205 protein-coding genes and 5 tRNA genes (2 of these 210 cut by a window edge) are annotated in these 230686 nt (G+C 43.2%); 141 read left to right on the top strand and 69 right to left on the bottom strand.

The window, feature by feature from the left end:
* From rlmF to FLAVO9R_RS14275, 9 genes are all read left to right on the top strand, one after another.
* Window positions 1-350, top strand: the 3' end of a protein-coding gene (gene rlmF, locus FLAVO9R_RS14315) for a 23S rRNA (adenine(1618)-N(6))-methyltransferase RlmF (RefSeq protein ID WP_159534643.1). It extends 616 nt beyond the left edge of the window; only the last 350 of its 966 coding nucleotides appear in the window; its start codon lies off the left edge, out of view; the stop codon is at window positions 348-350.
* A gap of 94 nt (window positions 351-444) precedes the next feature.
* The gene (locus FLAVO9R_RS14310) at window positions 445-1608 is read left to right on the top strand and encodes an alpha/beta hydrolase (RefSeq protein ID WP_159532353.1); all 1164 of its coding nucleotides are present in this window, start codon (window positions 445-447) and stop codon (window positions 1606-1608) included.
* Between the two features lie 213 nt (window positions 1609-1821).
* Complete coding sequence (locus tag FLAVO9R_RS14305) at window positions 1822-2166, top strand: RidA family protein (RefSeq protein WP_159532352.1); 345 nt, start codon at window positions 1822-1824, stop codon at window positions 2164-2166.
* A 73-nt stretch (window positions 2167-2239) separates the two neighbouring features.
* A complete protein-coding gene (locus tag FLAVO9R_RS14300; RefSeq protein ID WP_159532350.1) occupies window positions 2240-2395 on the top strand; it encodes a hypothetical protein in 156 nt (51 codons plus the stop codon).
* Window positions 2392-3126 carry an SDR family oxidoreductase gene (locus FLAVO9R_RS14295; RefSeq protein WP_159532348.1) on the top strand — a complete coding sequence of 245 codons (735 nt, stop codon included), beginning with the start codon at window positions 2392-2394 and terminating at the stop codon, window positions 3124-3126. The genes FLAVO9R_RS14300 and FLAVO9R_RS14295 overlap by 4 nt, the downstream gene beginning before the upstream one ends.
* A 173-nt stretch (window positions 3127-3299) precedes the next feature.
* On the top strand, window positions 3300-5447 hold the full coding sequence (locus FLAVO9R_RS14290) for a TonB-dependent siderophore receptor (RefSeq protein ID WP_159532346.1): 2148 nt from the start codon (window positions 3300-3302) through the stop codon (window positions 5445-5447).
* A gap of 3 nt (window positions 5448-5450) precedes the next feature.
* On the top strand, window positions 5451-6698 hold the full coding sequence (locus FLAVO9R_RS14285; RefSeq protein WP_159532344.1) for a PepSY-associated TM helix domain-containing protein: 1248 nt from the start codon (window positions 5451-5453) through the stop codon (window positions 6696-6698).
* Between the two features lie 216 nt (window positions 6699-6914).
* A complete protein-coding gene (locus FLAVO9R_RS14280) occupies window positions 6915-8984 on the top strand; it encodes a TonB-dependent receptor (RefSeq protein ID WP_442858578.1) in 2070 nt (689 codons plus the stop codon).
* Between the two features lie 267 nt (window positions 8985-9251).
* Window positions 9252-9944, top strand: a complete 693-nt coding sequence (locus FLAVO9R_RS14275; RefSeq protein WP_159532340.1) for a hypothetical protein — start codon at window positions 9252-9254, stop codon at window positions 9942-9944.
* 68 nt (window positions 9945-10012) lie between these two features.
* Here the strand turns inward: FLAVO9R_RS14275 and FLAVO9R_RS14270 are convergent, their stop codons facing one another.
* A complete protein-coding gene (locus FLAVO9R_RS14270; protein ID WP_159532338.1) occupies window positions 10013-11005 on the bottom strand; it encodes a hypothetical protein in 993 nt (330 codons plus the stop codon).
* Window positions 11006-11097: 92 nt separating this feature from the next.
* On the opposite strand from FLAVO9R_RS14270, the gene FLAVO9R_RS14265 reads away from it, so the two are divergent.
* Together FLAVO9R_RS14265 and FLAVO9R_RS14260 are read left to right on the top strand one after the other, a co-directional pair.
* Window positions 11098-11307, top strand: coding sequence for a hypothetical protein (locus tag FLAVO9R_RS14265; protein WP_159532336.1), 210 nt, complete (start codon window positions 11098-11100; stop codon window positions 11305-11307).
* A 136-nt stretch (window positions 11308-11443) separates the two neighbouring features.
* The gene (locus FLAVO9R_RS14260) at window positions 11444-11959 is read left to right on the top strand and encodes an Mpo1 family 2-hydroxy fatty acid dioxygenase (RefSeq protein WP_159532335.1); all 516 of its coding nucleotides are present in this window, start codon (window positions 11444-11446) and stop codon (window positions 11957-11959) included.
* A 158-nt stretch (window positions 11960-12117) separates the two neighbouring features.
* Here the strand turns inward: FLAVO9R_RS14260 and FLAVO9R_RS14255 are convergent, their stop codons facing one another.
* Window positions 12118-12774 (bottom strand): crotonase/enoyl-CoA hydratase family protein, encoded by a 657-nt coding sequence (locus tag FLAVO9R_RS14255; RefSeq protein WP_159532333.1) that lies wholly within the window; start codon window positions 12772-12774, stop codon window positions 12118-12120.
* A 384-nt stretch (window positions 12775-13158) separates the two neighbouring features.
* Here FLAVO9R_RS14255 and FLAVO9R_RS14250 point away from each other — a divergent pair, with 384 nt between their 5' ends.
* Window positions 13159-13755, top strand: a complete 597-nt coding sequence (locus FLAVO9R_RS14250) for an ECF-type sigma factor (RefSeq protein ID WP_159532331.1) — start codon at window positions 13159-13161, stop codon at window positions 13753-13755.
* Window positions 13756-13800: 45 nt separating this feature from the next.
* Entirely contained in the window at window positions 13801-17130 is a 3330-nt protein-coding gene (locus FLAVO9R_RS14245; protein ID WP_159532329.1) for a serine/threonine-protein kinase, read from the top strand.
* 45 nt (window positions 17131-17175) lie between these two features.
* Here the strand turns inward: FLAVO9R_RS14245 and FLAVO9R_RS14240 are convergent, their stop codons facing one another.
* A complete protein-coding gene (locus tag FLAVO9R_RS14240) occupies window positions 17176-17574 on the bottom strand; it encodes a helix-turn-helix transcriptional regulator (RefSeq protein WP_159532327.1) in 399 nt (132 codons plus the stop codon).
* A 275-nt stretch (window positions 17575-17849) separates the two neighbouring features.
* On the opposite strand from FLAVO9R_RS14240, the gene FLAVO9R_RS14235 reads away from it, so the two are divergent.
* From FLAVO9R_RS14235 to FLAVO9R_RS14225, 3 genes are all read left to right on the top strand, one after another.
* Window positions 17850-21152, top strand: coding sequence for a PKD domain-containing protein (locus tag FLAVO9R_RS14235; protein WP_159532325.1), 3303 nt, complete (start codon window positions 17850-17852; stop codon window positions 21150-21152).
* Between the two features lie 176 nt (window positions 21153-21328).
* Window positions 21329-21622: a hypothetical protein gene (locus FLAVO9R_RS14230; RefSeq protein WP_159532323.1), complete on the top strand. Its 294-nt coding sequence runs from the start codon at window positions 21329-21331 to the stop codon at window positions 21620-21622.
* An 8-nt stretch (window positions 21623-21630) separates the two neighbouring features.
* The gene (locus FLAVO9R_RS14225; RefSeq protein WP_159532320.1) at window positions 21631-21930 is read left to right on the top strand and encodes a hypothetical protein; all 300 of its coding nucleotides are present in this window, start codon (window positions 21631-21633) and stop codon (window positions 21928-21930) included.
* A 68-nt stretch (window positions 21931-21998) separates the two neighbouring features.
* Here FLAVO9R_RS14225 and FLAVO9R_RS14220 read toward each other — a convergent pair whose 3' ends face one another.
* On the bottom strand, window positions 21999-23660 hold the full coding sequence (locus tag FLAVO9R_RS14220; protein ID WP_159532318.1) for an NAD(P)/FAD-dependent oxidoreductase: 1662 nt from the start codon (window positions 23658-23660) through the stop codon (window positions 21999-22001).
* Window positions 23661-23875: 215 nt separating this feature from the next.
* Here FLAVO9R_RS14220 and fdxA point away from each other — a divergent pair, with 215 nt between their 5' ends.
* From fdxA to FLAVO9R_RS14185, 7 genes are all read left to right on the top strand, one after another.
* On the top strand, window positions 23876-24202 hold the full coding sequence (gene fdxA, locus FLAVO9R_RS14215; RefSeq protein WP_013783175.1) for a ferredoxin FdxA: 327 nt from the start codon (window positions 23876-23878) through the stop codon (window positions 24200-24202).
* A gap of 66 nt (window positions 24203-24268) precedes the next feature.
* Complete coding sequence (locus FLAVO9R_RS14210; protein WP_159534641.1) at window positions 24269-25072, top strand: TrmH family RNA methyltransferase; 804 nt, start codon at window positions 24269-24271, stop codon at window positions 25070-25072.
* A gap of 174 nt (window positions 25073-25246) precedes the next feature.
* Entirely contained in the window at window positions 25247-26251 is a 1005-nt protein-coding gene (ylqF, locus tag FLAVO9R_RS14205; RefSeq protein WP_159532316.1) for a ribosome biogenesis GTPase YlqF, read from the top strand.
* Window positions 26252-26358: 107 nt separating this feature from the next.
* Window positions 26359-27591, top strand: a complete 1233-nt coding sequence (locus FLAVO9R_RS14200) for a hypothetical protein (protein WP_159532314.1) — start codon at window positions 26359-26361, stop codon at window positions 27589-27591.
* Window positions 27591-28394, top strand: coding sequence for a transglutaminase-like domain-containing protein (locus FLAVO9R_RS14195; RefSeq protein WP_159532312.1), 804 nt, complete (start codon window positions 27591-27593; stop codon window positions 28392-28394). The genes FLAVO9R_RS14200 and FLAVO9R_RS14195 overlap by 1 nt, the downstream gene beginning before the upstream one ends.
* A 183-nt stretch (window positions 28395-28577) precedes the next feature.
* Complete coding sequence (locus FLAVO9R_RS14190; RefSeq protein ID WP_232370657.1) at window positions 28578-29114, top strand: DUF2780 domain-containing protein; 537 nt, start codon at window positions 28578-28580, stop codon at window positions 29112-29114.
* A 232-nt stretch (window positions 29115-29346) separates the two neighbouring features.
* Window positions 29347-29835, top strand: coding sequence for a WbuC family cupin fold metalloprotein (locus tag FLAVO9R_RS14185; RefSeq protein WP_159532310.1), 489 nt, complete (start codon window positions 29347-29349; stop codon window positions 29833-29835).
* A 149-nt stretch (window positions 29836-29984) separates the two neighbouring features.
* On the opposite strand, the gene FLAVO9R_RS14180 is transcribed toward FLAVO9R_RS14185, so the two are convergent.
* Both FLAVO9R_RS14180 and FLAVO9R_RS14175 read right to left on the bottom strand, forming a co-directional pair.
* Window positions 29985-30440, bottom strand: coding sequence for a hypothetical protein (locus FLAVO9R_RS14180; protein WP_232370656.1), 456 nt, complete (start codon window positions 30438-30440; stop codon window positions 29985-29987).
* Between the two features lie 138 nt (window positions 30441-30578).
* Window positions 30579-31532, bottom strand: coding sequence for a LysR family transcriptional regulator (locus FLAVO9R_RS14175; protein WP_232370655.1), 954 nt, complete (start codon window positions 31530-31532; stop codon window positions 30579-30581).
* A 44-nt stretch (window positions 31533-31576) separates the two neighbouring features.
* Between FLAVO9R_RS14175 and FLAVO9R_RS14170 the strand changes: the two genes are divergently transcribed.
* The 4 genes from FLAVO9R_RS14170 to FLAVO9R_RS14155 all read left to right on the top strand — a co-directional run bounded on the left by FLAVO9R_RS14170 (window position 31577) and on the right by FLAVO9R_RS14155 (window position 35064).
* Window positions 31577-32431, top strand: coding sequence for an SDR family oxidoreductase (locus FLAVO9R_RS14170; protein WP_159532308.1), 855 nt, complete (start codon window positions 31577-31579; stop codon window positions 32429-32431).
* Between the two features lie 417 nt (window positions 32432-32848).
* Window positions 32849-33085, top strand: a complete 237-nt coding sequence (locus tag FLAVO9R_RS14165) for an XRE family transcriptional regulator (protein WP_159532306.1) — start codon at window positions 32849-32851, stop codon at window positions 33083-33085.
* Between the two features lie 58 nt (window positions 33086-33143).
* Window positions 33144-33773: a uracil phosphoribosyltransferase gene (upp, locus tag FLAVO9R_RS14160; protein WP_159532304.1), complete on the top strand. Its 630-nt coding sequence runs from the start codon at window positions 33144-33146 to the stop codon at window positions 33771-33773.
* A gap of 259 nt (window positions 33774-34032) precedes the next feature.
* The gene (locus tag FLAVO9R_RS14155) at window positions 34033-35064 is read left to right on the top strand and encodes a LacI family DNA-binding transcriptional regulator (protein ID WP_159532302.1); all 1032 of its coding nucleotides are present in this window, start codon (window positions 34033-34035) and stop codon (window positions 35062-35064) included.
* A gap of 22 nt (window positions 35065-35086) precedes the next feature.
* On the opposite strand, the gene FLAVO9R_RS14150 is transcribed toward FLAVO9R_RS14155, so the two are convergent.
* The 5 genes from FLAVO9R_RS14150 to FLAVO9R_RS14130 form a co-directional block, all read right to left on the bottom strand.
* The gene (locus tag FLAVO9R_RS14150) at window positions 35087-35581 is read right to left on the bottom strand and encodes a GAF domain-containing protein (RefSeq protein WP_159532295.1); all 495 of its coding nucleotides are present in this window, start codon (window positions 35579-35581) and stop codon (window positions 35087-35089) included.
* A gap of 77 nt (window positions 35582-35658) precedes the next feature.
* Complete coding sequence (locus FLAVO9R_RS14145) at window positions 35659-36249, bottom strand: thymidine kinase (RefSeq protein WP_159532293.1); 591 nt, start codon at window positions 36247-36249, stop codon at window positions 35659-35661.
* Window positions 36250-36254: 5 nt separating this feature from the next.
* Window positions 36255-38294: a putative bifunctional diguanylate cyclase/phosphodiesterase gene (locus FLAVO9R_RS14140; protein WP_232370654.1), complete on the bottom strand. Its 2040-nt coding sequence runs from the start codon at window positions 38292-38294 to the stop codon at window positions 36255-36257.
* Between the two features lie 208 nt (window positions 38295-38502).
* Complete coding sequence (locus tag FLAVO9R_RS14135) at window positions 38503-39201, bottom strand: hypothetical protein (protein ID WP_159532291.1); 699 nt, start codon at window positions 39199-39201, stop codon at window positions 38503-38505.
* 202 nt (window positions 39202-39403) lie between these two features.
* Window positions 39404-41653 (bottom strand): acyl-CoA dehydrogenase, encoded by a 2250-nt coding sequence (locus FLAVO9R_RS14130; RefSeq protein WP_159532289.1) that lies wholly within the window; start codon window positions 41651-41653, stop codon window positions 39404-39406.
* Window positions 41654-41915: 262 nt separating this feature from the next.
* Between FLAVO9R_RS14130 and FLAVO9R_RS14125 the strand changes: the two genes are divergently transcribed.
* From FLAVO9R_RS14125 to FLAVO9R_RS14095, 7 genes are all read left to right on the top strand, one after another.
* Window positions 41916-44225 carry an efflux RND transporter permease subunit gene (locus FLAVO9R_RS14125; protein WP_159532287.1) on the top strand — a complete coding sequence of 770 codons (2310 nt, stop codon included), beginning with the start codon at window positions 41916-41918 and terminating at the stop codon, window positions 44223-44225.
* Window positions 44212-45000, top strand: coding sequence for an outer membrane lipoprotein-sorting protein (locus FLAVO9R_RS14120; RefSeq protein WP_201299273.1), 789 nt, complete (start codon window positions 44212-44214; stop codon window positions 44998-45000). Before FLAVO9R_RS14125 ends, FLAVO9R_RS14120 begins: the two co-directional genes overlap by 14 nt.
* A 3-nt stretch (window positions 45001-45003) precedes the next feature.
* Window positions 45004-46191 carry a hypothetical protein gene (locus tag FLAVO9R_RS14115; RefSeq protein ID WP_159532283.1) on the top strand — a complete coding sequence of 396 codons (1188 nt, stop codon included), beginning with the start codon at window positions 45004-45006 and terminating at the stop codon, window positions 46189-46191.
* A 99-nt stretch (window positions 46192-46290) separates the two neighbouring features.
* Window positions 46291-46818 carry an outer membrane protein gene (locus tag FLAVO9R_RS14110; protein WP_159532281.1) on the top strand — a complete coding sequence of 176 codons (528 nt, stop codon included), beginning with the start codon at window positions 46291-46293 and terminating at the stop codon, window positions 46816-46818.
* A 107-nt stretch (window positions 46819-46925) separates the two neighbouring features.
* Window positions 46926-47192, top strand: a complete 267-nt coding sequence (locus FLAVO9R_RS14105) for a DUF3081 family protein (protein WP_159532279.1) — start codon at window positions 46926-46928, stop codon at window positions 47190-47192.
* Between the two features lie 186 nt (window positions 47193-47378).
* The gene (lpxL, locus tag FLAVO9R_RS14100; RefSeq protein WP_159532277.1) at window positions 47379-48305 is read left to right on the top strand and encodes an LpxL/LpxP family Kdo(2)-lipid IV(A) lauroyl/palmitoleoyl acyltransferase; all 927 of its coding nucleotides are present in this window, start codon (window positions 47379-47381) and stop codon (window positions 48303-48305) included.
* Between the two features lie 123 nt (window positions 48306-48428).
* Window positions 48429-49043, top strand: coding sequence for a TcpQ domain-containing protein (locus tag FLAVO9R_RS14095; protein ID WP_159532275.1), 615 nt, complete (start codon window positions 48429-48431; stop codon window positions 49041-49043).
* Between the two features lie 23 nt (window positions 49044-49066).
* Here the strand turns inward: FLAVO9R_RS14095 and glnE are convergent, their stop codons facing one another.
* Window positions 49067-52018, bottom strand: a complete 2952-nt coding sequence (glnE, locus tag FLAVO9R_RS14090) for a bifunctional [glutamate--ammonia ligase]-adenylyl-L-tyrosine phosphorylase/[glutamate--ammonia-ligase] adenylyltransferase (RefSeq protein WP_159534631.1) — start codon at window positions 52016-52018, stop codon at window positions 49067-49069.
* Between the two features lie 116 nt (window positions 52019-52134).
* Here glnE and FLAVO9R_RS14085 point away from each other — a divergent pair, with 116 nt between their 5' ends.
* Entirely contained in the window at window positions 52135-53040 is a 906-nt protein-coding gene (locus tag FLAVO9R_RS14085; RefSeq protein ID WP_159532273.1) for a DUF350 domain-containing protein, read from the top strand.
* Window positions 53041-53145: 105 nt separating this feature from the next.
* On the opposite strand, the gene FLAVO9R_RS14080 is transcribed toward FLAVO9R_RS14085, so the two are convergent.
* Window positions 53146-53496, bottom strand: coding sequence for a GIY-YIG nuclease family protein (locus tag FLAVO9R_RS14080; RefSeq protein WP_309475314.1), 351 nt, complete (start codon window positions 53494-53496; stop codon window positions 53146-53148).
* 37 nt (window positions 53497-53533) lie between these two features.
* On the opposite strand from FLAVO9R_RS14080, the gene hldE reads away from it, so the two are divergent.
* The gene (gene hldE / locus FLAVO9R_RS14075) at window positions 53534-54964 is read left to right on the top strand and encodes a bifunctional D-glycero-beta-D-manno-heptose-7-phosphate kinase/D-glycero-beta-D-manno-heptose 1-phosphate adenylyltransferase HldE (protein ID WP_159532269.1); all 1431 of its coding nucleotides are present in this window, start codon (window positions 53534-53536) and stop codon (window positions 54962-54964) included.
* A 117-nt stretch (window positions 54965-55081) separates the two neighbouring features.
* Window positions 55082-56149, top strand: a complete 1068-nt coding sequence (locus tag FLAVO9R_RS14070) for an XrtA/PEP-CTERM system-associated ATPase (protein ID WP_126871653.1) — start codon at window positions 55082-55084, stop codon at window positions 56147-56149.
* 41 nt (window positions 56150-56190) lie between these two features.
* Here FLAVO9R_RS14070 and FLAVO9R_RS14065 read toward each other — a convergent pair whose 3' ends face one another.
* The 4 genes from FLAVO9R_RS14065 to FLAVO9R_RS14050 all read right to left on the bottom strand — a co-directional run bounded on the left by FLAVO9R_RS14065 (window position 56191) and on the right by FLAVO9R_RS14050 (window position 60953).
* On the bottom strand, window positions 56191-57597 hold the full coding sequence (locus FLAVO9R_RS14065) for a TIGR03016 family PEP-CTERM system-associated outer membrane protein (RefSeq protein ID WP_232370653.1): 1407 nt from the start codon (window positions 57595-57597) through the stop codon (window positions 56191-56193).
* Window positions 57598-57838: 241 nt separating this feature from the next.
* Complete coding sequence (locus tag FLAVO9R_RS14060) at window positions 57839-58726, bottom strand: XrtA-associated tyrosine autokinase (RefSeq protein ID WP_159532267.1); 888 nt, start codon at window positions 58724-58726, stop codon at window positions 57839-57841.
* Window positions 58726-60294, bottom strand: coding sequence for an XrtA system polysaccharide chain length determinant (locus tag FLAVO9R_RS14055; protein ID WP_126871656.1), 1569 nt, complete (start codon window positions 60292-60294; stop codon window positions 58726-58728). Before FLAVO9R_RS14055 ends, FLAVO9R_RS14060 begins: the two co-directional genes overlap by 1 nt.
* Before the next feature lie 26 nt (window positions 60295-60320).
* The gene (locus tag FLAVO9R_RS14050) at window positions 60321-60953 is read right to left on the bottom strand and encodes an XrtA/PEP-CTERM system exopolysaccharide export protein (RefSeq protein ID WP_185864123.1); all 633 of its coding nucleotides are present in this window, start codon (window positions 60951-60953) and stop codon (window positions 60321-60323) included.
* A 149-nt stretch (window positions 60954-61102) separates the two neighbouring features.
* Between FLAVO9R_RS14050 and FLAVO9R_RS14045 the strand changes: the two genes are divergently transcribed.
* From FLAVO9R_RS14045 to FLAVO9R_RS13990, 12 genes are all read left to right on the top strand, one after another.
* Window positions 61103-62515 carry a TIGR03013 family XrtA/PEP-CTERM system glycosyltransferase gene (locus tag FLAVO9R_RS14045; RefSeq protein ID WP_126871657.1) on the top strand — a complete coding sequence of 471 codons (1413 nt, stop codon included), beginning with the start codon at window positions 61103-61105 and terminating at the stop codon, window positions 62513-62515.
* Window positions 62516-62545: 30 nt separating this feature from the next.
* Window positions 62546-63964 (top strand): exosortase, encoded by a 1419-nt coding sequence (gene xrt / locus FLAVO9R_RS14040; RefSeq protein ID WP_126871658.1) that lies wholly within the window; start codon window positions 62546-62548, stop codon window positions 63962-63964.
* A 9-nt stretch (window positions 63965-63973) separates the two neighbouring features.
* A complete protein-coding gene (locus FLAVO9R_RS14035) occupies window positions 63974-65053 on the top strand; it encodes a GNAT family N-acetyltransferase (RefSeq protein WP_159532265.1) in 1080 nt (359 codons plus the stop codon).
* Window positions 65047-66375, top strand: a complete 1329-nt coding sequence (locus tag FLAVO9R_RS14030) for an O-antigen ligase family protein (RefSeq protein WP_159532264.1) — start codon at window positions 65047-65049, stop codon at window positions 66373-66375. The genes FLAVO9R_RS14035 and FLAVO9R_RS14030 overlap by 7 nt, the downstream gene beginning before the upstream one ends.
* A 20-nt stretch (window positions 66376-66395) precedes the next feature.
* Window positions 66396-67331: a glycosyltransferase family 2 protein gene (locus FLAVO9R_RS14025; RefSeq protein ID WP_159532262.1), complete on the top strand. Its 936-nt coding sequence runs from the start codon at window positions 66396-66398 to the stop codon at window positions 67329-67331.
* The gene (locus tag FLAVO9R_RS14020) at window positions 67328-68269 is read left to right on the top strand and encodes a sulfotransferase family protein (protein ID WP_126871662.1); all 942 of its coding nucleotides are present in this window, start codon (window positions 67328-67330) and stop codon (window positions 68267-68269) included. Before FLAVO9R_RS14025 ends, FLAVO9R_RS14020 begins: the two co-directional genes overlap by 4 nt.
* On the top strand, window positions 68266-69204 hold the full coding sequence (locus tag FLAVO9R_RS14015) for a glycosyltransferase family 2 protein (protein WP_232370652.1): 939 nt from the start codon (window positions 68266-68268) through the stop codon (window positions 69202-69204). The genes FLAVO9R_RS14020 and FLAVO9R_RS14015 overlap by 4 nt, the downstream gene beginning before the upstream one ends.
* Window positions 69205-69290: 86 nt before the next feature.
* Window positions 69291-70277, top strand: coding sequence for an endonuclease/exonuclease/phosphatase family protein (locus FLAVO9R_RS14010; protein ID WP_159532260.1), 987 nt, complete (start codon window positions 69291-69293; stop codon window positions 70275-70277).
* A complete protein-coding gene (locus FLAVO9R_RS14005; protein ID WP_159532258.1) occupies window positions 70270-71328 on the top strand; it encodes a hypothetical protein in 1059 nt (352 codons plus the stop codon). Before FLAVO9R_RS14010 ends, FLAVO9R_RS14005 begins: the two co-directional genes overlap by 8 nt.
* A 14-nt stretch (window positions 71329-71342) precedes the next feature.
* A complete protein-coding gene (locus FLAVO9R_RS14000) occupies window positions 71343-72194 on the top strand; it encodes a hypothetical protein (RefSeq protein ID WP_159532256.1) in 852 nt (283 codons plus the stop codon).
* 99 nt (window positions 72195-72293) lie between these two features.
* Entirely contained in the window at window positions 72294-73424 is a 1131-nt protein-coding gene (locus tag FLAVO9R_RS13995; RefSeq protein ID WP_159532254.1) for an acyltransferase family protein, read from the top strand.
* A 74-nt stretch (window positions 73425-73498) separates the two neighbouring features.
* Window positions 73499-74668, top strand: a complete 1170-nt coding sequence (locus FLAVO9R_RS13990) for a polysaccharide pyruvyl transferase family protein (RefSeq protein WP_159532252.1) — start codon at window positions 73499-73501, stop codon at window positions 74666-74668.
* Between the two features lie 24 nt (window positions 74669-74692).
* Here FLAVO9R_RS13990 and FLAVO9R_RS13985 read toward each other — a convergent pair whose 3' ends face one another.
* The 12 genes from FLAVO9R_RS13985 to FLAVO9R_RS13930 form a co-directional block, all read right to left on the bottom strand.
* Window positions 74693-76177, bottom strand: coding sequence for an oligosaccharide flippase family protein (locus FLAVO9R_RS13985; RefSeq protein WP_159532250.1), 1485 nt, complete (start codon window positions 76175-76177; stop codon window positions 74693-74695).
* Window positions 76178-76218: 41 nt separating this feature from the next.
* Window positions 76219-77178 carry a hypothetical protein gene (locus FLAVO9R_RS13980; protein ID WP_159532248.1) on the bottom strand — a complete coding sequence of 320 codons (960 nt, stop codon included), beginning with the start codon at window positions 77176-77178 and terminating at the stop codon, window positions 76219-76221.
* On the bottom strand, window positions 77175-78308 hold the full coding sequence (locus FLAVO9R_RS13975; protein WP_159532246.1) for a glycosyltransferase: 1134 nt from the start codon (window positions 78306-78308) through the stop codon (window positions 77175-77177). Before FLAVO9R_RS13975 ends, FLAVO9R_RS13980 begins: the two co-directional genes overlap by 4 nt.
* Window positions 78305-79348: a glycosyltransferase family 4 protein gene (locus FLAVO9R_RS13970; protein ID WP_159532244.1), complete on the bottom strand. Its 1044-nt coding sequence runs from the start codon at window positions 79346-79348 to the stop codon at window positions 78305-78307. The genes FLAVO9R_RS13975 and FLAVO9R_RS13970 overlap by 4 nt, the downstream gene beginning before the upstream one ends.
* Before the next feature lie 2 nt (window positions 79349-79350).
* Window positions 79351-80328: a polysaccharide deacetylase family protein gene (locus FLAVO9R_RS13965; protein ID WP_159532242.1), complete on the bottom strand. Its 978-nt coding sequence runs from the start codon at window positions 80326-80328 to the stop codon at window positions 79351-79353.
* A gap of 8 nt (window positions 80329-80336) precedes the next feature.
* Entirely contained in the window at window positions 80337-81500 is a 1164-nt protein-coding gene (locus FLAVO9R_RS13960; protein ID WP_159532241.1) for a hypothetical protein, read from the bottom strand.
* Window positions 81497-82684, bottom strand: a complete 1188-nt coding sequence (locus FLAVO9R_RS13955) for a glycosyltransferase family 2 protein (protein WP_159532239.1) — start codon at window positions 82682-82684, stop codon at window positions 81497-81499. The genes FLAVO9R_RS13960 and FLAVO9R_RS13955 overlap by 4 nt, the downstream gene beginning before the upstream one ends.
* A gap of 6 nt (window positions 82685-82690) precedes the next feature.
* Entirely contained in the window at window positions 82691-83203 is a 513-nt protein-coding gene (locus tag FLAVO9R_RS13950; RefSeq protein ID WP_159532237.1) for a serine O-acetyltransferase, read from the bottom strand.
* Between the two features lie 2 nt (window positions 83204-83205).
* A complete protein-coding gene (locus tag FLAVO9R_RS13945) occupies window positions 83206-84102 on the bottom strand; it encodes a ThiF family adenylyltransferase (RefSeq protein ID WP_159532235.1) in 897 nt (298 codons plus the stop codon).
* Between the two features lie 23 nt (window positions 84103-84125).
* Entirely contained in the window at window positions 84126-86873 is a 2748-nt protein-coding gene (prsT, locus tag FLAVO9R_RS13940; protein WP_159532233.1) for an XrtA/PEP-CTERM system TPR-repeat protein PrsT, read from the bottom strand.
* A 169-nt stretch (window positions 86874-87042) separates the two neighbouring features.
* Complete coding sequence (locus FLAVO9R_RS13935) at window positions 87043-87954, bottom strand: PEP-CTERM sorting domain-containing protein (RefSeq protein WP_159532231.1); 912 nt, start codon at window positions 87952-87954, stop codon at window positions 87043-87045.
* A 64-nt stretch (window positions 87955-88018) separates the two neighbouring features.
* On the bottom strand, window positions 88019-88939 hold the full coding sequence (locus FLAVO9R_RS13930; protein ID WP_159532229.1) for a PEP-CTERM/exosortase system-associated acyltransferase: 921 nt from the start codon (window positions 88937-88939) through the stop codon (window positions 88019-88021).
* A 214-nt stretch (window positions 88940-89153) separates the two neighbouring features.
* Between FLAVO9R_RS13930 and FLAVO9R_RS13925 the strand changes: the two genes are divergently transcribed.
* Both FLAVO9R_RS13925 and FLAVO9R_RS13920 read left to right on the top strand, forming a co-directional pair.
* Window positions 89154-89933: a S1 family peptidase gene (locus FLAVO9R_RS13925; RefSeq protein WP_232370651.1), complete on the top strand. Its 780-nt coding sequence runs from the start codon at window positions 89154-89156 to the stop codon at window positions 89931-89933.
* A gap of 14 nt (window positions 89934-89947) precedes the next feature.
* Window positions 89948-90964 (top strand): NAD-dependent epimerase, encoded by a 1017-nt coding sequence (locus FLAVO9R_RS13920; protein ID WP_159532227.1) that lies wholly within the window; start codon window positions 89948-89950, stop codon window positions 90962-90964.
* 21 nt (window positions 90965-90985) lie between these two features.
* Here the strand turns inward: FLAVO9R_RS13920 and FLAVO9R_RS13915 are convergent, their stop codons facing one another.
* The 4 genes from FLAVO9R_RS13915 to FLAVO9R_RS13900 form a co-directional block, all read right to left on the bottom strand.
* Window positions 90986-91867: a patatin-like phospholipase family protein gene (locus FLAVO9R_RS13915; RefSeq protein WP_201299272.1), complete on the bottom strand. Its 882-nt coding sequence runs from the start codon at window positions 91865-91867 to the stop codon at window positions 90986-90988.
* Window positions 91868-92278: 411 nt separating this feature from the next.
* Entirely contained in the window at window positions 92279-94465 is a 2187-nt protein-coding gene (locus tag FLAVO9R_RS13910; protein WP_159532225.1) for a malate synthase G, read from the bottom strand.
* Window positions 94466-94619: 154 nt separating this feature from the next.
* Complete coding sequence (locus FLAVO9R_RS13905) at window positions 94620-95564, bottom strand: LysR family transcriptional regulator (RefSeq protein WP_159532223.1); 945 nt, start codon at window positions 95562-95564, stop codon at window positions 94620-94622.
* A 257-nt stretch (window positions 95565-95821) separates the two neighbouring features.
* Window positions 95822-97417, bottom strand: a complete 1596-nt coding sequence (locus FLAVO9R_RS13900) for an isocitrate lyase (protein WP_159532221.1) — start codon at window positions 97415-97417, stop codon at window positions 95822-95824.
* A 380-nt stretch (window positions 97418-97797) separates the two neighbouring features.
* On the opposite strand from FLAVO9R_RS13900, the gene FLAVO9R_RS13895 reads away from it, so the two are divergent.
* From FLAVO9R_RS13895 to glsB, 3 genes are all read left to right on the top strand, one after another.
* A complete protein-coding gene (locus FLAVO9R_RS13895; protein WP_159532220.1) occupies window positions 97798-98751 on the top strand; it encodes a chemotaxis protein CheV in 954 nt (317 codons plus the stop codon).
* 245 nt (window positions 98752-98996) lie between these two features.
* The gene (locus FLAVO9R_RS13890; RefSeq protein ID WP_159532219.1) at window positions 98997-100457 is read left to right on the top strand and encodes an alkaline phosphatase; all 1461 of its coding nucleotides are present in this window, start codon (window positions 98997-98999) and stop codon (window positions 100455-100457) included.
* A 21-nt stretch (window positions 100458-100478) separates the two neighbouring features.
* Window positions 100479-101387, top strand: coding sequence for a glutaminase B (gene glsB, locus FLAVO9R_RS13885; protein ID WP_159532218.1), 909 nt, complete (start codon window positions 100479-100481; stop codon window positions 101385-101387).
* On the opposite strand, the gene FLAVO9R_RS13880 is transcribed toward glsB, so the two are convergent.
* The 9 genes from FLAVO9R_RS13880 to FLAVO9R_RS13840 all read right to left on the bottom strand — a co-directional run bounded on the left by FLAVO9R_RS13880 (window position 101381) and on the right by FLAVO9R_RS13840 (window position 108017).
* The gene (locus FLAVO9R_RS13880) at window positions 101381-102079 is read right to left on the bottom strand and encodes a VC0807 family protein (RefSeq protein WP_159532217.1); all 699 of its coding nucleotides are present in this window, start codon (window positions 102077-102079) and stop codon (window positions 101381-101383) included. The two genes, glsB and FLAVO9R_RS13880, sit on opposite strands and share 7 nt — an antisense overlap.
* A 63-nt stretch (window positions 102080-102142) precedes the next feature.
* Window positions 102143-102682 carry a rhomboid family intramembrane serine protease gene (locus FLAVO9R_RS13875; protein WP_159532216.1) on the bottom strand — a complete coding sequence of 180 codons (540 nt, stop codon included), beginning with the start codon at window positions 102680-102682 and terminating at the stop codon, window positions 102143-102145.
* Window positions 102683-102775: 93 nt separating this feature from the next.
* Complete coding sequence (locus FLAVO9R_RS13870) at window positions 102776-103969, bottom strand: glutathionylspermidine synthase family protein (protein WP_159532215.1); 1194 nt, start codon at window positions 103967-103969, stop codon at window positions 102776-102778.
* A 3-nt stretch (window positions 103970-103972) separates the two neighbouring features.
* Entirely contained in the window at window positions 103973-104614 is a 642-nt protein-coding gene (locus FLAVO9R_RS13865; RefSeq protein ID WP_041452750.1) for a DUF1190 family protein, read from the bottom strand.
* A 48-nt stretch (window positions 104615-104662) separates the two neighbouring features.
* On the bottom strand, window positions 104663-105079 hold the full coding sequence (locus FLAVO9R_RS13860; RefSeq protein WP_159532214.1) for a DUF350 domain-containing protein: 417 nt from the start codon (window positions 105077-105079) through the stop codon (window positions 104663-104665).
* Between the two features lie 26 nt (window positions 105080-105105).
* On the bottom strand, window positions 105106-105750 hold the full coding sequence (locus FLAVO9R_RS13855) for a YjfK family protein (RefSeq protein ID WP_159532213.1): 645 nt from the start codon (window positions 105748-105750) through the stop codon (window positions 105106-105108).
* A gap of 14 nt (window positions 105751-105764) precedes the next feature.
* Window positions 105765-106820, bottom strand: coding sequence for a potassium channel protein (locus FLAVO9R_RS13850; protein WP_201299271.1), 1056 nt, complete (start codon window positions 106818-106820; stop codon window positions 105765-105767).
* A 103-nt stretch (window positions 106821-106923) separates the two neighbouring features.
* Window positions 106924-107604: a PspA/IM30 family protein gene (locus tag FLAVO9R_RS13845; RefSeq protein WP_159532212.1), complete on the bottom strand. Its 681-nt coding sequence runs from the start codon at window positions 107602-107604 to the stop codon at window positions 106924-106926.
* A 23-nt stretch (window positions 107605-107627) separates the two neighbouring features.
* Entirely contained in the window at window positions 107628-108017 is a 390-nt protein-coding gene (locus FLAVO9R_RS13840) for a DUF2170 family protein (protein ID WP_159532211.1), read from the bottom strand.
* A gap of 237 nt (window positions 108018-108254) precedes the next feature.
* On the opposite strand from FLAVO9R_RS13840, the gene FLAVO9R_RS13835 reads away from it, so the two are divergent.
* The 6 genes from FLAVO9R_RS13835 (at window position 108255) to secF (ending at window position 114405) form a co-directional block, all read left to right on the top strand.
* Window positions 108255-108467: a DUF6471 domain-containing protein gene (locus tag FLAVO9R_RS13835; protein WP_232043593.1), complete on the top strand. Its 213-nt coding sequence runs from the start codon at window positions 108255-108257 to the stop codon at window positions 108465-108467.
* A gap of 377 nt (window positions 108468-108844) precedes the next feature.
* On the top strand, window positions 108845-109909 hold the full coding sequence (gene queA, locus FLAVO9R_RS13830) for a tRNA preQ1(34) S-adenosylmethionine ribosyltransferase-isomerase QueA (protein ID WP_159532210.1): 1065 nt from the start codon (window positions 108845-108847) through the stop codon (window positions 109907-109909).
* Window positions 109910-110075: 166 nt separating this feature from the next.
* On the top strand, window positions 110076-111188 hold the full coding sequence (gene tgt, locus FLAVO9R_RS13825; protein WP_159532209.1) for a tRNA guanosine(34) transglycosylase Tgt: 1113 nt from the start codon (window positions 110076-110078) through the stop codon (window positions 111186-111188).
* A gap of 24 nt (window positions 111189-111212) precedes the next feature.
* Complete coding sequence (gene yajC, locus FLAVO9R_RS13820; RefSeq protein ID WP_013783253.1) at window positions 111213-111551, top strand: preprotein translocase subunit YajC; 339 nt, start codon at window positions 111213-111215, stop codon at window positions 111549-111551.
* A 55-nt stretch (window positions 111552-111606) separates the two neighbouring features.
* A complete protein-coding gene (secD, locus tag FLAVO9R_RS13815) occupies window positions 111607-113454 on the top strand; it encodes a protein translocase subunit SecD (protein WP_013783254.1) in 1848 nt (615 codons plus the stop codon).
* Between the two features lie 9 nt (window positions 113455-113463).
* Window positions 113464-114405: a protein translocase subunit SecF gene (gene secF / locus FLAVO9R_RS13810; protein ID WP_159532208.1), complete on the top strand. Its 942-nt coding sequence runs from the start codon at window positions 113464-113466 to the stop codon at window positions 114403-114405.
* Window positions 114406-114474: 69 nt separating this feature from the next.
* On the opposite strand, the gene FLAVO9R_RS13805 is transcribed toward secF, so the two are convergent.
* Entirely contained in the window at window positions 114475-115386 is a 912-nt protein-coding gene (locus tag FLAVO9R_RS13805; protein WP_159532207.1) for a LytR/AlgR family response regulator transcription factor, read from the bottom strand.
* Between the two features lie 107 nt (window positions 115387-115493).
* Here FLAVO9R_RS13805 and FLAVO9R_RS13800 point away from each other — a divergent pair, with 107 nt between their 5' ends.
* Window positions 115494-116780: an acyltransferase family protein gene (locus FLAVO9R_RS13800; protein ID WP_159532206.1), complete on the top strand. Its 1287-nt coding sequence runs from the start codon at window positions 115494-115496 to the stop codon at window positions 116778-116780.
* 90 nt (window positions 116781-116870) lie between these two features.
* On the opposite strand, the gene suhB is transcribed toward FLAVO9R_RS13800, so the two are convergent.
* Window positions 116871-117647, bottom strand: coding sequence for an inositol-1-monophosphatase (suhB, locus tag FLAVO9R_RS13795; protein WP_013783261.1), 777 nt, complete (start codon window positions 117645-117647; stop codon window positions 116871-116873).
* A 275-nt stretch (window positions 117648-117922) separates the two neighbouring features.
* Between suhB and trmJ the strand changes: the two genes are divergently transcribed.
* The 20 genes from trmJ to der all read left to right on the top strand — a co-directional run bounded on the left by trmJ (window position 117923) and on the right by der (window position 138070).
* Complete coding sequence (trmJ, locus tag FLAVO9R_RS13790; protein ID WP_159532205.1) at window positions 117923-118684, top strand: tRNA (cytosine(32)/uridine(32)-2'-O)-methyltransferase TrmJ; 762 nt, start codon at window positions 117923-117925, stop codon at window positions 118682-118684.
* An 11-nt stretch (window positions 118685-118695) separates the two neighbouring features.
* A complete protein-coding gene (cysE, locus tag FLAVO9R_RS13785; RefSeq protein ID WP_159532204.1) occupies window positions 118696-119520 on the top strand; it encodes a serine O-acetyltransferase in 825 nt (274 codons plus the stop codon).
* Between the two features lie 197 nt (window positions 119521-119717).
* A complete protein-coding gene (iscR, locus tag FLAVO9R_RS13780) occupies window positions 119718-120203 on the top strand; it encodes a Fe-S cluster assembly transcriptional regulator IscR (protein WP_057790573.1) in 486 nt (161 codons plus the stop codon).
* 30 nt (window positions 120204-120233) lie between these two features.
* Window positions 120234-121412: an IscS subfamily cysteine desulfurase gene (locus tag FLAVO9R_RS13775; RefSeq protein WP_159532203.1), complete on the top strand. Its 1179-nt coding sequence runs from the start codon at window positions 120234-120236 to the stop codon at window positions 121410-121412.
* A gap of 263 nt (window positions 121413-121675) precedes the next feature.
* Window positions 121676-123112 (top strand): Fe-S cluster assembly protein SufB, encoded by a 1437-nt coding sequence (sufB, locus tag FLAVO9R_RS13770; protein WP_129739519.1) that lies wholly within the window; start codon window positions 121676-121678, stop codon window positions 123110-123112.
* A 3-nt stretch (window positions 123113-123115) separates the two neighbouring features.
* Window positions 123116-123877, top strand: coding sequence for a Fe-S cluster assembly ATPase SufC (gene sufC / locus FLAVO9R_RS13765; RefSeq protein ID WP_159532202.1), 762 nt, complete (start codon window positions 123116-123118; stop codon window positions 123875-123877).
* Entirely contained in the window at window positions 123874-125130 is a 1257-nt protein-coding gene (gene sufD / locus FLAVO9R_RS13760) for a Fe-S cluster assembly protein SufD (RefSeq protein ID WP_159532200.1), read from the top strand. The genes sufC and sufD overlap by 4 nt, the downstream gene beginning before the upstream one ends.
* Window positions 125127-126344: an aminotransferase class V-fold PLP-dependent enzyme gene (locus FLAVO9R_RS13755; protein ID WP_159532198.1), complete on the top strand. Its 1218-nt coding sequence runs from the start codon at window positions 125127-125129 to the stop codon at window positions 126342-126344. Before sufD ends, FLAVO9R_RS13755 begins: the two co-directional genes overlap by 4 nt.
* A gap of 9 nt (window positions 126345-126353) precedes the next feature.
* Complete coding sequence (locus FLAVO9R_RS13750; RefSeq protein WP_126873140.1) at window positions 126354-126710, top strand: HesB/IscA family protein; 357 nt, start codon at window positions 126354-126356, stop codon at window positions 126708-126710.
* A 23-nt stretch (window positions 126711-126733) separates the two neighbouring features.
* Complete coding sequence (sufT, locus tag FLAVO9R_RS13745) at window positions 126734-127267, top strand: putative Fe-S cluster assembly protein SufT (RefSeq protein WP_159532196.1); 534 nt, start codon at window positions 126734-126736, stop codon at window positions 127265-127267.
* 16 nt (window positions 127268-127283) lie between these two features.
* A complete protein-coding gene (locus FLAVO9R_RS13740; RefSeq protein WP_126873141.1) occupies window positions 127284-127694 on the top strand; it encodes a SufE family protein in 411 nt (136 codons plus the stop codon).
* 212 nt (window positions 127695-127906) lie between these two features.
* Window positions 127907-128338: a nucleoside-diphosphate kinase gene (ndk, locus tag FLAVO9R_RS13735; RefSeq protein WP_013783282.1), complete on the top strand. Its 432-nt coding sequence runs from the start codon at window positions 127907-127909 to the stop codon at window positions 128336-128338.
* A 481-nt stretch (window positions 128339-128819) separates the two neighbouring features.
* Window positions 128820-129938, top strand: a complete 1119-nt coding sequence (locus FLAVO9R_RS13730) for a bifunctional tRNA (adenosine(37)-C2)-methyltransferase TrmG/ribosomal RNA large subunit methyltransferase RlmN (RefSeq protein WP_159532194.1) — start codon at window positions 128820-128822, stop codon at window positions 129936-129938.
* 24 nt (window positions 129939-129962) lie between these two features.
* Window positions 129963-130991: a type IV pilus biogenesis/stability protein PilW gene (gene pilW / locus FLAVO9R_RS13725; RefSeq protein WP_159532192.1), complete on the top strand. Its 1029-nt coding sequence runs from the start codon at window positions 129963-129965 to the stop codon at window positions 130989-130991.
* A gap of 8 nt (window positions 130992-130999) precedes the next feature.
* Window positions 131000-132055: a RodZ domain-containing protein gene (locus FLAVO9R_RS13720; protein WP_159532190.1), complete on the top strand. Its 1056-nt coding sequence runs from the start codon at window positions 131000-131002 to the stop codon at window positions 132053-132055.
* Window positions 132056-132063: 8 nt separating this feature from the next.
* Window positions 132064-133182 carry a flavodoxin-dependent (E)-4-hydroxy-3-methylbut-2-enyl-diphosphate synthase gene (gene ispG, locus FLAVO9R_RS13715; RefSeq protein WP_013783286.1) on the top strand — a complete coding sequence of 373 codons (1119 nt, stop codon included), beginning with the start codon at window positions 132064-132066 and terminating at the stop codon, window positions 133180-133182.
* 77 nt (window positions 133183-133259) lie between these two features.
* Complete coding sequence (hisS, locus tag FLAVO9R_RS13710; protein ID WP_159532188.1) at window positions 133260-134540, top strand: histidine--tRNA ligase; 1281 nt, start codon at window positions 133260-133262, stop codon at window positions 134538-134540.
* Between the two features lie 12 nt (window positions 134541-134552).
* Window positions 134553-135173 carry a YfgM family protein gene (locus FLAVO9R_RS13705; protein WP_159532186.1) on the top strand — a complete coding sequence of 207 codons (621 nt, stop codon included), beginning with the start codon at window positions 134553-134555 and terminating at the stop codon, window positions 135171-135173.
* A 31-nt stretch (window positions 135174-135204) separates the two neighbouring features.
* Window positions 135205-136461, top strand: coding sequence for an outer membrane protein assembly factor BamB (gene bamB, locus FLAVO9R_RS13700; RefSeq protein ID WP_159532184.1), 1257 nt, complete (start codon window positions 135205-135207; stop codon window positions 136459-136461).
* Between the two features lie 163 nt (window positions 136462-136624).
* A complete protein-coding gene (der, locus tag FLAVO9R_RS13695; RefSeq protein ID WP_159532182.1) occupies window positions 136625-138070 on the top strand; it encodes a ribosome biogenesis GTPase Der in 1446 nt (481 codons plus the stop codon).
* Between the two features lie 250 nt (window positions 138071-138320).
* Here the strand turns inward: der and FLAVO9R_RS13690 are convergent, their stop codons facing one another.
* Both FLAVO9R_RS13690 and xseA read right to left on the bottom strand, forming a co-directional pair.
* Window positions 138321-139499: a hypothetical protein gene (locus FLAVO9R_RS13690; protein WP_159532180.1), complete on the bottom strand. Its 1179-nt coding sequence runs from the start codon at window positions 139497-139499 to the stop codon at window positions 138321-138323.
* A gap of 10 nt (window positions 139500-139509) precedes the next feature.
* Complete coding sequence (xseA, locus tag FLAVO9R_RS13685; RefSeq protein WP_159532178.1) at window positions 139510-140865, bottom strand: exodeoxyribonuclease VII large subunit; 1356 nt, start codon at window positions 140863-140865, stop codon at window positions 139510-139512.
* 100 nt (window positions 140866-140965) lie between these two features.
* Between xseA and guaB the strand changes: the two genes are divergently transcribed.
* The 5 genes from guaB to FLAVO9R_RS13660 all read left to right on the top strand — a co-directional run bounded on the left by guaB (window position 140966) and on the right by FLAVO9R_RS13660 (window position 149114).
* Complete coding sequence (guaB, locus tag FLAVO9R_RS13680; RefSeq protein ID WP_013783293.1) at window positions 140966-142435, top strand: IMP dehydrogenase; 1470 nt, start codon at window positions 140966-140968, stop codon at window positions 142433-142435.
* 95 nt (window positions 142436-142530) lie between these two features.
* Entirely contained in the window at window positions 142531-144108 is a 1578-nt protein-coding gene (gene guaA / locus FLAVO9R_RS13675) for a glutamine-hydrolyzing GMP synthase (RefSeq protein ID WP_159532176.1), read from the top strand.
* Between the two features lie 267 nt (window positions 144109-144375).
* On the top strand, window positions 144376-146298 hold the full coding sequence (locus FLAVO9R_RS13670) for an acyltransferase family protein (protein WP_159532174.1): 1923 nt from the start codon (window positions 144376-144378) through the stop codon (window positions 146296-146298).
* Between the two features lie 194 nt (window positions 146299-146492).
* Window positions 146493-148115, top strand: a complete 1623-nt coding sequence (locus FLAVO9R_RS13665; protein WP_159532172.1) for a methyl-accepting chemotaxis protein — start codon at window positions 146493-146495, stop codon at window positions 148113-148115.
* Window positions 148116-148217: 102 nt separating this feature from the next.
* Entirely contained in the window at window positions 148218-149114 is an 897-nt protein-coding gene (locus FLAVO9R_RS13660; protein WP_159532170.1) for a histone deacetylase family protein, read from the top strand.
* Between the two features lie 160 nt (window positions 149115-149274).
* Here FLAVO9R_RS13660 and FLAVO9R_RS13655 read toward each other — a convergent pair whose 3' ends face one another.
* From FLAVO9R_RS13655 to folD, 6 genes are all read right to left on the bottom strand, one after another.
* Entirely contained in the window at window positions 149275-150219 is a 945-nt protein-coding gene (locus FLAVO9R_RS13655) for a phospholipase A (RefSeq protein WP_159532168.1), read from the bottom strand.
* A gap of 50 nt (window positions 150220-150269) precedes the next feature.
* Window positions 150270-151115: an MBL fold metallo-hydrolase gene (locus FLAVO9R_RS13650; RefSeq protein WP_159532166.1), complete on the bottom strand. Its 846-nt coding sequence runs from the start codon at window positions 151113-151115 to the stop codon at window positions 150270-150272.
* Between the two features lie 109 nt (window positions 151116-151224).
* The gene (locus FLAVO9R_RS13645) at window positions 151225-152889 is read right to left on the bottom strand and encodes a proline--tRNA ligase (protein ID WP_159532165.1); all 1665 of its coding nucleotides are present in this window, start codon (window positions 152887-152889) and stop codon (window positions 151225-151227) included.
* Window positions 152890-152974: 85 nt separating this feature from the next.
* Window positions 152975-153697: a tRNA (N6-threonylcarbamoyladenosine(37)-N6)-methyltransferase TrmO gene (gene tsaA, locus FLAVO9R_RS13640; protein ID WP_159532163.1), complete on the bottom strand. Its 723-nt coding sequence runs from the start codon at window positions 153695-153697 to the stop codon at window positions 152975-152977.
* Between the two features lie 166 nt (window positions 153698-153863).
* Window positions 153864-154451 carry a DUF1415 domain-containing protein gene (locus FLAVO9R_RS13635; protein WP_201299270.1) on the bottom strand — a complete coding sequence of 196 codons (588 nt, stop codon included), beginning with the start codon at window positions 154449-154451 and terminating at the stop codon, window positions 153864-153866.
* 9 nt (window positions 154452-154460) lie between these two features.
* Window positions 154461-155315: a bifunctional methylenetetrahydrofolate dehydrogenase/methenyltetrahydrofolate cyclohydrolase FolD gene (folD, locus tag FLAVO9R_RS13630; protein WP_159532161.1), complete on the bottom strand. Its 855-nt coding sequence runs from the start codon at window positions 155313-155315 to the stop codon at window positions 154461-154463.
* Window positions 155316-155702: 387 nt separating this feature from the next.
* Here folD and FLAVO9R_RS13625 point away from each other — a divergent pair.
* From FLAVO9R_RS13625 to dapE, 12 genes are all read left to right on the top strand, one after another.
* Window positions 155703-155779, top strand: a tRNA-Pro gene (locus tag FLAVO9R_RS13625).
* 25 nt (window positions 155780-155804) lie between these two features.
* Window positions 155805-155881: transfer RNA gene (locus FLAVO9R_RS13620), tRNA-Arg, on the top strand.
* Window positions 155882-155978: 97 nt separating this feature from the next.
* Window positions 155979-156054, top strand: a tRNA-His gene (locus FLAVO9R_RS13615).
* Between the two features lie 7 nt (window positions 156055-156061).
* Window positions 156062-156146 (top strand) — tRNA-Leu (locus FLAVO9R_RS13610).
* Window positions 156147-156197: 51 nt separating this feature from the next.
* Window positions 156198-156274, top strand: a tRNA-Pro gene (locus FLAVO9R_RS13605).
* A gap of 310 nt (window positions 156275-156584) precedes the next feature.
* Window positions 156585-157889 carry a trigger factor gene (gene tig, locus FLAVO9R_RS13600; RefSeq protein ID WP_013783303.1) on the top strand — a complete coding sequence of 435 codons (1305 nt, stop codon included), beginning with the start codon at window positions 156585-156587 and terminating at the stop codon, window positions 157887-157889.
* Between the two features lie 98 nt (window positions 157890-157987).
* Complete coding sequence (gene clpP, locus FLAVO9R_RS13595; protein WP_159532159.1) at window positions 157988-158617, top strand: ATP-dependent Clp endopeptidase proteolytic subunit ClpP; 630 nt, start codon at window positions 157988-157990, stop codon at window positions 158615-158617.
* Between the two features lie 78 nt (window positions 158618-158695).
* A complete protein-coding gene (gene clpX, locus FLAVO9R_RS13590; protein WP_057790625.1) occupies window positions 158696-159973 on the top strand; it encodes an ATP-dependent protease ATP-binding subunit ClpX in 1278 nt (425 codons plus the stop codon).
* Window positions 159974-160403: 430 nt separating this feature from the next.
* A complete protein-coding gene (lon, locus tag FLAVO9R_RS13585) occupies window positions 160404-162758 on the top strand; it encodes an endopeptidase La (RefSeq protein WP_159532157.1) in 2355 nt (784 codons plus the stop codon).
* A 303-nt stretch (window positions 162759-163061) separates the two neighbouring features.
* Window positions 163062-163334 carry a nucleoid-associated protein HU-beta gene (gene hupB / locus FLAVO9R_RS13580; RefSeq protein WP_012518978.1) on the top strand — a complete coding sequence of 91 codons (273 nt, stop codon included), beginning with the start codon at window positions 163062-163064 and terminating at the stop codon, window positions 163332-163334.
* Window positions 163335-163619: 285 nt separating this feature from the next.
* A complete protein-coding gene (locus FLAVO9R_RS13575) occupies window positions 163620-165512 on the top strand; it encodes a SurA N-terminal domain-containing protein (protein WP_159532155.1) in 1893 nt (630 codons plus the stop codon).
* Between the two features lie 627 nt (window positions 165513-166139).
* Window positions 166140-167303, top strand: coding sequence for a succinyl-diaminopimelate desuccinylase (gene dapE / locus FLAVO9R_RS13570; RefSeq protein WP_159532153.1), 1164 nt, complete (start codon window positions 166140-166142; stop codon window positions 167301-167303).
* 138 nt (window positions 167304-167441) lie between these two features.
* On the opposite strand, the gene FLAVO9R_RS13565 is transcribed toward dapE, so the two are convergent.
* Window positions 167442-169178, bottom strand: a complete 1737-nt coding sequence (locus tag FLAVO9R_RS13565) for a GNAT family N-acyltransferase (RefSeq protein ID WP_159532151.1) — start codon at window positions 169176-169178, stop codon at window positions 167442-167444.
* Window positions 169179-169307: 129 nt separating this feature from the next.
* Complete coding sequence (locus tag FLAVO9R_RS13560) at window positions 169308-170108, bottom strand: UDP-2,3-diacylglucosamine diphosphatase (protein ID WP_159532149.1); 801 nt, start codon at window positions 170106-170108, stop codon at window positions 169308-169310.
* Window positions 170109-170415: 307 nt separating this feature from the next.
* Here FLAVO9R_RS13560 and FLAVO9R_RS13555 point away from each other — a divergent pair, with 307 nt between their 5' ends.
* The gene (locus FLAVO9R_RS13555) at window positions 170416-172431 is read left to right on the top strand and encodes a hypothetical protein (protein ID WP_159532147.1); all 2016 of its coding nucleotides are present in this window, start codon (window positions 170416-170418) and stop codon (window positions 172429-172431) included.
* Between the two features lie 71 nt (window positions 172432-172502).
* Here the strand turns inward: FLAVO9R_RS13555 and FLAVO9R_RS13550 are convergent, their stop codons facing one another.
* The gene (locus FLAVO9R_RS13550; protein WP_159532145.1) at window positions 172503-173411 is read right to left on the bottom strand and encodes a LysR family transcriptional regulator; all 909 of its coding nucleotides are present in this window, start codon (window positions 173409-173411) and stop codon (window positions 172503-172505) included.
* A gap of 225 nt (window positions 173412-173636) precedes the next feature.
* Here FLAVO9R_RS13550 and FLAVO9R_RS13545 point away from each other — a divergent pair, with 225 nt between their 5' ends.
* The 4 genes from FLAVO9R_RS13545 to FLAVO9R_RS13530 are packed head-to-tail and all read left to right on the top strand — an operon-like array spanning window position 173637 to window position 177284.
* Entirely contained in the window at window positions 173637-174542 is a 906-nt protein-coding gene (locus FLAVO9R_RS13545; RefSeq protein ID WP_159532143.1) for a bile acid:sodium symporter family protein, read from the top strand.
* Window positions 174543-174585: 43 nt separating this feature from the next.
* Window positions 174586-175455: an SDR family oxidoreductase gene (locus FLAVO9R_RS13540; protein WP_159532141.1), complete on the top strand. Its 870-nt coding sequence runs from the start codon at window positions 174586-174588 to the stop codon at window positions 175453-175455.
* Window positions 175456-175458: 3 nt separating this feature from the next.
* The gene (locus FLAVO9R_RS13535; RefSeq protein WP_159532139.1) at window positions 175459-176535 is read left to right on the top strand and encodes a phosphotransferase family protein; all 1077 of its coding nucleotides are present in this window, start codon (window positions 175459-175461) and stop codon (window positions 176533-176535) included.
* Window positions 176532-177284: an SDR family oxidoreductase gene (locus FLAVO9R_RS13530; protein ID WP_159532137.1), complete on the top strand. Its 753-nt coding sequence runs from the start codon at window positions 176532-176534 to the stop codon at window positions 177282-177284. Before FLAVO9R_RS13535 ends, FLAVO9R_RS13530 begins: the two co-directional genes overlap by 4 nt.
* A gap of 91 nt (window positions 177285-177375) precedes the next feature.
* On the opposite strand, the gene rpsT is transcribed toward FLAVO9R_RS13530, so the two are convergent.
* Complete coding sequence (gene rpsT, locus FLAVO9R_RS13525) at window positions 177376-177639, bottom strand: 30S ribosomal protein S20 (protein ID WP_013783316.1); 264 nt, start codon at window positions 177637-177639, stop codon at window positions 177376-177378.
* A gap of 409 nt (window positions 177640-178048) precedes the next feature.
* Between rpsT and murJ the strand changes: the two genes are divergently transcribed.
* The 11 genes from murJ to FLAVO9R_RS13470 all read left to right on the top strand — a co-directional run bounded on the left by murJ (window position 178049) and on the right by FLAVO9R_RS13470 (window position 192296).
* On the top strand, window positions 178049-179605 hold the full coding sequence (gene murJ / locus FLAVO9R_RS13520; RefSeq protein WP_159532135.1) for a murein biosynthesis integral membrane protein MurJ: 1557 nt from the start codon (window positions 178049-178051) through the stop codon (window positions 179603-179605).
* Between the two features lie 76 nt (window positions 179606-179681).
* Window positions 179682-180602: a bifunctional riboflavin kinase/FAD synthetase gene (gene ribF / locus FLAVO9R_RS13515; protein WP_013783318.1), complete on the top strand. Its 921-nt coding sequence runs from the start codon at window positions 179682-179684 to the stop codon at window positions 180600-180602.
* A gap of 109 nt (window positions 180603-180711) precedes the next feature.
* On the top strand, window positions 180712-183531 hold the full coding sequence (gene ileS, locus FLAVO9R_RS13510) for an isoleucine--tRNA ligase (protein ID WP_159532133.1): 2820 nt from the start codon (window positions 180712-180714) through the stop codon (window positions 183529-183531).
* On the top strand, window positions 183524-184069 hold the full coding sequence (lspA, locus tag FLAVO9R_RS13505; protein WP_159532131.1) for a signal peptidase II: 546 nt from the start codon (window positions 183524-183526) through the stop codon (window positions 184067-184069). The genes ileS and lspA overlap by 8 nt, the downstream gene beginning before the upstream one ends.
* An 11-nt stretch (window positions 184070-184080) precedes the next feature.
* A complete protein-coding gene (fkpB, locus tag FLAVO9R_RS13500; protein ID WP_159532129.1) occupies window positions 184081-184548 on the top strand; it encodes an FKBP-type peptidyl-prolyl cis-trans isomerase in 468 nt (155 codons plus the stop codon).
* A 2-nt stretch (window positions 184549-184550) separates the two neighbouring features.
* Window positions 184551-185495, top strand: a complete 945-nt coding sequence (ispH, locus tag FLAVO9R_RS13495) for a 4-hydroxy-3-methylbut-2-enyl diphosphate reductase (RefSeq protein ID WP_159532127.1) — start codon at window positions 184551-184553, stop codon at window positions 185493-185495.
* A 205-nt stretch (window positions 185496-185700) separates the two neighbouring features.
* Window positions 185701-186333, top strand: a complete 633-nt coding sequence (locus FLAVO9R_RS13490) for a prepilin-type N-terminal cleavage/methylation domain-containing protein (protein WP_159532125.1) — start codon at window positions 185701-185703, stop codon at window positions 186331-186333.
* Window positions 186330-187175, top strand: a complete 846-nt coding sequence (locus FLAVO9R_RS13485) for a PilW family protein (protein WP_159532123.1) — start codon at window positions 186330-186332, stop codon at window positions 187173-187175. The genes FLAVO9R_RS13490 and FLAVO9R_RS13485 overlap by 4 nt, the downstream gene beginning before the upstream one ends.
* On the top strand, window positions 187172-187735 hold the full coding sequence (locus FLAVO9R_RS13480) for a PilX N-terminal domain-containing pilus assembly protein (protein ID WP_159532121.1): 564 nt from the start codon (window positions 187172-187174) through the stop codon (window positions 187733-187735). The genes FLAVO9R_RS13485 and FLAVO9R_RS13480 overlap by 4 nt, the downstream gene beginning before the upstream one ends.
* 14 nt (window positions 187736-187749) lie before the next feature.
* A complete protein-coding gene (locus FLAVO9R_RS13475; RefSeq protein WP_159532119.1) occupies window positions 187750-191832 on the top strand; it encodes a PilC/PilY family type IV pilus protein in 4083 nt (1360 codons plus the stop codon).
* Window positions 191829-192296 carry a type IV pilin protein gene (locus FLAVO9R_RS13470; RefSeq protein WP_201299269.1) on the top strand — a complete coding sequence of 156 codons (468 nt, stop codon included), beginning with the start codon at window positions 191829-191831 and terminating at the stop codon, window positions 192294-192296. The genes FLAVO9R_RS13475 and FLAVO9R_RS13470 overlap by 4 nt, the downstream gene beginning before the upstream one ends.
* A gap of 4 nt (window positions 192297-192300) precedes the next feature.
* Here FLAVO9R_RS13470 and FLAVO9R_RS13465 read toward each other — a convergent pair whose 3' ends face one another.
* The 4 genes from FLAVO9R_RS13465 to FLAVO9R_RS13450 are packed head-to-tail and all read right to left on the bottom strand — an operon-like array spanning window position 192301 to window position 194824.
* Window positions 192301-192804, bottom strand: a complete 504-nt coding sequence (locus FLAVO9R_RS13465) for a PulJ/GspJ family protein (RefSeq protein ID WP_159532117.1) — start codon at window positions 192802-192804, stop codon at window positions 192301-192303.
* Window positions 192791-193726: a hypothetical protein gene (locus FLAVO9R_RS13460; protein ID WP_159532115.1), complete on the bottom strand. Its 936-nt coding sequence runs from the start codon at window positions 193724-193726 to the stop codon at window positions 192791-192793. Before FLAVO9R_RS13460 ends, FLAVO9R_RS13465 begins: the two co-directional genes overlap by 14 nt.
* Window positions 193716-194315 (bottom strand): hypothetical protein, encoded by a 600-nt coding sequence (locus tag FLAVO9R_RS13455; protein WP_159532113.1) that lies wholly within the window; start codon window positions 194313-194315, stop codon window positions 193716-193718. The genes FLAVO9R_RS13460 and FLAVO9R_RS13455 overlap by 11 nt, the downstream gene beginning before the upstream one ends.
* Entirely contained in the window at window positions 194309-194824 is a 516-nt protein-coding gene (locus FLAVO9R_RS13450) for a GspH/FimT family pseudopilin (protein ID WP_159532111.1), read from the bottom strand. Before FLAVO9R_RS13450 ends, FLAVO9R_RS13455 begins: the two co-directional genes overlap by 7 nt.
* Window positions 194825-194903: 79 nt before the next feature.
* Here FLAVO9R_RS13450 and FLAVO9R_RS13445 point away from each other — a divergent pair, with 79 nt between their 5' ends.
* A complete protein-coding gene (locus FLAVO9R_RS13445; RefSeq protein WP_159532109.1) occupies window positions 194904-195290 on the top strand; it encodes a type IV pilin protein in 387 nt (128 codons plus the stop codon).
* Window positions 195291-195363: 73 nt separating this feature from the next.
* On the opposite strand, the gene FLAVO9R_RS13440 is transcribed toward FLAVO9R_RS13445, so the two are convergent.
* Window positions 195364-195933 carry a GspH/FimT family pseudopilin gene (locus FLAVO9R_RS13440; RefSeq protein WP_201299268.1) on the bottom strand — a complete coding sequence of 190 codons (570 nt, stop codon included), beginning with the start codon at window positions 195931-195933 and terminating at the stop codon, window positions 195364-195366.
* A gap of 267 nt (window positions 195934-196200) precedes the next feature.
* Here FLAVO9R_RS13440 and nadE point away from each other — a divergent pair, with 267 nt between their 5' ends.
* The gene (gene nadE / locus FLAVO9R_RS13435; protein ID WP_159532107.1) at window positions 196201-197034 is read left to right on the top strand and encodes an ammonia-dependent NAD(+) synthetase; all 834 of its coding nucleotides are present in this window, start codon (window positions 196201-196203) and stop codon (window positions 197032-197034) included.
* Window positions 197035-197039: 5 nt separating this feature from the next.
* Entirely contained in the window at window positions 197040-197378 is a 339-nt protein-coding gene (locus FLAVO9R_RS13430) for a P-II family nitrogen regulator (protein ID WP_129739438.1), read from the top strand.
* A 123-nt stretch (window positions 197379-197501) separates the two neighbouring features.
* Here FLAVO9R_RS13430 and FLAVO9R_RS13425 read toward each other — a convergent pair whose 3' ends face one another.
* Both FLAVO9R_RS13425 and ygfZ read right to left on the bottom strand, forming a co-directional pair.
* Window positions 197502-197987, bottom strand: coding sequence for an FKBP-type peptidyl-prolyl cis-trans isomerase (locus tag FLAVO9R_RS13425; RefSeq protein WP_159532105.1), 486 nt, complete (start codon window positions 197985-197987; stop codon window positions 197502-197504).
* A 53-nt stretch (window positions 197988-198040) separates the two neighbouring features.
* Window positions 198041-199039, bottom strand: coding sequence for a CAF17-like 4Fe-4S cluster assembly/insertion protein YgfZ (ygfZ, locus tag FLAVO9R_RS13420; protein WP_159532103.1), 999 nt, complete (start codon window positions 199037-199039; stop codon window positions 198041-198043).
* Window positions 199040-199251: 212 nt separating this feature from the next.
* On the opposite strand from ygfZ, the gene FLAVO9R_RS13415 reads away from it, so the two are divergent.
* Both FLAVO9R_RS13415 and FLAVO9R_RS13410 read left to right on the top strand, forming a co-directional pair.
* Window positions 199252-199509 (top strand): FAD assembly factor SdhE, encoded by a 258-nt coding sequence (locus FLAVO9R_RS13415; RefSeq protein ID WP_013783338.1) that lies wholly within the window; start codon window positions 199252-199254, stop codon window positions 199507-199509.
* Between the two features lie 485 nt (window positions 199510-199994).
* Window positions 199995-200849 (top strand): MaoC family dehydratase, encoded by an 855-nt coding sequence (locus FLAVO9R_RS13410; RefSeq protein WP_159532101.1) that lies wholly within the window; start codon window positions 199995-199997, stop codon window positions 200847-200849.
* A gap of 296 nt (window positions 200850-201145) precedes the next feature.
* Here FLAVO9R_RS13410 and nadB read toward each other — a convergent pair whose 3' ends face one another.
* Window positions 201146-202807: an L-aspartate oxidase gene (gene nadB, locus FLAVO9R_RS13405; RefSeq protein WP_159532099.1), complete on the bottom strand. Its 1662-nt coding sequence runs from the start codon at window positions 202805-202807 to the stop codon at window positions 201146-201148.
* Window positions 202808-203002: 195 nt separating this feature from the next.
* On the opposite strand from nadB, the gene rpoE reads away from it, so the two are divergent.
* From rpoE to FLAVO9R_RS13355, 10 genes are all read left to right on the top strand, one after another.
* Window positions 203003-203581 carry an RNA polymerase sigma factor RpoE gene (rpoE, locus tag FLAVO9R_RS13400; RefSeq protein ID WP_159532097.1) on the top strand — a complete coding sequence of 193 codons (579 nt, stop codon included), beginning with the start codon at window positions 203003-203005 and terminating at the stop codon, window positions 203579-203581.
* A gap of 89 nt (window positions 203582-203670) precedes the next feature.
* Window positions 203671-204255, top strand: coding sequence for a sigma-E factor negative regulatory protein (locus FLAVO9R_RS13395; protein ID WP_159532095.1), 585 nt, complete (start codon window positions 203671-203673; stop codon window positions 204253-204255).
* Window positions 204256-204290: 35 nt separating this feature from the next.
* The gene (locus FLAVO9R_RS13390) at window positions 204291-205481 is read left to right on the top strand and encodes a MucB/RseB C-terminal domain-containing protein (protein ID WP_159532093.1); all 1191 of its coding nucleotides are present in this window, start codon (window positions 204291-204293) and stop codon (window positions 205479-205481) included.
* Window positions 205481-205921 carry a SoxR reducing system RseC family protein gene (locus tag FLAVO9R_RS13385; RefSeq protein WP_159532091.1) on the top strand — a complete coding sequence of 147 codons (441 nt, stop codon included), beginning with the start codon at window positions 205481-205483 and terminating at the stop codon, window positions 205919-205921. The genes FLAVO9R_RS13390 and FLAVO9R_RS13385 overlap by 1 nt, the downstream gene beginning before the upstream one ends.
* Window positions 205922-206127: 206 nt before the next feature.
* On the top strand, window positions 206128-207924 hold the full coding sequence (lepA, locus tag FLAVO9R_RS13380; protein WP_159532089.1) for a translation elongation factor 4: 1797 nt from the start codon (window positions 206128-206130) through the stop codon (window positions 207922-207924).
* Window positions 207924-208829: a signal peptidase I gene (gene lepB / locus FLAVO9R_RS13375; protein WP_159532087.1), complete on the top strand. Its 906-nt coding sequence runs from the start codon at window positions 207924-207926 to the stop codon at window positions 208827-208829. Before lepA ends, lepB begins: the two co-directional genes overlap by 1 nt.
* A complete protein-coding gene (gene rnc / locus FLAVO9R_RS13370) occupies window positions 208829-209518 on the top strand; it encodes a ribonuclease III (RefSeq protein ID WP_159532085.1) in 690 nt (229 codons plus the stop codon). The genes lepB and rnc overlap by 1 nt, the downstream gene beginning before the upstream one ends.
* Window positions 209502-210413, top strand: a complete 912-nt coding sequence (era, locus tag FLAVO9R_RS13365; protein ID WP_159532083.1) for a GTPase Era — start codon at window positions 209502-209504, stop codon at window positions 210411-210413. Before rnc ends, era begins: the two co-directional genes overlap by 17 nt.
* Before the next feature lie 149 nt (window positions 210414-210562).
* The gene (pdxH, locus tag FLAVO9R_RS13360) at window positions 210563-211201 is read left to right on the top strand and encodes a pyridoxamine 5'-phosphate oxidase (RefSeq protein WP_159532081.1); all 639 of its coding nucleotides are present in this window, start codon (window positions 210563-210565) and stop codon (window positions 211199-211201) included.
* A gap of 25 nt (window positions 211202-211226) precedes the next feature.
* Window positions 211227-212054: a TatD family hydrolase gene (locus FLAVO9R_RS13355; protein ID WP_159532079.1), complete on the top strand. Its 828-nt coding sequence runs from the start codon at window positions 211227-211229 to the stop codon at window positions 212052-212054.
* A gap of 51 nt (window positions 212055-212105) precedes the next feature.
* Here the strand turns inward: FLAVO9R_RS13355 and FLAVO9R_RS13350 are convergent, their stop codons facing one another.
* On the bottom strand, window positions 212106-212723 hold the full coding sequence (locus FLAVO9R_RS13350; protein ID WP_159532077.1) for a hypothetical protein: 618 nt from the start codon (window positions 212721-212723) through the stop codon (window positions 212106-212108).
* 129 nt (window positions 212724-212852) lie between these two features.
* Here FLAVO9R_RS13350 and serB point away from each other — a divergent pair, with 129 nt between their 5' ends.
* Complete coding sequence (gene serB / locus FLAVO9R_RS13345) at window positions 212853-213851, top strand: phosphoserine phosphatase SerB (RefSeq protein ID WP_442858571.1); 999 nt, start codon at window positions 212853-212855, stop codon at window positions 213849-213851.
* A gap of 103 nt (window positions 213852-213954) precedes the next feature.
* Here the strand turns inward: serB and FLAVO9R_RS13340 are convergent, their stop codons facing one another.
* Window positions 213955-216513, bottom strand: a complete 2559-nt coding sequence (locus tag FLAVO9R_RS13340; RefSeq protein WP_159532075.1) for a PilZ domain-containing protein — start codon at window positions 216511-216513, stop codon at window positions 213955-213957.
* 205 nt (window positions 216514-216718) lie between these two features.
* On the opposite strand from FLAVO9R_RS13340, the gene radA reads away from it, so the two are divergent.
* A complete protein-coding gene (gene radA, locus FLAVO9R_RS13335) occupies window positions 216719-218086 on the top strand; it encodes a DNA repair protein RadA (protein WP_159532073.1) in 1368 nt (455 codons plus the stop codon).
* On the opposite strand, the gene FLAVO9R_RS13330 is transcribed toward radA, so the two are convergent.
* The gene (locus tag FLAVO9R_RS13330) at window positions 218053-218475 is read right to left on the bottom strand and encodes a PilZ domain-containing protein (RefSeq protein WP_159532071.1); all 423 of its coding nucleotides are present in this window, start codon (window positions 218473-218475) and stop codon (window positions 218053-218055) included. The genes radA and FLAVO9R_RS13330 overlap by 34 nt on opposite strands.
* 140 nt (window positions 218476-218615) lie before the next feature.
* Entirely contained in the window at window positions 218616-220283 is a 1668-nt protein-coding gene (gene ettA / locus FLAVO9R_RS13325; RefSeq protein WP_159532069.1) for an energy-dependent translational throttle protein EttA, read from the bottom strand.
* A gap of 211 nt (window positions 220284-220494) precedes the next feature.
* On the opposite strand from ettA, the gene lpxD reads away from it, so the two are divergent.
* The 10 genes from lpxD to FLAVO9R_RS13275 all read left to right on the top strand — a co-directional run bounded on the left by lpxD (window position 220495) and on the right by FLAVO9R_RS13275 (window position 229141).
* A complete protein-coding gene (gene lpxD / locus FLAVO9R_RS13320; protein WP_159532067.1) occupies window positions 220495-221523 on the top strand; it encodes a UDP-3-O-(3-hydroxymyristoyl)glucosamine N-acyltransferase in 1029 nt (342 codons plus the stop codon).
* A 135-nt stretch (window positions 221524-221658) separates the two neighbouring features.
* A complete protein-coding gene (glyA, locus tag FLAVO9R_RS13315; RefSeq protein WP_159532065.1) occupies window positions 221659-222915 on the top strand; it encodes a serine hydroxymethyltransferase in 1257 nt (418 codons plus the stop codon).
* Window positions 222916-222998: 83 nt separating this feature from the next.
* Window positions 222999-223448 carry a transcriptional regulator NrdR gene (gene nrdR / locus FLAVO9R_RS13310; protein ID WP_013783361.1) on the top strand — a complete coding sequence of 150 codons (450 nt, stop codon included), beginning with the start codon at window positions 222999-223001 and terminating at the stop codon, window positions 223446-223448.
* A gap of 137 nt (window positions 223449-223585) precedes the next feature.
* Window positions 223586-224677: a bifunctional diaminohydroxyphosphoribosylaminopyrimidine deaminase/5-amino-6-(5-phosphoribosylamino)uracil reductase RibD gene (gene ribD / locus FLAVO9R_RS13305; protein WP_159534615.1), complete on the top strand. Its 1092-nt coding sequence runs from the start codon at window positions 223586-223588 to the stop codon at window positions 224675-224677.
* Window positions 224678-224692: 15 nt separating this feature from the next.
* A complete protein-coding gene (locus FLAVO9R_RS13300; RefSeq protein ID WP_159532063.1) occupies window positions 224693-225355 on the top strand; it encodes a riboflavin synthase in 663 nt (220 codons plus the stop codon).
* A gap of 22 nt (window positions 225356-225377) precedes the next feature.
* Window positions 225378-226478 carry a bifunctional 3,4-dihydroxy-2-butanone-4-phosphate synthase/GTP cyclohydrolase II gene (ribBA, locus tag FLAVO9R_RS13295; RefSeq protein WP_159532061.1) on the top strand — a complete coding sequence of 367 codons (1101 nt, stop codon included), beginning with the start codon at window positions 225378-225380 and terminating at the stop codon, window positions 226476-226478.
* A 223-nt stretch (window positions 226479-226701) separates the two neighbouring features.
* Window positions 226702-227175 carry a 6,7-dimethyl-8-ribityllumazine synthase gene (gene ribH / locus FLAVO9R_RS13290; RefSeq protein ID WP_013783365.1) on the top strand — a complete coding sequence of 158 codons (474 nt, stop codon included), beginning with the start codon at window positions 226702-226704 and terminating at the stop codon, window positions 227173-227175.
* A gap of 13 nt (window positions 227176-227188) precedes the next feature.
* Window positions 227189-227611 carry a transcription antitermination factor NusB gene (gene nusB, locus FLAVO9R_RS13285; protein WP_013783366.1) on the top strand — a complete coding sequence of 141 codons (423 nt, stop codon included), beginning with the start codon at window positions 227189-227191 and terminating at the stop codon, window positions 227609-227611.
* Between the two features lie 45 nt (window positions 227612-227656).
* Window positions 227657-228622, top strand: a complete 966-nt coding sequence (gene thiL, locus FLAVO9R_RS13280; RefSeq protein WP_159532059.1) for a thiamine-phosphate kinase — start codon at window positions 227657-227659, stop codon at window positions 228620-228622.
* An 18-nt stretch (window positions 228623-228640) separates the two neighbouring features.
* Window positions 228641-229141, top strand: a complete 501-nt coding sequence (locus FLAVO9R_RS13275) for a phosphatidylglycerophosphatase A family protein (protein ID WP_159532057.1) — start codon at window positions 228641-228643, stop codon at window positions 229139-229141.
* 110 nt (window positions 229142-229251) lie between these two features.
* Here FLAVO9R_RS13275 and dxs read toward each other — a convergent pair whose 3' ends face one another.
* On the bottom strand, window positions 229252-230686 hold the 3' portion of the coding sequence (gene dxs, locus FLAVO9R_RS13270) for a 1-deoxy-D-xylulose-5-phosphate synthase (protein ID WP_159532055.1). 443 nt of this gene lie beyond the right edge of the window; the window shows 1435 of its 1878 coding nt (coding positions 444-1878); its start codon lies beyond the right edge, outside the window; its stop codon occupies window positions 229252-229254.

Genomic DNA, 230686 nt, shown 5'->3' with positions numbered 1-230686 from the left:
AGCAAAAACGAAGTGGCAAAAAGCCTCGTGTTGATATTCAAGCTAATACAAACGCACATACCTCTGCTAAAGCGAAACCCGATATCAGTAGCGTAAAGCTAAACTTTGCAGGAACCGGTAATGAATTGTGGTGCGAAGGGGGCGAACTTGCCTTCATTCAGCGCATGATCATTGAAAGTGTGGCGTTTAAAACACAGGTAGATTGGTTCACTTGTTTAGTGTCTAAAAGCGACCACCTAAAACCCATTGAAACCAGCATCAATTACTATGGTGCAAAGAAATTTCTCAAAGTAGACATGGGGCAGGGGCAAAAGCAAAGCCGATTTGTGGCGTGGACGTTTACTGAATAAATGTTAAATAATGGGTCAGAGTACTTTAATCAATGAATAATCATTAAAGTACTCTGAATCCTTTTAAGTTTTCAAAAGTTTGATTAAGGATGTCATGAAAGTATTAAGGAAATTACTACTCAGCTTTGCGGTAATGGTTTGCGGGGCGCAATTATCAGTAGCACAACAACTTGTTATAGAAGAGCAAGTGCTGAACTCAAACGTTCTCGATGAAGAACAAAAGTTTACCGTATACCTTCCTGAGAACTATGATAGTGACGCGGATCATAGGTACCCTGTTTTATACGCTCTGGACGGAAAGTATTATAAAAATATGGTTAGTGCCGTTATTGCTCAATTTTATGCTGATGGGCTAATACCTGACACAATTGTTGTCACAATCGACAATGAGGATCGCATTAGAGATTACACTCCAAGCCCTCACTCTACCGTTGACGTTGAAAGCGGTAAAGCTGATAAATTTCTAGATTATATAGAAAAAGAACTTATTCCCTTTGTCGACTCAAACTATAAAACTTCCGATTTTAAAATACTTCAGGGGCACTCATTAGGCGGGTTATTCTCTTTATATGCCCTTCAAGCTAGGCCAGAACTATTTACTGCTCATTATGCTTTTAGTCCGTCTCTCCATTGGGGAGATAACGCGACAGTTAAAAAAATAAAGGAGTATATTTCGTCACGCAAAACCTTAAACCAGTTCATTTATATGAATTTAGGTGATGAAGTTATTGTAAGTGGATACACAACACGAAATACAATGAGGGATTCTTTTTTAGAGTTAAGCGCCTTTTTTGAGGAAAAATCCATTCCAGGGCTAAGAGTGAAAAGTGAGGTTTTTCCTACATTGCCTCATGTAGCAACCAACATAACTGGGCTAGTGAACGCAACGAATGCGCTATATCGAAACTGGGTATTGTCCTTCCCTGTAATGGAAAAAGGCCCCGAGGAAATATCGGCACACTATAAAAAGTTATCTTCCGACCTATATTATAAGGTAAAGCCCCGTATAGGTTCCCTGAACTTCGCTGCTGACTACATTACGAACGGAGTGAAGCAGCCTGAAAAAGGCATGGCAATACTTCACTACAATGCCTCGCTTTATCCTGATTCAGCACAGGTAAAGTTTAGCCTTGCTAAAGCTTATAAAAGCCGTGGAGATAAAGTTCGTGCTAGAAAGTTTAGTGAAGAAGCATTAGTGTTGATTAAAGACGATGTAGCGCTAAAAGCTTCTATTACCGAATTTTTAGGAACATTATAAGCTGTTCAAAATATGATGGGGCAGAGCACTTTAATCACTATTAAAGTCTTATGCGCCCTTTTTCAGGCTTCTTTTCATTAAAGTACTTTGACCCCATTTCGTTTATTTAGGAGTGTCCAATTGTTTCTCAGACTGGTTCGAAACCTCGTACTTCTTGGCTTAACATTACTCTTTTGTTCTGTTTCTACTGCTGATACTAAAATAGAGAGAAAAATGTATAACCCGTGGGAGGCAGAAATTGGTTACTCCCAAGTTGTTATTGCAGGTAACAACGTTTATTTATCGGGTATCGCAAGTGATAAAGCTACGATGGAAGCGCAAGTAAGGGAAATCTATACCCTTATACAAAATACCCTCAAAGATAATAACCTAGGCATGGAAAGTATCGTAAAGCAGGTAATTTATACCACTGATATTGAGGCGTTCAAAAAGCTGGGCAAGGTGCGAAAAGAAAAGTTTAAAGAGGGCCAGTATCCAAGCTCTACGCTAGTAGAAGTACAACGGCTCTATAGCCCAAACCACATGGTTGAGATAGAGGTGGTTGCGTTTAAAGAATAGATATATCAATGGGTTAATTAAGCCGTCGTTCGTTTTACTAGATGGAATATCAGAATAAATTCAAAGGGCCTTGATGATGTTGTGTAAAAACATCAATGTTTTACAAATAGGTGGTAGTGCTGGTTTAGCAGTAGGGTTAGCATTATTTGCTTTATCTGAGTGGGTTAGTGAGCTTTATCGTTTGCCCCTTAACATTATTTTATTTTTAGAAACGGAAGGTGGCATATGAAAAATGTAAAAGTAGCCTTGGTAACAGGCGGGGCGAAGGGCATTGGCGCAAGCATCGTTGAAAAGTTAGCGGCGAATAATGTTGCCGTGGTAGTTAATTATGCCAGTAGTAGTGATGCTGCAAACGAGCTCGTTGATAAAATTAAAAGTAAAGGTGGGCAAGCCATTGCGGTAAAAGCTGATGTGTCGAAAAACACTCAGGCACAAAGCTTGTTTGAAGCAGCGCTACAAAAATTCGGTAAGGTAGATGTACTGGTGAACAATGCGGGCGTGATGGCGCTTTCACCGCTAGCCGATACCAGCGATGAAGATTTTAACAAACAGTTCGACGTTAACATGAAAGGTGTATTCAACATGCTCCGGTTAGCATCGACCCAACTTCATGTAGGCGGAAGTATCATTAACCTTTCCACCAGTGTAGTGGGGCTTAAATTAGAGCGCTATGGTGTGTATGCCGCGACTAAATCTGCGGTGGAAACCATGTCAGCTATTTTGTCGAAAGAGCTAAGAGGTAAAAATATTTCGGTAAATTGTGTCGCGCCAGGGCCTACGGAAACAGACCTATTCACAGAGGGGAAATCCCAAGAACTCATCGATAAGCTCGCCAATATGAGCCCAATGGAAAGGCTAGGTCAGCCTGAAGACATTGCTAATGTAGTTAGCTTTTTAGCTAGCGACGAAGGACATTGGGTTAATGGACAAGTGTTACGGGCTAATGGTGGGGTTATTTAACTTAACTAGGTAATTTAACCGAAAAACAGCAGGTTAGGTAAAAGGAATTTTTACCTAAAATGAGCATGAGTTTAATAAGCGTAAATTCCTCGCTTTGCAATTGAAAATGATTCTTATTTAGGTTAAGGTGTGCGCCAAATTTTAGTCCTTTATACTTTAGTGGAATACAATAAATGTCGCGCAGCGCTACCTCACTTGGAATTTTTCTTTCTGGCTTATCTGGGTTTGTTTTTCTTGGATTTAACAATGTAGTTCACGCTCAAGAGGCTGAAACTGACTCGGTAGAACATGTTGAAGTTAAAGGTAGAGCGCAGCAGTTTTACTTAGATACCAAAACCAAAATCGGTACTAAAACTGATGCTGATCTCATCGATATTCCCATGTCTGCGCAAGTACTTAGTGCGCAACTTATTGCTGACCAAGCTGCACGTGATATTACCGACTTATATCGTTCTATTGCTGGCGTCAGTGAGTACAGCTATTCCGGCGTGACATTTCGCGGCTTTCGTGACGAAGATAACGTATTTTATGATGGTGTAAGGGGCGATCCTTATTCAGGCTTCAGCGTGCCTGACTTATTCAATGTTGCCCGGGTAGAAGTGCTAAAAGGTCCTGCGGCAGCGTTATATGGCGGCGGAGAACCCGGTGGCATGATTAATTACGTCACTAAAAAACCTACCTTTACCGACAATAAAGAAATTACCATAACAGGTGGCAACTATGATCTGCGCGGTATTTCAGGTGAGGCTACAGGTGGGTTGACCGATGATGTGGCCTATCGGATTGGTGGTTTTTATGAAGCACAAGATAGCTTTAGAAATAACGCGGATATGGAAAATATCGAGCTAGCTGGCGGTATCCTCTATAACGTTAGTGACAATACACAGTTGACCACCACCTTCGATTACATCGTTCAAAACCTCGGCGGCCACCGACTTCGCGGTGTCCCCGTTGACGATGAAGGCAATTTCTTAGTCGATTTAACCTATAACGCGAACGAAGAAAGTGACTTTCAAGATATGGAAGCATTCGTCTTTCAAACCCAGTTAGCACACACCTTCAGCGACACATTCAAGGTTAGTTCTACCCTTCGCTATTTAACCAACGAGCGAGATCAGGCTTATCACGAGTCTCGCAGTTGGGTTGATGTTAACGGTGACGGCGAAGCTAATATTGATGACGAGACTATTCGACGTGAATATCGCAGCCAATACCGTGCCAATGACGAAGTCAGCCTAACTACTGACTTCGTTTACGACTTCAGCACAGCGGGTTTAGAGCACCAATTATTATTTGGTGGTGATTGGCACTACATGGACACGGAATACGATTACCTGCGTGCTAGGTATGAAGCTGATGGCATCGCTAATCTTAATATTTTTACGCTAAATTATGGTGAAACCGATCCTAGTACCTATAACCTTACTGACCAAGAAAGAGATGGTATACGTCGTAACCGTCAAGGGTTGTACGTACAAGATATGGTGAATTTAACAGACAATATTATTGTTATGGCAGGTGCTCGTTTTGATAGGTTTGACGAGCGAGACAAAGAGACTGGAACTGAATACGACGATTCAGATGTTACCTATCGTGCAGGCATTACTTATAAACCGTTTAAAGCAATGTCGGTGTACGCCAACTATTCAGAAAGCTTTAACCCCGTTGATGCCACTGACCAAGCTGATGCCAATGTTACTGCCCTAGAACCTGTTAGCGGTGATGCCATTGAGTTTGGTGTGAAAAACGAGTGGTTGAACGGAAGCATTATGACCACAGTCGCCGTGTATCATATAAGCAAAGAAAACTTGGTTTACAATAATCCTGATTACATTGAAGGTGAAAATGACGATACCGAATCAGCGCTCATTAATTTTGGTGTAGTAGAAAGTGATGGTGCCGAATTTACCTTGGTAGGCGATATTAGCGATACCATCAGCGTGACTGCTAACTACGCGTACAACGATACTATTGTGGTTGACGGTAGCTCAAGCAACACTTTTGGTGAGGGTGATAGATTTGTAAATGCGCCACGTCATCAAGCTGGCTTGTGGACAAGGTTTGCGATTAATAGTATCGACTCATCTATTGCTTTTGGAGTGAATTACGTGAGCGAGCAAATAAGTGCAGATGCGCAAAGGGTAAAGCCTTTCACTGTATTTGATGCAAGCTGGACAACACGATGGGACGCGGTTTTACTTAGTGTAAATGTGAATAATTTATTTGATAAAGAGTATGCAGTAAGCGGCTTTAGCGAAAGAAATGGCCACTTCCCAGGGCAGCCTCGCGAAATTATCGCCCAGCTTCAATATAATTTTTAATAAGTGCTAAGCAAGTCTACATGGTTTTCTATTCACAGCTGGGTGGGCGTTAAGCTTTCCATCCTGCTGTGCTTCATAGTAGCTACCGGCACGCTTGCTGTGGTGTCCCACGAAATTGATTGGTTAGCTAACTCAGCAAAACGGGTATCCCCGTCAAGTGTAAGTGATATGAATTGGCAGGCGGTTTATGCACAAGCTCTTACTAAAACCGCGCAATTAACCCCCCCTGTACGAAAAATAGAGTCTATCCACGCGCCTCTTCATCCTTGGTTCAGTGCAGAAGTTATCTATCGCGATAAGGATAACCAACGGCACCGTTTGTTTTTTCATCCCACAACAGGTGAGCATTTAGGCGATGGACGCTGGTTAAACTGGCAGCGATTTTTGCGAGTAATTCACCGACATCTAATGTTGCCACTAACGCTTGGCATCACCATTGTTAGTGCCTTTTCTATCGCTATATTGGCGGTACTGATTTCTAGCTTGTATATTTATCGGCGCTGGTGGAAGGGCTTCTTTCGCACGCCCCGTTGGCGGCACAGGCAAACCCGTTGGGGCGACTTACATCGGTTAGTTGGTGTTTGGAGCTTATGGTTCTTGATTGTGATAGGACTTACAGGCAGCTGGTATTTAGCAGAACGTTGGGGCGCAGCTGCTCCCAGTCGTGACAAAGGCTACGCAATGACCGAAGCCGCGATGGACGCACCAATAATGCCAACTCAAGCCGCGTTTATCACTATGTTGCATATTGCACGAGCGCAGTTTCAAGCGCTTACCATTCAAGAAGTGCGACTTCCCAACAAGGCCGCTGGGGTAGTGGTGTTCCAAGGCCAAGCCAGTGCAATACTGGTAAGAAGCCGAGCGAATACCATTCAATTCGACCCTGTTTCTGCTGAAGCCGTTTTCAAGCAAGATGGAAATGATTTGTCGTTACATACCCGTATTTCAGAAGCAGCAGATCCGCTGCATTTTGGTGTGTGGGGTGAAGTGCAAGGGAGTACGGGGAAGTTAGCGAGTAAGATTTTGTATTTTTTATTTGGTATTTTTCTTACGGCCCTTTGTATAACTGGCACGTACATGTACGGGTTGCGAGTAGGGCGAAAGGTTGACAGTATTTCTTCTAAAAATACACCGTTTGGGGCCTGGCGAGTCGCCTTAAAAAAGATGGGGTGGGTAGCGTGGCTTTTTGCTACCGGAATTGCTGCTTGTTTAGGATATGGAGCCTATTCTTATTTACCTTTTGGAAGTTAATAAGGGCTTTCTTTCTCTGCAATCTATCAAAACAGATACTATTTTTCCTTAAATTCGATTAACTGAATGTTAATGTTTATCATTTGCGTTTGTGCTAGCATCGCGTTTTTGAAAGCTTTTGTCAGTATTTTGTATAGGAAAACCTTCATGCAGCGCAGTCGTACGTCAGTAAATGTTCGTTTAGGCCTTAAGTTAGGTAAAAGTTTGGGGCTTGGCTTGGGCCTAAGCGTTGGAGGCATTGCACTATCGAATGCGGCCTACGCAGAAGAAACAATGACGAGCGAAAATGAAGTAGAAGTTATTAAAGTAAATGGTACCTATTTTAACGACTATAAAGTAGGTGATGCTTCCGGTGCCATGCGTGCGAATGTTTCATTACTTGAAACGTCTCAAGCCGTAACTGTCATTCCTGAAACTATTATAGATGAGCAACTTGCAACAACCTTAGGTGAAGTACTCAATAACGATGCCAGTTTGTCGCCGGGTTCTAAACAACGTAACCGCGAAGTATTTAGTTCTCGAGGCTTTGAATTAAGCTCATCTACTGGCTATTTGCGAGACGGGCACCAGCATTGGTCGCACTATCAACAGCCTATTGAAACGCTTTCAAGAGTAGAGGTTATCAAAGGGCCGTCTAGTATTTTATATGGTCAGTCTGCACCTGGTGGGCTTATTAATATGGTAACCAAGCAACCTACCGCGTCTCGCTTATTGGAGGTTAGCGCAGACACCGACCAGTATGGTTCTACACGATTTATGCTAGATGCTGGTGGCGAGATTACTGACGATACCGGCTATCGCGCAGTATTGGTGAAACAGGATGTTAATTTCGATCGTGAATATCAAAATGGCGAGAGAAGAGAGCGCGATCGCTTCCTAGGTTCATTAGTGCTAGAACATAAAATTAATGACAGCTTAATAGTAAATGCTTACTACGATCGAACCAACGATAAAGCGGGTTTAGATACAGGCGCATGGTTAGATGAAGATGCTAACGTAATCAGCAATAGAAATACCATTAACGATTTTTCTTGGGCGTTCACTGATATTCATGTTGAAAACAAAGGGGTTAAATTAACCTATTTCATGAACCCAGAGTGGCAAGTGAAGGTGGGTTACAATGAGCAATCGTTTGAAAGACAACGTTTTGAGTCATCGCCTCGACTTCCTTCTGATTACGAAATTGGTAACAGTTATACCTCTAATCCTTACGATCGTTCAGACGATTGGCAATTCAAAACCGCGTTTATCGATTTTAACGGTGAAGTTTCATTTGGTGGTATCGAGCACAATATTCTGATTGGCGGAAATGCACTGGATTACTACTACGGTCAGCTTATTGAAAGAGGGGATGCAATAACCTATACCGTAGGGCAACCCGAACCGGCCAAACCAGATTTGAACTACAACACCGATGAAACGTTAAGTACCACTGAATACGATTATTACGGTGTGTATTTTCAAGATTTGATGACGTTCAATGAACAATGGCAAGTTGCCATTGGCGGGCGCTTCGATAAACAAAGCCGTGAAGGTGCTGACAACGAGTCATTATTACCAAAAGTTGGTGTGTTGTATCACCCAGCTGAAAACAGCACCGTGTATGTGAACTACTCAGAAGGGTTCGAGCCCCAATCAAGTGAAACCATTGAAGACGAACTCGACCAAAACTTCGGTATGGAATTAGACGCAACGACGTCGAAACAAATCGAGTTGGGCGCTAAATGGGAAGTATCAGAACGTCTACTAGTTAACGGTGCACTATTTAATATAGAAAAGACCGGAACACTTATTTCAGAGCAGTTGTTGAATGATCCTTTGTACACCAAGGTCACTACGCAATCTGGTAAGCAAACTCACAGAGGACTAGAACTTGCTGCACAAGGTGCGGTTAGTGATAAATGGTTTGTGATGACATCAATGATGTATTTAGATGCTGAGTATGAAAAAGACGAGAACTTTGAAGGCAATACGCCAGTTGATGCGCCTACATGGTCTGCCTCGTTGTGGAGCCGCTACGAAGTTACTGAAAAATTAGCACTGAATGCGGGTATCTTTTACCAAGGCGAGCGCTACGCAGATAGCGCAAATACTGTGTTAAAAGATGCTTATAGTCGTGTTGATATAGGTGCTACATACCGAACTGATATTATGGGTAAACAAGTTGATGTAAGGCTAAATGTAGAAAACGTATTTGATACTGATTACCTTGTTGGTGGCGGCATTAACAACGTCACTATTGGTGATGGGGCTACTGCACGTATAGAGCTTAAAATGTCGCTGTAATAGCGGTTATATAGTCTTTTGTGATTTGATTAAATCAGGGGGATGGGAAACTGTTAAAAAGAAATTTTACAATCTAAACTTTGAAGATGGTAAGTTAAAATTAAGTGTTTTGACTACCTTGTCGTTGGATTTGATATTAACGTTAGCAAATCATTTAGATTAGCTATTGTTTATAATAGTAACTTTAGAGCTCAATTTACCATTTCTTAAGTGGGGGAGGGAAAGCCTTATGGACTATTCAAATTTGATAGCTGGTAAAGTTTAGAGATGTCTTTATTAAAATTTAGAAGCATCGCCGTAATGGCGATTGCTTTTATTACAGTATTCCCCTATATATTTTTAAATTTTTCTATACTTCATGGCAGATCTGACCCTCAACTGGGTATATATATAATAAAAGTCATATTAGTGGCTATTGTGTTGTTTACGGGGATTTTCATTTTTTTAAATGAGATTTCTATAGATGGAATTAGAGAAAATTTTAGGCAATTAATGTTCAGGTTTTTAAAGCTAACGTTATTTTTGTCTCTTACTTTATTATTTTCGTTTACCTCTTTTAATCAATACTCAGCATTCGAAGATGCTGCTAATCCTTTAACTAGTTCAGAGCGACTTCTTGAATTAGAAGGGTTCGAGACTGATATGGGATATGAAATAGATAATCTACTAGCTAAAAACCCATCATCCCCGAGTGAGCTGTTACAATCACTATCGGAAAAGGAAGAGCAATTGGGTACCTTGGTGGCGTTAGTAAGTAATAAAAATGTTTCTATCAATACGTTAAATAGAATAGCTTCGAAAATTTCTTCTCAAGGAGGGGGAAGTAGAGAAATATTAATTACTTCACTGAAAAAAAATCCCCGTATAGTAAGTGGGGAATATAGTTTTAAAGAACTATCATCAGGAAAATTGGTGATTTTTTCAGGTAAAGAAGCACATACACTTACACTAAACCGATAAGATTATTCGCAGATTATCCATTTAACCATTTGAGCAACTCTTACCCTTAAATATCATTGCCTCAGCTCCTAATCCACATTACTGAGTGACAGCACCAGTTCATTAGGCGCATCTACACATAAATAAACTTCAGTAGGGCGTTCACAAATGGTACCCATTAACGTGAACCAATAAACCGGTGTTGAAAAAGTTAGCTTAATATTCGCGGTGCCACGACCCACTTTCAATTGCTCTTTATCGCACTCCCACTCGCCAGCTTCACAGGTTTGAATATGAGTTAAGGGAATAAAAAGCAGGCTGAAAAAACTGGCATTTACGATAAGGTGATTGTTGTGGCAATAAACAGAAAAATGCCTGCTAATTCGATGACTTGCCGTAACACTAATGATGCCGTAGAAAATGACTGACGCGACAATAATGGCGGCAATTTCACTCCATAAAATTAATAAAGAATAAGACACACACGTCACCGCAACTAAACCTAACAATACTAATGCGAAATGCCACCGTTTGGCACTTAGCAGCGATAGGTTAGCTAAAGCGGGCGTGTGAGCCTTTGTGAATTTAGGAATGGCGTAATACCAACTTGCGGGTTCGCTAGCCATAATTAGCGTAACTTCTCGTTTCTTATCGTCTTCGTTTATGTTGTTGATTAACGCATTAATGCGAGGATCACCTTTAATTTTTCGAGATTTCCATAGCATAGACACGACGTGAAAAATCACCACGAATTCGATAATAAGCAGTATGGCAATAACCGGATAGCGCACCCAGCTTAAAAATTCAAAGTAGCTAGCAAGAGAAACCGGCATGGAATAGCGAGCGACAACACTGGCGAGACTAAAGGGAATGATGATCTTCCATTTTTTCTGCTCACCGACCTTTATAACGCAGTACCAAAACAGAGCTGGTAGAACAATGAAGTAGGCAAACAGGAAGCCAGCAGAAAGTATCTGGTCGAATGAAGAATTAATAGTCTCTGGTAGTAGTATGAAGCCTAAAGTGTAGGTGGCTATAGCAAACAGTAAATAAAGTACTCTAAAGCGAACGGCCTTGCGCATGAAACATCCTTGTTGAGTTTATAACTTTATGTTTTTATTGTTTAATCACTGCCTTAGAAGGTAAGTTATATTGTGCAATAAGGCAATTTTTAGTGGGGTTGGCGTTTAAGGCTATCCCCTATGTGGAACTTCAGCCTACCGGTGCCAACTATGCTGGTACCGGCTATGCCATGCATTATTTCGACATATCCCAAGAAGACACGCAAAACCAAATAAGTGCTATTACCTTCACTCGCCTATCAACACGCTCTTCTAGTTTGGTAGCAAGCAACTGTTTGTTTGAGTTTGGTATACGGCGATAAATAAAGCACACGTATCGGATTCTATTTTTTTCAAACACTACTATCAATTTGAACTAATTGTCGGCTTGGCGACAGTGTGAAGTATTCTTTCTCGCTAATCTCACATGCTCATAAGAAAAAGTTTATAGGTAGTAGAATGAAAACGCTTGAGCAGCATCTAAGTGAGTACGCAAAATATCATAGAGATCAACGTAATATTTTCACCCATTACATTGGTATTCCCCTTATTGTTTTTGCGTTTTTAAGCTTGTTAAGCCGCCCGGCTTTTGAAGTCACTGCGCCTATCGTAGGAGCATTATTACTAAGCCCTGCGTTATTCGTGTGGGTCATCGGTAATGTGTTTTATTTAAAGTTAGATGTAAAGTTAGGTCTTACCATGGTGGTATTAACCGGGGCATTGCTTTACCTCGCACAACCTTTGGCGCAAAGCGCAACATGGGTATGGCTATCTGCCTCAATCGGTATTTTCGTAGGCGGTTGGATTTTACAATTTGTTGGCCATCATTTTGAAGGTAAAAAACCAGCCTTTGTAGACGATATTATGGGCTTGGCTATTGGACCGTTGTTTGTGGTTGCAGAACTTGGCTTCGAGCTTGGTTTACGAGGAGAGCTTCAAGCTAAGATTGAAGAAAACTCAGGTGTAGTACATTAGTTACCGGTTTGGTATGTAAAACTAGAATGGCACCTCAAGGGTGCCATATACTATTCACTACTTTAACCTAAATGGATTTTTAGGTGTATTCTAAGCACTTCTCTACGTATCAGTTACGATGAATGCCTAAGTTTTGATACCTAAGTTGCAAGGCGAGACTAACCACGCATTTTAGATAGGGTTTCTTTGCGAAGTTGTAGCTTAGATTCAGCAAACGCTTTGGCAGGCAACATTTTGAGTTTTTCAGCATAGCCCATAGCGGTAGCGAGTACTTGCTCTTGCGGAACTGCAGCATCTAAATAGCCCACTTTTACCGCATCCTTCCCTTGGTATACCCGTGAAAAGAGTAACGCTTCTGTTAATGAAGTAGGGGCTAAACGTGATTTAGCCAACTCCATCCCAAACGCAGGTAATACCATGCCAATAGCGGTCTCAGTTAAGCCATATTTGGTGTCGCCGTCTTTGCCAATACGTAGGTCAGCGGCCATCAAGAATATTGCGCCTAATGCGATACTATGGCCTTCAGCAGCAACAATAAGGGGTTTGGGATAGCCGTACAGCCTTACAATTAAATCTGCGCCTGCCTGAACCAGTTTTATCTGTTCGGTCTTATCTTCGGCTTTCATCACTGAAAGGTCGAAGCCGCCGCAAAACTTATCGGCACCGCCATACATCACCACGGCATCAGCGTTTTGCTCAGCTTCATCTAACGCGGCATTCAATGCGTCAATAAGAGAAAAGCCTACTGCGTTTACTTTTCCGTCATCAAAGGTAATCAGAGCTACCTTGTTTTCAATTTTTAATTCGAAAGCCATTATTGCCTCTTTGTTCTAAATACTATTTTGTGGAGTTTGTTTACAGTGGCGCTAAGAAGCAAGTTTTTTTACGTAATGCGAGGGAGTAGTCATTGCTTATAAACGCAAAAACAGCAGTATTCTGCCGCCCGCCATATCGGCGATAAGCTTAGCCTAAATACTCTTGAAAGCTTACTAACCAGGCATTTATGAGGGGGAACTCTATGCCCCAAGCCGTAAGGGATGAATGTAAGTGATTGTTAGTAATAATAAATGATTATACTGCAGGTGGGTTTAGCCTTTTTGAATTATTAATTAAGGTAAAGTGCATTTAAGCGTTGACTAATCGCCATATTATTTCTATGTTGGTTATTAAAGTGATTAGCCGATGCGCTAGGCAGCAGTATGGAAGATGTTCATTTGAGGGATACAAGCGGCGAATTTACCGAAGTGCTAAACGCTTGGGTAATCAATAACGATTTAAAAAGTGCTAATCAGCTTCGTAGTATTGTTTACTATCATTTAAAAGGCATGGTGAAAAAGCAGATCAGCAAAAAAGCGGAGTCTGACAATGCGCTAAGCCTGCTCGACAAGCTCCCCAATACCACCTCACTACTTCACGATGTCATTATCAAACTAACCGCGCCTGATGAAATCTTTGAAAACAGACAGCAGTTTTACGCTTCCTTAGCCGTCTTTGTTCGCTGGATGTTGCAAGATGAAATTAAAAAGCGTTCTGCGAAAAAGCGTAATAGCGATTTAGAGGACGCGGTACAGATAACCGATGCTTCTATCGACGCAGGTTTATACCTTAGCTTCGACAATGCCTTATCGTCACTCGAAAATGTATCTAAGCGTTGTTATCAAATTGCACTTCTTCACTATTATCTTGGGCAAAATGTGGGAGAAATAACCTCTCAACTCAATTTAAGCGAGTCTACGGTTTACAACGAATTGTCGGCGGCAAAAGCTTACCTTAGGGTTCAGTGCGAAGCCGCCTAGTTCATCCCTCCATATTGTTGTTCAGATAAATCAAAAGAGCTATTCATGAAGTTTGAAAATGCCTTACTCTTTTTTCAGTACCTTATTGGGTTGGACGAAGCTAACATGCGAGAAAATTTGTCGCAGTTATGTTCAAAAGAAGATCCGCTATTTGGTGAAACCTTGGCATTAATCAATGCCCATTATGCGAATAAAAAACAAAGCGGTTTCACTCAGTTAGTGGGGGCTCAAGCCGATTTGCTGTGTGACGACAATCACGCGAAATCCCTAGAAGGTAAACAAGTTGGGCCTTATCTGCTGAAGCAAAAGCTTGGCGAAGGCGGGATGGGCGCGGTGTATTTAGGTCAGCGAAATGATGGGTTAATAGAACAAAAAGTCGCGGTTAAGTTTGTTTTCGCATCAATTGCAGATTTAGCGGGTGATAACTTTATACAAAAAGAAGCGCAGCATTTAGCCAATTTAAACCACCCTAACATCGCGAAAATTTATACCGTCGATGTCACTGAAGAAGACGTACCTTATTTAGTGATGGAATACATTGATGGTGCGCCATTGTCTGAAGCGACGTTAGCAAATAAACAGAATTTATCGCACATTACTAACGCCTACCTTTCAGTATTAATGAAGCTTTGTAGTGCGCTGTTTGAAGCACATCAATGCGGCATTATTCACGCTGATATTAAACCGTCGAATATAATCGTAGATGAACATAACCAACCAAAGTTACTCGACTTTGGTATTTCACACTCGTTAAGCCATCCAGATAACCAACAGTTAACCGCCGTCAGCAACGATTTTGCCAGTCCGCAACAACAAAGTGGCAATCAGGCAAAAGTAACCGATGACATATATGCGCTAGGTAAAGTAATGGCGTTTATGTTTCAGCACCATATGCTCAATGCTGAATTTGAGGCAGTAATTGAAAAAGCCACATCTGCCGACCCAAAGGATCGCTTTCAAAGTGCGGAGCAATTTAACGATGCACTTGAATGTTTATTCGCTAATAGGCCACTTAAGTGGTTCAAAAGTAGCAAGTCATATTATTACAAAAAATGGTTTCAACGTTCGCCCACTACTGCAATATCGGCCGTCATTATCCCTTGTGTGCTAGCGATAGGGGCTGCTGCGCTATTCATGCAAAATAAGTCGCTAATTCAAGAATCGAGGAAAACACAGCAGACGCTTTCCTTTTACGACGAGTTATTTTTAGCGCACTCACCACAATCAGAAGGCGGCGGTGCATTGAGTGCCGCTGACTTTATTAATCATGGTGTTGATATCGCATTTTCGACCTCATTGAGTGATAGTGAAACCCGCGCATCAATTGTTGCCACCTTATCTCAAACGCTATTGAACTTAGGATATATAGAGAAAGCAAAGTACGTTATTGAGCGATTGGATACGGATGGTGCCAGCGGTGCATTGATGCAGGCAAAAATAGCCTATTACCGTGGTGATTTAAGCAGCGCCACCCACTGGCTTACGAAATATTATAACGATTTACCAAGTACGTTTGAAAGCGAATTCCTTAACGCTAGGGTCGACTACGCTGGCACACAAAGGCCGCAAGTGCTAGATACTCTGGCGCGTCTTCTGAATAATTTCGACAAACAAATGTTGCCGGAAGACAAGTTTAGATTGCAAAAATTTCAGTGGGAAGTTTTGCTTAAGCATGCGCCTGCCAAGTTACTTGATAGGGTTGAGCAGCCCTTACCAGCAGATATGCCGGCTCACCAAAAAGCATGGTTTGAAGGTATGAAATCATTAGTGCTAGCCAAAGCCGGTGATAGGAATGGCGCCGCATCACGAATGAAATCATCATTGGCGTTGGGTGAGCAAGCCTATAATGCAACCAATCCAGAGCTCGCGCAATTATATGGATATTTATTAGAAACCGCGTCGCTAATAGACGACCCTCTTTTGGTAGAGTTTCTATTGAGTAAGCAGCAAAGTATTTACCTTGCACTTGCTCCCTTATTTGAGGAGCAATTAATAAAAGTTTATGAGCAGCAACACAACTATTATGCCTACGGCAAAATGTATGCTCAAAGTGTGTCTTTTATTGAATCTGCGGTTGCGTTGTGCGCGCAAGGCCCCCGTTGTTCTCGGTTAAAGGTGAAACAAGCGATAGCCCTGTATCTTGTTAATGATTTCACAAGCGCGCTATCGGTTATCAAGTCAGCAGAAATAAAAACATTGAGAAATAATGACGGCGTATCCGACGAGAATTCAACAGCCTCTCTTTCATTTTTCTCGTCGTTAGTGGCAGTGAATAGTGAGATAGGTTTGGGATTATCAGTGAAGCAAGCCGATATTTATGCATTGGCGGCAAAAGATACCTTGGGCGAGTATACCGCTTATATTATTCATACTGCTCTACGCGCCGGCTTTACTGATTTAGCGATTGAATATGGGCTCACTCATACTCAGAACGATGATATTGAAAGACATTTAGCACTGGCCTCGGCGTATGCGGTTAAAGGAGAAGCCCTAAAAGCGGAGGAAATGTTAGCAACGTCGACTTCGCTTCCCATACGCAAAGAGTATGGCGAAACGCTTGCCAGTATATTGTCTCCAGAGGTGTTAATAACACCTGATTTTAAGACGCTTCATATGATGATGTTAGAGGGGCAAAATCGCGTGGTGAGTAATCGAAGAGTTACTGGGGTAACCGCGCCAACCCACGGGGATAACCTTAAAATGGGTACACCTTTTACCTTCAAGTGGAATAAAGATGCCCTTAAAGGCGAAAGCATTTCTTTGTATATCAATCATAAGTTAAATTTTGAAGCCAAAGCATTTGATTCATTTGAAAATATACAAGGGTTGCGCTGGCAGATGTTTGCTAAGCAGGTGCCTAATACGGGTGAAGTAGAAATCGATCCCTTCTTTCTTATGGCAAATGGTGGTCAGGGCTTTAAGGTAATGATGGTGTCAGATGAAGGCTACTGGTCACTAAGCGACGGTTCATTTGGTGTACAAAATGGCACGGCGATAGACAACGGCATTACCCATACTATCAATCCCCGTTTATTAGTTGATGCTGTGAGTAAACCTGAAGCTTCTGAGGTTTATAATGTGGGTGAGCGCAATACCATAGAGTGGGACAATGCTGCGTTAAAAGGCGATGCCGTGGCGATATATGTACTTCACGACAACCCTATTAATATTGGTAGCGGGCGTAACGCGCAGATGACTACTGTGCTGAAACGGCGTTGGTATTTAGTGGCGAGTAGGGCACCGAACATAGGTAACTACGGGCTCGATCCTGCGCAATTTAATGGTCAAGGGAATGCCTACAAAATACTTATTATAAGTGATTCAGGTTATTGGGCTGTGTCCGATGAACGGTTTACGGTGGTTAATCCTCATTAAGAACAGGCTTACTTTTTGACCGTGTGAAGGCGCAGCGACAACCTGCTAACGGTATGCCCCTAAAGCTTTCGTATTATCGTTTTGGGTATAAATTAGGGGGCTCACGCCTTCATATTTTTTGAACAAGGCTGAGAAGGTTTTGTGTTCATAGAAACCCAGCTTATCGGCTATCGAGGAGGGTCTTTCACCCACTAAAAGCAACTTTCTTGCTTCTGCAATACGCAATCTATCTATGCAAGCCTTAGGCGATTTTCCGTAGTGTTTCTGGCATAAACGCCTAAGGGTCGACACGTCCATATTCAGGGCATTGGCCATATCACTTACCCGTATATCACATATGTCGTGGCTTGACGCCCTTCTATCCATTTCACAGCTAAGCTGCTGTTCAAATTTCAGCATGAACCGTATTTTTCGTTCTGACTCATTGGCCCCACTCGCCTTCATTGCCCTTCACCTTGTCGAAATTGGCTGTGGCGGTATTGTGTTTCTTTCCCACTTATCGAGGTAGAAAGAAAATGCGCAGGCATTTTCCAAAAAAATTAAAATTTTTCTCGCTTTAACTATTCACATTATGTTTTGGGTTCTGCGCGGCTTCGCTTTATGAATTTTGAGCTGTTTAGCGGTCAAGTTGCGCGATTTAAGGAAGGAAAGGAGCGGGGGATTAGGTTTATGCTTTTTTAGTTTAATGTTTAACCAATAAAAGTATAAGGAAGTGTTTTATGTTTATCAGAGCAAATTATAAGAAAAGCATTATTGCTGCATCACTGGTATTAGCCTTGTCGGGTTGTAATGACGATGACAAAGAAGATGTTGTTGTTAACGAAGAAGAGGCGGTCAATGAAGAAGTGGTTAATAGTCTTCCCGTCGCCCAAGCTGGCGAGGATGCCACCGTTGACGAAAATACCCAGGTTACACTTGTCGGCAGTGGTGTAGATGAAGACGGCAGTATTGCATCCTACAGCTGGGTGCAAACCGAAGGCGTAGAGGTCACATTAACGAATGCAGACCAAGCTTCGGCTGAATTTACCGCTCCAGATGTTAAACCTTCCGAAACACTCACGTTCGAACTTAACGTTACTGATGATGCTGGGGCAACTGCCACAGATAGTGTGTCTGTTAAAGTCACTCATATCAACGCATCGCCGACAATTACAATATCAGCCCAGGAAGTGGAAGAAAAAGAGGCGCATTCTATTGCTGCGGTAGTTGAAGACGACGGTGAAATTGCCAACTATTTGTGGGGGCAAACGGGCGGTACAGAAGTTGAGCTAAGTGGCACAACAACCGCAACGCTCTCTTTTACTGCGCCTTCTGTAGATAGCGATGAAACGTTATCGTTTGCCCTTACCGTAGAAGATGATGAAGGTGAGACGACTACCGAAACGGTTAGCGTTAATGTACTTCAGAAAAGTGAATCGTTAACCCTAGTAGGGCTAGTGACTGATTCGCCTATTATTGATGCAAACCTTGTGATTAATGTAGGCGATGAGCAACAAGAAGTGACGGCCGGTAGCGATGGAAGTTATTCCGTTACATTGAGTGTGGATGATGATGTAACGGATAAAATGGTGTCTGTTATAGCCAGTGGCGTAGGGTCGCAAACGCAAGCGAAACTTATGTCAGTGCTAGGTTCGTTTGAAGCGCTCAATGAAGCCTCTAACGGTGACGGCGAGGTAACCAAAGATGATTTTTTCGGCGTGAATGTGACCAACGTTACCACTGCAAACGCCGGTTTAATGCAGCGAGAAAACCTGGGCGATCCCATCGTTGATGACGCAACGTTAACGGCATTGAATCTTCGGGTTTCACAGCAAGAGAAGTTCGCGTTGGCAACCGCGATAAAAGTGGCGATAGACAAAGCGGGCGACGATGCTAGTTTAGCGTTGCCTGACGGTATAGCTGACACGTTAGCACTGGTCCAAAACCCAGAAGCTTCCGCTGCCTATATCGAGACTGTTGAAAATACCGAAGCGTATGAGTCAGCCTACGAAGAAATTATTGCAGACCCAGAGTTGGTAGAGAGTGATTTAGACGCATCGGTTACTACCTATTTCCTGCTTGATTACTATAACCCACTCATTTCAGATCCAGGTAAAAAGCTCACCTTAACCAGTGACACGACAGCAACTTACAGTACTTATTTAGGCACGTTTGAAGCTGAGAAATTTAGTGATGATAATGAAATAACATTGGAGTTTGAATATGGAGAGTATCATTTTAATCAAAATGAATATCTAAACGTTGATGGGATTACTCAGCAGGTTGAAGTTGAATATGCTTACCATGAAATGACATTTTTGCCGCTAAATGAGCAAGATGGGGTAGTGACATTTGAAATGAAGCTGCTTTACTCAAAGTATTACCTCAATGGTGAATTGGAAGATATTCACAATATTCTTGACGCTCCTACGCAAGTTACTGCGATTGCGTTAAATAATGCTATTGAAATTGCCATTGATAGTGCCGATAACAAAGCGCTATCACTGCCTATCACCTCTTCGCTATTTGATACTGATGACAGTAATTTATTTACCTACAATTGGGCCTCAGACACGTTCGAATTCAACCAAGACGGAACGGGTAGTACACGTGTTGTAGATAATGATTTTACATGGATGAAGCAACCTTACGCGTTGAACCCTGACATTAACGAACTCGTCATTACATTTGATGATGGAACCACACTGTCTTATGTACAGCTATCCGACTCAAGCGACAATAACCTTTATGCAGTTAGCGGGATCTCCTCAGATGGGCAGAATGAGTCATTTAAGGTCGACGCAGGCGGTGCGGTAACCGCTGAAGATAAGTTCGACGTGGCGTCAGTGCCAGGTATATACACTTACGCCTTTGATGGCGATAGTCTTAATGAATTTTGGTGGGAGCTTTGGCCAAACGGAAAGGCGTATACTATTGAAGTTGCTGATAATAACGGCGACGGTAACATTACCACGGAAGAAATTTTGGTAATGTTTGGGAATTGGTCAGTGGAAGCGAATGGAGAATTACAAATAAATCGGTACCGTTCAACTGATTATAGTTGGCCCGGTTGTTTTAATGAATCAGCCGATTGCTATTTATATAACAGTCGTACATGGTCGATATTTGCTCAAGTTGGCGATGCTTACCATATCACTAATCTGCACGAGTTCGACTTCAATCAGCAAGATGGAAGAGGCGGCTTCGATGGCATAGTCGACTACTTTGTTCAGGATAATCGCCGCGTGTCGAAACAGGCGAATCGTCCTGTAACCGCAACGCTGCCTGAGCACCCACATTTACCCGCGCTGCCGCCTCAAGCGTTTGTCAATTTAGTGACGCCCTCAGATTACTTAGGTACAACGTTATATGGTGTCGAACAAAACGGCTTGTACACAGTAGACGATGCATCAATAGCATTGAGCTTAGAAGCAGATGATACTTATATTCGTACCTTCGAAGGATTGCCGCAAGGCAGTGAAAGTGGGAGCTACCTAGTTGCCGCAGACAACAGTATTCTATTACAAGCAAGTGATGTTGCGGCGCCGAACGGGCTTCAAGCAATTCTGTTGTCTTCTGATGGCATCACGATAGGCGCTCATTTAGGCGCGCCAGTTCCGTTTTTCGAAACCCAGCAAGCGGCTGATGATTATGAGACTGTATTAAGAGAAGGCACATCTGTTGCTTCGTTTGATTCGTTGAAAGATAAGAGCTTAATATTGGTAGACACGTCGCAAAGCGGTGAATGGAACGCCACTTATCTACAATTTGACGGCAGTAATGTGGTTATCTACACCGATAGCACTTACTCAGAAGTAAACAATAGTTTCGGTTATGCATTAAACGATGATGGGAGCATAGATATTGACGGTAGATTGTATCTTTCTTTGAGTACTACTGAATTCTCGGTCTTCGTTTCTGACGAAGGAGAGGGCGATTATATCGACTTTAATTACCTCTTTGATGATACGACCGTAGCAGCTCAGTTCGTTGAAAATGCCAACAATTTGCGAGCGACCGCAGAACAGTTGGGTGACAATTGATTGCTTAATCAAAGCAGATAATTGAAAGGGCCTAATGGCCCTTTTTGGTATTAATGGTTAAAACTGCTCGATAACTAAGCCGAAGATCAGTATTTTACTTTCTCTCCTGTTAGTAAGCTTTCCTTGCTAGACAACACTAGCGAATTAATTGAATACTTAAAAAGGAAAGCAAAGATATGAAACAACTTACTGAATTAGAGTTAAATCAAGTGGCTGGTGGCTATGAATGGGAGCAAATCGGCGTTGGAATTGCTATGGTAGGGCTTGGAATTGCAATAGTATCTACCGCTGGATTAGCAACCGTTCCTATTGCCTTAGCGGGTGCAGCAACGATTGGTGAAATTGGATTAGGAGCAGCAGGTATAGGCTTAGCTGGTATGGGGGGGCTTGCCATTGGAGGAGGCGCCAGCGGTAGCTCGAGCAGCTCAAGCAGTACTAAAATGCTAGAATCTGAAACCGAAGACGAATAGAGCCAACTATGTATAAAGTCATTGTAAGTGGGAACAATATTGATACGGTATCTGCACTCAAAGTGCTGCGCACACTGGTTGATTTACCGCTATCGAAAGTGATTCAAATGGCTAAAGCCATTAGTTCATTAGAGCGTTTTACCTTGGTAAGTGGTGTAGATGAAGTATATGCCCAGCAGTTAGCGCTTGAACTTAACAATGTTCAGGTGGATGCCAAAATCGAGCCTTGCGATACTGGCGAGCGGGTAGTAAGAATTCCGCTGGCTCAGTATCGAAAGAAATGGCGTTTATTTGGCTTGCTTAAATGACTCCCTAACGGTCAGCAATAAAAACTGACCGTATTTGGCTCCCTATTAACAACGCTGGGGACTGGGTGCTAGTTAGTAGAATCGGAGGGCACCAATGCCAGTGCTACCGCTTCTGCCACGCGAATTCCATCAATACCTGCAGACCAAATACCACCAGCATAGCCGGCTCCTTCACCAGCAGGGTATAAGCCTTCAATATTGATGCTTTCGTATTGTTTATCACGTTTAATACATACAGGTGATGAAGTACGTGTTTCAACGCCTGTGAGCATACCGTCAGCTTTAGCAAAGCCTTTGATTTGACGATTGAATGCGGGAATGGCTTCGCGGATAGATTCGATAACAAAGTCGGGAACAACCTTACTTAAATCAGTCAGGGTAATACCTGGGGTATAAGAGGGCTTAACGTCGCCTAATTCTTTACTTGGCTTGCCTTCTAGAAAGTCGCCAATAAGCTGAGCCGGAGCATGATAATTCTCACCGCCCACTTTAAATGCCAACTCTTCCAATTTGCGCTGAAGATCTATGCCTGCCAAGGGGTGTTCTGGATAATCTTTTTCAGGCGTAATACCTACCACAATAGCGCTGTTGGCATTTCGTTCATGACGAGAGTATTGGCTCATACCATTGGTGACTACACGGCCAGGCTCTGATGCAGCTGCCACAACAGTACCTCCAGGGCACATACAAAAGCTGTATACGGTACGGCCATTTCTACAGTGGTGAACGAGCTTGTAATCGGCTGCGCCCAAAATAGGATTGCCAGCGTTCTCACCAAATCGACAGCTGTCGATCATGCTTTGCTCGTGTTCAATTCTAAAGCCAATGGAAAAAGGCTTGGCCTCTATGTATACACCTTGGTCATAAAGCGACTGAAAAGTGTCTCGAGCGCTATGGCCTATTGCCATAATGACTTTGGTGCAGGGTAGGTAGCTGCCATCGGATAAGAATAGCCCTTTAATTTTATGGCTTTTTGATTCTGTGCTTGCTGCATCGGCCGGTTTTGAATTCGCGCTGTCTAAATCTAAGCTTTCAACACGTGTGCTGAAACGAATTTCACCACCTAGTGAAATGATTTGCTCACGCATTTTCTCTACCATGCTCACCAGTTTGAATGTACCGATATGAGGCTTACTCACATACATTATTTCTTCAGGTGCGCCAGCAGCAACAAATTCGTTCAATACCTTACGGCCATAGTGCTTGCGATCTTTCACCTGACTATATAGCTTGCCGTCAGAAAATGTACCCGCACCGCCTTCACCAAATTGTACATTCGACTCTGGGTTCAATGGTTGTTTACGCCAAAAACCAAAGGTGTCTTTGGTGCGCTCACGAACGGCTTTGCCTCGCTCAAGCACAATAGGTTTGAAACCCATTTGGGCTAAAATAAGCGCAGCGAATAATCCACAAGGCCCAAGGCCAACTACCACTGGGCGGTCGGTTACTTCTTCAAGAGCGGTAGCCACAAACTTGTAGCACATATCAGGGGTTACCCGCACGCTCGAATCTTTGGCAAATTTTTCGAGCAGCGACGCTTCGTTTTCTACCTTTACATCAAGGGTGTAAATAAGTTGGATGTCTCTATTATTGCGCGCATCGTAACCGCGTTTAAATACCGTGGTTTCAAGAAGCATCGATTTTGTGATTTGAAGCTTATGCAAAATTGCGTTTTCTATCGCAACTTCATCGTGATCTAGCGGTAATTTAATATCGGTTAAACGCAACATAATAATAGGTACTCTTGGCTTTGCCGGACGGCCTCTCCGTCAGGGCGCGCGTATGGTAAATCAGCAACAAGACTAATACTAGCCGCAATAACGGGTAAGCAGTGGGTTAATTAGCTTATTTACCCTAGAATAATAGAGTAAAAAGAAATTTGAGTTTTACACAGGCTAATTTAAACTTGGCACCCTGAAATAATAACCCAAGCATGTAGGTGCAAATGACCTTTGTAGTGACAGACAATTGCATAAACTGTAAATACACCGACTGTGTAGCAGTATGCCCAGTGGATGCATTCTTTGAAGGACCTAATTTTTTAGCCATAGATCCTGCTATATGTATCGATTGTGCGCTTTGTGTGCCTGAATGTCCTGCCGACGCCATTGTTCAAGATACGCACCTCACTGATGCGCAAAAGCCTTATTTGGCCATTAACGAAGAGCTTGCAGCGAAGTGGCCTAATATTATTGAGCTAAAAGCACCGCCTGAAGACGCCGATGTATGGAATGGTGTACCAGATAAACTCGCCTTGCTTGAGCACGAATAGCGTCCACGATAAATAAACAATAATTCACCTGTGCGCTTCGCCTCCTAAAACGGAAAAAATAATATGATGAAACTTGATGATGTTAAAAAGCTACATCAGAAAAAATACCGTGGGCAATTTGGCTTTTATTTGGTGGAAGGCGAACACCTAGTTTTAGAATTAGTAAAAGCTGTGAGGGCCAATGCATACAGTAGTGCTCCATCAGCTGAATCTATCACGCTTTATATTACCGATGACTTTGAGCAAAAGGCGAGGGCGCTTGACTCAGGGTTTACCCTAGTAAACGTCACCCAAAAGCAAATGTCACAGCTAAGTGATACTAAAACACCGCAAGGTATTATTGCCTGTGTGCCATTACCTAGTTCTACCGCTGGCGCGACCAATACTCTAGAGCAAGTGTCGGATAAACATTCGAATCAAGCGCTTGGACATAAAGATAAGCAGCGCTATGTGTATCTGCACGAAGTGCAAGATCCGGGAAATTTGGGCACCATATTAAGAACACTAGCCTGGTTTGATAATTTCTCCTTGCTACTAAGCCCCAATAGTGTGGACCCCTTTAATTCTAAAGTGGTGCGTTCAAGTATGGGGGCAATCTTTCACGTACCTATTGAATTAGACGTGAGCCTAGATGCATTGCAAACTCGCTTTAGCCGGTTCGCCTATTTAGATATGGCAGGCGAAGCCGCTACCGCCCCGTCGTTTTCAGATTTCGACTGCTACTTATTTGGTAATGAAGCCCGCGGCGTTCCTAAAACGGCACTTTCTGCGTTTAATGCGAAGGCATACACCATAGCCGGTAGCGGTAAAATAGATTCGCTTAACTTGGCCAGTGCCGTGAATATGTGTGTTTATGAGTTGTCCCGTTAGCCTGTTGCTAATGCTATTCAGATGCACACATTAGCGCTGCTATTTGCAGTTTATATATTATTGAAATATTAATGCGGTTAAGCGCTATGCGCTTGCTTCTCATTAGCTTGATAACACACCAGGCATTGGCAAAGTGCTAATAGCGTGGTATCACACCCGAAAAGGATAATAACAGTGGCCTTACAATGGTTTCCTGGGCACATGCACAAAGCCCTTAAAGAGATTAAGGAATCGCTTAGTCAGGTAGATGTGCTGATTGAGGTGCTTGATGCACGCATACCGTTTTCAAGCGAAAACCCAGAGATTGCAAAATTACGAGGCGATAAGCCGTGCATCAAAATTTTGAACAAGTACGACTTGGCTGACCCTGAAATAACAGCGCAGTGGCAAGCGCATTTAGAGTCTGAGCGCGGGGTTAAAACCCTTACTACCTCTAGCGACAACCCCGCTAGCAGTAAACAAGTCATGGGGCTGATTAAAACTATTTGTGCACACAAAGACGTGCAGCACAAAGTGATAAAAGCCATGATCACGGGCATTCCAAATGTAGGGAAGTCTACCCTCATCAATATTTTGGCCGACCGTATTATTGCTAAAACCGGTAACGAGCCAGCGGTAACAAAAAGTCAGCAACGTATTAATTTAGGTGATGGTATTGTGCTTTTCGACACGCCTGGGGTGTTATGGCCAAAACTGGAAAATCCTAATTCCATATATCGTTTAGCCTCTTCAGGTGCAGTGAAGAACACGGCCATGGAATATGATGACGTAGGGTTTTACGCTGCCGATTATCTTATTAAAGCTTACCCAGATGTGTTAAAAGCGAATTATAAACTTGAAGACATTCCCGATACTGAAATTGAGTTTTTAGAAGCCGCGGCGAAAAAACGCGGCGCCATTATGACCGGCGGCCGTGTTAATCTTCATAAGATATGTGAAGTGTTATTGAACGAACTACAATCGGGTAAATTAGGCAGAATAACCCTAGAAACCCCAGAGATGATTGAAGTCGAAAAACGTGAAATAGCTGAAGCGGCAGCAAAGAAAGCCGCTGATAACGCCAAGCGAAAGCAACGGTTTAAAGATGGTTCGCTCACGCCCGATAAGCACGATAGAAAAGAAAAGCGAAATGAAAAACGTGAAGCGCAAAGTAAAAGAATGAAGAAAAACGCGAAGTAGAACGCACAAAAGAATATAGAAATATTCGCATAAAAAACGTATTGTCGATGGTATGAGCAGCCAGTGCGCTTTTTTAATCAGTGACAAATATCAAGGAACGACTATTTATGAAGTTAGGCAGTATTGTTACCTCTTTATCTTTCTCAAGTTTACTAGCGTTTAACGTAAGTGCTGTTGAATTAGTTAACATTAACGATTTCCCAGACTGGTTCAAAGAGGCAATGGCCAGAGATATCAAGGTGACTAACACTTCACCTATTGAAATAGCTGATTTTCAGGTAAATAGTTCGGTGTTGGGGCAAGCGACTGCACAAGACGCTTCTGACGGTACTTGGTACTACACCATCGATATAGGTACTGATTCACCAGTAGAGTGCTACGCATTTAATGAATTCGATGGCCCGGCTAACTCACTATATTCAATTGCAGAATATAGCTTGTCGGGTGTGGAAGCTTTAAATGAAAAAAAACTATCTGGTCAATTTAACTATGCCATAGATGTGGGTGCGGTAGACGCAACGCCTTACCTCTCACTCGATACGTTGTATACGGTGGGTGAGGGCGATGAAAAGGTTTCTGGCCTTTTAAAAGGCTTATCTGCTGAAACTGATAATAGTTTGCAAGTCTGCATCCATAATGAAATGGGTTATCAAAGCGCCTTTGTCGCCGTTTTTAAGTCGTTCGTACGCGCATTTACTGCCGCTCAACCTTCCCCAGAGTTTTACCGTTCTACCTATCAGGTTCTTATTAACGATATCCCTATGGGTTTCACTCGTGAAAAATATATAGAAGATAGCGATGGTGATATTGAAATTGTGGTAGGGACAGCATTTATGATCCCCGTAGATGAAACCTCTATTGCTCGTTCAGATTCTGTCGCTTTTTCGTGGAGTAACCCAGACGGTTCTTTGATTAACGCAAGCGAATACACCATTGAAAACAGCACGATGACATCAAGCTTTGATATTAGTTACGTTGAAGACGCTTGGCAGGTTAAAGGGGAGTTGCAAGGTAAAGCTTTAGAAATAGAACTGGCTCATAAAGACTGGTTACTATCCAGCTACGGCAGCTATTTAGAATCGGTCAATCTGCTTAACTCAGACAATAACTCAGGTAGTTTTTATATGTGGACGGCAGATGCCGACCCAACGGCAGCCATCGAGGTTGTGATAAGCGAAGTTGCAGACAATCCTAGTGGCAACCTTAAAATAGATATGGGGCCATTGATAATGACCATGCAGTCTGACAAAAAGGGCGTCATTAGCAAGGGGATTATGCAACAAGGCGGACTTAAGATGGACTTGGTATTAATGCATTCCCACGGAGCCCCCACACTGTAATGCGGTCTTCAACTCGGTTATCTATTGGGTTTAGCCTACTATTTGGTTTTGCGTTTACTTATACAGCAAGTGCGCAGTCTGTGCCGTCTATGGCTGAAATAGGTATCGAGCTTGCTGAAGGTCAGGTTTTACCACTTTCAAAACAGATTAATTTTGAGTTGGTATCATCAAACTCAAATAAGCTGGCTATCAACTTAGCAAGTTGGGACGGTGTGACTGCTGAGCAGGTGAGTGATAATCGCTTATCGATTACCTTATCTTCAATGCCTCGTTTTATGAAACCAGTTCAAGATAAACACAGCGCAGATAGCTTTGTTGTGGATTTAAGTGAGCCCAGTACAAAAGCATTTGTTGCTAGCTATCAACAAGCTTACGCAGATGCCCCCTTTGAGCTAGAACATCTTACCGCCTTTGTTGATAGCTATATTGTTGATCCAAATTATATTCACGGTTTTAATATTGCGTCGGTTGTTGCCAGCCAGCGCAGTGGTGATTGTACCGAATATGCGGTGCTTACGGCAGCGTTAGCCCGCGCGTTAGGCATGTCAGCCAAGGTTATAATTGGTACGGTGATAGTAGAGCAAAACGATAGCGTAAATGCGTTTGGGCATGCATGGACTGAAGTTTGGCATGACGGGCAATGGCACATTGTAGATTCAGCCTTATACCGCTTAGAAGCGACACAGCATTTTTACTTACCAGCCTCAGAACTTGATAATGAAGGGCCCGGCTACGGGATGGGCCTTGTTAGGGCTTTTGTACTTATGCCCGAGCAACTTCTTTCACTTCGTAGTAAGCCCTAAGTCCTAAGCACATAAGCACCTTCCTAAAATAACGACTCAGCCCTGTACGAATAAGTGCCAGGGCGTAGTTTTATCCTTTTGCCTAATTGTGATAATTACAAATACTTATAGAATTATGTTTCTTGAAATCACTAAGGATGGATTGTCGGCAGTGCTATGCGCACCTTGCTAACAATAAAAATAATGATGAAAAAAATTTACGCTCTTGTTTTAGTATCAGGTCTGACCGTTGCCCCACAAAGCCATGCTGAAGGATGGTTGGATTCCTTAAAAGGCTTGTTTGGTATGACCGAAGAAGTTGAAGCAGTACCGAATATTTCTGATATGACGCGCTCAGTTAGTGACGCGGTAGGCATTACTGAATCTCAAGCGACAGGCGGATTAGCATCTATCTTTAACTACGCAAAAGACAATATTTCAACCAGCCAGTTCAGTGAACTAAGCAACGCGCTGCCAGGGCTTGAGTCTCTACTAGGTTCAGTACCCGATATCAGTAACGTAACGTCTGAAGGTGGGTTAAGCAGCATTCTCGATAAAGCTGCAAGTTATAGCGATAGCTTTAAGTCAGTGAATGAATTAAACAAGCAATTTGAAGCGCTAGGCCTAGAACCGGAGCAGATTATGCAAATTGTGAATAGTGCCAAAGCTTACCTTGATACCGAACAAGGGCAAGAGATTAAAGCTCTTTTGGTTGAAGGTTTAGGCAAGTTTAGTGGCTAAGCTAAAAGGCTAACTCAAAACGCTAAGCCGAGGGCTCAGACTGTTATTGAATGAAAAAGGCGAGCGATATGCTCGTCTTTTTGCTTTTTCAACACCGTCAATGCTAACGTACAGGTTACGCCAAAATACAAGTCCCCTCGCAACACAGGCTTGCGCGTTAAGTTAAATGTTCAGCACTTTAGGGTAGTCAAATACAGGCAAACCCTTAATAAAGCAAAACAAGGAGAGTGTCATGCTTACCGATATTCAGCTTTTTAATCACGCGCAGCGCAATGCACTTAAAGAAAGTGCCAAAGCAAGTCCAAGACGAAGAGCCAATCACAACGTCCATAAAAGCTATGAAGATTTAGTCCAGCGCCTATTTATTGCAATGGAGCCCGACTCTTATGTTCGTCCGCATCGCCATACCCAACAGCATAAATGGGAATTTTTTATGGCGGTAGAAGGGAGTATCGATTTACTGTTCTTTGACGACAATGCTGTGTTAACTAAGCGTATAACCTTAAGTGCCGGTGGTGATTGTGTAGGGGTAGAGATTCCACCTAACGTATGGCATGCCACGGTTTGTTTTGAACCTGTGGTATTTATGGAAGTAAAGCAAGGCCCGTATGAAGTCATGGACGACAAAGGTTTTGCAAGTTGGGCGCCTGAAGAAGGCGACGTAGCAGTTGCGCCTTTTTTAGAGAAATTAAAAGAGGCTGAATTAGGTACGCAGTTTTAATGTTTTTTTGTGCTTGGCACGAACACTTGCAACTTATAAGAAAAGCGTAAAATTCTATCCAAAATGCGTTAGCACTTTTCCTATCTATCAAGCATAAAAAGTGATCGCCCACACTGCTATACAAAACAATATGGGCGATGATTTACCAATTAATAAGGATTTGCGAACTTGAGTTTATCTTCCTCTGACGCCGATTCTTGGCATTCGCCGAGTAGGTGATAACGGCCTTCAGTTTCATGGGTATCAATTTCAATATAGCCATTTCGGCAATATTGCGTTTCAAATAACTTTTCACTCAAAGTATCGTAAAAAGCGTCCATACGTTCGGCCTCGCGATCGTTACCGCCCCTTGCTTCTCCACCGCCGTTTTGGCCGCTATTTCTGCCGCCTCTACCGCCACCATCACCACCTCGAGAAGGGCGTTGCCCCCTGCCTTCATCTCGATCTCCTCGGCTAGGCATACCAATACTAAAGGCAAATAATTTAGTGCCATCGGGATTAATTTTGGTTTCGAAGAACACTTCACCTTGATCTTGATGGTCTGGTTTTCCGGCGCAGCCTGCTAACACGGCAGTAGCAACTAAAAAGGGAACAAGTAATTTCATAATTATAATTTTTGAGGTAGCTAAAGGTAACCTTAAGAGTGATTTTAGACGCTAAAGTTGCCAAGTAAAGTGTAAGTTTCTAGTAAAGGGCGCTTGTGAAAATGAGATAAGCAGCCGTTGTTTTGCTTCTCCTTGGCCTTAGCCAAACCGGCATGTTTCCACTAAATAATCAATAAGTGCTCGCGTTCTTGATGGCACATGCATTCGAGACGGATAAACCAATGTGAATAAAAGCGGTGCGCTAGAAACGCGAGGGAAAATACGCACAAGACTGCCTTCTGCCACTTCATTTTTTACCGTTGAAGGAAGCAAAGTACTAATACCTAAACCCGCCTTTACCATCTCCTGAATAAAATGGGGGGAGTTGCTAATTTCGTATTGAGTAGGGGTTACTTCAAATGGTATTTCATCTAACATTAAAGGCTGAGATGCCCCAACATTCAATTGTTGAAGTAGAATCCAGCGGTGGTTCTGTAACTCATTGATGCTTGATGGCTCTGTGTGTTTTTCAATATATTCCTTACTCGCATAAAGTGAAAACCTCTCTTGGTACAAAACCCGCCCTATCAACGCGTCGTCCCGTGGAAGGCCAATGCGAATACCTAGGTCAATATTTTCCGCAATAAGGTCAAGACGTTGATCACTTGTGATGACATTCAAACTAATCTCAGGGTACTTTGCCTTGAAGTTGGGTAGCAGAGGCAAAAGAAACTTATGAGCAATGTCATTTGTAACCGTAATTGAAACTCGACCAGACGGTATAGGTTCCACTAAACTCTGATCGATACTCTGAATAATATCATGCAGTTTTTTCGCTTCTGCGTACACCATTTTTCCTTCATCAGTAATGGTAAGCTGTCTAGTAGAACGCTGGAGTAATCGTACGCCTAACTGAGATTCTAGTCGACTGATTTGCTCACTCACGCGAGAACGGCTGGATTGAACCCGTCTTGCCGCTTCTGCGAAACTTCCGCAATCTACAACCAACGCGTAGGTGGCAAGCAGCCGCAGATGAGAAATGTTTATTGTACTCATATTCGGAACTATCCATTCTAAATTAATGGCCTTATCGATACGTATAGTTTTACGCATAATGTACCTGTATTCAACCACTCCACACATTAAGGATTTACACGATGATTGCTATTACGGGTGCAAACGGTCAGCTAGGCCAGAAAGTTATTGGTTCACTTCTTCACACTATCGCGCCTCAAGACGTCGTTGCTTTGGTGCGAAGCCCTGAAAAGGCTAACGCTTTACGTGAACAGGGTGTTCAAATTCGTCAAGCTGACTACAACCAACCTGAAACACTGACTGCCGCATTGAAAGGTGTGGACAAAGTGTTGCTTATTTCTGGTACCGAGTTCGGCAAGCGCTTCGAACAGCACAAAGCGGTAATTGATGCAGCTGTTTCTGCGGGGGTCTCATTACTGGCATACACAAGCTTGCTGAAAGCCACTACGTCGCCACTTTTAATTGCAGCAGAGCACAAACAAACAGAAGTCTATATCCAAAAATCGGGTATACCCGCTGTGATATTGCGCAATGGTTGGTACAGTGAAAACTACACCGATGCGGTGCAAGGTGCGATTGATATGGGGGCGGTTGCTGGAGCAGCTAAAACAGGCAAGCTACACACCGCTTCACGTCAAGACTATGCCGACGCCGCTGCGTCGGTGCTTGTTGCCAAAAAATCTCAAGCCGGCAAGATTTATGAGCTTGCTGGCGATGAAGGTTTTACGCTGGCTGAGTATGCTGATGCTATCGGAAACCTATCTGGCAAGGCAATAGGCTATGTTGAAATGGAACAAAATGAATATCAATCTGCGCTGCTTGATGCTGGGCTGCCGGAAGGGTTGGCTGCGATGTTGGCGGACACGGAACATTATGCTGCTGAAGGATGGTTACAAGATAATAGTCATGCACTTTCAACCTTGATTGGTCGCGCAACAACACCTATTACTGATACTCTTAAAGCTAAGTTAGCCTAGTGTCTGTCATCAATTATTGAAAAGGAGCCAAGTGGCTCTTTTTCATTTTTGAGGTCGCGGAAAATAATCGGGGGAGATAGTGTTTACGTTGTATGGCACCAGTTGATGAGCGCTACGTTCATGTGCCTATATTTCAAAATATTCCAAAATGGAAAGTCGTTGTTATTGCCAATAATAATGGTATGGTTAAGGATAAGTGAGCAGCGCAAGTGCGCATTTCAACCACCGAAGAGAATTCATCATGCAAAACGTTACTTTTAATTACTTTTACAATTATATCCAATAATAGCGCCTGACGCTGAGTGTTCAGGGGCAAGTATTCGCTTCTGGGCATAAAAGTAAGAACGTTTTGCAAAAGCCCAGAAAGGTTAAACTATCTGGGTTTTTTTATGCCCAAAATATATCGGCGACAAAACAATGAGAGAAATAACGTTAGGTGATATTAGAAAGCAACACAGGGTTAAACAAGAAGTCGTAGCGATGGCGCTTTGCGTGACTGCTTCGGGGGTAAGTAAGCTAGAGTCGAAACGTATACAGGATGTTCCTCTTCATAGAGCGTCGGCTTACCTAGCCGCGGTAGGGGGAAGCATCAAAATTGAAATGACATTACCTGACGGTAGCACCGTGAAAGTAGGAGAAAATACGTTAGGTTAATTTTGCCTAAATGGAATGAGCGGTTAAACTGAGTAAAACAGATACTTAAGGAAGTAAAATGGCCGTTCATGAAATAACTCACCCTTTAATTGCACACAAATTAGGGTTAATGCGTTATGCCAAAATTAGCAGTAAAGACTTTCGAGAGTTGGCATCAGAAGTAGGCAACTTGCTGACATACGAAGCTACACGAACGCTACCCACAGAGCGTGCGGTTATAAAAAGCTGGTCAGGCGATGATGTTGAAGTTAAGCAAATAAAAGGCAAAAAAATTACGGTAGTACCTATCCTTCGTGCTGGATTAGGTATGTTGGAAGGAGTGTTAGAACTTATTCCTAATGCCAAAATCAGTGTAGTTGGTCTATACCGCGATGAAGAGACACTTCAACCAGTGGCATACTTCGACAAAGTCGTCAAAAATATAGATGAACGTACGGCGTTAATTGTCGACCCCATGCTAGCGACTGGGGGGACGTTAATTGCCACTATTGACCTGCTGAAGAAAAAGGGCTGTAAAAAAATTATGGGGCTTTTTTTAGTGGCTGCGCCAGAAGGGATTAAAGCTGTGGTTGATGCCCACCCTGATATAGAAATTTTCACTGCTGCTATTGACGAACGACTAGATGAAAAGGGCTACATACTGCCTGGTTTGGGTGATGCAGGCGATAAAATATTCGGAACACGATAAAAAACGATTAAGTTAACTTAGCCTAACCAGCCCTCTATCCACTTTAGCTTAAAAATCTTTCAGTCATAGGTATTCGATAAGAGGTGTGAATTAATCGTTTAAGTGGTGATATAGTTTAGGTTATCTTTACTGTTAATAGCGGGTAGCCTACAAGTATGTATGCATGAAGCGAGTTATAACGCGTTAATGCTTACTGAAAGTCGTCTTTGCGCACGCAGGGAACTGTACAAAACACACGCAAGGAATAGTACAAATAAAAATGACCAAAACAAAACTGACACTGAAAGATGTTGCTTTGCAGTTGGGTGTGTCGACCGCCACTATTTCAAATGCATTTAATAGGCCGGATCAGCTTTCTAAAGCGCGTCGAGAGCATATCCTTGCCGAGTGCGATCGCATTGGCTACGCCGGGCCTAACAAAGCCGCGCAAATATTAAGGAAAGGGCGTTCTAATATTGTTGCTCTAGTACTGGCTGATAGTATTCCCTATACCGTCAGTGACCCAGTGGCCAGCACCTTCATTAAAGGGGTTTCAAGTATATTGCAGCAGCAAGGTAAGCACCTCCTCCTTTATGCGGGCGACTCAGAGAGTATTCTCGATGTGGTGGATTTCGTTGATGGTTTCATTTGTTACGGTGCACCACGAAATTACAAGTTGGCAGAAGAACTAGCCAGACAAAGTAAACCTGCTATTACGGTAGATTTTGATATTGAGGGGCTGCCGTCAGTTAACATCGATAATTACAACGCCGCGTATCAAATCGCTAAAAAAGCGATTTCTCCTGGTGATCATGTCGCCATTTTAGGGCTGCGCTTAATCGAGTCTCCAAGTACCTGCCGCATTTATGACAGCCCGCTTATAGAAGTACAAACCTCCATTTCTCATCGCCGATTAGACGGTTATATGAAAGCAATTGATGAAAGTGGAGCAACAATCACAAACGATTGGATTTGGCATATTCCAGAAAGTGAGAGGAACTTCGCAAAGCAAGCTGCGAAAGAGGTGTTAAACAGTAACCCTCGACCTAATACCGTTTTATGTATGAGTGATATTATAGCCCTAGAACTGCTGCAATCAGCGCTTTCGATGGGCATTAAAGTGCCTGAAGAACTAAAAATTACAGGTTTTGACGGGATTGAAGAAGCAGACAGAACTCGCCCTAATTTAACAACAGTCTGTCAATCAAGTGCGCTTAAGGGCGAAATGGCCGCAAAAGCCTTACTCAGTGAATCACTGAAAAGCACTGTGCTACCTTTTGATTTAAAAATGGGGGAAACCGTTAGCGCTTAGTAGTAAGTACTATATTGAATGTCTAACTGTCGTAAAACATTGATGTTATCTGCGCCACACGCTTTAAGTTATCTATATCATCTTGTGACCATTGGACTGGACTGTGTGTCTTTTCGCAACAAATAACACCAATTGGGTTGAATTGGTGATGAAAGGTAAAGTCTAGCAATGAGTAAATATCATTGGGCTTGAAGTAACTGTCGTTAAAGCATTTGGTGGCAGGATGATAACGGGCATCAGAGGCTACTAACACGCTTTGTTTTAGTATGTCGTCAAAATAATCGGGAATCGCTTCCTTAGACAGCGATAAATCATGGGTTGGCAAATTTTGGCCATCTTGATTTAACGTTAGGCACCGAATTCGGGTTTTGTTTTCTTCAAATCGCCATAAGCTAATTCGGTTCGCGGAAGGGATCCCTAACCGAAGACATGACACTATCGCAGTGAGTTTATCTTGCTCATCCAATCCGCGCTTTGATAATGAAATGACGAGTGTTGTATAGCGGTCTATATCCAAAGCGACACTCTTTGAGGTAATTCAAACATAATAGTTGAAGTATATACTTACTTTCAAAGAGTGAAGTTTAAGAAACATTAAATTTTGTCTTTATCCCAGACCAACTCTTTGAAATGCTTTCTGCACATAGATTCGTAGCGATCGTTGCCACCAATTTGTACTTGGTCTCCGTCGGTGACCGCATTGCCATCTTCATCCAGCCTTACCACGAAATTTGCTTTGCGCCCGCAATGACAAACCGTTTTAAGTTCGAACAACTTATCAGCCCAAGCGAGAAGGTAGTGGCTACCTTCAAAAGTGCCTCCCAAAAAGTCAGTACGTAATCCGTAAGCCAAAACGGGGATATCTAATTCGTCTACCACTTCTATTAACTGACGAACTTGAACTTGCGTTAGAAACTGCGCTTCATCAATGAAAATGCAATCTAAACGCTTTTCTTTGTTGTCTTGTTTTATGGATTCATAGAGATCGTCATCATTTCGATAAAGTTTTGCGTCGGCTTGTAATCCAATCCTAGAGGTCACTTTTCCTACGCCATAGCGGTCATCAAAGGCAGCGGTATAAATTAGAGAGTGCATGCCTCTCTCGCGATAGTTATAAGCTGATTGTAAAAGAGAGGTCGATTTTCCTGCGTTCATTGCAGAGTAATAAAAATAAAGTTGAGCCATGAATATTATTTGTTTTCGTTATACCAGGTTTTAAGGTCGCTCAATGGCATTGGTTTAGCGTAAAGAAAGCCTTGGATAAAATCCACACCAAGGGTTTTGATGTGGTTCATTTGGTCTAAGGTTTCAATGCCCTCAGCAATGGTCTTGCAACCAAATTCGTTTGCTATAAGCATGGTTGCGCGCATAATAGTATCACTACCTTCATTGGTATTCTGTACAAATGAGCGATCAATTTTTATAAAATCACAAGGCATTGACTGTAATCTGCTCAATGAAGAGTACCCTGTGCCAAAGTCATCGATTGATATTTTTACACCACGTTGTTTAACATTGTGTATTTGGTTTGCCACCGCATTAACATTATTAGCAAACACACTCTCTGTTATTTCTAAGTAAAGGCGGGCTGGGTCGATGTTTGTAGACGCTAGCACCTTATCAAGCGCATTTACAAAAGTTTCATCGAGCAGCTGACTAATAGATACATTCACCGATAATGCAATATCTTCGTTGAATGGCCATTCTGTCGCATCTATACACGCACGATTTAATACCCAAGAGCCTATTTCTGGCATTAAGCCCGTTCGCTCGGCAAGGGGGATAAAGCGCGCTGGTGACACGATATTACCGTTACAGTTCCAGCGTAGTAGGGCTTCAACCGATTTTAGCTTTTGTGTGTCGGCGCAAATAATGGGCTGGTAGTGTACAGAAAACTCTTTTTTTTCTATGGCATACCGTAATTGTTCACAAAGACGCTGTTCATTTTTTATTTTTTCATGCAAGGTTTCACTAAAAACACCAATAGTGCCTCGTTGTTTGCGCTTTTGATCGTACATGGTCAAGTCAGCTTGTTGAATAAGCGTCATGGTGTCATTGCCATGCTCGGGATAAATCGCAATACCAATCGTGGCATCTAATGTGATTTGGTTTTCTAACGCTATAATAGGCTTTGTAACCCCACTGCGCATAGCGTGAGCAACCGCCACTGCGGTATGAACGGTGGCATAGGGAGTTACTGCGACAAATTCATCGCCTCCCCACCTAGCGAGATGATCTTTTTCGCAGTATTGGGCGAGTCGGTTAGCAATTTCAGCAAGTACAATATCGCCGACCTTGTGTCCTAAACTATCGTTTACCTGCTTAAAGCCGTCTAAATCAATAAACAAAACGGCTAGGTTATTATCAAGCGCTTTGGTGCTTTCAATGAGGGTATTTAACTGTTTAAACAGTCCGTTTCTATTGAGTAAATTAGTCAGCGGATCTCTATTAGATAACCTAAAAATATCGGCGGTACGTTTCTCAACTTCATCTTCTAAATTGGCATTAGCATCATCTAACTGCTCGTTAGATTTACGCAGCATGGCGTTAATCTTCGCGGTTTCTTGTCTATCTGTGCGCATTTGCTCTATCAGACGAGCGTTCTTGTTTTTAAGTGATACAGTATCAAAAAAGAATCGGTGGTAACGAAAAGAGCTAGCAAGAATACCTACCCAAAAAATAAGCCCCAAGATCCCCAAAACAACAAAATTTCTGTCATCGTCAAGCAACGCTCTACTCGACATGGGCACAAGCAATGAGGTGGTGTAGACAAAGACGAAAATTTTACTTGGCGCTAATACTGAAGCCGCGCCGCCGGCCATTGCCCCAAGGATAACCATGGTTGTCGCTAACTCAACCGCATTCATTGTGGTGTAGAGCAAGATTGAATAAAGTGCCCACACTGTAGATGTTGAATATACCCCAATCGCAAACCTAAACTTTACAGGGCGCGCATCATACTGCGTGCCTTTTAATCTGGTTAACCAATAAAGGCCATCTGCAAAACGGAGAACTATAACCGTGTTCATTGCGATAAAGAGCAACACCTTCGAGCTTTGGTCTTTTTCGGTATCGAATCCGAAGCCGAATGTTAACCCTAAGAAAGCAAAGAAAGTCATGGCTAAGCCAGTAAACATATTACGGTTTAGCATATCCGCCAAGTCACGCTGCATTTGCGGCGTGATGGGAAGAGAGGAGGTTAAATCTCTATTTTCATCAAAACTTTTCACTATAAATTTACTTTCCAACTCAATATGCTTACGGCTATATATGGTGTGAAGTTTTTTGTGTAGTTAACAATAACAGCGAATTAGCTTTTGTCGCTTTAAATTTACACACTCATTTTGATTAAATTACACGCATATTACAAAAATTGCTATGCGACGTAAGAAGTAGCCGGTGCTTGACAGTAAGTGTATTACCTCACAGCCATTAGCGTTAATTGCTGGCTTCAATCGCGTTTACTTCCTTTAGTACGCTGCTCAGAGCCTCTGATAAATCTTCTCGTAAGTGAAGGTATTTGTTGTTAACCACATGAACGATATTGTGCTCTACAATAACAATGTGTCGTGCACCTAGCTTTTTGAAGGTAGCCTCATCGGAAAAGTCTGTCGGCAATAACGCGTAGTTGTATCGGCCTGAAACAAGCAAATTCACAACTTGGTCGAAGCGGTCGTATTCACGGAGATTTGCAGCAATGTCGATGTCACTTTCTTCAATATTGATGTGAAACCGCTTAGTGGCTGCAATGACGATGTTTGGGTTTGAAAGCACGCTGTTTTCACACAGACTATTGCGCATACACAATAGAATTGTTGCGCCTTTTACAATAACGGGTCGCACGACGAAAAAGTTGCTAAAATCGTTGGTGGCTAATTCATAGCGAACAGTATCAGCATCTGTAACGCCTGCATCTAACAACCGAAGGCCTCTCTCACCACCTACCTCGATAAATTCAACGGTTATTCCAAGCTTGCTATAAGTTCTGGCAATAATATTGTTGTAATGAGTCACCACTCTAGGGTGCCCCACATAACCGATGAGCATGGGGGCATTATCATCCCCGTTAGCCAGGCAATTAGCTGAGCAAATAAAAGAAACCGTTAAAGCAGTGCCAAGAAGCTTTATTATTTGCATAACTTTCTATGATTCACAATTGATATATAAAGCGTAGATGTTTAAGGGGGAATTTTCATCCTTTAGTGCAAGGCGTGAAGGCATGTATACATAAAGCGAGCTTTGGGCACCTTAATGTGCTGACCAATGTTATTTTTTACATACAAAAAAGCTCCAGCCAAGGGCCAGAGCTTTCTATTAATAGCGTGCTAATTAATTAATATTAAGCCGCGTTTTTTCCGCCATCAATTGCGCGCAACGTCTCAGTTGCTGGCAATAACTCCATATCGAAAGTATACTCATCAACACGAACCGCCAATTGACGCTTTTCGTTGTAGTCATGCAACTGTGCAGCTTCTTCGGCATTAATAACACCTTTTTCTTGAAGCTTGTTCAGCGCGTGCTCAAACGAGATAAACGGCACTACAGGCTCTTTACGCAGTGCTTTTTGCACTTTACCTAATAGGTGTGCAACCGCATGCTTCGCTTTAAATGCTTGTTCGTTAATATCGTTACCATCGCCCGGGCTTACACGAACTAAATGAGTAAGCTGCGCTTTCACACTGTTGTCCTGCATTGACGCCATAGACAATTCGCGTACTAGGTCATCGCTGATTCCCGCCACACTGTTTGAGTAAGTGTTGGTAAGTAAGCGCATTAGGCCACGAGTCGGTGTGTTCGGGAAATTGTTGATGAAGTTAACAATTGCCTGATCAGCTTGTTGTAATGACCACTGCATAGCGTATTCGAAATACGGTAGTGCAAGTTTACGGTCTTCAATGCGCTGCTCGTAAAAACGAATTGCTGCCATTGCACCGTAAAGGTAGCTCATCACATCACCAAGGCGTGCTGAAAGTAATTCTGCCTTCTTAAGGTCACCACCAAGTACTGCTAGTGATAAGTCAGCAAGTGGTGCTAATTTAGCTGAGATGCTGTTTACACGCTTTTCGTACTTACGTACTTCAGGCAATGCAGACTCTGAACCGCGTAGGAAAGGTAAGTAACCTTTACCAAAACTACGGAATGCATTCTTAACACTAAAGCCAACAGTTTTACGTAATACTTTGTTGAATTCTTTATCAGCAGAACTTTCGTTGCTGTGAATAAGGTCAACCATATCTTTCAGGTAAGGGTGACAACGCATTGCACCTTGACCGAAAATCATTAGGTTACGAGTAAGGATGTTTGCACCTTCAACCGTAATGGCAATTGGAAGTGCTGCATAACCACCTGCTAAGGTATTTTGCGGGCCACGTTGAATTGCTTTACCTGCTTGAATATCCATCGCTGAGTTCATTACATCACGGCCAAGCTCGGTCATGTGATATTTAGCAATCGCAGTAACAACCGATGGTTTAACACCTAAGCCTAAGCCTTCTGTTGTTAAAACACGCATTGCTTCAAGTAAGAAAGTCTTACCAGCAATGTCTGCCATCTTCTCTTGAATACCTTCGAAGCGACCAATCGGAACACCGAATTGTTCACGAACGAATGAATACTCAACCGTACCTTTAAATGCTGATTGTGCTGTCGCAACGCCCATCGCTGGAAGTGAAATACCACGACCTGCGCCAAGACACGCTACTAGCATCTGCCAACCGCGACCGATATTTTTCTGACCACCGATGATAAATTCCATAGGAATAAATACATCTTGGCCGCGAGTTGTACCGTTATAGAAGCGCACACCCATAGGGTCGTGACGGTTACCAAGCTCAACACCAGGGTGAGACTTAGGTAATAGCGCACAGGTAATACCTAGCTCTAATTTGTCACCAAGCAATTGCTCAGGGTCGAATACTTTAAATGCTAAACCGAGCACGGTAGCAATTGGCGCAAGCGTGATATAACGCTTGTCCCAACTGATACGAAGGCCAAGCACTTCTTCGCCGTTGTACTCGCCTTTAGTTACGATCGCTGCGTCAGGAATAGCACCCGCATCTGAACCGGCTTCTGGGCTAGTTAGGGCAAAACAAGGGATATCACGACCATCTGAAAGGCGTGGTAACCAGTAATCTTGTTGGGCAGTAGTACCATAATGCATAAGTAACTCACCTGGGCCTAACGAGTTAGGTACCATAACTGTTACAGCGATTGCACCAGATTTTGCTGCGATAGTGGCTACTATGGTTGAGTTAGCGTAAGGGCTAAACTCAAGACCACCAAACTTCTTAGGGATGATCATTGAGAAGAAACGGTTTTTACCCAAGAAGTCTAAAACGTCTTGAGGAATGTGCTCGCCGTTATTTAACTCGAAATCATCAATCATACCCAGTAATTCTGATACTGGGCCGTCCATAAATGCTTGCTCTTCCGCGCTCAATTTAGCTTGAGGAATATCACGAAGTGCCTGCATATCAGGTTTACCCTGATAAATAGAAGATTCAATCCAAACGTCACCAGCATCTAACGCTTCCTGTTCTGTTACAGAAATTGGTGGTAACACTTTTTTTAAGCTAGTTCTAATACTCATATTTGACTCATCCGCTCATCTGACCAGTTGTATGGTGTTAATACTACATCAGTTTCAGAAAAGATCAAAAAAATTGCTCATAAATAAATTGGAATATGTAAAATTCAATAAAAATAAGCTCTTACGATAACGCTATAAATGTTGATGGTGAGGATATGTTACAAAATGGGGCCGCATTCAAAAATATTCTGGTAACTGAGTTATGTTTATTAACCGTTTACGGGTAGACTTTCGATAACAGAGCGAGTTACAGGAAGTTGTAATGCAAGATACATCATCGGTCACATCAAGGTGGTTTGCTTCACCAAAGTTAACTATCTGTGTGGTTATTGTTGCGATGTTAGTGGCAGTAGTCGGCGCAAAAAATTTATACTTTCGAGGCGACTACAAAGTATTTTTTGAGCCTGATAATCCGCAGCGTCTTGCCTTTGAAGAAATGCAGAACATATTTAATAAAAGCGAAAATGTCGCTTTTATGGTAGTGCCAGACGACGACAATGTGTTTAAACCGTCTACCTTATCTTTAGTTGTTGAGCTTACAGAAACTGCATGGCAACTCCCTCTTTCTACCCGCGTTGAATCCATCGCTAACTTCCAATATACCTACGCCGAAGATGACGATCTTATTGTCGAGGACTTAATTACCACAGGTTCGCTCTCGAATCCTGAAATAACAGATATTAAGGATGTACTAGATAACACCCCTGAGCTAACCGGGCGGCTAGTATCGTACCCAGGTGACGTATTGGTTGTGAATACGACTATTCAGTTACCTGACGGCGACCAAACGAAAGAAGTCATTGAAATCACAACGGTTGCCACTGCGTTAAAACAGCAGTTAGAAGAAAAGTACCCCGGTCACACTATCTATCTCACCGGTATGGTTGTGATGAACGATGCCTTTGCGGTGGCTGCGCAGCAAGACGCCAGTACGCTTATTCCGCTCATGTTTTTCCTTATCATTGTGATGATAGGCGTGATTGTTCGTTCGGTGTTAGCGGCTCTCGCTACACTATTAGTGGTAATTGTATCCATCGCCACTTCCATTGGTGTATCTGGCTGGCTCGGCATGTTTTTAAGTACCGCTACTGTGAACGCTCCCACCATGATAACGACACTGGCAGTGGCTGACTGTATCCACATCATTGTGGGTGTACAGTACTTTCTTGGTCGCGGCCTCACCAACGAGAATGCGATTAGTGAAAGTTTAAGAATCAATACCAAGCCTATTATTATCACCAGTGTTACCACGGCGATTGGCTTTTTGATGCTGAACTTTTCTGCCGTTCCCGTTTTGTCCGATTTAGGTAACATGACCGCATTTGGCGTAATGCTCGCCTGTGTATTGTCGCTTTGGTTACTACCCGCTTTATTGCTGCTAAAGCCACTGAAAGTGAAGGCGACAAAAAGTAACAAGGTCTTCGACCGATTGGGAAATAAAGTCACGTCGAATTATCGAGCTCTGTTACCTATTTGTGCGTTAGTGATTGTGGGAGTCAGTGTTTTTGCAACGAATAACGAGTTAAATGATGTGGCGGTGAAGTACTTCGACGATAGAAGTACGTTTGGCCAAGCGGTGGAAATCAATGAAGAGAAGCTTGGTGGTATGTCTAATATCGACTTCGTTATTTATTCAGATACCCCTTATGGTGCCACGGAACCTGAATTTTTAGCGCGAGTAGAATTACTTACGACATGGCTGCGCGAAAAAGAAGAAGTTCATCATGTGTTGTCATTTGCCGATACATTAAAACGGTTAAATAAAAATATGCATGGTGATGAAGATGCTTATTATCGGTTACCTGAAGATGGGGAGCTGGCCTCTCAGTATGTATTGCTGTATGAAATGTCGCTACCATTTGGTCTAGACTTAAGCAATCAGTTAGATATTGATAAATCGGCAATGAGAATTATCGCTGTTATCGATAATTTAGGCAGCAGAGATTTAACCGCATTGGAGTCTGATGCAAAAGCATATTTCAAAAGTCTTGGTAGCGACAACCGGTTAGAAGCCGCCAGTCCGCCTTTAATGTTCGCGCATATTGGCGATCGAAATATGGAGAGTATGGTAGTGGGCTCTCTATATGCCCTAGTGCTTATTTCTGTTTTGATTTTATTTGCACTGCGTTCATGGCGACTCGGGTTAGTTAGCCTGTTTACTAATTTGCTACCCGCCGCTATCGGGTTTGGCGTTTGGGGGGTAATCTCTGGCCAAATTAACATGGCACTGTCGGTGGTGATCAGTATGACCATGGGTATTATTGTTGACGATACTGTGCACTTCTTGTCGAAGTATCAGTCGGCGAGGCTGACGCGTAAATCGGTTAAAGAGAGTGTGCTTTATGCATTTAATACGGTTGGAATGGCACTGACCACTACCACAATAGTGCTGACAGTCGGCTTTGGTGTGTTAGCGTCTTCAAGCTTTATGCTGAACGCGCACATGGGCATTTTGACCATTATTATTATCGTCGCGGCTTTGGCTGTTGACCTTATTTTCCTACCCGCGTTATTAATGTGGTTGGATAAAGATGAAACCCCGTTACCGGAGAAGAATAGTGAGATACATTAGCCTTGTTTTACTGGCGTCGTTCATATCTATCAGCGCATTCAATGGCGTTGCCGCTGAGCCTAGTGCAAAAGGACTAGAAATAGCGCAGGAGCGAAAAGCGAGAGATCGCGGGTGGAATAACTCAGAGGCGAAAATCTTAATGGTCCTGCGTAATGCACAAGGCCAAGAAGCAACACGCAAACTCAACGTGAAATCGATGGAGTTGACCGATGATGGTGATAAAGCACTAACGGTTTTCCAATCCCCTCGGGATGTAAAAGGAACAGCATTCCTGAGCTTCTCACATGTTTTCGATGCCGATGAACAGTGGATATTTCTTCCTGCTTTAAAACGGGTAAAGCGTATAGCGTCAAAAAATAAAAGTGGGCCTTTTGTCGGCAGTGAATTTGCTTTTGAAGACATGACATCGTTCGAAGTAGAGAAATTTTCCTACTCCTATGTGGGGGATGAGACGATTAATGGCGAAGCGTGCTTTGTATTGGAGCAAATTCCTCAATACGACTATTCGGGTTATACGTTGCAAAAAGTATGGATTGATAAGTCTCACTACCGCGTACACAAAGTTGAATTTTACGATAAGAAAGGGGCGCTACTTAAGGTGCTTGAACTAAAAGATTATGAGCTTTACAAAGAGAAATACTGGCGACCTATTCGCAGCGAGATGACGAACGTACAAACCCGTAAGTCTACGTCGCTAATTACAGAAAGCTTAATATTTGATACCGATTTGTCAGAATCGGATTTTGATAAGAATAGCTTAAAAAGAGCGCGGTAATTCGTGACTAAATCCATCGCTTTATTGGTAACAAGTATTACGGCTTCATTTTCTTTGTTGGCCAATACGGAAGTGACAGGCTCCGCAGGCGGAGAGTTGCGTTATTTCTTGCAAGACGCCCTTTACGAAGCACAAGAAAGAGCTTACGGCTCTGTTTTTTTTAGCCCTGAAACCTATACCGAGTGGAATGATGGGGAAGACAGCTTGCTGTTTAAGCCCTTTTTCAGGGCTGATCAACACGACGAGGATAGAACGCATTTCGATGTTCGGGAACTGCAGTGGATGCACGTGGCAGACACATGGGAAACCAAAATAGGGATTGGAAAAGTATTCTGGGGGCAAACAGAGTCCATTCACCTCGTCGATATCGTGAATCAAACCGATGCAATTGAAGCGGTAGACGGCGAAGATAAGCTTGGTCAGCCCATGGTCAATGTTTCTTACTTTAGTGATTTTGGTACGTTTTCAGCATTTGTGTTGCCCTATTTTAGAGAGCGTACCTTCGAAAGTGTTGATGGACGTCTGCGACCGCCCATTGCTGTGGGAGATGCCTTGTATGAGTCGGATGGTGAGCAAAGTCATGTTGATTATGCGCTGAGGTGGCAAGCCAGTATCAGTGACTGGGAAGTGGGGCTGTCTTACTTTTCAGGTACAAGCAGAGAGCCTGAACTTGTTACCACCGTGAATGATGAAGGTCAGCCAGAAATTCTTCCCTATTACGCGCAAATCAATCAGGTAGGCGTAGATTTACTGAATGTATACGGGGCATGGTTACTTAAATTTGAGTCGATATATCGTGAAGGGCAATCGGAAGATTTTGCTGCGGTTGTCACAGGTTTCGAGTACACCACACAAGGCATATTCGACACCCAATATGGCCTAGGTGTACTGAGTGAGTACCAGTTCGATGAACGCGAAGATAACTTTTTTGCTTTAGGTCAAAACGACCTGATGGTGGGCTTACGGTTTATCTTCAATGACATTGACGGAACAGAAGTGCTAATGGGATACGTGCAAGATTTAGATAAATCGAGTACTTCTAGTGCATTTATTGAAGCGTCTAGTCGTATTTCATCTCATTGGCGCTGGAAATTGGATGGCTATTTCTTTTCAAGTGATGATACTGACGATACCTTTTATTTCCTAAGAAGAGATGATCATCTCCAATTTACCCTTGAGTACTTTTTTTAGTACGAGGCTTTATTTCTGATATAAATTTAACGTTTACACTCGTCACCCTAGATAGTTAATAATAGGGTTGTTCTTTGGTGGTTTTAACCTGAGGTTTTAATGAAGCAGTTTGTAGTTGGTTTTATTGCGCTTTTTTTAACGTTCAACGCACATAGTGCTTCTACCAATTATGGTATTGCGTCAGTTGGGTTTAGTGATTTTGAGTTCACAAATGTCGAGAATAGCGGGCTAGCTTACAGTGTTGCTTTTGGGCGCCAAATCCATAGGCAGTGGTATGCAGAAGTGGGTTACCTTAATCTCACTAACGATAGCGAGGATGATACCGATCTTTCGGGGGATGCGCTTTACCTTGCTGTACTTGGAAAGGCGAAAAGCGAGTACGGTGAACTGTATTACAAATTAGGTATTGCTAACGCTGATATTGCAAGTACGCGCGACTGTGGCAACTCAGAGTTATCGGGTGATGCATGCTCGTTTGATGAAGGTGTGGTTGCAGGTATTGCTGGTCTTGGATTTGATTATTATGTTGGTCTAAAATCTATGGTGCGACTTGAATATACATACCTAGGAGGGGAAGATGACCTCTCAACGCATTTAGTATCTTTGGGCTTTCGCTACAATTTTTAATGGCTAATAGTGGCAAGTGACTAAATTCATATCAGTATGAGCGGTGTAATCCAAACGCTATCATTCAGCGTAAAAAGAGTGGCTAGTCAAAAACTAAGGAGCCATTTATGAAAAATGAATTAGACAGTAAATTTCTATTGCAGGTGTTTGAAAAAATCCGAACTAATGGTGATAAGAAAGAAGATCAATACCACCTAAATGGTATTGTTGCGTACACCGACCTAGATGGCTACACGTTATTTATCGAAGACATGAACTGTAAATTGCAGTTTGGTTTCCATAACCAGTATCACTTCGATTATGAAACAAACGATCACTTTCAAACTTTTGAGAAAAAGCTGAAGCAGATTGATAAAGAGTATGGCGCTCACTAAATTTATAGAGTGAGAGGGCTAACGTCCTGTGAACATTTTTGCTAACCGAGCTAGGTAAAACAATGCTTGGCGTATTGAGTTCAAAATACCACGACAGTAGTGTCGAATTATTCCACCAACGCACTTTCGACTTTAATTTGGTCTGCTACAATAGCGCTCCTCTTAATTTGTTAGGAATAGAGTGCGTTGGCTGCGGCAATTAAGGCTCCTAAATTCAAACTGTCTTTTCTTACTCCAAAATTTTGGCCTGTATGGCTAGGAGTATTCCTTCTTTACATCATCACTTGGCTCCCTCTGCCTGTTATACGATTTATTGGCGGTGGCGCAGGTAAACTGATTGCGAAAATTGTTCCTAAACGCGTGCGCGTAGCAAAGCGAAACCTTGAACTTTGGAACCCGTCGTTGTCGGAGTCAGAAGTGCAAACGCTATTAAATGAGAATGTGCGCAGAACCGGAATGGCCTTATTTGAAACGGCGATGGGGTGGTGGTGGCCTGATTGGCGAGTGAAAAAGGCCATAGAAATTGAAGGTGCGGAGCATGTTGAGGCAGCCATAGCCAGCGGCAAAGGTGTGTTTGGCATGGCACTGCACAACATGAACCTTGAATTTGCATGCAGGGGTATTGGTTACTTCCACCCTAGCATCGCCTTCTATAGAAAACATAATAATCCGCTGGTCGACTATTTACAGTACCATGGTCGTAATCGCTCCAATAAGTATATGATTGACAAGCGAAATGCCAAAGCGTTGTTAATGGCATTGGAAGAAAACGAGCTGTGCTTATACCTTCCCGATCAAGATTACGGGCCAAAGCAAAGCGTATTCGTACCTTTTGGTGGGGTTGCTGAAACCGCGACCACCACAGCTACGTTGATGTTTATTCGTCGTTCTACCAGTGTGCCTATGATGATTACGTCTCAGTACACTGCGAAGGGTTATAAAATAAAGATATACCCCCCATTGACGCATTTAGGGGATATGGACGATGTTGCGGCATTAACAGAATTGAACACGCATATTGATAAGGCAATTAAAGAACAGCCTGAAAGTTACTTGTGGATGCATAAACGGTTCAAAACCAGACCCAGTAAAGACACCCCGTCATTGTACTAACGAAGCAGTTACCTATTGTGCCGTTAGGTGTACAATTATTACTGTAGCGCGCTTTTTGTGCGTAAGGTAAAAGCGAGTTAAGCTGTAGCTTGAGTTTAAGTTATTGGAAGCATTGAAAAAGTCATGGCTAAAAAAGGTTATTCAAATACATTTTTTTGGGCGCGTCACATAGCGCTGGCATTCGTATTGATAGTGATTGCGGGTGTGATGATTTATTTGCAACAAAATAGCAGTGATGAAGAACCTTCCGGTAAACCAGCTGAAGAAAAATCGGTGGCAAAGGGATTGAGCGAGTTTTACCGCGAATTTAGAATGTCCTCTACCGATCCAGTTAAGGAAGAGCAGGGTACTTTTGTGATAGAAACTGGCGGCGTTGATCCACAGCTCGATAGCAGACTAGAAAGCATGTCGAGTATAAATACAACGGTAGATACCAGTTGGACCGGAGAGCAAAAATTCCGCACTTTCAAAGAGGGCAGTACACTCCGAGAGGCTATCTCTACTTTTGCGCAAGCGGAAGGCATGCAGCTGATATGGAATTTAGAGCAAGACTTCATTATCAAACATCAGTTTCAGTTAGATAATACGGTAGCCGGTTCATTGGCTAAAATTGCCAGCGCTATCGACAGTAGCTTTGAAGGGCGGGTAAACGCCTATCTATGCCCCGAGCAACGCTCTCTGGTAGTGACTGCTGAAGAGACCGAGTTTTTATCTACCCGATGTACCCTCGTTCGTTGATCATCAGTTAAAGCAAAGGTGAGCTACTGCTCACCTTCGTTATCATTAATACTACTGCCATCAATGTCGGTACTACTATCGGCAGCATGACCAGCAGTACTATCAAATAACGCCTGCCAATATTCACTTACCGTTTCTCTCATTTGGCTCAAATGCTCGGTTTGTTCTGCATATTTCGTGTCTGCAAGGGTCAGGTGATGATATTGTTCTCTTAGCGCAAGATAAGCTTGTTGTAGCGCGTGAGATTGTTTTTCATCAATAATGCCTGCGTTACGGGTTGCATCTAGTAAACGCAAATTATCTGAAAATTCAGTCAAGCTCTCAATCTTATTCGCATGTGCTAATACCCAATATTGAGTCATAAATTCAATATCTGCTATGCCTCCCACACATTGTTTCAAATCGACTTTTTGATTACTCGTAGAGAGCAAATGTTTGCGCATTTTTACGCGCATTTCGCTCACTTCAGTAGATAGTGTAGCCTGGTCTCTCTGAATAGATAGAATGTTGTGACGCACAGTATTAAACGCACTTAGCAGCGATATATCACCACAGATACCGCGGGCTCTCACTAGCGCTTGATGTTCCCATGTCCACGCCTCTTCTTGTTGATAGCGCTCAAATCCGTCTATATGGCAACAAAGCAAGCCCGCGTTACCAGATGGCCGCAAGCGTAAGTCGGTTTCATACAACTGACCAAACAAGGTTTTGGTATTCAGTAAGTGCATAATACGCTGAGCAAGTTTGATGTAAAACTGCTGGGCTTCAATAGACTTAGCCCCATTGGTAGCTGACTGGCGAGGCGCGTTGTGCAAAAACACAAGGTCAAGATCAGAGCCATAACCAAGCTCGAAGCCACCAAGCTTGCCATAGCCAATAACTGCAAACCCGAGCTCGCCATCGTTCAAATGACTCGGCACGCCAAAGCGAGCTGAAACTTGGTGCCACGCTGCTTCAATAACTTGCTCGAGCAAGACTTCCGCTAATACGGTAAGTTTATCGCTTACATTCGCTATGGGTAGCGAGCCACTAATATCGCTGGCTGCAATGCGCAGCTGCTGACAAAGCTTAAACTGTCGCCATGTGTCCATAGCAAGCTCAACATCGTCGTGTTCAACGCGCAGCATGGTTTGTCGCAACTCTTGCGCGTATTCATATTTACTAGTGGTGATATCTGAATTTTGCTGCTGCAAATAGAGCGGGGTAAGCAGTTCATCTAACAGCAGCGGGAAGCGCTTAATTTCATTCGCTATCCACTCACTCCTGTCACACAGCTTTACCAACTGTTGCAGAACATTGGGGTTTTCCAGCAATAAATCTAAATAGGTTGTTCTGCCGGTAATCGCATCTATCACGCCGAAGATTCGTTTTAGTACATTGTTTGCTTTACTGGGGTCGAATTTAATCAGTACATACAGTATTTCCGGGATCAGTTTATTAAGCGTATCCTCGCCTTTTTGACCCATTCGATACCCGCGCTGATTCGTTTTAAATTCTTGTAGCTGGGTACAAATCCCTTGCGCTTCCTCTAAACTAATAAAAGGGGTTAGCGTGGTGCTAAACTCTTCTTTATCAAGGGAAAGTTGCCAGGCATCACGGCATGCTTCAAATAAGGTATCTTCGCTGTTGTGAGTATCTTGTGCTTCTTCAACTAATTCATTGAAATGCCCATGTATTCTAGACATGGTTTCATGCAGTGCTAGCGTAAATGCGTGGTATGACGAGAACCCTAAAACCGAAATAAGTGCATTTTTCTCCCACTCACTATCTGGCAGTGTTTGGGTTTGTCGGTCTTGGCATTGCTGAAGCGTATGCTCAATTTTACGAAGGAATAAATAGTCTGTCCGTAATTGTTCAGTCACATCGGTTTCAACCATTTCAAATTCAGCAAGATTATCCAGGGTAGTAAGTAGTGACTTACTTTGTAACTCAGGCTCTCTACCACCATGAATAAGCTGAAAGCTTTGTGCGAAAAATTCAACCTCACGAATGCCACCAGCACCAAGCTTAATATTATTGCTCAAACGCCTACGTCTAATTTCCGTAGCAATAAGGTGCTTCATGCCTCTAAGGGCATCAATAGTGGTGAAGTCTAGGTAGCGCCTGAAGGTAAAAGGCGTGAGGATGGCGTTTAGTGAAGCTACGTCTTCTGAATTATCATTATTGATCACGCGCGCTTTCACCATAGCAAAACGTTCCCAATGACGGCCTTGCTCTTGGTAATAATCTTCCATGGCGTCGAAGTGCATCACCAAAGGCCCTGACTCACCGAATGGCCGTAAGCGCATGTCTACTCGGTATACCTGGCCGTCGGTGGTTACCTTGTTAAGTGCTTGAATCAATTTTTGCGCTAGGCGGGTAAAAAATTGCTGATTTTCTATCGGTTTCTTTTCACCGTTTGTCATGCCTTTTTCGGGATAGGCAAAAATCAAATCGATATCTGAAGAAAAGTTAAGTTCGCGACCGCCTAATTTCCCCATACCCAAAATGTACATATGGATAGGCCCATTTTCACCACAAGGAACACCGTGTTTGTCACTTAGCATGGTGTAAAGCCATTGGTAAGCTGACGTAATTAATACATCAGCTAACGCAGAAACCTGCCCTAATGATTGCGTAATAGTTTGCTTATTAAGCCCGTCACGTAGCGTAATAGCAGCCATATGAAAGTGGCGACAGTGGCGAAGTGCGCTAAGCAGCCCATCTTCTGACTTAACATTTTCCAATTTTTGCGTAACTGCATGGTTGTAAAAGGTATGCGGCTCGTCAGGAACCGATTCAACCAGCATAGCGCCAACCCAGTCAGGGTGCTGCAGGCAGGTCTCTGCAAAAAACAGCGAGCGACCAAATACGGTAGTGAGATCATTTCGATGATGCGCTAAATCACAATTAACGCGATCACTATCTGAAAGTTTTTCCCAGGTTTCGTTGGCTTGTGGTGCATTGCTCATGGTAATTGTGTTGTCTGTTGGCATAATACTGGCTTCGACAATAATAAATATTTCAAAACGTTGAGATAAAAAAGAGTCTGTCACAGTTTTTGGGGCGTAACCACCCTAAGGTTGTGTTTAGGTAAAAGGAGTAACAATACGTGGATGCTTTAATAAAACTCGTGCCGCTAGGTTCTGACTTATGGATTTACCTTGCTATCGATGTAAGTATCGCCCTAGCACTGTTGGTGGTTATGAAGTGGTTGACTGGGCTGATGAGAAAGAACTCAGTGACCGAAGAGCTTGGTATTAAAGACAATTTTGCTTTTGGTATTAGTATAGCCGGTGGCATGTTGTCGCTTTGTATCGTGCTGAGTTCGGTGGTAGGTCGTCATATCGGGCAGGGCTACAGTGAAGCGGCTACTGGCATGGTGACGTTCGGTATTGTCGGTATTCTGTTGGTGAAGTTTGGTCGATTCGCCCATGACAAGCTGGTACTCAATCGCGTAGATACTCACGCCATGATTTCAGAGCGCAGTGTAAGTATTGCACTGGTAGATGCTGCAAGCTTAGTGGCAAGTGCCATCGTGTTGAGAAATATTATGGTGTGGGTGAATGGCAGTGATATGAATGCCATTATTGCTATCGTGACAGGATTCTCTGTCGTGCTCACCATGTTATTGGTGATGACCCGTATTTTAGAAGTGCGCTATGCAAAAGATAACCAAAACGACTCATTTCAGGGGGCGCTTCGAAAAGGTCAGTTAGCGTTAGCCATAGAACATTCGGGTAATTTACTGGGCACCGCTATGATTGTTTCGGCGGCGAAAAACCTACTTATCTATAACCCGTCAGGTTATGTAAGTAACGTAACCGGCTGGTTGGTGGTAAGTGTAGCGTTAGCTATCGCACTGCATATATTAGTGCTTATCAATAAAAAAGTGATTCTGTTTGGTATGAACTTTAGGCAAGAAGTCGATCAACAACACAACGTTGGTGTAGCTTCACTAGGCTTTACGTTAAGCATAGGTACTGCCATGGTGATTAATGGCGTACTCGGTGGTTAAGGTAGCTTGTCAGCAGACAAGTATATTGTTTAAAACCTTGAGGCGTTTGCTCTGTAGCCGCAAGTACGCATGGCGTAACGTAGAAAGCTGCTATCACAATTAATATTACTGATAATCGGAAGGAGAAATATACTGGCTGTTTTTGCATAGGTTTTCAGGCAAAACTTTCTGTTTAACGATAGCCCGTTTTTTCTCTTTAGAAAGTTGCTTTACCTTGTATTCAATTTGCGAGGCTGTCGACCTATCTCCAATTAAGAAAATGGCCCTAAATTGAAGTGGGCCTTTTCCCTTTAATGCCCGCGCTCCACCTGCAATATCTCCTCTGTGCTGGGAAATTCTGCGTTCAGGGGAGGTAGTGATACCCGTGTACAATTGACCCAGTTTATTTTCGATAAGATAAAGGTACCAAGTTGAAGGCTGCTGGTGGGTATTCACGTTGTTGGCTGTTATACTCATTGGCAATTTGAAATACATCGATAAAGTTGTCTCATCAATGATTTTACCAGATTTTAGTAAAGCAAAAGTGCTTATTGTAGGTGACCTAATGCTAGACCGCTATTGGAGCGGTGGAACAGGTCGTATTTCCCCTGAAGCCCCTGTACCTGTAGTGAATGTTCAGTCATCTGAAGATCGCCCAGGCGGCGCTGCAAATGTGGCCGTGAACGTGGCTACTCTTGGGGCTAAAGTCAGCTTACTAGGCATGTGCGGTAACGATGAAAATGCCAAACTACTGCGTGAGCGCTTAGAGTCGTTTGATATTGATTGCCAGTTCTTCGCCGTCGAAGGTCAAGACACAATAACCAAGCTTCGGGTGATGAGCCGTAATCAGCAATTGCTTCGGTTAGATTTTGAAAAGAGCTTTGCTGATTCAGATAAATTTGAACTAGAAAGCGCGTTCGATAGCGCCCTTGATGATGTTGATATTGTTATATTATCTGACTACGCCAAAGGATGCTTAAGCCACCCCCAAGCACTAATTCAAGCAGCTAAAGCAAAAGGTAAGCGCGTTATTGTCGACCCTAAAGGCAGTGACTTTAAAAAGTACGCTAACGCTATGCTTATTACACCTAACATGGAAGAGCTAAACCATGTGGTAGGTGAGTCTACTTCTGAGAAATCATTAGTAGCAAATGCGCAGCAGGTTAAAACTGACCTTAATTTGGATGCGTTACTGCTAACGCGTTCTGAACAGGGGATGACCTTGTTCGAAGGAAACAATGCAGAGTTTCATTTACCTGCAAAAGCCAAAGAAGTTTATGACGTTACTGGTGCCGGCGATACTGTGGTATCAACGCTAGCCGTGGCGCTAGCAAGCAAACTACCTCTGCAAGCTGCTTGTGTATTGGCCAACTTAGCGGCCAGTGTGGTGGTTGGGAAATTAGGTACGTCTACCGTTACCAATACCGAATTAGCGCTAGCTTTAGGTGAACAATCTGTGCATCTCGACGGCGGCGTGATGACCGAAGAGCAACTAGAAATGGCAATGGCTGCTGCGAAAGCGCGAGGCGAACGTATTGTAATGACGAACGGCTGTTTCGATATTCTACATTCTGGGCATGTGGCTTATTTAGAAGAAGCCGCGCAGTTAGGTGACCGGCTTATTGTAGCAGTAAACACCGATGCATCGGTGACGAAGCTTAAAGGCCCAGGGCGGCCAGTGAACAACACTAATCGCCGTATGGCAGTACTAGCAGGCTTAAGTGCGGTTGATTGGGTTGTGCCCTTCACTGAAGATACACCACAGCGATTAATTGCCTCGTTATTACCAGATATATTGGTGAAAGGTGGTGATTATCAAATTGAAGAAATTGCTGGTGGAAAAGAAGTGATTGCCAACGGCGGTGAGGTGCAAGTGTTAACGTTTGAGGATGGCGTTTCTACCACCGGAATCATTGAGCGTATAACACGAAACAAGTTAACCTAGCATTTTTGTGGTTACCTCAATTTTTATTTCAGTAAATGTAAAATGTAGTCGTTTGCTAGCCCCATGAGTTAATCGGTAGGCTAGCAAAGCGAGCAGTTTTTTCAAACGGATACCAGCATGTACGAAAGTTACTACGGACTTAACGCTAAACCTTTTCAGTTAACACCAGACCCCGGCTTCTTTTTTGCCAGTAAGTGGCACAAACGCGCCATGTCGTACCTTCAATATGGGCTGTCGCAGGCTGAAGGGTTTATTGTTATCACAGGTGATATTGGTACAGGGAAAACCACCGTCGCGAATAGTTTGCTGGCTGAAATTCAAGACGATATTTTCGCGGCCCAAATAGTCACCCCCAAACTGTCGCCTGATGAGCTGGTAAAAATGGTGGCCTCAAAGTTTGATATCAACACGGACGGAAGAAGCAAAGCTGAAATCTTAAAGATGCTTGAGGTGTTCTTATACGACCTAAGCACCCAAGGCCGCCGCGCATTACTGCTTGTTGATGAAGCGCAGAACTTACCGTTAGAGTCTATTGAAGAGCTGCGCATGCTGTCTAACTTTCAGCTTAATGGTAAGCCGTTAATACAAAGCTTTTTATTAGGGCAAGAAGAGCTGCAGCCTATTCTACGAGCGCCCAATATGGAGCAGTTCAGACAGCGTATTGTGGCTTCATGTCATTTAGCGCCCCTCACATTAGATGAGTGCAAAGAGTATATTGAATATCGCTTGCATCATGCAGGCTGGAATGGGGAAGATTTGTTTTCAGAAGGGGCGTACGAGCGCATTTATCAGTTTACCCGTGGTGTGCCCCGTAAAATAAATACGCTTATGGATCGCATCATGCTGTTTGGCTTTTTAGAGGAGCTTAAAAGCTTTGATGAAGAGGCGGTAAGTGAGGTAATAGATGAAGTTAAAGCTGAAATGTTTGAGCCTGAGAGTGGGTTGGGCCATTCAACGTCCCAAACTCATGACTTTGCAGAGCACCCTGAAAACAAAACGATTATGACTCCCGGTGGGAATATCATACGAGATAGTAAGTACTATCTTGATATGTTGGCGGAGTTAGTAGATGCGTTAGACGATGCAATATCGCATAAGGTTAAAATGACGCAGTATGTAGATAAACTAATGAAGAAGAAGTTTAAAACGTACGTGCGGCTGAAGAGTACTGATAAAAGTGAGTAGAGGTGCTAGAAAAATGCGTTTCCACTCATTGTCGATAAGGATTAGTCGAAGGTATAAGTTAAAGATGCTGTAATTCTTCTATCTTTATAGTTATTTCCGAACTGGGCAATGCCAGAGTTCAAATCACCTGATTGGTCCAGAACCGTCACTTGCAAGCTTGTAACTAGGTGCCGCCCCAACTCTCTTTGTATGCTAACACTACTGTTCCAATTGTCTGTTTCTCCTCTGGCGCTTATATCTCCCGAACGTTGTTCGATATTGGCAAAGGTTATATTTGTGCTTAATGTTGTGTAGCTGCCAAGGCTATAAGCTAGGCTAGTACCAAATGAATATGTTCTTCTTAATCTGTCTTGGTCAAGGTAATCATCTTCAGCATACCGCCAAGACAATCCTAACGTTAGCCTAGAAAAGCTATAACCAGCCTGAGCATTTGCCCCTTTGCGAAGAATTATGCTGTCGTCGAATTCCAAATTTTGGGAAGTGATTTCTACAAGCTGTTCAGACGCAGTTGGACTATAGCTCAAGCTGTTAGGCTGAAAGCATTCTGAAATAGACGCTGATGATATAGGACAGACAAAAACGCCTAGACTTTCCGGATCTGAAAGCAAACGTGACGTATTCGTCACTTCTTCTGAATAAGCAAATGATGATCTAAAGTGTTTAGAGTTATAATCGATATTGGCAGAAGCTGAGTCACCGTAAAATCGTCTCCCGAACGTGGCGCCTATCGAAGTTCTGGAGCTGAGTGCCCAAGAAAATTCTGCACCAACAAAGTCCTCATCGTCTTCTTCTATGCTCGAGTTACTCCGATTAAACGTGACGGCAATGTATCGAGTTTCACTTTGTCGATAGACTAGGCCTGCACCATAGCTTGTATACTCACGGACTGTGCTAGACGTATCATCTCTATTAGAAATTTGGTTTGCTTCATGTTGGGCAGCAAATCTTAATCCAAAATCGTTGTACAGAAGTGCATCTAAAAAGGCGTCACCCTCGCGAGTTATAAAACTACCAGAGCTATTCTGCGCACGGTCGGTATTTTGGTAGGCACCTTCTACATTCCACACTACGCTTTTGACTTTATCGCCATTTGATGCGCTTCCTGAGAGGCTTATCGTATCATTATCCAAAGCCTGGCCATCGACCAATGATGAGCGCTCTGAAGCCACGTCGGAGTAGCTGGCCACACCGTTTAATGCAACCCAATCGCCTTGTTGAATATTTAATTGTGCTAAAACTCTATTCGAGCGTGTTTTGCTAAGAGAATCAGAATTACTTAGAAAATCAGATACTAGATAGTTTGCAGAGCTGGTATTCCTATAAGCAAGAGCACCTGACGCCGAGATGACAAGTAAACGTTCTAGCGGTGCCCATTGTCCCCCATAGGAATACTCCGTATAGCTTTGCTCTCCATCCGATATGTCATTACTACGCTGTAAGTACGTCAATTTACTAGACCAAGCTCCTGAAAGAGTAGGTGACTGATAAGTAGCGTTTAATGTTGGGACTATTTTAAGTGTATCAATTGAAAAATTACCCAGAGACTCAGAGCTAACGTTTTGATGAATATAATCCGCATTTGTAGAGCCGCTCAATTCAACATTAGCGTAAAGTGAGCAGCTAAAAAGTGCCGAAAAGATAGCGGCTATTGGTTTAAGGTTCCTTGTAAGAGATATAGCCAAATGTGCTCTAATCTTCCCGCTCAGAATAATAGTATCCATAATATCCGCTTCCATCGGTGTCATAATGCACTGATTTGTTAACTACAAATCCAATTGCCATATCAGGGTTCAATCGTTCTACAGACATTTTAACGTCACTAAGTTTCGCTTTACCTTCCTCTACTACAACCACTGCTTGACCTGCGAAATTAGCTAAAATAGCGCTTTCATTAATACCGATAAGAGGAGGCGTGTCGAAAATAACGATTCGATCAGGGTATCGGTTAGCAAATTCATCAACTGTTTCATGCATTTTATGACTAGCAAGCATCTCCGTAGAAAGGTGATGCGAGCGACCAGCAGGAATAATTTTCAATTTGTCGATATTGGTAGAGTAAAGTACCTCAGAAATATCGTCGACCTCACCGACAAGATACTCCATTAACCCTTTGCGCCTTTCCAAACCTAATGTGTTTAGCACATTAGGTTTAAGAACGTCTGCGTCAACTAACAGGACGGTTTTATCTTGTTCTGCTGCAATACTCAATGCGAGGTTTGTCGCAGTGAATGTTTTACCTTCAGAAGGGCGACTGCTTGTAACCATTATTATATTAGGGTTATGAAGGGTTTTAGCGAGTGGGCCAAAAGCGTTAGCGAGTAACTTTCGCTTAATTTCTCGGTACTCTTCGTTAATTTGCCTACGCTCACCAGAAAGAGAGATGTGACCATTACCGCTTAGCCTCTGGAGATTAATTTTAAAACTACTTTTGGGGGATGTAGTCTCTGGCTTAGCAGCGTCAGTGGCTTCAAGTTGAGGTTCGGGAACGTTATTACTTGCGCTTTCCTCATTCGAGTTATTTGCTAAAGCGTTTTTCTGTTTTTGTTTTAACAATGCTTTTTCAATTGTATTAGACATTAGAAAAACCTCTCGATTAAATTAATATTCATCATCTCTGCGGCCACTAATATACCATATTGCAGCAGAATCATCCCGCAGGACAAGGCGAAGATTAATAATCTAAATTTGTTTTTTTTCTGAATGTTCACAATATTCAAATGGCTGACCGTTCCCCAAATTGGATAATCAGATAGGCTGTTTAATTGTTTAGGTCTAATTAATATAGGGGAAAGTTGACTCACTAGAAACGCTACGCCTACACCAGAGCCAAAACCAGCAAGTAATACTGCGGTGTATAGGATGAGTCTATTTGGGCCTGAGGGCGAACTGGCGGCAAGAGGCGGCTCTATAATACGAAACTGGAGTTCTTCAGCAGAAACCTCTGCCCGTCTTGAAAGCCCAGCGGCTTCTCGGCGTGACAATAATTCTTCGTATTTCTTCTTCGTTATTCCATAGTCTCTATTTAGCGCTGAAGACTCGGCTTCAATCTGTGGGATTAAGTCGACTTTAGATTCAAGCTCAGCAATTTTATTTTGTAAATCTGTCTCTTTTACCTCTAATGAAGCAACCTCGCTTTGAAGTTTACTCATTTCAAGCCGGATTTCCTGAGTTAGATCATTAAGGGGTAATTGGTCTTCTTCGTCAACACTTGAAAGGAATGCATCAATTTCTCGTTGGCGGGATTTTTCCAGACTAGATAAAAGCAAGTTAGCTTCAACCACATCGGGATGTTTTTCAGTAAATCTTAATTGAAGGCGGTCTAATTCTTCCTCCAGTTTTCGGATACGGTCATCATACCGTGTTTTTAAGCCTGAATTTTCTTGGTTAGATACAGCAAAGCTATCCGTTGCAGATGTTTTCTTGATTTGTGATCTAAGAGAATCTACCTGTTGCTTAGTCTGTTTTATATTCAAGCGAGTAAGCTCAAGTTCTGCATTGAGGCTTTGAAGACTGCTATAATATGTACCAGAAAGGGGAAGTATATTGTTGTACTGCCGTTTGAATTGGGCGAGTCGCTGTTCAGCTTCACTTAGTCGGCTTTCATATTCAGCTATTTGTTCTTCTAAGAAACGCCCCGCAGTATCAGTGTCTCGGCGGTTGTTTCCTAACGAGCCTTCTACAAAAAGGTCTAACGTTTCTTGCACAACCCGCTGAGCTGTAATCGCGTTAGCATTAGCAAATGAGATGTTATAGATATTGTCCCTGCCAGCTGAACGCAAAACAATTGATGAAGATAGTTGGGTTACTAAGTCTTCAAACTCTCGTTCTGAATTAGTGGTGATATCTAAATCACTCTCTCTGGCAATCGTTTCAACATTGGTTCTGCTTAAAAGCGTCCTAGCCATCATTTTGACTTCTTGATCGGGGTTGGACTGAATAGCAAGACCTTTCAAAAGTGGCTGGAGCACCGAACGGGTATCAACGTAAACCTTTGCTGTAGAGGTGTATTGATCGGGCAAGTTGGCAACCATGAAGAAGCCAATCGGGCAAATCATCCATGACATAATAATGACATGACGTTTCTTAATCCAAATCCCTTTTAGTAAATCTAAAAATTGGAGTAAGGTTTGTTGTAAATCCTGCATTTAAATGTTCCGTTTACTACTTAGAACTAAAACCAAGCTTCTGGAATAATAATTATATCGCCAGGGAGAATGTCTACATTTTGTTGAATGTCGCCGCTTCGAATTAAGTCGTCAATACTTAAGGAAAATGTGGATTGCTGACCATTGATCACGCGTACTAATTTTGCGTTATTACCGTCGGCAAACTCAGTTAATCCGCCAACAGCTATCATTAAATCGAGTAATGTCATGTGTTCAGTATAACTGACCGCGCTTGGGTTAGTGGCTTCCCCAATAACTCTTACTTGCTCACTTAACGGGCCAGAAAAGTTATTAACACTCACGGTAACGCGAGGGTTATTAATATAAATTGATAACTGTTCTTCAATTTCGCGAGCCAGCATAGAGGGCGTGCGTCCTGCCACATCGATATCTTCGACCAATGACGTGGTTACTTTCCCATCAGGTCTAACAATAAACTGACCGGATACTTCAGGGTTTCGCCAAACGAAAATGGTTAGCGAGTCGCCAGGGCCGATTAGGTATTGATATTCATTTACATCGGTTGTTAATGATGCTCTGGTGGTAGCTTGGGGGAGAGTTGAAGTATTCGAGCACCCAACAAGTATTGAAACTAGTAAAAATGCAAAGCTTAAATGCATGTTTTTTAAACGAAACATAAGAGATCATCCTACACTCATTATGGTTAAATTGTAGCTTTCGGTGTTTACCCTACGGCAAATCTCACTATAATGCCAATAACAATTCTAGTCTATTAGAATAAATCCCTCTATGATGGGGATTAGTTCGTAGTATTAAGGGGCCAGGGGTGGCAGTAAATAAGCGAAATCAAAATAAGCGCTCTAATATTCTTGTAGTAACAGAAGCGCTACTTATAGCTTATATGGGATACATTACGTACTTTATCCTCACACAGGTTGGGCTTGTTTCGAAAGTTCCACCGGAAAAGCTGATCATTAACGTAGGTTTACTTACTGTATCGATTCTTCTTTGCTCACTGTCTGTGGGTCTGTATGAAGCAAAACTTAGGGAAACTTTTCGCGGCATTATAAGACGGATTTTTGTCAGTGTGGGGCTAAGTTACTTCCTTGTTGAAATCGTCAGTAGGGCGTTGTTCGATAATCTGGTGATGGATGCCTATTTCCTGCCGGCTGCCGTATTTTCGATTATCATCACACTGGTCATTTTTCGCTACTTTACGAACCGCTTAGGGCTTTTAGGTTTAGGTAAAGTTCGTATAGTGGTGCTAGGGGCGGGTGAAAGAGCATCAATTATTGAAAAGCGGATGCGTCGCGATGTGGATAGAATCGGATTCGAAATGGTTGGGTTTGTGCCTATCCCTGGTGATAACCGAGAAGACGGTATTCGCAGAGAAAAAATCGTTCACATAAAGGTGGATGAGAACTTTCAGCAGTTTATAAACGACAATGATATTGAAGAAATTGTCATTGCGTGTGATCAACGTCGTGGCACCTTGCCCGTTGAAGTCCTTTTTGAATGTCGCCTGCGTGGTATTGAGGTTACCGAATTACTCGACTTCATGGAAAGGGAGACGGGGCAAATTGTAGTAAACTTGATGTATCCAAGTTGGGTTATCTACTCAAATGGTTTCCAGAGCCAAAATTACCTCAGAGATGCGCTTGACTACAGCCTTAACGCTTTACTGGCACTTTTTGTGTTTATATTTGTATGGCCAATCATGCTCACTACTGCACTCATCATCTATCTTGATGACGGTCGACGCACCGGGGTATCGGTGTTTTATGCTCAAGAGCGAGTTGGTTTAAATGGGCAGCTGTTCAAAATACTGAAGTTTCGAAGCATGCGACCTGATGCCGAAAAAGACGGTGCTAAATGGGCAAGTAAAAATGACGATCGAGTAACGCGAATTGGGCATTTCATTAGAAAGTATCGTATCGACGAACTACCTCAATTACTTAATGTGTTTAAAGGTGAAATGTCTTTCATTGGTCCTCGCCCTGAAAGGCCTCAGTTTGTTGAGCAGTTAGTAAAAGAAGTACCTTATTATAACCAGCGCCATAATGTTAAACCCGGGTTGGCTGGTTGGGCGCAACTCAATTACCCCTATGGGGCAAGTGTGGAAGACTCCATGGAAAAGCTTAAGTTCGACCTTTATTACGTTAAGCATCAAAGTCTTCTACTAGATATTCTTATACTTATCAGAACTGTTGAAGTGGTGTTATTTGGAAAAGGCAGATAGCCTTCAAATATTCAAATAGGGATTAAGAGTATGCTAGCAAGGAATGGCCTAATTGCGTTTGTTACAATGGCTACGGTCATATTGGGTTGGGCGTTATTGAACTTTCCCGTTATGAAGACATTGTGGGATAACGGCTTTGACGACGGCACGTACTCTCACGCTTACTTAATACCCGTTATTATTTTATATCTGATATACACTGCAGCTGAACAGCAAAAACTGATTTTTAGAACAAAAATTAGTTATGGATGGTTAGCTGCAGGCATTGTTATTGGTGGTTTATTTTGGATAAGTGTCTGGTCTCAAATTAGCCTTCTGTATTGGTCATTGTCCCTTTCGCTGCTTATTCTTTTGAGTTTACAAATTTTTAGATTGAGTTGGTCGCTCATATTTCCCCTCTCGTACTTAATTTTCATCTATCCCTTTTGGGGGGCATTCGCCGGCTTTTTTCAAGAACTTTCTGTATTTATGGTGACATTTATCATGTCATTTACGGATATTCCCGTTTTTGTAGAAAATGAATTTGTCACTATTCCAGCAGGTGTATTTGAAATCGCAAGGGGGTGTAGTGGTTTGCGGTATATCATCGTATCGCTTGCGATAAGTTCACTTTACGTATTTCTTTACCTTAGAACATTTAAAAGCGCTTTTATCTTCATATTGTTTGCAATCGTAGGCGCATTAGTAACTAACTGGCTAAGAATAGTTTTCCTTATTCTTATTGGAGATTATACCAATATGGAAAGCTCTCTAATGACTGACCACAACAACTTTGGTTGGTATATCTATGTTCCCGTGGCACTAATTCAGTTTTATCTGGGGGGAAAATTAGAACAGGCAGACGAAAGAATGCGTGTAATCAATCCCGTCACCGAGGTATCACCTGAAGCAGCAGAAAAAAATTCGCCACTAACGGCAACAGTAGTAATAGCAACAGTAATGATTCTCTGTTTTTCATCATATGCAGCGCAAATGTCTATTCAAAATAGTACCGTCCTACCTGAAAATTGTGAGGCTGAGTTTGATACCCGAAATCATATCAATTTAGACGTACTCAATTACTCTTTTGTCTGCAGCGTTGCCAGTGATGTTAATAACGAGCAAAAGCGTGTCTTTTATTTCAATGCCGAAGAATTAGATAACAAAGCATCATTCTACTTAAATACCATTATACCTAGCGACCACACGTCAATATCGAAAGTGATTTCTGACGGGGAAAATCAGGTAGTAAGTCGTGACAAGGTGGGGGATTTTTGGCTTATTAAGTATGTTTATATCATTGACGGCCAAACGTTTTCTTCTGTACGGAATTTTAAACTTGCTCGAATTAAAAGCGCATTGAAAGGGGTTAATACTCATCGTTTGGTGGTGACCGTGACTAAATGCCCCGATGATTGCTCTTCATCGAGCGCTACATCCTCAAAGAACTCCCCACATGCCGGTTTTTAAGTGATGGAAGTGCGCATTTTAGACTCAGAACAACAAATAGTAGAGAGCAAGGAGTCTTGGCAGAAGCTTTATGCTAGTGCAAGTAACAGCAATGTTTTTCTTAGTTATGAATGGATAACGACATGGATAAGTGTATTTAAAAACTGTGTGTCGGTATTGGCGGTAGTGACAGTCTGGGATCTTGATGAGCTAGTATGCTTATTGCCTCTTTATAAACGAGCAGGGGACCGCGCTGGCGTATTCTGGTTTGTAGGTAGCGGAGAACCAGAAGCTGCAGAAGTATGTAGTGAAGGCCTGGATATGCTGTCAGCTCGGTTAATTAGTACCGAGATTAACCAACTACTCAAAAAGGCGATTGACACTATTGGCCTTAAGAAATTAGTTGTTTCAAACTCAACAGAAAAAAATCAAGTTAGCATGATGTTTGAATATTTAGGGTATAAAAACCTTAAGGAGTTCAAAGGGAATCGGTATTTTATTAATACCGGAGATAGTAAAACCAAGCTCGAAAAAAGAACTTTCCGCTATCTTAAGGCTGCTGAAAAGCGTGGTATTACCTATCATGTTGTAGAAAATGTTTCGGATTTAGAGCTTGCCTTTGATGAATTGAAGCGTCTTCACAATACAAAATGGCGTCGACCTGGACACCCTTCTATTTTTGACCACCCGTTATTTGACGCCTTTCACAATAGTGTTTTGCAAAAGCTTTTAGCAGTTGAAAAGTTGTCTTTAATCGCTATAAAAAAAAATGAACAAACGATAGCGGTTAATTATTCAATGATATCCGGTGATGACCTAGTGTTTTACCAAAGTGGAGTAGACACCTCTTTTAAACCCAATATTTCTCCAGGTATGCTTCTGCATTGCGCTCAACTTCGACAGGCCCGCATATTAAACCTAAATAATTATGACTTTTTACTATCAATGCCTCCTAGCTACAAAGAAGACATTACGGAATATAAACAACCCATTTACAGCTTCACTTTTCATAAGTACAGCACTACATTTTTCTTCGAGTGTTGGCGAACCGCTATTATGAAAGCATTAAGTTACCTAAGAGTTCGAATCTTAGGGAGAGTGTCATGGTAAATAACAAAAGTATGCAAATGAATAGTAATTCTGCCAATCATGCCTCTTTCGGGTTCTTCCTACTTGCGATTTATACTTTTTTACTGCTCGCTCGTCCTCACGAATGGCCGTTATTTGATATTGAATTTCCATTATTGAGAACGTTTCTGATACTGACGTTTTTCTCCTATTTAGTGAGCTTCAGGCCGAAGATTTGGAATGTCCAATGTACGTTATTAATTCTACTGCTTTTCTCTATGTTGCTATCAGAAATTCGTGCTTTTCGCTATTTTAGCGACCTGAGTAAGTTAATAGAATGGGTTAACGCCAACATTATTCCGTTTATTCTCTACTTCAGTTTACTGAGCACGGTCAAACGCCAGAATGTGATTTTTTTCATATTTTTAAGCTCGTCATTAATTATGGTTCAGCACGCCTACAGCCAAATACAAAGCCCGACAGGCCAAGGATGGGCTGAGTCAGTGGTTTACCGTTATGATGGTGGTGGGGAGGCTGTTCAGGCACGATTCGTAGGAAGCTTTAATGACCCAAATGACATGGGTATGTTTCTTGTCATGAATATTCCTGTTGCTGTGTATTTCCTCTTAACAGGCAAAGGCGTGGTGACTAAAGTGGGGGCGCTGGCCTCAGTCTTAATGCTATGTATGGGAGTATATTGGAGTGGCAGCAGGGGCTCACTTCTAGGGCTTTTGAGTGTTTTCTTTTGCTTGTTCTACATAAAATTTGGAAAAATTAAAGCCATAATTTTAGCGTCAATTAGTATACCGGGTGTTCTCCTTGCCATGGGCGCGTTCCGTAAAATCAGTAAGGATGACGAGAGCGCCAGTCAACGTTTAACCGCATGGTACGAAGGTATTCAAATGCTTAAACATAGACCCTTATTTGGCTTCGGGAAAGAACGGTTTTTAGAATATCATTCGAAGGTTGCACATAATACTTATGTCACGGTAATGGCGGAGCTTGGAATATTTGGATATGTCATGTGGGCAATGTTTATGATTACAGCCGTTTATATGCTTTTGAGTGTTATGAAATGCAATGATGTTAGCCCTGGTCATGAAGAGGCGCTTAAAAAAGAGCAAGTCTTAAGCCAGTACTTGTTGGTTGCTTTAATTGGGTACGCTGTTACTGCGTTTTTCATCAGCCGCAGTTATATTATGGTCGTGTACATTTTTGTCGCCATGGTGGCAGCCATGTATTATCGAGTTGGAAAAATCACCCCACTTGCTATGTCCGCAGCCATAATAAAAAAAATATGTGCATTGGCAATAGCAAGTTTAGCAGCGTTGTATGTAGTCATTAGAATATTGCTATCACTGTAACTGTAGATGAGAACAATCAATTGAATCAACTAAAAGCTAGTGTCATTGTTGCTATGTACAACGGTGAAGCAACAGTAGAAAAGACGCTTAACAGTCTCTTAGCTCAAACCTATGAAAGCTATGAAATTATTATAGTGGATGATGGCTCCACAGACTCATCCAAACATGTTGTAGAAAAATACCTTGATAGCCACAAAGTTCGATATGTCTTCAAAGAGAATGGCGGAGTAGCAGCCGCGAGAAATGTAGGCATTGAGTACGCGGAAGGGGATATCGTTGGCTTTTGTGATCAAGACGATCTATGGAAGCCAAACAAGCTTGAAAAGCAAATGGAAGCGTTTGAGCAGCACCCTGATGTTGGCGTTGTTTACAGTTGGATTGAAGTTGATAGAAACGGTGATTTTAGTATTAGTAAGCCGCGCTTTGAGGGTGAATGTTTTAAAGCCTTATTAATGCAAAATTTTATTTCATGTTGTACTGGAATGGCGAGGCGAAATTTACTTCTAGAAATAGGAGGCTTCGACGAAAGTCGAGAATTGCATGGTGTTGACGATCGGCATGTGTGGCTTCGGTTAGCAAGAATTACGCGCTTCGGCGTAGTGAGTGAACCCTTGGCAACTTACGTAATCCATGGTGCCAACTACTCACTCAATGAGGCAAAAATGCTTACAGCAGATTTAATTTGCATAAGTAAAATATCCTCAATTAGCGGTTTAACTGAACAAGAAAGAGCATGGTGTAAAGAAGCTAAGTACCGGGTTTATCGTCACTATGCGAGCAACTTTTTCTATATCAATGAGCTTAAAGAATGTTCCTCTTGCTATTCAAATGCATGGATGCTCAAAAGATACCGAATAGATTTATTAATCACATCCTTGATTCTAAAAGTGACGCCTCGCTCATTATTGGTGTCTATTAAGAAAATGAGAAAAAGAATCAAAGGGGAGGTGGCATGAAGCCAAATGCGATTGTAGTGGTCGGTATGCACAGAAGCGGGACTTCTGCCGTTTCGGGTCTTCTTTCCGAACTGGGTGTTTTTATGGGAAGTTCTTTGTTTGCACCCCAAAAAGGGGTCAACGAAAAAGGCTTCTTCGAAAACTCCTTACTTGTGGATCTTAATGACAGGCTTTTGGACGAGCAATTATTATCTTGGGATCACCCGTTAGCGCTTTGCATCACCCCTGAAGTCGCGGATTCTTTGGCAGGTTATAAAGCTCAAGCTCAACATCTTTTAGATAAAGATTATGCAAAAAAAAACCTTTGGGGTATGAAAGACCCAAGAACTACCTTGCTATTGCCTTTCTGGAGAGAGGTACTCGACAGTAAAGGAATCAAAATTAATTTTGTTTTGATGTTACGTTCACCAATGGAAGTTCATGGTTCGCTTAAAAAGCGAGATGGATTTTCTATTAATAAATCGATGCACCTTTGGCTAAATTATACGCTTTCTGGTTACATCGGAGCTAAAGGGCTGAACCCTTTCATCCTTAAGTATCAAGATTTGTTAAATACTCCAGATGATTCAGCAAGAAAAATATTTGAACATTTCGAAATATCTACTGGGAAAAATACCCCAAAGCAAAGTTTTATAGATAAAAAGTTAAAGAATCAAAAGGCAGTAGAGGTACCTAATGAGCCTCTTGTTCACCTTGCAATGGAAGTCTTTGAAATACTAAGTAGTGACGTGGTGGATGAAGCCCGCCTAGCCGAGTCAGTTAATGAATATAAAGTTTATTTAGCGTCTTTGTCGGGTGTGCTTTCCGAGCATTTGAATGCGGTCAAAACAGAAGAGGTTTATTTCAAACGTCACTTTTTAGATGCCTATGAATCTATTTGGTGGAAGCTAAGTTGGCCGCTCAAAAGAATTGAATCGTTTTTAAGAACCAAATATTGAGAAAGCCTGCCATGGAAAAAGTCACTATTGCTATTATCACTTGTAAAAGGCCTATTTGGTTAGCTCGGTTACTCGACGCTCTACAGGAGCAGGTATTTTCAGAAGATCTAACGCTTTCTATTTTAGTTGTCGATAACGCATGTGATAAAGAAACAAAGGACATTGTAGATAAGCGTCGTTCTGGCCGTATACCAATCCATTATGACGTTGAAGGACAGGCGGGCATTGTATACGCCCGTAATAAATGCGTTTCTATTACAACATCCATGAATAGCGATTATTTAATATTCATTGACGACGACGAATGGCCTAAAGAGAAAACTTGGGCTTCGGATTTGGTTTTAAGTGCCAAAAAGTACGCTGCAGATATCGTCACAAGCCATGTTATCTCGGTTGACGAAGCTGGAAAACAGAACTGGGCTACTGAAATTCTTTACCCAGCACCCGTTCAAAGCGAAGGACAGGAGTTAAGTGTTTTCTACACCAATAACTTACTGTTGAGTAAACACGTACTGGCTAAGATGTCACCCTGTTTTGATGAACGTTTCGCGATGACAGGGGCAAGTGATTATCATTTTGCGCTTAAATGTACCCATGCTGGGTTTAGGTGTATCTACACCGATGCCCCAGTTGTTGAAGAAATGCCTTCAAGCAGAAAAAATATAAAGTGGTTTTGTCGTCGCGGATTTCGTTCGGGGATCGGCTTTACACGTTCGCATATTTTTGAGGAATCGCTTTTAAAAGCTGTGTTAAAGAGCAGTATTTTGTCTATTGTCCGCGTGATACGCGGTGTTTTGCTAATAGTTAAAGCGTTATTTTTGCGCAGTAAAGGTACGCTTGTTGATGGGTTGTTCAGGGTGTGTTCTGGCGTTGGTACCTTTATGGGGCTATTTGGCGTTAAGCACGAAGAATATAAAAAGATTCATGGAAAATGACCCGTGTACTGCGTCGTTACGCGACTAGCTATTAAGCCCAAACACCATTAAAAATAGCCACTAAAAATATATCGGGACCGAAAATAATGATTCTTGCTTTATGTCGCGTAGTTAGCATACTCCTACTTTGTATAGTATTCGTGGTCAGTGGAGCTTTTATCCTTAATATAGAGCTATTTGATATTTTTTATTTTCTCGACTTTCTACCAGACTATGTTTTGCTTCTACTGTGTGTTCCTGCGTTAATATTTCTCGGAAAGTCAAAACGATACCTGGTCCCCTTAGCATTACTTGCCATATTCTTTGCTTCACCTTTTAACTTCTCTTTTTTCAGTAAAAAAGCTACTGCAGCGATAGATTATGAAAGCCAACTCTCAATCGCATCATACAATGTCGCTCAACGTGTCGAAAAAGCAGAATTGTACAATTGGTTCATAGAACAAGATTTAGATATTCTTTTTATTCAAGAGGCATCGCGTCTAGGTCAGTTCAATGTAGGTGAATATGCCGGTGTTTATACTAATTGCGTTCAGCGCCTATGTATCTTATCGCGCTTTGAACTTGAGGAATTGGATAGTCTGGATAGAAAACCCTTGGGCGGATGGGGTCGGTTTGTTTCATTGCACAGTGCAAAAATCAGGGGGGATTCAGTCCTGTTAGCCAATGTTCATTTTGCCTCGATATCTAATTTTGGGTATAGGTTCAACACGTTGAAAGGATTTGAATCAAAATTATCCTTATTTAAGGATGCAAAAGCTGTTGAGTTTGGTCTAGTTCGCGCTTTATTAGATAAATGGACCGATAACGACGCAGTGATCATCGCTGGGGATTTTAACATCACCGATAGAAACTACCAATATGAACAGTATTGGGGGGATCTATACAATCTTTTCGCCGTTGGCGGCAGTGGATATGGCTCAACGCGTAAAAATAGGTTGGTGAGCCCACGTATAGACCATCTACTCGTAAGCAAAGCGTTTACGCCTATTCATTCCGAGGTGGGGGAAGATATGGGTAGTGATCACTTACCAATCCAAGGGATTGTAGTCTTGAAGGGAGTCGAGAGTGAATAAGCTGAAATGTACTGTCTATGCTGATAATAACTCAAATCATTTGCAGCAAATCTATACGGGCTTAACCATGCTGCATCGCCAGGGTAGGCTCAAGGTATCCATGCGAGTTGGGAAAGAAGCACGTAAAAGCACTGTGCCGTTCAGCGTTCAGCCCAACATCCTGCATATCGAGCTGGCGGGTAAGAAGTTGTGCTTTGATACGTCTGATAGTGCCGCAATTGACCTTGAAGCGTACGCACTGACTAACCATTATTTTAAGCGTAGTTTTAACCCATCTTTAGAGCCTGAAAATTATCAAAAGAACGTATATCCGTATGGATTAAATTACTTAGTGTATCCAGATGGGTTTGACCCATTTGGATTTAAACGTTGTGCGCTTTTTTACAGCACCAAAGAGTGGAAAAAAGAGTTAATAAAACAAGCGGATTTTCTAGGGAAAATACATTTTAAAGCATCAGTTTCTAATATTAGTTCTACCCCTGTTTTAAGAGAACAGGCTAAAGTACTTTTTTTAGCTCGCCTTTGGGACACTGAGATCGACAGTTATTTCCAAATTAGCGACCAGCAAAAAACGCAAAGAGAAGAAATCAATGTCCAGCGTGCTAAGTGTATTGAGCTTTTAAGAGATGAATTTGGGAGTCGATTTACCGGAGGGTTAATTGCAACGGATTTCGCAGTCAAGCAACACCCTCAATTAGTGGTTGATAACGCTGGTCTAACGACAAAAAGTAATTACCTGCATACCGTAAAGTCTCATGATATATGTATTGCGTCCACGGGTCTTCACGGCTCTATAGGATGGAAATTTGGTGAGTATATCGCTATGTCTAAATCAATTGTTGCAGAAAAAAACTTAAATTATGTTCCTAATTTAGCTGAAGGAAGTCACTACCTAGCGTTTACTACAGCACAAGAGTGTGTAGACCAAGCCATTAGGTTAGATGAAAGTACTGACACTAGGTTTTCTATGATGAAAGAGAATCACCGCTACTATGAGTCTAATTTGAGACCAGATGCCCTTTTAATGAAATGTTTTGAACAAGTGCTTTAGAAGTTGAGATAGTTATGGCAATTAAAGTAGCAGTTTGTTTTTTTGGAATAACCAGAGGTGTTTCTACTACATATAGACACATTGAAGCGAATATATATTCTTCTATAGCGACGCTCAATTTTGAACATAAAGTGTTTGCGCACTTCTTTGAGCAAACACGTGTTGAAAACAGTAGAAGCGGAGAGAAGGGCGCTATCGACCCTAACGATGCTTATTTACTTTCTCCTGATGATATATGCTTTGAGCCGCCAGAACTATTTCTAGCCGATTCTACTTACAAGAATGTAATAAAGTTTGGTGACTTCTGGGAAGATGAGAACAAGTCTATTAAAAATCTATATCATCAGCTTTATTCAATGGCCTCAGTGACTGATAAATGCCTTAAATGGCAGCCTGATATCGTATTGTTTTTACGTCCCGATTTGCATTACCACGATGACTTCAGGACCATCATCGAGCAAGCAAGTAAACGAATTCATAAAAACTCTCTTGCCCTACCTAATTGGCAGCATTGTGGTGGTTATAACGACAGGTTTGCTGTGGTCACTGGTGATGAGGCCATAGCTGCCTATGGGAAACGATTTAATAAGATACTTAAATTTTGTGAGGAAACTAAAAGTCCAATCCACAGCGAAAGATTGGTGAAGTTTTCTACATCCGCTTTTGATGTGTCTTTTATTCCTTTAAGAGCATCAAGGGTAAGATCCGATGGTAGCGAAGTTCAAGAGCTATTTTTACATTATAAGACCATGCTATTTTCGAGGTGGTTAGAAAACGTTAGTAGTGTAAGTCAGCACTATAGAAGAAAAATAGTATGGCTCTACCAGAAATTAAGATTCGGTGACCCTTATAAAGGTCTAGATTGAATACGCGATTATTTGGCGTTAGATAAGGTCTTTATATATGTATAAAACGAACGTAACATTGTGTAAATTTAATTTTACGAAACCTAGGGGATTGGATTCGTGAACAATATCCCAAGAACGAATCATTTTATATGGCTGCGATATTTAGCCGCATTTTCAATTGTGTTTTCGCATTCTAAGCAATTTGATACTGCGCCACAGAGCTATATTGACGTAGTCGCAACCCTGACGTGGTTTGTTCCAGGAGTGCCTATTCTTTTTTTTATCAGTGGCTTTCTCATTACGCTAAGTTCTTCAAATAGTGACTCACTCACAGCGTTTTTTGTCAAAAGGGTGTTGAGGGTTTACCCCCCATTATGGGCAGCCTTTAGTGTTAGTCTTGTATTGATTTTTACGCTGGGTATGGTCGATTTGCATGGTCAAGATTGGCTGAAATTCCTGCTTTGGAGTCTAGGACAACTGACCGTAGTGTTTTTCTATCATCCCGACTTTTTGAGTCATGTAGGAACTGGGGTGCTCAACGGTAGTTTGTGGGTTATTCCCGTTATCCTTCAATTTTATTTGGGGCTGCCGTTACTAAAAAGGCTAGATGCTTATTGGGTGCAAAGAGGAAAGACACAATATATCTATGTAGTGCTGATACTATGCGGGTTATTTAATATGGTATTTCACTATTTCAATAATTTTTACCCCAACAATGTGACCAAGGTCATACATTTTTTAACTTTTTTACCATGGTTGTTCTTCTTTATATTAGGGTATGTGTTTAGTCGAGACTTTGTTCGATTTAGACGGCTGACCCAATATGCGACCCCTTGGATTTTGCTGCATGTGATGTTGTTTATATCACTTGCTTGGTTAGGGTTCAGGTGGGGACGAAACGATATAAATCCAATATTATTTACTGTACTCGCTTTCTTTATTGTCAGTATTGCGTTTAAGGCGCCGTCAACAAGTACTTTGTTCAATAAGATTGAGAAGGCTATTGCTAAAAATGATGTATCCTTTGGTTTATTCGTGTATCAAATGGTTGTTCTAAATACGATGATGTTCTTGGGTGTTTTCGAAGACAATTGGGCGGCAAGATTAGTCACCTTTTTGATTGCTACCATTATGATTTCCTCAGCCAGCTTGATTTTTTTAGAAAAACCTCTTCGCCATAGAAGAGACTGGTTCATCAAAGTTTTATCAAGTCGTAATAAGCTGTCAAAGGGTGTGGAGAGTAAATAAAATTAACGCCACATAGATTAAATAATTTTGTATGCACAATAATTAACATATAGTGCAGTAAAAAGGACTGGTCAGTGAAAAAGATAGTTTTATATGGTGCCTTCGATAGATATAATTATGGCGATAATTTAATGCCTATTTTGTTAGAAAGTTTTGTAGAACAGTATTTACCAAACTTAAAGCAGACATATGAATTTGAATACGCGTCGATTACTCGCTCGAATCTGACCAATTATAAATGCCTTCCCACGACGCCAATCGATAAAGTGTTAAAAAATTTGCAGTCGGGCTCGGTAGTCATTGTGGTTGGCGGTGAGGTAATTGGTGCAAGTAGAGATATTCTTTTCCTTCATAGTTTTGAAAATAAAGCCACATACTCCATTTTTAGGTCGCTAAAGTGGAGGTTCCCGCGCTTATATAAGGCCCTAGCAAAATTCTCTTTTAATAATGTGAGTTCGCTTCCATATGTTTTAATTACCGATGATTTCCAGGTGTTTTTTAATACCGTTGGTGGCCGGGTGCAGGTTCAGAGTGAAGAACTAAAAGATAAAAGTGTGAAAAGCCTTACGCAATCAGGACATCTTGCGGTAAGGGATAAAAGAACAATGAATGCAATGAACGCTTTTGTCGAGCCGTTGTTGGTTCCAGATTCAGTGCATATTATTACTAAGTTAATTACGGATGACTTCCTAGCAACGCACCTCAGTCAACGTATTGCCGAATTTAAAAACAATAGTTATGTTGCGTTTCAAGCGTCCCCGATAAAATTATCATGTGATGAAGATACCATCATTGCGGCAGTTAAAAAATTAAATAGTCACAGTAGTGCTAAGGTTGTTCTTTTGCCAATAGGCTACGCATCTGGTCACGATGATTTTGAGTTACTAAGTCAAATACACAGCAAACTGCCTCAGGAAACGGTTTTACTAACTGATTTAAATGTCTGGGAAATCATGTACGTTATCAAAAATGCATCGGCGTTTTATGGTACTAGTTTGCATGGGGTGATTACGGCATTTGCTTTCGGAAAACCACATTATTGTATCAATAAGAACATCGACAAGGTTAATGCGTATATCAAAGATTGGTCCGTCGCACCATACAACGAGTCAATTGACTTAGTATCAATTGAGACAACGTTTACTCAAATCCCGGATCCTGTGAAGCTACAAGACAAAGCTGAAGAGCTTGCGGAACGTGTGGTTATTAATAACAAAAGCATGTTTTCTAAACTACTGCCGTAACGCAATCACTCAGTATTATTACTTTTACAGTTTTAATTGTACTTTTTGCTTTATCAAGGCAATAAAATCAGGTGGTAAAAAGAAATAAGCGATTAACGGCACTAACGTGCCGTTAATCAAGGCTGCGGCTCCAATTAACCCAAGCCAACTGTTTACAAACTGCGAAACATAGCTCGAGCTAGCTAGCGCCAATAGACACAAGGTAAAAGAAACGATAAAGCAGATGTCCATTTGCTTTAAAGATATAGCATTGTATTTCAAAAACGCTAGCCTGTAGAGAAAAAATTGCGTGAGATACGAAACAAGGGTGAAGCTGATAGCAACACCTATCGTGCCATATTCGGCTCCTAAAGTGACGATTAGGGTTATTGTGAATATCGAACCTATTAGGGATACGTACATTAAATTTTTGTGGTTCGCTTGCGCGACCAAGATATTCCTAAATATCATCGCATAGGGTCTAACAAGCAGTGAAAATGCCATAATGGATATTAGTAATGAGGCTTCTGCAAAAGTGTCTCCCAACCATACCTCGATAAATGATTGAGAGAAAATGAGAATGTTAATCGCTAGCACCAAACAGGTTAAAAAGCATAAGCGAGCAGTTTTAATGATGTACTCACTCATGTTCCCGCCCCGCGCTACCAACTTGGTAAAATAAGCAGAAAATGCATGAAAAATAGAGTTGTTAAGCGTGTCTGCATGATTTATTAGGTTTTGGGCAACACCAAATATGGCGACGGCCTTAACGGACATAATATTGCTAATGAGTATGGGGGCAGAGCGCTGATTTATCATTCGGGCAAAAGCCATGATGATAATATATTTGGAAAAGTTAAAGAGCTCTAATACGCGACTGAGGCTAATATTACTAACATTTAAACTCCAATAAGGATAAATTTTTCTCGCCACGCCAATCTTCAATAGGTTAATCGATACATCCGTTAAAACGGCACAATAAGCCATGGCTACAACACCATGGTGTCTTCCTATATAAAATATGAGTAATGACTTCACAATGACATTCAGTGTCGATAGGGCCGCATCAGCATCCACTCTCAAATGTGCAGAATAGATTGCATGGATTGGGTTCATGCTAAAGTCCATTACAATCTTCAGCGCGAAAATTAAAGCGACTTGCATTAAAGTATCTTGATAGTCATTTTCTAACCCCAATACATGGGGGTAATTAAACACACAAATAGCAGACAGTGCTGATACGGTTCCCAAACTGAGAAACAGCAACAAAGACGTGGTAAGAAAGGCGTTTGCCGTATCTTTGTCACCTTTCTCTAAGTGTAGGGTAACAAATCGTTGAACCGCTGCGGGGAAACCGAGTTCAATAATGTTAAAAAAGGCCATTACAGAAAGTATTAAAAGCCATAAACCATAGCCGTCGCTGCCAATACTGGTAATAATGCTGGGGGTCAGTATTAGCATGGCGGCAACAGTGACTATTTTTTCAATAAGAGAAAAGAAGCCAGAGGAAAGAAGACGTTTTTTACTCAATGTAGTCAGTACCTATCGATTCAAATTCAGTTCGGTGTGAATTATTTTCTGGTATTGCGGAATAGTTCACGCAGCCGTTTAGCATTTTCAGTTGTCATTTTGAGCTCTTCCGGCAGCTTTTTCTTGCCCATTAAGGTCTTTTTAACATTGAATTTTGATTCTATGACTTTGGGTCTGCTATATCGGCCATCCCAACAGTCAATCAATGCGCCGATATCCAAAGCAATACCACCTTGCCTTTGTATTTCGGCACAATAACCTTTTCCAATCAAACCTGCTGCAACTAAATAGGGCATTCCAGGATATTTCACGTTTATCTCATTTTTTATTCTATTGAAATGATCTGGGTAATGTGGAATGAGAGTTCCTACTTGCCTAGCTGATTTATCGGGAGTGATGTGTTCAATAACATTGATGCTTAATGCTTTTCTGAGTTTTTCAGGAATATTGACACGAGCAGTAACCACGCCAATTTCACCTGCTCGTTCAAGCAAGTTGGTCAGCGCGCCTGAAAGAAAATAGTCAAAAGGGATCCACTGCGTACATAGCTTCTGGTGAGAGTAAGCATTGTATTTGATTGCTTTATACAGTTTGGCAATACGCCTAGCATCGGAATAGCAAATATTTAACTCGGTTGCGCGCAGCGTAAAGGCTTGTTTAAACGCCGCTAAGAAAATCTGCTCATCGTTTTGTTTAAGTAAACCTTCATCAAACGAGACGTCCAATACATCATCTCTAATACCAATTATATTCGTGTTATCGATGGTTTTTTCCAAGTTACTTTTCAATATGGAAAGCTGTTCGATGGTCGCTTTTTTGCCCACATGTTCTGACAAATATTCAATATCTTCGAGTGAGCACTGCTCATCAAAATCTAATAAAGCACCTTCTCCATCACCGAGACGAATAAAGCTGAAAGGTTGCTTGCTTTCGAAAGCTTCGTTAACCGCAAATTCAAAGTCAGAGTAAGGTACTTGAACCAAAGAGTTGTATGCTGTCATTGTTTTATTTCTAATAAAGATTGGATATGTTGCGCTGTGTTCGCCCAAGTAAGGTGAGAAATGGAAGCGCGTATTGCATTGCACTGCCATTCGGTATTCTTTGCCTTCAAGATGGCTTCCTTAACTCCTTCACCACTCAGGGCGTTGATGAAGACTCCGTTCGTGTTTTCTTGCACAACCTCTGGTATTCCTCCCACCTTTGTAACAATCACAGGTGTGCCAGTTGATAGAGACTCCATAACGACATTCGGGACACCTTCTCGATAGCTTGGCAGAATTAAAGCGTCTGAATCATGTATGAAACTCATTAAGCTATCGTGGGGGATAGGGCCGACTAGGTTTACGCTGTCGGCAACACCTAACTGGCTTATTCTTTCTTCAAGATCCTTCATCTGTGCGCCGGCGCCCAATAAGTTCAAATTTATGGTGCAGTTCTGTTTTTTCAATAATGCGATGGCGTCAATCAATTCAAAAATGCCTTTTGTCTTTATGACTGAACCTATAAATACGAGTTTAATTTCAGCTGATGTGAAGACGGGGGAGGATCTTAAGGTAAATGACTCGAAATCGACGCCATTGTAGACGACTTCTGCATTTACTCGCGATGTATGGCTGTGAATGGCGGTGACCAAAGCCTGGCTTTTACCCGTTACAAAGGTGGCTTTTTTAAACGCCCATTTCATCTGACGTTTATGAAGCGGTTTCGTCATTAACGCATTAATGTCGCTCCCTAAACTCTCAATGATAAGTTTATTACCTACCAAGCCTTTAAAGAAAGCCGCACAAACACCTTCGGCATAAGCCCAACTTGCTATCACTCGATTAGCACTTAATATCCAAAGTAATGGCTTAACAGAGATAACTATGGAGATTCCAAGAAAGAGGGGGTGTAGCGAGGTCATCACCTTTGGAACGTAAAAAAAGGGGAATAAGCATGTGTTTTTATCAGTGCGATATCCATTAACCAATACTTGCTTTAACCATGTAAACCAAGGTACAGGAATGAGTTTTTTTATGTCGTAATGCTCTCTTAGATGTTTAGTTTCTTCCAGGTTGTAAGTTGCTCTTGTCTCTTGCCAAGGGAGAGGGTGCAAATTGGTGAAGAAAAGTAGAGGTTTCTTTTTGCTCATGAGTAGTAGCTCTCATATAGCATAGATACACTGTCAATCGAGTAGTTATTTGCGATAAAACGGTAAGCTTTTTCGCCCATTTCTTTCAATTCTTTTCGTTCACCATTTAAGTTGTTCAAATGTTTAAGCCAGGTGTTCATATCATTCCTGTCATAAATATATCCATTCTCTCCACTATTAATAACAGCACTAATATCACCTACATCGGTAGATAACGCGGGTATCCCTCTAGCCATTGCCTCGAGTAAGGACATGGGGAGACCTTCTGTAGTGGAGTTAATTAACAATAAGTCCTTATCATCGTAAATTGATTTTTCGTCCAAGACTGCGCCATGGAATGTCACAAATTGCGACATTGCCAACCTCTCTGTAAGTGTGGTTAGCTTTTCAAGCTCTGGACCATTTCCGTAGACATGTAAATGGCTAAATTCGTGTACCTTTTTGGCAGCAAAGTTCACGATAAGTTGTTCAATGTTTTTTAATGGCACTAGGCGAGAAACAGTACAAAGATTAAGTTTGTCACTGTGTCCTACCCTAAGAGGGGCCTCTGCCACTTCTACACCATTTTTAACAACCTCGACAATGCTTGAGTGCCAGCCGTAGCGTTGAAAAATCCCAGCCTTTATAGGCTCAGAAACCGCAAATATTTTATCTAGATATATAGATGCAATTTTGTGAGAACCACGTAAAAAGCTTATAGGGGGTTCGACCTCCCCATGAATAGTGTAAATAGTATTTTTAAAAAGTAGTAAGGGAAAAATGGGGGCGAATGCTTTAATAACAGCAGGTGAATGTATATGTATTGATGAGTATTTTAATAAAACGATTATCAGTTTGAATAGACGTAGGATGATATTCCCATTCACATTGACCACATCAACGTTTTCCGATTCGATACTTTGCTGGAATGCATCATCTTTGTTTCCAAATGATAAAACTGAAACGTCTAGCCCTTTATCTTTTTGTCTCGACACTAAATTTTTCACGCATTTTTCAGCACCGCCAACTTGCAGACTACTTACGCAATGGATAATTCTCATTTTTAAAATTTCCTGGCATAACCGAACATCTGCATCAAATCGGCTTCACTCATTCCAGGTGCAATTGGGAAACGATGTAAATCATAAGGTGAAGAAGAAGGGAGTTGATTTATGCCTGGTTGAAAATTAAAAGCTAATTCATAACCATTGTTTTTAAGACCGTCGACAACATTATCATCATACGTAGAGCGGTTTCCTACGGGGTATGAAAACGCTGAAATCTTGCATTGTAAATTGGATTCTAAAAGCGCTTTTGAATGACTAAGTTCGTAAAATAGCTCATCAGTGGTTAGCTTGGTAAGAATATCATGGTTGTGGGAGTGAGCACCTAGTTCCATACCATTATCTATAAGTGCTTGTAAGTGACTCCAGTCCATAAACTCAGCGGCAGGGTACAAACCTGAATGGTTGAGATATGCTTCTAATTCCTTGATTTGTTCTTCCGCGGTGCTTTTACAGTGCTTAATAGATGCCAACACAGCACGGATAAAGTGATCACCATCATGCTGGTTAATGACCTTTTCAGACCACCCAGAGAGTTTGATTGCTTTTGGGTCATAGGTTTTAAGTAAATACGCTGCTTTGTCCCACCAAGGAGCAACGGTATTTCCTATTAATCCTGTTGCTATGAAAAAGCTAGCAGTGACATTAAGGCTTTTGAGAATTGGGAGAGCATTGCTGTAATTATCTATATAACCATCGTCAAACGTAATGCACATCACTCTTTCATTGATGGTTTCGTTAATACGAAGGTACTCGCGAAGGGCGCTCAAACTAATTATTCTAAAGTGTTTCTTAAAAAATGCGAGATGCTGCTCTAACTCCTTCGTGGAACAAGAGTAAACACAAGGGTCGAATTGCGTATCTGCACTGTCTCCAATTCGATGGAAATTAACACTGTATAAGCCATTTGGTCTAGATGACCAAAAATACTTGTTCAGCCCTAACAAGTTTCCGAATTTTTTCTTAATACGAGACATCGTCAAACTTAAAGCCGCTTAAATGATGGGGAGGGTAAAATATAATCTCTATAAGCATTGGGGGTCCCCTCTTCGCCTGCTTCTGCAGCTTTGATTATATTGTACATTTCTCGAGCAGAAACATAATGAAGTAAGTAGTTTTCGCCATCATTGTATTTCTCATTAAGGTGACGATGCATTGCCTCGACAGGCTTCCCTAACAGCGTATCCATATCCCCATCTTGCGCACCGTGAGTGTGAATTTTTATAAATACCCACTCAGGCTTCCCTTTTACATGTATACCTTCGTCAACCCACAAATCGACGCGGTTCGGGGTCGGGGGGAAGGTATGTCTGACATCAGAATTTTCAATTTGTGGGAAAATCCCTTTTTTTCTAACCTTCCAATTCAGTCCTAAAATGCCTTGGATAAGAAGTAGGTCGCCCCACGCTCGTCCGCCTTTTTCAATTGGCTTGCCGGTTTCGTACGATTTCGGTTTTTCAGGGTCATCTTTTGCGTAATAAATAGTATTGAGCATGGCAGGCTGAGATGTATCGGGAGAAGGGAAAGTAAAATCCGCGTAGCAACCTGTTTCATTTAGTACAATTAGTTCGTCATTGACACCACACCAATGACCTTCAGGGTGTGAGTTGTCCAGTACCCAGTTACCGTGGATGAATGCGTAGGTGGGTTTTCCTGTTTGGGGATCAATACTTAATGCGTTGTGTTCTTCATGAAGGCATTGCGCAAATCCCGATAGGGTTTTCCTTAAATTGTCACTGGTATCATTTTCATGATGTAGATGGATTTCAATTTCGCCAAAGCCTTTGGCACAAAGGTCTGAGATTTTATCTAGATGTTCTTTTCTATATTCTTCTTCTGGGTAAAAAAAACTATGTTTGGGATGGCAACCATCTGAATCAGTGAATTTCGACGCCATCAATGGATAATCAGTCATCCAGCGGTCTACACGTTTCCTTTCTAATTCTATGTTGTCTTTATTAAGCCATTGGGGTTCATAATGGTCAACGAAGCAAAACATGACATGCTTCGTTCCTGACGGCTCTGGCGATGATGTAAATTGACTCTTGGTATAGTTCCATAGCCAACTTTGCATTTTTTTCTTTTTAATAATGAAAATAAAGGCTGCTATGAAGAGTGTGAGTAAAATTAGTGAAACAACTGCAATCATCGAGATGTCCTTTGCCAAGTAGCAGATAAATTGCTTGTTAGATATCTAATGTAGCCGCGAAATAGCGAAATATTCATGGATACAAAAAACGTTATTAATGATACTAAACCACTAACAATAGGTATGTTTTTTAAAAGCTTAAGGCTTCCAAGTAGCCATAGGCAATAGAATGCAACCTGGGCGCTAAAAAGGTAAGTGTAAATCGAATGGCTATGCCAAAGCAAAGCGAAATTTGTAGATAAAGAGATGATCATAAAGTGCGGTACAAACCAACGCATGACTTTATGGCTTATATAAGAAAACCATCGCCATTTATATTTAGGGTTGAGTAACCAAGTAAGTCTGGCAAAAGCTTGGTAATTGCCTGCACCAATACGTATACGACGATTCGCTTCTTCCTGCATGCTCGGGGCTATCTCTTCTATCGCTTTTGCTTCTGGCGTGTAAACCACGGATTGGTTTTGGCGTGCGACATTCATAACAATACAAAAGTCATCGATAATCGTGTTACTTGGCAGTGGAATATAAAATTTAGTTTTGATGGCATAGATACCGCCATTCGCTCCCAGTAGAGCATCTAATCTTGATTCATGGAATTTAAGCACTTGTTCATACTTCCAATAAAGATTATCTTTATTGTCTCCTGAATGTGCATCAACGAGTACCAACTCTCCACACACCGCACCAACCCCTCTTTGGTTTATAGACATAACAAGTTGAGTTACCGCGTCTTTTTCAAAGGCGGTATTAGCATCTGAAAAAATAGTTACTTCTGATGTAACCCGTTCCATCAAATCATTTAATACGTTAATTTTGCCTCTGTTCTCATCGAAGAAAAAAGTACTCAGCCGTGGATCGTCAAAAGATGCCAATATGGAATTGGTATTGTCCGTACTTCCGTCAGATGCAATGAATATATTGATTTTTTCTGCTGGGTAATCCAGTGAGAGTAAGTTTTCTACTCGTTCTTTTATACATGATTCTTCATTGAATGCAGATATAACGATGGTAACTGAAGAGTTGTCAGATACGTCAATACGACGTTCTTTTTTAATCAGCGTGTAGCGTGTGTCTCTAACACATTGAACCAAGGCGCTGACCAAAATTAATATAAAAGGATAGATAACATAGCTATAGATAATAGCCAAAGAGACAACCCAGAATAAAATTTCAATATACTTCATTTATGCTTACTTTGATTTCGCGGGAATGCCAAGTGCAGTCTTGTTAGACTCTACGTCTTTTACTACTACTGCATTAGCGCCTACTTTTACATTATTACCCACAGTGATTGGGCCAAAAACTTTAGCGCCAGCACCAATAAATATATGGCTTCCAAGAGTGGGAGACTTTCCTTTTTCATCACCCATTACTACACCGCTTTCTAAAGTAATATTGATACCACCCTTTACTTTAGAATTTATGACTACGCCGATAGGATGCATAATGACAAAACCTTCGCCGAAATCTGCATTTACGCCGATAACACAGCCATTATAAACTCTATTTATATGTTGAATTATCAACGCGACAGGTGCCAAAAATTTCGTCTGTGCGCACCTTGCAGCCAAGCGGAAAAGGATATTAGCACTAGTTCCATCAGTAAGACACGTCCTAAATAATGAAATTTCAGCGCCATCTTGATGAAAAATTTCCTGTTTTCTTTTTAAGTCGGATTTTATGAGTTGCAATGTAGATGGCATGATTACGTGTCTTTACTTTCTTCTAAGATCTGTTTTACTTTCTTAAACATGTACTTTTGCAGAGGGTTTCTGTTTCCCCAAGGTCTCCATGTCTTTATCAAGTTATTTCGGTATGCATCAAAGTGAAGACCTCGTGGAGCGCAGACAACCTCACCTCTATCTAATAGTAGTTTCAGTACATTGGTACACAAAACCCCAGCAGCTAACGAAATACCCATACACGTTGAAGGCACCTTCTTTTTCATAAAGTTCACGGATGAATTTTGAACGAGATAATGCCTTTGCTGTACTGATGGAGAAACGCCTATTACAAAACGAACGATGTTATCTTCGAAGTAGTTTTCCTTAGTCGTTTCGTCAGCATCATGGGGGGCGTCAACCATGGCAAAGTATTCGTCAAACGACATACCGCCGGGTTTGAAACATAACATTGCGGTCCCCATCCCCATTGGGGCGGCAGTAATGGTTGGTATTCCTAATTCATAGCAGCGGCGGAAGACTTGCCTTCTTATTTCTAAAGCGAAGATATCCAAACTGTCTATGTATACATCAACACCATCTAGGAAGGCCTCAAGGTTTTCGGGCGAAATCCCTCTATCAAAATTCTTAATATGAGTGTCGGGATTAATGTCTCGTAACGTTTTTTCCATCACAACTGATTTTTCTTCACCAATTGTAGATACAAAAGCACCGGCCTGACGATTGAAGTTGGCGTAATCATATTCGTCTAAATCAGAAATGTGAAAGTTTGAAATGCCCATTCGAGCACATACAATGGCGTGATCGCCTCCAACACCACCTAGTCCGCCGATGGCTACTTTTGTATTCTTAATCTTTTCCTGCTCAGCTTCTGTTACCCAGCCGATATTTCTCGAGAACGCTTCGTTATAATTGAACATGAGATATCTCGTCTTATTAATTATTAAAGATTTGTCTGAACCTTCAGTTCGTCAATCCTACGTTCGTGCTCTTGAGTTTTTGGCTTTAATTGCGTTAATACCTTTCGGGCTTCGCTGTCATTTTTAGCTTTCAAAAGTGCAACAACGTAATCGATACCAATATCGGGGGAATTAGCGCTAGTGTTAAACGCATTTTCAAGTAAGGCTAACGATTCATCTATTCGGTCTAGTTGCAGTAAAATTTTACCACGGGTTGCCATTATAGAAGGGTTCTCTGGAAGTATAGCTTGAGCTGTATCTGCGTACACTAAAGCGTCTTCATATTTTTGTGCTTCACTCAAAAGCCACGCTAAATTGTTTAGCACAAGTGGGCTCTGTACTGTTTCATTTTCTACAAGGTATTTATAGTGAACAATCGCCTTTTCTGGGGCGGAATAAATCTGTTGATTGGCGGCAAATAAACGAATTTTATTGTGGTTTGGCACCATTGAAAGATGTTTTTCGCTGAATGCTAGCGCTTCAGCTTCTTTATCAGCCCTAAATAGTGCGGTATACAGAATAGACGCGACTTCTTGGCTTTTTACGTTCTGATAAACTCTCTCGATAACATCAATGGCTTCGTTGTACTTGCGCTGTGCGATTAATAGTTTGCTTTGAACTGTTAGCCCTAGTTCTGAGCTTTTAATCGCTGGGCTGAGTGAGTCGAAAACGGTAGCGGCTTTTTCAATATTACTATCTAAAATTAAAATTCGAGCTTTAATCAGTTTAAGTTGTGTTTGTTCAGGGAATAGTGAGATGCCTTCTTCCACGAGTTTAAGCGCGCCTTTGTAGTCTCTTGTGATTTCAGCCAATTCAATAGACTTCAAAAAGGGTTTTGTGCTTTTCTCAAGTGCCCGCCATTTTGCAAGCGCCTGTTCGGCATTTGCAAAATCTTTTTTCTCCCAATAAGCATCCGCTAGCATCATCCAGAACTTAGGTTCGCTTTCCGCCTCTGACTGAATATTTGTTAAGACAGTAAACTGTTCATCTGTTTTATTTAGCTCTGCCAGAGCACCCGCGTAAAGCAATGCATACTTTATTTCATCTGATGAGTTGCTCGCTTCTTTAAACGGCTTGAGCGCAGCGTCGTAGTTTCCAAGTTCGTTTTGAATTTGAAAGTGTCGCATGAGGACTACCATATCAAGAGGGTGGTATCCCACTAACGATTCAATCTTAGCTTTAGCTGAGCCTTGGTTGTTATCGCGAATGTCTTTCTCAACGAAAAATAAGTTTGCAGAAATGTGTTCAGGTTCTAATTCAAGAATTTTGTTATAGATGCCAGCTACCTTATAGGCGTTGCTTGTATGTGAGCTAGCTTGCGCTTGAATGTGTAGTGCCGATACAGTGTCGGGGTGAGCATCTAACCAATCTACTGCCAATTGTTCTGCGTTATCGAATTGCCCTGCGTTAAGATAGGCGAACGCTAGTACAAGAAAAGATTTCTCGGAATTGGGATCCTGCTGAAAACTGTTCTCTAACTCATCTATTCCAGTATCCGAAGTGAGTATTTTTAAAAGGCCAATACTTCTTAGAAGTTCAGCGTCTTGTACATCATCTGTGTTTATCTGTTCTATCAGGCTTTTGGCTTGCGCAATTTCACCTTCTTGAATAAGTAAAGATGAAGACTTTGCTAAATAGAGTGCTTCGTTGACAGGAATAGACCTAATATCATCCAAAGAACCATCGCTGTCATTGCTATACCCTAATTTAATCTGAATGATGGAATATAGCTTATGAGAAAAATGCTCAGGTGGTAAGGTTTCTACTATTACCTTTAAGTTTTGATATGCCTGCTCTAAATTGTTTTCGTAGTAATTTGCTAACGCAGCTAAAAGTCGGGTGACGGAATTTGAACGACCATTTTTAATTGCGGTATCAAGGTAAATAAGCGAATTCTCAAAATCGTTTTTAGAAAACTCAATCGTTCCTTTCAATTGATTAAAATAAGGATGATTAGCAGAAAGTGACAAGAGTTGATTAACTAAAGGTTCAGCTCTATCATATTCTTTGTTATTTATTAATGCGTCTGCTAACTTTAACTTAATTTTGTAGTCATTAGCTCTTTTTTTAAGCAAATCTTCTAAGGTTTCAATAGCAAGGTTCCAATTTCCATCGACTGCTTCCAAAATAGCTTTAAACTGAAGTGCTGCGATAAAGTCTGGTTGAGCTTCCACACTTTTATTAGTGTATTCAATTGCATCACCAATTCTATTGTTTTGAACGGCTAAGTAGCCTTTTGCCAGTTGGGAGATTTTTAACGATTCATTGTCAGTAAGACGAGAAAAGCTAGCTGACGCTCTGAATTTTCCGCCACTGTTGTACGTTGCAATTGCCTTATAAATTTCTAATTCAAAAAAGCTTTCAGTATTCTCTTCAGTGTTTTGGATAGATAATCTTTGTAGTTCGTCGAATGATTCAAGCCATAAGAATGTTTCAGCAAGGGATACGACACCATTAGGAGACAGAGAGGTGCCAGCGCGCACAAGCTCTTTTCTCGCCGCAGAATAAAGGCCTTGCTCCAAATAAACTAAACCTAAGGACTCCCTAGCCGTCAAGTTATTTGGTTCTTCTTTAATAACGTTTTTTAAGGCTATTGACGCTTCTTGATACTTGCCTTCTTGTTTTAGTTGTTCAGCATCTAGAAGTACTTCATTAGTCGATTTAGGGCTGCACGCAGTAAGATTCAAGAGTAGGAGGGAGGTTAAAACCGCTAATTTAACTGAAGTATCCACATTAATTTCCTTATTATTTCTTTACACTAAACTAACGCATCAGAATAAATATACAAGATAATATGAATAATTAAATCGCTATAGTGTGAGTATATCATTTGTTAAATGATTAAAAAAAAACCGCTCTAGCTAGAGCGGTCTTTAAATAGATTACAATGTAATCAGAATTTTACTTTTGACGGCGTCTGCGTGCAAAACCGAACATGCTCATAAGGCCAAGACCAAATACAGCAACGGTTGATGGCTCAGCTACCTGGAAAGTAACTGCTGCAGTGTGGTCATCAGATACTAAAACGGTAGTGCCGTCAGCGCTAACTGCTATAGGAGCAAGAATGTTAGCTTCTAATTCAGCGATAGAAACTGTTTGCGCAGCGCTCAACACGATATCAGTCATCGTATCTTCAATGTACTCTTGGAAAGAAGTGAACACTGTGCCAGCAAGGTTAGAAAAGTAAAATACTTCTTCGCCTGCAGCAGTTAAGCTTGTGTCTGTCACTAAGCTTTCAACCACTTGCTCACCAACATTAATGCTGCTAAAGCTAAACATGGTGCTCATTAACAAAACAGGGCCGCTTAAAAAAGCAGTACCTGAATCTTGGTTGAATGGGTCAGATACATCGTAAGCGTAAATATCAAGTGAACCGCCAGTGTAATCAACACCAACACCAGAAACTAAATCACCATCGAGGGCAAGGTCAAACGATAAACGTGTTTGAGAAAAAGGGAAGGTGCTGAAATCAACGCCTAAGCCACCTGGTGAAGGCGTGTAAGTGAAAGTGTTCTGGATAGCTGTACCATCTAAAACCATGTCAGCGAAATCGTCATAAACTGGAGACGATAATTGACCGCCAAAATCATAACCGATTAAAGATATACCAGCACGTGTAGTCACTTGACCAGCATCTACGCCAGAAGTAACAACTTCAGTGTAAGAATCATAAGAAAGGTCAAGCTGCTCGATAGGACCTAAAGGATTAACAGTCGCATCGTCAGACAAATCAAGATAAAAAGGGGTAGCTGCGGCTTGTCCACTAAGCACTAAACCCGCAGCTGTAATCGTTGTAAGTAGTAACTTTTTCATTTCTGCTCTCCGTAAGTATGCAGCGATCTAAATATTGCATTTCTACAAAGCAGTTAGCATGCCACTATTTAAGTTGTTGATTTTGTTGGGTAATAAGTTTTGTCGAAAAAGATCTGTAAATAAACTCGACAATTCTATCTGTGTTCCTAGCCGATAGGTCATTATTCGCAACATCATGTCCAAGTGAGGCTTGAATATGCTTAAACATAGCCGCAAAGCCTTTAGGTAGGTTCTTATGTAACATCTCTGGTGTTATATAATAAGCGGCACGCTTTCCATGATAATCAACTACTGGACCAATTTGTTCGAATTTTATCCCAATGAAACGCATTGAACGAGCTAGTCGCGGCTCCATCATTACGTAGGTATGCTTAATCCCCGAATTGATTGAAATAGATGCAGCTGCCAAATACAACCCGATAGCAATAAAGGGGAAGCATCGAAGTTCAGTTTCCGAGTACGTCGAGGTATTGATTACACCTGTAGATGCACCATCAAACTTATCGCTTTTACGACGGCGAAATTCTTCCGGTACCGCTAATCTAGATACTTCACAAATTTCGTGGCGCTTAAAATTTGCTGGGTTAAGCTCAGGGTGAGTTATCGAAGAGGGACAATATTTTTCAATAGGTAATAACTCATCTTCTTTTTGCGGACGAACGAGTCGAACCGTACCAGCAAAACGATGTGTCTTTTTATGTTCAATCATGCAAGCCGTAGAGTAAGCATCAAACTCATCAATTTCTAGTTTTGATTCTCTTTCCGGTTCAAAGCCTTCTTCTACGCAGTAAACTTGATGTCTAATGCCGTAAGAGTGTTCCTTTAACTCCTTATTGTTTGCAACAAGTGGTGTCAAATACGCAGAAAAGTGCGAAGAAATTTCTCTGACCTCTTGTAATTTTTGATATCCACTTAATGCTTTTGATATTCTACTTTTTTTCCCAAAGATAGTTTGGATCGTAGAAAGTAATTTCCTTTTTTGCATGTTTATTCGTACCTATTTATAAAGACCATACATCCAGAAAGGCTATAAAGGTATCTGCAACCTAAGCAGTGCAACATCTAAGCAGTATAGATTGTATTCCTAATATTATGAACGTATTATTTTTGTAGTTGTATTTATTAGTAAATATAAGTGAAACTGTTAGTTATATCTTTCCCGATGTCTACATTGATATCGATTAACCCAAAGGTGCATCGTGAAAACAGACTCGAAAAGTAGAGGCTTAATGCTATGCGTACTCACAATTGCTTGTATTTTATCGACACAAGCGCTAGCAAAAAACCTCGTTGAGCTGACGAAAAGCTCGGTAAAATCTACAGTGGCTATTGCACTCCATAGCCCTTTGAAACACACAACACCTCAAATTAAAGGGACAGGTTTTATTGTCGGCGATGGTAAACACGTTGTGACAAACTATCACGTTGTTGACGAAGAGCTAGACCCTACTATAGTCGAACATTTCGTTGTAATGTTGCCAGATGGCAAACAAGTACGCTTCGATAAAGTAGAAATCCTGGCCATTGATGACAAGCATGATTTAGCGTTGCTAAAGGTGAATAATCCTTTCCCCTCGTTTAAATTAGCCAACAACTCCTTGGTTGATGCAGGTACGGAACTAGCCATTTTTGGCTATCCATTGGGAGGAGCATTAGGATTGTTTCCTGCTGTACATAAAGGCATAGTGGCAACCATTACGCCTGATTATATGCCTTCTAATAATGCGAGATCGCTTACCGCGAAAAGTCTTGATAGACTTAAGAATCCAGATCTAATTTATCAATTAGATGTGACCGCTTATCCAGGTAATTCAGGAAGCCCGGTTGTTAATGTTGAAACAGGGGAGGTGTTTGCGGTCATCAATAAAGTTTACGTTAGAGACAGTAAAGAAAGTGCGTTAACGCATCCTTCAGGCATTTCTTATGCCATTCCAATCGAGCACGTTCATGCACTGTTAAAGCGTGAAATGGAAAAATAGAAAATAGGACTTTTATGAAAATTCTCGTTACCGGCGCTGCAGGCTTCATTGGTGCAGCCGTTTCTCAATATTTAATTAATCGCGGTGACGATGTTGTTGGGATTGACAACATTAACGATTATTACGATGTCGCGCTTAAACATGCAAGGCTTGAGCAAGTTCAAAATTCAGCGGCAGGCCAACGCTTTACGTTTATTAAGATGGGTGTTGAAGAACGCCCTGAAATGGCTGCCTTATTCGAAGATCAAAAGTTCGACAAGGTGGTGCACTTAGCGGCTCAAGCAGGGGTACGGTATTCAATTGAAAACCCTAATGCTTATGTAGACGCCAACTTAGTTGGCTTTATGAACATACTAGAGGGATGCCGCCATAACAAGGTCGGTCATTTGGTTTATGCATCATCAAGTTCTGTTTATGGTGCGAATGAAACAATGCCGTTCTCAGAACAGCATAATGTTGATCACCAAGTAAGCCTATATGCTGCCTCTAAGAAAGCGAACGAATTGATGGCGCACACGTACAGCCACCTCTATAATCTGCCTACCACTGGATTACGTTTCTTTACGGTTTATGGCCCTTGGGGGCGCCCTGATATGGCGCTATTTAAATTTACTAAAGCCATACTGGAAGGTAAAACCATTCAGGTATACAACTTCGGCAACCACAGACGAGACTTCACCTACATTGATGATATTGTTGAAGGGGTTATTCGCTCGCTTGATAACGTAGCCAAGCCAAATGAAAGTTGGGATGCAAGCGCCCCAGATCCTAGTTCTAGTAAAGCGCCTTACAAGGTTTATAACATTGGCGCACAAACACCCGTGCATTTGCTTAAATTTATCGAAACCTTAGAAGCCTCACTGGGTGTTGAAGCGAAAAAAGAGCTTTTACCATTACAACCTGGTGATGTTCCAGATACCTATGCGGATGTATCATCATTGGTTAATGACACAGGCTATAAACCGTCGACGTCTATCGATGTCGGTGTTAAGAACTTTGTAGATTGGTACAAAGACTTTTACAACATCTAAAAATCCAGACTAAAGCAATTCCTAGCCAGTAGATGCCACTTTGAATGATTGAAAAGCGGCGCACTTTTTGGGAAGAAATTCTTTAGTGGTTTCGTAACCAAGTTCAAATAGATGGTTCTTCATTTCAGCGGTTAACGCAAAGTCTACCGCTGAGATTTCCCCTGTGTTGATAACCACCGTGTTATGCCAATATTTAGCGTTAATATATTCTCTTGATATGGCAGTCATAAAGGTGCGTATCAACATCGATAGATACTGCGGTAGCAATAGCACGCCTTTCTTTATTATCTTACGTTTTTGAATGGCACTTTGAAGTCGAAAGCACACTGTCGGCGTGCCATCATGTTGCCAATCCTCAAACAAGGCATCTTCAGATAATATTGCGCCGTCTACCAACAAGTGTTCTTTGAAAGGTTTAAATGAAAAGAGCAGAGGGATAGACATGGAATAACGTACGGCCTCTGAAACCTTCATGTCCGGCGTATTCTCTTTTCCAAATAATACAGGGCCGCCACCGTTTACATCTGTGGCTAATATAGTGAGTGCGATGGGAAGCTCGGCAAAAGTCATACCTTCAAGCTTATCATCGATCCAGCGTTCAAAATGATCTCCCGACGACAATCCGCCTTCTCGCAATAATCGCCACACAGAAAAAGCGGTAAATTGTTTAAAGTCGGTGGCTATTACTAACTCACGCATATCTTCAATACTATGACCTTTGGCGTACATCGCTGCAATGATTGAGCCTCCAGATACACCCACAAGGGTTTTGATTTCGACATTTAAGTCTTTGAGTGCTTTAAGTATGCCTATATGGGCACTAAGCCGAGTGCCTCCGCCAGACAAAATAGGCACGATGGAAGTGGGTATCTTAGCAACGGGTACCGATGAAGTTACCTGCATGTTTTTTAACTCCAGTGATTATAGTAAAAGCGTAGTAGAGTTAGCCGAGCCCGCCACTTTATTGGCGTGCTGGTAGAGGTACTAGTTAAATGCTTAAGCACTAATGTTGGCATTACTGTACGAGCAAGAAACGCGTGCCTAGAGTGTATTTGTAGCGGTAAAAGCGAGGTGATAAACGCCGGTAAAAATGTCTGTAACAAGTGGTTGAAAAAATAGCAGTGGAAAAGGCTAGAAAAAGAACCAAGACAATGACTGAAAGCGTTAATGAATGATGAGTTTTTCCAGTAGAGCACCAGCAAAAATGCCGAACTTATCTTATTATTAATACTCAGTAAGATAAGCTCGGCAAGGCGTTTTTACTGGCGTAGCCATAGAAATAACCACGCCGAATACACCATTTATTCACCCTGACTAATTTCGTGAGGCTAGTTTCGCTTTCATCTCGCGGCGTCTAGCGTGCAATAAAGGCTCGGTATAACCACTTGGCTGTTCTTTTCCTTTAAATATAAGGTCGCTTGCGGCCAAGAAACCAACTGAGCTATCTAAATCAGGCATCATAGGAATATACTCTGCGTCGCCAGCATTTTGCTCATCCACTAACTTTGCCATACGGCGAAGTGATTCATCAACTTGCGCTGCACTTACAATGCCGTGCTCAAGCCAATTCGCAATGTGCTGTGATGAAATGCGTAGTGTGGCTCTGTCTTCCATTAGCCCAACATTGTTAATGTCAGGCACTTTGGAGCAGCCTACACCTTGATGCACCCAACGAACCACATAACCTAATATTCCTTGCACATTATTGTCTATTTCGCGCTGTATCGTATCGGCTGATAGCGAATCTCTACTTTCTAGCAGTGGAATAGTCAGAATATCGTTAAGACCTGAGAAACCCTCGTCTAGTCCCTTCTGAATGTCGAAAACATTGACATCATGATAATGCAGAGCGTGCAAGGTGGCAGCGGTAGGTGAGGGTACCCATGCGGTATTCGCGCCCGACTTGGGATGTCCAATCTTGGCATCCATCATATTTTGCATTTCATCGGGAATAGGCCACATGCCCTTACCAATTTGAGCCTTACCTGAAAGGCCGCATCGAAGGCCGACGGCTACATTAGCGGTTTCATAGGCTTTAATCCACGCCATGGTTTTAAGGGTCGCTTTTTCGGCGAAAGCGCCCGCAAGCATAGACGTATGAATTTCATCGCCTGTTCTGTCTAAGAAGCCTGTATTAATAAATACAACGCGAGACTTCGCTGCATTGATGCAGGCGTCTAAATTAACACTGGTGCGGCGTTCTTCATCCATAATACCCATTTTCAACGTGTTTTTAGGTACATTGATGACGGTTTCTATTTTGGCGAATAGCGCATCAGAAAAGGCCACTTCTTCAGGGCCATGCATTTTGGGTTTAACAATATATATGCTGCCATGACGCGAGTTTTGGAATGGGCTGTTATTCAGCAAGTCATGCTTAGCGATGAGCGAAGTCACTAAACCGTCCATAATACCTTCTGGTACTGGCTCGCCATCGAATAGCATGGCGTCGTTTGTCATTAGATGACCTACGTTACGCACAAACATAAGGCTGCGGGCTGATAAAGATAATTGCTCTTGATTCGTTACATGTTTTGAAGGCGAGTACACTCTATCTTCATGCATAGCACGAACGATGTTTTTGCCACCTTTATTCATTTCAATGCTTAAAGCGCCTTTCATCAGCCCTAGCCAGTTGCTGTAAACCAAGGTTTTGTCTTCGGCATCAACAGCGGCAACGGAGTCTTCGCAATCCATAATGGTAGTGAGCGCAGCTTCAATTAACACATCTTTCACGCCAGCTGCGTCAGTTTTACCAATAGGGCTGGTGGCATCAATCTGAATTTCAAAATGCAGACCATTGTGAATAAACAACAATGCAGTAGGGGCTGAAATATCACCTTGATAACCTTGCCATTGCTCGGTGTTCGCAAGCGTGGTGATGTCGCCATCAGTTAAGGATATCGCTAATTTACCTGTTTCTATTTTATAACCGGTAACATCAGCGTGACTTCCTTTTGCAAGTGGAAGCATATTGTCTAAATAGGCTTTCGCTTTCGCTACCACTTTCTCGCCACGGACAGGGTTATAGGTTTTTCCGGGTTCAGCCCCATTGTCATTACTAATAACATCAGTGCCGTATAAAGCATCGTACAAACTACCCCAGCGCGCATTAACAGCATTCAATGCATAGCGGGCGTTGTTGATTGGTACAACTAATTGAGGGCCTGCCATGCTAGCAATTTCTGCATCCACGTTTGTGGTATCGGCTTGTACCTTTGTAGGCTGTTCTACTAGGTAGCCAATTTTTTTTAAGAAAGCAATGTATTGCTCACCGAAAGCGGGGTTTCCAGCCTTGTGATAGTCATCGATAGCGAGTTGGAGTTGCTCTCTTTTTTCTAGCAGGGCACGATTTTGAGGAACGAATTCTGAAAAGAGGGCTTCTGCACCTTGCCAAAATGCGTCTGGTTGAACACCAGTGCCTGGCATTGCCTGTTGGTTGATGAAATCATCGAGTTGCTCAGCAACCTGTAAACGGCCTCGTGTAATATAATTTTGCATAACTACCTCTATACATTTTCTGTAGCTCTAGTGTAGAGAGTATAGAGGCAGTTTTTTAATTTATGGTTCCTATCTTTGCCATTTTTTCAGTGAATGTTTGTGTGTATTTAGTATTCACATGTGAAATCTTAATGGCGTGAAGCAACATGGTGCTCTAGTGGTCACTCATTTCGTTGGCTACATCGCTAATTAAACGGCGTAACCAGATATGCCCTGCATCATGATGGAGTAGCGCACTCCACGCCATTTTTAACGCAATAGGGGGAATATCGAACGGTGGTTCTTTCACTACAACGCTTGGGTCGTCTTTGAATAACTTCGCCGCTTTGCTTGGTAAGGTGGCGATAAGCTTTTGCGTTTTAGCTATCTGTAATGCGGCGTGGTAATGACGTGTAAATACTCGAATAGCCCGTTGCTTGCCTATTTTAGTTAGCTCAGCGTCTACCCAACCTAGCTTCTGTACTTCTGTTGGGTCGATACCCACGCCAACACCAAAGCCGGTTTTACTCACCCAAATATGTTGAGCGCTTAAATAGCTGTCTAAGTCACACTTAGCAACAAGCGGATGATCTGAACTCATTACACAACTGAAGGTATCGTACCAAATCACTTTTTGATGAAACGACAGCGGCAGTTCTTCAAAGCGGTTAATGGCCATGTCAACCTTGCCTTGCTCTACATCGTGGAAGGTAACATCACTAGGGGTAATTAAATCTAATGTGATATTCGGCGCAAGGTCGGCTAACCGGCCTACTAACTCAAGCAGCAACGTACTTTCTGCATAGTCGCTGGTCATGATGCGAAAGGTGCGTTCGCTGGTTAGCGGATCAAAATCGGTTTCAGGCTGAATTGAGCTTTCAAGTCGGCTGAGTACATCACGAATGGTGGGTTGAAGTTCAAGTGCCCGTTTTGTTGGGGTCATTCCGTCGCTGGTGCGCACCAATAAAGGGTCTTTAAATAAGTCACGTAAACGCTTTAGCCCGTTGCTCATTGCAGGTTGCGTAATACTTAGCTGATTGGCCGCTTTTGTTACACTGCCTTCGCGCAGTAAAACATCTAAATATACCAGTAAATTTAAGTCGACCTTCGCTATATTCATTATTGTAATGCTCTTAATAAACTCAATTAGACAGGACTATTATAAAGCCTTTTTTATCTGCTGTCAGATACGCTTTTGGTCTTACTCTTAAAAAGCGTGAAAATCCCAAGTTGCTGAAAAATATGTTTAATTATTTTTTAGTGCTGGTAATGCCATTGTTTCTTGAATTTGGACATATGGCAAATTCAGATAAATTCGCTGAATAATAAAAAAAGGCACCCGAAGGTGCCTTTGAACAAAGTTGGGATACTTTGTGTTTAAACGTCGAACTGGTTCATGGTGTTATCATCACCTGATGCTTTAAGTGCACCTTCACCAGAGAAGTACTCTTTGTGGGTATCACCTAAATCTGAACCAGCCATTGCTTGGTGTTTAACACAAGCAAGGCCTTGGCGAATTTCTTGGCGCTGAACACCGCGAACATAAGCCAACATACCTTCTTCACCAAAGTACCCTTTAGCCAAGTTGTCGGTAGACAAGGCGGTAGTGTGATACGTAGGTAGTGTAATAAGGTGATGGAAAATACCCGCTTCACGAGCAGCGTCTGCTTGGAAACTCTTAATTTTTTCATCAGCAGTGGTCGCTAATTCAGTCGCATCGTACTCTTCGCTCATTAACTTAGCGCGGTCGTATGCAGAAACATCTTTCCCTTCTTCAGCCCAAGTATCAAATACTTGCTGACGGAAGTTCAGTGTCCAGTTGAAAGAAGGAGAGTTGTTATAAACCAGTTTTGCGTTTGGCACTTCCTTACGAATGGCGTTAACCATTTCAGCAATCTGACCAACATGAGGCTTTTCAGTTTCAATCCACAATAAGTCTGCGCCGTGTTTAAGCGATGTTACGCAATCTAGTACGACGCGATCGAAGCCAGAGTTGTCTTTAAAGCGGAATAAGCCATTAGGTAAGCGCTCAGGTTTCACTAATTGTCCACCTTGCTTCAATACAAGGTCGCCTTCAGATAAATCATCAGCACCGTTAACGGGGGTTGTTTTTAAGAATGCATTGTACTGAGCCGCAAGGTCGCTTTCAGAGGTTGATACCGGAATTTTCTGCGTTAGGCCAGCACCCAGTGAATCGGTACGAGCTACAATAACGCCGTCATCTACGCCAAGCTCTAAGAATGCATAACGAACGGCATTAATTTTAGCGAGGAAGTCTTCATGTGGAACCGTTACTTTTCCATCTTGGTGACCACACTGCTTTGCATCAGAAACTTGGTTTTCAATCTGAATACAACATGCTCCGGCCTCAATCATCTGCTTAGCTAATAAGTAGGTCGCTTCTTCGTTACCGAAGCCTGCGTCGATATCTGCAATGATAGGTACTACATGGGTTTCATAGTTATCAATTTGACTTTGAATAGCTGCCGTATCTCCGCCATTCGCTTTCGCGTCGTCTAGCTTGTGGAACAAGTCGCCTAATTCACGAGCGTCGGCTTGGCGCAAGAAAGTGTATAGCTCTTCGATTAGTGAAGAAACGGTAGTCTTTTCATGCATTGATTGATCTGGAAGTGGTCCGAATTCAGAGCGAAGCGCGGCTACCATCCAGCCTGAAAGGTATAAGTAGCTTTTATCGGTAGTACCTTGGTGTTTTTTCACTGCCAACATTTTCTGTTGACCTACAAAACCGTGCCAGCAACCTAAAGACTGAGTGTATTGCGCTGTGTCAGCATCATAATCTGCCATGTCTTTTCGCATGATTGCAGCGGTGTAACGCGCAATATCTAGTCCAGTCTTGAACCGGTTTTGAATCTTCATTCTAGCAGCGTACTCAGGGCTAATGCCTTCCCAAGCACCTTTTTGTGCTGCTTTTAACGTGGCGAAGTTATCAATATCTTGTTGATACTGCGACATGAGCGTATCTCCCTACTATAATTAGTTTCAATGTTGTTTTGAGATTTCGCATTGGTGCGTTCTCTTAAGCTTCCATTTAATCCTAGTGCGGCAGCTAAAATAATAAAAGTGTATATTTTGGATTGCCATCATTCATGTGGTGAATGCCGTGGGTGTTGGGAGTGGTTTCGTATCATGTATCAAAGCTCACCAATATTCGTAAGAACGTAATTTGTGAACTAACTTTTACCTTGGAGAACAAAAATTAGGCGGGTTATTAGCATAATTGATAATAGGTTTCTGAGTGCATGACGTGTAAATTCTTTTGACACTTAGCTGCATTTCAGTAAATGACAGCAGGCATTCCGAACAATTGATTTTGAGAATTAAAGTGAGTAACGATGAGTAACGGCGTCCTTTCCTCGGTTGACCAGCGCACTAAGTTAGTGGGTGAAAACAGGCTTGAATTGCTGATGTTTCAGTTGGGCTCTCGTCACATATTTGCTATGAATGTTTTCAAAATTAAAGAAGTCATTAATATTCCTAAATTCAATAGTATGCCTGGTTCTCACCAAAACCTAAAAGGCGTGATGAATTATCGAGGCAGTGCCATTCCCATCATAGATATACGCCAAGCCATTAAAATGCGCGGCGGTTCAATTGGTAGCGATGCCCACAATGTTATCATCACTGAGTATAATCGATCTGTTCAAGGCTTCATTATTGGTAAAGTTATGAACATCGTGAATACATCTTGGGATACTATTCAGCCACCGCCCAGTGGGATGGGGAAAACTAATTATCTTACTGCCATCACGCAAGTTGATGTGCAAGGTAAAAAAGAAATTGTTGAAATTATCGATGTGGAAAAGGTGCTAGCTGAAATCATTGATTATGACATCTCTATTTCTGACAAAGTGCTCGATAAAGAAATCGTTAATCATTTCAAGGACAAAAAAGTATTGATTGTTGATGATTCAAGCACGGCAAGAAAACAAGTTAGAGACACGTTAGAGCAATTAGGAATAACCATCATTGAGAGAAAAAATGGGGCTGAGGCTTTAGCCTTACTTCAACAGTGGGCGGATGCAGGTAAGCGCCCCAGCGATGAAATTCTAATGATGTTTACCGATGCTGAAATGCCAGAAATGGACGGGTATATGTTGACCTCCGAAGTTCGAAACGATCCTAGGATGCAAGATCTCTTTATTACGCTAAACACTTCTTTAAGTGGCAGTTTCAATGATGCCATGGTAGAAAAAGTAGGATGTGACCGGTTTATATCCAAATTCCAACCCGATATGCTTGTAGAAGTTGCTCAACAACGACTTCGAGACTTTCTCTCAGAAAACTAGCTACCTCTTATAATTATTCACCCTCGTGGCAGTGCTATTTCTCCTTAATACTTTGAGAAATGGGTAGGTCTGCCTTACACTAACGCCTTCAATAATAAGCATGTTCAACATTCTCGCCATCATCTGGTGAATATTTTGTGCAATGTGTGAAATGACACAATTCTTAAATGCGACCCATTTAGGATGAGGGTCGCCCGCGCCCACGTTTTTATATATGGCGCTTTTTCAGTTCTCAGGGAAGTTTCATGATTTATAGTAAACGCAAACTATTAACCACCTTAACGCTATGCGGTTCGCTTTCCGTAATGTCTGGGTGTGGCTCTACCTCAAATGAAAGTGCACAAAAGACGGATGCTCATAACTCAGCACCTAACAATATAATCATGGTGGTAGCTGATGGGATGGGGCCTGCTTTCACTACGGCTTACCGTAATTATGTTGATGATAAAAATACCCCTGAGGTTGATGCGGTAATATTCGATGATATTTTGATGGGGAATGCATCTACTTATCCAGCACAAGTTTCTGGTTTTGTAACTGATTCAGCTGCCGCAGCTACCGCATTAGCGTCTGGTGTGAAATCTTATAACGGTGCTATTGGTGTTGATGTAGATAAGCAACCTGTTAAATCAGTCATGTATTACGCGAAATTGAAAGGTATGCGAACAGGCCTAGCGGTCACCTCACAAATTGTTCACGCTACCCCAGCGGCTTATATTGCTCACAACGAAAGTCGCCAGAACTACAATGCTATCGCTGATGACTTTTTTGATGTTCGCGTAAATGGTGAGCTTGTCGCCGATGTGATGTTAGGTGGTGGTACTGATTTTTTTGAGCGGGAAGATCGTAACATTATTGGTGAATTTATTGATGCCGGTTATGAATATACCGACACTTACAACCGTTTAGCGACAGTGCCAAAAGGCAGCAACGTACTGGGTTTATTTGCACCTGTAGCCCTACCTGCCATGCTAGACGACAGCCGCGATAATCGCCTTAAATACCTAACAGAACATGCTATTAAGCACTTAGAAAACGACAACGGGTATTTCTTACTGGTTGAAGCCAGCCAAGTAGACTGGGCGGGGCATGCCAATGATATCGCGTCGGCGATGGCTGAAATGCAAGACCTCGCCTACACCATAGAATTCTTAAAGACCTACGTGCAAGCGCACCCAGATACCTTGGTTATTCTAACGGCCGATCATAGTACTGGCGGTTTAACGATAGGTGCTCGAGGTGACTATAGCTGGAGCCCCGAGTATTTACATAACCTGAAAGCGTCACTGAGTACCATAGCGAAAGATATGGTTGAACAGGATAATCCAGGTGACTATGTTGCAACGACTTTTGGTTTTGATGTTACCGATGAAGAAATTGCTACTTTCGACAGCATTGCACAGCAAGATGTGAAAGCGCGATTTAACGCCTTAAAAGTATTTTTAGACAATAAAACTAACACAGGTTGGACAACATCGGGACATACTGGTGTCGATGTAGAGGTATTTTCGTTCGGTGCTGGTCATCATGTGTTCATGGGTCAAATTGATAATACAGATATCGCTAAGAAAATTTTTAACTTTATTGATAAGCGCGACATGCCTGCCCAAGGTATTTCAACGAACGTCGAGTTGATAAAAGCAAGTGATAAAAACGACGCGACCAACACGAGCTGTGACTTTAAAGATAATTGGCGTTGTAACTAAAAGTATAGGAACACTGCGCTAATGCTTGAATTGTTAGAAGCCATTTTTGATGAAGTGAAACCTATGCTAGGGGAGGGGGAAGTCGCAGACTATATTCCTGCGCTAGCCAGTGTCGATCCTCATCAATTTGGCATTGCCATATGTGATATTGAAGGGCGTATTACGTCAATTGGTGATGCCGATGTGCCTTTTTCTATTCAAAGCATATCCAAAGTTTTCAACTTAGTGCTGGCTATGAATCACTATGGCGAAGGTATGTGGGAACGAGTAGGCTGTGAACCTTCAGGTCTGCCATTTAATTCGCTAGTACAGTTGGAATACGAAGACGGTATACCAAGGAACCCGTTTATTAATGCGGGGGCATTAGTGGTTAGTGACATGACACAGTCTCGTTTCGCCTCGCCTCATATCGGTATGCGAGATTTTGTTAGGCGCCTATCCTGCAACGATAATATTTTTGCTAATAAAGCGGTTGCTGACTCTGAATTTGATCACCGTGCTAGAAATGCAGCGATGGCATATTTAATGAAAGCCTACAACAACTTCGAAAATGAAGTTGAGGATGTATTGTATAGCTACTTTAACAACTGTGCCCTGGAAATGAGTTGTGTTGATTTAGCGCGAGCCACAAACTTTTTAGCAAATAGAGGCTATTCTAATTGTGCCGACGAACAGGTACTAAGCCCAGACCAAAATCGTCAAGTGAATGCATTGTTAGCCACAAGTGGTATGTACGACGAGGCGGGTAGCTTTGCCTTTAAGGTTGGTTTGCCGGGAAAAAGCGGGGTTGGTGGGGGAGTTATTGCCGTGGTGCCGGGACGCTTTTCTATATGTGTTTTTTCTCCCGCGCTAAACGCGGTAGGGAACTCTCATTTAGGTGTAGCTGCGCTTACTTCATTGAGCAAGCGCATTAATTGGTCGGTTTACTGATTAATAAAATCATCGAGCTCTTCGCCAGTTATCTTCTTAATCTGGCTGAATAAATACCATAGTGCGGTAATAAGCAATATCATGCTAGGAATAACAATGACTGGGTAGCTCAACGCAGTCATTCGTCCTAATTCCTCGGTGTACGCCGTGGTGCCAGGGGCGCTTACCAATATCACTTTTGCCAGAATATAGTTTAACGCAGAAGATAGAAAGAATGAGCTTGCTACAATATAAGAACTTACTGCGACTTTGCGTTTAAACAATGCTTGTTTATTTTGTTCATCGAGTACGCGATTTAAGTGTGGCCAGTTTATAATTTGGTCGTTTAAGATCAGCATTTTGACCAGCGGCTTTTCAGTAAATTGGGTTATTAATACTGCCAAACCAATGGCTGCAGGGATCGCGGCCTCTTTAATGGCAATATACTCGGCAGGCAGTTTTAGCAAACTAAAGCCGCCAGTTAGTAATACGCTGATAATCCCTAAAACTGAAAATCCGTTAACTTTGCCTGATGCTTTTAAATCCCAAAGTCCATAACCTATGGGAAAAGCCAGCGCGGCGACGATACTCCATTCTGGGCCTAAATAATCTTCAGAGCTTGCATAGCTCATTAACACCACGGGTATAATAATATTGAAAGCAAGGTTGCCGAAAAAACCCTGATTTTTTTGCTGCGATTGTACTTCTGCCATAACGCTTTTGTCTTTCTCTTAATAGCCGCACTGTTTAATTAACTGCAATTATACGGCATCCATTCATCGTGCCCAGTGCCAAGCGGCAAATAACCCACCTAAAAAGCCAAATAGATGATATTCAAATGAAATAAACCTAGAGGTTGGCAATATACCTACCAGCATTCCGCCGTAAACGATGGCAACAATAATAGAAATCAGCAGGTATTTAACTTTTTTACTTTTAAAGCCAGCTAAAACTAAGAAGCCGAAGTAGCCGTAAACCATACCACTTGCGCCGATATGCGTAGCACTTCTACCGAAAATCCAGACGCCCAGTCCGCCAATAATCAATGCACTTGCGGTGGCGATGAGAAAGGTGCGCTTTCCCCACTGCATAGAAAGCCACATAAACAATAACAGGGGGATAAAGTTAGCCATTAAATGCGACGGCGTACCGTGTAAAAAAGGGGCTATGAAGATATAGGGCAAATGGGACAAGGAGCGGGGATAGACACCAAACTGATTTAAGCTATTTCCCGTTATAAGGTTCACTATCTCAATGACAATGAGAAATGCGCCTAGGGTAAGTAACACGCGAAGTTGAAAAGACAGTGGCTTCATAAACAGTATTCTATTCCTTCGTTATAACACTTTGCCTAGCGCGTTAGTTTTATTGGCTGCTAAGCTCATCAAGCGGCAGACGCTAGGGCTTGATTACAAGATGATATGGGGTAAATATCGAGACAAGTCTTGCGTAATCGCATTGCTGTCTTCACGCACCGAAATGCCTGCTGGCATGTCATCTACCAACCAGCTACCAATGAGTGTATGGTTTCCATCAAACACAGGAAGGGGGTGAAAAGCTTGTACAATGAACCCTTCTTCTCCATACGGACCTGGGCTTAATTCCGATTCCTTTCCATTTTCAATTAATGAAATATTCGCGCCTTCTCTTGAAAATAATGGCTTTTTGACCCACTTGCCGCCGTGCATGGCATTATGAGGGGCTTTATGATGGATGTTATGAGGGATATCGTCGGCGAAATAGGCAGGTAGTAAATTAGGGTGGCCTTTAAATTTCTGCCATAACAAAGGCAGTAATGCTTTGTTTGAAATAATAGACTTCCACGCAGGTTCTAACCAATTTACCTTTGCATCAGCGAGTGAGTCACCAAACTCTTCGCGTAGGATAAACTCCCAAGGATATAGCTTGAAACAATCGGTAATGGGGGCATCAGCAAGGTCGGTAAATACGCCAGTATCTGCCAAACCAATGTCTTCAATAAAAACGAAATCGCTTTGAATACCAGCTTCTCTTGCGCAGTCTTGAAGGTATTGCACCGTACCGCGGTCTTCTTCGGTATCTTTGCAGCAAGAGAAGTGCATTTGATTTAATTGATAATGCTGGGCTATTTCACCGAAGCGAAACACCAGCTTTTCCTGCAAGCTATTAAACTGATCAGCATTTCGCGCCAGTACACCCGCATTCACTTGTTGTTCTAACCATAGCCATTGCCAAAAACCTGATTCGTACAAGCTGGTGGGCGTATCTGCATTGTTTTCAAGCAGTTTTGCGGGGCCTTTGCCGGAATAAACTAAATCTAAGCGGGAATACAAACTAGGATCGCGGTTGCGCCAACTGTCTTCAACTAATCCCCAGTGGGCTTTGGGAATAGAAAAGCGGGTGAGTAACTGCTCACTATTAACCACATCGTCAACTACAGCTAAGCACATCTGATGAAGCTCGGCGGTGGGGTCTTCAATGTCTTTTTCAATCTGGGCGAGCGTAAATTGATAGTAGGCGCGCTCATCCCAATAGGGTTCGCCATACATGGTATGAAAGTGAAACCCAAATTCGCCGGCCAGTTGCTGCCAACCCTTGCGTGGCTGGCATGGCATTCTAAACATGGCTTATCCGCCCCAACTGCCTTTGCGTGAGCTACTTCCCCACGATGATTTTGCCCTAACACTACTACCGAAACCGCCGCGCTTCATTGTGCGGTTTACCGTAGGTTTGGGTTTCAGTGTATCTGAGCCCACTTTGTAATTGCGCTTGCGAATATCACCGCTAAACACATTTCCATCAGCCGTAACCCAACGAGAGCGATATGAAGAGTAGGGTGAATACGAGGTATAGAGAGGCTGTGAGTAATAGCGATTTGGCGATAACAACTGACTTACCATGAAGCCGGCCATAAAGGGCATAAATACACTACCAGAATTGGTATTCACCGTGCGACATTGGTTGGCACCAAATTCGTATTCACAATCGTATTCGCTATTAAAGCGAGGGCTGGTACGCATCGCTTCTTCTGTCGCGGTTTTGTAAGCCGCATCACAGCGTTCAACTGCATCGGGGAAGTCTCGCTTACAGTCTTCCAGTGAAGTGTAGATTTGCGCGTCTTGTTTCTCTTCACCACAAGCACTAAGGAAAACACTGGCAATACCAATAGCTAGAGGCTTTAACGCGTAGCTTTTGCGCATACGAGAAAGGTTAATACCTGAGCTACGTTTTCGGCTGGTGGCAGAACCACTTGACTGATTATCTGTCATAGCATCTTGTGCTGCGTGTGATTTATTAGAGTTTGTCATGGGTCCCCCTTAATAGGTCATGCATGCCGCATTTAATAAACCCACTGCAATAGACATACTGGCTAGCATCACGCCTGCAGAAACTTCATTTTCGTTAATACGCTGAGCAATTTTAGGCATAAAGGTAAAACGTAATAACGCAAAGGCTAGTGATTGCGCGACAATAGCGACAACAGCCCAAATAATGAAATCGACAATCGCAACTGAGTGAGTCGCTGCGCTAGCAAGTGCAATAGCAAAACCAACAATCGCGCCGCCAAAGCCAATTGCAGCTGCTACATTTTTCTCTTCTTTAACTAGTTTCCACTCATCGTGTGGGGTCACTAGTGCATACACAAGTTTGAAGACGAATAAGAAAACAATTGATAGGCCGAAATACAGCGCAAAGTTATCTAATCCTGTCAATGAATCCATAATAGTGTCCATAGAACGTCCTTACCTTTATATGTCGATTAACCGTTTATCGTAATGTCTGCGGGCTCTACGTCAAACCCCGTGGAAATAACTAAGCAGCGGTCAAAATTGCTACCCACTACCTTTTCTTCGCCCGCAACCAGTAATGACTCCACTCTATCATTTTCTATCTCTCGTTCGTAGAGCATCATAAACTGATCGGTGGTGCTGATATCTTCATCTTCTTCGTAGGTGGTTTCTGTCACTGCTACGGGCGGTGATTCTGCCCCTACGGCCTCCCAGACTCGCTTAAATACTTTGCCGTCAAGAGTATAAGTAGGTTGGCTAATCAGGGTATTTACACACGATTTCCATTGCTGTTCACTGCCAATGGTTTCAGTGCTATAAAAATGCCAAAGCTTAACATCAGTAATGTGATTTTCACTAAGCCCACCATCAAGCACCACTTGCAAAAAGCCATCATCGTCTGTGTAAAAGCGCAGCAAAGTACCGCCGGTATCAAGTGGCGCTTCGCCAACGGCTTGAATCAGTTGTGAACGTGCAGCGCCTTCTATAGTAAGCGATGGCTCGAGTAACGACAGCTTTAAATTATCTAGCTCGAATGAACCACCTAGATACAAGCCCATCACTTCAGGCGCTTTGGGTTTTTCTGGCGCTTTTTTCTTAAATAATTTACTAAACACAATACACTCCTGTGCTATTCGGCGTCTAACGATGGCCAATTGATGGCATTAATGCGCCTGTCGGCAATGTAAAATAAGGTGTCGCCTGGTGCTAGGGTTGATTCTAACGGCGGATTCACCACCATGTCTTTCACTTGACCGTGTGGGGCATAACCAATAAATATGGCATCGTGTCGGCGCTTTAAGTTCATAAATAATTTGGCAACTGAAATAGAAGGGCTGTCGTTGGGAATTTTCACGGAGAATTGCGCTTGCCCTTCACCAATGCTTAATAAGTCATGGTGCAGCATACTCGAACCTGGGTCGAATGCCGCTTTCGCCAGCATTTCAACAGCGACACTAGGTGTACATTCCACTTTTGGGCAGTGTTCTTGTAGCAAGCCCACTAGGCTATCATCATTGAAATAAGCAACTTGATGGGCTTGCGGATTTCGTTTCGAACAATATAGCGCAGTGGTCATAGTGACATCGTCTTGTGGATTATCGATCAGAATTGTTTGAGCCGCGTTAATACATGCTCGGTCCATATCGTCATCTTTGTTAAACGAGTCTACTTTTACGAATTCGATAATACCTGGCATGGGGTTGGTGATATCTGCTTTTACACACAGAACAATGTCGGGCCGCTCAGTCATGGCCTCGCGTTCTTGCAATAACAAATTTAACAACAACATAGTGCGTTGCTCATTCCATCCAATCACCAAAATATGTTTACTAACATTTAGGCTTGTCATGCCCATTACCCCTTTTTTCCATTGTTCAGATACCCAGGCCGCAATTCGTCCAATCACCATGGCAAAAATACTTAGTCCTAAGGGAATAACGTAAAATGCTACAATGAGCTTGCCGGCGGAGGTCGTGGGCGATAAATCGCCATAACCCACCGTCGATGCGGTAACGGCTAACCAGTAGATAAAATCGGCTTGTGCAATTAATGCATTTTCGTTGGCGGCATAGAGTAGCCAATAACTACTCACACCATAGAAGGCGGTGGCGCCTAGAATCGTGTACCAACGAGATTCGGCGAAATACTGCAACATGATTTTGCGCAGTTTTGTCCATTGCGACATAGCGAGAAACAACCTTTGTTTGTCTTTCTTTAACTGTGCCTTTAAGCGGGGAATATGTCTATAAAAGACGAAGCGGGAGCCTAAGCCCCCGTTGAATATTACTTTATTTGCCTAAAATGCGAGCAAGTTCATCATCGGCAGAGGTTTTGCCCCCTTTTATACCGGCTTCAGAAAGGCGCTTTTCTAGATCGCTGCTCGACTCTTCAGTAGCCAGTTCTTCGGCCGCCTGAAGCTCAGCGTTGCGCATCTTCTGCTTATCTTGAATGCGTGAAAGCGATTCCGTTGCAGTTTTCATTTTGCTGTTCGCGCCCATGTGGCGAGATGAAACAGCAACTTGCGCTTTTTGTACACTTTCAGTGGCTTTCACCATATCGACTTGCTGCTCTAAGCGACGTAAGTTCGCTTTGGCTAGCTGGATATTCTGTGCTAATTGTTTTTCTGATTGTTGGAACTGATCAAGATACGCCTGTTCTTGCGCTTGCTCTTCTTTCAATTCAGATACTTTGTGAGCACAATCAAGGGCCAACTGACGATCGTTATCAATCGCTTTGCGCGCGTGCGCTTCGTATTCAGCAATGGATGAGTTAAAGCTATCTACTTTTTGCTGAGACAACTTACATTTCGCTAAAATCTGCGTTCTTGCATGATCAGATTTACGTAATTCTTCTTTAGCTTCTCTAATTTCCTGCTCCAGAATACGGATAGCTTGGCTATCTACTACCGACTGTGCCGCTTCGTTGGCACCACCCTTTACTGCAGTAACTAATTTTTTCCAAACTGACATTCGCTTCTCCTTCGAAGTAAATATTAAATAAGGTGTGTTTCGTAGGCATCTAAAAATGATGCAACGTTCTGAAACAGTGTTTCTACTTCAATCACAATACTTTCTGATTTCGATTGTGCACTAAGCGCACCAAAGGCAACGTAGTATTCTTCATCGCCAACAGTCGAAATGCCGACCGTGGTTAATGGGAACAACATATGGGTAGATAAAATCTCGTGATCTAAAGCCGCTTTGTCTTTAACTTCTGATGAAGCAAATAATAAGGTTTCCACTAAGATTTGCTCGCCGCTAATAGCCAGCCACGCGTCTATACCGTCTTGATTCGCAATGAGTAAACAATTTTCCTCACGCGTCACCACAAAGTCATCGTGCCCTTTAAACAAAGTTTCGATGCTTTCTAGATCCCAACTCATACAGTTCTCCTTTTCGATTGAAGCGATAATGTCGAGTGCCACTGTAACCACAATTTACGCACTCGCCAATATTCTTGACTTGCAGTGTAGACGTATTATGCCATAATCGTCAATAACGAATACGCTTTTAATGTGTAAGAAAGTGTGTTTTTGTAAAATATACGTCACAAATGGGGTGTTTAATTGAGTGCTAAAAATGCATGGCGACAAACCGTAGCGCGACTCGTTAAGTCTGAAATGTCTGTGCGCGGAGTGAAATATCAAGCGCTCAGTCAGCGTTTAGCCGACATTGGTGTGGAGCAAAGCGCTGATAATTTAAGAAACAAAGTGAATAAGGGCATTATGGGCGCAGATTTGTTAGTACAAATATTATACGTCCTTAAAGCGCGAGCAGTAGATGCGGCGTTAATCGAAGAAATCTTAACTGATCTTGACGATACAAACAGGTAAAATGCTTTATCGCAAAAAGATATGAAGTGAAAAATTCGCTTAGGGAGTCGATAGTAATCGACGAGCGAAAAAAAACCCGACAAGTGTCGGGTCTAAGATAAGGAATGTTAAGGGAGAACATCATCACTATCTGGGTGTATCTTAACCGTTTAAGGTTTTTGCTTCTATTGTTGTTTGATATTTAACCGTATTGAGTTCTATAAGTAGGTATAACAAATTATACATGGCTACTTTAGGCTAATAAAAATAATAAGTTGGATGAGTTTTTGAAATTTCATTTTGCTTAAAATTACTAAAGTATATGAAACTTAAACCTACTTAACATTCAACTTTTGTCTTAATTCTTTCGTTTAATTTTGGCGTCTTTAAATAGTAATATGAAATTATCAGATTATCGCTTCACACTTCCAGAACACCTTATTGCCAAGTACCCAACTGAAAATAGAACGGCAAGCCGTTTACTTCAGTTAAACGGTAAGTCTGGCACGGTTACCCACTCTATGTTTAACGACATGTTGTCGTTAGTAGAAAAAGGTGACTTACTGGTATTTAATAACACGCGGGTTATTCCTGCACGCTTATTAGGCAAGAAAGAAACCGGTGGGCAAGTTGAAGTGCTTATTGAACGTATTTTAACCGAGCACACAGCGCTTGCACATGTTCGAGCCAGTAAAGCACCAAAGCCTGGTACCCGTTTGTTGCTAGAAGAGCATGTAAATATCACGGTTGAAGGGCGTGATGATGCCTTGTTTTTACTGCGCTTCGACCATGAAGAGACGGCGCTTTCTTTGTTAGAGCAATTTGGCCATATGCCATTGCCTCCTTATATTGACCGCCCGGATGAATCTACCGACAAAGAGCGCTATCAAACGGTTTACAATCAAACGCCTGGAGCAGTTGCGGCGCCAACGGCGGGCTTACACTTTGATGACAATATGCTAGCGGCGTTAAAAGCAAAAGGCGTTAATTTGGCCTTTGTTACTCTGCATGTTGGTGCGGGTACTTTTCAACCTGTAAGGGTGGAAAATATTGAAGAGCATAAAATGCATGCTGAGTATGCCGAGGTACCCCAAGAGGTGGTAGATGCTGTATTGGCGACTAAAGCCCAAGGTAAGCGGGTGATTGCGGTAGGGACGACGTCGGTACGTTCATTAGAATCTGCGGCAAAAGCTAGTGCAGTGCAGTCAATAGAAAATAATACGGGTGAAAGGCCTGTGATTACGCCGTTTTACTCCGATACTGAAATTTTTATCTATCCGGGTTTTACCTTCAAAGTGGTCGATGCCATGTTCACTAATTTTCATTTGCCTGAATCGACGCTTATGATGCTCATAAGTGCTTTTGCTGGCAGAGAAAATGTAATGAATGCTTATCAAGATGCTATCGAGAACGAGTATCGATTCTTCAGTTACGGCGACAGTATGTTTATCGAAAAAGCCTAATTGAAAGCGATATTTTAGGGAATAAGGCAGGGGATGACCGTCCTATTTCCTTCTCTCAACGATAAACATGCGTATTGGGCATGATCTCAGAAGAATAACTGGTATAATCGCCCACAATTTCGTTTGACCCAGCGCCAGAGCGCGCACCTGATTGGGAACGCTTTACATGCAATTTGAGTTGTTGAAAACCGATGGTAAAGCCAGACGCGGACGTCTGGTTTTTGATCGTGGTGTGGTAGAAACCCCAGCATTTATGCCGGTGGGAACCTACGGCACAGTAAAAGGGATGACCCCTGAAGAATTAGAAGACAGTGGTGCACATATTTGCCTTGGCAATACATTCCACTTGATGTTGCGTCCAGGTACGGGCGTTATCCGCCAGCATGGCGACCTGCATGACTTTATGCATTGGGACAAGCCAATCCTTACCGATTCAGGTGGTTTCCAAGTATTTAGCTTAGGTGATTTACGTAAAATTACCGAAGAAGGGGTAACCTTCCGCTCGCCAATTAATGGTGAGAAGATTTTACTTACGCCAGAAAAGTCGATGGAAGTGCAACGTGACCTAGGCTCTGACATCGTGATGATTTTCGATGAGTGCACGCCTTATCCTGCCACTGAGCAAGAAGCACGAGTATCCATGGAAATGTCTCTGCGCTGGGCGAAGCGAAGTAAGGAATCTCATGGCGACAGCCCTGCCGCGTTGTTTGGTATCATTCAAGGCGGCATGTACGAAGGCTTGCGTGATGTATCTTTAGCTGGGCTTGAAGCCATAGGCTTCGACGGTTATGCCATTGGCGGTTTATCGGTTGGAGAGCCTAAAGAAGATATGATCCGTATTATCGACCATACGGCGCCGCAAATTCCAGAAGACAAGCCTCGCTATTTAATGGGGGTAGGTAAGCCAGAAGATATCGTAGAAGCGGTACGCCGTGGAATCGATATGTTCGATTGTGTTATGCCAACCCGTAATGCTAGAAATGGTCACTTGTTTGTAACCGATGGCGTAGTAAAAATTCGTAACGCGAAACATCGTAACGATACGTCGCCTCTTGATGAAAATTGTGACTGTTACACTTGTAAAAACTATTCTCGCTCTTATCTACATCATTTAGATAAGTGTAATGAGATTTTGGGTGCGCGTTTAAACACCATCCACAACCTTCGTTACTACCAACGTGTTATGCAAGGCCTTCGCGATGCTATTGAAGCAGATTCGTTGGACGATTTCGTACACACTTTTTATGAACAAAAAAATATGCCGGTTCCGGCACTATAACAACGAAAATAATTGGGGAATTTTATGAGCCTATTTATCTCAAGCGCACACGCGCAAGCTTCTGGTGGCGCTGCACAAGGCGGTGGCATGGAAATGATCATCATGTTGGCCGTATTCGGTTTAATATTTTACTTCCTACTTTATCGCCCACAAGCGAAGCGTGTAAAAGAGCATAAAAACTTAGTTACCTCACTGGGTAAAGGCGACGAAGTGCTAACGCAAGGTGGCATTGTTGGTCGTATTACTAAAGTGTCTGACGACAAAGATTTCATTGAAATTTCTCTTAACGACACGAACAACATCGTTGTGCAGAAGTCGTCTGTAACAGCTGTGTTGCCAAAAGGCACGATGAAGTCGCTGTAATTGACAAACGCCGGGGCCGGGACCTTCCCGGTACTGGCACGAAAGGAACTATCCAGTGCTAAATAAAAATTCAATCTGGAAAGTGCTAAGTACGCTTATCGTCATTGGACTATGCGCACTTTATGCACTTCCCAATATCTACGGTGAAGATCACGCAGTGCAGATTTCTGCAGGCCGTGACGCTGTCGTAACCGAGTCAATGATAGGCCAAGTTGAGTCTACGTTGGCGGCAAAAGGTATTACTCCCAAGCGCATCGAATTCGAAGATGAGCAAATTCTCGTTCGTATCTCAGATTCAGACACTCAATTAGTTGCCCGTGAAGCATTAGAAGATGCATTAGGTGACGATTACTTTGTGGCAATGAACCTTGCACCTGATACGCCAGAATGGCTTGAAGGGTTAGGTGGCACGCCAATGAAACTTGGTTTGGACTTACGCGGCGGCGTTCATTTCTTAATGGAAGTGGATATGACCGAAGTCATCACTAAGTCATTAGAAGATGCTGAAAGTGGATTTCGTACCTCTTTGCGTGAAGAAGGCATTCGCTATCGTGGTGTTACACAGAAAGAAGACTACGTAGAAATTACGTTCCGTGATGAAGAAACGCTTGATAAAGCAGAGTTTTTCTTACGTAACCAAAATCGCGACCTTACGCTAAACCAAACTGACGACCTAGTACTTCGAGCGGTTTTCTCTGAAGCTAAACTTCAAGAGATTCGCGAGAACGCGGTTAAGCAAAACATTACCATTATTCGTAACCGTGTTAACCAATTAGGTGTTGCTGAGCCTTTGGTTCAAAAACAAGGTGCTGACCGTATTGTTGTGCAACTTCCTGGTATTCAAGATACGGCCCGTGCTAAAGAAATTCTAAATGCTACCGCAACCTTAGAATTTAGAATGGTTGATCAGAAAAACGACGTGCGTGACGCTATTAGCGGTCGTGTACCAGCGGGTTCTCAAGTTATTGAAGACCAGCAAGGTATTCCTCAGTTGCTTGAAAAACGCATTATGCTTACCGGAAGTCATATCATTGATGCCAATAGTGGTGTAGATGAATACGGTTTGCCTAACGTTAATATTTCTCTTGATTCAGAGGGCGGCAATAAAATGTCTCGCTCGACCCGTGGCAACATTGGCAAACCAATGGCTACGGTATTTATTGAATACAAGTCGAACGGCGAGCGTAATAAAGACGACAAGCTAATCTTCGAAAAGCACGAACAGGTTATTTCCGTAGCCACTATTCGTGCACAGTTAGGCAGTAAGTTTCAAATTACGGGTCTAGATTCACCGAAAGAAGCGCGTGATTTAGCCTTGTTACTCCGTGCCGGAGCATTGATTGCGCCTATTCAAATTGTTGAAGAGCGCACAGTAGGGCCAAGTTTAGGTAAAGAGAACATTGAGCTTGGTACACAAGCTATTGTGTATGGTTTGTTGGCGGTACTTGTGTTTATGCTCATTTACTACAAAGCCTTTGGTATTGTGGCAAACATTGCACTTATCACCAACTTGGTGATGATTGTGGGTATTATGTCTATGATCCCTGGTGCGACGCTAACCTTACCGGGTATGGCGGGTATTGTTCTTACCGTTGGTATGGCGGTAGATGCTAACGTACTTATATTCGAGCGTATTCGCGAAGAGATACGTGATGGAAGAAGCCCTCAACAGGCCATTCATCATGGCTATGACAGCGCGTTCTCTACCATTTTAGATGCTAACATCACAACGTTCATTGCGGGTCTTATTCTGTTCGCTGTAGGAACCGGTCCAATTAAAGGCTTCTCTATTACGCTAATGATTGGTATTGCTACCTCTATGTTTACTGCCATTTTACTAACACGCGTTATCGTTAACGCTGTGTGGGGCGGTCGACGTAATGTACAGAAATTAGCGATATAGGAGCAGGACATGCAATTATTAAAGTTATCTGAAACCATTAATTTCATGCGTCTGCGTGTGCCAGCGATGGTGCTATCTACCATTCTTATTTTAGGCTCGTTCGTCTCTTTGGGCGTTAACAGTCTTAATTGGGGATTAGATTTCACTGGCGGAACGCTAATTGAAGTGGGTTACGAAGACGCGGCAAACCTAGAATCGATTCGTGCGTTACTTAACAACGCGGAATTCGAAGACGCTATTGTACAAAACTTTGGCAGCAGCCAAGAGGTGCTAATTCGTATTGCCCCTCGTGACGGTGTTAAAGCGGCCACCATTGGTGAGCAAGTATTAGCAGCGTTACGTGCCGACGGCACTACGGTTGATATGCGTCGTATTGAATTCGTAGGGCCAAATGTGGGTGAAGAGCTTACTGAGCAGGGTGGTTTGGCCATGCTAGTGGCGCTCATCTGTATATTGGTTTACGTCGCCATGCGTTTTGAATGGCGTTTCGCGCTAGGGTCAGTATCGGCCCTTGCTCATGATGTCATTCTGACCTTAGGGTTGTTTTCGGTACTTCAGATAGAATTTGATTTAACAGTACTAGCGGCGGTATTAGCGGTAATTGGTTACTCGCTTAACGATACCATTGTTGTCTCTGATCGTATTCGAGAGAATTTCCGCAAGATTCGTAAGGGCGAGCCCATTGATATTATCAATATTTCGCTTACGCAAACCTTGAATCGTACAATCATTACATCACTCACCACGGTATTAGTGTTGATTGCCTTGTTCTATAAAGGCGGCGCACTCATTCATGGTTTTGCTACTGCATTGTTGTTTGGTGTTGTTGTTGGTACGTATTCTTCCGTTTATATTGCAAGCTCAGTTGCACTAGCACTGGGTATTAGTAAAGAAGATTTGATGCCACCTCAGGTAGAAAAAGAAGGCGCTGATTTAGACCCAATGCCCTAATTTTTGACGCTAGGTTCACAAGATACAAAAAGCTAGTCAGCAATTGACTAGCTTTTTTTTGCTTTCAATTTACGCTGCAGGAGTTAGGCGGGCTTTTAAGGCGTCTTTGTAACGCCTAGAGACGGGAACTTCAGTGCCATTTAACAATGTTAAAGTGCCATCTCCGCTGTCTTCAAATCGTATGTTGTCTATAAGTGTGCTTTGCACCACATAGGAACGATGTACACGAATAAAGCCTTTTTCACTAGCGTGTTCACAGAAATGTTTCATGGTATACCGTAATGGAAAGGTCGACTTCACCGTGTGCAGATTAATATAATTGCCTGACGCTTCTACCCAATAGACGTCACTAAGTTTTACTAAAAATTCTCTGTTTAGCTTCTTTACCAACAAATTGTCAGGCATGCCCGAGGTGGGGGTATCCCCTCTAGCGCCACTCACTTCCCCAGGCGCATCATGCTCCCGAATGACAGAAGCCTCTCCTATAAGCCTTCTATAACTGAACATCATGATGTAATAAAAGGTGATAAGAGTGATATAACCCCATAAATCCTTACGGTATTCATAGAAAAATTCGCTGGCTATAGGCCCGAAATTATATTCTTTGTCCGATAGTAAATAGCACAGCTCTCTAAAGGCCACCATCAAAGTGACATGTGCAATTGAAAAAAGGCTCGCAAACGCAAAATGCCAAAGTAGCCATGTTCTAACCCCAAATGCGTAAGTATCAAGTTTGCGGATGAAATAAATAAGGGGGACGACTAATAATGCAGTGGCTAATGCGCTGCTATATTCCCACAGATAAGGCTCCCACAACGAAGTGCTGTTATTTGAATCTCTCGAGAGCTCTGTCCAATCTGATGCAGCATTAATCGAGTTATTCAAAAATAGATAAATCACCAGCAGTACAAAGGCTGCCCATTTATGATATCGCTCTGTATCGCGAAAAAACTGACTGAGTTTTTCGTCACTGCTACCCACCGCTCACCCCCAATTACTCATTCTCTCGTCACTCTACGCTAGTGTAAGTAAGAAAATCTACGTTATATCAAACCCTATTACTACATTATTGAATAGGACAGACAGTAATGACACAAGCAATAAGTCGCAACGAATCAACCCGGTTTCATGAACTCGATGCACTAAGAGTTATCGCGTTTGGTGTGTTAATTCTCTATCACATTGGAATGTACTACGTTTTGGAATGGGGGTGGCATATCAAAAGTGAACAGCCTCAAGCGTGGCTGCAAGACGTGATGATTTTAACTAATCAGTGGCGAATGTCGCTGTTATTTCTAATTTCTTCGATGGTACTGACGGTATTGTTGACGCGCGTAGAGCCTAAACCGCTTCTATTCCTAAAACGGGCAGGGGAGTTGATAATTCAGCGAACCCAACGTTTAATGATTCCGTTATTATTTGGCATGTTTGTGATAGTTGCCCCACAAGTTTATATTGAATGGACGGTTAATGGGGTGATAGACACCACTTTTACGCAGTTTTATTTAGAATACATTAACCCTAATACACAGTGGCTTACCGAGCGTCATTCTGACATTGGCTTACTCACGTGGAATCACCTTTGGTTTCTCCCTTACTTGTGGGTGTATTCGTTATTGTTAATTTTGCTGTTTCCGATAATGGCTCAGTTGGCAAAACTCCAGATTGGAATAATAAGCTTTTCTTTTGCATCCTCTACAGCAATGGTCGCAATATGGCTAATGCTGCGAAATGCGTACCCCACTACACACGATTTGCTAAATGACTGGTACAGCCATGCTAAATACTTCCTTGTTATGGTGGTAGGTGCCGTTATCATTTTGCAGCCCAAGCTATGGGAAGCACTAGAGCGTGCTCGTTATGTAAGCGCGGTGGTGGCGTTGTGCATGTATTCACTTATTATCGCAGATAGGCATGACATGTTTGGGCCTGTTGGCGACTGGATGACTGAGTATTGGTGGTTCAGAGTGATGGTCGGTTATATTGTAGTGCTGAATCATTGGGCTTGGTTAGCGGCGATACTAGGTTTTGGTAAGCGTTATTTAAATAAACCCATGGGTTGGGTAAAATACCTTAATAGCGGTGTGCTTTCTTACTACATGATGCACCAAACACTGATTGTGGTGGCCGCGTATAGCCTTCATTCAATAGGCTTTCCAGTAGGCATTCAGTTTGTGCTCATTTTACTCTTTACGTTAGTTGGTTGTGCGCTAACTTATGAACTAGCCAAAAGAAACATGGTTACACGAGTACTATTTGGGTTGAAGGCTAGGTCGCAACGACCTAACCAAGACATTGATACAACCATTACGCTATCTTCTGCATCGGCTTATTCAAAGTCAGGGTCTAAGCCGCCTACAAAAGCCAGCTTATAAACAGGCAAAAAAAAAGCGGTGTATGAACACCGCTTTTTTTCATTTTATATAAGACGCTAATTCAATGAGCTGCCTTCTAAAATGCAAAGGCTATTTTAAATGCTTAACTAAGCCTTGAACTACCTTGGCGCTGCCCGCAACAATTTCACCGCTATAAAGTGGATCGTTACCGCCTTTAAAGTCGGTGACTAGGCCACCAGCTTCACGAACAATAAGTTCGCCTGCTGCGATATCCCACGTTTTAATCCCACGTTCCCAGTAGCCATCATGACGGCCAGCCGCAACGTAGGCTAAATCTAACGCTGCACTACCTGCACGGCGAATGTCGCCACACTCATGGAAAATTTTGTTTAGGCTTAGCGCATACTCGCCAAACTTAGCTTTGTTTTTAAACGGCATGCCAGTGGCGAGAATAGTCTCATTTAAATCACGAGGCTTAGACGCACGAATGCGGTAACCATTTAGCTGAGCGCCTTGTCCACGGCTAGCTGTGAATAACTCGCTACGAATAGGATCGAATACAACAGCTTGGTCTAGACGACCTTTGTGAAGTAATGCAATTGATACGGCAAAATGAGGAATGCCTTTAATGAAATTGGTGGTGCCATCTAATGGGTCAATAATCCACTGAAAATCAGTATCTGCGCCGGCGGTTTCGCCAGACTCTTCGCCCATAAAGCAGTGATTTGGGAATGATTGCTGAATTTTAGCAATAATAGCTTGTTCAGCATCTTTATCGATTTGCGTAACGAAATCGTTAGCGCCTTTTGATTCAGTTGCTACTTCGTTGTGTTTTTCGAAACCACGAACAATAATTGTGCCAGCCGCACGCGCTGCGCGCACCGCAATATTCAGCATAGGATGCATAGATAAACCACCAATTGTAAAAGACCAAAGAACAGACCTTGACCATAGGTTAGCCCAACATGCGTTTTACGCAAGTGACCCACAAGGTAAGGTGTTCAAAACGCGCGCATCTTAACCAGAATGGTCGTGTGATGCAAATGAAATGTGGGTAGGTCGCACAACTACGGATGATGCCGACTGGTTTGAGGCATCAATGTAGGCCTTCAGATAGCCATCTATACCGCCATTGTGCTACTATTCGCTCAATATTGACGAGGCTACAGGTAATAAAAAGCATGCTCGAGAACATCCGTATTATTTTGGTGAGTACATCACACACTGGCAACATTGGCTCTACAGCGAGAGCAATGAAAACCATGGGCTTGAGTAGCCTTTATTTAGTTAATCCTGTTCATGAGCCTGATGGCCAAGCAAGTGCTTTGGCAGCAGGCGCTGGAGACGTCCTCGCCAATGCTAAAATAGTGAGTACATTAGAAGAAGCCGTGTCTGATTGTGGTTTGGTGGTAGGTACCTCGGCCCGTTCTAGAACCCATTCATGGCCTATGCTTGGGCCACGTGAATGCGGCGAAAAACTAGTACAGGAAGTCAGTAATTTCCCCGTAGCACTGGTATTTGGTCGTGAAAATAGTGGATTAAGCAACGAAGAGTTGCAGCAGTGTCACTTCCATATGTGTATTCCAGCAAATCCTGAATATAGCTCGCTTAACTTAGCCGCCGCGGTACAAACCTTATGTTATGAAATTCGTATGGCCTATCTTAATCGCGAAACTTACCCCAGCGTTGAAGAAGAGTACCCACTAAACGAAGATTTAGAGCGTTTCTATACCCATCTGGAAACGACTTTGGAAAGCACCTCTTTCATTCGTAAAAGCCATCCTGGCGTGGTGATGACTAAACTTCGACGTTTGTTTAATCGCGCTCGTCCTGAGTCTCAAGAACTGAACATACTACGTGGTATATTGGCGTCTATCGATAAATCGGTGAAAGCGCCTGAACCTGAGCCTGAAATTGATAACGATAATGAATCACCTAACTAGACGAGGCACTCGTGTTCTCTAGAATTAAAGATGACATTCAAGGGGTATTTCATCGCGATCCTGCGGCACGAAATACCTTTGAGGTTTTAACCAACTATCCAGGTTTACATGCGGTGTGGCTGCATCGTGTTAGCCACAAATTGTGGAAAGCCAACTGGAAATGGTTGGCACGCAGTCTCTCCACATTCAACCGTTGGCTAACGGGGATTGAAATTCACCCAGGTGCTACGTTAGGTCGCCGAGTATTTATCGACCATGGCATGGGCGTAGTGATTGGTGAAACTGCAGAAGTGGGCGACGATGTTACTTTGTATCACGGGGTAACATTAGGCGGTACAAGTTGGACGCCGGGGAAACGTCACCCTACCTTAGAAAAAGGCGCGGTAGTGGGCGCGGGTGCTAAAGTGCTTGGCCCTATTACCATAGGTGAAAATGCCAAAGTAGGTTCAAACTCTGTGGTGGTGAAAGATATACCTGCGGGGGCTACTGCAGTAGGGGTTCCTGGGCGTATAATTATCTCTAAGCAACAAAGTGATGCAGCGCAGGTTAACCCCAACCGCAATAAAATTGCCGAAAAATATGGGTTCGATGCTTATGCAGTTGCGCCTGATAATCCAGATCCTGTCGCTAATGCCATGGGAATTATGCTTGAGCATATGCATCAAATGGATACCAAGGTGGAAGAGATGTGTAAGGTTATTCAATCACTCGGCGGTGACGTGTGTACTGATAACTTGCATAACATATCAGCGCAAGATTTCGCCGATACGGGTATTGAGTTTGCAGATGAGAGTAAAGCTAAAGCTGGCCAAGAGGCGTTCGACCCTGCTATTTAGCCGACGCTTGGGTAGCCGAAATGAAAAAGTAAGCGCGTAACTCACTGGTGTAAGTTACTAATTTTAAAGTTTATTTTTTGCGAATCTAAAAGCGATTACCTCAATCAATAATACTTGACTAAATTACTAGGTCTTATACTTGACCAATTTAGTCAGGTATGTGAAAATTCCTGCTATATTAATAGCGGGAGGATTCTATGAAATTAACATCTAAAGGGCGCTACGCAGTAACGGCAATGCTTGATGTAGCATTGCATTCGACACGCGGTCCTGTGCCTCTCGCTGATATCTCTGAACGCCAAGCTATTTCGCTATCTTATTTAGAGCAGCTTTTCTCTCGATTACGTAAAGATCAGCTAGTCGATAGTGTTCGCGGGCCAGGTGGTGGCTATTTACTAGGGCGCGATGCTGCCAATATATCAATTGGTGAAGTTATTCGTGCGGTAGATGAATCTGTAGATGCCACCCGTTGCCAAGGTCAAGCGGATTGTCAAAGTGGCGACCGTTGCCTAACTCATAGTTTATGGCAAGACTTGAGCGATCGGATAAGTTCCTTTTTGAACGATATTACCCTTGGCGAATTAATGGCCAAGCGCGACGTTCAAGAAGTGGCTGGGCGCCAAGATAAAAGCGCCTCCCTTCGTAATGTTGCCAACGATATCGAAGTTAGCTTTCAGTTATAACAACAGTTTTAGAGAATGTTTTAGTCGCTTATGTCTCGTTCAACACCTATTTATTTAGATTACGCCGCTACCACGCCTGTCGACCCAAAGGTTGCAGAAAAAATGGTGCAGTGCCTGACTATGGATGGCAATTTTGGCAACCCAGCTTCCCGTTCGTATCGTTTTGGTTGGATGGCGGAAGAAGCGGTAGACGTCGCACGCAATCAAATAAGTGATGCACTGAACTGCGACCCACGAGAAATTGTATTTACCTCGGGTGCGACAGAATCGAATAATTTAGCTATTAAAGGTGTAGCAGAAGGCTATGCGAATAACTGTAAACATATCATTACCGTTAATACCGAACACAAAGCTGTTTTAGATACGTGTGAATACCTTGAAAAGCAAGGTTTTAAAGTGACTTACCTAGATGTGGATACGTCAGGTCTTGTTTCACTTTCACAGCTTGAAGCAGCAATAACTACCGACACCATTTTAGTGTCAGTAATGCACGTAAATAACGAATTAGGTGTTGTTCAAGATATTAGTGCTATTGGTGAGCTTTGCCGTGCTAAGAACATCCTGTTTCACGTCGATGCGGCGCAGAGCGTAGGTAAGCTTCCTATTGACTTGCAAGCATTGCCAGTCGACCTGTTATCTATTTCAGCGCATAAAATTTATGGTCCGAAAGGGATGGGGGCGTTATACGTTCGCCGTCGACCAAAAATCAACTTAGCGGCACAGATTCACGGTGGCGGTCACGAACGAGGAATGCGTTCAGGCACACTAGCAACCCACCAAATTGTAGGTATGGGGGAAGCGATACACCTTGCCTATCAGCAGTTAGAGAATGATACCGCCCTTATTAGCGAGTTAAAATCAGCATTGTGGGAAGGGCTAAGCCAGTTAGATGATATTCACCTTAATGGTCATGAAACTCAGCGTATAGCGAACATTTTAAATGTGAGTTTTGGTGGTGTGGATGGGGAAAGTATGATGATGGCGATGAATGATATTGCGGTATCTTCAGGTTCTGCCTGTACATCGGCAAGCTTAGAACCCTCATATGTATTACGCGCCATAGGAAGAAGTAGTGAACTGGCTCACGCTGGAATACGTTTTAGTATAGGTAGGTTCACCACATTAGATGACATTACCTACGTCATCAATAAAGTCATCGATATTGTTACCCGTTTACGTGAGGCGACAGTATTGGCCGCAAGCCGATAGCGTCTTTTGTCGCACGGCATCGCAATTACCGATTGCTACGATATTTAATTTTTATTTAACAGGGCTATTGAATATTTGAGTGAAATACTCAGGTATTATATAATACGGCACCAAAATTTTAGGCTGTCTAGATATTCGATAAGAATATCGCAAATGCGTTTTGGCAAATACGTGAATAGCTAAAACGGCAACGTGACTTACTGGCAAGACCGAGAGGCCAGTAGTGAAGGCAGCAAACGCAGGCAAACAAGTGAGATCCCAACATGAGTGAACAGATCGAACAGGCGTTAGAAAGAAAGTACGATGCTGGATTTTATTCAGAGATCGAATCTGAGACTTTTGAAAGTGGCCTCGACGAGTCAGTAATTCGCCGTATTTCAGCAATGAAAAACGAGCCAGAGTGGATGCTAGAGTGGCGCTTAAAAGCGTATCATTCGTGGCTTGAAATGGAAGAGCCTGATTGGGCCCATGTCGACTACCCTAAAATTGACTATCAAGCCATTTCTTATTACTCGGCACCAAAGAGTATGAAAGATAAGCCTCAGTCACTTGATGAAGTCGATCCGGAACTACTGCGTACCTACGAAAAGCTAGGTATTCCGTTGCATGAACAAGAAATGCTAGCGGGTGTTGCTGTAGATGCGGTATTTGACTCAGTTTCAGTGGTAACAACCTTTCGCAGCAAGTTAGAAGAAGCGGGCGTTATCTTTTGCCCTATCTCTGAAGCGCTGGTGAAATACCCAGATTTAGTGAAAAAGTACATCGGCTCAGTAGTACCGCGCACCGATAACTACTTTGCCGCATTAAACAGTGCCGTATTTACCGATGGATCATTTGTTTATATCCCCAAAGGCACACGCTGTCCTATGGAGCTTTCTACCTATTTCCGTATAAACGAAATGAACACTGGTCAGTTTGAACGTACGTTAATTGTTGCCGAAGAAGGGAGTTACGTAAGCTACCTAGAAGGCTGTACTGCCCCCCAGCGTGACGAGAATCAATTACACGCCGCAGTGGTTGAATTGGTTGCTATGGATGATGCCACTATTAAGTACTCAACAGTACAAAACTGGTACCCAGGTGACGAAAACGGTAAAGGCGGTATTTACAACTTCGTGACCAAGCGTGGTATTTGCCATAAAAACGCAAAAATCTCGTGGACTCAGGTTGAAACCGGTTCAGCGGTGACGTGGAAATACCCAAGCTGTGTGCTGAAAGGCGATAACAGTGTAGGTGAGTTTTATTCAGTGGCGTTAACCCGTGGAAGGCAGCAAGCCGACACCGGTACTAAGATGATTCACCTTGGTAAGAACACGCGCTCTACCATTATCTCTAAAGGTATTTCAGCGGGTAACAGTAACAACGCCTATCGTGGATTAGTGCAGATGGGCCCTCGTGCCGATGGCGCGCGTAACTTCACAGAGTGTGACTCGCTGTTAATCGGCGATAAATGCGGCGCGCATACGTTCCCGTATATCGAAAGTAGAAATCCAAGTGCCATTGTTGAGCACGAAGCAACAACGTCGAAAGTAAGCGACGAGCAGTTGTTCTTGTGCCAGCAACGTGGTTTAGACACAGAAAAATCCGTTTCCATGATTGTTAACGGTTTCTGTAAAGAAGTATTCAAAGAGCTGCCGATGGAATTTGCCGTAGAAGCCGGCAAGCTGCTCGAAATTAGTCTTGAAGGTTCAGTGGGGTAATCAATGCTTAGTATCAAGAATTTACATGCCAGCGTAGAAGAGAAAAACATCATTAAAGGGCTTAACCTAGAAGTTAAGCCAGGTGAAGTACACGCTATCATGGGCCCTAACGGCGCCGGTAAGAGTACCCTTGGTTATGTGCTTTCTGGCCGTGATGGTTATGAAGTTAGCGAAGGTGAAGTGACACTGAACGGTAAAGATTTACTCGATTTAGAAGTGGAAGAACGTGCCCGTGAAGGTTTGTTCTTAGCGTTTCAATATCCAGTAGAAATTCCAGGCGTAAGCAACATGGAATTTATGAAAGAGTCTGTAAACGCCATGCGTGAACAGCGCGGCGAAAACCCGCTTACTGCTGCAGAATTTTTAAAGAAAGCCAAAGATGCGTGTAAGCAAGTGCAATTGCCGCTAGATTTCTTAAAGCGCGGTGTTAATGAAGGCTTCTCTGGTGGTGAGAAAAAACGTAACGAAATCATGCAAATGATTTTGTTAGAGCCAAAGCTTTGTATTCTTGATGAGTCTGACTCGGGCCTAGACGTTGATGCACTTCAAGTGGTTGCTGATGGTGTAAACAGCCAACGTGATGGTGAACGCAGCTTTATCGTAGTGACTCACTACCAGCGTTTGCTTGATTACATCAAACCTGACTTTGTACACATTCTTGCCGACGGCAAAATTGTGAAAAGTGGTGATGCATCTCTGGCACTAGAAGTCGAGAAAAGCGGTTATGCCTTCTTAGGTAAAGCCTACGAGGAGGCTGAAGCATGAGTCAATGGCTAGAACAGGTCATTGATGGGGCAGCGCTAGATGATTATCTGGCGCCCGTGCGTCAGCAGGCCTTAACACAATTAAAAAACGATGGTTGGCCGAAACGCCGTAACGAAAGCTGGATCAATACGCCACTTACGCCTGTAGAAAAGCGTAACGTTGCAATTGCCACGCAAGCAGACAGCGTACCTGTGCCAAACATCGATAACTTAAACGCGTTAGATATCGTGTTTGTCGATGGTGTGTTAGTTACGCAAATTAACACGCTAGACGTGCCAGAAGGCATGGTGATTACATCGCTAAACGTTGACGATGCGGCTACACAGCAAGCGATTGCGAGTGTGTTCGGACAAGTGAAGCCAACACGCCATTTATTTGGTCGCGTTAACGATGCACTTTGTCAGCACGGTGTTTTCATTAATGTGGCAGATGGCGCAAAAGTAACTAAGCCTATTCGCATAGTGAATTTAGCGACTAAGAACGTAGATGCCCATACTCGCGTATTGGTTAAGCTAGGTAACGCATCAAGCGCGATTATCATTGAACAAGGTTCAGGTGATACCGATAGCCTTACAACAGCATTCGCAGAATACGATATTGCTGACGATGCGCACTTGGAGCATTACCGCTTTGCTATGTTCACAGGCAGCGCCAAACAACTTGGTGGTAGTCACTTTATGTTGCACGACCGCTCAACCTTAAATAGCACCCTAGTGGGCTATGGCAGTGAGTTGTCTCGCTTAGATGTAGATATGCATCATGCCGGTGAATTTGCTAACGCCAAAATGAACGCGATTTATTTGTTGGCTGAAGGTGAGTTATTCGACTTACATTCAACCATTGAGCACGCCATGCCTAACGGCACCACAGAAGAAAATGCGCGTGGGATTGTGGGTGATAAAGCCCGTGCTGTGTTCAATGGCCGTATTCACATTCACCGTGACGCACAAAAGACCTTGGCAGAGCTTAACAACCGTAACTTATTGTTGTCTCGTCGCGGTGTTATCAACACCAAACCTGAACTTGAAATTTATGCTGACGACGTGCGCTGTGCTCACGGTGCAACAGTGGCAGAAATTGAAGGTGAAGCGCTTTATTACATGCTGACTCGTGGTGTTCCGCGCAGTAAAGCCTTGGTGATGTTGAACTTTGGTTTCATACAAGAGCTAATTAACGATATGCCAAATGCGGCTATCCGCGATTGGTTACTTCCTGTGCTAAGCGAGCGCTTTGCACACATGGAGGTTAAATGAGCTTAGACGTTGCTGCGCTTCGCGCCCAGTTTCCAATCCTTGCTAAAACGGTAGATGGTAAGCCATTGGTTTACCTCGACAACGCGGCGACAACGCAAAAGCCGCAAGCGGTGATTGATGCCATTGTCGATTTCTATACGAACACCAATGCGAACGTGCATCGCGGCGCTCATCATTTATCTGATGAAGCAACTCGTCGTTATGAAAATGCGCGCACGAGTGTAGCGGGCTTCATTAACGCCAGTGCGCGGGAAGAAGTGATTTGGACCAGCGGTACCACTGAAGCCATTAATATTGTGGCTAACGGGTTGGGGCAGTTGCTTCGCGAAGGCGACCAAGTCATGGTGACAGAATTAGAGCACCACGCGAACTTGGTTACGTGGCAGCAAGCGTGTCGACGTTCTGGCGCAACATTAAATATTGTGCCGGTGTTCGATAACGGTGAGCTCGATATCGACGCTTTCGATAGACTCTTAACACCTAGCACTAAAATGGTGGCGTTTCCGCATGTATCAAATGCATTAGGTACGGTTAACCCTATTAAACTGCTAACGGAAAAAGCGAAAGCAGTAGGTGCATGGGTGTTAGTGGACGGCGCGCAGGGCATTGCTCACGGCGGCGTTGACGTACAAGACATAGGTTGCGATTTTTACGCTTTCTCTGGGCACAAGCTATTCGGACCGACTGGCATTGGTGTTTTATGGGGCCGTAAATCGGTGCTAGAAGACTGGCCAGTATGGCAAACCGGCGGCGAAATGATTAAAGACGTGTCTTATCATGAAGCCACATGGGGCGAGTTACCTAATCGGCTAGAAGCGGGTACACCTAATATTGCAGGTGCTATTGGTTTAGGTGCTGCAGTTGATTGGTTTAAAAATCTTGATATGGCCGCATTACATAACCATGAACAAGCACTATTAAACTACGCCACTGAACAAGCACTTGCCTTTGAAGGTATGCGTTTAATTGGCACAGCGCCTAATAAAGTCGGTGTTTTAAGCTTTTTATTAGACGGTGCGCACCCTGGTGATATTGGATTTATTCTTGATAGGCAAGGCGTAGCAATAAGAACGGGCGATAACTGTGCTCAGCCGCTGATGAAGCGCTTTGGTATTCCAGGCACTGCTCGTGCATCGTTCTCAATTTACAACACGCTTGAAGAAGTGGACAGCTTATTTGCTGCACTTAAGAAAGCGAAAATGATGTTGGCCTAAGGAGGCACTATGAGTGTTGAAACATTTGTTCCTAGCACAAAGCTTATTACCTTGAGCGACAGCGCCATTAAGCATTTTGAAAGCAAGCTTAAAGACAAGCCGGGTCAGTTAATTCGCTTATCTACCCGTGTAAGTGGCTGTACCGGTTATGCATACGAACTTGATTTTGCCGATAGCGCTAAAGACGGCGACGAAATTGTAGAAATTTCACCAACCCTTCGTGTTGCGGTTTCAGAAGATGCAGCAGACCTAGTACGTAGTACGGAAATTGACTATGTAACTGAAGGTGTGAACGGCATTATTAAGTACAACAACCCAAATGTGGTTGATGAGTGTGGTTGTGGCGAAAGCTTCAACGTTGGCTAACTGCAATATTAAGAAGTTATAGCATGAAGCAGAAGATGGTGGTGACAGAACGAGAGTGTAAAGCACGTCTTGTTCCGGCAGGAAACCCTGCAACCATACCAGAGGGTGAGTTTGTTACGATCACGCAAGATTTAGGTGGCAATTACACGGTTACGTGGCGTGGCAATATGTACCGTATTGACGGCACCGATGCCGATGCGATTGGCCGTAAAGCCCAAGTACTTAACTTCGCCGAGCCTGAAGATGGCAAAGTGAGTGAGCAGCAGGTCTGGGATGCGCTTGAAACTATCTTCGACCCTGAAATACCGATTAACTTAGTATCGCTAGGGCTTATCTATAAGGTTAACGTTGATCAAGATAGTGGCGAAGTTGATATTGATATGACGCTAACCGCGCCAGGTTGCGGCATGGGGCCAGTATTGGTAGGCGATGTAGAATATCGTGTAGCACTTGTTCCCTTTGTTACTGCCGTCAACGTTGAGTTGGTATTCGATCCAGCGTGGTCACGAGAAATGATGAGTGAAGAAGCGCAGCTAGAAGCGGGCCTTTTCTTTTAATAACACAGGATTATTCATGGCATTACCCTCTACTGAAGAAATAATTGATGATTTAGCGTTTTTCGATGATTGGGAACAGCGCTATCAATATATTATCGATTTAGGTAAATCTGTGCCAGGCTTGCCAGAAGACAAGCGCACGGCAGACAGGCTGGTAAAAGGTTGCCAAAGCAGTGTGTGGCTGGTTGAGTCTTACGACAATAACCAAATTACCTTCGAAGTAGACAGTGACGCAGTGATTGTTCAAGGCTTATTGGCGTTAGTTTTAGCGGCTTATAATAATAAATCGCCGAAAGATATTCTTGAATTTGACATTGATGGCTATTTCGAAGCGCTAGATTTGGAGCGCCATATTACGCCGACTCGGGGAAATGGCCTTCGTGCAATCGTGGCGAAAATTCAACATCTTGCTAAAGAAAACAGTTAGTTATATAAATTTTGGTGCCGGGCGTTAGGTAAAATTAAGTGTAATATGCGTCCAAAGCCGAGTGCGTCATAAACGCTGTCATAATAGTGTCACTTTTATCACGTGTAGTAGAGCGCCATGGGGTGTTGAAATCGCCGCTGGTCAAGCCGTTAATAATTGCCTATAATTCGCGGCCAAAAATTCATAAGACTTAAATTTGTTTGGAGAAAACAATGGCTCTAGAGCGTACTTTTTCGATTATCAAGCCTGATGCGGTAGCTAAAAACGTTATCGGTGCAATTTACAACCGTTTCGAATCTGCAGGTCTTCGCATCGTGGCATCTAAGATGATCCACATGAGCAAAGAACAAGCTGAAGGTTTCTACGCAGAACATAAAGAACGTCCTTTTTTCGGCGCTCTAGTTGATTTCATGACATCTGGCCCAGTAATGGTTCAGGTTCTTGAAGGCGAAAACGCTGTTGTTAAAAACCGTGAAATTATGGGTGCAACTAACCCAGCTGATGCTGCTGCTGGAACACTTCGTTCTGACTACGCTGCGTCAATTGATGAAAACGCATGTCACGGTTCTGATGCACCTGAATCAGCTGCACGTGAAATTGCTTACTTCTTCTCTGAAGAAGAGATTTGTCCTCGTACGCGTTAATCGCAAACGACCGAATCTAAAAAACGAGGCTTCGGCCTCGTTTTTTGTTTCTGCAAGTCTGTTTTTTTAGCTTTATTGTTCAGCTACTGGCTTTGATTTATTCCGTCAAGATGGGGCAACAATATTGCAAGTTACACCCTATATTTAGTCTGTGGGTTACGCTTTTTCTACTTGAACAAGTATGGTAAAATCCGCGCAAATTTTGAACGGCTTTGGTCTATGACTTTTGTCCGTTTTGGGCGTAAGGTTTTTCTTAGCAGCATTTCTTCTGCTTACGTCCTACAAGTGAACGGCTTTTCACTACTTATGCTTTAAGAGTAACTCGTTATTTAGAGGCTTCCGATAGAGGCTCCCGAGGCTTCATCTTAATAACTCAAGTAGATTTAGAGCAACGTGGATTCGAACTTCCTAACGTCCGTTCGCGTCATCATATTAGCAGTACAAGGCAATAGCTTTGAATAGGTAAAAGGGTCATCATTTTATGGCAAAGACAAATTTGTTAAATCTTAATCGCGAAGGCTTGCGTAATTTCTTCAAAGACAAAGGAGAAAAACCATTTCGTGCCGATCAGGTAATGAAATGGATTTATCAGCAGGGCGAAAGCGATTTTGAGAAAATGAGCAACCTGAATAAAAACCTGCGTGCAATGTTGATAGAACACTGTGAAGTGAAAGCACCAGAGATTGCCTATTTCCAAGAAGCTAGCGATGGCACCATTAAGTTTGCGTTAGCGCTTGAGGGCGGTCAGGAAGTGGAGACGGTATGGATCCCAGAAGCTGACCGTGCAACGCTTTGTGTATCGTCACAAGTAGGCTGCGCCCTTGAATGTACGTTCTGCTCTACCGCTCAACAAGGTTTTAACCGTAATTTGAGCGTCAGTGAAATTATTGGTCAAGTATGGCGAGTAGCGACTTTTCTTGGTTTATCGAAAGATACCAGTAAACGTCCTATTACTAACGTAGTCATGATGGGCATGGGTGAGCCTTTGCTTAACCTTAAAAACGTGGTGCCAGCTATGAACATCATGTTAGATGACTTCGGATTTGGTTTATCGAAGCGCCGCGTGACCTTGAGTACCTCAGGTGTTGTGCCTGCACTTGATATGCTTGGTGATCAAATCGACGTGGCTTTAGCGATTTCATTGCATGCGCCAAACGATGAGCTACGTAATGAAATTGTGCCGGTGAATAAAAAATACAATATTGAAGCCTTTTTGGCTGGTGTGCGCCGTTACCTTGAAAAATCGAAAGCTAACCAAGGCCGAGTGACGGTTGAATACGTTATGCTTTCACACATTAACGACAGTACCGACCAAGCGCATGAATTAGCGAAAGTATTGAAAGATACACCGAGTAAAATTAACTTAATTCCGTTTAACCCTTATCCGGGTTCACCGTACCTTTGTTCAAGCAATTCGCGTATCGATAGATTCTCAAAAGTTCTTATGGATTATGGGTTTACCACCGTTGTACGCAAAACTCGTGGTGATGATATAGATGCTGCTTGTGGGCAATTAGTGGGTGATGTTGTAGACAGAACCAAACGATTGTTAAAAAAACAGGTGAAGGGCGAAGCGATTTCGGTAAAAATGGCCCAATAATCATTAAGATATTAGGGTAATAACATGCGAATAGGATTGATAGCAGCTGTCGTCTTTTTAGCGGGATGCGTAAGCAACTCGCAACCAGGCAGTTACAATAGTAACTTTGATCGCCAGGAAGCTGCTAAAACTCGTATGTCTTTAGGGTTAACCTACCTTAAAAACAATAATTATAAACAAGCCAAAGTGAATTTAGATCAAGCGCTTGAATACGATCCGCGCTCAGCTGAGGTCAACTATGCTATCGCGTATTATTACCAACTGGTGGGGGACGCAAAGCGAGCCGATGATCTATATCAAACAGCAATGTCCTTAGCACCAAACAACGGTGATATCGCAAACAGCTACGGTGCATTCAAGTGCCAAGACGGTGATTACGACGGCGCTAAAGAGTACTTTCTTAAGGCCGTGAGTAATCAACAATACGCTAATTCAGCAGAAACCTACGAAAATCTCGCCCTATGTGCACAAAGCCAAGGTAATACTGATGATGCTATTACCTATTTTCAAAGTGCACTCAAACACCAGCCGTTGCGTGCTAAAAGTTTATATTTACTGACAGAGCTTTATGTTGCCACCGAGCAGTGGACATCAGCGAAGTACACGTTAGACAAATACCAACGGGTTGCTAAACCTTCTCCCGATTCCTTATGGCTGTCATTTGAAATACACCAAGGGACAGGCGATTGGGAAGGGGCAAAAGAAGTGGGGTATAACTTATCAACCTTATTTCCTGACAGCCCGTATACAGCGGAATATAAGAATATTCTTGCGCAGCATGCCCCACAGGTTGAACGAAAAGTAAAAGGGGAAGATACTAACGCTGACAAAGTATCTCACTCAGCACACGCAGAAACAGAAACAAAATCAGGGTTGCCTTCTCAGCAAGCGCAATTCCACATAGTAAAGGCTAACGAAAACCTTTATCGTATTTCTCTAAAGCATAACATTAAAATTACCTCGCTGAAGGAGTGGAACAACATTGAAAATGCTGGCGCGATTTTTGCCGGTATGAAGATTTGGATAGTACCACACAACATGCAAGGGGAATAGGAAGTCGAATGGTGTCAGAACAACAAACGACTGAGGAAGCAGGTTTAGCACAAGAGTCTACCGTGCCAAGCCCAGGTAAAATGCTTCAGGAGCGACGGGAATCGCTAGGGCTAACGCAGCAACAAATCGCTGATAAGCTTTTCTTGAAAGTCTCTCAAATCAATGCCTTGGAAGAAGATGCTGTGGATAAAACCACCTCTATTACTTTTACAAAAGGCTACGTAAGAAACTACGCGAAACAACTAGGATTAAATGCCGAACACGTTGTTGCTGCCTTTGAGCAATATCATACAAGTGTTGAACCACCGGCAAAACTACAAAGTTTCTCTCGTCGTGTCGCAAAACAGACACACGACGATCGCTGGATGATGGTTACCTATATTATTTTGTTACTGATAATCGGTGGCATTGTTGTGTGGTGGGTTCAGCAACCAAGTGATGAAGCTATCGTTGAAGCGCCTAATCTTGACGAAATTAAAGAAGAAGCTGCTAACACCCCCATCCCCGAAGCAACTAACCACACCAGTTCAGGTGCGTTAAACAGCGCAAATACTAATACAGCTACTGATACTGGTAGTGCTGCGCTTCCTCAATCTGGTAATGGTAACTTCACCAGTAACGGAAACAGCAGCTTTGAACCTTCACCAACCAATAGCCAACCTAATAGCGGTAATACAGATGATGAAAGCTTGCCGCCGTCAGCAGGTATTAACGAAAGTAATAACCTGACCGCATTGGTGAGCAATTCAGATTCCGGCGAAATCCGTTTAGGTAGCCAAGTTACTAACAATTCTTCGGACACCGGCAGTCAAAGTGGGGCAGTGCCCATATCGATGACATTTACCTTCGATGATGATTGTTGGGTGAACATAAAAGACGCAACCGGTGAGGCAATTGCTTACGGTGTTAAGCAATCTGGCCGTGTTATGGAAATTCAAGGTGTGCCTCCTGTTGCAGTTACACTCGGCAAACCGGATAATGTACGTATATCAGTTAATGGCGACCCCGTGGATATCACGGCCTTTCAAAATGGCCAGATAGCGCGATTCTCGCTTCCTATGTAGGTAATTAGATGTTTGCAGAAAGTCCTATCAAACGCAGAAAGTCCACGCGTATTAATGTAGGTAATATTCCTATTGGCGATGGTGCGCCCATTGCCGTTCAATCTATGACGAATACGCGTACCACTGACGTGGCTGCGACGGTTGATCAAATTAATCGTATTGTCGCTGTAGGAGGTGAGATTGTTCGTGTTTCCGTACCTACCATGGACGCTGCTGAAGCATTCAAAGAGATTCGTAAACAAGTTAGCACGCCCTTAGTGGCCGATATTCATTTCGACTATCGTATTGCGCTTAAAGTGGCGGAGTACGGTGTTGATTGTTTGCGAATTAACCCTGGTAATATTGGCAATATGGAACGTGTACGTTCAGTGGTTGATTGTGCCAAAGACAAAAATATCCCCATTCGCATTGGCGTAAATGGCGGGTCGCTGGAAAAAGACTTACAAGAGAAATACGGCGAACCTACGCCTGAAGCTTTGGTTGAGTCGGCCATGCGACATGTAGATATACTCGATAAGCTTAACTTCGACCAATTCAAAGTGAGTGTTAAAGCCTCTGATGTGTTTCTGGCGGTGGGGGCTTATCGACTATTAGCTCAGCAAATCGATCAGCCACTTCATTTGGGTATTACTGAAGCGGGCGGTCAACGTGCCGGTGCAGTAAAAAGCTCTGTTGGTCTAGGTATGCTTTTGGCAGAGGGTATCGGTGATACTATTCGTATTTCACTGGCTGCCGATCCGGTCGAAGAAATTAAAGTGGGTTTCGACATTTTAAAGTCGCTCCGAATCCGGTCTCGTGGCATTAACTTCATCGCGTGCCCAAGTTGTTCAAGACAAGAGTTCGATGTTATCGGTACGGTAAATGCGTTAGAGCAACGTCTTGAAGATATTCTTACGCCTATGGATGTCTCTATTATCGGCTGTGTCGTGAATGGTCCTGGAGAAGCTGAGGTATCAGACTTAGGCTTAACGGGCGCCAGAAACATGAGCGGGTTATACGAAGATGGTAAACGCGTGAAAGAGCGATTGGCCAATGATGACCTTATCGATAAGCTTGAAGCAAGAATTCGTGCCAAGGCAACCCGCATGAGCGAAGCTAACAAAATACAGGTATCGGTGAAAGACTAAGCCTGTACGATTGTTGTTTATCTTCAAAGCCCCTATAATGCGGGGCTTTTCACTATTTAGCAGTATGAGAATTTCACGTGGCTAAGACTATTCAGGCAATTCGCGGAATGAATGATTGCCTGCCGGAAGTATCCGGTACATGGCAGAAAGTAGAATCTGTACTCCGTCAAGTGGTGGCCAGCTATGGCTATCAAGAAATTCGCACGCCTATTGTAGAGAGTACCGACTTGTTCAAACGCTCTATTGGCGAAGTGACCGACATTGTCGAAAAGGAAATGTATACCTTTGAAGACAGAAACGGCGACAGTTTAACACTTCGCCCTGAAGGTACTGCCAGCACGGTGCGTGCCGGTAATGAGCATGGCTTGTTGTATAACCAACAGCAGCGCTTGTGGTATATGGGGCCAATGTTCCGCCACGAACGTCCGCAAAAAGGGCGTTATCGCCAATTCCACCAGTTCGGTGTTGAAACCTACGGCCTAGATGGGCCTGATATCGACTTGGAAGTGATTTTATTAAGCGCTCGACTATGGAAAGCGTTTGGTATTGAAAAGCACGTTACCTTGCAAATTAACTCATTAGGTTCAAACGAAGCCCGTCAGGCCTACCGTGAAACTTTAATTAGCTATTTGAAAGAACGCGCAGATAAGCTTGATGAAGAATCGCTTCGCCGGTTAGAGTCAAATCCACTTCGTGTACTTGATAGCAAGAACCCGAATGTGCAAGCAGCCATTGCTGATGCGCCATCATTGCTAGATCACTTAGATGAAGAATCTAAAACCCATTTCGATAACTTATGCGAACGCTTAACACAAGCAGGTATTGCATTTGAAATCAACCCACGCTTAGTGCGCGGGCTAGATTATTATAATCGCACCGTTTTTGAGTGGGTAACCGAAAGCTTAGGTTCGCAAGGTACAGTCTGTGCGGGCGGCCGATATGATGGTTTGGTAGAACAGCTAGGCGGAAAAGCTACACCTGCGGTAGGTTTTGCCATGGGTATGGAACGTTTAGTACTTTTACTTACCACGTTAAGTGAAGATGCACTAGATTCTAGCAGTGCTGATGTGTATGTTACCGCGATGGGCGATGATGCTCAGGCTTATGCCTTAGAAGTATCAGAACACCTTCGTGATACATTGCCTAGTGTGCGGGTGATGATGCACTGTGGCGGCGGAAACTTTAAAAAACAATTAAAACGCGCTGACAAAACAGGGGCAAGTTTTGCCTTGTTGTTAGGGTCACAAGAAATGCAATCACGTGAAGTGGCAGTAAAGCCGTTACGTGATGGTCAAGAGCAACAGACAATCGCTTTTGATGCGTTGTCGAGCACCATTGCCGACCTGCTGAACGCATAATAAGAGGAAATCATGGAACAATTCGCAACAGAAGACCAACAAGTAGAAGCGATTAAACGCTTTTGGAAAGAGCACGGTACCGCCATTATTGTAGGTGCAGCATTGGGGTTAGGTGGACTTTGGGGCTGGCGTTACTACTCTGATACGCAGATGGCAACCAAAGAAGCGGCATCAGTAGAATACCAAAATGCAGTGGAAACCTATGGTGAAGAAGGTAGCGCAGATAAAATTACCGCCTTTATTAATGCAAACGAAGACTCAGGCTACGCCAGTATTGCTAGCCTCTTGGCAGCCAAACAAGCAGTAGATGCTGGTGAGTTTGACGCCGCAGCATCACACCTAAACCGTGTGGTTACCTTTGCTGAAAATGAAGAATTAAAAGCGCTAGCCGCTATTCGTTTAACTCGAGTTCAAATTGAAATGAACCAGCTAGACGCAGCGTTGTCTACGCTAGGCAATATTACGAACGAAGCATTTGCTGCTGAAGTATCTGAACTGAAAGGTGATGTATATCAGCAACAAAGCAAATTTGATGATGCTCGTTTAGCCTACTCAGGTGCGCTAGAAAAAAATGCCAACAACCCGTTATTGCAAATGAAGTTAGACAACTTAGCCGTTGCTGCGGGCCAATAAGCTGGTACATAAAAATAAAGAGGTAAGCAATTTGTTTCACAATACGTGTGGCCGTAAGGGCCGATTTGCTCGGGCGATGGGCATGGCATTGGCCATCTCTGTAACGCTTTCCGGTTGTTCTACCGTCTCTGATTGGTTTGCAGATGAAGAAGAGCTCGAAATTCGCCGTTTGAAACCAATCGAAGCGAAGTTTACGCCGTCAGTAAAATGGGACAGAGACATCGGCGACGGTGTCGATCATTACTTCTCTCGCCTTCGCCCAGTGTATGCTTACGAAAACCTTTATGCCGCTGATCGCCATGGCAGCGTTGTCGCTATGAACCCAGAGAACGGTGATGTTTTATGGGAACGTGACTTCGCCGTATTTGAAGGTGACGGCTGGTGGGACTCCATTGCTCGCCTTTGGCGTAGTGGAGCAAGTGCGCGTATTGGCGGAATATCCGTTGCCGACAGATTGTTGTTTGTAGGCACAGAAAATGGCGTTGTAATGGCACTTGACTACGAAACAGGCGAAACCAAGTGGGAAGCGTCTATTCCTGGCGAAGTCTTAGCAGCGCCTTCTGCAGACGAAGGTATTTTAGTTGTTAACACGGGTGCGGGCACCTTGTTTGGTTTTGATACTCGTACTGGCGAGCAACTATGGAGACATGAAGGTGATACACCTCCATTAACCCTTCGTGGTATTTCGGGCCCAGTGGCGGCAAACGGCGGCGCCTTAATTGGAACGCCTACCGGTAAGTTGCAAGTTAACCTACTCGATTCAGGTATTCTTGCTTGGGAAACGGTCATTGCCACGCCAACGGGCGCGACAGAGTTAGAACGTATTGTTGACCTTGATACCACACCTGTGCTTTTTGGTGGCACCATTTACACGGTTTCCTACAATGGCACACTGGCAGCAGTAGAGTTGCGCAGTGGTCGTATTATTTGGAAGCGTGAGTACGGCTCGTATCGCAACCTGAGTATAGAAGGTAACAGTATTTTTGTTGTAGATAACAACTCCAATATTTACGCACTAGACAGACGAAACGGTGTAGAACTTTGGTCACAAGGTGGCTTGAAGTCTCGTTCTGTTACTGCGGCAACGCCAGTGGGTGAACATATTGTTGTGGGTGACAACTGGGGCTTCGTTCATTGGATTGAACAAGAAACTGGCCAAATAGTGGCTCGCGTCGATGTAGGCGGCGATGATGAAGACGATGCTATATACGATGCACCATTAAACGTTGACGGTGTGGTAGTAACCATGACCCGTAACGGCGTAGTGGCAGCCATTTCTACGTTATAGCCTGTTCAACAACATAATTTGTTGGATTGTTGGCCTAATATCTTCTGTTAGGCTGACGCATCATACCTAAACAGGTATAATGCCCAATCACACTCTGACCGCAAGTAAGCTATGCTTACTTGCGGTTTGTGTTTTTTAGCTTTTTTCCTTTAGGATTTGATACATGTTGCCCGTTGTTGCTTTGGTAGGCCGCCCTAATGTGGGTAAGTCCACCTTGTTTAATCGTTTAACTAATACACGTGATGCGCTGGTCGCTGATTATCCAGGGCTTACCCGTGACCGCAAGTACGGTCAGGCTAAGTTTGAGCAGCGCCAATTCATCGTGGTGGATACCGGTGGTATCACGGGTGACGAAGAAGGTATTGATGCTGAAATGGCGCAGCAGTCTCTTTTAGCCATTGAAGAAGCCGATGTAGTATTACTACTTGTTGATGCCAGAGCAGGTTTATTGCCGGCAGACCAAGGTATTGCTGAACACATTCGCCGCCTTAACAAGCAAGTTTTTGTCGTCGCGAATAAAGTTGACGGCATTGATGGCGATAGCGAAAGCGCAGACTTTTACGCGCTGGGTTTAGGCACCGTTAAACAAATCGCCGCGGCCCACGGGCGTGGCGTAAGCCAATTACTGCAAGATGCGTTAGTGCCACTTGAAGCCTCTTTTCCTGACATGCGCATTGTTGAGGAAACGCAAGAAGAAGAGCTTGATGCGGAAGCGCAACTTAAGCGCCTTCAAGACCAGCCTATTAAACTGGCCATAGTTGGAAAGCCTAACGTGGGTAAATCTACGTTAACTAATCGAATTTTGGGTGAAGAACGGGTTGTAGTTTATGACCTTCCAGGCACGACCCGCGATAGCGTTTTCATTCCGATGGAACGTGACGAGCGTGAATATATTCTTATCGATACCGCAGGAGTTCGTAAACGCAGAAAAGTGAATGAGGCGGTTGAAAAGTTCTCTATTGTTAAAACTTTGCAAGCGATTGACGAAGCAAACGTCGTGCTGATGGTTATTGATGCTCGTGAGGGTATAACCGATCAAGACTTAAGCTTACTGGGCTTTGTGTTAAATTCCGGCCGCTCACTGGTGATTGCTGTGAATAAGTGGGACGGATTGAGCACAGATATTAAAAACGATATAAAACGCGAACTCGATCGCCGTCTTGGTTTTATTGACTTTGCACGTTTACACTTTATATCTGCAACGCACGGTACCGGTGTAGGTAATTTATTTGAGTCAGTACAAGAAGCTTACCTAAGCGCCACTAAGCGTATTAATACCTCCATGCTTACGCAGATTATGGAAATGGCTCAAGATGACCATCAACCGCCGCTAGTGCGCGGTCGTCGGGTCAAAATGAAATATGCCCATGCTGGAGGTTATAACCCGCCGGTGATTGTTATTCACGGTAACCAAGTTGACGATTTACCTACGTCGTACAAGCGCTTCTTGATGAACTACTTCCGTAAAGCGCTTCAGGTGATGGGCACGCCTATACGCATCGAATTTAGGGAAGGGGCGAACCCGTTTGAAGGCAAAAAGAATAAGCTCACTCTTACTCAAGAACGTAAACGTAAGCGTTTACTGTCTTATCATAGTAAGAAGAAGTAGCCGAACGTTGATACAAGTTCGGTAACTAAGCGTTTTGGATAATGGCGACATGCGGGTTTTGAAACGTTACTATTCCAAACATATAAAAAAGGTCGGCGCTATTATTAGCACCGACTTTTTTTGTTTTAAGTGAAGGTAGAGTGCATTTATTTATGTTTCGCTAAGCGCTTTTAAAGGGCTGATCACAACAGTCTGTCTATAAGGTGCTTTGCATAATGAAGGCTTCACGCTGCACTATTGCTGGTGTTTTCTACTTCAGCATGGCGCGAACTTGCTGCATAAGCATAGATTCTTCTGGCACTGAGATATGCGCAATGAGTTCATTTGCTAAGTCGTCGGAGAAGTCACTAGGGAAGGTGGTAGCCACTTTCACTATTTTATCATTGCGCGTAAACACATAGGTGGTCGCGAAGATAGGATCGTCTACTGGCGAGTCAGCTTTAAGGGCTAGTCGCCATCCATTAGCAAGCCCCTTCACATTAAAAGGCGATATTGGTTGGGGTTGAGATAAGGTTAAATTGCGCGCGCTGGCAACGTGGTCAGCTTTATTCCAGTCTTCATCTAATTGTTGATGAAGTAAAGCGTCTGTGCGGGCTGAGTTTTCAGTATTGATAGTGTTCACCGTATTCGCTTTATTACTTTGCGCGTTCGTGTCTAGTTTCGCCAAAATGGGATAAACCGTTACATCAACTAACGCATCTTCAAAAGAAGGATGGGTATACCTTGTAATTGAGCCTTTGAAGGGGTCTGGGTACAGCTGAGTATCAAGTCTGGTGAAATCACCCAAAGACTCCGGCACACTTAGATGGTTGCCGTAATCGCTCGCGTTTAACGCATGATATAAAAACTTTGGGGTGAACAGTTCGCTTTCGATAACATGCTTATACCACGATAGTAGCGGTTCTATGGCTTTCTCTGTTGGCGTTTCATTGCTATTCACTTGACTGGTAATAACCAAAGAATCAATCTCTATTCCTCGCCATTGCAGCGTTAATTCAGTGAAGTGCCTTTCTTCGCTAGGTTTTTCACTTAGCGCTTCACTTATACTGGAAGTTTCATCTTGTTTAGCCACGTTAGCAATCAGCAGTTCATAGTCTGAGTCATTACCGAAAGGTTTAATCTCAGTGAACCAAGATGTTGCTATCAGTGAAGAGATAAATGCTTCTGGGGTAATGGTATCTTCAATACACCCCTGTGTGGCCTCTGTATCGCCACAGGTATCCAAAAGGGTTTCACTGGGGTAAGTAGAAAACACCGCCAGAGAAATTGCTATTGTAGGAGCTTCAGGTACAGGTGCCGATAAAGATGACGTTTCGGGCAACACCGGTAACTCAGGCAATCCCGCCTGTTGCTGACCATAAACTGCCGGTGCGCATAAAGAGGCTAGAGCAAGTAGCAACCAGCCTGAACGCGAAGAAATAGGAAACAAAGGCCAACCTTTATTGATGACGACGAATTTCCACTATTTTACTGGTTATTTCACCATCAGTCACTCGAGACATAAGTATATCGTTTTCTTTGACGGTATTTACAGAGGTAACTGCCTCTCCACTTGACATAGTAATACTGTAGCCTCGCGACAATGTAGAAAGCGGGCTAACCGACTGCAATAACCCCACTTTTGCAGCAAATGCCTGTTGTTTACTATTTACTAACTGCTTCATGTTGTTACATAGCGCTTTATGGGTTTGTATCATGTGCGCTTTAGCTTGATTCACTCGCTCCGTTGGGTTTTGTCGCGCAAAGCGATTATCGACATACTCAAACCGTTTATTTTCGATAGCGAGTTTATTGTTAATAGCATGGCTTAAACGCAATTGTAGTCTGTCGAGGGCTTGCCACTGATTTTGTATTTTGCTTTGCGGATGTACTGACTGTAAACGTTGGTGCTGAAGTTTATGTTGCTGAGCTAAATGACTAAGTTTTTGCAGCATAGCACGGGTTAAGCGTTGCTTATATTGAACAAAGCCCTCACTGAGCGCGTTCGTGTCTTGGCTCAATATTTCCGCGGCCGCCGAAGGGGTAGGGGCGCGTAAATCGGCAACAAAATCAGCAATAGTAAAATCAACTTCATGCCCAACGGCGCTGATTAACGGTAGTTGCGACTCGGCAATTTCTCTAGCAAGGTTTTCATTGTTAAAACACCATAAATCTTCTAACGAGCCACCACCACGGGTTAGCAAAAGTGCATCTACTTCATTTCGTTTATTCGCAGTGCGAAGGGCGTTAATAAGCTGATTAGGCGCGGTTTCACCTTGCACCATAGAAGGGTAAACAATGACTTCAGTTTGTGGGCTACGGCGTTTCAATACACTAAGTACGTCATGCAGTGCTGCGCCTGTTGAAGAGGTAATAACACCAATACGATTGATAACCTCAGGCATTGGGCGCTTACGTTCGATACTGAACAAACCATCAGCGTTGAGTTTTGCTTTTAACGCTTCATAGGCTTGCTGCAGGGCACCTTCGCCGTCGCTCTCCATATGCTCTATTACAAGCTGGTAGTCGCCACGTGCTTCGTAAATACCTACCGATGCCCTTACGAGCACCTTATCGCCTTCTTTAGGGCGCTGTTTCACAGCGCGGTTTGTATTTTTAAACATGGCAGCGCGCACTTGTGCCTTGTTATCTTTTAACGTGAAATACCAATGACCGGAAGCGGCACTCACAAAATTAGATATTTCAGCGGATAACCATATAAGTCCCACTTCGCTTTCAAGCACGGTTCGAGCGAGCCGATTTAGCTTAGTAACTGTTAAAATTTGTCGCGATGTAGAGGGTGAAGATGTAAACATAAGAAAAAATCGTCTGGTTTAATAAAATAGAGTTTACCTGAAATCTAAAAAACACTACAATTGCGCCGCAATTAACCCTCAACTGAATAGGTGTTGTTGCATGCTACGAATCATCCAAGAAGCCCTGACGTTCGACGATGTGTTGCTGGTTCCCGGCCACTCGACAGTTCTTCCACATACTGCCAAACTTCAAACTCGTCTAACTCGTGGTGTCACGTTAAATATCCCTATGGTATCTGCGGCGATGGACACCGTCTCTGAAGCACGCCTAGCGATTGCACTTGCTCAAGAGGGCGGTATCGGCTTTATTCACAAAAATATGGAACCTGCGCAGCAGGCAAAGCATGTTCGTGAAGTCAAAAAGTACGAAAGTGGCGTGGTTTCAGACCCCGTTACGGTTGCTAAAGACGCCACTATCGGCGAAGTCATTACCCTTTCTAAGCGCCTAGGTTATTCTGGTTTTCCGGTAACCGATCATCAAAATAATTTAATTGGTATTGTTACTGGTCGTGATTTACGTTTCGAAAAACGTCTAGAACTGCCTATCAGTAATGTGATGACGGGCAAAGATGACTTAGTTACGGTAAAAGAAGGTGCAAGTTCAGATCAAGTACTCGATCTTATGCATGAACACCGCATCGAAAAAATTCTTGTAGTAGACGATGCTTTCAAGCTTACCGGCCTTATTACGGTTAAAGATTTTCAAAAAGCCGAAAATAAACCGAATGCTTGTAAAGATTCATTAGGTCGATTACGGGTTGGTGCAGCCGTTAGCGTTGGGCCAGGTACTGATGAGCGCATTCAACTTTTAGTTGAAGCCGGTGTGGATGTTTTACTTATCGACACTTCTCATGGTCACTCACAAGGCGTTATCGATCGCGTCAAGAAAGTGCGCAGTGATTATCCTGATGTCCAGATTATTGCAGGTAACGTAGCAACAGGTGATGGTGCAAAAGCACTGGCTGATGCAGGCGTTGATGCCGTTAAAGTAGGTATAGGCCCTGGTTCAATTTGTACTACCCGTATTGTTACCGGTTGTGGGGTACCACAAATTACTGCGGTATCTGATGCCGTAGACGCGCTTGCAGGTACCGACATTCCAGTGATTGCAGATGGCGGTATTCGTTTCTCTGGTGACATTGCGAAAGCGTTAGCTGCTGGTGCAAGTTGCGTAATGGTAGGCAGCATGTTAGCGGGCACAGAAGAAGCGCCAGGCGAAGTTGAGCTTTATCAAGGTCGCTACTTTAAATCTTACCGCGGTATGGGCTCACTAGGCGCAATGAACCAAAACCACGGTTCATCTGACCGTTACTTCCAAGAATCAAACAATGCGGAAAAGCTTGTTCCTGAAGGTATTGAAGGCCGCGTAGCCTATAAAGGGCCTATTGCGAACATCATCCATCAGCAAATGGGTGGGTTACGCTCAGCCATGGGGCTTACTGGCTGTGGCAGTATTGATGAACTTCGCACAAAAGCGCAGTTTGTTCGTGTTACATCGGCAGGTATGGGCGAGTCACACGTTCATGATGTTAGCATTACTAAAGAAGCACCGAACTACCGTCTAGGCTAGATTCGCGACAAGATATAACCATATACAGCGCATCGTGAGGCGGGTATCTTTCCGCCTCATCGCCGCCTTCGTTCTATTATAAAACGGGTAAAAACATGACCACAAATATCCATGACCAACGCATTCTGATTTTAGATTTTGGTTCACAGTACACGCAGCTTATTGCGCGTCGCGTTCGTGAAATAGGCGTTTATTGTGAGCTTTGGGCTTGGGATGTGACCGAAGAGCAAATTCGAGAATTTAATCCACAAGGCATTATTTTATCGGGCGGCCCTGAGTCAGTAACAGAAGAGAACTCTCCTCGCGCCCCTGAATACGTATTCGAAGCTGGTGTGCCTGTTTTTGGTATTTGTTACGGCATGCAAACCATGGCAGCCCAACTGGGTGGCGGTGTTTTAGGCTCTGACAAACGGGAATTTGGTTATGCGCAGGTAGAAGTTATTAAACCTACGTCTTTACTTAGTCATATTGAAGATAGCATTGGCGAGAATGGCAATGCGTTACTTGATGTATGGATGAGTCACGGCGATAAAGTTGCCGCTGTACCTGCTGGGTTCGAGACTATTGCGCAAACAGCCTCTTGCCCGCACGCGGCTATGTATAACGAAGAAAAGCAGTTTTACGGTGTTCAGTTTCACCCTGAAGTGACCCACACTAAGCAAGGTATGCGTTTGTTAAGCCATTTCGTCATGGATGTGTGTAAATGCGAAAAGTTATGGACTGCCGATGCCATTATTGAAGATGCTATTGCGCGCATTCAACAAAAAGTTGGCGACGATCGCGTCATTCTAGGTTTGTCGGGGGGCGTCGATTCATCGGTTACTGCTATGCTGCTGCATCGTGCTATTGGTGAAAACCTCACCTGTGTGTTTGTAGACAATGGTTTGCTTCGTTTAAACGAAGCTGATCAAGTAATGGAGATGTTTGGTGACCATTTTGGTCTCAATATTATCCGTGTTGACGCTGAGGACCGTTTTTTAGGGCGTCTAAAGGATATTGAGGATCCAGAGCTTAAGCGTAAAGCGATTGGTAATGAATTTGTCCGAGTATTCGACGAAGAAGCTGGAAAGCTTGCCAATGCGAAATGGCTAGCTCAGGGCACTATCTACCCCGATGTTATTGAATCAGCTGGTTCCGCAACAGGTAAAGCCCACGTGATTAAGTCTCACCATAATGTTGGTGGCTTGCCAGAAGACATGGCGCTAGGTTTAGTTGAACCCTTGCGTGAGCTATTCAAAGATGAAGTACGTAAAATTGGTCTTGAACTAGGTTTACCGTATGACATGCTCTACCGTCACCCATTCCCAGGACCTGGCTTAGGTGTACGCGTGCTTGGTGAAGTGAAAAAAGAGTATTGCGACTTACTACGCCGTGCAGACGCTATTTTCATTGAAGAATTGTACAACGCTGATTTATACCAGAAAGTGAGTCAAGCCTTCACCGTTTTCTTGCCTGTACGCTCCGTGGGCGTAATGGGTGATGCCCGTAAATACGATTGGGTAGTATCACTACGCGCGGTAGAAACAATCGATTTTATGACGGCTCACTGGGCGCATTTACCTTATGACTTCTTAGGTAAAGTTTCGAATCGTATTATTAACGAAATCGATGGTATTTCCCGCGTTGTTTATGACATTTCGGGTAAGCCGCCAGCTACAATTGAGTGGGAATAAAAAAGCAATAACCTCATTATTGTGCGCTTAAAGGCGTATCTAATGTGATTTACTTTAATTGCATTGAAAGCTTATGACGCTTTGCTAAGCTCAAAAGCGCACAATTTTTGAGGGTACTTCGAAAATACCAGTGTTAATTTTTCTTACGTTACGTGAAAATAAAGTATAACTATATAACCCCTCTAAATACGTCATCTCTATTACTGCAACGGTATAGATGTTAACTGAGCAGGGGGGATAACAGATACTTTCTAAAAGGACTTTATTTTGAAATATCGCTCCGAGATTGACGGCTTAAGAGCATTGGCCGTACTGCCTGTCATTCTGTTTCATGCCGGATTTAAATTCTTTGCTGGTGGTTTCGTCGGTGTCGATGTTTTCTTTGTTATCAGCGGTTATTTAATTACCTCTATTCTTATCGTGGAAATTGAGCGTGAAAAATTTAGCTTAGTGAATTTTTACGAACGGCGTGCTAGAAGAATATTACCCGCACTGGTATTTGTCATAGTGGTATGTATGCCGATTGCATGGTCGACCATGACAGTTGACAGTTTTAAAGAGTTTTCTCATAGTATTGTTGCCGTGAGCCTTTTCGCATCTAATATTCTTTTTTGGCGAGAGAGCGGCTACTTTGAGGCCGCTGCTGAAGAGAAGCCTTTGCTTCACACGTGGAGTTTGGCGGTAGAAGAGCAGTATTACCTGATATTTCCTTTACTACTTATGTTTGCATGGCGACAAGGTTTTAAAAGAGAACAGCTTTTTTTGTTGATAGCATTTATTGCTACGATGAGTTTACTGGCATGCGAGTGGGGCTATCGAAACAGTCCAAGTGCAAATTTTTATCTCGCGCCATTTCGTGGTTGGGAACTGTTAGCTGGCTCTCTAGCTGCTTTTTTAGTGCAAAAGCATGGTGTGAGATCTAACAATGTCGCGGCCTCCATCGGCCTTTTAATGGTGCTTTACGCTACTTTCTTCTTCAACAGCTTTGTGCCATTTCCTAGTTTTTATACACTGGTACCCGTAGTTGGTGTGGTGTTAATCGTTTTATTTGCTGATACGCAAACTCTAGTTGGACGTTTGCTTAGCGTTAAGTTGTGCGTAGGCGTGGGCTTAATCAGCTATTCTGCCTACCTATGGCATCAACCTATCTTCGCCTTTACCAGAATACTTTCAGTGGAAGAGCCTTCCCATGGTTTAATGTTATCCCTTAGTTTATTGACTATGTTGCTAGCCTATGGAAGTTGGAAGTATGTAGAAACACCTTTTAGATTCAAAGATAAGATAAGTCGTAAGTCAATATTCACGTACTCTTGCTTATCATTAATCGGTTTTATTGTAATTGGCGCTAGTAGTGCAATTTTTTCCACAAAACTAAACCCAGGTAATTTTAATACGCTAAATAGCTTTCAAATTTCAGAGGCATCTCGAAGCAATACCGTATTAAGAGAAGAGTCTTGGCGTTTAGTACGTCAACATAACGAAAATGAGCTGTGGTTCGATTTAGAAAAAAACTATGAAAATGCATTGATTATAGGTAACTCTCACTCCAAAGATTTGTATAACGTACTGGTACATTCAAAATACAACGGCTCGATATTTTCTTTTGCACGTTATGGGAGTGAAATTAGTGAAATCTATAAGAATTTTTCTGAGCTTTCGGATGTTCCAAATTTTAAACATGCTGATACTATAATTATAGCTTCTAGATATGACCTAGAGGATATAGCCGCCTTAAATCAGGTTATTGAAAAATTTATAGAAGCTGGGAAAGGCATTATTGTAGTCAACAATATCCACGAATTCCCTGAATACAGAACACGCAGTTGGACACTTGCAGACTTTGTTGCCTATGTAGTAAGAGATGATAAATCGTATGCCGGTGATGAGGTTCTCGCTAACCATATTAATTCAGAGTATTTCAACGCTTACAGTACTAATAAAACAACGACAAGAGTGGACTTCACAGGAAGAGTGAGAGAGATTAACGAAGCTCTCGACCTTATAGTAAAAAAATTCCCTGATGTTACGCAGCTAGATAGGATGGATTATGTTTGCAAGCCTGCTTTAAAACAGTGTTCTGGCGTCAATCAATCTTTAGAAAAGCTATTTTACGATTATGGACATCACACGTTAGCGGGAGCAAAATACTTTGGTGATGAGGTTAGCCGTATAAATTGGTTGGAACCCTAGTTGCTAGTGCAATTTTTTATTGTCATAGAAGAAAGTTTCAAAATCTGCTTTTAGTTCTATAATTCTTGCGTATCAATGGATATGCAAAGGTATGCAGCGTAATACCTAGTTTGTAACGTTTCTGTCATTAAATTATCATCTAATGACGGAGTTTCACGATTTTCGAATTTTTATTAGACTAAAGGTTAAGCGCTGTGTTCAATTATACCAGTATCAGTCGATTGGTAATTACCCCTGTACTTGCGAGCTTATGTTTATTGGTTTTTTTAAACGCCGCATCCATCTATAAATCTTTCTCGTTGTTAAGCAGTTTCGAATCCCTAGAACATACACTTGTTCAGGCAGAGCGTGATGTTAATGCTACCTTAAACACCTTTAAAACACAGGTTCAGGAATGGAAAAATACGCTGCTGAGGGGGCACAACGACGACGACCGGGAAAAGTACTGGTCTCGCTTTCAAAAGCGAGAAGCTGAGATAAAGCAGCAATTTAGCCAAATGCTGTCAAACCCTGTAGTGAGTGATAAAGCCAAAGCGGATATTCGAAAGTTCCAAACATCGCACGCCTATATGGCTGAAAAGTATCGAGAAGGTTATGCGGCCTTTATAGCATCGGGTTTAGACCCAAAAGTTGGAGATAGCTTCGTTCGTGGCATCGACCGAGAGCCAGCAAAACTACTTGAAAGTATTGCCGATGAAATAGCACATCAATCTGAGCTAGCCATTACTGATCTAAAGGACGGCACACGCAGGATGTTATGGCTAATTTTACTGGCTGCTATCGTGCTGTCACTGCTATCTGTAATTTATGTAATTAGTCGTCTTCGCACCCAGGTAATTAACCCTACTCGTGAAGTGGCTGCGTGCATTTCTAATTTAGCAACCAGTCAATACGATTACCCGCTGACTTATTCAAGTGGGCACGAGCTTGGCATTTTAGCTGACTCAGCCAGAGCATTACAAAGTAAGCTAAAAGATTCAGTCACTCAGTTACATCAAACCGAATTAGAAATGGAGCGTGCTTTCGTAACCCTTGGCGATGTAGGGCAATCAATAATGGATGGCGCAGTAGAGCAGCGCGATGCATCACTATCGCTAGATGCCACCACTGATAAATTAAAAGGTATAGTTCAGAACTTGGTCGCGATTACCGACCAAGTAGCAGTGGCAACCAAAAACTCAGAAGAGAACGTTGCGAGTTGCTATTCGACTTTTGAGCGCGCTAATACTGGGTTTAAGCAACTGGCAAAAACGGTAACAGAATCGAGTGATATTGTAAGCGACCTGCAAAGCCGCAGCAAAAACATTCTTAAAGTGGTTAACGTTATCAATGAAATTGCCGACCAAACCAATTTATTGGCGCTCAATGCTGCAATTGAAGCTGCTAGGGCAGGAGAACATGGTAGAGGCTTCGCGGTGGTGGCAGATGAAGTTCGGGCGTTAGCAGCTAAAACACAGCAATCAACGAAAGAAATAAACAATATTCTTAGCAGTTTTGAAGCAGAAGCCCGTGGAGCCGTTCTGGCCATGGAAGAAGGTAAACAGCTTTCAGACAGCAATGCGACTGAAGCTGCTACTGCATTGCAAACCTTAAATAATGTGGTTGAGGATATTAAAGAAACGGCGAGTGTAGTGGTTGCCCTTAATGAAGCCGCAGACGAGCAAGAGGCAGTGTTGTCTCAGGTGGAAAGTATTATTGCGAACGTAGTGGCATCGTCCGACCGGTATCATAAATTGGCACAACGTGATGACATGGCAGAGTCGATGAAGAGTATGTCTGTCAATGTGGAAAAAGTGGTGAACAGTTTAACCCGCTAATACATTATAGTGCGTATAATGAAACGGAGCTCAATGCTCCGTTTTTTTATGAACCCAAGGTAATATCCACTACAAATAATACAAGGTAGCGACTGAGACGTTATGATCCCACTGGTATTTCACCCTATTTATAGCCAACTCAGCTTACCTGAACGCCATCGCTTCCCTATCGATAAATACCAAGGTATTCGAAATGCATTATCGTCTCACGGTGTTGCTGATAGTGTATTTCACACACCTTCACCGTTAGCGATAACGGAATTGGAGTCTCACTTTGATAAAGTCTATGTTCAGCAGTTAACCGGCGGCACACTAGATAAAAAAGCCATGCGTCGTATTGGCTTTCCTTGGTCGGATCAACTAATCGAACGCACCCTTACGGCAGTGTCAGGTACATGTTTAACTGCTGAATTGGCGATAAAACACGGGAAAGCGTTAAATTTAACCGGTGGCTACCATCACGCATTCTCAGATTTTGGGTCAGGATTTTGCTTATTTAACGATTTATTTCTTGCCGCAAAAAACATGCAAAAATCTAGCGGTATAGACAATGTATTAATTATCGACTTCGACGTCCATCAAGGGGATGGTACGGCTAAGCTAGCTCAATACGACAATAGTATTTTCACCGTGTCAGTTCATGGTGAGAAAAACTTCCCTTATCGAAAGCAACATTCAAACATCGATATAGGCATGGCGAAGGGCTGTGAAGACGACGAATATTTAAACACAGTGCAAGAAACACTCGCCATGGTTGCCATGCAATTTCAAGCAGACGCCATTATTTATGATGCTGGCGTAGATATTCATGTTAATGACGACTTGGGCTTATTAAACATCACAACCGAAGGCGTTAGCGCCCGAGATGATATGGTTTTTGCGTTCGCTGAACGTATGGGTATACCCATCGCAGCGGTCATCGGTGGCGGGTATCAGCGTGACATAGATGCGTTAGTAGATGTTCATCTTCAATTGTACAAAGCGGCTGGAGTCATGTGAAAAAGCAGTAATTAAGGGTAAGTTAAATAGCCGTTTAACAAAAAAGCTATAGTGGTGAGAGCCATATAAGAAAGGTAATCAGGTAAGCTGGAAAATGCATTAACGTACTGTGTTACTTAATAAGAGGCCTATAAGACAAGGCCTCTTATTAATTAAATGCTTATAGGAAAAGTAGCTGAAAGCCTAGTCCTACTCGTTCTTGAGAGCGGTTGTAATCAATGAGTGAGTCGCCGTAGCCGTTAAAATATTGAAACAGTAACTCATAACGGTCGGTGAGCGGATAGGTTAAATCAAGCTGAATGCTACCTCGGTTATTCCCTAAGTTAAGGTTATTGCGAAGCAATGCCATCACTTTGAAATTACCAAGCTTGCGCCCATAACCGAATTCCATACGACCATAATAGTTTTCGATATCTGGGTTATCATCTCCGGTAGGATCAAGCGGGTCTGCTTTGTCGTCTTCAGGAATACGATACCAAGTTTTTAAATAATAAATATCGTCTTGGTCACTAAACACAACAGAGGCGAAAATACGGTTCCAACTTCTAGAGCTAAGGCCACTCTGTCCGTTAGACATATGGTTAAACCCTAATTGAAAGGTATTAAATTTATACCCTAAAACCGAGTAGTCTGCCGTTTCTTGCCAAAATATCTCTGGCTCATAATTGGTTTCTCTAAAGGGTTTAGATACTTCGCTATTATATAGCTGCCAAAATGAGGTAAGGGTAAAACCGAGGTAAATGCCATCAAACCCAGTGTCTTCCAAATAAAGAGGCAGCTTTACACTAACCTGAAACTTGGCTTCTTTTTTATCGACATTGTCTTCTGTGAGCTCTTGATTACCGTTTGAGTTCGGATTGGTAATGTAAGTCATAGGAAGAAAATAGTTTTGTCTATGCTGAGTAATTGCAAAAACGTTATCAATTGCTTCCTTATCACCTTCCATACGATTATCGAGCGCACTTTCAGAAGTGGTATCTCGTTTAATGATATCAATGACTTCAATATCACTCTCTTGCTCGTCTTGCGCATTTTCTTGGGCAAGGGCATTTATGCTGCACAGACTGACTGCAGCCAATATTAAAAATGGCTTAAACACTGACACTGGTGGTGTTCTCCGTTGGGTAAGTCGTTGTTGTTTTTTGCTACATTATTTTAATTAGTGAATTCCAGTGACTGGCCTTCCGTTGATGCAAATATTTTCAGGTTCGACTCTGCAATAGTGATGTAATCCATGCAGTGTTCAACCACCTTATCAATATCCTCATCTGTGCGATCTGGATCATGGCTATATAGCGCTAATTGTTTTGCATTGCATGCGATGGCGAGCTTTACAGCTTCTTCAGCAATCGAATGACCCCACCCAGTTTTAGCCGGCATATCGGACATCATATATTGTGCATCATGAATAACAACGTCCGCGTTTCTAGCAAAATCAACAAATGTTAAAAAATCCGTTTCTTTTTTATAGGGTGGGTAGAGTTCGTTGTCTGTAATGTAGGCGATTTTAATGCCTCTTTCTTCAATACTATAAGCGCTACCCTTGCCAGGGTGATTAATAGGTATTCTGCGAATGATGGCAGAACCGATTTCCCAAATATCTTGCTCGGGCGGGATAATGGTTAAATGGAGCTTAGACGGTAACGCACTGATAGGGACAGGGAACGATGAGCCTTCCATTTGTTTTAAGATTTGATCGTACTCGGGCAAGGTCGTTTGCCCAGGATAAATATAAATTTCCCTGTCTTTTTGAAAGATAGGGCTAAAAAATGGAAAACCTTGTATGTGATCCCAGTGGTTATGGCTGAGCAACAAGTGAACAGGGGTATCTTTTCTGCGAAGATTGTTCCCCAACAGTCTGATACCCGTTCCCGAATCAAGCACAATATCTGTGCCATCGGTTAATTCGATATGAACGCATGCGGTATTGCCACCATAGCGTGCATAGGCCTCTCCAGGAGTAGGAATAGAGCCCCTCACGCCGTAAAATGTTAACCGCATATGTTCACCGTTTTTATTCTTTTAGCTAACCACAATTGCTGTTATTGCAAAGCGCTATACAAGGTCAAATGCAAAATTACTAATATTTATCTTTCAATAATAGACAATGTTAAAGACTAACAACAAAGTCTTTAGCCGAATCTAAATCTAATAATTGCTTTTCACCTGTGCGGCGGTTTTTATACTCAATTTGTTGATTGTCGAGGTTTCTTTCGCCAATAACAATACTGTGAGGTATGCCAATTAATTCCATGTCATTAAACATTACACCAGGGCGTTCTTTGCGGTCGTCAAATAATACGTCTATACCCAACGCAATCAGTTGTTCGTATAGTGCCTCAGCCGCTTCTTTAATACGGTGAGATTTATGCATGTTCATTGGAATAAGTGCAATTTTAAATGGCGCGATAGGATCAGGCCACATGATGCCGTATTTATCATGGTTTTGTTCAATAGCCGCCGCAACAATACGTGAAACACCAATTCCATAACACCCCATGGTAAGTGTTTGATGTTTACCCGTTTCGCTTAGTACACCACAATTCATCGCTTCTGAGTATTTGCTACCCAGTTGGAAAATATGGCCCACTTCAATTCCGCGCTTTATTTCAATGGTACCATTGCCGTCTGGCGAAGCATCACCAGCCACAATGTTACGTAAATCTGCTGTTTTTAAATCGACAGTCCAATTTGCATTTTTCGTGATTTGGCCATTTTCGCCTGCACCACAAGCAAAATCAGCAAGTGCTGCGGCACTAAAGTCGACATGCATTGGCAACGTAATATCATTAGGGTTAACGAAAGCAGGATGAGCGCCTAAGATTTCAGTGGCTTTTTCTTCACTTGCTATAACAAGCGGACTAGCTACGCCAGTGACTTTTTCCGCTTTAACATCGTTAAGCTCATGTTCTGCGCGCACTACTAATACAACCCACTGTTCAGTTGTGCTCTCTTCTTCCGTTTCGCCTTTAACAACATAAATGCTAAGTGCGCTATCTGAAGCTTTACCACTTACGACTTCTGCTGCTGCGCCTGAAGCTTGTTGTTTTTCTGGCATTGCCGTAGCCGCCATTTCAACGTTTGCGGCGTAGTCGCTGTCGCTTGCAAAGGCAATGGCATCTTCACCAGACTCGGCAAGTACGTGGAACTCATGAGAATGGTTTCCACCAATTGAGCCTGAGTCGGCAATAACTGCTCGGAAATCTAAGCCCATGCGATTAAAGATATTTCCATAGGCTTCATACATTGTTTGGTAAGTTTTATCTAAACACGTATCGTCTAAATGAAAGCTGTAAGCATCTTTCATGGTGAATTCACGACCACGCATAATGCCAAAACGAGGACGCACTTCATCACGGAATTTAGTTTGAATTTGATAAAGATTGATTGGCAGCTGTTTGTAACTACTGATTTCGTTTCTAACTAATGATGTGATCACTTCTTCATGTGTAGGACCTAGCACAAAGTCTCGCTGGTGGCGGTCTTTAATGCGCAGTAACTCTGGGCCATATTCTTCCCAACGGCCAGACTCTTCCCACAAATCAGCAGGTTGGACTACTGGCATTAACACTTCTACACCGCCTGCTTTGTTCATTTCTTCACGAACGATGTTTGCCACTTTATTCAGTACGCGAAGCCCAGTTGGCAACCACGTATAAAGGCCTGAAGCCAGTTTTCTTATCATACCAGCACGTAACATTAACTGGTGGCTGATAACCTCAGCATCGGCAGGAGTTTCTTTCTGCGTGGCAAGTAAATATTGACTAGTGCGCATTCGAAGCGGTCTTCCTATAACTATGAAAAATACAATTGAGCGTATTCTAATTAACTGTGAGCAATAGTGCTACAACCACGTGCGACTAAAGCGTGTTAATCCCAATGACTTCAACCACACTATTTTTCACTGTGAAGGCAAAGTCATAATTATACAGTGCAGTATGGTAGGTCTTTTCATCACTTAATCGTTTATGACGATAAGCGGGGCGGGGATCTTGAGCCAGTACCGCCGTTAGCAATGTGGGTAGATCGGGGTGGTCTATCGCGGCTGCTTCGAGTATGTGCTGCACATTGGCGTTAATAGTTACATCGAGATGCGGAATGGGGGAGGCGTGGGTCAGTTCAGCAAGAGTATCAGATGCCTGAGGCAGTGAATCGGCATAAGGTAAATAGGGCTTAATATCAATAATCGGGGTGCCATCTAGCAAATCTACCCCTTCAAGATGCAAAATGAGTTCGTCATTAATGGCTTCGTAACCTAAATTCTTTACCGCAGACATGCCTATGCCATTGGGGCGGTGTGTACTTCTTGAAGCAAATACCCCAAGTGTTGCATTGCCGCCCAAGCGAGGGGCTTTAACAGTTGGTTTCCACCCCTTATCTATATTTTCGTGGAAAACGAATAGCAGCCACACATGGCTGAATACTTCCAACCCTTTAAAAACTCTAGGGTCATTAAATTCAGGCGCTAAAACGACTTGGCCTTTTGCCTTTGCTAAGTTGGGCTGTCGGGGAATTGCAAACTTTTGTTTAAACGGTGTCTTTATATGGCCGATGGGAGAAAGGGGAAACTGACACTGGTTCATTTGTGCAACGCGCTATTTGTAAAGTGAACTGTCATAAAATTCTCACATAGTTAAGGTAGAGTTCGGTTGCAAGTTTAAACGCTTGTACCAATTGCGGACACTTGGGGCAGCCGTATTTGGTTTCCCTGGACCCAATATATTTTTGGCCTGTTTTTACAGGCCGTTTTTATTTTGGCGTTTTAGAATTCAGTGAGTGTGTTTTCTTCGACGCTTCATCTCGCATTTCATTTAGTGCTTTTTCAAAGTAAGGGCACCCCAATTCATTGGCTTTGGCAATATTGTGAGTGTAAATTTTCTCTGCATCATCTTCGTTTTTCATATAGCGGGCAATATCTCGCTCGCGAATTAAATGCAGTAGAGGGTAGGGAGAGCGGTTGGTATAATTCGCTACGCTGTCTTTAGCTTCACCATCAAATTGATAGTCTGGGTGAAAACTGGCGAGTTGATAAACGCCACTGTACCCCCAATCAGATAGCATACGATCACATATCGCTAATACATCTAGGTAGTCGTCAAAGGAAGCTGTAGATGATGAAGGTGCGATGATAAGGGTAGTGGCAATATCGTCTTTCTCGTCTAATCGTTTACACTCATCGAAAAGCGAGGCAATAACATCGCCTGAATTCCCATTAACCACGACGCAGTGAATTTGGCCCGGTTGGCGTACAAAACCCGCAAAGGGGCAAAAGTTGTGGTTGATGACAATGTCATCAACCCAACGCATAGTGGCTTCTATAAGATGTGTATCGTTCACGATTTCAACTTAAGAGTGGTATTTTACGTAAGCTTCTAGGGTGTTTTCTATTAAGCTGGCCACTGTCATTGGGCCCACACCGCCAGGCACAGGGGTAATCCATCCAGCACGTTGTTTAGCAGGCTCAAAATCTACGTCGCCAACTAACGAACCGTCACTCACACGATTAATACCTACATCAATAACAATAGCACCATGCTTAATCCAGTCACCAGGAATAAAGTTTGGTTTACCTACCGCGACCACAAGAAGGTCTGCACGACTTACATGAGCTTTTAAATCTTGTGTGAATTTATGACAGGTAGTAACAGTGCAACCGGCAAGTAAAAGCTCTAAGCTCATTGGTCGGCCTACGATGTTTGATGCACCCACGATAACTGCATCTAACCCTTTAACGGGGCGCTTAGTGGCCTCAATCATGGTCATGATACCTTTCGGAGTACACGGGCGAAGCGCGGGGATACGTTGTGCCAATCTTCCTATGTTATAAGGATGAAAGCCATCTACATCTTTATGCGGGTGAATGCGCTCTAACACTTTTTCTGCATTTAAACCGGCGGGTAGGGGCAGCTGTACTAAGATACCGTCTATTTCTTTGTCGTCATTTAATTGATCAACAAGTGCTAACAGTTCGCTTTCTGTTGTATCAGCGGGTAAATCAAAGGAACGAGATACAAAGCCAACTTCATCACACGCTTTACGCTTGTTAGAAACATAGACTTGAGAGGCAGCATCGCTACCGACTAACACAACGGCTAATCCAGGTTGACGTTTCTTTGCATCAATAAGTGAATCGACATAGGAAGCAACATGCTGGCGTACTTGTTTGGCAATTAATTTGCCGTCAATTAAATGAGCTGTCATAGAAGTGATTATAATGTGTGGTCATTAAGTGCTAATTATTGTTTCATAAAACAGCATGTGGCGACCAGTAGAAACACACAAATAGTGTAAATCGCAAAAAATTTTGAATAAATGGCAACTACATAAGGTAAATTTCGATAAATAATGAAATTGTTTATCGTAGGGACATAAGTGTTCTACCTCTAGGTTTGTATTTAATGGTCGGTCTATTGGATAGAATCAGTTTGAAAAATACCCAAAGTGCTCAAAAAAGCACATTTATGCGCGGTTTGTGAGCGGTTGAATATTTTATTTAAAAAAGTGTTTGACGAGGTGGGGTCTTGTCAGTAATATTCGCACCCCGTAACGGCACAGACGCAAATTGCTTCAAACGTATCGTTACACAGTCGGTGAGTGGCGCAGCTTGGTAGCGCACTTGTTTTGGGTACAAGGGGTCGTAGGTTCAAATCCTATCTCACCGACCATTTTTTGCAAGCGAAGATTCGCCGAGCGTCCGTAGCTCAGCTGGATAGAGCAACGGCCTTCTAAGCCGTGGGTCGCAGGTTCGAATCCTGCCGGACGCGCCATGCGAGTCAGGTAGGACCTGATTCGGATTAGTCGAATCTTTAAAGGTAAACATGTACTATCAATTCAACATGTTTATTTATTGCAAGCACCTCAGTGGTGGGCGTAGCTCAGTTGGTAGAGCCCCGGATTGTGATTCCGGTTGTCGTGGGTTCGAGCCCCATCGTCCACCCCACTTTTTCGCGGGAGTGGTGGAATTGGTAGACACGCTGGATTTAGGTTCCAGTGCTTCACGGCGTGAGAGTTCAAGTCTCTCCTTCCGCACCATATTTTAAGCTTTTTTACAAAAGCTGTTGTAAGTGCTTTAAGTAATACTGTCGGTGAGTGGCGCAGCTTGGTAGCGCACTTGTTTTGGGTACAAGGGGTCGTAGGTTCAAATCCTATCTCACCGACCATTTACTCTATCCTCGTTATATTTTCCTTATTAAATTCCTTATTTCTATCTGTTTGCACACTTATCATTCAAAAGCGTGTTACAAACTTGTGTTTCCCTCTCGACTCTCGTTCTCTGCGACTGTATACTACGGCGTCTTTTTTTAACTCGTATGTTTGTAACAAATACGCGATTAACACAGTATTGTGTGGTGTTTTGTTAGTGCAAACGTCGGAAACGACCTCTACCCCGGTGTGATATGCCATTTAGGCACGACGGGAGAGGGGATTGAGAACAAAGCGCTTAAATAGGCGTAAAGTTGAGGTAATATAATGCAAGTTTCAGTCGAGACGACCCAGGGTTTAGAACGCCGTCTTACTATCACCGTTCCAGCTGACGCTATTGATTCAGCTGTTAAATCTCGCCTACAGCAATTGGCGAAAACGCAACGAATCAACGGTTTCCGCCCAGGCAAGGTACCAGTAAGCGTAATCAAAAAGCGTTTCGGCCAAGCAGTGCGTCAAGAAATTGCTGGTGATGTAATGCAGCAAAACTTCTATCAGGCTATCGTTCAAGAAAAAATTCAACCAGCTGGTATGCCTAATTTCGAATTGACTAAAGATGAAGATGGTCAGGATTTGGAATTTGTTGCTTCTTTTGAAGTGTATCCAGAAGTAGAAGTTAAAGGCATCAACGATATTGAAATCGAAAAGCCAGTAGTAGAAATTACTGACGAAGATCTTGATAACATGATGGTAACGCTACAGAAGCAGCACGCTTCTTGGAAAGAAGTTAAACGTAAAGCGAAGAAAGACGATAAAGTTGTTATCGATTTCGTTGGCTCTATCGACGGTGAAGAATTTGAAGGCGGAAAAGCTGAAGATTTCGAACTTGAACTAGGTCAAGATCGCATGATCCCAGGTTTCGAAAAGCCACTAGTTGGCGCGAAAGCGGGCGAAGAAGTAACAGTAGAAGTTGCTTTCCCTGAGGATTACCACGCAGAAAACCTTAAAGGTAAAGACGCGGTATTCCAAGTAACAGTGAAAAAAGTAGAAGGCCAGTCACTTCCTAAAGTTGACGAAGAATTTGCTACTTTGTTCGGTGTTCAGGAAGGTGGTGTTGACGCGCTTAAAGCTGAAGTTCGTAAGAACATGCAGCGCGAGCTAGATCAAACACTTAAAACTCAGGTTAAAGAAGACGTTATTGCTAAATTGGTTGACGCTAATGAGCTTGATATTCCTCAAGCACTTATCGACCAAGAAGTTAATGCTTTACGTGAACAAGCTAAACAGCGTTTCAGCCAACAGGGCGGTGGTCAAAACCTTCCTGAGTTGCCTGCTGAATTATTTACTGATAATGCCAAGCGTCGTGTTTCAATTGGGCTATTATTAGGTGAAGTAATTAAGCAAAACGAACTTAAAGCTGACGAAGCAAAAGTAAACGAGATGATCGAAACTGCTGCTTCAGCGTATGAAGACCCTCAAGAAGTTGTAGAATACTACAACAACAACCAAGAGCTTATGCAGCAAATGCAAAATGTTGCATTAGAAGAGCAGGCGGTTGAGTGGGTACTTGAGCAAGCTAAAGTTACCGAAGTAACTAAAGCTTTTGACGAGGTTATGAACAAACAGGCGTAATTTTTTACTGTCTGATTGACTTCACCTGTCAGCAACTGCTTAAATGCTCGGAGCCTTCCGAGCATTTTTGTTTTTAACGCTAGATAATCAAGGTAGCTATGACTAATACCCCATTTGATCCAATGAATGCACTTGTTCCAATGGTAGTTGAACAAACTTCCAAAGGTGAACGTTCGTACGACATCTATTCTCGTCTACTAAAAGAAAATGTTATTTTCTTAGTAGGGCAGGTAGAAGACCACATGGCCAACCTGATTGTGGCTCAAATGCTATTTTTGGAAGCTGAAAATCCAGAAAAAGACATTTTTCTTTATATCAATTCACCTGGCGGTTCTGTAACTGCGGGTATGGCAATTTATGACACCATGAATTTCATCAAGCCAGACGTAAGCACGGTATGTGTAGGTCAAGCGGCTAGCATGGGTGCATTTTTGTTGTCTGGTGGTGCTAAAGGTAAGCGTTACTGTTTACCAAACTCTCGTGTGATGATTCACCAACCTTTAGGTGGTTTCCAAGGTCAAGCATCAGATTTTGAAATTCATGCGAAAGAAATCCTGTCTATTAAAGAGAAGTTGAACCGCCTAATGGCGCAACACACGGGACAAGATTACGAGAAAGTTGCCCACGATACTGATCGTGACAACTTCCTTAGTGCAACTGAAGCCAAAGAATACGGCTTGATCGACCAAGTTATGACAAATCGATCTGACGCGGCTGTAACTAAGTAGTATAGTTATATATAGTAGACCTGAACTAGTGCTAGGCACGATTTGGTTTTCGGTTCAGGCAAGGCAGAGGCAATTGTAATGAGTGATAAACAAAGCGGTGACGGTGATAACAAGTTACTGTACTGCTCGTTTTGTGGCAAAAGCCAACACGAAGTAAGAAAGTTAATAGCAGGCCCGTCGGTGTTTATTTGCGACGAGTGTGTTGAGTTATGTAACGATATCATTCGCGAAGAAATCAAGGAAATCGCGCCTAAGCAAAAGCAGGATGCTTTACCAAAGCCAAATGAAATCCATGCACACTTAGATGACTACGTTATTGGTCAAGAGCATGCCAAAAAAGTATTGTCTGTAGCGGTATATAACCACTACAAACGTTTACGTAATGGTGATGTGCACGATGGTGTGGAACTTGGTAAAAGTAACATCCTACTTATCGGGCCAACGGGTAGTGGTAAAACATTACTAGCGGAAACCCTTGCACGTTTGCTAGACGTTCCGTTCACAATGGCAGATGCAACCACATTAACCGAAGCTGGTTATGTGGGTGAGGATGTTGAAAACATCATTCAAAAGCTTCTGCAAAAATGTGATTACGATGTAGAAAAAGCCCAACGCGGTATTGTTTACATTGATGAAATTGATAAAATTTCGCGTAAATCAGATAACCCATCTATTACCCGTGATGTATCGGGTGAAGGTGTACAGCAAGCATTGCTTAAGCTTATTGAAGGTACTGTTGCTTCCGTTCCTCCGCAAGGTGGCCGTAAGCATCCACAGCAAGAATTTTTGCAGGTAGATACCTCTAAGATTCTCTTTATCTGTGGTGGTGCGTTCGCAGGACTTGATAAGGTTATTGAACAACGTGCACAAAAGGGCACGGGTATTGGATTCGGTGCGGCTGTTAAGTCTAAATCTGAAAACACCGCGCAAATAAGCGAGTTGTTCAAGCAAGTAGAGCCACAAGACTTGGTTAAATACGGATTAATTCCTGAATTTATCGGTCGTCTACCTGTGGTGACTAGCCTTGAAGAATTGAATGAAGAAGCCTTGATTCAAATTCTTAAAGAGCCTAAGAATGCGATTACGAAGCAGTACTCAGCATTATTTGATATGGAAGATGTGGAACTTGAGTTCCGTGACGACGCACTGCATGCTATCGCTAAAAAGGCGATGGATCGTAAAACTGGTGCCCGTGGTCTTCGTTCAATTGTTGAAGCAGTTCTGCTTGATACCATGTACGAATTACCGTCTGCGGTAGACGTAAGCAAAGTAGTTATTGATGAAACCGTCATTCGCGGCGAATCAAAACCTATTTTAATTTACGACAACACAGATAAAAAAGCAGCTTCTGAGTAGGCCGTTTTACTTTCTAAAAAAGGTCCTTCGGGGCCTTTTTTGTTTTCTAGCAGCACATAAATATTTTCTGCGTTAGGTTTTGTTAACCTCGAGCTTACTTTCACCCCTAACCCACCCTTAACCTCAGTATTCGAGATCATTCACTTCAAAGCCATAAAAATAATACTCAAATATTACGCTTTTCTGTATGGCTAAAATTAGCGTTTTTTGCCTTTCAAAAAACAACTTGCTGGTTATTTAAGCAAACAAACCCGTTTAACCTATCCTTTCTGATAGATTCGGCAACAAACTATTGCCATACGGTCTAAAATCGATAATGGTAAAGAAAAGCAGGGAAAGCAGCGAATTTACGTACATTAAGAATGTTTTATTTGAACTTTGCGCTAGCATCCCCATATCAATCGACAATGCTAACTAATAGAGAACACGTATGACAGTTGAGCGAGAAAATCGCATTGAAATTCCTGTGCTTGCCTTAAGGGACGTGGTTGTTTATCCGCATATGGTCATACCCTTATTCGTAGGGCGAGAAAAATCGATCCGTTGTCTTGAAGCGGCAATGGAAAACGAGAAACAGATTTTCTTAGTAGCCCAGAAAGACGCCGGTGTGGATGAACCTGATGCCGATGACATTTATACCGTTGGTACTATTGCCACTATTCTTCAACTTTTAAAACTTCCTGACGGCACGGTAAAAGTGTTAGTTGAAGGGAGTGTGCGTGGTGAAGTTGAAGGTTACGAGCAATCAGAACCTTTCTTTGTTGCTAACGTAAGTAAAATTGAAGACGGTGCTATTGATGAGAGCGAGCAAGAAGTGCTTATACGCTCTGCGGTTTCACAGTTTGAAGGTTACGTTAAGCTAAACAAGAAAATACCGCCTGAGGTACTTACTTCGCTAAATGGTATTGAAGATGCTGCACGCTTAGCAGATACCATGGCTGCGCACATGCCGCTTAAACTCACCGAAAAACAAAAAGTGCTAGAAATGAAAGGGGTGAATGAACGCCTTGAGTATTTAATGGCCTTGATGGAAGGTGAAATCGATTTGCTACAGGTTGAGAAGAAAATTCGCACCCGTGTTAAAAAGCAAATGGAAAAAAGCCAGCGTGAGTACTATTTGAATGAGCAAATGAAAGCGATTCAAAAAGAGCTCGGCGAGCTTGATGATGCACCAGATGAATTTGAAGCGTTAGCGAAGAAAATCGAAGACGCCAAAATGCCGCAAGAAGCGTTGGATAAAGCTAAGTCTGAGTTGCAAAAGCTTAAGATGATGTCGCCCATGTCGGCAGAAGCTACCGTATTACGCAGCTACATTGAGTGGCTAACCAACGTACCGTGGAATAAGCGTTCACCAGTGAAGAAAGATTTATCTCGCGCTGAAGTGGTTTTAAATGAAGATCATTACGGGTTAGAGAAAGTCAAAGAACGCATTCTAGAATACCTCGCGGTACAACAGCGTGTTAAAAAGCTGAAAGGACCCATCTTGTGCCTTGTAGGGCCTCCTGGTGTAGGTAAAACCTCTTTGGGCCAATCGGTTGCGAAAGCGACAGGGCGAAAGTATGTACGTATGGCATTGGGCGGCGTGCGTGATGAAGCTGAGATTCGTGGGCACAGACGTACCTACATCGGTTCGCTACCCGGTAAACTAGTGCAAAAAATGGCAAAAGTAGGGGTGAAAAACCCACTCTTCTTATTAGATGAAATTGATAAGATGTCTTCTGATATGCGGGGCGACCCAGCATCTGCGTTACTAGAAGTGCTTGACCCAGAACAGAACAACAGTTTCAGTGACCACTATTTAGAAGTGGATTACGATTTATCTGATGTGATGTTTGTAGCAACCTCAAATAGCATGAATATTCCAGGCCCATTACTTGACCGTATGGAAGTTATTCGTCTTTCTGGTTATACCGAAGACGAGAAGCTAAACATCGCAACACGTCACTTAATCAGTAAGCAAATGGAACGTAACGGACTTAAGTCTAAAGAGCTTGAGATTACCGAATCTGCCATTATCGGCATGATTCGTTACTACACCCGTGAAGCAGGCGTTCGTAGCTTAGAACGTGAAATTTCTAAGGTTTGCCGTAAAGCCGTTAAAGATATCTTGCTGACTAAGAGCAAAGATAAAGTGTCAGTGACTCAAGACAATCTTAAAGATTACTTAGGTGTACAACGCTTCGATTACGGTAAAGCAGATAAAGATAACCAAATTGGCCAAGTTACCGGATTAGCGTGGACACAGGTAGGCGGTGATTTACTGACTATTGAAACCACCTCAGTGCCAGGTAAAGGCAAGATGACATCAACCGGTTCGCTTGGTGATGTTATGCAGGAATCTATCAAAGCTGCAATGACGGTTGTGCGTAGTCGCGCTGAAAAGCTTCGTATTAACGAAGATTTTTATGAAAAGCGCGACATTCACGTTCACGTGCCTGAAGGTGCTACACCTAAAGATGGCCCAAGTGCGGGTATCGCAATGTGTACAGCGTTGGTGTCATCGTTAACCGGTAACCCCGTTAAATGCGATGTGGCCATGACCGGTGAAATAACACTGCGTGGTGAAGTGTTGGCCATTGGTGGTTTGAAAGAAAAGCTACTAGCCGCACACCGTGGTGGAATTAAAACGGTGGTTATTCCAGCAGAAAATGAACGTGATTTGGAAGAAATTCCAGAAAACGTGAAAAAAGATTTATCAATTCACCCTGTAAAGTGGATTGATGATGTGCTTGATATTGCACTTCAAGAGCCAGTAGAGTCTTTTGAGGTTGCAACTAAAAGCTAAAATGGTTGGCTGCATGTCCTAATTTTAAAGGCTTGCAGCCTTAAATTTGCAATAATTGATTAAAAAGTGTGCATACCTTCGCCAATTCGCCTATTTTTTTCAAAATAGGGCTTTCTTGTCGCAAGAGTTGTGTTACCTTTAATTTGTATTCGCTTGAAGCCTTGCCACAAAAGGGATTGCAGCGATTCAATAAAAGTTAATTAATTGTGACAGATGCTTGATGTTCAGAATCAAGCTTGCTATAACGTTCAATCAAATCGTTTTGGACAAACAGTATAATAACAATCGAAGGGGATCATAATAGTGAACAAGTCTCAACTTATCGACCAAATTGCTGCTGGCGCAGATATTTCAAAAGCAGCTGCCGGCCGCGCTCTAGATGCATTCACTGACTCAGTAACTGCAGCACTTAAAGACGGTGACCAAGTGGCACTAGTCGGTTTCGGTACTTTCTCAGTACGTGAGCGCTCTGCTCGTAGTGGTCGTAATCCACAAACTGGTGAGACTATTCAGATTTCAGCGGCGAAAGTTCCATCTTTCAAAGCTGGTAAAGCTCTGAAAGACGCTTGTAACTAAGCAAAACTTGCAAGAAAAAGGCGATGGCTTATGCCATCGCCTTTTTTATTTGTAACGCCGAATTTATCATTTCCCACTATTTTCTTTATCTCACCTATAGCGCGACAGTGCATTGCGCATCACGCTGCGGTTTTATTGGACAATAGAAGGATTAGTTTTTGTTAAGCCGTTTATCTTCACAGGTATTAGGTTATAATCACCGCTTATTTTTTGCCATGATGTTAGCGTAGGCATTATCCAACGCTAAAGGGCAAGTGTAGTAAGCAACGGAGTTGAAGAACAATCATGCTAGAAAGAATCAGAGAAGGTTCTCAAGGCCCATGGGCAATGGCAATTATTGCCCTAATCGTATTGAGTTTCGTGTTTGCTGGTGTAGGAAGCTACCTGACGTCTTCAGGTACTACGGCAGTAGCAACAGTTAATGGCGAAGAAATTTCTGCTCAGGAATTAGAACGCGGTTATCAGAACCAACGGGCACAAATGGAATCACAATTTGGCGAGAGCATTGCCCAGTTGTTTTCAAGCGAACAGTATTTAAGTGACTTTCGTCGTAACGTACTAGATAGACTTATTGCTGAAAAACTTATTCAGCAACAAGCACAGGAAATGGGCTTACGCGTTAGCGATGCTCAAATTCGTGAAACTATCGTACAAATGCCAGAGTTTCAGTTCGGTGGTCAATTCGACAACGACCGTTTCCAAACTATTTTGCGTCAAAACGGCTTTCAGGTTGCTGACTTCCGTGATTATTTACGCATTCAAATGACACAAAATCAATTGGCTGCAGCGTTAACCAATTCTGAGTTTGCGTTGCCTGGAGAAGCTGAACGTGCGAATGCATTGCAGCTTCAAACTCGTGACGCTAAATACGTGATGATTGATTCTGCTTCATTCGCCGAGTCGGTGGAAGTAACAGAAGATGATATTGCCGAATATTACAACGCTAACATCACTGCATTTGATACCGAAGAGCAAATTAAGCTTGCCTATGTATCACTGACAGTAGAAGACGTTAAAAGCCGCGTAAGCGTCGATGACGAAGCCGTTCGCACTTACTATGACAATAACCTTAGCGGTTATGGCAAAGAAGAAGAGCGTCGAGTTTCACATATTCTTATCGAGTCAGGCGATGACGCTGATGCAGCAAAAGCGAAAACTCAAGCACTATTAGACCAACTGAACGACGGTGCTGATTTTGCTGAGTTAGCTGAAAGTAATTCAGATGACACCTTTTCAGCTGAAAATGGTGGTGATCTAGATTTTATTACTCCTGGAATGATGGACGATGCGTTTGATGAAGCGGTATTTAGTTTAGCGAATGTGGGTGACTATACCGACGTTGTTGAAACTGAATTCGGTTTTCACATCATTAAATTGACTGAACTTAAAGAAGCGCAAGTTCAAGCATTTGAAGACGTAGAAGCAGAAATCCGCGAGACATTGCTTACCGATAAAGCATTAGAAGAATTCTTCGAGCTGCAAAACACCATGGCTGAAATTGCATTTGAAGTGCCTGATACACTAGAAGATGTTGCTAACGCCGTTGACTTACCGGTACAAGAAACAGGTTTGTTTAGCCGTAACACTGTGCCAGTAAATATGAGCTCACCAGCACTGACTGAAGTCGCGTTTTCTTCTGAACTTATCGATGAAGGCGTGAACAGTGATATTATCGAACTAGATGATGAAACAGTCGTTGTTGTGCGTGTTGTAGAGCACTTGCCACAGCGTACTCAAGCCCTAGACGAAGTTCGTGATGGAATTGTATCAACAGTGAAAGCACAGAAAGCACAAGAAGCTGCTGAAAGCTGGGCTACAAGTGTTGTTGAATCGCTTCAGCAAGGCGAAAGTGTAGATGCAACATTAGCAGAAAAGTCTCTTAACTGGGAAAGTGCTGAAGCAGTGGCGAGAAGTGGTAGTACATTAAACCGCAGTATCGTTGATAAACTATTTACCTTATCTACTGAAGCTGAAAAGCGTGTAGATGTGGTAGCAACCGTGAACGGTGACGTGGCCATTGTTGAGCTTGTTAAAGTGAACAGTGCGCCTGCGCTAAGTGCTGAGATGTCAGAAAGTCTGAAACCTCGTTTAGCACAGATGCAAGGTCAACGTGTTTACCAGCAGTTCATTGAAGCTTTACGTGCTGATGCTGATGTTACGGTGTCTGAAAACCTTTAGTATTATTGATCTTACTGCTTAAAGGCTTGTGAGAATATAACCAGGTTGAAACGTAAAACCGTTATATAGTAAGCCTAGCGCTATTCCTCGCCTTAGCGGTAAGTGAAAAATACGCTAAAAAAGCCAGTGTTGAACAAGCGATGTGGTTATCGCTTCGCCAACACTGGCTTTTTTGTGAGCGTTTTCTTGGTAAGTAAAAATGCTAGTGAGTCAGAAAGAGCATCAGCGCGTAAAATGCCGCAATAACACTCGACAGTACCAGTATGTAAGTAAAACCTTGTTTGCCTTGTGCTAGGGAATAGCTATTCACCCTCAAGTAGCCAAACCACAATAACGACAAGATAAGTGGTATTAGTACAATAATCTTTAGCAAAACTCGACCTCGCGTTGTATCGGTAAAGGGGGATTAAATTTTATGTAGGGTAACCGCTTCTAGTAATAACTTTAGCTCGCTGCCTAAATACAAGTTTATCGATAGAATCATCTATAACCCTAACTATATATGACTACAGTATATAAGGGGAAATCAGTTTAGCCTTGTCATTTCCTTGTCTTAATTTTGTTATCTGTGTGTCATCTTTACTTTGTGTAATAACAGGTAAGCAAACTTAGACTTCATTTATTCTTATGAACAATACTGCGCTTTCGTTGGTCCACCACGCTAGAAGCATTCATTTTGCAGAAGTACTTATGGCACGGGAATCCATTACCCCCGTTGACGCTGGGTGCCAAAGCTATCTAATGCACCGATTAGAAAAGCTAGGCTTTGCATGTGAAAAGCACAAAGTGGAAGGGGTGACTAATTTAATCGCTAAATGGGGGGATGGGCCTATCCATTTTGCTTTTTCTGGCCACACCGATGTAGTGCCACCAGGCCCATTAGAAAAATGGAAATCTAATCCCTTTTGCCCAGTGATAAGTCAAAATAAACTTTATGGTCGCGGCGCTGCCGATATGAAAACGGGTGTTGCTGCCATGCTAGCAGCAACAGAAAGAGCGCTACCATCACTGGATTCAAACCAATATACGTATTGGTGGTTGATTACCAGTGATGAAGAAGGCGAGGCTGAATATGGCTCTAAATGGATAAAGGCCTATTTAGATGCCAAACAAATTACACTTGATATGTGCTTAGTAGGCGAGCCTACTGCTACGCATACTACCGGCGACACCATTAAAGTAGGCCGCAGAGGTTCATTGTCGGGCACAATTTTGGTATCAGGAAAACAAGGGCATGTTGCTTACCCGCATACGTGCGATAACGCAATTCACAAAGCAAGCCGTATCATACAGGCGTTATCCTCCTACGAGTTTGAACAAGGTAGCCTCGACTTTCCAGGTACGTCTTTGCAAGTCACTCACGTAGATACGGGCGCGTTTACTGATAACTTGGTGTCGGGTAGTACCCGTATTGAATTTAATGTGCGTTACGCATGGCAATTTAACCGTGACAGCTTAGTTAAGTTATTAACACGTATTATCGCTCAAGTAGATAGCGAGGCTTCGATAAGCTGGTCTAGACCCTGTGAATCCTATTTGAGTAGAAGCAATACAGAAAAGCGGTGCTTAATTAATATTACAGAAAAAGCCATTCGACAAGCCACTGGACGTTACCCCGTGGTCAGCACGTCTGGCGGTACCTCAGACGGGCGGTTTTTTGCATCAGACACAACCCAAGTGGTAGAAGTGGGTGTGCCAAATGCCACCATCCACCAAGTTAATGAACATGTTCACCTATCCGATATTGTGACCCTAGAAGATATTTTTACAGATGTTTTATTGAGTCTGTAACGCCTGTATTAGATTCATATGCCAACGAGAATAAAAAAAGCGCCAACGGGCGCTTTTCTATTTTAGTGTAGTGTCTTATATAGAGTGGTTGACCTAAATCAGGTTATCAAGCCACCTATATTAGCCATATGTAAACCTCTACGCTGACTGTTTAAGCTCAGGTTTTAATTGTGTTGCGCCTAAATAGCGTTCCTTTTTCTTTTGGGTTAACGCTTCTAAATCGACCACCACTAGGCCGTCTATGCAGTCGTTAAAGTCAGGGTCTACATTAAAATCTAAGAACGCCACGCCACCGGTTTTCGATAGTTCGCTGTATTGCTTGTATAAGGTAGGTACGTTCACGCCCATATTGGCGAGTAAATGCTTTAATTGAGTAAACTCAGATTTATAGTCGTTACCGGTAAAAGTATACAAGGGATCTTGCGACATTTGATAAGGCCGCTTAGAAGTGGCTTGCCCAAACTTAGCCGGAAAGTAAGTAGAGTAGAACTGTACAATTAAGTCTTTAGCTGGTTGAGGGTAAGCATTGCTTAAAGACACCGCGCCAAACATGTATCGATATTTCGGGTAGCGATTTAAAAATGCACCTATGCCAACCCATAAATAATCTAAACTACGTTTACCCCAGTAACAGGGTTGAACAAAGCTACGACCAAGTTCGAGCCCCTCTTTGAACAAGGTGCTGTTACTTTCCTCACTTCCATAGTCGAACAACGTTGCCGAATATAGACCGGTAGGGTGGTCTTTATGACTCAGTAACTCAGCATCGCCAAAACGATATGCCCCCACAATCTCTAAATTACTCTCATCCCAAAGAATTAAGTGATAGTAGTAAGTATCGTATTGGTCTATATCGCGGCGTTTGTTAGTACCTTCACCTACCGCACGAAAGGCAACTTCTCTTAGGCGGCCAATTTCACGCATAATTGGTGAGCAATTTTTATGTTGGTACAAATATATCGACTGGCCGTCGCTAGTGTGGCCTAAGTGTTCGCACTGCTTCATTGCACGGGAAAGCTCTTTTCTATCTTCCGGCATGGCCACAGGGGCTTGCGTGTCGAAAATACCTTTCTTGTTACTGCCAATGCGGTATAAGTGGCGCTTAAATAGTTTGACCTGATCTTTTAGCGCTATGCTGGTTTGTTGGTAAGACTCGAAAGGAATAAGCTCGCCAATTCGCATAGGAAGGTGTTTTTTGCGTTGCTTAAACATTTCTTTCACCAGCAGCGCGGTGGCTAAAGGTTTGTACACCATAGACACCCCATAAAATAGAGGGCTATTTTTGGCATCAATATAAACCGGAAGAATAGGGGACTTGGCTTGTCGGGCTATACGTAAAAAGCCTGAATGCCATAGGGTGTCCCGCACACCTTGAGGGCGTAATCGTGACACTTCTCCGGCGGGAAATATTAAAATGGCCCCATCTGATTGTAGGTGCTTTTGAATAGCCCCTAAATGCTGTTTCGGCGTACCGCCTTGCATATTATTGACTGGCAGCAACATGTCATGCAGAGGCTCAATGGCCATGAGCATTTGATTCGCCACTACTTTTAAGTCGTGACGAACTTCACTAACAAGTTTAATTAACGCAAGTGCGTCTAGTGAGCCGATAGGATGATTGGCAATAATCACCACACGACCTTGTGAGGGAATGCGCTCTTTCTCTACGTCTCGGGTAGAGTAGCTAATGTTAAAGTATTCGAGCACTTGCTCTACAAAGTCGATATCTTCGTAGTGGGGATAGGTTTCGCCGAACTCTATTATTTCTCGTTCATGCAAAAGGTGGCGCAGCACAAACGATAAAGACCTAAACAACAAGGGGTTGTTAGCCACTTGGGGATAGTGTTTATTTAGTACTTCATCAACAGTAAACATAGTCTTTCTCGGTTTTTGCGAACAATAGCAGGGGAATATGACGGTTTTCACACAGTTTGATGTCAGTTATCTGACAATGCAGACGCCCGCGTTTCGTATATCTAGAAACGCGGGGTTTAAGTGGTATGCTTATGCTGCTTTCGATGGTGAACTTTTCACTTTCAGTGGTGTAACATTATCTGCGTTGTTCATGGTCTCAAGGGAATAGATTAGCGTTAGGTTTCCATTTTCGTCTTCACCCAAAGCACTGCAGTTTTCCATCCAATCGCCATCGTTGATGTAATGAATACCGTTTTCCATTGTGCTTTCAGGGTGATGAATATGACCGCAAATCACCCCGTCAAGCCCCATTTCTGCTGCTCGTGAACAGCAAGCCTGACGGTAGCGAGCAATCGCTTCGTTTGCCCCTTTGATATGCTTTTTAATGTAACCGGCAAGTGACCAGTACTCACGTTTACGCCAGCTACGAAAACGATTGAACTCGCGGTTTAAAAACAGCAGTAAGTCGTAACCTTTATCGCCAATCCATGCATGAAATTTACCCATGGTGACATCGCCATCAAATTGATCGCCATGTAGCACTAGATAGCGTTTGCCTTGGGCCGTGGTATGAACAAGTTGGCGCTCAATCTCGATATCGCCAAATGCCATTCCAGAATAGGACTGTATTGGTTCATCGTGGTTACCCGGAAGATAAACAACGCGGGTGCCATCTTGGCTCATCGCCATTAGCTTATGCATAACTTGATTGTGCGCTTGTGGCCAACGAAATTGTTTTGTCATTTGCCACATATCGACAATGTCGCCAACCAAATAAAGGGTGTCGACGGTGACGCTGTTTAAAAATGAAAGTAGGTATTCAGCTTTGCAATCACGATTGCCAAGGTGAATATCAGAAAGCCAAAGTGTGCGGTAATGTGTTTTTTTCATAGCAAGGTCCCAAAGCAGTTGCCTTGGAACGCCACTATATGGAGGTTAATTGACAAAATAGTGACGCTTGTTTGACGATAGTGTTACAGGTGAGACTTAAGGCATTATAAATAAGATGCATGAATTTTTGCTGTTACCCCTAGTGCATATTAGAAAATGTTTAGGTATTCTAAAGCTAATTTCAAGGATGGAAGTACCCTTCGATATCGACTTTCTTTTCGTTACGCGCTACACCTCGTAGCACTTACTTTTCCTTGTAAAGTTCAGAATTATTCAATTCAGTTAAAATAATAAAAAAGGAAGTACAATGAAAATTAATAGAAAGCTCGCCCCTATTCCCTTAGCACTCTCTATCGCACTGACAGGTTGTATTGAAGTTGATGATGATAGTAATGACGGGGTTATAGACGCTTTAAACCAGCAGAACACTATTCTCGCAGAACAAAATCAACTTTTGAGCGACCAAGTTGACAATGAGACCTTTACAGTAACGTTCGCAGGTATTGTTGTGAATTCGGGAACTGATGCGCGTGCCGCAAATGCACTTGTTTCTGTTCTGCAAGGTGATACGGTCATTGTAGATGGCATAGAGGCGGTGGATGGTAAATTTACGGTAGAAGGTTTGCCGGCGAATTCTGATTTAATTATTCTTGTATCTTCAACCGATGAAAGTTTACTGCCTCGTGCTTTCTTCGTAAACACGTCCTCCGCTAGTGGTGGCAATGTGTATAGTGATATCGGTGAGCTGTCTGTTTCTGAACCTGTCGATATCTCCTTTAGTATCGTTAATGAAGCCAGTGGTGAGTTTATAACAGGTTTGTCCTTTACAGGGTATTCGTATAGCGGAGAGCCTGGAAGTACTGCTTTCGATTATTTACACCAATCAACTTATAACACTGACACAAACCAATATGATATCACCTTGCCAAAAGACCTGTATGTCACGTTAACAGCTAATGTTGACTTAGATGACGATGGGGAGCCGGATTTTGATATAGAGTCGTCTTCTGTTGGAAGTACTTCGGGAAGTCTTCTTTATTTATATCAAGCGAACACATTTGAAGATGAAGAACTTGTGTTAACTCCTTCTGTCGACGATGTGGTAGAAGATAAACTAATTTCCATCTCATTAATCGATGCAAATGGTTCGATTGTTGAAGGCGCGGTGTTCTCAATGCAGGGCGAAGAGGGTATTGAATCTACTTATAATGATGCAGAAGAGGCGTATACCGTTACGGTTCCTTTTGATGGAAATGTGCAGCTTTCGATGCCATCGCTCACCGTTAATGATACGACTTACTCAAGTGGGTACATCTGGGTTAATCAGTCTACGGATAGTTCAACAGGTGAAGTATCACTGAATATCCAAACTAGTGGTTACGATTCAAATAGTTATTACACCATTGCTGATAGCGATACTGTTTCTATAGTGTTGTTAGCTCGTGAGGTTGAAGCGCAGTCTAATTTAGAAGTGGTGACCAGCAGCATAAATAGCGAAACGTTTGCTTATAGTGTGTATTACTCGGAGGCTGTTACTCTCGATGAGAGCGAAGCCTTATTATCATATAATGAAGTTAGTATAACGTTAGGAAATGAATCTGACTCAGATAGCGTTCCAGCGGGTTATACCTATATAAACAGCAACGAAACTTCAGTGCCTTTGGCCCTTTCTGAGGCTTTAAATGGTACAAAACAAACCTTGACTCCAGACGCTGAGCTTACAAGCAATACAGAATATACCTATACCATTGGAAGCGTGTCGGCACAGTCAGACGAAATAGACGTTGAGTTTTATGAAGATGATTACACGTTTGTTACGCCTGTGTCTGGTGCGGAGGTTTTTGATATAAATGACGTGATTATCGATAACGAAAATCACTATTCTAACGGCACTATCATCGTGCCCGAAAACACAGCAGGCCAGCTTTCCAGTGTTAGTGATTGGTCTTCCTCGGTGTATATGTACTTCCCTGTTTCTATCAATACACTGAACTATCTGATTATTTCGACCACGGGTTACAACGAGGGGGGAACCCCATACCCATTGTCTGACCAATATGCAATTGTATTCGATGGAGATATTAATATATCAAAATCTATGGCGTTAAAAGTGGCTGATAATGAAAACGTGTCGAACAATGCTAACGTCAACTACGTTCGTGGAACATCTATAGACAGCGGTATTTTCAAGTATCGTCGTTACATGGGAGTTTACGCAAGTGATAACACGGCTTCCTATCAGTCTACGGTAACATTCTCTTATGAATACCAAACGCTGGCTGGAGAACAGGAGTCAGGTACGATAACCTTGCCAGTTCAATAACCAGTGCAATAGTTAGTACAATAATAAAACCGATGAAGGCTGGCGTTCGCTAGCCTTCATTTATCATTTCTTTAAAAAAGAAGCTCATCGGCTAACGCCAGTAACTTCTCTCGCATCCACTTATTCACTAAATCCTCATCAGCTTGCTTGTGCCAATACATGTGAATGGGCATAAGTGGTACGTCAAAGGGCAGTGTGGTAACGGCAACTGGCAGGCTGCTAGTAATCTGCTGTGCATAACGACTTGGTACGGTAAGTAATAAATCTGATTTACTGACTACACTTGCGGCAGCGAAGTAATGTTCGCACTGCAGGGCAAACTGTCGGGTCGCATTTTGTTTCGCAAGCGCTAAGTCTACCGTATCTAATCGAGAGTCTTTCAAGGTCACCAGCACATGGGATGCTGATACATAATTGGCTAGCGTTTTATCTTTTAAAATGGGGTGTTCTTTCGCACAGATTAGTACGAAATGCTCGTCGCACACCAGTGTTGAACGGATATCAGGGCCAGTAGGCACCAATGCATCGATAACGATATCGAGCTCTTTATTGGCAAGTGCATTTTCAAGTTCAGGGCGGGTAACTCGCCTGCTAGTCACCGTAATATTCGCTGCGTTTTTCAAAAGCTCGGGAATAAGTGCCGGTAAGAACGTTGACTCAAGAATGTCTCTTAACCCTAACCTTATTTCTCTTTTATAGCGGCTGATATCAAAGTCGATAGGATCTGACAGCGTAGATTCTAAGTGCGCGAGAGCCTCTTTTATAGGTTGAATGATTGATTGGCACAACGGGGTTGGCACCATTCGTCTGCTGTGGCGCACGAATAGCTCATCATCAAATTTATCTCGTAGGCGCGACATTGCATGACTTACTGCCGGTTGCGTTAAATGTAATGCTTTAGCGGCCGCAGTAATACTCTCTTCTTCATACACAGCTTTAAGAACAAAAAACAAATTTAGATCTATTTTCCCATGCATCATATTTATGAAATTCCATAAAAAAGTATCATTTCTATTTATTTTATTCGAGGTTACACTGGTTTAAATGTTAATTAAAGTGTGGTTTTGTAGCTAAACTGTTACGCAGTAGGCTGCGTGGTCGGGTGCTGCTGTCAGAGTGACGTTTCGGCCATGAGGTACACAGAAAGTTTAGTAGCAGTTTGTAAACTGGCTTATTTACTATTATTACAATAACAAAGGGCATATATGCAGGCCTCGATTTTTACCGAAATACTTCTTCCACTGGCCTTGGCTTTCGTGATGTTTGGTATGGGTCTTACGTTAACGGTAGCCGATTTTACTAGATTACTTAAGGCGCCTAAAGCCATTGTGGTGGGGCTGGTTGGGCAAACCGTATTGCTCCCCTTATTGGCGTTTGGCTTGTGTATGGCATTTTCCCTTCATCCAGCTATGGCGATTGGCATTATGATTTTATCAGCGTGCCCAGGTGGCACTATGAGTAACTTAATCAGTCATATTGGTCGGGCAAACTTAGCACTATCTGTAAGTTTAACCGCGCTATCGACTTTTATTTGCGTATTCTCTACTCCCTTTATAATTCATTATTCAATGAATTATTTTGCCGGTGAGAACGCGCCTTCATTTTCAATCGTCACTACCGTCGTCGGCTTGGTGTGCGTGTCGATAGTGCCAGTCATCATTGGCATGGCAATACGGCACTTCAAACCTGCATTTTCTACTAAGGTAGAGAGCTTTTTTAGAACCTTTTCATTATGGTTCATGATTGCCATGATCATTGGCATATTAATCAGTGAGCGGGCGAATTTAATGGCGTCATTGGAAGAGGCCTTACTGGTGTGCCTGGCACTGAATATTTCTGCAGTATTACTGGGGCTTATTTTGGCTTCCGCTTTTAAGTTGTCAAAAATTGACGGTATTACACTGTCGATAGAAGTGGGCGTACAAAACGCTGCGCTTGCCATGTTGATTTGTATTACCTTTTTGAACTCGCCTGAATTTGCCGTAGCGGCCGGGGTCTATGGTTTAACTATGTATGCAGGCCCGGGGCTTTTAGCTGTGTGGTCGAAGCGTCTGAAAAATACAATTAAAAGTGACGGTAAGGACAAACCACTCGCTACTCAAAAAGCCTAGGCTGCGCGTTAACCATAAGAGCAAAACATACGAGTACAAAAACATGGGTACAGAAACCAATAACATAAAAACAGATAATAAAGAAAAGCGTATCCTTATCACCGGTGGTGCCACGGGGTTAGGGCAAGCTATTGCCCTTGCGTTAAGCGAACAATACGGTAAAAACGGCGAAAAATTGAAAGTTTGTATCGCTGATATCCATGAGCAGCGAGGGCAAGAAACCCTAGCGCTACTAACGGAAAAAGGCACAGAGGCTTTCTATCAAGCATGCGACATTACCCAAGATGATGATGTCGCTAATTTGGTTACCGCGATAGAAGCACGATGGGGCGGTGTTGATGTTGTGTTTAATAACGCAGGCGTTGCGTCAGGCGGTAGTTTAAGCGATGAAAGTATTGCGCAGTGGAAGTGGATTTTCGATATCAACCTATTAGGCATGGTTCGCGTCAGCAAGGCCATGCTGCCCTTGTTTAAAGCGCAGGGAGCGGGCTATTTTGTCAATATTGCCTCCCAAGCGGGGCTAACGCCTATTCCTTACATGAACAGCTATAACGCGGTGAAAGCGGCGGTGGTATCACTGTCTGAGACCATGAAGCTAGAGCTTGCGCCTGATAATATCGATGTGAGTGTGGTTTGCCCTAGCTTCTTTAAAACTAATCTTGATGAGTCGATGCGTAGCGATAACCCTGCCATGCACAAAATGATGGCGCGGTTTTTTAAAAAAGCAGATATGACCAAAGAAGAGGTTGCGCAAAGTATCTGCGATCAGATTGCCCAAAAGCGATTTTTAATCCTTACCCATAAATTGGGCAAGCGCGCATTTTTGATGAAGAAACTACTTCCTACCCAGATGTATATTAACAACATGCTAAAACAAACCAAAGCGATGAAACGTGCAATGGATAAACGGTAACCCATGACGAATACAGTATTAGATAAAGCAGTATCAGTAAGAGAAGGCGAAGAGCTAGACGTTAATGTTGTCGATGGGTGGCTAAAAAATTATATTCAAGACCTCATCGGCACACCTACGGTGACCCAATATTCAGGCGGTGCGTCTAACTGGACTTATTGTCTTGAATACGAAAATACGTCGTTAATATTACGCCGTGCGCCCGCGGGCACTAAAGCAAAAGGTGCCCATGATATGGGGCGAGAGTATCGCCTTCAAGCAGCGCTGAAGCCGGTGTATAGTTATGTGCCCGATATGCTGGCATATTGCGATGATGAAGCCGTAATTGGCACAGAATTCTATGTCATGGAAAAGCTGACAGGTGTTATTCCACGTAAGAATCTCCCTCGTGATTTAAAGACCTCCCCAGAACAGACCCATCAGCTGTGTAAAAATGTACTCGATAGCTTAATAGAGCTACATAAGGTTGACTATAAGGCGGCTGGTTTAGACACGATTGGAAAAGGTAGTGGTTACATAGAGCGCCAAATTACAGGCTGGAGTGAGCGCTATACGAAAGCAAAAACCTGGAATGTCCCTTCGGGCAAAGGCGTAATGCGGTGGCTTGAGGCTAATATGCCAAGCAAAGAGCGTATTTGCATTACCCATAACGATTTTAGATTCGACAATGTGGTGTTAGATCCTAACGACTACACCCATATTTTAGGTGTGCTTGATTGGGAATTGGCCACCCTTGGCGATCCGTTAATGGATTTAGGTAATACGCTAGCCTATTGGGTGAATGCAGACGATGATTTTCTGGCCCAATCTACCCGCAGGCAGCCTACCCACCTCGCTGGCATGATGACACGAGATGAAGTGGTTGCTTATTACTGCAAGCAAATGGGCGTTGACGTTGATGATTTCACTTTTTATGAAGTGTACGGCTTGTTTCGATTAGCGGGTATCGCGCAACAAATTTACTATCGCTATCACCACGGTCAAACCAATAACCCCGCGTTTAAACACTTTTGGATATTCATTCACTACTTAATGTGGCGTTGTAAAAAGGCCATTCGAAAATCAGGAAAAAGAAAATGACAACAAGACAAAATATTCTGATCACGGGCGCAAGCTCAGGCCTTGGTAAAGGAATGGCGGCGGAGTTCGCAAAGCAAGGTAGCAACTTAGCATTGTGCGCAAGACGTTTAGACCGCTTAGAAGAACTTAGAAGCGAACTGCTAGCGGTAAATCCTAACATCAAGGTGTTGATTAAGTCGCTTGACGTGAACGACCATAACGCGGTCTTTGAAGTGTTTGATGCGTTTAAACAAGAGATGGGGCAACTCGATAGAGTTATTGTTAACGCGGGCATGGGCAAGGGCGCCTCTATTGGTACTGGCTTTTTTAATGCGAATAAGCAAACCGCAGAAACCAATTTTGTGGCTGCACTGGCGCAAGCCGAAGCGGCCATGACTATTTTCAGAGCGCAAAATGAAGGTCACCTAGTAACGATTTCATCAATTAGTGCGGTAAGAGGCTTCAGACGCGCTATGACGGTGTATGCCGCCACTAAAGCAGGGCTTACGTCTATGACAGAGGGTATCCGCTTAGATGTGATGAATACTCCAATTAAAGTGAGCTGTGTACATCCAGGGTTTATTCGCACCGAAATTAATGAAGCGGTAGAAAAAGTGCCGTTTATTGTCGATACCGAAACCGGTTGTAAGGCGTTGGTAAAAGCCATTAATAAGGAAAAAGCGGTGTCATATGTGCCAAGTTGGCCGTGGGCATTATTACATTGGGTACTACGTGTTGCGCCTTCAAGCGCCATTCGCAAAATGAGTTAGTGCCAAAACTCTAATAAAAGCTTCTGATAAAAGCCTCGAACAAAGGACACAAAAAAAGCGCCAATAGGCGCTTTTTTACTAACTGTAAAATTTAAGCTAAAGCTTTAATTTGTGCAGCTAGGCGGCTCTTGTGACGAGCAGCTTTATTCTTGTGAATCAAACCTTTAGTAGCCATTCTGTCAAGAATCGGAGTTGCAGCAGCAAATGCAGTTTGTGCACCTTCTTTATCACCACTAGCGATAGCAGCTACTACTTTCTTCAAGCTTGTACGAGTCATGGAGCGACGGCTAGCGTTATGCTGGCGACGCTTTTCGGCTTGGATTGCACGTTTCTTAGCAGACTTGATGTTAGCCAAGGTGTAACTCCCAAATAAATTCATGTCAAAAACGAGGGTGCGGATTTTGCCTATCATCCAGCCAAAAGTCAAACGATTTAACCCAATAAGTAGAAAGTTAATTTCTACATTAAATAAGATGTTTATCGAATGCTTTGGTTTTTCGGCCTGTTCTTAACAAAGGCGCTAATAAAGCGACAAATAAAAAGTACAGAACGAAATGGCTATTGTACATATGTACTCATGTGCACAGATACAGCACACAGATACAAATGAAACAGTACGAAACCATACCCACAACGGGCGCGGATTATAGCAAAAAAAATTCATGAGATGCACTTATATTTTGAATAATACGTTTCGCAGGTAACAGGGTTTAGTTATGATTGAGCGCTTAAGTGAATGAAATGTATCTATTGGAATAGTCTTAGTGTCACGGAAGTTATTAAAATCAGGCCTTATTGTCAGCGTAATGACGTTGATATCCCGCGTGTTAGGGTTAGTGCGAGATGTGGTAGTGGCAAGGCTAATGGGCGATGGCGCTGCCGCCGATGTGTTTTTCTTTGCAAATAAAATTCCTAACTTCCTGCGCCGATTATTTGCCGAAGGTGCATTTGCGCAAGCGTTCATTCCGGTATTAACCGAAGTACACCAAAATCACGAGAAAGCAGAGCTCAAAGCATTTGTTGCTAAAATTTCCGGCACGCTTGGGGCCATTGTGTTTGTGGTTTCCCTTGTAGGCGTTATCGCGTCGCCAGTTTTAGCCGCGCTGTTCGGCACAGGGTGGTTCATTGCGTGGGTACAGGGCGATGAGGCAGGAGATAAATTCTTACTCGCATCAACCATGCTTAAAATCACCTTCCCCTATCTTGCCTTTGTATCGTTAACAGGCTTGGCAGGGGCTATCTTAAATACACTAAACAAATTTGCAGTAGCAGCGTTTACGCCAGTGCTACTTAACGTATGCATTATAGCCTGTGCGGTCTTTTTAGCTCCCGATATGGAGCAACCCGCTTTCGCATTAGCGTGGGGGGTGTTTATAGGCGGTATAGTACAACTTGCCTTCCAACTGCCATTTTTGTATCGGGCGGGATTATTAGTAAAGCCTAAATGGGGCTGGCGAGATGAAAACGTCGTTAAGGTGCGCACCTTGATGATCCCTGCATTGTTTGGGGTGTCGGTAGGGCAAATTAACTTGCTGTTCGATACCTTTATCGCCAGCTTCCTGATGACAGGCTCTATTAGCTGGCTATATTACTCCGACCGTTTGTTAGAATTCCCGTTAGGGCTGTTTGGTATCGCTATCGCCACGGTAATATTGCCGGCGCTGTCGCGTAATCATGTAAGTAAAGATCCTAAAGCTTTTTCAGCCAATATAGATTGGGCATTTCGTATGGTGTGTTTGCTTGGTATTCCAGCCGCCGTAGGCTTAGCCACCATGTCGCGACCAATTTTAACCGTGATATTCCAGCGGGGTGCCTTTACGGCTGAAACGGCCACCATGGCCTCTTATTCTTTAACCGCTTACGCATTTGGTTTATTGAGCTTTATGTTAGTAAAAGTTCTCGCTCCTGGTTTTTACTCGCGCCAAGACACTAAAACCCCGGTTAAATTTGGTATTTGGTGCATGGTCGCCAATATGGTGTTTAACCTATTAGCAATTTGGTTTGGCTATGTGGGCTTAGCAATTGCTACAAGCATGTCGGCCACACTTAATGCCACATTGCTTTATATTACGCTGCACAAACAAGGGGTTTTTGTATTAAGTCGTACCTCAGTAATGTTTATAATTAGAGTACTGATTGCCAGCGCAGTGATGGGGGCAGTGATTTATTATCGCGATAAGGGCGTGGCATTTTTCGATCTTGAATGGACAGTGCAAGTGGTGGATGTCGCCATTACTATCACATTATCTGCCGCCGCTTTCTTCTCATGCATGATTTTATTGGGCGCAAGACGTCGTCATTTCAAAAGTGGGGGCGGCTAATATTGGTATTCCGTGCTGGGTCGTTTATAATCGCGAGCTTTGAATTTTCAGTAGTAACTAAAGGCAGTGGCTAATAGTGGAATTTATCCGCGGGCTTAACAACGTAAAACCGCAACACAGCGGGTGTGTACTTACTATCGGGAAGTTTGATGGCGTGCACTTGGGCCATCAGGCAGTACTGAGTAATGTGCTTCAAAAAGCCAAAGCGCTGGGGTTGCCGGCCACGGTGATGGTATTCGAGCCTCAACCCGAGGAAGTCTTTACACCCGATAGAGCGCCTGCACGCATCAGTCCATTGCGTGAAAAGTACGAATTGCTGAAACAGCAAGGCGTCGACCGTTTATTGGCTGTGCGTTTTAACAGAGCTTTTGCCAGTCAAAGTGCCGATACCTTCGTGCATGATTTGCTGGTGGATAAGCTAGGGGTTAAATTTCTTGTGGTCGGCGATGACTTTCGCTTTGGCCAAGGTCGTAAAGGCGACTTTGCCATGCTGCAAGCCGCTGGGCAAAAGTACGGCTTTGAGGTGGTTAGCACGCAAAGCTTTATGATGCATGCTCATCGTATTAGCTCTACTGCAGTGCGAGAAGCACTGGCTGATTCGGATTTTGCGCTTGGTGAAGAAATGTTAGGTAGGCCGTTTGCTGTGTATGGTCGAGTTGTACATGGTGAAAAGAAAGGGCGCACGATAGGGTTTCCTACCGCCAATGTCATGCTGAAGCGTTGCAGAGCACCAATTCACGGGGTATTTGCGGTACATGTTGCCGTAGATGGAAAAAAATTCAATGGCGTGGCAAACATTGGTACTCGCCCCACGTTAAACGGGGTGCGAAACCAGTTAGAGGTGCACATCTTCGATATGTCAGCCGACCTTTACGGGAAACCAATGACCGTGTTTCCTGTTGCAAAAATACGAGATGAACAGAAATTTGACTCGTTTGAGATACTAAAAGCACAAATTCAGGCCGATGCCGCTAAGGCGCGCCTGTTATTAGAATAGTGAAACGTGATAAAGTCACCACGCTTAACATAGCGTCGACCAATGCAAGCCTATACAGCGCCTAACGAGGCGTTGGGTATTATTAAAGGTAACCGGATAATACAATTATATGAGTGATTATAAAGCCACATTAAACCTACCCGAAACCGCCTTTCCAATGCGCGGTAACCTTGCTCAGCGTGAGCCTAAAATGCTTAAAGACTGGCAGGAAAAAGGGGTATACACAAAGATTAGAGAAGCGAAGAAAGGTAAGAAGCCTTTCATTCTTCATGATGGCCCTCCGTACGCAAACGGCGATATTCATATTGGTCACGCAGTAAATAAAATTCTTAAAGACATTATAGTTAAGTCTAAAACCTTGTCTGATTTCGACTCGCCGTATGTGCCTGGTTGGGACTGTCACGGTTTGCCTATTGAATTGATGGTAGAGAAGAAAGTGGGTAAGCCGGGCAAAAAAGTGACGGCTGCTGAGTTTCGCCAAAAGTGCCGCGAATACGCACAACGTCAAATTGACGGCCAAATGGCTGACTTTAAGCGCCTTGGTGTGTTTGGTACGTGGGACAATCCCTATAAAACTATGGATTTTCGCTCAGAAGCCGACATTATTCGCGCACTGGGTAAAGTGGTTGAATCGGGCCATTTAGAAAAAGGCTTTAAGCCAGTTCATTGGTGTACAGATTGTGGTTCTGCATTGGCAGAAGCAGAAGTAGAATACCAAGACAAAATCTCACCTGCTATAGATGTGAAATTCCCTGTTGCTGATGCAGACGCTATTGCGGCTGCGTTTGGAGTAACGAGTGAAGACTTAACCGCGCACAAAGCGGGCGTGGTTATCTGGACAACGACCCCGTGGACGCTGCCTGCCAACCGCGCCATCAGCTTGCACCCAGAATTAACCTACGCGATTGTAGAAATCACGTCGACCAACGAATGGTTAGTGGTTGCGCAAGATTTGCTTGAAAGCTGCATGACGCGCTATGGTATTGAAGAGTATCGTGAAGTAGCGACCTGTGTAGGTTCAAGCTTAGATAAACTGCTAGTTAATCATCCGTTCTTAGATTTAAAAGTACCGCTAATTTTGGGCGAGCACGTTACCACTGAATCTGGTACAGGTTGTGTTCACACCGCGCCTGCTCACGGTGTTGACGATTTCAATGTAGGTAAACAATACGACATTGAAGTGTATAACCCAGTAGGTAATAACGGTGTGTATTTAGAAAACACGCCTTTATTTGCCGGCCAGTTCGTATTTAAAGCCAATGATACCATTGTTGAAACGGTAAAAGAGAACGGTAACCTAGTGCTTAACGTGAAATATGAGCACAGCTACCCGCATTGCTGGCGCCATAAAACGCCTATCATTTTCCGTGCTACGCCGCAGTGGTTTATCAGCATGGATAAAAAAGGCTTACGTGCTGAGTCAATCGAACAAATTAAACAAACTAAATGGATCCCAGAGTGGGGCGAAAACCGCATCCAGAAAATGGTAGAAGGTCGTCCAGACTGGTGTATTTCTCGCCAGCGTACATGGGGCGTTCCTATTCCTTTATACGTGCACAAACTTACCGGTGAACTTCACCCTGAGTCAGTTGCACTTATGGAAAAAGTGGCCGCTCAAGTGGAAACTAAAGGTATTCAAGCGTGGTGGGATATTGACGATGCTGCACTACTAGGTAGCGAAGCCGATAACTACGACAAAGTCACCGATACCCTAGACGTATGGTTCGACTCAGGCGTTACGCACTACTTCGTTGTTGACCAACGTGAAGACATTCCCGCTAGCGCCGATTTGTACCTTGAAGGGTCAGACCAACATCGTGGTTGGTTTATGTCATCGCTAATGACGTCTACCGCCATGCATGGCCACGCACCCTATAAAGAAGTGTTAACTCACGGCTTTACCGTAGATGCCCACGGCAGAAAAATGTCGAAGTCGGTAGGTAATGTAGTTGCACCGCAAGAAGTAACAAACAAACTTGGCGCAGACATTCTTCGTTTGTGGGTGGCTTCTACTGACTACCGCGGTGAAATTGCGGTGTCTGATGAAATTTTAAAACGTGCTGCTGATGCATATCGTCGTTTACGTAACACGTCACGTTTCTTACTAGCAAACCTTAATGGCTTTCAGCCAGAAGATGCTTTGCCAGAAGACGAGATGGTTGCACTAGACCGCTGGATTGTAGCGCGTGCTAAAGCATTACAAGAAGAACTTGTTGAAGCGTTTGAAAAGTACGATTTATTAGTCGTTACGCAAAAGCTTATGCACTTCTGTTCCATCGAGTTAGGTTCATTCTACCTAGATGTCATTAAAGACAGACAGTACACGGCGAAATCTGACGGCAATGCTCGTCGTTCTTGTCAAACTGCGCTGTACCATATTATGGAGGCGTTAGTTCGTTGGATGGCACCCATCACAAGCTTTACGGCGCAGGAGATTTGGGAAGCTTTACCGGGCGAGCGTAGTGAATTTGTATTTACCGAAACCTGGTACGAAGGCTTTAACAGCTTCACGCAAAGTGACGTATTTAACGACGAACTATGGCACCAAGTGTTAAGCGTAAAAGACGCAGCAAACCAAGCTATGGAACAAGCCCGTAAAGACGGTCAGTTAGGCGGTTCGTTAGAAGCGAAAATTGACTTGTATGCTACAGAGTCTTTGTTTAACACCTTGGCTTCACTTGAAGATGAATTACGCTTTGTATTAATTACATCGGCAGTGAATTTGACTAAAGTAGAAAGTGCACCAGACAATGCTGCGGCTACCGATGTTGAAGGTTTATGGTTAAGCGTAAACAAAGCAAGCGGCGACAAATGTGTTCGTTGTTGGCACCATCGTGAAGATGTTGGCACCCATAAGGGGCACGAAGAATTATGTGGCCGTTGTGTAACCAACATTGATGGCGAAGGGGAAACGCGTCAGTATGCTTAATACTACGGCGGATACTAAGCCTAAGCTATTCAGTGAAACTGGTTTACGGTTTCTTTGGATAACCTTGATTGCATTCGTGCTAGATCAGGTGACCAAATACGCGGTGTTAGGTGGTATGTCACTTTATCAATCGATAGAGGTATTACCATTTTTCAATTTAACTTACGTACACAATTATGGCGCGGCATTTAGCTTTCTTGATAGTGCCGGTGGTTGGCAGCGATGGTTTTTTACTGCCATCGCTACTGTCGTCAGTGTGGTTATTTTATGGTGGTTGAAACAATCGCCTAAAAACCAAACCCTGTTGCCTGTCGCCTTTTCTTTTATTTTGGGTGGCGCGCTAGGTAACGTTTACGATCGTTTAGTGCATGGATATGTAATCGATTTTCTTGATTTTCATGTAAACAACATGCACTGGCCAGCCTTCAATATTGCCGATAGCGCTATATTTATTGGTGCAGCCCTATTAATTATTGATATGTTCAAGAACGGCGAGAAGCACAAAAGCGCCGATCCAACCAACACGTCAAAGCAGTAACCGGAGCCACAATGACCGACAACCTAATTATTGGTTCTGACAGCGAAGTTATTCTTCACTTTGATTTGAAACTTGAAGATGGCTCAGCCGCTGACAGCACCCGCGTAAATAATAAGCCCGCGAAAATGGTAATGGGTGACGGTAGTCTTACCCCTAACTTTGAAGCCTGCTTATTAGGACTTCAAAAAGGTGAGAAGAAATCGTTTACGCTGGCCGCGAACGATGCCTTTGGTGAGCCTAACCCAAACAATATCCATTACATGGATCGAAGCCGTTTTGGCGCAGACTTAGAAATACAAGAAGGTGCCATTCTTGCGTTTTCTCAGCCAGATCGCTCAGAAATACCCGGTATCATCAGAAGTGTGGCTGGCGACTCTATCACTGTTGATTTTAATCACCCTCTTGCAGGGCAGACGGTTATTTTTGATGTTGAAATTGTTGATGTAAAAGCCGCACCTGCACCAGAAGGTGAACAGTAATTATGCAAATTCATCTCGCTAACCCCCGTGGTTTTTGTGCCGGTGTAGACAGAGCCATCACAATTGTAGAAAGAGCACTTGAGATATTTGAGCCGCCTATCTATGTTCGCCATGAAGTCGTTCACAATAAGTTTGTGGTCGATGGGCTACGTGAGCGTGGCGCTATTTTTGTCGATGAATTGCATGAAGTGCCAGATAACTGCATTGTTATTTTTTCTGCCCACGGCGTTTCTCAAGCGGTAAGAAAAGAAGCTGAAAATCGTGGCTTAAAAGTGTTTGATGCCACATGTCCGCTAGTCACTAAAGTGCATATGGAAGTGACCCGTGCAAGTAAAACAGGCACAGAATGTATTTTGATTGGTCACGCAGGGCACCCAGAAGTAGAAGGTACTATGGGGCAGTATAGCAATGATAAGGGTGGGATTTACCTTGTCGAATCTGAGGCTGATGTAGCGACCCTTGAAGTAAAAGACGCCAAGAATCTTTATTACTGTAGTCAAACGACTTTATCTGTTGATGATACCGCAGATGTTATTGATGCATTGCGTGAACGTTTCCCTGACATTCAAGGTCCTCGTAAAGACGATATTTGTTATGCCACACAAAATCGACAAGATGCAGTACGCGATTTATCTCAAGATTGCCAAGTCTTGCTAGTGGTGGGGGCTCAAAATAGCTCAAACTCAAATCGTTTGCGTGAACTAGCAGAAAAAATTGGTGCGAAAGCGCACTTAATTGCCGATGCTAACTGCATTCAGAAGGAGTGGCTTGACGGTATCGAGCATATTGGTGTGACAGCTGGCGCTTCGGCGCCAGAGGTGTTGGTTCAAGGTGTGGTTGATAAGCTTAAAACATGGGGCGCAGTTTCCGCCTCTGAGCGTGCAGGCCGAGAAGAAAATGTGGAATTCGCGGTTCCAAAAGAGCTTAGAGTTAAACAAGTAAGCTAACACCTTTTAGGTATGAAAATTGGTTCTGATTTGAAGGCACTGCATTGATTTGCAGTGCTTTTTTTTACGCTGTCGCATGATGGTAATACAAACTTATACGTTTTATGATTGCTTATACCTTGAGCAAGAAATATTTAGCATAGAATGCTAAATATAAGGTTGTGTCTAAATTTTAGCGTGAATGCCACCGTGCAATGCAGGGACTATGAATCGAACGATAATCACTAGTGGATTGAACAAACAGCAGGGCGTCGGCCTTATTGAAGTGCTTGTTACTTTGTTCATTCTTGCGATTGGGTTACTCGGGGTTGCTGCACTTCAATTCACCGGTTCGTTTGCCAACAAAGATGCTATTAGCCGAACGCAAAGCGAATTTGTTGCGGCTCAAGTTGCAGAGCGCTTACGTGCTGCTGCGCGTGTGGCAACGGTAGGTGATGGCATGGTGGTTAACAACCAATATTTCAATGCAAGTAATTACAACTTCACCGGGCTCACCTGCTCGGGTTCCACCCATCCTTATAAATGTTTTTGTTTGAGTCGTCCTTCTGGGGTGCCCAATTGTGAAACCGCCACCTGCAACGAGCTGGATATGGCTAAATACGATGGCTGGGCACTCTCATGCGCGGCAGTGCAAACTAACCCTCAAACCACATTGTCGTTAACCTGTGCAGATAACAATGCAGCGGATGTTTACAGTTGCAGTGCGGGCTCAAGGTTGCAAGTTATTTTAGCATGGCCAGTAGCATCAACAGGTAATCAAACGTATACCTTAAACACGCGTTGCAACCCAAACGAATCAGACAGCAATGCTTGCGTCATTAAGGATTTAACCTTGTGAAGCGTGTACAGGGTTTTTCGCTTGTAGAGCTAATTATTTCATTGGTATTGGGGCTGGTTATTTCTGGCGCTATCATTCAAGTGCTGGTAAGCAGCAGCGTAACCAATACACTAAACCAAGCTGTTTCTCAGGTTCAGGAGTCGGGCCGGTATATAACCAGTCGGCTCACCGGAGAGTTTTACGAAATAGGTCGCTACGACCTTATTACTGCCAGCGTCGATGACTCTGTAGATACCGTATCAGAAGCTGCGTTTGTTCAAAACAACCCGGTTAGTTTAGTTGGAGACTTTTCGGCTAATGCCAGCCTAGGTAGTACTCAAGCATCAAGTGGAGCGAATGATCAGCTAGTAGTAAGCCTGCTTGCACTTGAAGACTGTACGGGAAATAAACATGGCTATGCTGCGGGTGATGAGTTCCATGTTGTGAATCGTTATTTTGTGAGTGGGACAGAGTTTAAATGCACGGGTTACGATGGCCGAGTTTTACGAGGCCTAAAAGCACAATCCGTTTCACCGACTACCGTGACCTTGCTAGACAATGTCAGTAATTTTCAACTTCAGTATGGCGTCAGTGATGTTGCTGAGGATTCCAATGGGCAAGCTATAACCTATGTGACAGCAGACAAGTTGTCAGCGCTACGAGCACAAAATCAACAAGTAGTTGCGCTGCGCTGGGGGATCTTACTTAAAAGCTATCAAAACCAAGTGCAGCAAACCTCAGCTCCTACTTTTGCACTACTTAATGAAAATGCGGTGACCTTAGACTCAGCGCATTACTATCAGGTGTTTACGAAAACGTTATCACTTCGAAATATGAAAAATTTTGTTAGGAGTATCCGATGAAGCAGCGCGGTTTGGTCATGGTGTTTGCATTGCTGGTACTACTTTCCCTTACTATTTTAGGGGTAAGCGCCGTAACTAGTAGCTTATCTCAATCTAAAATGGCCATGTCTATGCAGCAAAGTGGCTTAGCATTTGATGCTGCAGAAGCGGCAATTGCGGGCGTCTTTTTTGAGTCGGAAGATGAAGTCTTGTTAGAAGATAGCACTAAAACAGACCCTTTATCAGCTGCTCGCCAAATTGCGGCCTTTGATCCAGAAACCGCATCAATGAGTTGTTTTGATGAAAATGAATGGACCGACAGGTACATGACTGAAAGTGGTCTCTCTACGGGCAGTGAGCACACCACAAACGGCACGTATCAAACCCTGGCAGGTACTAAGAGTTGGTCTCGTACCGCGTTTATAAGAGAGCAGGCATGTAGGGGCTCAAGCAACGTGATTGGTGGTAGCAACGTAAATTGCCACGTGTTCATTATTAGAGGCTGCGGCAAGGTAGGTGCCAAATCCACGGTGGTTGCAAACTCCCTAGCGGCATCAGTGTTTGGCCCCGCATCACAATAAGTAGAGTAATAATTATGAAACGCGTGAGTAGTTTTTTTGTCTCGGTAGTGATGTTTTCTTGTATTGGCTTTTCCGCTGTCGGTGATGATTTGGATATTTACTTAGGTACCGCGTCAGAGTCGGCTACTTATAATCCAAATGTACTCTTTATTATGGACACGTCAGGCAGTATGACGGGCAAAGATGGCACCGGCCAATCGCGTATTCTTAGAGTACAAAACGCACTTAAAGAGGCGTTAACTTCAGCCACCAATATAGATGCCGGCCTTATGCGTTTTTCCGACTATGGTGGCCCTATACTCTTTCCAGTAAGCGGGATTGACGATGCTATTCAACCAGAACTCATCACCTCAACCGGTTCAAGTAGTCATGATGCGTCAGAAATCAACGGTACCGTAAATACTAATGCTAACAACCTAGTGTTGAGCTCTGGCACGAATATAGTCACATCAGGCATGCGTTTTACTGAGATGAATATTCCTCAAGGGGCAACGATAGTCAGTGCATATATTCGTTTTACATCAGAAAAATTTAATATAGCAGGCACCACACTCACGATAAGCGGTGAGGCGTCGGCAACTAGCACGGCATTTTCCACGGCATATGACAACCTTTCGTCACGAACTAAAACCGCATCAAAAGTTGAATGGATAAGTAACAATGACTTTCCTTCTGCTGATGAGGTTATTGCCACGCCTGATATTTCATCGGTTATTCAAGAAATTGTAGATTTGCCACAATGGTGCGGCGGTGATGACCTCAATATTCTTATAGAGGGCACAAGTTCAGATACAGCAAGCAGCCGAGAAGCCCGAGCATTTGATTCTGGGCAAACTGGGTCCCCGCAATTGGTGGTGTCTTATGATGATACAACCGCTACAGGTTGCATCAGCGGTGAAAGCGTTTACCAGGTTAGCCGTTCTAACGACAATATAGAAGAAAACAACAAAGGGTATGAAAATACAGGCTCAGAGCTTACTTTCTCAAGCAGCTATAACAGTTATATAGGGGTTCGTTTTCAAAACGTAAACATCCCTCAAGGAGCTGAAATTTCCGAAGCCTACATAGAACTTACTGCTTATAGCAGCTACAACTACAATAACTCGAGCATGTTAATTCGCGGTGTTGCTGATAATGATGCTGACGACTTCTCTTCTGGAAATCGTTATTTGCTTAGAAATATTGGCAAAACGTCAGGTGTAACTTGGACTATGGGGTCGTTTTCATCGGGCAATGATTACGCCTCACCGGATATTTCCGGCGTAGTTAAAGAGATTGTAGATAGAGCGGGATGGCAATCAGGTAATGCGATGGCGTTCGTGTTTAGTGACTTCACCGGCTATCGAGGTGCATATACCTACAGTGGCTCTCAGTCATCCGCGGCAAAATTAGTAGTTAAATTCAATGGTTCAGCCTCGCCTGGGCAGACATCGACAGTGAGAGAACACCTTATCAGTAAAGTTGATGAGCTTACTGCCAGTGGCTATACGCCCATTGTAGATACGCTGTATGAGGCGGTTAACTATTACGGTGGCAGAGACGTTGATTACGGGCTAACCCGTGGTAACTACAATGTTTCAAACACGGTAAGGAAGAATACGCGAGTCAGCCACAGAAGCGCGTATTTGGGCGGTGATGCTGTTCAACCAAACGGGTGTTCCGATGACAATCTATCTGATAGCGACTGTATTAATGAATATATTCCTAGCGGGGCAACCTATATATCACCGGTTAGCGATCTGCAATGTCAGACCAACAATCATATTGTTTTGCTGTCTGATGGGGAAGCAAACAATAACCACAGTGTATCTCTTATCGAATCATTGCTAGGCGATAGCTGTACAGGTAGTGGGGGTGAAAAGTGTGGTTTGAGTTTAGTTAAAAATGTCAGCGATTCGGATACATCGGTTATTGGACGTCGGGTGATCACACATACAATAGGGTTTGCCGCGAATAGTACCGCCAACAATTTCTTGAATCAGCTGGCAGTGCAAAGTGGTGGCGGATTCTATCAAGCTGATGACAGCGCAGAACTGCTTGAAGCATTTAACACTATTCTTCGTTCAGTAAAGGATGTGAATTCTACTTTTGTATCACCCGGAGTAGCGGTGAATCAGCTTAATCGCTTGACCCATAACGACGAACTCTACTTTGCGTTGTTTAAACCCAGTGAAGGTGCTATCTGGCCGGGTAACCTTAAGCGTTACCGATTAGATGGCGAGGATATTTTAGATCAAAACTCACTGGTTGCGGTAGATGGTGATACGGGATTCTTTAAAGATAATTCCCATAGCTTTTGGTCGACTCTTGTTGATGGTAGTGATGTTCGAGAAGGCGGTACCGCGAGCAAAATGACGTCTAACCGTAACTTATATATCTTCGATGGTGCTGGAACTATTGTTCAATCTAGTAATGAACTGCATGAAAACAACGAGGATATTACAGCAGCAATGATGGGGGTTGATGACGAACTCGACGCGGAAGAACTTCGCGAAGTGCTGCTTAAATGGGCGCGGGGCATAGATGTTAAAGATAATGATGGAGATGGTGATACCACTGACTACCGGCTTCAAATGGGCGACCCCATTCATTCTCAACCTGTGGTGGTTAATTACGGCAGCACCGATTCAGCCATATTAGTTGCCACAAACCAAGGTATGCTGCATTCGTTTGACGCTGAAACCGGCGAAGAAAACTTTGGCATTATGCCTAAAACGTTGCTGCCTAACTTGCACCACTTTTATGAAGATATCTCTACGTTTAATCATGTTTATGGCTTAGACGGTGAAATGGTATTGCGTACGGTGGGAACTTCGACTTACCTGTATTTAGGTATGCGCCGAGGTGGCCGGAACTATTATGTGTTTGATGTGACACAGAAGACGTCGCCCACCGTTAAGTTTGTAATCGCAGGCGGTACCTCGGGTCTTGAGAAATTAGGGCAAACATGGTCGCGTCCCACCATCACTAAAGTGCGCTACGGCAGCCAAGAGAAGAATGTCATGATCATCGGTGGCGGTTACGATGAATCGCAAGACGATAAGTCGGTGAGAAGTGCTGATGCCATTGGAAATGCAGTTTATATGTTCGATGCAGACACTGGAAGCTTACTCTGGCACGCCAGCAACACTGATGCCGATTTGAATCTGGTTGATATGAACTACAGTATCCCGGGTCGAATATCCGTGATTGACAGAGACAACGATGGCTTCGCTGACCATATGTATGTCGGTGACATGGGCGGGCAACTGTTTCGCTTGGATATTTATAATGGCGAGTCGGGTAGCAACTTTATAAAAGGTGCGAGGCTGGCTGATTTTGCTGGGGACACCGCCGAAACCAATCGTCGTTTTTATTATGGCCCTGATGTTTCGGAAGTTGCGTTGGGTGACGAATTGTATTATGCCGTTGCAATGGGAAGTGGATGGCGAGCATCACCGCTTGATGTCACGGTAGAAGACAATTTTTATATGCTCAAAGACGATAGTGTATTTAGTCGCGATGTGAATGGTGAATATACCTTCATGAGCACCGTGTCTGAGTCGGATTTATATAATGCCACCGAACATTTGCTCACGAGTAGCGATGAAACTGAGCAAGGCGTGGCCGCATCCAGCTTTGCAAATAAAGCGGGGTGGTATATCGAGCTTACGACCAAGGGAGAAAAAGTATTAGCGTCACCCTTGATACTAGATTATAAAATATTCTTTACTACTTATGTACCTGCCGTAAGCAGTACCAGTTTGTGCGCGCCACCGTCCGGAAATAGCAGGGCATATCTCGTTAACTTATTTAATGCTAATGCCGTAACAGACCTTAATAATAATGGTGAACTCGATAGTTCTGACAGATCCGTAGAGTTACAGCAAACGGGGATCGCACCAGAGACTAAAATTCTTATCGAAGATATAACTAGCCCTGTGGTGTGCCTTGGTACCGAGTGTGCCTCTACCGTTATCAGTGTCGACGATGATGGTAACGAAGAGGCCTGCGGCTCAGTGTTTGAATGTTTAGCGCAAAATATTTATGGTAAGTTTGAACGAATACAACGAGGCAGTTGGCATACAGAAACTGAGCGAGAGGATACATCTCAGTGATTATTAGTAACGAAAGAAATAAAGGCTTTTCCCTTATTGAATTAATGATAGTCGTGGCGATTGTTGGCATTCTTGCCAGTATTGCTTACCCTTCGTATCAGTCTTTTATGACTGATGGGTATAGAGGGACGGGGCAGGCGGATTTGTTGGCATTTGCTGCTGCAATGGAGCGCCATCATAGTGGCTCATTTAGTTACCAAGGTGCGGGCGCGGGCGGCGGAAATACGGGGGCGCCGACTATATTTGCCACTTATTCGCCTTCAACAGAAGCCGCGGCTAATAAACGCTACAACCTCACCATCGTGTCTGCTGATGCAACCAGTTATCAGCTCAAAGCAACACCAGTAAGCGGTTCTGCGCAGGCTGCTGATGGCGCGCTATTCTACTTTAGCGATGGACGGAAAGGTTGGGACGTGAACAATAATGGGTCGTTGGCGGCGGGCGAGTATTGTTGGTCTTGTTAATTCACTAGGGTTTTGCGGGTGATAGTGGCACTAACGGCCCCATGCTCACCACATCTTGCCAACTCGACTGATACGGCGGTGCAACGATAAATGTCAATTGTTGAGTAATAACTTGGCTTTCAAGTTTTTCTTTTTCAGTAAGTCCTTGCACTTCATCAAGCGTGCCTTCTACATTTACCTCCTCCTCGGTATTTAGCGCTTCTTCTGTATGGGGCAATTTGGGCAAAGGTTCTATGATTTGCTCTAAGATAACGGCTTTTGCCACGCTCGTGGAATACGAGGGTGTAATGGTGACGTATGAATTTGGGTTGGTGTTCACGTTTATTAGTAAATCAGTTTGGGCGATCTCAAGTTGATGTCGTGCTTGCTGCACTGCGCGAAGTTGCTGCCACTGTCCGAAAATTTGCTGATAAAGCTTAAGGCCGGCGGTAAAGGTAAGCGCAAAGAGTCCTGATGCGATAATTACTTCGATTAGTGAAAACCCTTTGGTCAATTTAATTGAAGTCATGCCAACTCCCGGGTATGGGTTGCATCTTTTGCAAACCACGAGAATATTGAAGGGTATGTAATACGCTTACATTGAAATCGATGTGTCCGTAGAAAAACGTAGAAACATCTGCATTGCTTACCATAGCGCCTACGAATTTGGCCGAAGCGGCGATAGTGGCTTTAGGGTTTGTAGGCATACTGGTATCGCTTAACATCACCACTAACCCATAAATTTGTGCATGGGATTCAAGGGTGAAATCACCTTTTTCCACAACAAGTAAAACGGGATGATTCGCTTCCCCTATTGTTTCACTCGACGAAATATAACAGTCACCACGAACCCATATAACGAGTTTACCGGTAAGAGCTTCGCACTTATTTGTTATAAGCGGCTCTGAAAAATACATCGGCGTAAAGTGGCTATGATCTCGTTCAAAAAGATGAGGAAGTATGGCGTTGGTACTACCGGTTACCAAGCCAGTGGTAGGAAGACGAACCAATGCGGGATGGCGTAAAAAACCTTGCCGAACAAAGAGTGAAGTCGCAGGGTGGAGCATGGCCACTGTGAATAGGGTTAAATATTGAGAATCCTTCCCAGCGTAGTCAGTGGCCGTTACTGTTGCTCGTGTGAATAAACTTGCGGTTTGCCGCCAATCATCGCTGGTACGCAACTGCTCTGTTAATAGCGTTAAGTCGTTGTGCAGTGTATTCATCACCTCAACATAAGCAAGGCTGCGCTTGTTGGCTTGAAACTCGCTTGTCAGCAGTGAACTGGTTGCCCAAAGTGCTAGTGTTATTAAGCTTAACAGTATACCCACGACACTTAACAATACGGCGCCTTTTACCTTACTAGGACATTTCCTAGCGCTTGCGTCTCTTGCACCTATCACATGTGTTTGGAGGGCTAGTGGGAATGAGTAAAAATCGGCGTTATATTGCATTGGCAACTCGTATATACAGATGTTGCTCGGCGCTCAGTTTTGCAGACGCTTTACTTTGAAGGGCAAGCTTTACCTTGTAAACAGGGGCACGGTTTACCTCACCGTGAAGGGATATAGTGAATTGAGTGACGTACAATTCTGATGCGTCGGTAAGATCATGCCATCCACCTTGTGCGCAACTTTTACTTGCTACACGGTACTCAAGTGCTTTATTGCGCAACCGAAAACCCAATAGCTCGGCTGGATCTTCATGGGTAATGTCTCCGTCAGCATTTTTATCATAAGAAAATAACACACAAGAATTTTCAACCTCTAGTGGATGGTGGCTGATTTCAATAGAGGGCGGTAGCAATACACCGTTGGCAAAAATCTCTTCAAAGGTGCGAGCTACGTAACCCGCCCGCTGTAGTTGTAAAGAAAGAGACTGACTCAAAAGACGTAGTTCACTGTGCAGTGCGAGTTGCTGCTGAAAGTAACCTAATTCCTTGGAAATGGTAGCAGCCCCCATGGCAGAAAAAAGCACCAATGTTGTGCTGATGGCCATGGCAATGGTGAGCTCTACAAGGGTGATGCCAGATGACGTTAACATAGAGAAACATCCTCAAATGCGGGAGAGGCGCAATACCGTACTCGACCAAGATTATTAATAATAACCTTGCCGGTAAATCGTGCGTTACTTAACGTGACGGTCATTGCGCTGCCGAAGCTCATCCCATGAGTACCATCGAAGGTTAACAACGACTTTTTATTGGCTGGATTAGCAATCACTGCATTATAACTTTGCATCATGAGCCGCTTGTGTTGGCCAAAAACATGGCAACTGCTTGCTACATTGCAATCGCAGTCATTAGCAGAAGTTACGCTGATGCAATGATTAACGGACGAGTCGACTACCAAGGTAATCGGCTTACGCTCAGCGATAGCTAGTGTGCGGGCGTATTTTGCGATGTCAGCGGTATGCCTTAATGCACTTTTCATGGCGATGACTTGCCGCCATTCAACAAAAGAGGGAACCGCTATGCCAGTAAAAATGCCCATTATGCAAAGTACCAGAAGCAATTCTAATAATGAAAATCCATCTGCTTTGAATAAAACCATGCTTTAGTCCGGTTATTTGTCATTTGTTTGCTGTTAGATTTACAGCATAGCGAATCAACCAATAGCGGGCTGCTGTACCATGGAAGGGAAAATCAATTTAATTAAGGGACGGGGTATTACGTTAATCGAGCTTTTGGTCGCCGTTGCGATTGTGGGCATTATTTCTATGTTTGCTATACCTAGCTACTCATCAACTATCGCCCTTGCGAACAAGCATGAAACCATTAGTTACTTACTTTCTTTGCAAATAAAGCAAGAAAGGTACTGGTTAAGCGAAGGTAAATACGCAGGGCTTAGTGGATTACCGGCGCCCAGTATAGACGGCGTCACATTGACATACAGCGAATCTAAGGATGGGAATTATAGCATTGCAGCGTCTTTAGGCTTTTTGGATGAGTCCAATCCTTGTCGGCTGCTAACGATCACGCCTTATGAGAACTTACCCCATGGATGTTGGGGAAGATAGCCTGTTTTTCGTACGTGGTTATGATTACTTCAACCCTAAAGGAGGCCTGCGCTATAGCAAAAATCGCAAGGCATTAGGTGCAGGTAAGGGCTGTGCCAGATAAGTCTTCGTTAACGCCATCGTTGTCACTGTCGATGGCGACGGATATTCTGCCGTAGAGTGATAATAAGAGGGCTGAAGCATATGAAGCATCTTTACTCTTTGGACAAATTGTTATGGTTGCACTGGTACTAATACTTCCTTGTTCAGAAAAAGAAATAGCACCAGAAATGCCACTGATTATGTTACCAGTATTTAACGGATCGCTGCTGGCAATAAGCGATTCGCTACTGTCTCTGCTTCCGTTTGCGTTTTCATCAATAAAGACCATTTTCGCGTTCGCCCAATCACTTACACACGTATCGTAGTTCGTGGTAGGACAAAGTATTACATCAAACTGCTCATTGACGGCACTAAACCGAGCTTGCTGTGCAATAGCGCTTAACGTATTGATATCGCCGGTCACTCTATTTTTGACTAAAATAGTATTAATAGACGGGGCAACCACCCCTACTAAAATGGCCAAAATGGCTACGGTAATTAGCATCTCTAAAAGCGTAAAACCGTACTGAAGATGCATAGTGCTAGAAGACTCTGTTTTCACTGATATTTTTTTACTAAGTTAATTTAATACTGATCATAGCGTTAGCCTCAATTTATACAACATTAGATGCAAACACGCGCGAGTATTCAAGGTAAACCAATTTGCCTCAAGAAGGGTATAAAAAAAGGCATGTAGGCATACCCCAAGATACAAAAAGTAATGAATTTTAGTGATTAATGAAGTTTGAATTCTTTTACCACTAACATCTAAGGCGAGTTTATCGTAAACTCAGATATCAGGACGCCCACTCACTAATTGGACATTATAATGCAAAAACAAGCAGTTATTGAAGAAATGAAAGTGCTGCCTGAAATTGATGTGGCATTTGAAGTTACTCGTCGAGTGGCTTTCATTAAAAAGCAGCTTCTTACGTCAGGTTTAAATTCACTGGTGCTAGGCATTAGTGGCGGTATCGATTCTTGTACTTTGGGTAAATTAGCCCAGTTAGCAGTGAACGAATTAAACCAGGAAAAGCATGAAAATTTTCAGTTTGTCGCCGTTCGTCTACCTTATCAAACGCAGGCCGATGAAGCTGATGCTCAGTTGTCGATAGACTTTATTGAGCCTTCCCATTCTGTAACGGTTAATGTTCAGCCTGGGGCAGATGCCATTCACGCTTCTACCACTGAGTCATTATCAAATGCTGGCTTATTGCCTGAAAGTGAAGCAAAGCGTGACTTCGTTAAAGGTAATGTAAAAGCACGAACCCGTATGGTGATTCAGTATGAAATTGCCGGCATGGTTGATGGATTAGTGTTAGGCACAGACCATTCAGCTGAAAATATTACGGGTTTTTATACAAAGTATGGCGATGGAGCGTGCGATTTAGCGCCTTTGTTTGGGTTGAGCAAACGCCAAGTTCGACAACTGGCCTCGCACTTAGGCGCGCCGCAAACTGTTATTACAAAAGCGCCCACCGCCGATCTCGAAACTCTCGCGCCGCAAAAAGCTGATGAACAAGCCCTTGGCATGACGTACGATCAAATTGATGACTTCCTAGAAGGTAAATCAGTTTCCGCCGAGGTAGATGAAAAGTTGTTGTACATTTATCAGCGTACTCAGCACAAGCGCGTACCTATTCCAACCATTTATGATGAGTAGTTACCATGAAAAAGATTGAAGCGATAGTTAAACCGTTCAAGATGGACGATGTAAGGGAAGCATTAGCCGAAGTTGGTATTGCTGGAATGACAGTGTCTGAAGTAAAAGGCTTCGGACGACAAAAAGGACATACTGAGCTTTATCGCGGTGCCGAATATCAAGTGGATTTTCTGCCTAAAATTAAGATTGAGTTAGTGCTTGATGATGAGCGCGTCGAGCAGGCGATAGAAGCCATCGAAAACTCAGCAAAAACAGGCAAAATTGGTGACGGCAAAATATTCGTGTTTAATGTTGAAGCAGCAGTGCGTATTCGTACTGGTGAGCAAAACGAAGACGCGATATAAATAGTCGCTACTGAGTAAAGACAAAACCTTAGCGTTGCATATAGGTAACGTTAGGGCGGATATCAAAAAAGGGAGCCTTTGGCTCCCTTTTTAGTTTTATTGCACTTACGTTAGTAAGGCAAATTAGTGGTCGTGACCACAACCGCCTGGCGTATGGGCATGGCCGTGCTCTAATTCTTCCGCAGTCGCATCGCGTACATCAACCACTTCCACATCGAAAGTAAGTGGAATACCTGCAAGCGGGTGGTTACCGTCTACAACCACTTCATCATCAGATGTCTCGATAATAATAACCGATTGTTCACCTTCTGGTGTGGTTGCACGAAAAGACATGCCAACTTCAACGTCCATGCCTTCAAACATTGAACTAGGTACGCGCTGAACGAGTTCATCGATACGTTCACCGTAGGCTTTCTCTGGTTCAACAGACAAGTTGAACTTCTCGCCTTTTTCTTTCCCAACCAATGCGTCTTCTAGTCCCTCAATAAGAAAGCGGCGCCCTTGAAGCACTACAAGCGGCTCCTTACCGGCTGATGAATCAAGCTCGGTACCGTCTTCGGTTGAAACGGTGTAGTGAAGGGTGACAACGCTGTCAGAGGTTATAGTCATAATTTGTCCTGTAGTTTTGCCCTACTGGGCGGTGGTTTTAAATTTATTAATGCTTATTTACGGTTTTTCACCAATGAGCTCTTTGCCTGCTCAATGCTGTACGGTAAAGGGTTAGGGTAGCAGGTAATTTCAACTTGGTCAGCTAGGCGATGAATATCTTGCTCAGTGGTATCGTTTGAAAGCACAGCCATGAACCATGTTTCTTCGCTAAGTTCAGCCTTACGAATTACCATGCCAGCGCGACGCCAGTTCTCGCCTAATTGCTTTTCTAGCGTATCGCCAGCGTTAATGTGAAACGCTTTTGGCACTGAAAAGCTATAGGCAGCGCGCTTGTTTTTGCCTAAAAAGCGTGTGCGAGCAACCACTTCTTGGCCCATATAACAGCCTTTGTCGAAATCGATACCGTTAAGTGCCTGTACGTTCATCATCTGGGGAACGTACTCACTGATGCCAGTTTCTTGAATAGAAGGTATCGCACTTTCTATCATAATAGCATCGTATACATTTTGTTCAAAAATGGCGCCGTTAGTATCTTTTACTTTTTGCTCAAATTCAGCGACTTGTGCGCAATCCAGTACCACATAATAGCCAGCCCGCAGAGTATCACTTTTAAATACCCACCCCGCATCACTATGAACACTAGCCAATGGCTCACTCGGAAGGGTGTCGAAATAGCTACTAAGTAACATCTGCCCAAGGTTTTCACCTAAGAAAAATTGCGTGTACTGATTTGTTTCCTCGGATATATCTACCTTTGAAAACACACCATACTTATTCAACTGAGCAAGAGAGTGCGCACCTGAGTCTTTGTTGGTTAACATATAAATTGCATTTTCATGGCGACTCACAAAAGAAATAGACCAGCTCTTTCCTTTATTGTCGCAATGGGCACAATGCCTCACCGTATTCTCATCTAAGGCGTTGATGTTGACTGTCACTTGTCCATGCAGGTAGCTATCAGCTTGCTCGCCTTCTAGCTTTATCAGCATGTTGTCATTTAACTTAATTGCATAGTGCGAAGGTAAATCAGAAAGAGTCGTTAACGCTGTCATCAAAGATTCCGAATGAAGAATTTATAATGTAGTAGGTGAGGGGGTTGTGGGTTTTATCAAGGGGAACCCCTGAGATTATCGTATTTTGTGGGTAATTCGTTTATCACAAGACGCTATTGATACGAGTTTCTGTCTAAAAGGGCAGTGATCCTTCGCCCATCACCGTGGTAATATGATGATAGTGTCAAAACAATAATTAAGAATGTGGATATATGTTTGAGCCAAAAAGACGGGCTAGATTAAAGTGGGCGTGCCGCAGAGGGATGTTGGAACTTGATGTGTTGCTCATGCCTTTCGTAGATGAAGCCTTCGATTCGCTTGATTACGAACAACAAGAAATATTCGAACGCTTACTTACCAGCGACGACCCGGACTTGTTTGCCTGGTTTATGGGCCATCAGCAATGCCAAGATCCAGAGCTAGCTGGCATGGTGTCTACTATCGTTAATCGTGTCAAAGTACAGGGTTAAACTCAGTTATTCGCCGTGGCGACATGTAGTAGGAATACTCATTCTTATTACAGCTTTAGGCTTCAGTATTATAAATTTGCCTGAAGCCTTGTGGACGTGGGTAAGCCCAAGCTGGCTTTGGTTGTGCGCGCTTGTGTGTGTGCCGTTGTATATAACCTTCTGCCTGCATATATGGTGTAGGTCAAGCAAACTGACGACGGTGCCATGTAATGATGTTTACACGCTTACAGGCGATGTTACATTGCGGGCGTTGATGGTATCGGGTGAAGAGGTTTATTCGCCAGCGGTGAATCTTCACAAGTCTTCATTACTGTTCCCATGGGGTCTTACCCTCAATGTAGAACGAACTGCGCGAAAATGGTACCAGCCGTATTACGAGCATGTACGCTGGGTATTAAAAGGTGAATGCTCTGAAGCAGATTATCGGCGACTATGTCGAGCAATAATCTTCGCTCAAGGAGCGGGCCAAACAAGGAATAACATTGATGTTTCGTGAGTATGCAAAAGCTTTATTTAAACGTGTCGATACCCGACAGTTAATGCAATTCAAACCACCCACATTACCGCCTCGTATTTACACTAAGCAAATTAATGTTGATAACAAGCACTACGGGGCGTTCTGTCAGGAAGTGGCCTGGCCAGATGCTGCAACCATGCATCCTTTGTATGTGCAAATGCTGTCTCTGCCCCTTCAAATGCAGTGTTTACTTGATAAGAAAAGCCCGTTTCCGCTGCTAGGGTTAATACATGCTGCGAATCGTGTAGAAGTGCTAGAAGAATGCGATTTAAGCGACGCTTTTGAATGCCGTGTTCGATTCAGCAATGTTAAACCACACTCCCGTGGCTGGGAAGTTGATGTTTCCTTGGACGCTTTTCAACAAGGGCGCTGTGTTTACAAAGCAGTAAGTAGCTACTTGGTGAAGGTGAAAGCGGTACACGTGGCGCCCAGAGCACCTTTGCAAGATACTACCGAAGCCTGTGTTGATAGCCCTAAAAACTTGCTTGCAGAGCTTGATGTTACGGCCGATACAGGCAGACGTTACGCGAAAATTTCTGGCGACTATAATCCCATTCATTTGTTTGGGCTAAGTGCCAAAGCATTTGGCTTTAAACGCCCCATAGCGCATGGAATGTGGACACTAGCCCGCGCGTTATCATTCGTACCGGTATCCGATGGTCAGCATATTTCAGATGTGGTTTGCCGTTTTAAACGGCCCGTTATGCTGCCTTGCAGTATTAATATCTATCAAATGTGCCGAGATGAAGACCGCTCTATTTTGGAAATTACTAGCAGTGATGATCAGCAAGTACACCTAGATGCTGAAGTATCGACACTGTAGCTTGAAGCTGTTATTCCGATACGGTATCAAGTCTACTATCATCAACGGGTAAGTCAGCCTGCTTAGTTTGGTGTTTTTATAACGTGCTATATTTGCGTGCTATGACTTTGGTACTTTGTAGTAGATTTAAAAAAAAAGCAGAGTAAAACTCAAAGTCGCAATATAAATAGAAAAGCCCACTTCCTAATGTAGTGTATTGAACACGCTGTATTAGGAAGTGGGCTTTTTCGTATTTCTATTGTATATCCAAAACACGCAGATAACGCTAAGGGGACGCGTAAATTCACCCAAAACCGTTAAGAAATAAGTGTTCCTGGTACCGATGGTAAGGCATCTTTTTCGGGGCACAAAAAAGTAGGTTGAGGGTTATCAAGTTGTCCCGGGTGATCCAGGTTGAAGTGTAGACCCCGGCTTTCTTTTCGCTGCATAGCGCAGCGCACAATTAATTCAGCAACAGTCACCAAGTTTCTTAATTCAAGAAGGTTATTGCTTACCCTGAAGTGTGCGTAGTATTCAGCAATTTCTTGTTCCAGCAAGTTAATTCGGCGCATGGCGCGTTCTAACCGTTTGTCAGTACGAACAATGCCTACATAGTCCCACATAAATAAGCGTAGTTCGTGCCAGTTATGCTGAATAATAACTTCTTCATCAGAGTCTGATACCTGACTTTCATCCCAAGGCAAAATGGCTTCTTCACAGGAGGCTGAAGGTAACGAAGAGATAATATGCTCGGCGGCAGCGCTGGCAAAGACAACACATTCTAACAGCGAGTTAGATGCCATGCGGTTTGCGCCGTGTAAACCGGTATAGGCGACTTCTCCTATCGCGTACACATTGACTAAATCTGTTTTTCCATTGAAGTCGGTTACAACGCCACCGCAGCTATAATGAGCTGCGGGCACTACAGGGATAGGCTCTCGGGTAATATCTATACCTAATGAGCGGCATTTACGATAAATATTAGGAAAGTGTTTAACGATAAAGTCAGCGGGTTTATGACTGATATCTAAATACATACAGTCAGCGCCAAGGCGCTTCATTTCATAATCGATGGCACGTGCAACCACATCCCTGGGCGCTAAATCGCCACGCTCGTCAAACTTGTGCATAAAACGGGTGCCATCGGCGTGACATAAGTTCGCGCCTTCACCACGCAGGGCTTCTGTAATAAGAAAATTTCGGGCTTGCGGGTGGAATAAGCAGGTTGGATGAAACTGATTGAATTCCATGTTGGCAACACGACAACCTGCACGCCAGGCCATAGCAATGCCATCACCGCTGGAAACATCTGGGTTTGAGGTATATTGATATACTTTGCTTCCACCGCCCGTTGCCAATGAGATGAAGGGCGCGCGAATGACTTCAACGTGCTCTTGTTGGCGGTTCCACACATACGCGCCAATCACTCGCTTTTTATCGTCCTTCGATGGGATAAGGTCGATAGCGTTGTAACGTTCAAAGACGTGAATATTAGGGTGAGCAGAAACAGCATCGTTTAATGTTATTTGCAGCGCTTCACCGGTAGCATCGGCGGCGTGAAGAATACGTCTGTGACTATGCCCACCTTCACGGGTAAGGTGAAAACGTTCTTCACCAGACTCAGTTGTTTCGGTATCAAAGGGTACGCCGTATCCAATAAGCCAGCTTAACGCTTCTTTTGCTCGTTCGGTAGTAAAGCGCACGGCTGGTTCATCGCATAAGTCTCCGCCTGCTTTTAAGGTATCTTGCACATGAGCATCGATAGAGTCTTGCTCATCGAACACCGCGGCGATGCCGCCTTGGGCATAACGGGTAGACCCTTCATTACGATCGCTCTTACTGAGCACGATAACCTGACAGTGGTCGGCAAGCCTAAGTGCAAGGCTAAGCCCTGCTGCGCCGCTACCTATAATCAGTACATCACATCGATGTTCAATTGAATTTGATGTGGAAGTTAGTGAAGATGACACTGATTTCATGTATTTTTGTATATATTAAACGAGCAAAGGTTCGGCAAGTCTAAAGGATGAGTGGCAAAACACAATGATCCAGATGGCTTTCCCTCAGCATTTTTAAATATTTTTAATGCTAATACAGAACTTTTTGTAACAGTACGCGTCTATATCAATGCTTGTTAGAGCTATTGGGTAGTTGAAGTAGGAGTAATGGCTCGAATGAGCGAGCAGATAACCGACCAACAATTGGTCGAAAAAGTACAGCGTGGCGATAAAAATGCATTTAACTTACTGGTAACTCGCTATCAGCATAAAGTCATGCATTTGGTATCGCGCTATGTAAAAAACAGCGGTGATGTGGCTGATGTTACCCAAGAAGCGTTTATTAAAGCTTATCGGGCATTACCAAACTTTCGTGGCGACAGTGCGTTTTACACTTGGTTGTACCGTATCGCGGTAAACAGTGCTAAAAATTATCTGGTTGCGCAAGGAAGGAAGCCCCCCGCGAGTGATGTCGACGCAGACGAAGCAGACTTTTACGAAGGCAGTGATGCGCTCAAAGAGCAATCCACGCCAGAACGTAGTTTGTTAACGGATGAAATTGAAGAAACCTTATTTAAAGTGGTGGAAAAGTTACCCGATGACCTTCGTATGGCAATAACCCTTCGTGAAATAGAAGGGCTAAGTTATGAGGAAATTGCAAATGTGATGTCGTGCCCAGTAGGTACGGTTCGCTCTCGAATTTTCCGAGCGCGAGAGGCTATCGATAAAGTGATTCAGCCATTGTTAGAAAATTAAATATAATGAAAATGAACTTTCATTATATTGAGCAGACTAACAGCTGTGTTAGGGTATTAATTGATCACAGTTGATCAGGAAATGAATTTATGACGCAACAGCAAGAAAATTTGTCCGCTTTCATGGATGGCGAAATAGATGGCGATGCAATCATCGATGCGATTAAGCAAGATGATGAATTACAGGCCAAATGGAAACGCTACCATGTAATTAGGGGCGCAATGCGCAAAGAAGCAAGTGTCGCACCGCAGTTAGATATTACTGCTAGCGTTGCCGCCGCGCTTGAAAGTGAGCCTGCTATTGTCGCGCCAAAAGCGTCACGCTGGCGTTCAATTCCAGTACTCGGCAGCGTAGTGCCATTCGCGAAACAGTCTGGCCAGTTTGCCGTTGCTGCATCAGTTGCGGTAGCAGTGATTTTAGGTGTTCAACACTTCAATCAACCTGCGCCAACCGAGCCTTTCATGACAGCACCTACGGCAGGCCCGCAGGGTGGTTTAGCGCCAGTTAGTTTAGAGCAAACTCGCGCATTGCCTCGCAATGACATGAACGAAGTATTAGAGAAAAAGCGCAAAATTAATGCACTTATTGCCGATCACGAGCAACAAGTAAAATTGAAACAAGCGCAAGAATCTGAAACTGACGATGCCGAGGCGAGTGCAGATAACCGCCCGTAAGCAGTTCATACGACGCTCAATAAGAATATCGTTTAATGAAAATAGATTATCGTAATATCGTACCAGCGCTTTTAGTGCTGGTACGCGTGTTTTTAGCCAACGTAAAAGTAAGTATTCGCCCTCGGATTCTCATCGGTGCCATGACCTATGTCGTCATAGTGTCTTCAGGTTTATCGTTTAGCAGTGCAGCGCAAGAAAACGAATCTGCACAAAACACATCTTCAGAAAGCGCTCAAACTTCATCTTCAACCTTGCCTTTACCTGCAGATGCTTCACAAACTCCGCCCCAAGCAGTACCTCAAGCCACTGATCTGGTGGTAGTGAATGCACACCCTCAAACCACATCAGATTGGCTTATGCAATTAAGCGAAGTGGTGAAAACCCAGAACTTCGAGGTTGCTTTTGTTCAGAGCCGTGCGGGACGTGAGACCATTCCCTTTTTATGGCGGCATGGTGTGCTAGAGGATGGCACCAGCATGGAGCAACTCAATTTACAAAACGGGCCAGGCCGCGAGCAAATTCGTGTTAATGGTATAGTCAGTGTGTTTGAACCTGATGTGTCACCTTATAGTCTTCGTTCTGAATTTATCAATGGGCCAATTCCCAGCGAACTTCTTCATCATCCTGAGAGATTGAAAAGCGGTTATGAATTTGTCTCTGTGGGCCGAGCCCGTGTTGCAGGGAGACCTGCTCAACAAATCCGTATTGTCAGTCGCGATAATAGTCGTTTTAGCTATCAACTATGGTTAGACGAAGATTCAGGCATGGTATTGAAACTTAATATGCTTGATTTACAGGGCGGATTATTAGAGCAAATACAAGTGACTTCGCTTAAAATAACCGATACCCCTGATGAGTATTTTGCACGAATTAATCAGGCGTCTTTACCCAAACCGATGGCATTAACGCAAAAGCAATCTCGCCAACCTAATTGGGAAGTTAAGTATTTGCCTAATGGTATGGAAGAAGTACGCGGCGATACCCGCCGGTTAGCGCTAACTGGGCAAGTGGTAGAGTATAAAATGTACAGTGATGGGTTGGTAGATGTGTCTGTTTATGTGCAACCAGCAAAAGATGCCCTTGGTGGTGATTTAGTGCTTAGGAACGACTTGAGTACTTTTTTAACCCTTACTGATGGAAATACGCAAGTGACAGTGGTGGGTGAAATACCCCTGCAAACCGCTAATGCTATTGCTACCTCACTTTCCCCAACGGCGGAAAAATAGTGATTACCGAAACCGCGCGTGTTGTCGCTGTAGAGGGTGATCTTATTACCGTCGAGGCTGCCATTAAATCAACCTGTAGTAGTTGCCAAGCGCAAAGTGACTGCGGAACGGGTGCCATTTCCAGAGCGTTAGCGCCGAAAACTCAGCAGCTAACGTTGCGTTCACCAATGCCGGTAGTGATAGGGCAAGATGTGACAGTGGGTGTGCCTGAAGCAGGAGTGTTAAGTGCCTCGGCGTGGCTGTATTTATTACCCTTAATGGTTTTCATCGCAGTTTTTGCATTTGCGAATGCCACGCTATCTTCCATTGGGCTTAGTCATGAATTGTGGGGTTTACTCCCCGCCGCGACGTTTACCTTTGTAACTTATAAAGCCATCGCATTTAAGCTTAAACGACTTGATAAAGGTAAGTTTCAACCCGTACTGTTGAATACTATTTAGCGTAATACTTGCGCTAATTCGGTATTATTATGACGAAAATGGCTACTTTGGCTTACACTATTTCTATCTTTGGCAATATAACCCACAAGCTTATTCGCTTTTGTGTAAAGAAATGGGTAAAATCCGCACGCGCTAGCTACAACACAAACAATAGCTACCATTCTTTTTTATATTAATGAATTTTTCTGCAGGTAATTTCCAGCATTATGCAACAATCGCACATTCGTAACTTCAGTATTATTGCTCATATCGATCACGGTAAATCGACTCTTTCTGACCGCCTTATTCAACATTGTGGCGGGCTAGCCGATCGTGAAATGGCTGAACAGGTTCTTGATTCAATGGACTTGGAGCGGGAGCGTGGAATTACTATTAAAGCACAAAGCGTAACGCTTAATTACACTGCTAAAGACGGTGAAGTTTACCAGTTGAACTTCATCGACACTCCCGGACACGTAGACTTTACGTACGAAGTATCTCGCTCACTTGCCGCATGTGAAGGTGCATTGTTGGTGGTTGATGCAGGGCAGGGTGTTGAAGCACAAACATTAGCCAACTGCTATACTGCCATGGATATGGACATGGAAGTGGTGCCTATTTTAAATAAAATAGATTTACCACAGGCGGAACCAGAGCGCGTAGCCGAAGAAATTGAAGACATTGTTGGTATAGATGCCATTGACGCTGTGCGCTGCTCGGCGAAAACAGGTATTGGTATTGAAGATGTCCTTGAAGTTATAGTAAATAAAATTCCTCCTCCGGGCGGTAACCGTGAAGAGCCGCTAAAAGCGCTTATCATTGATTCATGGTTCGACAACTACCAAGGGGTAGTGTCATTAGTTCGTATCGTAGAAGGTGAGCTTTCTAAGAAAGACAAAATTCAAATCATGTCGAATGGTCAAACTCACCAAGTTGATAAAATTGGTGTGTTTACCCCCAAAGCTTTAGATACAGGCGTACTTCGCGCTGGTGAAGTAGGCTTTATTATTGCGGGTATTAAAGACATCCAAGGCGCACCGGTTGGCGATACTATTACCCTAGCAAGACAACCCGCTGTAGGTGCTTTACCTGGATTTAAGAAAGTTAAGCCGCAGGTTTACGCAGGTATTTTCCCGATCAGTTCAGATGACTACGAAGATTTTCGTGATGCGTTAGCTAAACTAAGCTTGAACGATGCTTCATTATTTTATGAGCCAGAAAGCTCGCAAGCGCTAGGCTTTGGATTCCGCATTGGGTTTCTGGGCATGCTTCACATGGAAATTATTCAAGAGCGTTTAGAACGGGAATACGATCTTGGTCTTATTACTACAGCACCCACGGTAATCTACGAAGTAGAAACCACAAAAGGTGAAATTTTAAGCTGTGATAACCCGTCTAAATTACCGGCGGTAAACGATATTGCCGAAATTCGCGAGCCATTGGTTGAAGCGAACATTCTGGTACCGCAGGAATACCTAGGTAACGTCATTACGTTGTGCGTTGAAAAGCGTGGTATGCAAACCGCTATGACGTATCACGGTAAGCAAGTGGCAGTAACCTATGAGTTGCCTATGGCTGAAGTGGTGCTCGATTTCTTCGATCGTTTGAAATCAACGAGCCGTGGTTTTGCCTCTCTTGATTATAACTTCAAGCGTTTCCAAGTCTCTGACATGGTACGTGTAGATATTATGATTAATGGCGAGCGCGTAGACGCGTTAGCGATGATAACCCACCGTGATAATTCACAAGGTCGTGGGCGTGAATTGGTTGAAAAACTGCGTGAGCTTATTCCTCGTCAGATGTTTGATATCGCTATTCAAGCCGCTATTGGCAATCATATTATTGCCCGTAGTACGGTGAAACAGTTACGTAAAAACGTTATCGCCAAGTGTTACGGTGGTGACGTGAGTCGTAAGAAAAAACTGCTTCAAAAGCAAAAAGATGGAAAGAAAAGAATGAAACAGGTAGGTAATGTTGAATTACCGCAGGATGCATTCCTGGCAATTTTGAAGGTAGGTAAGTAATGGCCAATTACTTTTCGCTTATTTTAGTACTTCTAACGCTAACCACCGGGCTTGTTTGGCTGGTGGATAGTATGGTGTTTGCACCAAAACGAAAGGCGCGGTTACAGGAATTAGCAAAAGCGGAAGGGGTTAACTTTGCAGGCGAACCCCAACTTCCTTACTTGGTTGATACCTCGCAGCAAATATTTCCGGTTATCGCTTTTGTATTAGTGTTGCGTTCGTTTATTTACGAACCATTTCAAATACCATCAGGCTCGATGATGCCAACCTTGTTGGTGGGCGACTTTATTCTGGTTGAGAAGTTTTCTTATGGGATAAAAGACCCGGTTTTTCGCAGTAAACTAGTGGAAACCGGTGTACCAGAACGCGGCGATGTCGTGGTATTTAAATACCCTGAAGATACCTCAGTAGATTACATCAAGCGTGTTATCGGGGTGCCTGGCGACACTGTGGTGTATCAAGATAAGCAGGTTTATATCAAGTCGAAATGCGAAGGTGCTGTGAAAAACTGCGGGAAGCTTACGGCTATGCCGCTAGATTTCGTCGGCCGAGACGAATTTGTTCAAGACATGGCTAAGCTTATGCGTTACACCGAAACGCTAGGTGATAATGAACACGACATACTGCGCCACCCTGTCAGAGAGATTTCTTCAAGTAACTTCTATACTCAGCCAGGTACACGTAGCAATGAATGGATTGTACCTGATGGTCATTATTTCGTATTGGGCGATAATCGTGACAACAGCCGAGACAGCCGTTTTTGGGGCTTTGTACCGGACGAAAACTTAGTAGGTAAAGCTGTTGCCATTTGGATTTCATTTGAATTCGAACGCGACCGCGACAGTGTTTTACCAACATGGATCCCAACGGGCGTTAGATTTGAACGCGTAGGTGGCATTAATTAATGCAGGGTATTGATAAATATATTCGCTTAAGTAAAGCGTTAGGGTACACATTTAATAATGTAGCCTTGCTAGAGCAAGCGTTAACCCACAGAAGTGCTGCAAAGCAGCACAATGAAAGATTAGAATTTTTAGGCGATGCTATTTTAGGTATGGTTATTGGTGAAACCTTGTTTAAGCGTTTCCCAGACGTACCAGAAGGTAAGCTTACCCGTATGCGTTCAACCTTAGTAAAAGGTGATACGTTGGCCGAATTGGCCCGTGAAGCGAGTATGGGTGAGTTACTACACCTTGGTCCCGGTGAGCTTAAAAGCGGTGGTCATCGTCGCAGTTCAATATTGGCAGACGCGGTGGAAGCTGTGTTAGGCGCAATTTACTTGGACTCAGGGATGGATGAGGTCTGTAACGTTATTTACCATTTATGGGAAAGCCGTATTGAAGCGTTAAACCCCAATGCGCACCCTAAAGACAGCAAAACCCGTCTTCAAGAATACCTGCAAGGCCGTAAACTGCCTTTACCGTCCTATGAAGTTATCTCTATTTCAGGGAAAGATCACGCTCAAGTTTTTGAAGTTAGCTGCACAGTGACGACGTTAGATAAGCCCGTTTCGGCATCTGGAAATAGCCGAAGAAAAGCCGAGCAGGAAGCAGCAAGACTTACCTTGGAGACACTCGATGACACAGCCAAATGATACAACCCGATGTGGCCTAGTCGCTATTGTAGGGCGCCCCAATGTAGGTAAATCGACACTGCTTAATAGATTGCTTGGGCAAAAAGTGAGTATTACGTCGCGTAAACCACAAACTACCCGTCACCGTATTTTAGGTATCGATACTGAAGGCGATTATCAAGCCATCTACGTCGATACTCCAGGCCTTCATAGCGAAGAAAAAAGCGCCATGAACCGTTATATGAACCGAGCCGCTTCAAGTTCTCTTGCCGAAGTGGGTTTGGTGTTGTTCGTGATAGAAGGTACACGCTGGAACGACGACGATGAAATGGTGTTGTCTAAAGTGAAAGCCTCAGGTCTACCTTGCTACCTTATCGTCAACAAGATGGATAAAGTAGAAGATAAAGAAGCCTTTATGCTCCATCTTCAAGGCCTATCAGAAAAATATAAGTTCGAACATATTATCCCCATTAGCGCGAAACAGGGCAAAATGGTGGATGATATCCGAGAACTTGTTGCCAATAGCCTGCCTGAAAGTGAGTTTTTCTTCCCCGAAGATTACATTACCGATCGCTCAAGTCGCTTTATGGCCGCTGAAATCATTCGCGAAAAGTTAATGCGCTTTACCGGGGATGAACTTCCTTATGCTACAACCGTAGAAATTGAACAGTTTAAGCTAGCTGAAAACGGCGTATACCGTATCAGTGGTCTTATTCTTGTAGAGCGTGAAACGCAAAAGCGTATGATTATAGGCAAGGGTGGCAAGCACCTGAAAACCATTGGTGAACATGCCCGCAAAGATATGGAAAACCTGTTTGATAATAAAGTTTTCTTAGAAATGTGGGTTAAAGTGAAACAAGGTTGGGCTGACGATGAACGTGCTCTACGTTCGTTAGGTTATTCAGACGATAGTTAGCACTCAGCAATTATCTGTTTTGGGCTCAACGGAATACGCGTTAGCCCAAAACATAATTTAAAAAGTGTAGCCCAAATCATAAGCCCAAACGTATCAGCTAAAAAATCAGCGAGCATCCATTAGTCACAAAGCAATAAAAAGGGGTAGGTATGGCAATTTCTGATATGCGCAGACAGTATGCAAAAGGGAGTCTGCAAGATACAGATCTCACCGCGGATCCTTTTTCATTATTTGACCGTTGGCTAAAAGATGCCATCACCGCTGAAATTCCCGATCCTACCGCTATGACAGTGGCAACGGTTGATGCCACAGGACAGCCTTCTCAACGTATCGTGCTATTAAAAGATGTAAGTGAAGCAGGGTTTGTCTTTTTCACTAATTTAGGCAGCCGTAAAGCAAAAGAGCTTAGTCAAAACCCTAAGGTTTCATGTCATTTCCCCTGGTTTTTCATGGAGCGACAAGTGAGAGTGTGCGGTGTAGTAGAAAAGCTTTCCTTTAAGGAAAACGCGGCCTACTTCCTTTCTCGCCCTAAAGACAGCCAGTTAGCAGCTTACGCGTCTGAGCAAAGTAAGCCTATTAGCAGCCGTGAACTATTGCATACCCAGTTTGCCCAAATGAAACAAAAGTTTGAAAACAAAACGCTACCTGCACCTGACTTTTGGGGCGGCTTTCGTATTGTTCCTCACCAAATCGAATTTTGGCAAGGCGGTGAAGACAGGTTACACGACCGCTTTGAATACAACCGTGATGAAAATGGCAACTGGAACACTCAGCGTTTAATGCCTTAAGAGGTATTAATCATGGCATTCTTTAATGATTGATAGCCACTGCCATTTAGACTTGCCAGCATTTCAAGGTGACTGGCAGTCGGTGATAAGCCACGCAACCAGCGCAGGCTTAACGCGCATTCTTATTCCTGGTACGCAAGTGTCGCAGTGGTCAACTCAACTCGCTATCCAATCCTATGCCAACCAAAATACGAAACCTATTTCGATAGATATCGCGTGTGGTCTGCACCCTTACTTCTTGTCTACCCACGAAACTGATAATGACAGCGCGTTAAGCATCCTAGAACGGCTTTTGTCTCAATCTAGTGCTCGTATGGTAGCATTAGGTGAAATCGGCTTAGATGGTCACATAGCGTTACCTATGCTGCGTCAAAAAGAGATATTTGAAGTGCAGTTACGTTTAGCGAGTGAATACGCCCTTCCTGTTATTTTGCATCATCGAAAAAGCCATCATCTTATTTTTGAAAGTCTTAAAAAAACAGGATTTGCAGAAGGCGGCGTTATTCATGCATTTTCTGGCAGTATAGAGGTGGCCAAAGCGTATATTGAGAAAGGTTTTTATATTGGCGTAGGGGGGACCATTACCTATGACAGAGCGAAGAAGACGAAAGAAACCATCGTTTACTTACTTAAGCACCACCCAGACCGATTACTACTTGAAACTGATTCGCCTGATATGCCCATGCAGGGGCGACAAGGCGCTCGAAACAGCCCTGAATACCTTGGGGAAGTGCTAGAAGCACTGGGTAAACTTGGGGAGTATGATACACAAACACTAGACGCCATTACCACGCAAAATTACTTCACGCTTTTTCACAACACGCTTTTTCGTAATAGCCAGAAAAAGGCCTAAAACAGGTGAAGTTTGCTGGCTTGGATTAATTGAAATTAGCAAAAATGTCACTCAAGACTGAAAAACTCGAATTATCCACGGGCGAAACTTATAAAACCCTCGTGTTATATAAACACCCACAATCAGCGCCAACACAATAACGGCGCTAATAATAAGCCACAATTGCTGGCGAAGCGTTAACGGACTGGCAAGTACCACCTCAGTGTCGATATTGACGTTCAAATAGCCAATTACCTTGCCGTTATCATCGAGAATTTTTTCAACATGAGTATTGGGAGCAACGTCCCGTTCTCGGGCTAACGCTACCACACTGTCGACTCTTGGTAAGGGCGCAATATAAATGCCTTGGGCATTAAATACGCTTAAAGAGATAACGGCGGGTTCTTCTAATGCAATGGCAATTAAACGGGCTAGTTGAACCGTGTCTTGTGCCACTAATGCAGGCTGTAAGATTTTTGAATATTGACTGCTAATGCTGGTACCCGGTTGGGCCGTTTGTACGTCAACCCAATGGGTCTGGTACTGCTGGTACATGAGAAATAGACCCACTGCCAATGCCACCGCGGTAGCCATGATAATAGTATGGATAAGCCGCTTGAACGCAGTGTAAGCTGAGTGTGAAACGCTGTGTTTGTGAGCAATGCGTTCGCTTTCTAAGTGGTTCAGCATTTCGCCTTAATTTCCTTTATCTTTATGCGCTAACAGTAGGGTAATTTTGACTAATTTGAAAGTGTGTATTTCCACATGTGTAATGTTTGGGTAGCATATGGGCAAGACTAACAAAGGTTTGAATAAATAGTGATCACGTTTTTAAACGAAATACCGCCGAATGCGATGCATGATACCTCTTTTTTATCTACGCAGCTTACCACAAAGTCGCCCAGTGAGGATGAAGCTGGTCTTTCCATTCTAACCATTATCGGTCAAGCATTAACCCCATACATTGTTAGTCAGGTTGTTGAAGGGTTTAGCGACGTTTTTGAGGCTACATCAATTCACTTACATCCGTTCCACAACAAACTCGGTGATGGCGTGGTGGTAGTGAAAGGCCGCTTAAGTGAAAACGCCGACTCCCAAGCTGATACTACAGTGCCAGCCCTAGTAGCGACATTATCGGCCCGATATCACGTGGATTTAGGCATTCAAGATACTCAACCATCGCTCAACGAGCCAGGCCTTCTCGTGATGGATATGGACAGTACATTAATTGATATTGAGTGCATTGATGAAATTGCCAAACTAGCGGGCGTCGGTGAGCAAGTGGCTGCTGTAACCGAACAGACCATGCGTGGCGACATAGCATTTAATGATAGCTTGAATCATCGAGTGGCCTGCCTAGATGGTGTACCAGAGCAACAGCTTCAACAAATACGTGATAGCTTGCCCATCATGCCAGGTGTACAGCTGCTGATTGCTATTCTAAAACAATACAATTGGAAGCTTGCTATTGCTTCAGGTGGTTTTACTTATTTTGCCAACCATTTAAAAGCCCGTTTAGATCTTGATGAAGCGGTTTCAAATACTTTGGTGATAGAGCAGGGCATATTGACCGGCGAAGTGTCTGGCGAAATTGTGAATGCTGAAGTAAAAGCGCGAACCGTGAAAGCGTTGGCCGAACGTTGGGGAGTTCCGAGCGCTCAAACGGTTGCCATGGGCGACGGTGCAAACGATTTAGTGATGATGGCCGAATCGGCGTTAGGGGTGGCGTGCCATGGAAAGCCAGTTGTGAACGAAAAAGCTGACGTTGCTATTCGATTGGGCAGCCTACATTGCCTATTGTACTTTTTGTCTTTGTAGATGATCGTTGACTAGGATGCATATTTGATTACTAGCAGCGCTGTGTTAAGCGCGAAGAATAAGTAGTAAGCACAAGCTCTGAAGGTTGTATCAGAGCTTGTTTTTATTTCGCAAATGCTTGGTCTTGTAATAATGCTTGAATACCGGACTGAGCGCGCTCTTCTGCTTTCGCTTTAGTGTCTCGGTTAGCGGTAATGGTGTCGTCATCGAATTCATATCTAATCAATACTTCATCGGTTACATCAATTAAGTGTGAACAAGCGGCTAAGCTCCAAAGCTTATTTTCAAGCTCCTTAGCACGGTGAATAGCATACACGCTAACGTAATTTATCTCTGTTTGTAACATCGATAAATCCGGTTTTCCTGTAGTGGTAAGCATCACGTGAATAGCAATAAATTGCCCTCGGTTTAACGCTTCAGTAATGAAGGTCTTACGCTGCTCATTATTCTCAAACCGGTGAGAATAGCGCGGAATAATAGCCATGCGAGGATCTTTTTGCTTGGCATCAAAAGAGATTAAAAGCTCTTGACGCAAGGGCATATTTTCCAGCTTCACCTGCTTAATACCGCTTTGCATGAAAGGGGTATCTAGCTTTCTGTCTCTGAATAAGAACTCTAAATTTACCTGACGCTTTTCCGTTAAGTAGGAGACTAGGCTTGAAACCCGTTCGTCCTGTTTTCCGATGATGCCCGCCTGCGGTGTGTACCTAACCCCTTCCTTGCTCATTAAGAAGGATAGTGAGGTCGCATTACGCGCATTAATACAGCGAAGTGCCTGACCCATACCCGGCAATTCTTCCTCGCCAGAGTCTTCTTTCAAGCTGTGTTTGTTCTTTTTAATCAGTTCTTCAAAAAACGCTCTAGCCCCTTTTCCAGCTTCACCCGTCGCGGCTTTTAAGTGCAGAATATTTTTCTCAGCGTTGTGGTAAATGACCGAGTATTGCAAATTCATTACGTTAAAGTTTTGCGTAATCTGCTGAAGGCGGGGGAAGGACACTTCAACTTGCCCTTCTAATTCACCGTCGTACTCCTTATTCAATTCAACACGAAGTCCCAATCCATGAACCGAGATATCTTCACTTACGCCAATGTGTACGCTGTCGTCATGAGGTATCCTAAGCTCGATTTGAGACCGCAAACGGTAGCGAGATTCTAAACGCTGATCTTCATACTTAAATCGGAATAACTCAACATTCGGGGTCTTCTGATTTCTAGGGTGACCAAAAACGCGAAGATGAGAAAGGCTGTCGCGGTTGAACTGTAATTCGTTGTACGCCTGTTGCCCATATATCGAAGTAACGTCAGTAACGTGAAGCAAGTATTTAAGGTTTTTCAACTTCGACATAACCCGAGGCGAAGGCGGTGTATTTTGGCGTTTTATTTTCGATCCCACAGAGTCTGGAATAGACAAGGGGGTATGGGCTTGCTCAGGTTGCATGTCGGTTAAGGTAAGCTTAAATACTCGCCAGCTGACCTTTTTGGAGCCAAAGCCTAAAAAAACCTGTTTTAGCATGTCTTTTTCTACAAGCTGCTCGTAAGAGGCCGAGTAAAAAAAGACTTTGTCATTTTGTAAATGGGTAAAGCTGAACACGAATATTTCGCGACGATGCGCAGGCATAGCGTGCAAGGTGTTCAATCTATTTTGTGACAGCAGAAAACCTAAGCGACACTCATCTTCTTCATCTTGCCAGTAGTTCACAGTTTCACGGTTAACTTCGTTAACCATAGCGAAACGAGGGATAAGCCGCTCTTCAATTACATCGATATAAATAGGCAGAGTAGGGCTTCTTGGCGAAAAGTACTGTTCACACGTTTTACTGGTTATTGCTTCGATGGTGTTGTTCATATTCACTTTATAACGGCGTTTATTTCCGTGAATAAAGCTTTCTAAAAACTTATCGAAACTGGGAGATGGGCGCTCTGTCGCGCGCTGTAAAGCTAAGTAGATAACATCTTTTTTGCGAACTGTTTTCACAAGACGGTAAGCAATGCCATTTTTCTTATCCATGGCAAACTCACCTTCAAGCCCACGGAAGTAGACTTGTAACAGCTCATTTTGTTTAAACAGCGCTTCTTTGGTGAGTTTGACTTGCAACCCTTCTAGCGACACATCAACGCTTAAGCCTTTAATCGAGTGATTACTTTCATTGAATAGCTCTACCGCAACAGCAAAGTTCATACGTTCTGTGCTGCGTTGACGATAATCTAATAGGTTTACCGTTGGCACTTTAAACTGCTCTAAAATTGCAGAGCCTTTTTTGCGCGACGTATTTGAGGTTGTGCCTTTATCCCGCGCTTCCTCTGCTTTCTCACGAATAATGCGGTAATTGTTTTCAGTATTTTGAACGGCTTCGTAAACACCGAAAGTGTACCCACCAAATATCCTAATTTGCTCTTCGAATTTATCGACGGCAATTTCATCCATGTAATGGGTTCTGCCATCATGTAAGTAGCTGTTGCACTTACCATCTACTTGGCCACGTAAGTCTATTGATCGCATACAGGGTTTCGCAAGGCGTTTCACTTCCATTTTTAATAGAAAGCGTTTTTCCTTGGGAATATCACCACCAATTTGTAAAAGAACCTTATTGAATTCAGGCTCATTTACCAGTGGTTTCAATTGCTCAATTATGTCAGCGTACTGCTGTAAATCTTGGCTCATGTATGCACAACTTAGTTACTTTCTATTATTATAGACATTATTATTATCGGCACGAATGCTAAACCCATTAATAAACAGTGTTTTGCAAACTGCAACGCGAATGACGACTGGGATGAGAGTCTGACAAAACTGTTAGATGGGTTAGTGTGCCTTGGTATCTTAATAAGATAGAATACTCTTTTTCACGCTGGGATAAAACTGGAATATGGCAAAACGAAAAACGGCTTATGTATGCTCAGATTGTGGGGCTGAATTTCCACGCTGGCAGGGGCAGTGTTCTGAATGTAAAGCATGGAACACCATTAGCGAGTTTGTAGTAAGTAGCGCCAAAACCAATTCAAAACCAACTTTATCAGGTTACGCTGGGCAAACTGCCGCTAAAATAGAAATGCTCAACGCGATTGATTTGGAATCACTACCGCGATTTAGCGCAGGGTTTAAAGAACTAGACAGGGTATTGGGCGGTGGTATCGTGCCCGGCGCCGCTATGTTAATTGGCGGCTCCCCTGGGGCCGGTAAAAGTACACTATTACTTCAGGTAATGTGTCAAATGGCACAAACTGAAACGGCTTTATACGTAACAGGGGAAGAGTCGCTTCAGCAAGTAGCTATGCGTGCTAAGCGCTTGAACCTGCCCGATGATAAGCTAATGATGTTGGCGGAAACCAGCGTAGAAACTATCTGCGATCTGGCGTTAACCAAAAAACCTAAAATCATGGTTATTGATTCCATTCAGGTTATGCATGTGGCCGATGTGCAATCTGCACCAGGCAGTGTATCTCAGGTTAGAGAAAGTGCGGCCTATTTAACCCGCTTTGCAAAACAACACCATATCTCAATGTTTCTAGTAGGCCATGTAACCAAAGACGGCAACTTAGCTGGTCCGAAAGTGCTAGAACACTGTATTGACAGTTCGATGATGCTAGAAGGCGAGAGTGATGGGCGCTATCGTACGTTGCGTAGCCACAAAAACCGTTTTGGCGCTGTAAACGAATTAGGCGTATTTGCGATGACAGAAAAAGGGCTTAAAGAGGTGAATAACCCTTCTGCTATTTTTCTAAGCCGTGGCGAAAATGAAACCCCTGGATCGAGCGTTATGGTGATTTGGGAAGGCACGCGGCCGCTATTGGTAGAAATACAGGCTTTGGTGGATTATTCACAAATGTCTAATCCTAGGCGGATTGCTGTGGGGCTTGATCAAAACCGGTTGTCGATGTTGTTAGCGGTATTGCATCGTCACGGTAATGTACAAATGAATGACCAAGACGTATTTGTGAATGTGGTTGGTGGCGTGAAGGTGAGTGAAACCAGCGCTGACTTGGCATTACTTTTAGCAATGGTATCGAGCTTTCGAAATCGCTCTTTGCCCAGAGATTTAATTGTATTTGGAGAAGTTGGACTAGCCGGAGAAATCAGGCCTGTTCCCAATGGCACTGAGCGCATTATTGAAGCTGCTAAACATGGTTTCAAACGTGCGATTGTGCCAAAGGCAAATGCGCCTAAACAGGCAGTAAATGGTATGAAAGTTATTCCTGTGTCTCAGCTTAGCGATGCGTTAGACGCATTAGAGTAAACCGCTTCAATTAGCGCGTTTAGTTCCTTTTCATTTAAATCAGCATCTTGGCTGTTAAGCAGTATTAAGCGCCTAAGTGCGCTTATGCTGTCCACATCCATTTGAGATACTTTGCAGCCTAAAGATACCGAATCTTTGCGGGTATCGTTCTGTCGATACAGTTGCTCAATATGCAGGGTGATAACCGGGCTGTCTTCATTTGCTCTGAAAGTGGCAGTGTAAGGATCGTGACTGTCGAAGGGCAATTCGTTAAGTGCATCTTCGTTTGCGCTTAATTTTACGCCTTGAAGAGAGACATCAATAATAATGACATCAATGCGCTTATCATGATGGGCGAGTGTTCCTTTTACGGCCAATGGAATACGTGTAAATAAGCGTTTGTCTGACATAACTTCCTCAAGCTTGAAAATCTTTGATTCACTCAGTATTAGTGATGTTAGTACACATGGCAACTAGCAATAAGTGTAGGAGTGTAAAGCAAGTCTTTACGGCACAAAAAAACGGGCTCATATAAGCCCGTTTTGTAACGCTATTTGGTCATGCGCTTGTATTTTAGTCTGTGTGGTTCAACCGCATCTTGACCGAATTCAGCTTTAAGCCAGGTTTCGTAGTCAGAGTAGTTACCTTCAAAGAAGTTGATTTTACCTTCGTCGCGGTAATCCATGATGTGTGTGGCAACTCTATCTAAGAACCATCTATCATGCGATATAACCATGGCGCAACCTGGGAATTCAAGCAAGGCGTTTTCAAGCGCTCGCAGGGTTTCAACGTCCAAGTCATTGGTTGGTTCATCGAGTAGCAACACGTTGCCGCCTGCTTTTAATAGCTTGGCTAAATGCACACGATTTCGTTCACCACCCGATAAGTCTTTAATGAACTTCTGCTGATCGTTGCCTTTAAAGTTGAAGCGGCTGCAGTAGGCGCGGCTGTTAATTTCAAAGTTACCAATACGAATAATATCTTGTTCTTCAGAAATCTCTTTAAACACCGTCGTGTTTTCGTTCATGTGGTCACGAAATTGCTCAACGCTGGCAATCTTTACAGAATCACCTAGGCTAATGTCGCCTGAATCTGCCTGCTCTGCACCAGTAAGCATTCTAAATAAAGTCGATTTACCCGCACCGTTTGGCCCTACAATTCCTACGATTGCGCCTTTAGGTACTTTGAACGACAAGTCATCAATAAGTACACGTTCACCGTAGGATTTACTAAGGTGTTCAACTTCAATAACCTTATCACCTAAGCGCTCACCAGGTGGAATAAAGAGTTCGTTAGTCTCGTTACGCTTTTGGTAATCGCCAGTAGACATCTCTTCAAAACGCGCCATACGCGCTTTGCTTTTTGCATGGCGACCTTTTGGATTAGAGCGAACCCATTCGAGTTCCTGTCTAATGCTTTTTTGACGCGCATTCTCTGTGCGTTCTTCTTGCTCTAAGCGCTGATCTTTTTGTTCCAACCAAGAAGAATAGTTACCTTCCCAAGGTATTCCTTCACCGCGGTCTAGTTCTAATATCCAGCCTGCAACATTATCTAGGAAGTATCTATCATGGGTAATAGCCACAACCGTACCTTCGTAATCGTGAAGGAAGCGTTCTAACCAAGCAACAGATTCAGCATCCAAGTGGTTGGTAGGTTCATCAAGCAGCAGCATTTCTGGCTTTTCAAGCAACAAACGACACAAGGCAACACGGCGGCGTTCACCACCTGATAATTTGCTGACGTCTGCATCCCATGCCGGAAGACGAAGGGCTTCGGCAGCACGGTTTAAGGTATTCTCTAGGTTATGTCCGTCTTTCGACTGAATAATAGCTTCAAGTTCACCCTGCTCTTTTGCAAGGGCGTCGAAGTCGGCATCTGCTTCTGCGTACGCAGCGTACACTTCATCTAAGCGAGTTAGCGCGTGTTTAACGTCGGCTAACGCTTCTTCCACGTTTCCACGTACATCTTTCGATTCGTCTAGTTGTGGCTCCTGAGGTAGGTAGCCTATTTTAAGCCCTGGTTGAGGGCGTGCTTCACCTTCAATTTCGGTGTCTAACCCAGCCATAATACGCAGTAAGGTAGATTTACCAGAACCGTTTAAACCCAATACGCCAATTTTTGCGCCGGGGAAAAAACTCAGAGAGATATTTTTAAGAATTTGACGGTTCGGTGGAACAATTTTCCCCACGCGATGCATACTATAAACGTATTGAGCCATGCTGTGTCCTTGCCAGAAAATAAAGTATCATTGTACTCGTAACAGGATAGTCTGTGCCAGTGTGAACCGCCATACAGGCTCTTGCTTGATGGTATTTTGTTCAATTGAAGTAAAAAGAAGGCGAAAAGTACGAATAATACGTCGGTCACCTTCCTAAATTGAGGTAAACTTCACTAGCATACGCTTCAATGAAAAAATAGGTATTCACTGTATGACTGCAATGAACAAACGCCCTTACAGCCTATCGGAACTTGCCAGCCATGTAGGCGGTGTTGTAGAGGGAGACGGCAGTGTCGTTATCTCTGCGGTAGGAACGCTAGCAGGCTCTGCCAGCCATCAAATCTCATTTCTTACTAATCCGAAATATAAATCACAGTTAAGCGATACCTCTGCTGGTGCGGTTATTCTTCACAGCAGTTTAAAAGATAAAGCCCCATGCCCAGCGCTAGTGGTAGACAATCCTCATGTAGCGTTCGCGCGCATTGCACAGCTTTTCGACACTACGCCCGCAGTAGCAAGTGGGATTGCCGACACCGCCGTGATTGCATCGTCGGCCAATATCGGTAGCGATGTGTCGTTAGGCCACAATGTGATTATTGAAGATAACGTGGTGCTAGGTGACCGCGTCACTATTGGTGCCAATTCGGTTATTCGCAAAGGTACGCGCATTGGTGAAGGCAGTGTTATTCATCCTAATGTGACGATTTATCATGACGTGATAATGGGTAAGCGGGTTACGGTGCATAGCCAAACGGTCATTGGTGCAGCGGGCTTTGGCTACGCGAACGATAAAGGCGTATGGCTTCCTATTCCGCAAACTGGTTCTGTTCGCATTGGTGATGACTGTCAAATTGGCGCCAGTAGCAGTATCGATCGCGGAGCTATGGAAGACACCGTTATAGGCACCAACGTCATTATCGACAACCAAGTGCAAGTGGGTCATAACTGCATTATTGGCGATCATTCGTGTATCTGCGGTGCAACCGGTATCGCGGGCAGTTGCCACATTGGAAAGTACGTTGTTATCGGCGGTGGTGTTGGCGTAAACGGCCATATTTCTATTTGCGACAAAGTGCAAGTAACTGGCTACTCCATGATTGTCCAAGATATCACCGAACCAGGGGTTTATTCTTCAGGTCAGCCGGCTACGTCTAATCGAGAATGGAAGCGAAATACTATAAGGCTGCAAAAAATAGGCAGTTTATTTGACCGCGTGAAGGCGCTAGAAAAACAGGTCTGATCTCAATGGAGCGCAGGCGTTACGTTAAACCTGCGCCATTTAAATTAAATTGGTCATAAAGCGGTATACAAGCCCTTGAAAATGACTAGAATATGCCACGAACAAGCCATCAATCAATGCCGTTAAGGAGCCCTCATGTTACCTCGCGAAATGAATATCGCTGACTTTGACCCAGAATTAGCCGAAGCAATGGCGAAAGAAGTTGTCCGTCAGGAACAGCATATCGAACTTATCGCCTCTGAAAACTACTGTAGCCCACGTGTTATGGAAGCTCAGGGCTCTCAGTTAACTAATAAGTATGCTGAAGGTTACCCAGGTAAGCGTTATTACGGCGGTTGTGAACACGTAGACGTAGTAGAGCAATTGGCTATCGATAGAGCAAAAGAGCTTTTCGGTGCAGACTACGCTAACGTGCAACCTCACTCAGGTTCACAAGCTAACTCTGCGGTATTCATGGCATTGCTTGATGCTGGCGATACTGTATTAGGTATGAGCCTTTCTGAAGGTGGTCATTTAACGCATGGTTCTCACGTAAACTTTTCGGGTAAGACCTACAATGCCGTTCAGTATGGCTTGAACCACGAAACGGGCGAAATCGATTACGAACAAGTTGCCGCGTTAGCAGAAGAACATAAACCAAAAATGATTATTGGCGGTTTCTCTGCTTATTCGGGTGTTGTTGATTGGGCAAAATTTCGGGAAATCGCCGACAGTGTAGGCGCTTTCCTGTTAGTTGATATGGCGCACGTTGCAGGTTTGATTGCTGCGGGTGTTTATCCTAATCCACTCCCACATGCACATGTAGTAACTACAACGACACATAAGACCCTAGCGGGCCCACGTAGCGGACTAATCTTGTCTGCCTGTGGTGACGAAGCCATTTATAAAAAGCTTCAAAGCTCAGTATTCCCAGGCAATCAAGGCGGTCCTTTGTGTCATGTTATTGCAGCAAAAGCAGTAGCGTTTAAAGAAGCACTTCAGGCAGACTTTAAAGAATACCAAACACAGGTTGTTGCGAACGCAAAAGCGATGGTGGCGGTAATGCAAGAACGCGGATACAAAATTGTATCTAATGGTACTGAAAACCATTTGTTCCTGTTAGATCTTATTGATAAAGATATTACGGGTAAAGATGCTGATGCTGCCCTTGGTGCGGCTAACATTACTGTCAACAAGAACTCGGTTCCTAACGATCCTCGCTCACCGTTTGTTACAAGTGGATTGCGTATCGGTAGCCCAGCAATTACACGTCGTGGCTTTAAAGAAGAACAAGCCAAACAAGTCGCTACATGGATTTGTGATGTGTTAGATAATATGGGTGATGACAGCGTTATTGACCGTGTTAAAAGTGAAGTGGTTGCACTTTGTGAACAGTTCCCTGTTTACGCGTAAGCAACCGATATAAGGTAGTTACCGCGCGTTAGTCTATACAAACACAGGCTAACGCGTAGTAAATAGTAAGTTAAGGATCGCTCATGTTTTGCCCCTTTTGTTCAGCACAAGAAACAAAAGTGATTGACTCTCGCCTAGTGGCAGAGGGGCATCAGGTGCGCCGGCGTCGTGAATGCGCAATGTGTCATGAACGTTTTACTACCTTCGAAAGTGCAGAACTCGTAATGCCGCGTGTTATTAAACGTGATGGTTCACGAGAGCCTTTCAACGAAGATAAGCTTCGTGCAGGCTTACAGCGCGCGCTAGAAAAACGCCCAGTGAGTACAGAAAAAGTTGAACAGTGTATCTTGTCGCTTAAGTCAGAGCTTCGGGCAACCGGCGAACGAGAAGTGGGGAGTGAACTGTTAGGCAACCTTATTATGAAAGCGCTCAAAGAGCTAGATAAGGTCGCTTATGTGCGGTTTGCCTCTGTTTATCGTTCCTTTGAAGATATCCGAGAGTTTGGTGAGGAAATAGCCAGACTAGGGGATTAACCACGGGATATGCAGTGTCAATTAATACTACCCATGCTCATATAAATAGCGGCTCAAATACCGACGTAGGCAAAAATCACAGTAGCAGTTCAACCAGTGACTTGCCGAGTAAGGCCGTAGAAATTGACTATTATTGGATGGCCAAAGCCATTCGGCTGGCGCAAAAAGGCCGATATACTACTTCTCCTAACCCCCGTGTTGGCTGTGTCATTGTTAATAATAACAATGAATCTATTGGCCAAGGCTTTCATGTCCAAGCCGGTACGCCTCATGCCGAAGTTCATGCCCTTCGTGAAGCAGGTAAAAGCGCAAAAGGTGCTACGGCCTATGTGACTTTAGAGCCATGTAGCCATTATGGACGAACGCCCCCCTGTGCTGAAGCACTTATAAAAGCACAAGTGTCGCGGGTGGTTATTGCCATGACTGATCCGAACCCCAATGTTAGCGGTAATGGTATTCGCATGTTACAAGATGCGGGCATTGAGGTCTCATCCGATATTATGTCGGCAGAATCTGCCGCGTTGAACCCGGGTTTTATCAAGCGAATGTTAACTGGCAAACCTTATGTGCGAGTGAAATTAGGTATAAGTGTGGATGGAAAAATTGCCCTTCAAAATGGTAACAGTCAATGGATAACTGGGCCAGAAGCTAGAAGAGATGTGCAGCATTACCGTGCACAAAGCTGCGCGGTGTTAACAGGCTCGGGAACGGTAAAAGCCGATAATCCTAGTCTATTAGTCAGATCAGGCGAAGCGAAGTTCACTGATTACCCATTGGAGGCTATTCGCCAGCCAGTGCGGATAATTGTGAATAGTGCCGATGATCTTTCAAGGGACTACACGTGCATGAACGATGGTCATCCAACCTTCGTGGTATCTACCCAAAATAGCGCCGATACTGACAATCGCCAACACCTAACCGTTGATGCGATGAACGGTAAAGTGGATATCAGTAAATTGATGCTGCAGTTAGGCGACATGCAGTTTAACGAAGTGTGGGTAGAGGCAGGACCAGGTTTGGTTGGCGCATTACTGATGGCCGGTGAAGTAGATGAACTCATCTGTTATCAAGCACCTAAGCTATTGGGAGACAAAGGGGTGAGTATGGTATCTTTACCCACCTTTACCGAATTGAATCAAGCTATTGAATTGTCGCTGATTGAAAGTCGACAAATAGGTAACGATATTAAGCTTCGTTACCTTCTTAACACCCTTAACGCGCCTCAATAGCCTTATAGGAACATTATGTTTACTGGAATTATTCAAGCTTTAGGCAAGATTACCAAACTCGATAACCGAGGTAGTGACATACGGTTAACGGTTTCATCAACTACACTGGATATGGCCGATGTAGCGCTTGGTGATAGTATTGCTACCAACGGGGTATGCCTTACCGTAACTGATATGGGTAGCGATTATTATTGCGCTGATGTATCGGCTGAAACCATAAAACTTACCGGGTTTGCCCATTACGGCACGGGCTCTACTGTGAACCTTGAAAAGGCAATGCGACCCACTGACAGACTGGGCGGACACATTGTTTCAGGTCACGTCGATGGCGTGGGCGAGATCAGTAAAATTATAAAACACACCGACTATGTTGAATTTTGGGTAAAAGCACCTACATCTTTAGCCAAGTACATTGCTCATAAGGGCAGCATCACTGTTGATGGGGTGAGCCTTACGGTGAATGAAGTCAACGGTGCTGAGTTTATGCTGTGGATAATTCCCCATACGCTGAAAGAAACGGTGATGGGACATTACGACGTTGGCAGCGCCGTAAATTTAGAAGTAGATGTAATAGCACGTTACCTTGAACGCTTAATGATGGGTGATAAAGCAGCCTCACCTATATCAAAAGACATTGATATGGCATTTTTGGCTGAGAACGGATTTTTGAGAAAGTAACCCTACAAGAAGTATAAAAACTATGGCATTTAACACCTCGAAAGAAATTATTGAAGACATTCGTCAAGGTAAAATGGTTATCTTGATGGATGATGAAGATCGTGAAAACGAAGGCGATCTTATTATGGCAGCAGAACATGTAACGCCAGAAGCCATTAACTTTATGGTAACGCACGCCAGAGGTTTAGTTTGCCTGCCGATGACCGAAGCACGCTGCAGACGCCTTAATCTTCCGTTAATGGTGGATAAAAACGAAGCGCAGTTTTCGACAAACTTCACCGTATCGATTGAAGCGGCAACAGGCGTTACTACTGGTATTTCAGCGGCTGATCGGGCTGTAACTATTAAGGCTGCTGTTGCCAAAGAAGCGAAAGCTACCGACATTGTTCAGCCAGGGCATATTTTCCCGCTAATAGCTAAAGAAGGCGGCGTATTAAACCGCGCAGGGCATACCGAAGCGGGAGTCGATTTGCCACGCTTAGCAGGGTTAGAGCCGGCCGGTGTTATCGTTGAAATCTTAAATGAAGACGGCTCAATGGCTCGTCGACCAGAGCTTGAGAAATTCGCTGAAAAACACGGCCTTAAAATTGGCACCATTGCCGATTTAATCGAGTACAGAAATTTAAACGAAACTACCATTGAAAAGGTCGCTCAGTGCAACCTACCTACAGAATATGGTGATTTCGAGCTTCATACTTTCAAAGACAGTATTGATAATCAGCTACACTTTGCTTTGAAGAAAGGGGAAGTTAGCGCTGAGAATCCAACATTAGTTCGCGTGCATCTTCACAATACCTTCAGTGATTTGCTGGGTTCTACCCGTGGTATTCATCGTTCGCTTACCTTATCTGAAGGTATGCAAAAAATTGCTGATGAAGGCGGTGTTCTGGTATTGCTTGGTAAAGATGAGCAAATTGAACAACAGGTTCGCCGCTTTGCTGCAGAAGATAGAGGCGAGCGTCCAACTGGTGCTGATTGGCAGGGCTCGTCACGTACTATTGGTGTAGGTAGCCAAATTTTAGCCTCTATTGGCGTTCAGAAAATGCGCTTACTAAGCAAGCCTATTAAGTACCATGCCTTATCAGGCTATGGCCTAGAAGTAGTTGAGTACGTTCACGACTGAGCAGTTTATAAAGGAGGGGGAGTGCCTGCCGCAAACACGCGGTGAATACATCCATGTACGCTCCGCCACCGCATCCATGCGGTGGAGGGTTTACGGCAGGCACTCCCCCTCCTTATCACTTGGCTGCGACTAATGAACTAAGTAGCAGAGTAAAAGAAACAATCGATTTAGTTTGGGCGTAGTTGTGGTATACTTCGCGCCGTTTTTCTCGAGGAATGAAATCATGCAAGTAGTTGAAGGTAATATCAGAGCGACCGGTAAGAAGATTGCTATTGTTGTTGCACGCTTTAATAGCTTTGTTGTTGAGAGCTTATTGGAAGGCGCACTAGACACATTAGACCGTCACGGCGAAGTGAATGAAGACGATATCACAGTGGTTCGTGTTCCAGGTGCTTATGAGTTGCCTATTGTTGCTAAGAAACTTGCTGAGAAAAAATCTTTTGACGCCATTATTGCACTAGGTGCGGTAATTCGTGGCGGCACACCTCATTTTGACTTTGTTGCAGGCGAATGTAACAAAGGCCTAGCGCAAGTATCGCTAGAATACGGTGTACCGGTATCTTTTGGCGTTATCACTACAGATTCTATTGAACAGGCTATCGAACGTTCCGGAACCAAAGCAGGCAACAAAGGCGCGGAAGCAGCCCTTGGTGCGCTTGAAATGGTTAACGTTATCGATGCTGTTGAAAAGCTTTAAGGTAAAAAATTAAGTGAAAGTTTCAGCTCGTCGTAAAGCCCGTGAACTTGCCCTTCAAGGCATCTATTCATGGCAAATGAGTCATAACGATATTCAGCAAATTGAACTGGCGCTTGCGACCAGTAACGATATGAAGAAAGTTGATATGGCTTATTTTCAGGCACTGCTTCGCGGTGTGGCGCACAGCGCTAGCCACTTAGATACGACTATCAAGCCGTATTTGGGCCGTTTGCCTGAAGAACTAGATGCAATCGAAAAGGCTATTTTACGCATTGCGACACTGGAACTTACAGAGCGTAAAGATGTGCCTTATCGCGTAATTATTAATGAAGCGATTGAACTTGCGAAGTCTTTCGGGGCCGAAGAAAGTCATAAATTCATCAATGGTGCGCTTGATAAAGCGGTTCGCTCGTTGCGTAAAGACGAACGCGATTAACCTTGTACAGTGGCATTGGATGTCACAAGGGTTTAATAGACTATCGTGAAAGAATTTGATCTTATCGGCCGCTACTTCTCTGATGGTGGCCACACTCGTAAAGACGTTGTTATTGGTATTGGTGATGATTGCGCCGTAACTAACGTTCCTAGTAACCAACAACTTGCCGTTACTACTGATACCTTGGTAGCCGGCGTGCACTTCCTAGAAGATGCGCCAGCAAAATCAGTGGCGTATAAAACCGTAGCCGTCAATTTAAGCGATTTAGCCGCCATGGGCGCTGAACCCGCGTGGATCAGCTTATCGTTGTCATTGCCAAGCGTGAAAGATGAGTGGCTCAGCGAGTTCGTAGATGGTTTGTATGAGCTTACGCAGTACTATTCTGTGCAGTTGATTGGTGGCGATACCGTTAAAGGCCCAATGGCCATGACCATTACGGCGCAGGGGTTTATTCCACCCGGCTCCGAACTAACCCGCAGTAATGCAAAACCCGGCGACTGGGTCTACGTTACAGGGACGTTAGGTGATGCTGGTGCTGGCTTAGATATTCTGCAGAATAAGCTCACTGTGGCCGGGGAAGCGCGAGATGTGCTTATTAATCGCCATTATTACCCTACGCCTCGGGTAGCAATGGGAACGGCTCTTCGTCGTATTGCTTCATCATGTATTGATGTGTCTGATGGCTTAATTTCTGATTTAGGCCATATACTGAAAGCATCAGGCTGTGGTGCAAATGTGCACGTTGATAAGCTCCCTTTATCGAGAGCGTTAACCAGTGCAGTTGATAATGCCCAAGCTATCGAATATGCACTGTCAGCAGGCGACGACTATGAACTTATCTTTACCGTAGGCGAAGAACAGCGAGGCAACTTTGAAACCTCAATGGGCAGTAGTAGCGTGAAAGCCACTTGTATTGGTCAGTTGACTGGTCAAGTCGGTCAGCTTTTTTTGTTAAAAGATAATCAGCCGTTCACACCAACCAATGAAAATGGTTACGAGCATAGTTTCTAGAAGCTAACAGAGCATTATATGCAAAAAGAATATCGCGCTAGAATTAGCATGAAGAATCCAGTGCACTTTTTAGCGCTTGGGTTTGGTAGCGGACTTGTTCCGTTTATGCCCGGCACATTTGGTTCGGCAGCTGCGCTTCCACTGTTAATGTTGTCTGCGAATATGCCAGTGATAGCGTTTATCGCTTTCACCGTTTTTGCCTCAATTATTGGTATTTATCTGTGCGGAAAAACTGCTGATGATATGCAGGTGCACGATCATGGTTCTATTGTGTGGGATGAAGTGGCGGGTATGTTTATTACCTTTTTATTTGTACCCATCACGGCGCCGTCTCTGTTAGCAGGGTTTGTTCTGTTTCGTATATTCGATATTTTAAAGCCTTGGCCAATAGGGCCTATCGATAAGCGCTTACACGGCGGTACAGGCATTATGCTTGATGATATAGTGGCAGGCGCAATGGCGTGTGCTTGCTTACATATCATGATGCTAGTATGGCCGGCATTTACCACCTTGTTTTAGTATCGGGCTGATGTAAGCTAGCTTGTTCATACGTCAAAGAATCATAAATACTAAAAAGCCCGCTAATGCGGGCTTTTTATATAAAGGCTAGTTAGAAAGAAAGCAATTAGCTAGCTTTGTAAGCTTTTAAGAGTAGCGCTAATACCTTCGGCATCCAGCCCATGTTCTTTGTACATTTCTTGCTGCGTACCTTGTAAAATAAAGCTATCAGGAAGCCCTAATGTACGAACCGGTTTCATAATACCTTGTTGTTGCAAGTACTCAAGTACACCAGAGCCCGCACCACCAGCTATGCACCCATCTTCTAAGGTAATAAGTATATCGTGTTCACTAGCCGCTTTTTCAATAGCCTGGCCGTCCAGGGGCTTTACAAACCGCATATCAATAACCGTAGCATCCACCGCTTCGGCAGCGGCTAATGCATTAGGTAAGAGTGTGCCAAAATTCAATATTGCTGCTTTTTTCGATGGTTTACCGCTAATGGCACGGCTAACCTTCGATTTACCAATAGGTAACTCGGTCATTGCGGTGTCAGGGGTAATACCCATTCCAGAACCACGAGGGTAGCGTACCGCAGCAGGTTTTTGCGCTTTGTGACCCGTGTATAGCATTTGTCTACATTCATTTTCATCAGACGGAGCCATGACAATCATATTCGGTATGCAGCGTAAAAAGGCAATATCAAACGCACCTTGGTGAGTAGGGCCATCAGCACCTACAATTCCAGCACGGTCCACGGCAAATAAAACAGGCAAGTCTTGCAATGCGACATCGTGAATAAGCTGATCGTACGCACGCTGTAAAAAGGTTGAGTAGATGGCAACCACCGGGTTACAACCATCGCGAGCTAAACCCGCAGCGAAGGTAACCGCATGTTGTTCTGCAATGGCTACATCAAAGTATTGTCTGGGGTATTGCTGCGAAAACGCGACCATACCAGAGCCTTCACGCATGGCGGGTGTAATCGCCATCAATTTAGGGTCTTGCGCTGCCATATCGCACAACCAATTGCCAAAAATAGCAGAAAAAGTAGGCGCTGAAGGTTTCGCTTTTGGTAACGCGTTATCGGCAGGGTTGAATTTAGGCACTGCGTGGAATTTAATCGGGTCCTTTTCAGCAAGGGCGTAGCCTTTACCTTTCTTAGTGACCACGTGAAGCAGTTGTGGGCCTTTGAATTTGCGCATATTACGCAAAGTATCTACAACGGCATCGACATCATGGCCATCAATAGGGCCAATGTAATTAAAGCCAAGCTCTTCAAAGATAGTGCCGGGCACTACCATGCCTTTAAGGTGTTCTTCTGCGCGACTAGCAAACTCTTTAATGGGAGGTACGTTGCTTAATAACTTCTTAGAACCGTCACGAATAGAGTTAAATACATTACCTGTAAGTAAGCGTGCAAGGTGGCTATTAAGGGCTCCTACGTTTTCAGAGATAGACATTTCGTTGTCGTTTAACACCACAACCATATCTTTATTGATATCGCCTGCGTGATTCATCGCTTCAAATGCCATGCCTGCGGTAATCGCGCCATCGCCAATAACG

This window comes from Alteromonas sp. 38, assembly GCF_902506055.1.
GTDB lineage: Bacteria > Pseudomonadota > Gammaproteobacteria > Enterobacterales > Alteromonadaceae > Alteromonas > Alteromonas lipotrueae.
This window is presented reverse-complemented; position numbering and strand designations above follow the sequence as displayed.

Excerpts from the sequence above, each read along its gene's own strand:
- FLAVO9R_RS13800 (WP_159532206.1), top strand. The coding sequence starts at position 115,494 with ATGACACAAGCAATAAGTCGCAACGAATCAACCCGGTTTCATGAACTC.
- FLAVO9R_RS13910 (WP_159532225.1), bottom strand. The coding sequence starts at position 94,465 with ATGCAAAATTATATTACACGAGGCCGTTTACAGGTTGCTGAGCAACTC.
- FLAVO9R_RS13650 (WP_159532166.1), bottom strand. The coding sequence starts at position 151,115 with ATGCGGTTAACATTTTACGGCGTGAGGGGCTCTATTCCTACTCCTGGA.
- FLAVO9R_RS13545 (WP_159532143.1), top strand. The coding sequence starts at position 173,637 with ATGCAGGCCTCGATTTTTACCGAAATACTTCTTCCACTGGCCTTGGCT.
- FLAVO9R_RS14210 (WP_159534641.1), top strand. The coding sequence starts at position 24,269 with ATGAAACTTGATGATGTTAAAAAGCTACATCAGAAAAAATACCGTGGG.
- yajC (WP_013783253.1), top strand. The coding sequence starts at position 111,213 with ATGAGCCTATTTATCTCAAGCGCACACGCGCAAGCTTCTGGTGGCGCT.
- pilW (WP_159532192.1), top strand. The coding sequence starts at position 129,963 with ATGCGAATAGGATTGATAGCAGCTGTCGTCTTTTTAGCGGGATGCGTA.
- FLAVO9R_RS14240 (WP_159532327.1), bottom strand. The coding sequence starts at position 17,574 with ATGAAGGCGAGTGGGGCCAATGAGTCAGAACGAAAAATACGGTTCATG.
- ettA (WP_159532069.1), bottom strand. The coding sequence starts at position 220,283 with ATGGCTCAATACGTTTATAGTATGCATCGCGTGGGGAAAATTGTTCCA.
- FLAVO9R_RS13845 (WP_159532212.1), bottom strand. The coding sequence starts at position 107,604 with ATGTCAGTTTGGAAAAAATTAGTTACTGCAGTAAAGGGTGGTGCCAAC.
- FLAVO9R_RS14030 (WP_159532264.1), top strand. The coding sequence starts at position 65,047 with ATGGTAAATAACAAAAGTATGCAAATGAATAGTAATTCTGCCAATCAT.
- FLAVO9R_RS13915 (WP_201299272.1), bottom strand. The coding sequence starts at position 91,867 with ATGCAGGTAACTTCATCGGTACCCGTTGCTAAGATACCCACTTCCATC.
- FLAVO9R_RS13945 (WP_159532235.1), bottom strand. The coding sequence starts at position 84,102 with ATGTTCAATTATAACGAAGCGTTCTCGAGAAATATCGGCTGGGTAACA.
- nadE (WP_159532107.1), top strand. The coding sequence starts at position 196,201 with ATGCAAAAACAAGCAGTTATTGAAGAAATGAAAGTGCTGCCTGAAATT.
- FLAVO9R_RS14055 (WP_126871656.1), bottom strand. The coding sequence starts at position 60,294 with ATGCAGGATTTACAACAAACCTTACTCCAATTTTTAGATTTACTAAAA.
- FLAVO9R_RS13775 (WP_159532203.1), top strand. The coding sequence starts at position 120,234 with ATGTCTCGTTCAACACCTATTTATTTAGATTACGCCGCTACCACGCCT.
- suhB (WP_013783261.1), bottom strand. The coding sequence starts at position 117,647 with ATGCATCCTATGCTGAATATTGCGGTGCGCGCAGCGCGTGCGGCTGGC.
- FLAVO9R_RS14050 (WP_185864123.1), bottom strand. The coding sequence starts at position 60,953 with ATGTTTCGTTTAAAAAACATGCATTTAAGCTTTGCATTTTTACTAGTT.
- clpP (WP_159532159.1), top strand. The coding sequence starts at position 157,988 with ATGACTAATACCCCATTTGATCCAATGAATGCACTTGTTCCAATGGTA.
- tsaA (WP_159532163.1), bottom strand. The coding sequence starts at position 153,697 with ATGAACCAGTGTCAGTTTCCCCTTTCTCCCATCGGCCATATAAAGACA.
- ileS (WP_159532133.1), top strand. The coding sequence starts at position 180,712 with ATGAGTGATTATAAAGCCACATTAAACCTACCCGAAACCGCCTTTCCA.
- era (WP_159532083.1), top strand. The coding sequence starts at position 209,502 with ATGACACAGCCAAATGATACAACCCGATGTGGCCTAGTCGCTATTGTA.
- rnc (WP_159532085.1), top strand. The coding sequence starts at position 208,829 with ATGCAGGGTATTGATAAATATATTCGCTTAAGTAAAGCGTTAGGGTAC.
- FLAVO9R_RS13930 (WP_159532229.1), bottom strand. The coding sequence starts at position 88,939 with ATGCAAAAAAGGAAATTACTTTCTACGATCCAAACTATCTTTGGGAAA.
- FLAVO9R_RS13705 (WP_159532186.1), top strand. The coding sequence starts at position 134,553 with ATGGAACAATTCGCAACAGAAGACCAACAAGTAGAAGCGATTAAACGC.
- FLAVO9R_RS13860 (WP_159532214.1), bottom strand. The coding sequence starts at position 105,079 with ATGGACACTATTATGGATTCATTGACAGGATTAGATAACTTTGCGCTG.
- lon (WP_159532157.1), top strand. The coding sequence starts at position 160,404 with ATGACAGTTGAGCGAGAAAATCGCATTGAAATTCCTGTGCTTGCCTTA.
- FLAVO9R_RS13565 (WP_159532151.1), bottom strand. The coding sequence starts at position 169,178 with ATGTTTACTGTTGATGAAGTACTAAATAAACACTATCCCCAAGTGGCT.
- FLAVO9R_RS14180 (WP_232370656.1), bottom strand. The coding sequence starts at position 30,440 with ATGAAATTACTTGTTCCCTTTTTAGTTGCTACTGCCGTGTTAGCAGGC.
- FLAVO9R_RS13850 (WP_201299271.1), bottom strand. The coding sequence starts at position 106,820 with ATGTCGCAATGGACAAAACTGCGCAAAATCATGTTGCAGTATTTCGCC.
- FLAVO9R_RS13410 (WP_159532101.1), top strand. The coding sequence starts at position 199,995 with ATGTTTCGTGAGTATGCAAAAGCTTTATTTAAACGTGTCGATACCCGA.
- FLAVO9R_RS13900 (WP_159532221.1), bottom strand. The coding sequence starts at position 97,417 with ATGTCGCAGTATCAACAAGATATTGATAACTTCGCCACGTTAAAAGCA.
- FLAVO9R_RS13560 (WP_159532149.1), bottom strand. The coding sequence starts at position 170,108 with ATGAAAAAAACACATTACCGCACACTTTGGCTTTCTGATATTCACCTT.
- FLAVO9R_RS14255 (WP_159532333.1), bottom strand. The coding sequence starts at position 12,774 with ATGGCTTTCGAATTAAAAATTGAAAACAAGGTAGCTCTGATTACCTTT.
- FLAVO9R_RS14310 (WP_159532353.1), top strand. The coding sequence starts at position 445 with ATGAAAGTATTAAGGAAATTACTACTCAGCTTTGCGGTAATGGTTTGC.
- FLAVO9R_RS13840 (WP_159532211.1), bottom strand. The coding sequence starts at position 108,017 with ATGAGTTGGGATCTAGAAAGCATCGAAACTTTGTTTAAAGGGCACGAT.
- guaA (WP_159532176.1), top strand. The coding sequence starts at position 142,531 with ATGACCACAAATATCCATGACCAACGCATTCTGATTTTAGATTTTGGT.
- lspA (WP_159532131.1), top strand. The coding sequence starts at position 183,524 with ATGCTTAATACTACGGCGGATACTAAGCCTAAGCTATTCAGTGAAACT.
- FLAVO9R_RS13730 (WP_159532194.1), top strand. The coding sequence starts at position 128,820 with ATGGCAAAGACAAATTTGTTAAATCTTAATCGCGAAGGCTTGCGTAAT.
- FLAVO9R_RS13905 (WP_159532223.1), bottom strand. The coding sequence starts at position 95,564 with ATGAATATAGCGAAGGTCGACTTAAATTTACTGGTATATTTAGATGTT.
- FLAVO9R_RS14220 (WP_159532318.1), bottom strand. The coding sequence starts at position 23,660 with ATGTTGCGTTTAACCGATATTAAATTACCGCTAGATCACGATGAAGTT.
- FLAVO9R_RS13555 (WP_159532147.1), top strand. The coding sequence starts at position 170,416 with ATGAAAATTAATAGAAAGCTCGCCCCTATTCCCTTAGCACTCTCTATC.
- FLAVO9R_RS13575 (WP_159532155.1), top strand. The coding sequence starts at position 163,620 with ATGCTAGAAAGAATCAGAGAAGGTTCTCAAGGCCCATGGGCAATGGCA.
- nrdR (WP_013783361.1), top strand. The coding sequence starts at position 222,999 with ATGTTTTGCCCCTTTTGTTCAGCACAAGAAACAAAAGTGATTGACTCT.
- FLAVO9R_RS14230 (WP_159532323.1), top strand. The coding sequence starts at position 21,329 with ATGAAACAACTTACTGAATTAGAGTTAAATCAAGTGGCTGGTGGCTAT.
- FLAVO9R_RS13750 (WP_126873140.1), top strand. The coding sequence starts at position 126,354 with ATGAGTGTTGAAACATTTGTTCCTAGCACAAAGCTTATTACCTTGAGC.
- FLAVO9R_RS14130 (WP_159532289.1), bottom strand. The coding sequence starts at position 41,653 with ATGAGTATTAGAACTAGCTTAAAAAAAGTGTTACCACCAATTTCTGTA.
- FLAVO9R_RS13430 (WP_129739438.1), top strand. The coding sequence starts at position 197,040 with ATGAAAAAGATTGAAGCGATAGTTAAACCGTTCAAGATGGACGATGTA.
- FLAVO9R_RS13535 (WP_159532139.1), top strand. The coding sequence starts at position 175,459 with ATGACGAATACAGTATTAGATAAAGCAGTATCAGTAAGAGAAGGCGAA.
- secF (WP_159532208.1), top strand. The coding sequence starts at position 113,464 with ATGCAATTATTAAAGTTATCTGAAACCATTAATTTCATGCGTCTGCGT.
- FLAVO9R_RS14260 (WP_159532335.1), top strand. The coding sequence starts at position 11,444 with ATGAAAACGCTTGAGCAGCATCTAAGTGAGTACGCAAAATATCATAGA.
- FLAVO9R_RS14250 (WP_159532331.1), top strand. The coding sequence starts at position 13,159 with ATGGAAGATGTTCATTTGAGGGATACAAGCGGCGAATTTACCGAAGTG.
- FLAVO9R_RS14135 (WP_159532291.1), bottom strand. The coding sequence starts at position 39,201 with ATGCAAATAATAAAGCTTCTTGGCACTGCTTTAACGGTTTCTTTTATT.
- FLAVO9R_RS13445 (WP_159532109.1), top strand. The coding sequence starts at position 194,904 with ATGGAAGGGAAAATCAATTTAATTAAGGGACGGGGTATTACGTTAATC.
- FLAVO9R_RS13530 (WP_159532137.1), top strand. The coding sequence starts at position 176,532 with ATGACAACAAGACAAAATATTCTGATCACGGGCGCAAGCTCAGGCCTT.
- FLAVO9R_RS14235 (WP_159532325.1), top strand. The coding sequence starts at position 17,850 with ATGTTTATCAGAGCAAATTATAAGAAAAGCATTATTGCTGCATCACTG.
- folD (WP_159532161.1), bottom strand. The coding sequence starts at position 155,315 with ATGACAGCTCATTTAATTGACGGCAAATTAATTGCCAAACAAGTACGC.
- FLAVO9R_RS14225 (WP_159532320.1), top strand. The coding sequence starts at position 21,631 with ATGTATAAAGTCATTGTAAGTGGGAACAATATTGATACGGTATCTGCA.
- FLAVO9R_RS14125 (WP_159532287.1), top strand. The coding sequence starts at position 41,916 with ATGCAAGATACATCATCGGTCACATCAAGGTGGTTTGCTTCACCAAAG.
- iscR (WP_057790573.1), top strand. The coding sequence starts at position 119,718 with ATGAAATTAACATCTAAAGGGCGCTACGCAGTAACGGCAATGCTTGAT.
- FLAVO9R_RS14110 (WP_159532281.1), top strand. The coding sequence starts at position 46,291 with ATGAAGCAGTTTGTAGTTGGTTTTATTGCGCTTTTTTTAACGTTCAAC.
- FLAVO9R_RS13980 (WP_159532248.1), bottom strand. The coding sequence starts at position 77,178 with ATGACAGCATACAACTCTTTGGTTCAAGTACCTTACTCTGACTTTGAA.
- FLAVO9R_RS14155 (WP_159532302.1), top strand. The coding sequence starts at position 34,033 with ATGACCAAAACAAAACTGACACTGAAAGATGTTGCTTTGCAGTTGGGT.
- FLAVO9R_RS14175 (WP_232370655.1), bottom strand. The coding sequence starts at position 31,532 with ATGCGTAAAACTATACGTATCGATAAGGCCATTAATTTAGAATGGATA.
- FLAVO9R_RS13875 (WP_159532216.1), bottom strand. The coding sequence starts at position 102,682 with ATGAAGCCACTGTCTTTTCAACTTCGCGTGTTACTTACCCTAGGCGCA.
- FLAVO9R_RS13955 (WP_159532239.1), bottom strand. The coding sequence starts at position 82,684 with ATGAAGTATATTGAAATTTTATTCTGGGTTGTCTCTTTGGCTATTATC.
- sufT (WP_159532196.1), top strand. The coding sequence starts at position 126,734 with ATGAAGCAGAAGATGGTGGTGACAGAACGAGAGTGTAAAGCACGTCTT.
- FLAVO9R_RS13975 (WP_159532246.1), bottom strand. The coding sequence starts at position 78,308 with ATGAGCAAAAAGAAACCTCTACTTTTCTTCACCAATTTGCACCCTCTC.
- sufB (WP_129739519.1), top strand. The coding sequence starts at position 121,676 with ATGAGTGAACAGATCGAACAGGCGTTAGAAAGAAAGTACGATGCTGGA.
- FLAVO9R_RS13960 (WP_159532241.1), bottom strand. The coding sequence starts at position 81,500 with ATGATTGCAGTTGTTTCACTAATTTTACTCACACTCTTCATAGCAGCC.
- queA (WP_159532210.1), top strand. The coding sequence starts at position 108,845 with ATGAAATTATCAGATTATCGCTTCACACTTCCAGAACACCTTATTGCC.
- lepB (WP_159532087.1), top strand. The coding sequence starts at position 207,924 with ATGGCCAATTACTTTTCGCTTATTTTAGTACTTCTAACGCTAACCACC.
- tgt (WP_159532209.1), top strand. The coding sequence starts at position 110,076 with ATGCAATTTGAGTTGTTGAAAACCGATGGTAAAGCCAGACGCGGACGT.
- FLAVO9R_RS14000 (WP_159532256.1), top strand. The coding sequence starts at position 71,343 with ATGGCAATTAAAGTAGCAGTTTGTTTTTTTGGAATAACCAGAGGTGTT.
- glyA (WP_159532065.1), top strand. The coding sequence starts at position 221,659 with ATGTTACCTCGCGAAATGAATATCGCTGACTTTGACCCAGAATTAGCC.
- FLAVO9R_RS14270 (WP_159532338.1), bottom strand. The coding sequence starts at position 11,005 with ATGCGCAAGGCCGTTCGCTTTAGAGTACTTTATTTACTGTTTGCTATA.
- FLAVO9R_RS13895 (WP_159532220.1), top strand. The coding sequence starts at position 97,798 with ATGAGTAACGGCGTCCTTTCCTCGGTTGACCAGCGCACTAAGTTAGTG.
- ygfZ (WP_159532103.1), bottom strand. The coding sequence starts at position 199,039 with ATGACAGCGTTAACGACTCTTTCTGATTTACCTTCGCACTATGCAATT.
- der (WP_159532182.1), top strand. The coding sequence starts at position 136,625 with ATGTTGCCCGTTGTTGCTTTGGTAGGCCGCCCTAATGTGGGTAAGTCC.
- FLAVO9R_RS13350 (WP_159532077.1), bottom strand. The coding sequence starts at position 212,723 with ATGCTGAACCACTTAGAAAGCGAACGCATTGCTCACAAACACAGCGTT.
- FLAVO9R_RS14095 (WP_159532275.1), top strand. The coding sequence starts at position 48,429 with ATGGCTAAAAAAGGTTATTCAAATACATTTTTTTGGGCGCGTCACATA.
- rpoE (WP_159532097.1), top strand. The coding sequence starts at position 203,003 with ATGAGCGAGCAGATAACCGACCAACAATTGGTCGAAAAAGTACAGCGT.
- FLAVO9R_RS13865 (WP_041452750.1), bottom strand. The coding sequence starts at position 104,614 with ATGACAGATAATCAGTCAAGTGGTTCTGCCACCAGCCGAAAACGTAGC.
- FLAVO9R_RS13755 (WP_159532198.1), top strand. The coding sequence starts at position 125,127 with ATGAGCTTAGACGTTGCTGCGCTTCGCGCCCAGTTTCCAATCCTTGCT.
- FLAVO9R_RS14290 (WP_159532346.1), top strand. The coding sequence starts at position 3,300 with ATGTCGCGCAGCGCTACCTCACTTGGAATTTTTCTTTCTGGCTTATCT.
- FLAVO9R_RS14170 (WP_159532308.1), top strand. The coding sequence starts at position 31,577 with ATGATTGCTATTACGGGTGCAAACGGTCAGCTAGGCCAGAAAGTTATT.
- FLAVO9R_RS13450 (WP_159532111.1), bottom strand. The coding sequence starts at position 194,824 with ATGGTTTTATTCAAAGCAGATGGATTTTCATTATTAGAATTGCTTCTG.
- FLAVO9R_RS13465 (WP_159532117.1), bottom strand. The coding sequence starts at position 192,804 with ATGACTTCAATTAAATTGACCAAAGGGTTTTCACTAATCGAAGTAATT.
- radA (WP_159532073.1), top strand. The coding sequence starts at position 216,719 with ATGGCAAAACGAAAAACGGCTTATGTATGCTCAGATTGTGGGGCTGAA.
- FLAVO9R_RS14070 (WP_126871653.1), top strand. The coding sequence starts at position 55,082 with ATGTACGAAAGTTACTACGGACTTAACGCTAAACCTTTTCAGTTAACA.
- FLAVO9R_RS14185 (WP_159532310.1), top strand. The coding sequence starts at position 29,347 with ATGCTTACCGATATTCAGCTTTTTAATCACGCGCAGCGCAATGCACTT.
- fdxA (WP_013783175.1), top strand. The coding sequence starts at position 23,876 with ATGACCTTTGTAGTGACAGACAATTGCATAAACTGTAAATACACCGAC.
- guaB (WP_013783293.1), top strand. The coding sequence starts at position 140,966 with ATGCTACGAATCATCCAAGAAGCCCTGACGTTCGACGATGTGTTGCTG.
- FLAVO9R_RS14165 (WP_159532306.1), top strand. The coding sequence starts at position 32,849 with ATGAGAGAAATAACGTTAGGTGATATTAGAAAGCAACACAGGGTTAAA.
- upp (WP_159532304.1), top strand. The coding sequence starts at position 33,144 with ATGGCCGTTCATGAAATAACTCACCCTTTAATTGCACACAAATTAGGG.
- FLAVO9R_RS14195 (WP_159532312.1), top strand. The coding sequence starts at position 27,591 with ATGCGGTCTTCAACTCGGTTATCTATTGGGTTTAGCCTACTATTTGGT.
- trmJ (WP_159532205.1), top strand. The coding sequence starts at position 117,923 with ATGCTCGAGAACATCCGTATTATTTTGGTGAGTACATCACACACTGGC.
- FLAVO9R_RS14200 (WP_159532314.1), top strand. The coding sequence starts at position 26,359 with ATGAAGTTAGGCAGTATTGTTACCTCTTTATCTTTCTCAAGTTTACTA.
- FLAVO9R_RS13835 (WP_232043593.1), top strand. The coding sequence starts at position 108,255 with ATGTCTGTGCGCGGAGTGAAATATCAAGCGCTCAGTCAGCGTTTAGCC.
- FLAVO9R_RS13390 (WP_159532093.1), top strand. The coding sequence starts at position 204,291 with ATGAAAATAGATTATCGTAATATCGTACCAGCGCTTTTAGTGCTGGTA.
- FLAVO9R_RS13355 (WP_159532079.1), top strand. The coding sequence starts at position 211,227 with ATGATTGATAGCCACTGCCATTTAGACTTGCCAGCATTTCAAGGTGAC.
- FLAVO9R_RS14275 (WP_159532340.1), top strand. The coding sequence starts at position 9,252 with ATGTCTTTATTAAAATTTAGAAGCATCGCCGTAATGGCGATTGCTTTT.
- FLAVO9R_RS13720 (WP_159532190.1), top strand. The coding sequence starts at position 131,000 with ATGGTGTCAGAACAACAAACGACTGAGGAAGCAGGTTTAGCACAAGAG.
- FLAVO9R_RS13660 (WP_159532170.1), top strand. The coding sequence starts at position 148,218 with ATGATCCCACTGGTATTTCACCCTATTTATAGCCAACTCAGCTTACCT.
- FLAVO9R_RS14010 (WP_159532260.1), top strand. The coding sequence starts at position 69,291 with ATGATTCTTGCTTTATGTCGCGTAGTTAGCATACTCCTACTTTGTATA.
- xseA (WP_159532178.1), bottom strand. The coding sequence starts at position 140,865 with ATGTTTACATCTTCACCCTCTACATCGCGACAAATTTTAACAGTTACT.
- ndk (WP_013783282.1), top strand. The coding sequence starts at position 127,907 with ATGGCTCTAGAGCGTACTTTTTCGATTATCAAGCCTGATGCGGTAGCT.
- FLAVO9R_RS13935 (WP_159532231.1), bottom strand. The coding sequence starts at position 87,954 with ATGAAAAAGTTACTACTTACAACGATTACAGCTGCGGGTTTAGTGCTT.
- clpX (WP_057790625.1), top strand. The coding sequence starts at position 158,696 with ATGAGTGATAAACAAAGCGGTGACGGTGATAACAAGTTACTGTACTGC.
- lpxD (WP_159532067.1), top strand. The coding sequence starts at position 220,495 with ATGACTGCAATGAACAAACGCCCTTACAGCCTATCGGAACTTGCCAGC.
- FLAVO9R_RS13480 (WP_159532121.1), top strand. The coding sequence starts at position 187,172 with ATGAAGCAGCGCGGTTTGGTCATGGTGTTTGCATTGCTGGTACTACTT.
- FLAVO9R_RS14145 (WP_159532293.1), bottom strand. The coding sequence starts at position 36,249 with ATGGCTCAACTTTATTTTTATTACTCTGCAATGAACGCAGGAAAATCG.
- FLAVO9R_RS13740 (WP_126873141.1), top strand. The coding sequence starts at position 127,284 with ATGGCATTACCCTCTACTGAAGAAATAATTGATGATTTAGCGTTTTTC.
- FLAVO9R_RS13950 (WP_159532237.1), bottom strand. The coding sequence starts at position 83,203 with ATGCCATCTACATTGCAACTCATAAAATCCGACTTAAAAAGAAAACAG.
- sufC (WP_159532202.1), top strand. The coding sequence starts at position 123,116 with ATGCTTAGTATCAAGAATTTACATGCCAGCGTAGAAGAGAAAAACATC.
- lepA (WP_159532089.1), top strand. The coding sequence starts at position 206,128 with ATGCAACAATCGCACATTCGTAACTTCAGTATTATTGCTCATATCGAT.
- tig (WP_013783303.1), top strand. The coding sequence starts at position 156,585 with ATGCAAGTTTCAGTCGAGACGACCCAGGGTTTAGAACGCCGTCTTACT.
- FLAVO9R_RS13920 (WP_159532227.1), top strand. The coding sequence starts at position 89,948 with ATGAAAATTCTCGTTACCGGCGCTGCAGGCTTCATTGGTGCAGCCGTT.
- glsB (WP_159532218.1), top strand. The coding sequence starts at position 100,479 with ATGCTTGAATTGTTAGAAGCCATTTTTGATGAAGTGAAACCTATGCTA.
- FLAVO9R_RS14020 (WP_126871662.1), top strand. The coding sequence starts at position 67,328 with ATGAAGCCAAATGCGATTGTAGTGGTCGGTATGCACAGAAGCGGGACT.
- pdxH (WP_159532081.1), top strand. The coding sequence starts at position 210,563 with ATGGCAATTTCTGATATGCGCAGACAGTATGCAAAAGGGAGTCTGCAA.
- FLAVO9R_RS13475 (WP_159532119.1), top strand. The coding sequence starts at position 187,750 with ATGAAACGCGTGAGTAGTTTTTTTGTCTCGGTAGTGATGTTTTCTTGT.
- FLAVO9R_RS13330 (WP_159532071.1), bottom strand. The coding sequence starts at position 218,475 with ATGTCAGACAAACGCTTATTTACACGTATTCCATTGGCCGTAAAAGGA.
- FLAVO9R_RS14295 (WP_159532348.1), top strand. The coding sequence starts at position 2,392 with ATGAAAAATGTAAAAGTAGCCTTGGTAACAGGCGGGGCGAAGGGCATT.
- ribBA (WP_159532061.1), top strand. The coding sequence starts at position 225,378 with ATGGCATTTAACACCTCGAAAGAAATTATTGAAGACATTCGTCAAGGT.
- FLAVO9R_RS13275 (WP_159532057.1), top strand. The coding sequence starts at position 228,641 with ATGCAAAAAGAATATCGCGCTAGAATTAGCATGAAGAATCCAGTGCAC.
- FLAVO9R_RS13645 (WP_159532165.1), bottom strand. The coding sequence starts at position 152,889 with ATGCGCACTAGTCAATATTTACTTGCCACGCAGAAAGAAACTCCTGCC.
- FLAVO9R_RS13340 (WP_159532075.1), bottom strand. The coding sequence starts at position 216,513 with ATGAGCCAAGATTTACAGCAGTACGCTGACATAATTGAGCAATTGAAA.
- FLAVO9R_RS13415 (WP_013783338.1), top strand. The coding sequence starts at position 199,252 with ATGTTTGAGCCAAAAAGACGGGCTAGATTAAAGTGGGCGTGCCGCAGA.
- FLAVO9R_RS14080 (WP_309475314.1), bottom strand. The coding sequence starts at position 53,496 with ATGAGTATAACAGCCAACAACGTGAATACCCACCAGCAGCCTTCAACT.
- FLAVO9R_RS14105 (WP_159532279.1), top strand. The coding sequence starts at position 46,926 with ATGAAAAATGAATTAGACAGTAAATTTCTATTGCAGGTGTTTGAAAAA.
- FLAVO9R_RS14305 (WP_159532352.1), top strand. The coding sequence starts at position 1,822 with ATGTATAACCCGTGGGAGGCAGAAATTGGTTACTCCCAAGTTGTTATT.
- FLAVO9R_RS13490 (WP_159532125.1), top strand. The coding sequence starts at position 185,701 with ATGAATCGAACGATAATCACTAGTGGATTGAACAAACAGCAGGGCGTC.
- xrt (WP_126871658.1), top strand. The coding sequence starts at position 62,546 with ATGCTAGCAAGGAATGGCCTAATTGCGTTTGTTACAATGGCTACGGTC.
- FLAVO9R_RS13395 (WP_159532095.1), top strand. The coding sequence starts at position 203,671 with ATGACGCAACAGCAAGAAAATTTGTCCGCTTTCATGGATGGCGAAATA.
- FLAVO9R_RS13300 (WP_159532063.1), top strand. The coding sequence starts at position 224,693 with ATGTTTACTGGAATTATTCAAGCTTTAGGCAAGATTACCAAACTCGAT.
- dapE (WP_159532153.1), top strand. The coding sequence starts at position 166,140 with ATGAACAATACTGCGCTTTCGTTGGTCCACCACGCTAGAAGCATTCAT.
- ribH (WP_013783365.1), top strand. The coding sequence starts at position 226,702 with ATGCAAGTAGTTGAAGGTAATATCAGAGCGACCGGTAAGAAGATTGCT.
- FLAVO9R_RS14060 (WP_159532267.1), bottom strand. The coding sequence starts at position 58,726 with ATGTCTAATACAATTGAAAAAGCATTGTTAAAACAAAAACAGAAAAAC.
- hldE (WP_159532269.1), top strand. The coding sequence starts at position 53,534 with ATGATTTTACCAGATTTTAGTAAAGCAAAAGTGCTTATTGTAGGTGAC.
- FLAVO9R_RS14245 (WP_159532329.1), top strand. The coding sequence starts at position 13,801 with ATGAAGTTTGAAAATGCCTTACTCTTTTTTCAGTACCTTATTGGGTTG.
- FLAVO9R_RS13965 (WP_159532242.1), bottom strand. The coding sequence starts at position 80,328 with ATGTCTCGTATTAAGAAAAAATTCGGAAACTTGTTAGGGCTGAACAAG.
- FLAVO9R_RS13550 (WP_159532145.1), bottom strand. The coding sequence starts at position 173,411 with ATGATGCATGGGAAAATAGATCTAAATTTGTTTTTTGTTCTTAAAGCT.
- FLAVO9R_RS13425 (WP_159532105.1), bottom strand. The coding sequence starts at position 197,987 with ATGACTATAACCTCTGACAGCGTTGTCACCCTTCACTACACCGTTTCA.
- fkpB (WP_159532129.1), top strand. The coding sequence starts at position 184,081 with ATGACCGACAACCTAATTATTGGTTCTGACAGCGAAGTTATTCTTCAC.
- FLAVO9R_RS14300 (WP_159532350.1), top strand. The coding sequence starts at position 2,240 with ATGATGTTGTGTAAAAACATCAATGTTTTACAAATAGGTGGTAGTGCT.
- ispG (WP_013783286.1), top strand. The coding sequence starts at position 132,064 with ATGTTTGCAGAAAGTCCTATCAAACGCAGAAAGTCCACGCGTATTAAT.
- FLAVO9R_RS13540 (WP_159532141.1), top strand. The coding sequence starts at position 174,586 with ATGGGTACAGAAACCAATAACATAAAAACAGATAATAAAGAAAAGCGT.
- nadB (WP_159532099.1), bottom strand. The coding sequence starts at position 202,807 with ATGAAATCAGTGTCATCTTCACTAACTTCCACATCAAATTCAATTGAA.
- FLAVO9R_RS13455 (WP_159532113.1), bottom strand. The coding sequence starts at position 194,315 with ATGTTAACGTCATCTGGCATCACCCTTGTAGAGCTCACCATTGCCATG.
- ispH (WP_159532127.1), top strand. The coding sequence starts at position 184,551 with ATGCAAATTCATCTCGCTAACCCCCGTGGTTTTTGTGCCGGTGTAGAC.
- FLAVO9R_RS14190 (WP_232370657.1), top strand. The coding sequence starts at position 28,578 with ATGATGAAAAAAATTTACGCTCTTGTTTTAGTATCAGGTCTGACCGTT.
- FLAVO9R_RS13890 (WP_159532219.1), top strand. The coding sequence starts at position 98,997 with ATGATTTATAGTAAACGCAAACTATTAACCACCTTAACGCTATGCGGT.
- ribD (WP_159534615.1), top strand. The coding sequence starts at position 223,586 with ATGGCCAAAGCCATTCGGCTGGCGCAAAAAGGCCGATATACTACTTCT.
- FLAVO9R_RS13970 (WP_159532244.1), bottom strand. The coding sequence starts at position 79,348 with ATGAGAATTATCCATTGCGTAAGTAGTCTGCAAGTTGGCGGTGCTGAA.
- FLAVO9R_RS13870 (WP_159532215.1), bottom strand. The coding sequence starts at position 103,969 with ATGTTTAGAATGCCATGCCAGCCACGCAAGGGTTGGCAGCAACTGGCC.
- glnE (WP_159534631.1), bottom strand. The coding sequence starts at position 52,018 with ATGCCAACAGACAACACAATTACCATGAGCAATGCACCACAAGCCAAC.
- FLAVO9R_RS13460 (WP_159532115.1), bottom strand. The coding sequence starts at position 193,726 with ATGCAATATAACGCCGATTTTTACTCATTCCCACTAGCCCTCCAAACA.
- FLAVO9R_RS13880 (WP_159532217.1), bottom strand. The coding sequence starts at position 102,079 with ATGGCAGAAGTACAATCGCAGCAAAAAAATCAGGGTTTTTTCGGCAAC.
- sufD (WP_159532200.1), top strand. The coding sequence starts at position 123,874 with ATGAGTCAATGGCTAGAACAGGTCATTGATGGGGCAGCGCTAGATGAT.